This is a genomic window from Microbacterium sp. A93, assembly GCF_051842835.1.
Genome location: NZ_JBPXMT010000005.1, coordinates 169,554 through 392,780, shown reverse-complemented (window position 1 = coordinate 392,780; position 223,227 = coordinate 169,554). Strand labels below are relative to the sequence as shown.

Sequence of the window (223,227 nt, the reverse complement as noted above, 5' to 3'; positions counted from 1 at the left end):
GCGCTTGAAGAGCCGCCGGAGAACACCGTGTGGATTCTCTGCGCGCCCAGCGAAGCAGATCTCCTGCCGACGATCCGCTCGAGAGTGCGGACGCTGCGATTGCGTGAGCCAGATGTCGCCGACGTCACACGGCTGATCGTGCAGCGCACCGGCGCCGATGAAGCGATCGCAGAGCAGGCCGCCCGGCACGCGCAACGCCACATCGGCATGGCGCAGCGACTGGCGACGGATGAGGCTGCTCGCCGCAGGCGCGACACGACGCTGCGCTCCGTGCTCGGGGTGCGAGGTGTGGGCAGCGCCGTGGAAGTCGCGGGCGAGATCATCCAGGCCGCCACAGAGGACGCCAAGACGCTCACCGCTGAGCGGGATGCCGCCGAACGTGCGTCGCTGCTGCGAATGGTCGGAGTCGGAGAAGGGCAGGCGGTGCCGCCGGCGCTGCGCGCTCAGATCTCCGCGCTGGAAGACGACCAGAAGAAACGCGCGACGCGTAGCCTCCGCGATGGCATCGACCGCGTGCTCACCGATTTACAGTCGATGTTCCGTGACGTCGTCATGCTGCAGTTCGGCCGCGGCGACGACCTCATAAACCGTGAATTGTATGATGATCTGAGTGCGTTGGCCACAGCATGGCCGGTGGAACGTACGCTGGTCGTTCTTGACCATCTCGCTGAGACGAGAGAGTCGCTGGAGCGTAACGTCGCCCCGACTCTCGCCCTGGAAAGTTTGCTCGTGACTGTCGCGAGCGGGAGGAAACCGTGAACACTCGACCGACTTCTCGCCTGCGACGTCTCGCCGTGATGACGGCGGGGCTTGCCGCGGCAGCTGTGGCACTGAGCGGATGCCTGTATTCGGTGATCCCTGAGGAGGCCGCGCCGCGTCCTTCCCAGACGAACGCGCCAGACACCGAGGGTGTTGCGGCGGACCTGCTGCCGTTCTACGAGCAGACTCTCGACTGGACATCGTGCGACGACGGCCCCGTCGGGTTCGACTGCACGTACGTGACCGCGCCGCTGGACTGGGAGAACCCGGGCGACGGCGACATCGAGATCTCAGTGTCGCGCCACCAGGCCACGGGCACGCCGATCGGATCGCTGCTCACCAATCCCGGCGGCCCCGGCGGCAGCGGGCGGGACTTCATCCTGAACAGCCTCGACTACGCCGTCGGCGCCGACCTCATCGACAACTACGACGTGATCGGGTTCGACCCGCGCGGCGTGGGTGATTCCACGGCCGTGACGTGCTTCGACGCCGGCAACATGGATAAGTACCTCTATGACATCCCCGAGGCGCCGCGCGGCAGCGATGCCTGGGAGGCTGAGCTCACGAAGGCAGACCAGGCGTTCGCCGACGCTTGTGAGGCTAACAGTGATGGCATCCTGCCATTCATCACGACGATCAACTCCGCCCGCGACATGGATCTGCTTCGCGCAGTACTGGGAGACGCGCAGCTCAACTATCTGGGCTACTCGTACGGCACGTTCCTCGGCGCGACCTACGCGAACCTGTACCCGGACAAGGCTGGGCGCCTTGTGCTTGACGGTGCGATCGATCCCGCCGTCTCCGGACTTGAGGTCGGGACCACTCAGGCTCTTGGATTCGAGTCGGCGCTGCGCGCCTACATGCAGGACTGCCTTGATTCCGGTGAGTGCCCGTTCAACGGCACCGTCGACGAGGCCATGGCTGATCTTGGTGCGCTCCTCGCCAGCGTCGATCGCAGCCCGCTCAAGAATGACGACGGGCGCATGCTCGGTGCCGACTCGCTCATGACAGCGATCATCGTCACGCTGTATTCGGAGGGCAACTGGGGCAGCCTCACGCAGGCGCTCGATGGGGTGCTGCAGGGCGATGCTTACGTAGCGTTCTACCTCGCCGATGCCTACAATGCCCGCGAGGACGGTATCTACCTCGACAACTCCAGCGAGGCGTTCACCGCCTACAACTGCATGGACTATCCGGTCGAGAACGACCAGGCGGCAGAAGATGCTTCGATGAAGAAGATCGAAGCAGGAGCGCCGACCATCGCGCCATACTGGAGCGGCCCAGACACCTGCGCCGTCTGGCCATATGAGCCGACCGGAACGCGCGGTGAGATTCACGCCGAGGGTGCGGGGCCGATCCTCGTGGTCGGCACGACCAACGACCCGGCGACCCCCTACGAGTGGTCTGTCTCACTTGCTGAGCAGCTCGAAGAGGGCGTGCTGATCACTCGCGTGGGCGAGGGGCACACCGGCTACAACAAGGGCAACATCTGTGTCGACTCGGCCGTTGAGGCGTTCCTCCTCGATGATGTCGTTCCCGGGGAAGACCTGCACTGCGACTGATTTCGCGATGAGGGTCGGAGCAAGGTAATATCGTTGATCGTGCCGCTCTCGTAGCGCACGCCGCCTTAGCTCAGTCGGTAGAGCATCTCACTCGTAATGAGAAGGTCGTCAGTTCGATTCTGACAGGCGGCTCCACGCAGGAGGACAAGCCCCGTGATGTGAAGAACATCACGGGGCTTTGCCGTTCATCCGATGCGCTCCGCGAGCGCGACGATGATGCCCTCCGGGCCGCGCACATAGGCCATCCGCCAGATGTGCTCGTATTCTCCGACGCCACCGATCAGTTCGTATCCGTCCTGGTCCAGCCGCGCGACAAGCGCTGGCAGATCGTCGACCTCGAAGGCGACGCTGCGCAGGCCGAGTTCGTTGGCCATCGCCGACGGCTGACCGGGTTCAGGATCGGGGCGTTCGAAGCTCGAAAGTTCGACGCCGGTGCCGCCGCCCGGTGCCTGCAGCATGACGATCGTTGTCCTCGCTTCGGGAATACCGCACACTGTGTCGAGGAACTCGCCCTCCATCTGCACCGGACCGCCCAGTTTCTCTAGGCCTAGATCCAGGAAGAACTTCGTCACCGTGTCGAGGTCCGCGACGGTGATTCCCACATGATCGAAACGTTTGATGGCACCCATGGCGCCGATTCTCCTCGCCTCGTCGATGCATTGCCAGGTGTCGCGAGCACTAGGTGTCACGAGAACGCTCCATGTGCGGAGAACGCGGAGCGCGTACCCTCGAAGTATGACCAGGGCACTACTCATCGTCGACGTGCAGAACGATTTCACCGAGGGCGGCGCGCTCGCTGTCGCGGGAGGTGACGCCGTGGCATCCGGCATCACCGCCTATCTCGCCGCGCACGCGGGCGACTATGAGGTGATCGTGGCGTCGCGAGACTGGCACGACGCCGACAGCGACAATGGTGGGCACTTCGCCGACGAGCCCGACTTCGTGGACACCTGGCCGTTGCACTGCGTCGCGGACAGCGCCGGTGCCGAGTACGACCCGTTGCTCGTGACGGATGCCGTCACGCACCACATCCGCAAGGGGCAGGGCGTTGCCGCGTATTCGATGTTCGAGGGCGTCGGAGATGACGGCGCTTCTGTGGCCGTTGTGCTGAGCGGCCACGGCGTGCTCAGTGCCGATGTGGTCGGCCTCGCGACGGATCATTGCGTCCGGGCATCCGCGCTTGACGCCATCGCGCACGGCGTACACGTGCGATTGCTGACCGATCTCATTGCCGGAGTGGGTGCGGAGAGCAGCGAGGCGGCGCTGGCCGAGCTCGCGCATGCGGGTGCAGAGCTGGTCACCTCGTCGTGAGTCGCAGTATCCTCCTGCTGCGTGCCGTGAACGTCGGTGGTCGCAATCTTGTGCCGATGGCACGGTTGCGTGAAGTGTTGGCCTCCGAAACTTCGCTCACCGGCGTCTCGACATACATTGCCAGCGGGAACATCATCTGCGATGAGCTGGTGGATGCTGCAGCCACCTGTTCGCTCGTGCGCGAGGTGATCGCGACCGAATTCGGTGTGGACACGCCCGTGATCGCCCGCACGCACAACGAGCTGGCGACGTCACTTGCCGCGCAGCCGTTCGGCGGCGGCGCGGAAAAACTGGTCCATGCGATGTTTTTGGAGGATGCGCCGGCACCCGGAGCGATCGCGGCGCTCGAAGGGAGGCTCGTGCCGGGGGAGGAGCTCGCACTCATCGGCCGTGATCTCTGGATCAACTACGCCGAAAGTGGCGTCCACTCTACGAAGCTCACCAAATCCGTGCTCGATCGGGCTTTGGGAGTCGCGGGTACCGCCCGCAACCTGCGCACGACCAGGAAGCTTGCCGAGTTGACGGCATGACGACGTATCCGTCCACGATCGCCGCCGCGATCGACCACGAGTTGGTGATCAAGAAGTCGCGATTCATCACGCACGTGGCGCCGGTTGCCTCGCCAGAAGACGCGGATGCCGTCATCGCCGCGGTGAAGAAGCGTGCGTGGGATGCGCGGCACAACTGCTCCGCGCAGGTCACCGGTGATCTCGGAGACCGTGCCCGATCCTCGGATGACGGCGAGCCATCCGGCACGGCCGGGATTCCGATGCTCGAGGTTCTGCGCCGGCGGGAACTCACCGACGTCGTCGCCGTGGTCACGCGCTACTTCGGCGGCATCAAGCTCGGCGCGGGCGGGCTGGTGCGCGCATATTCGTCAGCAGTCTCTGAAGCGTTGAATCTCGCCACGCTGGTCGACCGTCACGTGCTTGCTGAGGTCACGATCTCTGTCAATCATGCGGATGCGGGGCGCTTCGACAACCTGCTCCGAGATTGGGTGCGCGGTCATGGTGTCCAGGGGATCGGTGCAGTGCTCGGTGATCCGGTCTACGGCGCGACGGCCCGCTTCGAGGTATGGGCGCCGCCGGCGGCGGTCGTGGGGCTCTCCGCAGAGATCGCTGCGGCATCCGGTGGTGCGGTCGAGGCGGTGCTCACCGGCGTTGAACGACTCGTGGGCGTGCCTCGTCCCCCGATTCGCGGCTGAAGGCCACCGTGCCCAATTCGCGGCTGAGAGCCGCCGGAGGAGTGTGCGCGGCGCCAACCGTGCGGCAGTGCGCAGGCATCCTGCGCGCGCGGAGGCGCGATTGCAGTCTCGACACACTTCCTGGCGGCCGTCTACTCGTGAGGATTTCCGATTGAAATCGGTCAACGGCTTAACCTTCTGACAGGTGCCGCATTTCTTCATGCAGACACCATAACGTCGAGGTCAGACGTTTAGATGCGGTGGGCCCCATGGGGCTCGAACCCATGACCCGCGGATTAACATACCACTTCGGCTTTCGCCGCCGCCCGCTGGGCGTTCGTGGTCTGGACTGTCCCTTCACCATAGCTTTCGCTGTAGGTGCCACCCGTCCAGTCTCTACACCTTCCGAACTTTCATCCGGCTTGGCTCGGGATTGCCAACTGGTTTCCCAGGAAGGGTTCCCCGACTTTGAGTGGTGTCATCCCCGAGGTTTCCCCCGAGGCGCTCCTATTGTGTTGAAGTCCGATGCTCTGCCAACTGAGCTAGAGGCCCGCGCATTTAGTCTAGCTGTACTTCCCACCGGTGCTTTGCCGCGGGGACCTTGAAGTCAGCGCGGCGTAGTGCGTACAAAAGCGCGGTCGCCGACGACATGGTGTCGTCGGCGACCGCGCTTCTACCGATTGTGCCGTTGCTCCCCCGAACCGGCACGATCAGATCCGTCCGGTCACTCAGCCGGGGGCATCAGAACCGAGTCGATGAGGTATACGGTCGCGTTCGCGGTCTGGACTCCACCGCAGATGACGTTGGCGTCGTTGACCATCCACGCGTCCCCGCTGCCGGTGACCTCGAGGTCTGCACCCTGAACTGTGGTGTGCATGCCGGCGATGTCCGCAGGCTCGATCTGGCCGGGAACCACGTGGTACGTGAGGATCGACGACAGCGTGGCCGAGTCGGTCTTCAGGCCCTCGATGGTGGCCGGGTCGATCATCGCAAATGCGTCATCCACGGGTGCGAACACAGTGAACTCGTCGCCGTTGAGGGTGTCAACGAGGTTCACATCAGGGTTCAGTTGTCCGCTCACTGCGGCGACGAGCGTCGTCAGCAGCGGGTTGTTGGATGCCGCGACCGCAACTGGATCCTGAGACATGCCCTGGATCGAGCCTCCGCCGTCCGGGACAGCTTCTGCGTACGCCTCGCAGCCGGGGCCGACGAGGTTCGCCGCGGGATCCATGGCCTCGGGCATCGCCTCCGGCGTCGTTTCCGTGGTCTCTGAAGACTCAGGTGTGGTGGGCTCTGCCTCGTCGGCAGTATCGGTGCCCATGGAACAACCCGACAGCACGAGAACGCTGGCGAAGCCGAGCGACAGAGCTGCGGTGATCTTCTTCTTGGTGCTGAACATGTCTACCTCCGGGAATCGGAGCCACGGACTACCCGTGGCGTTGATGATTCTTCGGAGCCCCTCCCACATCGGATGGGAACTTTCTTGAAAAACTTTTGAGCCAATCCATTCGGCCGCTCAATCCGAAGTACCCGCAACGGAAGGCGAGGAAATGGACCTCATCATCATCGGGCTGCTCGGTGGCCTCATCACGGGGATCTCTCCGTGCATCTTGCCGGTACTCCCGGTCATCTTCCTCACTGGAGGCGCACAGTCGGCGCGTTTTGAAGGCGAGGGGGATACGGTTCCCGCTCGACGCAGTCGTCCGTATCTCGTTATCGCGGGACTCGTTCTGAGCTTCAGCCTGGTCACTCTGGTCGGATCCCTCATCCTCGGACTCCTGGGCCTCCCGCAGGACATCATCCGATGGGTAGGGATCGTCGTACTCGCGCTCCTGGGTGTCGGGCTGCTCGTCCCGAAGCTTGAGCGGCTGCTGGAGAGGCCATTCCAGCGTCTTCAGTCTCGAAAGGAAGTGAAGAACCAGGGCAGCGGATTTGGCGTCGGGCTCGCGCTCGGCGCGGTCTTCGTCCCCTGTGCCGGTCCGGTGCTCGCGGCGATCATCGTGGCAGGCGCCACCGGTCAGATCGGCCTCGGCACCGTGGCTCTCACGCTCTCCTTCGCCATCGGCGTGGCCATCCCCCTTCTTGTCTTCGCCCTCGCTGGTCGAAGTGTCGTCGAGCGGATTCGCGCATTTCGCACACGTGAGCGCGGATTACGCATCGCTGCGGGTATCGCGATGATCGCACTCGCTGTCGGGCTCGTCTTCAACGTGCCGCAGATGCTGCAGCGGCTGGTTCCGGACTACACAGCAGGCATCCAAGAAGACCTGGCGGACAAGCAGGCCGATGCGCTCGACCTCGGTGGTCTCGTCACCGACGAGAACCGCGAGCTCGACAACTGCACCAACGGAGCCGAAGAGCTCGAGTCCTGCGGGACGGCACCATCGATTCGCGGCATAGCGGAGTGGCTGAACACCCCCGGCGGCGAAGCGATCGACCTGAAGGATCTGCGTGGACAGGTCGTACTGATCGACTTCTGGGCGTACTCGTGCATCAATTGCCAGCGCTCCCTCCCACATGTCGTCGCCTGGGACGAGGCGTACAAGGATGCAGGGTTGCAGGTCATCGGCATCCATTCCCCCGAATACGCGTTCGAGAAAGATGCGGCCAACGTGGCTGCCGGCATCGAGGACTTCGGCATCGACTACCCGGTCGCACTCGACAACAACCTGTCGACCTGGACGAATTATCGCAACCGCTACTGGCCCGCGCATTACCTCATCGACGCCGAGGGCACCGTCCGGCACATTTCGTTCGGCGAGGGCAACTACGCAGCGACCGAGAGCATGATCCGCGACCTGCTCGAGGATGCCGACCCCGCAGCCACGCTGCCGGAGCCGACAGAGGTCGCAGACGCGACGCCGGAGCTCGGTTCGACGACGCCCGAAACGTTCCTCGGCTCTTCAAAGGACATCAACTACGGCGGCGGCGACGCCTACGGCGCCGGGACGACGACCTTTACGCTTCCAGCCAAGCAGCCGGCCGACTCGTTCGCCCTTGAGGGGGAGTGGGAGATCGCGACCCAATTCGCGACTCCAGCAAGCGATGACGGAAGCATCCGTCTGACCTATCGAGCCGCTGAGGTGAGGATGGTGCTCGCCGGCGAGGGAGAGATTATCGTCACCACCCGGAACGGCGAGAGCCGCACGATCTCGGTCGACGGCACACCGAAGTCATATGAGCTTCTGAAGACCGCCGACGGTGAGACCGGTGAGCTGACGGTGGAGGTTCCGACCGGCATCCAGGCATACTCCTTCACATTCGGATGAGCCGTGTGGCGGATGAGCCGTGGCGGATGAACCATGTGGGATGACGTGCTGATCGGCGCGTGGTTCGGAGGAGAAGAGGAGATACGGCATGCTTGTGGGGATGGTCATCGACGGCGTGGATATGCGCGAGGACGGCACGGCGGGAGATCCCGTCGCCGACCTCCTCATCCGCGTCGCCGGCGGAGACCAGACCGCCTTTGCGGAACTCTACGACCTGCTCTCATCTCGCGTGTTCGGACTCATCCTGCGCGTCCTCGTCAATCGCTCGCAGAGTGAAGAGGTGCTTCAGGAGGTCTTCCTGGAGATCTGGCAATCCGCAGCGCGCTTCGCTCCGAACAAAGGGCACGGACGAACCTGGATCCTCACGATCGCTCATCGTCGGGCAGTCGATCGGGTCAGAGCGTCGCAATCCAGCACTGATCGCGACGTTCGGGTCGGCATCCGCGATATCGGAGTGGCGCACGACAGCGTCGCCGAGCAGGTCGAGATGAGCATCGAGGGGGACCGGGTGGTCGCAGCACTTGCGACGCTGCCTGACCCGCAGCGTGAGGCGCTCGTCCTGTCGTACTACGGCGGTTACAGTCAGAGCGAGATATCGGTGCTCATCGGAGCGCCGCTGGGAACCGTCAAGACCAGAGTAAGAGACGGACTTTCACGACTTCGGAACGAAATGGGGGTGAACGCATGAACGAGAACGAATTCGCCGAACTCGCGGCAGGGAAGGCCCTGAACGCGCTGTCGGATGCTGATGAGCAGCGCTATGCGGACGCCCTCAGCGCGCATCCTGAGTGGGCAGCGATCGCGGCAGGGGATGCCGAGACCGCAGCGATGCTCGCCGATGCCACTTCGCCCGTCGCACCGCCCGCCGGTATTCGCGACATGCTGCTCGCGCAGATCGCCACCACGCCGCAGCAGACGTTCGAACCGAGTCGTCCAGAATTGGTTGTTTCGGATGCGGCTGAGGCTGCGGCTGAGGATGCGCTCCCTGCTCCGCGGCGATGGTCGCGCGTGATGTTCACGCTCGCCGCGTCTGTCGTGCTTCTCGTCGGCATCGGGTTCGGGGCGGTGTATCTGTCGTCGCAGCTGGCGCCACCAGCATCCATCGTCGCTCTGGAACAGATCGAATCCGCCTCGGACGCGCAACAGGCGACGGTCAAATTGGAATCCGGCGTGCTCGCTACCGCCCACTGGTCGGAGTCCGTCGGAAATGCAGTGCTGGTCACCGAAGGTCTCGAGACGCTCAGCACGGAACAGTCGTATCAGCTCTGGTTCGTGCGCGGAGACGAGCCTGTGCCTGCTGGGCTATTCAACACGGATGCTGGATCTGCAACCGCCTTGCTCGACGGACCGATGCACGAGGGCGATGTCATCGCCGTGACGGTGGAAGAAGCCGGCGGATCGCCGACAGGCCTGCCCACGACGGATCCGATCATCGCGATCCCGACAGCCTGAGCACGAGTAGCCTGAGGCGCGAGTAGCCTGGATGGATGCCTGAGCAGTTCCACCGACCAGTTCGCCGACCATCGGCATCCTTCGACAAGCTCGTCGGCGCATCCGACTCCGCCGAAGCGCAGCGCGTGGCCCACGCCACGGCATCCGCTCTACTGACGCGGGCTCGTGACGATGAATCCGGTAAGAGCGCCAAACGGCTGATCGCGTTCACCAGTGAACACGGTATCGACGACATCGCTGAGCTGTGGGCGACGGCGACGGCAGTCTCGCTGCCCGGCGCGCTGTGGCGACTGTATCTGCTGCAGCTTGCGATCCACACTGATCCGCAGACCTCGGCGCTGCTGTACGAGCGCGGCAGGGTCGAGCTGGCGTCGGCGGATGCTGTCGTCGCGGGAGCACCGGTGCCGGCGAGCCCGGAAGAGCTCGTGGCGCTCATCGACACGATTCTGCGGGGCGTGTTCCAGGGCGACTTCGCCGTTGCATTGGAACGAGCCGCAGCTTTCTGCCGGGTGCAGGTGTCGGGTGCGACACACACAGCGGATGACTACGAGGCGACCGAGCCGGTGCGAGCGACAGAGCTCACCGCACGCGCGCGGCGGCTGCACACGTATGCGAATGACCTCAGCGCGGCGGCCGCGCTGTGGCGCGTGGGCGGCCTGACCTGATTCGAACGGTCGCGCCGGGGCGAGTGCTTATGGGCGAGCGACTGCGGGGCGAGCGCCAGGGGCGAGTGCCCGTAGGCAGAGAAAGACCGGGCCGCAGAAACGCCTCTCGGCGGGAGGCCGCTCAAAGCGGCAAAAATTGGAGCCCGGGGTTATGCGGCCCGGCTACTCCATTGTAACGTCCCGACGCCGAGGGTATTCCCTCCGTCATCCTGGTCGTAGAGTCGATTCATGACCCAGCGCTTCGCCCTGATCATCGATCCCGTCCATGCCGACGAGGAACGGGCCGACTACGCAGACTCGTTCACCGTGGTGGATGCCACAGCCCCCGCTCTCAGCGTTGGTGAGCTCAGTACGCAGCGCGGTGATGGCGTGTTCGAGTCGATCGGCGTGATCAACGGACACGCCCAGGAGGTCATCGCGCACCTTGAGCGTCTTGCGAACTCTGCGCACCTGTGCGACCTTCCGGTGCCGCATCAAGAGCAGTGGCGTCAGGCGGTCGCAGTGGCCGCTGCGGAGTGCTCGCCCGGGGAGGCCGTGATCAAACTGATCCTCAGCCGCGGCGTGGAGCACGGTCCGACTCCGACGGCGTGGGTGACTGCGGCGCCGGCATCCGATTTCTCCCGTGTGCGTGGCGAAGGCGTTCGCGTCGTGACGCTGGACCGGGGTTATGACCTCGATGTGGCCGAGCGTGCACCGTGGCTACTGCTGGGCGCCAAGACGCTGTCGTATGCAGTGAACATGGCGGCGCTGCGCGAGGCACGCAGGCGAGGGGCGGATGACGCGATATTCCTGTCCACGGACGGCTTCGTGCTCGAGGCTCCGACGGCGTCGCTGATCCTCCGCTTCGGAGACCGCTTCGTGACCCCGGCGCCGGCTGGCGGCATCCTGCACGGCACCACGCAGCTGAGCGTCTACGAATACCTGTCGGGACGCGGCTTCGAGACGGGGTACGACCGGATTCCGGCGACGGATCTGCCCAGCGCGGATGCCGCATGGCTGGTGTCGAGTCTCCGCCTGGCAGCCCCGATCACCGCCATCGACGCTCATCCGATCCCCACAGTGCCCGCACTGACATCCGATCTGAACCACTACCTCCTCTCCCCGCGCGACTGATCCGTGCACAACTTCGGATCCGGACTCGGACACGCCGTGAAAGTCATGTCGTCCTCGGTATGTCGCGCCGGGGATCCGAAGTTGTGCCCGGGTCGCGCGGGCGAAGGGACATCACTGCGACTATCGCCGCTTCGACCGTCTCCCAGTCATGGATGATCATCGCGTAGTCGAAACGTAGGGTGATGTAGCCCCAGATCGCTGAGTTCGCGTCTCGGACGAGGTCCTTGTGTCGATGCGACTCGTCGTCGTGGTTCTCCTTGCCATCTGCTTCGACGATAAGCCAGTCGTCGATGAGTAGGTCCACTCGTCCGGTAGCAACGATCTGCATCTGAGTGTGGACATCCCATCCGTGGTGTCGTAATCGCAACCTGACCAATGACTCCAGCCCGCTATCCGCATCGCTCCTCGAGAAATCGATGAGATCCTGGCCGCGGCGATCCACCTTGCGTCGGAGCCATGTCAGGTTCGCGCTGCTGATCAGGCGCTTGCGGCGGGCGGACTCCAACGCCACGAAGAACGCCTCTGCGCCGCGGCATCCATATATCTGACGCAGGATTCGCGGGACTGACGGTGTCGCGAATGCAGATCTCGCGGGCCCTGAATCCCAGTGTGGAATGCAATCACAATCATCCGCCGTGTGCGTGTACTGGTGCCGATTCTCGTGCATCCAGACGTGTACGCCTTGATCCTCCAGCACCCAGAGCCCAAGATGGCGAGCAGCCGTCTCACAGCAGATCCCTCCGCCGTGCGCCGCCGCTGTTCGAACGGGGTCACAGGCGGCGGTGCCAGCGTAGACACCACGGCGAATCGACTGCAGTTGTTCGGTCGCGCGAAGCTGCGCGATCTTGCGCCGGGAATACGACTTGCGAAGCTCTGCGAATGTCCAGACAAGTGGAAGGCTCGAAGTGCACATGCGTCACACCTTGGTTCATCCGTGGTGCCGGCCGTGCCGCAGATCCCACGAATCGGGGACAACCCGTGACTCTGCCGGCATGTGCAGAATGAGTGCGCCCGAGCACAACTTCGGACGGGAAATGCGACACGCCGCGAGATCGAGGGATCTCGCGGCGTGTCGGAGTCGGGGTCCGAAGTTGTGCACGGACCGACGGAGCGGAGAGGACCTACCCGAACCGGCCGGACACGTAGTCCTCGGTCGCCTGCACCGTCGGGGTGGTGAAGATCGCCGACGTGTCGCCGTACTCGATGAGCTTGCCTGGCTTGCCGGTGCCGGCGATGTTGAAGAATGCCGTCCGATCCGAGACGCGGGAAGCCTGCTGCATGTTGTGCGTCACGATGACGACGGTGTACTGGTTCTTCAGTTCGCCGATCAGCTCTTCGATCGCATAGGTGGAGATCGGGTCGAGGGCTGAGCACGGCTCATCCATCAGGATGACCTGGGGCTCAACGGCAATCGCGCGAGCGATGCACAGACGCTGCTGCTGGCCACCCGAGAGGCCGGAGCCTGGCCGGTCGAGGCGATCCTTGACCTCATTCCAGAGGTTCGCTCCGGTGAGCGCACTCTCGACCAACGCTTCCTGATCGCTCTTGGACATCCGCTTGTTGTTCAGCTTGACGCCCGCGAGCACGTTCTCCTTGATCGACATCGTCGGGAAGGGGTTCGGACGCTGGAACACCATACCCACCTGCCGACGAACAAGCACAGGGTCGACACCGGGGCCGTAAAGGTCCTTGCCGTCCAGCAGCACTTCGCCCTGCACGCGAGCGCCAGGAATCACCTCGTGCATGCGGTTCAGGGTGCGCAGGAACGTGGACTTGCCACAACCGGACGGACCGATGAACGCGGTCACGCTACGCGGCTGAATGTCGAGGGACACGCCCTCCACAGCGAGGAAATCGCTGTAGTAGACGTTGAGGTCGTTGACTTCGATGCTCTTGGACACGTGAGATTCCTTAAATATCGGGTACGGCTCAGCGGCCGGAGGTCTTCGGGGCGAACCACTTCGCGATGAGTCGCGCGAGCAGGTTCAACACCATGACGATCAGGATCAGGGTGAGAGCGGATGCCCATGCGCGGTCGAGCGCGGCATCCGGGTTCGTGCCCTGGTTCATGTACTGGTTGTAGGCGAACACGGGCAGAGTCATCATCTGCCCATCGAAGATGTTCGTATTCACGCTCATCGTGAATCCGGCGGTCAGCAGCAGGGGCGCGGTCTCGCCGATCACGCGAGCAATCGCCAGGGTGATCGAGGTCATGATGCCCGCGATAGAGGTGGGCAACACGACCTTGAGGATCGTCAGCCACTTCGGCACGCCCAGCGCGTAGGCGGCCTCGCGCAGCTCGTTCGGGACGATCTTCAGGAGTTCTTCGCTCCCTCGCACGACCACCGGCGTCATCAGCACCGCGAGCGACAGCGCGCCCATGATACCCATCGAGATTCCAGGGCGGAAGATCACCGAGAAGACGGCGTAGATGAACAGGCCCGCGACGATCGAGGGGATGCCGGTCATCACGTCGACGAAGAACGTGATGCCCTTCGCGAGCTTGCCGCGGCCGTACTCGACCAGGTAGATCGAGGTCATCAGACCGATGGGCACCGAGATCACGGTGGCGGTGAGAGTGATCAGCAGCGTGCCCCAGATGGCATGCACGATGCCGCCGCCTTCACCGACGACGTTGCGCATCGAGAACGAGAAGAACTCGGGATCGAAGCGGTTGAGTCCGTTCGAGACCACGGTCCACAGCAGCGAGACGAGCGGCATCAGGGCGATCAGGAACGCGGTGGCGACGAGCGCCGTCATCAGTCGATCGACTGCCTTGCGGCGGCTTTCCACGATCATGGAGAGAACCGTGATCAGGACCATGTAGATCAGGATGCCGATGAGCGATGCACCCACGATGTTGAAGTCGGCGAGATTCTCACCGATGCTCGCAACGCCAAACACAGCGAAGGAGATCACCAGCGACAGCAGCAGCAGAGCCCATGGAGCCCACTTCGGAAGCCTGCCTGAGGTGAGAGCGACGTTGGGGGCGAGAGCGACGCCCGGCGCAGCAGTGAGGGTCATGTCAGTTCGCTCCCGAGAACTCGGCGCGGCGGGCGACGATCCAGCGTGCCACCGCATTGACCGCGAAGGTCACGACGAAGAGGATGAGGCCGGTTGCGACCAGTGTGTTGACGCCGGTGCCATGCGCCTCGGGGAAGGCGAGGGCGATGTTCGCGGGGATCGGCGTCGGGTTCGTTGCGGTGATCACCAGGAAGCTGACAACAGCCGAGGGGGAGAGCACCATCGTGACCGCCATCGTCTCACCGAGCGCGCGGCCGAGGGCGAGCATGGCCGCAGACACCATGCCGCCGCGGGCGAAGGGGAGAACGGCCATCCGCACCATCTCCCAGCGGGTGGCACCGAGCGCGAGCGCCGCCTCTTCGTGGAGCGTGGGCGTCTGCAGGAAGACTTCCCGGCAGATGGCGGTCATGATCGGGATGCACATCACGGCGAGCACCAGTGCTGCCGTCAGAATCGTCTTGCCGGTGGAGGAGACCTGGCCTTGGAAGAACGGGATCCAGCTCGCGTTTTCGCTCAGCCAGGCGTAGATCGGCTGCAGCATCGGAGCCAGCACCAATCCGCCCCACAGGCCGAAGACGACAGAGGGGACGGCAGCGAGCAGGTCGATGATGTAGCCGAGGAGCGAGGCGAGCTTACGGGGCGCGTAGTGCGAGATGAACAGCGCGATGCCGATCGAGATCGGGGCGGCGATGACCAGCGCCATGAACGCGGCCCAGAGTGTGCCGAACACCAGTGGCCAGACGTACGTCCAGAACGACTCGCCCTTGAGGATGTGGTTATCGCTGGTGTCGCCCTGGAACGCGGGGATGCTCTGGATGATGAGGAACGCCGCAACAGCCGCGAGGACGCCGAGGATGATGATCCCGGCGCTGAGCGCAGTGCCGGAGAACACCCGATCACCCAGGCGCTGCTTGGCGTTGATCGGGGCCGGCGGATCGGTGCGCGCGGACTGTACCTGCTCGGTCGTGCTCATGGTCTCCCTGTTTCGGGCGGAGGAGTCGGAGTGAAGCGTAGCGTGCTCGTCGATGCCCTCGCACCCTGTTCGGGGGCGAGGGCATCAACGTCAGCTGTATGCCATCAGGCGGTGATCAGCCGACCTGGATGAGGTCGATCGCGGCGAGGACCTTCTCGCGCAGGCCGTCCGAGATGGGGGCGTTGCCGGCGTTGTCTGCGGCGGCGTCCTGGCCCTCGGGGCTGGCGATGTAGGTGAAGTACGACTTGACCAGCTCAGCGACGTTGGCGTCTTCGTACTGCTCGCAGCCGATCAGGTAGCTGACCAGAGCGATCGGGTATGCGCCGTCTGCGGCAGCAGCGGGGTCGACCGCGAACGCGAGGTCACCCTCGCCGCGGCCATCTTCGAGGGTCGCGCCCTCGACGAGCTGCGAAGCGGCCTCCGCCGAGTACGCGATGTACTCACCATTGACGCCGACGTGCACCTGACCGAGGTCGCCGACCTGTGAAGCGTCGGCGAAGCCGATCGCACCGTTGCCGGCGGTGATGGCCTGAACGACACCGGAGGTACCCTGAGCGGCTTCGCCACCCTCGATCGGCCACTCGTCGGAGACCTCATAGGTCCAGATGTCTGCAGCGGTCGCCGCGAGGTAGTTGGTGAAGGTCTCCTGCGTGCCGGACGGGTCGGAGCGGTGAACCGGCGAGATGGCCAGATCGGGGAGCGTGGCGTCGGGGTTGAGCGTCGCGATCGCGGAGTCGTTCCAGTTGGAGATGGTGCCGGCGAAGATGCTCGCGATGGTGGCGGCATCCAGGTTCAGCGTGTCGACGCCCTCGAGGTTGAACGCCACGGCGACCGGCGAGATGTAGACGGGGATCTCGATGATGTCGTCTGTGGTGCAGGCGCCGAAGCCGCCGGCGGCGATCTCCTCGGCGTTGAACGCGCGGTCGGAGCCGATGAAGTTGCTGCCGCCCTCGAGGAAGTTTTCACGTCCTGTGCCCGAGCCAGTGGGCTCGTAGTTGATGGTGACCTCAACGTTGGCGGTCTGGAAAGCGGCGACCCAGGCCTCCTGGGCGGCTGCCTGCGAGGAAGCGCCGGTGGCGTCGATGGTGCCGGAGAGCGCAGTCGCGCCGGTCTCGGCGGGTGCATCGGATGTGTCGGCAGCAGGAGCTTCGTTCGCGGCACAGCCAGCGAGAGCAAGGGCGGCGACGGCGCCGATGGCGCTGATTCGGGCGATTCGGGAGATCTTCACTGTGGATCCTTCGATCGTGGATGGTTGAGGCCCGGTGCAGGGCACACAGTGACGCTAAGCGCGGCAGTTAACGAGACTCTCCCGCACAGGTAAACAGAAGGTGAACGACTGGCGACCCCTTGGAGTCGCTCCTGCTCGCGCAGGAAAACGTCAGAGCTTCGGAACGTGCGTCTCGATCGAGATGATGCCAGAACCAGGGTTCGTCGCCGACAGGTGCGCCACGGAGAACGCGGCCACCTCGAGCGCAGAAGCACTGCCGAGGTATGAGCCGTGCATGGTGCCGGTCGCGAGCGCGAGCTCCGTCAAAAGGTCCGGGAGCACGGGTCCATGACTGCACAGCAGTGCTGGCTTGCCGGAGCGCACTCGTTTGCCGATTACGGCCCTGGCGTCCGAGCGTCCCTCCTCCCACGCATCCTGGCTGATGCGCCCTGTCTCCACTGGCTTGCGATCCAGGGCCTTCGCGAGCGGTGTGATCGTCTCCACGCAGCGCACGGCGTCACTAGTGATAATTTTGCGCACGCCGAAGGCACGCAGCGGCGCGACGATGGCCGCGGCCTGCTTCTTGCCGCGCTCGGTCAGCGGGCGCGAAGCATCTGACATTTCCCAATCGGATCGCCCGATCGCTTTCGCATGTCGCAGCACGATGATCGGGAACGTGCGCAGCACGCCATCGTCGACGAGCCGTTCGAACTCGTCCAGAATCTCCAGATCCACCGGATAGCTGAGGCACTTTCGAGCCTTTTTCAGGCTCACCCATTCCAATGCTGCGATTTCACTGTTCGGCACGAAGGTGGAACTGCGAATCGCTTCGTCAGTTGCTTCGGCTGCCCAGTAGTGCACGACCTTCTGACGCTTGGGACGCATGAAGTATCGGCTGACGCCCACTGGAACTCCGAGGAACACCCGGATGCCCGTTTCCTCATGCACCTCGCGCACCGCTGTCTGAGCGAGCATCTCGCCCGGATCGACTTTGCCCTTGGGCAGCGTCACATCGCGATACTTCGTGCGGTGGATGAGAAGCACGCGAAGCTTGCCCTCAACCAATCGCCACACCACGGCGCCCGCCGCGTACACAGCCTTGTCATCCCGCATGCCCAGAGCCGTCGTGATCATCGCACAGTGCGCGTTCGCCGACGACGACGAACCTGATTCATCGTGTAGTCCTGCAGATCCACCAGTGGATTTCCATCGGCATCCGCGAAGTGGCGATCCCACACGCCCTCGGCGCCGAGATGCCACGAGCTCGTCGTGTCATCCATGGCGAGATCGAAGAAGGACAGCAGTTCTTTGATGTGGTCGGGGCCGGTTACGCGCACGAGCGCTTCGACACGACGATCGAGGTTGCGGTGCATCATGTCGGCGCTGCCGATGTGCACTTGCGGGTCGCCGTCGTTCTCGAAGGCGAAGATCCGTGAGTGCTCCAGATAACGGCCCAGGATGCTACGCACGGTGATGTTGTCGCTGGTGCCGGGCAGATCGACCTTGATGCTGCAGATGCCGCGCACCCAGACATCGACCTTCACGCCCGCCTGGCTCGCACGGTACAGCGCATCGATAATCTCTTCATCGACCAGCGAGTTGACCTTGATGCGGATGTGCGCGGGTGCGCCGGCTTCCGCGTTCTTGCGCTCGTTGTCGATCTGGCGAAGCAGCCCCTTGCGCAGGTGCAAGGGGGCGACAAGAAGTCGCTTGAACTTCTTCTCGATCGCGTACCCGCTGAGTTCATTGAACAGCCTGGTGAGGTCTTTGCCGACCTGAGCATCGGCGGTGAAGAGCCCGAAATCTTCGTACACACGGCTCGTCTTCGGATTGTAGTTTCCGGTACCGACGTGCGAGTAGTGGCGTAGCGTGCCCTCTTCTTCGCGGATCACGAGGGCGAGCTTGCAGTGTGTCTTCAAGCCCACCAGTCCGTAGACGACATGGACGCCGGCCTTTTCCAGCTTGCGCGCCCAGACGATGTTGTTCGCCTCGTCGAAGCGCGCCTTCACCTCGACGAGCGCGAGCACAGACTTGCCGGCTTCGGCCGCGTCGATGAGGGCCTGCACAATAGGACTGTCACCCGAGGTGCGGTACAGCGTCTGCTTGATGGCGAGTACGTGCGGGTCGCGCGCCGCCTGCTCGAGGAAGGCCTGCACGCTGGTGGCGAAGGATTCATAGGGGTGATGCACCAGCACATCGCCCTGGCTGATCGCGGAGAAGATGTCGGCGCGGGTGCTCGAGCCGATCGGCTGGAAGGCCAGCGCGGTCGTGGGCAGGTGCGGCGGGTAGCGCAGGTCGGGGCGGTTCACGCGCGAGAGCGAGAAGAGTCCGCGCATATCAAGCGGGCCAGGGAGGCGGTAGACCTCTTGATCGGTGATGTCGAGCTCTTTGATGAGCAGGTCGAGAGTGACATCGTCCATGTCATCGGTGATCTCGAGACGGATCGGCGGACCGAAGCGGCGGCGCAGAAGCTCGGCCTCAAGGGCCTGGATGAGGTTCTCGCTCTCGTCTTCCTCGATCTCCACATCCTCGTTGCGGGTCAGACGGAACGCGTGGTGATCGAGCACTTCCATTCCGGGGAAGAGGTCGCCGAGGTGGTTGGCGATCAGCTCTTCCAGACGAAGGAATCGCTTGATCTCGCCGGATCCTGGAACCTCGACGAATCGCGGCAGCATGGGCGGCACCTTGAGCCTCGCGAACTCCTGACGGCCGGTGCGCGCGTTGCGGATGCGGATCGCGAGATTCAGTGAAAGCCCGGAGATGTACGGGAAGGGATGCGCCGGGTCAACCGCGAGCGGCATGAGCACCGGGAAGACGTGCAGCTGGAAATATTCGGTGAAAGCCGCGCGCTCGGCATCGCTGAGTTCATCCCATTCGGTGATCTCGATTCCGGCATCCGCCAGGGCGGGGCGCACCAGATCGGTCCAGGCTACGGCGTGCCGAAGCTGAAGGGCATGGGCATCGTTGGAAATATCGGTGAGGACGTCGGAAGGCGATCGGCCGACGTTGGTGGGAACAGCGAGGCCGGTGAGGATGCGGCGCTTGAGGCCGGCCACGCGCACCATGAAGAACTCGTCGAGGTTGCTCGCGAAGATCGCCAGGAAGTTCGCTCTCTCCAGCTCGGGGAGGCTCGAGTCCTCGGCCAACTCCAGCACGCGCTGGTTGAACGCGAGCCAGCTGATCTCGCGATCATGAAAGCGATGGTCAGGGAGCAACGAGTCCGGCGATTCGACGGCGTCGAAGTCGTCGTCCTCGGCGTCACCAAGGCCAGCGTCTGCGAAAGCGGGATCGATCATGCTGTACATCTTTGCATCGCCGGGTGGCACACGTGTGAACGAGTCCGCGATGTGTCAGCGGCTCGCCGACGACATTTGGTCATCGTCGTACACATTGAAGCGGTAGCCGACGTTGCGAACGGTGCCGATGATCTGCTCCTGGTCGCCGAGTTTCGCGCGCAGGCGACGCACATGCACATCCACGGTGCGTGTGCCACCGAAGTAGTCGTAGCCCCACACTTCACTCAGCAGCTGTTCGCGAGTGAACACCCGTGACGGATGCGTGGCCAGGAAATGCAGGAGCTGAAACTCCTTGTAGGTGAGATCCAGTGCCTTGCCGCGCAGTTTGGCGGAGTAGGACTGTTCATCGATCGTGACTCCGGATGCGTGCACTCGAGTTGGCGCGGAGTTGGCGTCGCTGCGAGCGATCGCCAGTCGGATGCGCGCATCGGTCTCGGCAGGTCCGGCATTCGTGAGCAGCACATCGTCGATGCCCCAGTCTCCGGAGACAGCGCTCATGCCGCCTTCAGTGACGACGAGCAGAAGGGGAGCATCCTGGCCGGTCGTGCGCAGCAGCTTGCACAAAGATTTCGCGCCGGCGAGGTCGTGCCTGGCGTCGACGATCACGATCTCGCTCTCGGGCGCACTGACGAGCTGAGCGGGTTCTGCAGAGATCTGACGCACCCGGTGACTGAGCAGGTCGAGGGCGGGCAGAACCTGCTCCGAAGTTGGAGCTGAGGTCAGAACCAGGATCAGGGCCACGCACTTTCCTTTCGGGCGACGAGGCCGACGCCCTGCACGGCGATCGGGGGAAGCCGTGCGCCAATGATACCGAGCGACGGCAGACGCTGTGACGTGGTGGGGGCATCATCCGCGTCGAATAGGTAACAATGGAGTCATGCCTGAACCCGCTCTCGCACCGCGCAGTCCTCTGAGTGGCGTCGTCGTCGTGTGGGCTGCTGCGCTCCTCGCGGCGGTCATGATCGGCATCTTCGTGCCTGAGGAATGGCGCGTCCAATGGTTGCTCGTCGGTTTCGGCGGTGCGATTCTGCTCTCCTTCGCCCTGCAGCTCGGGTACGGCCAGACCAAGGGGTTTATCTTCCGGATCGCCGCGAGCGTGACCGGTGCGCTGCTGCTGCTCGGTGTGGTTTCGGCGGGGTTCGCTCTGGCAGCCCTGGTTCCTGCCTGAGATCCATTCGCCGCGGGCAACGACAGCGGGGGTAGAGTAGGGCCATGGATCTCGTCGCTCTGGAACTCTTCTTCATCGGTCTGCTGGGGCTTGCGAGTCTCGCGATTTTCTTCGTGGCCGGTGTGGTTCTTCGGAACCTGTTCCGTGGCCAGCGCTGATCTGAGTTTTGATGCTCGGGCTTCCCACCGATCTTCCGGCTGATCTCGCGCCGCTGAGCTGGCTCATCGGCGTCTGGGAAGGCACCGGAGTCATCGAGTACACCGCAGGTGATCACCGCTTCGAAGGCGAGTTCACCCATCGGGTGAGTTTCAGCCACGATGGTGCGGGCTACCTGAACTACTCTGCGACCGGCTGGATGGCTGCGGCAGAGGGCGAAGCATCCGTGCCGCTCGTCGCCGAAACCGGCTTCTGGCGTATCGCTCGTCCCGCGACAGAAGCTGATGCAGGCCCGGCTTTGCTGCCTCCGATCGAGGCGGCTCCGGCGCGTACTGTCCACGACGTCGAGCAGCTCCGGAGCGAATCGGGCGGTTTCCCGCTGGAAGTGTCGGTTGCGCACTCTGACGGCGCGCTCGAGCTGTACCTCGGTGAAATCAACGGCCCGCGCGTCGACATCAGCACGGACGCGATCGTGCGCGGTGCCGGCGGCAAAGAGTACGGCGCTGCCAGTCGCATGTATGGGCTGGTCGACAATCACCTGCTCTGGGCGTGGGACATCGCAGCTCTCGGCGCGACGCTGGCGTCGCATGCCTCAGCACGTCTAGCTAAGGTCTGATCATGCCCACCCTCATTGATGTTTTTGCGGCGCTGCCCGGCGCGATCGCGACCGACGGCGTTCTCATTCACCTGGGCGACCCCATGCGAGAGCAGCGTCGACTGCTGGCGGGCAGTGCCGTTGCGCCGCTGGGAGACCGCGGCGTGATCGAAGTGGCAGGGGAGGACCGGCTGAGCTGGCTGGACTCCATCACTTCGCAGGCCGTCGCAGGACTGCGCTCCGGTGACAGTACCGAACTGCTCGTGCTCGATCCCCAGGGACGTGTCGAACACGCCGCCGGCGCCTTCGAGGACGGCTCATCCGTGTGGCTGATCGCGGACGCCGCAGATGTCGAGCCCCTCGCCGCCTGGTTGAAGCGGATGGTTTTCCGCTCGCGGGTCACCGTGTCCGTGCGCCCAGAACTCGAACTGATCGGCTTCTTCGCCGGAGGGGATGCAGATGCTGCGGTGCGTGCGATCGCCGCGGCTCCGGGTGGCACGCCGCTCGTCTGGTCCGATCCGTGGGTCGCTGTGCAGCCGGGCGGGCATCAGTACGCGAACGTTGCGGAACACCCTGCTGGCGAGTATGCGTGGCGGGTGGCGATCGTCGAGGCGGATGCCGTGGCATCCGCCATCTCCACATTCGAGGCCGCTGGCATTCTGGCCGTTGAGGCGTTGCGTATCGCAGCCTGGCGACCACGCTGGGCCAGTGAAGTCGATGAACGTTCGCTGCCACACGAGACCGACTGGATCCGCAGCGCGGTGCACCTGAACAAGGGCTGCTACCGGGGCCAGGAGACCGTCGCGAAGGTGCACAATCTCGGCCACCCGCCGCGTCGCCTCGCCGCGCTCCACCTCGACGGCAGCGATGATGTGCTGCCAGAGCCAGGGTCTGCGATCTTCGCCGGCGATGCCGAAGTCGGGCACATCACCTCGGTTGCCCGTCACTACGAAGATGGGCCGATCGCGCTGGCCATACTGTCGCGGCGTGCGCCGACAGCTGAGCTGATCGTGCGGACAGATACTGTCGATGTCTCCGCGGCGCAGCAGGTGATCGTGCCGGCGGATGCTGGTGCCACCGCCGATGTGCCGCGGCTGACCCGTCTCTCTCGTCGTCCTGAAGGACAGGATCCGCGCCGAGCCTGAGCGCGCCGCATCCCTCGGCACGCACGCCAGGATCCACCCCCGATGCGGGAAGGAAAACCTGGCTGCGATCGAACTTGGAGCCGTGTTTTTCTTCCGCCACCGGCGCGATATCGTGTACGGATGTCGCACCAGGTCAAAACCCGCATGCTCTGGGCAGATCTTCCCGAAGGGATTCACGCCGAGTGCGCGCGTATCCTCGGCGGTCCCGTGGTCTCGACGGTCAGCCAAGCAGGCGGTTTCTCGCCCGGCAGCGCGGACCGCGTCTCGACGGCGGATGGGCGGCGCGCGTTCGTGAAAGCGGTGCGCCGCGACCACAACTCCGGGGCGTTCGAGTTGCACGCGCGTGAGATTGACGTGATGTCGGCGCTTCCCGCCGAGGTCAGCGCGCCCCGTTTGCTTGGGTCCTGGATTGTGGATGACTGGGTCGCGTTGATTCTCGATGACGTGGAGGCCCGCCATCCCGGTGCAGCGCTCGACGGTTCCGACACCGTCGCTGTGCTCGATGCTTTTGCGACATTACCCGTGGTCTCCGGCTCGGCACTCGCATCGCTGCCGCGGGCGACTGACGAGTTCACTGCGGAACGAGACAGCTGGTTGGCGATCGCAGCCGATGATAGCGGTGCGGATCTGCCGCAGTGGGTGATGGGCATGCGCGAGAGGCTGCGAGACACGGCTTCGCGGGTATGCGAAGCGGTCGACGGTGAGCACCTGATGCACCTGGACGGCCGTGCCGACAACATCCTCATCGATCGTGCGGGCAAGGCATGGATCATCGATTGGCCGTGGGCCGCCGTCGGCGCACGGTGGGTCGATGGCCTGTTCTATCTCCTAGATGTCCGCCTGCGCGGCGAGACGGTGGAAGCAGAACACCTGCTGCACTCTCACGAACTGTTCGCAGGTGTGCCGGCTGAGGAAGTCGACGCGGTGCTGGCTGGAGCGATCGGTCGTTGGTTCGATCAGGCTCGTAGGCCCGCGCCGCCGAACATGCCCACGATTCGTGCTTTCCAGCGCAGCGAGGCGCTCGCCGGAGTGGCGTGGTTGCAGGAACGCTGGGGCTGATCGAACTCAGCGCGGCGCGACCGCGCTCCACGGCACCGTGAGCTCACCGAGCCGCCAGCGAGTGCGGCCACCCAGCACCGGCCATCCCTGGTCTTTGAGTGCCTTCACCGTGGCGAGGAACCGCTGGGTCGCACCGAACGTCGACAGCGACGCCGCGCGATCCCACTCGCGATCCAGGCCGATGAGCAGGTCGTGCACGCGCTCGCCGGGCACGTTGCGGTGGATCAGTGCCTTGGGAAGGCGTTCGGCGACGATGCGGGGATGCTCCAGCTCTGCCAGCCGCAACGAGATCGTGAAGCGTTGGGGTTGGCCGTCGGGAGCGACATCGATCCAGCTGGCGATGCGGCCGATCTCGTCGCAGGTGCCCTCGAACAACAGCCCCTGCGGGGTGAGTCTGGCGGCCATCGATGCCCATGCGGCTGGCACTTCCGATTCGTCGTACTGGCGCAGCACGTTCATCGCTCTGATCGCGGCGGGGCGACGGCCTCCGGTCAGCGGCACTTCGAACCCACCACGTGCGAAGGAGACGCGAAGATCGGGGGAGAAGGGCGTGCGGCCTGCACGCACATCATCGAGCTGCCTACGAGCGGTGGCGACGCGCTCAGGATCGAGCTCGAAACCGATGACCTCGGCATCCGGACGCACCCGGCCGAGCCTGGTCGCCAGCTCGAACGCGGTGACACCGCTGGCGCCGAATCCCAGATCGATCACCAGTGGATCTGCGGCAGTGCGAAACGCGGGGCTAGCGGCGATCCAGCGATCATTGCGGCGCAGTCTGTTGGTTCCCGTGGTGCCCCTGGTGGGATGCCCGAGTGGAGATGACGCCATGCATCCATCCTGCCATCGGCGGGGAGGGCTCTCGATAGACTGGAGCCATGACGCGCACCCTCATCCTGCTCCGCCACGGCCAGAGCGAGTGGAACGAACTGAACCTGTTCACCGGTTGGGTGGATGTCCGCCTCACTGAAAAGGGCAAGGAGGAGGCTCGCCGCGGCGGCGAGTTGCTTGCCGAGTCCGGCCTGCTGCCCGACGTTTTGCACACCTCGCTGCTGAGTCGCGCCATCCAGACCGCGGATATCGCTCTGGATGCTGCCGACCGCCTGTGGATCCCGGTGACCCGCTCCTGGCGGCTCAACGAGCGTCACTACGGCGCTCTGCAGGGCAAGGACAAGGCGCAGACTCTGGAAGAGTTCGGTCCAGAGCAGTTCCAGTTGTGGCGTCGCTCGTTCGACGTACCGCCGCCCCTGCTCGACGACGCCAGCGAGTTCAGCCAGGTGAATGACCCGCGCTATGTCGGCATCGACGGCGATGTGCCTCGCACCGAGTCGCTTTCCATCGTCATCGACCGGATGCTGCCCTACTGGGAGAGCGCGATCGTTCCTGACCTCGAGGCGGGCAAGACCGTTCTCGTCGTGGCGCACGGCAATTCGCTGCGTGGTCTCGTCAAGCACCTGGACGGCATCAGCGACGACGAGATCGCCGAGCTGAACATCCCTACCGGCATCCCGCTGATCTACGAGCTCGATGACAACAACGTTCCCACCGGTCCTGGCCGTTACCTCGACCCCGAGGCCGCTGCCGCCGGCGCTGCTGCGGTCGCTTCGCAGGGCAAGAAGTAACACCGACGCCCCTGGTACACGACGAGGCCCCCTGCTGCATCTGCAACAGGGGGCCTCGTCAGTAAGCAGGGGCGTCAGGCGAGGCCCTTACCGCCACTCTCTTCAGCCTCAGCCTCAGCTGCGGCCAGAGCGATGTCGTCCTCGTCGACGTCCCAATCGCCGGTGGCGAGGTACACGACCTTCTTCGCAACAGCGACGGCGTGATCGGCGAAGCGCTCGTGGTAACGGCTGGCGAGCGTGGCATCGACGGTCGCGTTGGCTTCACCCTTCCAGGTGTCGCTGAGCACCTTCTCGAACACGCGAGCGTGCAGTTCATCGACCTCGTCATCTGCGTTGCGGATGACATCGGCAAGGCGTAGGTCCTGAGTGCGCAGCAGTTCGGAGAGCGTGCGGGCGATCTCGACGTCTTGTTCGCCCATCTTCGTGAACGTGCCCTTGAGCCCCTTCGGGATGGCACGTTCAGGGAAGCGCATGCGAGCAAGCTGAGCGATGTGCTCTGACATGTCGCCCATGCGCTCCAACGAAGCGCTCACACGCAGCGCGAAGACGACGATGCGAAGGTCACGCGCGACCGGCTGCTGGCGGGCGAGGATCTCGATGGCCTGCTCGTCGAGTTTGACGGCCAGTTCGTCGATCTTGGTGTCGTCGGCAATCACCTCTTCAGCGAGGGAGACGTCGCTGGTGGCGAAGGCCCGAGTGGCCTTGTCGATGGAGACCGTGACGAGGTCGGCAATCTCCACGAGGCGAGACTGCAGGTCCACGAGGGACTGGTGGAAGACTTCGCGCATGTGCGGCGCAACCTTTCATTCGGATCTCGGGCGGTTTCGACCGGCCGATGGAGGGCACTGCCATGTGCGCGCGCCCTCATTGATTGTGTTCGTCAAAGGTTAACGGACGGTGCCCAGTACGTGAATACTAGTTCTCGGCTTCCCGTTCTGATGCGGAAACTCGCTGAAGTCGAGGTGAACGCACCCTACGCTGGAGGAATGACCACGCCGCAGATCGCGCTCCTTGCCCTTGCCATGGGTTTGGTGATCGGCGCCGGGCTGTCAGTGCTCATCGTCTGGGCATATCGGGCGAGAGCCAAGGTCGTGGAGGAATCAGCTGCCACGGTCCCGCAGGGAACTGCGGACGTACTGGACAGCATGGACGACGCGGCCTGTGTCATCGACACGTCGGGGCTTGTGCTCGCGACCTCACATGCCGCCGCACGGTTCGGTATCGACGTCGGTGCAACGCTCGACAACCAAGAGCTGCGTCAGCTTGTGCGTACGGTGCGCTCCACCGGGGCATCCACCACAGAGACGATGCGAATCACGCGGCCAGGCGTGAGCCTGGATCCACGACTGGTGTCGGCGCGAGCCAGCACCCTTGGCCCACGCTTGACTCTGCTGATCATCCGCGATGTCACCGAGCAGGAACGGCTGGATCAGGTGCGCCGCGACTTCGTCGCCAACACCAGCCACGAGCTGAAGACTCCGGTCGGTGCGGTGAGCCTGCTCGCCGAGGCGATCGAATCGGCGGCAGACGATCCGGCGCAGGTGCGCATCTTCGCCGCGCGTATCTCGGCTGAAGCCTCCCGCCTCGGCCAGCTCACCGGTCGCATCATGAGCCTGTCGCGTCTGCAGGCAGCTGATGGGATCACCGATTTCGATCCGGTCGCCATCGATGAGGTCATCACCGCATCCGTCGAGGCGCACGCCGTACAGGCAGATTCCGCCGGCGTCGACCTCCTCCGCGGCGGCGATCGAGGCGCTTTTGTTCGTGGCGACGTGCAGATTCTCATCGAGGCGGTCAGCAACCTCATCGCGAACGCGATCGTGTACTCGCCGAAGGGGTCGCGCGTGGGCATCGGTGTCAAGATCGAGGGTCGGACGGTCGAGATCGCCGTTTCGGATCAGGGCATCGGAATCAACGAGTCTGACCGCGATCGCATCTTCGAGCGGTTCTACCGTGCCGACGAAGCACGCTCGCGGCGAACCGGCGGCACTGGCCTCGGGCTCTCGATCGTCAAGCACGCCACCCAGCGACACGGGGGAGAGGTGCGTCTGTGGTCGCGCCCCGCCCGCGGATCGACGTTCACCATTGTCTTACCACGAATCGAAGCCCCGGAATCGGAAGAATCCGACCGGAAGAACAAGAAGAAGCGCGCGCGGAAAGCGGCCAAGGAAGCCGTATCCGTACGCATCCGAAACGGAGAGACCGAATGACTCGCATCCTGATCGTCGAGGACGAACCAGACCTCGCCGACCCGCTGGCATACCTGATGCGCCGTGAGGGCTATGAGGTGGAGATCGCAGAGGACGGTCCCGGCGCCCTCACCGCGTTCGGTGAACGCGGCGCCGACATCGTGTTGCTCGATCTCATGCTCCCGGGGATGCCGGGAACTGAGGTGTGCCGCCAGATCCGGTCGACCTCTACGGTTCCGATCATCATGGTCACCGCGAAGGATTCCGAGGTGGATATCGTCGTCGGGCTGGAACTGGGCGCGGATGACTACATCACCAAGCCGTACTCGTCTCGTGAACTGCTCGCGCGCATGCGTGCGGTACTGCGCCGAGTCGTGCAGGCTGACAACGATCTCGACGAACGCGTGCTCGACGGTGGCAGAGTCGCTCTCGACATCGATCGGCACACGGTCTCCGTCGCCGGAAGCGAGATCAACATGCCGCTCAAGGAATTCGAGCTGCTTGAACTGCTGATGCGCAACTCCGGCAGAGTTCTCACGCGCGGTCAGCTGATCGATCGAGTGTGGGGCAGCGACTATTTCGGAGACACCAAGACGCTGGATGTGCACATCAAGCGCATCCGTTCACGTATCGAGGAGAACCCCAGTGAGCCGGTCATGCTGGTGACCGTGCGCGGACTGGGCTATCGCTTCGAGGGCTGAACGACGCAAGAGAGGCCGGCACCCGTGTGGGTGCCGGCCTCTCTTGCTGTCAGCAGATGCTGACGAGGATCAGCGTCAGTCCTTCGGAACCAGGTCTGCGTAGTAGGAGAGCGTGCCGTCGAGAACGGGCACTTCGGTGCTGGTTCCGGTGGCGTCTCCAGACTGGAAGTACATCTCGATGGTGGCACCAGGCATCGTGTCGAGGTCGTCGATGCGCAGCGGCTCGGCGTTCGCGCCCAGGCTCAGCGTGTCGCCTGCGCCGACGCGCACGGTCAGAGGCTCGAGGCCTTCGATCTCCACGGTGAGCGTCTCGCTCTTGTCCGTGTCGTTGACGATGGCAGCGACGAGGTTGCCGGTGGAGCCGTCTTCTGTCGCGATGACCATCGCGTTGCGGATCGCGAGCGGCCCGTCCGAGTCGGCAACATTCACCCCGTCAGAGGCCGAATACTTGACCTCAGTCGACTGTGGGGTGATGAAGGTGCATCCCGTCGCCCCGAGTAGAACAAGGGCGCTGACGGCGGCAGACGCTACAAGGCGCAGTTTCACGAGTCCTCCTGAAGGCATTGGGTAACCGTACCCATTCTATGGGTATCAGAGAGGCTGCTCGGGATCGCTGCGGGGGCAAACCTTAGCGCATCTTGCCTGTGGTATTCTGTAGGTTGCCGAAAGGACACGATTTTATGCTTTTTGAGGTTGGCGAAACGGTCGTCTATCCGCACCATGGGGCCGCGACGATCATCGAGGTCAAGGATCGCGTCATCAAGGGCGAGACCAAGAAATATCTGAAGCTCAATGTCACCCAGGGCGACCTCATCATTGAGGTGCCCGCTGAGAACGTCGATCTTGTCGGCGTTCGCGATGTCATCGGCCAGGAGGGGCTCGACCAGGTGTTCGAGGTACTGCGTGCGCCGTTCACAGAAGAGCCGACGAACTGGTCTCGTCGCTACAAGGCGAACCTTGAGAAGCTCGCTTCTGGCGATGTGATCAAGGTCAGCGAGGTCGTTCGTGACCTGTGGCGTCGCGATCAGGACCGCGGCCTGTCCGCTGGTGAGAAGCGCATGCTTGCGAAGGCGCGCCAGATCCTCATCTCCGAGCTTGCGCTCGCTGAGAAGTGCGACGAGGAAAAGGCCGGCGTTATCCTTGACGAGGTCTTGGCTTCCTAAGCCGCGAGAAATAGACCGCTAGACCACGACAGACGTCGTGCCGCATGGAAAACATGCGTGCACGACGTTTTTCATGTTGCGGGCCAATTCTCGGGCCGTGAGCGGTGCGACGGTAACCTGAGCATGTGACCGTCGTACCAGAACTCCTGCCTGTGCCCACTGCGGCGATCATCGTCGTCGCGGCTGGTGCCGGCACGCGTTTGCGTGCCGGAGCGCCCAAGGCGTTCGTCGGCATCGATGCGCGCTCGGTGCTTCGCCATGCACTCGACGGTGTGTTCGCCGCCGGTCCTGCGCAGGTCATCGTCGTCGCCCCTGCTGGACATGAGGGGGATGCCGAGACGGCATTGCTCGAAGCAGCCGGGGATCGGCGTGACCTCGGCCGCGTCGTCGTCGGCGGCGAGACCAGACAGCAGTCGGTTGCCGCGGGCCTTGATGCACTGTGGGGCGACATCACGACAGTGCTCGTGCATGACGCTGCGCGCGCACTCACTCCGCCCGCGCAGATCGATGCGGTCGTCGCTGCCGTGACGCGCGATGCGGGAGTCATTCCTGCGCTGGCGGTCATCGACACCATCAAACGAGTGGATGACCGCGACGTCGTCGCTGCCGTCGATCGCTCCGAACTCGCCGCAGCACAGACGCCGCAGGGTTTTCCGCGGGCGCTGCTGGAGGCGTCTTACGCCGCAGCGATCGCATCAGGAGTCGAGTACACCGATGATGCCGCCCTGTTCGCCGCAGCCGGCCACCCGGTGCGTCACATCGAAGGGTCGCCGATGGCATTCAAGATCACCACGCCGGCAGACCTGGAGCGTGCGCGGCAGATTCTCGCAGCGCCGGTTGTCGCAGCGCCGGTCACATCAGTCCCGCTCGCATCAGCCCCGGTCGCATTTGGGCCGGTCATTCCTCGCGTGGGCATCGGCACAGACGTGCACGCCTTCGGCGGAGAGGGAAGCCTCTGGCTCGCCGGTCTGGAGTGGCCGGGGGAGTCAGCGCTGTCGGGGCATTCGGATGGCGACGCCGTGGCACACGCGATCGTGGACGCACTCCTGGGTGCTGCCGGGCTCGGAGATATTGGTCAGCACTTCGGCACCGCGCATCCGGAGTATGCCGGAGCACATGGTGAGGTGTTCCTCGCTCGCACGCGTGAAATCCTCGCTGAGGCCGACTTCGCAATTGGCAACGTCTCGGTGCAGTTCCAAGGAAATCGGCCACGGTTCAGCGGCCGGCGGGCCGAAGCCGAAGCGGTGCTGTCCGCGGCGCTGGGCGGCGCGCCAGTCTCAGTGTCAGCGACGACGACGGACGGGCTCGGCTTCACGGGCCGTGACGAAGGCATCGCTGCGACGGCGATCGCACTTGTGTATTCCATGCGATAGGAAACGCTCAGCGCGGCCCCGGTAGTCTAGTTCAGTGACTCTCCGCCTCCATGACACTCGCGCACAGCAGCTGCGCGACTTCGTGCCTCTCGACCCCGAGAACATCACGATGTATGTATGTGGTCCGACGGTGCAGTCAGGACCCCACATCGGTCACGTTCGTGCGGCTCTGAGTTTCGATATTCTTCGTCGCTGGCTCGCACATCGCTACGGTCGGGTGACCTTCGTGCGCAACGTCACGGACATCGACGACAAGGTGTTGATGAACGCGACGGATGCTGAGCCCTGGTGGGCTTTGGCCTATCGGATGGAGCAGGAGTTCACCGCGGCGTACGCCGGTATCGGCATCCTGGCGCCGACGTACGAGCCTCGGGCGACAGCATCCATCCCGCAGATGCAGGAACTCATCACCACCCTCATCGAGCGTGGACACGCGTACCCTGCGCCCGACGGATCGGGTGATGTCTACTTCGACGTCCATTCGTGGGCGCAGTACGGCGCACTCACGCGCCAGGGCGTCGATGCGATGGAGGCGGCAGAGGATGCTGACCCCCGAGGCAAGCGGAACGCGCAGGACTTCGCGCTTTGGAAGGGTGCCAAGCCCGGCGAGCCGGCCGACGCGATCTGGGAATCGCCTTGGGGTGCTGGCCGTCCTGGCTGGCACATCGAGTGCTCGGCGATGGCGAAGCGGTATCTCGGTGCGGAGTTCGACATCCACGGAGGCGGCCTCGATCTGCGCTTCCCTCATCACGAGAATGAACTTGCGCAGTCGACAGCGGCCGGTGACGCCTTCGCTCGGTACTGGATGCACAACGGCCTTGTCACCGTCGACGGCCAGAAGATGTCGAAGTCGCTCGGGAACTTCACTCTCGCAGCCAGTGTGCTCGCCGATCACGACCCGCTTGTGATCCGCTACGCACTTGCCGCTGCGCACTACCGCTCGAGCCTTGATCTGTCGGACTCGTCATATGCCGAGGCTGAGGCTGCTCTCGAGCGCATCGACACGTTCCGGCAGCGGGTGCTGCGCGCAGTGGATGCTGATCCTGCTGTGCTCGCGCCCGGAGTACTTCCGGATGCGTTCGCAGCAGCGATGGACGATGATCTCGGGGTGCCGCAGGCTTTGGCCGCCGTGCACGAGACGGTACGGGCGGGAAACTCCGCATTGGATGCCGGCGACACCGATGCCGCGATTCACGCGGCTCGCGCACTTGCCGCGATGCTCGACGTGCTCGGGCTGAATGGCGCAGTGGCAGCCGCAGCAGGAGGGGCAGAGGCATCCGCTCTCGATGCCCTCGTGCAGACGATGATTACGCAACGCGCCCAGGCGCGGGCCGACAAGGACTGGGCAACGGCTGACCGCATCCGCGACGCACTCGCGGCGGCAGGCATTGCTTTGGAAGACACAGCAGACGGAACTCATTGGAGTATTGATGGCTAAGCCACCGCGCCCCGGCGCACATAACGGTAAGAAGAAGGGCCCGCTCAAGGGCACCGGCGGACTCGGACGCAAGTCGCTCGAGGGCCGCGGCCCGACGCCCAAGGCGGAGGACCGCGCCTGGCACGTCGCAGGCAAGCGCAAGGCCGCAAACGAGCGGTACGCGGCGGCTGGCGGTAAGGGTCGTCCGCCCGGCGCACGCTCGTCGAGCGGTGGCGGGAGCAACCCGAACCGCGCACCGAAGGCGAAGGCCGGAGACGACACTGAGAACGTCACCGGTCGTAACTCGGTACTCGAGGCGCTGCGGGCGAAGATCCCCGCGACCGCGTTCTACATCGCGCAGCGCGTCGAGATGGACGACCGCGTGAAGGAGATGCTGTCGATCGCAACCGGCCGCGGCATCCCTGTGATGGAGGTCACCCGTCAGGAACTTGACCGCATGGCCGGCTTCGACGGCGTGCACCAGGGCGTCGCGCTCAAGGTGCCGCCGTACGAGTACGCGCACCCGCAGGACCTGCTCGAGAAGGTCATCGACCGTGGCGAGGTGCCGCTGTTCGTGGCGCTTGACGGCATCACCGATCCGCGCAACCTCGGTGCGATCATCCGATCGACTGCCGCCTTCGGCGGGCACGGCATCATCCTGCCGCAGCGTCGCTCGGCGGGTGTGAACTCCGCAGCGTGGAAGACCAGTGCGGGCGCGGCAGCGCGCCTCCCGGTGGCGATGGCGACGAACCTGACCACGCAGCTGAAGGAATTCAAGAAGCAGGGCGTGTTCGTCATCGGCCTCGACGGCGGCGGCGATGTCTCATTGCCCTCGCTCCAGCTGGCCGACCGCCCAGTGGTCATCGTGGTGGGCTCTGAGGGCAAGGGGCTTTCGCGCTTGGTCACGGAGAACTGCGACCAGATCATCTCGATTCCGATCTCAGCGGCGACCGAGTCGCTGAACGCTGGTATCGCGGCATCCGTTGCGCTCTACCAGGTGTCGACGATGCGGGCGCAGCGCTGACCAAGGAATAATCGGGTCGCTCCGGTCGCTGGCTCTAGAGACCATACTGCTGTTCCAGAAGGAGAACCATGGCCCGTATCGCTGTCGTCGGAGGGACCGGCTATGCCGGTTCGAACATCGTCGCTGAGGCGGTGTCTCGCGGTCATTCGGTGATCTCGATCGCCCGCTCAGTAGCCACTGAGCCAGTGGAGGGCGCGACGTACGTCGAGGGCACGATCCTCGACGTGCCGAGCCTGCTCGCGCAGATCGGCAAGGTCGACGTCGTGATCCAGGCGCTTGCTCCGCGAGGCGACATGGTGGGCAAGGTGCGTCCGGCGACCGCCGAGCTGTTCGCCGCGCTGCCTGATGAGGTCCGTCTGGGCGTCGTCGGTGGCGCCGGCGGCAGCCTCGTCGCTCCCGGAGGAGCGCGTCTCGTCGACACGGATTTCCCGGAGGAGTACAAGGCAGAGTCGCTTGAAGCCATCGGTGTGCTGGAAGACCTGCGCGCCGACACCAGTGGCAAAGACTGGTTCTTCGTGCACCCGGCCGGTGGCTTCGGCGTCTGGGCGCCGGGGGAGCGCACCGGGAAGTACCGCGATGGCGGCCCGGTTCTGGTCACCGATGAGAACGGCGAATCCTTCATCTCTGGCCGCGACCTCGGCGTCGCGTTCCTCGATGAGATCGAGAATCCGAAGCACACTCGAGAGAACTTCGCCGTCGGGTACTGAAAACCGCGTGCGAGTGGGTAGCTGTGGCTCGATTTTCTGCGAATCTCGAGCCACAGCTACCCACTCGCAATGAGGGAGAGCCCCTAGACCAGGTCGCGCCAGTCGAGGGCTTCGTCCTCGGCAGAGATCGGCATCGCGCCGGTCATCACCGGAAGCGACATCGTCTCGGTGGGCGGCCCCATGATCGTCGCCTCATCGCGGCGGTGACGCAGCACCTCGTTGATGTATGACGTCAGCACCTCCGCGAGCGGAACAGAGCGCCCACCAGCCTGCGACAGGTACCAGCGGTGCTCGAGCACCTGGTGGAAGACCTCCGCAGGCTCCAGCTTCGCTCGCAGGTCATAGGGGATCGCTCGCACGACGGGCTCGAACACGCGCGTGAGCCATTCGTGCGCGTACATCTCCTCGTCTGCCCAGTCCTTCTTCGAGCGTGCCCGGAATTCATCAAGGTCGTTCAATAGACGACGGGCCTGATTTTCCTCGACGTCAAGCCCGGTCAGGCGGATGAGACGGCGCTGGTGGTGTCCGGCATCCACCACCTTGGGCTGAATTTCCACAACCGTGCCGTCCGCGGTGGTCTTCATCGACATCTCGTCGATGTCGAAGCCCAACGCGTTGAGCCGCTCTACGCGTTCAGTGATGCGCCACGTCTCATTTGCAGAGAAGGATTCCTCGGCAGTGAGGGCAGCCCACAGCGAGTGATACGACGACACGATGCCGTCGGCGATGGCGACAGCATCCACTCCGTGCTCGAGCCGCCCGCCCGCGGCGAGGTCCATGATTTCGCCGGCGATGTTCGTGCGTGCAAGATCCAGGTCGTAGAGGCGCTGCCCGTCGGTGAGGCCTTCTTCGTGCAGCTCGCCGGTTTCGGCATCCACCAGATAGGCGGCGAACGCACCGGCATCGCGCCGGAAAAGCGTGTTCGAGAGGGAGACGTCACCCCAGTAGAAGCCGACGTTGTGCAAGCGAACGAGCAAAAGAGCGAGTGCGTCGACGAGTCGGGTGGCGGTGTCAGGGCGCAGTACGCGGGTGAACAGTGCCCGGTACGGCATAGAGAAGCGCAGGTGGACAGTGACCAGTACAGCGGGGAGGGGATGGCCGTCAGCATCCGTTCGTCCAGCGATCACGGCGGCACGATCAACGCACGGTACGTCCAGGCGGGCCAGGTTTCCGAGCATGTCGTACTCGCGCTGCGCCATCTCCGCGGTCGTCTCCTTGACCGCGACGACGCGACCCGAGAGATCGGCGAAGCGCACCAGGTGTCGGGAGAGGCCCTTGGGGAGCGAGACGATGCGCTCGGAAGGCCACTTCGCGAGCGGAGTCGACCATGGCAGCGACAACAGTTCGGGATTGATCTTGCTGGCGGTGATGCGCAGTGCGTCCTGCATGGTGCTCCCGGAGAAACGACGCGGCGCGGGCGACCCGAAGGAGCCCGCGCCGCGTGTGAAACGAACTTACGAGGCCGAGACGACCGGCTTGTCGTTCAGACGCAGGCCCGACTCGATGTCGAATGCGTGGACGTGACCGGCGGTCGCGGCGAGCGTGACCGTCTGGCCGGCGCTCGGGTGGTTGCGGCCGTCGACGCGTGCGACGAGGTCGGTGCGCTTGCCGTTGACATCTGCGTGGCCGTAGAGGTAGCCGTCAGCGCCGAGCTCTTCGACGAGGTCGACCGTGACCGAGAGACCCTTGCCATCGGCGGGGCCGACGACGATGTCCTCCGGGCGCACGCCCACCGTGACCTGCGAGCCGTTGGCGCGGCCCACGGTGTCGCGGTCGAGCGGGACGACCTCGGTGCCGAACTGCACGCCACCCTCGGCGAGATCCGTCGAGAACAGGTTCATGGCAGGCGAGCCGATGAAGCCGGCAACGAACAGGTTCTCCGGCTTCTCGTACAGGTCGCGGGGCGTGCCGACCTGCTGGAGCAGACCATCCTTGAGCACCGCGATGCGGTCACCCATGGTCAGGGCCTCGGTCTGGTCGTGGGTGACGTAGACCGTGGTGACGCCGAGGCGACGCTGCAGCGACGCGATCTGCGTACGCGTCTGAACGCGAAGCTTGGCGTCAAGGTTCGACAGTGGCTCGTCCATGAGGAACACCTGCGGCTGACGGACGATTGCACGGCCCATGGCGACACGCTGACGCTGACCACCGGAGAGTGCCTTCGGCTTGCGAGTGAGGTACTCCTCCAGGTCGAGGAGCTTTGCAGCCTCGAGTACACGGGAGGCCCGCTCTTCCTTGCCGATGCCAGCGATCTTGAGCGCGAAGCCCATGTTCTCGGCGACGGTCATGTGCGGGTACAGCGCGTAGTTCTGGAAGACCATCGCGATGTCGCGGTCCTTCGGCGGCACGTCGGTGACGTCGCGATCGCCGATGAGGATGCGGCCGTCGTTGACCTCTTCGAGGCCAGCGAGCATGCGCAGCGAGGTGGACTTACCACAGCCGGAGGGGCCGACGAGGACGAGGAATTCGCCGTCTGCAACCTCGAGGTTGAGCTTGTCGACCGCCGGGCGGGTTCCGCCGGGGTACAGACGCGTGGCGTCATCGAAAGTTACGGATGCCATTATTTTCTCCTTCACCGGCAGGTACGTGCCGGACGATCCGTTGTGATGGATGCGGTGGATATGAGCCCACCGTGGCCCGCCATCGGGCCGAGTTCAGTATGACATGAACGGCGGCACCTGGGTATTTCCCAGCCTGGCTGGTTAACATCGATGGTGGTCCTGCTCAGCGAAGCGGACGTCAGGGAGCCCGTCCCCACAAGACTTTCAAGAGGAACGATGTCGAGCGACGAAACGCCGAACGTCCCCACCCCTCGCAATTCCCGTGAGGTGGTTCGGGAGAAGGCCCAGCAGGTGCACGCACAGCAGTCGAGGGTGCGCATTGTGCGAAGGATCATCATTGGTGTGGTCGCCATCGTTGCCGTCGGTGCCATTGGTACCGCAGTGACGATGGCCGTCACGTCGACGATCTCAGAGCCGACCATGAGCCCGAGTGGCATGAAAAGCGATGGCATCGTCGTGCATGACATCCCGGATGCCGTCAGCGAGAGCGTGCCCGTAACGCCGTCTCCTGAGTCCCCCGAAGAGATGGCCGAGCCGGAGCCCACCACAGCGACGACTGCCGTCGATGTGCATATCTACGTCGACTATCTCTCGCCTGGTGCGGGGGAGTTTGAGCGAGCCAACGCCCGTCAGTTGTCCGGTTGGATCGACGAGGATGCGGTCACGGTGACCTACCACCCGGTGTCGATGCTTACCGCCAGCTCGAACGGCACGAAGTACTCGTTGCGTTCTGCAGCCGCTGCTGCGTGCGTTGCCACGCACTCGCCAGAGAACTTCTACGCGTTCAACCACGAACTGCTCATCGATCAGCCCGAGGTAGACAGTAACGGTCGTACCGATGTCGAGCTCGCTGACCTCGCTGTCGCCGTAGGCGTCGACGAGCCCAAGGTCGTTCGCAGTTGTATCGAGGGTGCAGACTTCGTCTCATGGGCGAAGGAAGCAACCGCTCGTGCACTGGCAGGGCCGCTGGCCGGATCCGACGATCTCGTACTCACCAGCGCGCCCATGGTCGTCGTCAACGGCGAGGCGTATGTCGGCTCGCTGAAGGACCCGGCTGAGTTTTCGCAGTTCGTGCTCACCGTCGCCAGCGACACGGATGCCGCGGCGTCACCATCTCCGACGCCGACGCCGACTGAGGCTTCGGTCGAGACGCCGGCTCCGGAAGACACACCGGCCGAATAGTCTCGGTTTCGTTTACCGATTGAGCCTGGACTTCACCGATTGAGTCTGGATCGATCAGTTGAGGTGGCGCAGGTAGCGCTCGGGTGAATCGAGGAACCCTCGCCAGGTGCGTACCAGGTCGAGGTCGTCGTATTCTGAGCGGCGCATTCCCCAGTCGCCGAGCTCGTAGCGATCTGCGCCGGGAAATGCCGCGAGGATCGGCGAGTGCGTGGACAGGATGACCTGCGAGCCGCGAGCGACGAAGTCACGCAACTGACCGATCAGTGCGAGGCATCCGGAGACGGAGAGCGCGGATTCGGGCTCATCCAGCATCCAGAGCCCGCTGATGTGTTCGCGTTCCGCGACCAGATCGAGGAACGATTCTCCATGGCTGCGGGTGTGCAACGGGCCGCCGATCCCCACCTCCTCGAGGTACGAGTAGAACCCGTGCATGGTCTCGGCGCGCAGGAAGAAGCCCTTCTTTGGGGCACCGCCGTCACGGACGAGTTGCAGATGCTCACCGAGCGCCGATTCCGTCGCGCGCGTGGCGTGCATGGCTCCGGTCGACCCGCCTTCCGGATTCAACCCGTAAGCGATCGCGATCGCTTCGACCAGCGTGGACTTGCCACTGCCGTTCTCACCGGTCAGGACCGTGACCGGGCCGAGGTCCCATCCGCTCTCCAGTACTTGTCGCACGGGCGGCAGAGTGGCCGGCCACGCGTCGAGAGGTGCCGGTGAGAGCGGATGCATCTCAACGCGTCGAATCGGCAATCGCTGGATCACCGCTCCAGTCTGCACTGTGCCTCCGACGCTGTCCGTTCAGAGTTGGCAGCTGGGTGTCATAGAATCTGTAGTGCGGCATCGTTTCGGTGGCGCATGCCGACTTAGCTCAGCTGGTAGAGCGACGCTTATCTCTAGCCAGCCACTGAATTCCGGCAGCGTTACTGGGATCGGGACTGGATGACATGTCATCGATGTTACGATCCCAAAGCAGTAATCTGAATTGAAGGCATGTCACGCCTCCTTAGCTCACTTGGTAGAGCATCTCACTTGTAATGAGAAGGTAGCCGGTTCGATCCCGGCAGGGGGCTCCAAAACGTGGTGAACGCCCGGCATCTCGGGTCCGTCCGTTATGTCATGTGCCACGCTAGTTCGGACTTTGCCACGTAGTTCGGACAAACAGCCCTCATCGACCGGCGCATCTGTCGGTGTGATGCATTTGACCCCCGCTCAGCGGGCATTTCATCGGGCGGGTCCTACGGGCTCAGCTCCGCCCGCAACTTCCCGGAGCTTCGTCACTGGACGGGAGTTCGCTGTGGAGGTCCCTCTTGCGGGCGGTGATGCCGCCACCCTTCAGCAAAAGCCACAGCCACAGCTTCGCCGACGTTCACCGTCAGGCTGACTCGCTCGAGAGCGACGCTGGGACCATACGCTTTGGTGATGCCCTCTGCCTGGGGCACCCACGATTCTGATGACTCTCCGACGTCTCTTCGACCCTATTTCTCCCTTATAGAGGGCTTCCGCGCCGCGTGTGCTAACGGGTGGGCATTTCATCAGCGTTAGAACCACCCTGGGGTGGAGGTTTCGTAGTTTCGGCGCGGTAAGAGTTCCACCTGTGGGAGGTCCCGATAATCTCTGCCGATTCGTAGCGTGGAAGGCAAGCAACATATGCGCGCGCTGGCAGGTCTCGCCTTGCGTCTCACCCCTATGAGGAGAACGACCGATGTCGATCCAAGTACATGATCTCTCCAAGAAATATGGCAACACTTACGCGGTGAAGGACGTCTCGTTTACCGCCCCTCCCGGGCAAGTTACTGGCTTTCTCGGGCCGAATGGGGCAGGAAAGTCCACCACAATGCGCTCGATCGTGGGACTCGACCATCCAACGTCAGGCTCCGCGACGATCGCAGGGAAACGGTATGCGCAGCTGCGCGCACCTCTTCGCGAAGTGGGGGCACTTCTGGACGCAAAATCCGCGCACAAGTCGCGCACGGCAAGAAACCACCTGCGCACTGTCGCGGCCACCCACGGGATCTCGAATGCGCGCGTTGATGAGGTGTTGGAACTGACAGGCTTGTCCAGCGTCGCTGGCAAGAAGGTCGGGGGCTTTTCACTCGGTATGGGCCAACGCCTGGGGCTCGCCGTCGCACTGTTGGGCGACCCGCACACACTCATCCTTGATGAACCAGTCAACGGTCTCGACCCAGACGGGGTCACCTGGATTCGGAATCTGCTGCGCGGCCTCGCCGACGAGGGCCGGACGATCTTGCTCTCATCGCACCTGCTCGGTGAGATGTCCCTGATTGCCGATCACGTCATCGTGATCGGAAAGGGTGAGATCATCGCGGACGCACCGATCGGTGACCTCGTGGACACCAGCGACGTCGTTCGAGTGAAGACGCACAACATTGCCGGGCTGGTCGAACTGCTCGCCGCTCCTAACGTGACGACGAGCTACGACGGGTCGGGATCCGTTGACGTTCAAGGTCTGAGTGCCGAGCAGATCGCGCAGAAAGCGACTGCGGCGGGCATCGTGCTGTTCGAGGTGACACCCGTGCAACACTCCTTGGAGGACGCATACCGGGTGATCACCAGAGACGCCGTGCAGTACCAATCAGGTCGAACGACTCCACCGACCCCCACGGCCGAGGACAAGCCCCAGGGCGAACGATGATCACCCCGGCACTTACTGACAGCCAGCTCACATCGCAGCGCAGAGCCATCGAAGTAAGTTTCTGGAGGGTGCTCTCCTCGGAACGGCTGAAGCTGACGACGCTTCCTTCACAGCTGGTCACCGCACTCGTCGCCTTCATGCTCGTCCTTCTCGCCGCGGCCCTGCGCCTGATCACCACGATCGCTGCGCAGAACACTGACGCCGAACATCCGTCAACAGCAGCGAATGAGACACTCCTCCCCAGTCAACTTCTCGAAGGCGTCGTCTGGGCAGGCGTTCTCCTCGCCATCTTGTCTGTGCTGTTCATGGCATCCGAATACACCTCAGGCTCAATCAGGATTACCATCCTCGCCGTCCCCACTCGGACCCAGGTAGTCACGGGGAAAGCGGCTGTGCTTGCCCTCACCAGCTTCGTCATCGGGATCACCTCGTCCAGCCTGGTACTCCTTGCCGCCTGGATATTGGCGGAACAAGGAGCCCTCAGTATTGAGCTTCCCGCACTCCTCTCGCTCCGGCTGGTGCTCGGATCAGGGCTGTACTTGGCTGCAATCAGCGTGCTCGCACTGGCGCTGACCGCGATCATCCGCGACACCGTCGCCAGCCTCGTCACCGTGCTCTGCCTGATTACCGTTGCTCCTTTGCTCCTAGCTGCGGTGCCCGTCGAGTGGATGAGGAACCTGATCTCGTTTCTCCCCAGCGTCGCCGGACAACTCGTCCTCGCGCCCGACGGCGGGAGCGCCGTGCTCACGCCATGGGGCGGTATCGGGGTACTCGTGCTCTGGAGCGCGCTGCTCCTGGCTGCTGCGTGTGTAGCCGTCAAGAAGCGCGACGCGTGAACGCTCACGACACTGCCCGACCCCTCATCGACCAGAAAGCACCGACTATGACTGCCACCGCCACGCTGCCCAAGACCGTCGCCGCGAATCGGGTGAACCTGCCCAGGAGTATCCGAGCCGAGTTCGTCAAGTTCTTCACACTCACGTCGAACCGCGTCCTCGTCGCCGTCGCAACACTCTTCATACCGGCATCCGCAACAATGCTCGCCCTGTCGTTTGCCAACCCCACCGGCAACCGGGCACCGGGCACGGACCTCACCAAGATCGAGCCGATCGCTTTCGTTGACAGCGTCCTCTGGATACAGCTCCTGTTCGCCGTCGTCATCGCGCTGTTCGTCACCAGCGAGTACACCTCTGGACAGATCAAATTGAGCTTCCTCGCAGTCCCTGGGCGAATCCGGATGCTGCTTGCGAAGGCCTTCCTCGCGGCAGTGATCGGTTTCGGTATCGCCTTCCTCGGGACACTCGCCGCCCAGACGATCCCTGCGCTGATCCTCTCCGGAACCGAAGTGGATTACTCAATCACCATCGAGGGTGTCTTCCTGTTGGCCAGCAAATCGGGCCTCTACCTCGCCGCAATCGGCATCTTGGCTACAGGGATCGCGTTCCTCGTCCGCAACGTGGTCGTCGCGATCCTCATCCCCGTGCTGCTGCTGAGCATCCTCCCGGAAATGGTCCGATCGATCCCCATCGACCCGATCAGGGACGCCGTCGAGTTCTTCCCGAGCATCGCCGGCCGACTCCTAATCAGCACGATCGAATCCGGAGCCGGTCTCACCGACTGGCAGGGATACCTTGTCCTCGGAGGGTGGGCAATCGGCATGCTCGTTGTCTCCGGCATCGTCCTCAAGACACGCGACGCCTGAGCCGCGAGCTCGCTTCCTCGACATGCGGGACAGTAAAATTGCTGATAATGAGGCGGAAGGAGCATCATGCGCACGCCGTCTCGCAAAATCGAGGAACCGGACACTAGCCGGAGGACTACGGGGACTCGCGGCGGAGTAGACGCCCAAGCGGCACGCAGCAGACGATCGGTTCGGGTCGACGCCGCACCATTTGATGAGGCAACACTCGCACCAGCGTTGTGGGCACCGTTGGCCTGGCTCACTCGTCATCCACGTGTCATCGATGTCGTAATTATTCTCGTCTGCACCGTGCCCGCGCTTGTCGCGTTGATCCTTGTGCCGAACGAGAATGCGTGGCTCGGTTATGTCCTCGTCTTAGCGACCGGCATGGCTCTGTGGTGGCGCAGGTCCCGCCCGCTTCTGGTCTTGGCCCTGGTGATCACATTCACCAGTCTCAGCCCCTTGATGCAATCAGGTTTCGGCTCCTCGTTCATCGAAGGCATGGTCGTCCTCTACGCCGTCGCTTCCCGCATGCCGCTGAGTAGAGCGCTCCTGGGGTATCTCATGAGCGTTGCGATCCCGTTCGCCGCGTCAGGCCTGCGCATCTTGGTCGGTCTCGAGCCGATCCTTCTCAACGTGCTCCAACCGTCTCTACTCGTCGCCCTCTTACTCGGTATCGCGGTCAGAGCACGACGTGAACAACGGACTGCTCTCGCAGAGCTCGTGAACGCACGCATCGAGGCAGCCGCGCTCACCGAACGCAGCCGAATCACCGCAGAAATGCACGACGTGGTGGCGCACTCCATCACCGTCATGATCGCCCTCGCCGGTGGAGCCAAAGCCGGATGGAAGAAGCACCCCGAGCGCGCAGCAGACGCGCTCGAACAACTCGGCAACGTCGGCGCGAACGTGCTCAGTGAGATGCAAACAATCCTCCGCATACTCCGCGATAACGATGCCGACCTTGATCACGCCTTGCACGAATCAGGACACAATCTGCCTACTCTTGAAGAACTCACCGACACGTTTCGATCCGCAGGGCTTCCCGTCACCCTGACCCAGAGCGGGTTGCCTCTTCGGGAGAACCTTCCGCTGCAGAACACGGTCTACCGCATCGTGCAGGAATCTCTCACCAATGCGCTCCGCTATGCAAGGAACCCGACAGCCGTCACCGTCGAGATCGCCGGTGACGGCGAGAAGCTTCGTATCACCGTGACCGATGACGGACAGGACGCGGGCCGCGCAGAGAGTATCGGTGCGGGTATCGGTCTCACCGCGATGGCAGAGCGGGCCGCAGCATTCGGCGGAACGCACCACGCGGGCCCAGCGCCGACAGGCGGATGGAGAACCCGCGCGACGCTGCCCGTACCCTCACCAGACAGCGACGGAGCCGAATCATGAATGATCTGACACGCCACATGGTGACCGTCATTGTTGTCGACGATCAGCCTCTCGAACGTGTAGGAAACGCGCTCATCCTCGACTCTGACGACAACATCAAGGTGGTCGGAGAAGCCGCAAGCGGTGAAGAAGCCATCCCGTTGATCCTCCGTGAGAAACCAGACGTCGTTCTCATGGATGTCCGAATGCCCGGCATCGGTGGCATAGAAGCCACCAAGATCCTGACCACTGCACAACCAACTACCAAAGTCATCGTGCTCACCACCTTCAACCTCGATGAATACGCCTTCGGCAGTCTTCGAGCAGGAGCGAGCGCCTTCCTTCTGAAGAGTACGAAGCCCGAAGCGCTGGTCGCTGCGGTCAAGACCGTTGCCTCGGGCGCGGCCGTCGTGGACCCCGGACTGACCGTGAAACTGATCGATCACTTCGTCTCGACACAACCGGCCGCTCGAAAGTCCGAAGCGAACGACGACCGGCTTCGTGAATTGACACCGAGAGAGAGCGACGTGTTTGCCGCGATAGTCAGGGGCCTTTCGAACACTGAGATCAGCAAAGAGCTCCGCCTTGCGGAGACGACGGTGAAATCTCACATCAACTCCATCTTCGCGAAGCTCCATCTCAGAGACCGTGTCCACGCTGTCATCCTTGGTTACGAGATCTGGCCCGATCTTCCTCGCTGAGCTTTCGACGAAGGCTCATCAGCTGCAGCGCGCCCGCCGCGTTGCGCATCCCTATCGCCAGATCTTCGAAATCGTCGGTTTTCACTTGACACAATGCCGACGTCGTCGGATCGCCGATGAATGTGCCTCGCCTTTAGCGGACCACAGCAGCATCGCGGGACGCCCGCTCAGCGTTGGTCGTGGACGACGCGCACCTGAGGAAGGCAGAGCAGCCTACTTTCTGGCAACAAGCCGCAGCATCCTTGTCTGGTGCCGCTGGCAACGCGTAGCGTCGTCACCATGACAACCGAAGCCGACCGCTCTACCCGCGACTTTCTCATCAAGTACGCCGGCGTGACAGAAGCTGATCTCTCGGATGAGGCGCTTCGAGAGGGTGATGCCGAGCTTGCTAAAAATCGCGCAGCAGCTCACCGGCAAGCCGTGGCTGCATCGTGGGATGTCGACCGCGTCGCTGCGTTCCTCAACCTCGAGCCCGCCAGTGTGCGTCGTGCTGCGTCGGAGGGTGCGCTGTACTCTTTTGCGTCTGAGGTAGGTGAAGCGCTCTGGTTCCCGACGTGGCAATTCACGACGTCGGGTCTTCTGCCAGGGCTGCAGGAGATTGTCTGCGCGTTGCCACGCAGCTACCATCCAGTCACTGTGCGCGACCTCATGACGGAGCCGGACGCGGACGAAATGCTGGACGGGCTCAGTCCGGTGCAGTGGCTCACTGACGGCCATGCTCTGGCGGACGTCATGGTGATCATTGATGGCCGCAACCGGGAGTGAGTCAGCGCGGTACCACTGGGATGATCGTCGGCGAGTTCAATATCGATACTCGAATCGGCTCAGGAGCGCCTGCAACTATCTGCCCAAGGTGAGCAAGAATCTCGATCTGACCGGTCGTATTGCCCAGGAGTTTCGATGCCATGCCGTTCATGTCCCCTCGCCAGGCTCTTTTGGGCCTTCCGCTTGCGGGCTCTCAAGTGTTCACCGCCTTGGGGGCGCTAATCAATGATCCTTGCCCGTTTGCAAGAGTGTCGGCTCGGGAACCTACGGCAAGAAGCCTCGCCGAGCTGCTCCCCTCCGTCACTAGCGTTTGCGCTCAGCACGTCTTGAACGATGAAGAGTTCCCATCGCGAAGGAGCGCCTTTTCTCCTCCAGCGATTACAAGGCATCGGTCAAGTTGCTTTCATTATGAGGACTTCGAGCGAGCTCCAACCTCAAACCCATCGCGCTTGTCCGAAGTAGGTTGGCAAAGGTCAATCGAACGCGACAACTAAAATCCTTGTAATTCCGGGAGTCCGATGTTGTCAAATTATCCGAACTAGCGTGTCACGTGACACGTTAGAAGCGGCGCGGCCGAATCGGTTGAACCTTTTTCGGCGTCTGCGGGTTTTGGAGTTCAAGAATTTCGGCGAGGAGAACCCCGTTCTTCCGCTTCTCCTCCGCGAGATCGTGCTCTAGCTGCTCGGCTCGGTGGAGCGCTGCTGCGAGTCGCGTCCGGAGAGACGCATCAGATCCCGCGGAGCGAGCACTCTGAGGCAGTGTTCGTGCTGGCTGTCGCAAGGGATCCAGCCGAGCGGCCATGACCATGTCCCTAAGCGACGGGGTCGAGTAGATGAAGTTCCGCGAGACTCCCGCGTCAGCTGCCACGGAGCTAACCGAGACAGCGAGGTGGCTCTCCTCATGCTTTCGTAGCGAGGCAATTACAGCTTCTGTGGCCGTTTTCGATCGCTCTTGGGCTGCGGCAACTAAACGATCTGACATCTACTCGCCCGCCTCCGCTAGTGCGAGATCGCGACGTTCGATCTGTTCGAGACTGGCGATGAGCTTGTTGAGGGCGAGGAACGGGCGCTGGTTCTTTTCGGCGATCCGCACGTGTCCGTGTTCGTTGGCCATCTCGATCATCTGTGCGTGCTCGTCGCGTTGCTCCCTGAGGACCGGGAGATACTCCGGGGTGGTCATGAAAAGCGGGCAGAACAAGCAAGCATTGGCATGCTCGCATGTCTCGCCGCACGGCATGCCGCACTTTCCGTTCGGTAGCGCCTGAGAGGCTCCGCCCATGAAGGCGTGGGTCCAGGCCGCCTCTTCCATGATGCCGATGGGCCTCTCGACCACTTCGCCAGTGTTTGAAACAGCGCGAGACTTCTCCCACGCTTCGCGCACGGCCTGTTCGGACATTCGACCGTAAATCTCGGTAGTGACGATCGAATCGTGGCCGAGGAGCTTCTGCACCACCACGAGCGACATGCCGCCGTTCAGCCAGTCGGTGGCGTTCTGGTGCCGGAACATGTGTGGGGTCACCGGCAAGTATTCGCCACTCGAGGTTCGAATGTCCAGCGCCTTGATCAGCTTCGTGAGCGCGTTGTTGATCAGGGTGAGTGTGATCACCGTGTCTTTCAAATTGCGCGCGAACAGGTTCCGCGTGCCCGGCAGCTTTGTCTGCTTGTAAGAGATGTGGTCTTGAATCGCCTTTGCAACACCTGCGTGGACCGGGGCGCTCTTCATTTTCTTGCTTTTTGAGTCTCTATAGACGATCGACCACCGGTCGTCTCCGAGGTCCAGCAGGGCGTCGGTCGTCATGCCGGCCGCAATGTCTTTGCGCCTCAAGCCGGTCTCTGCAGCGATGCGGATGATCAGTCGACAGTCGAGGTCTTCCACCAGTTGTAGATTCCCGGCGTCTCGCAGCCTGGCAGCAACTTGTTTGCCAATCAGCCGCGGCGGACTTTTCGAGACTTTCGGGAGTTCGTTGGGCAGCCATCGAGCGCTGCGGCGAATGTCGGCCCATTCGTTCAGGCCCGCTTCGTCGATGAAGACGTTGATAGCGCTGCAAATGGCGATCTGATACTTGGCGCTGTAGGTCCGGCCTGGCGCATACTCAACCGTCTTGATGTGGGCCAGGAATCCGAGCATGTGCTCGCGAGCTAGGTCCTTCCAGGCGGTTACGCCTTTGAAATCCAGATATGCGCAGAAGGCCGATAGATGGCCATGCATCGCTTGGATGTATTGGGGTGCTCCGATCTCGGCAGCGAGTCGGTAGTTCATCCATCGCTCGATCGACGCAGCGAATTCAGCATTGGTAATCAGGTTGTGGTTCACAAAAGCGCCTCCGCCTGCCGCGGCAATGCCGAGATACCTCCTGGTCGGTTCGTGGCCGGCGAGGAGGCACAGAACGTCGAGAGTGTCGAGAAGGAAGGCGCGAGCGACATCCGTGTAGCCACCGGTAGCCCGGCTGATCTCTTCGATCTTGATTCGGTTATGGCGGAGTTCGAGAAGGGAGCTGTACTTGGATGCGGCCAGCACTCTTGCAAGCGATCCAACTACTCCGGGCAAGGTGATCTGGTCCCGCTCCGCGCGCTTTGACAGACCGTAGGCGAGCTCGTCGCGCATGAGCCCCGCGGCGGCGACATCGAATCCCTCCGGCGATTTCCGTCGATAGACCGTCCGGTGCTGAGTGAGAATCCAGCTCTCGACATCCGACGAACCCGACTTGCGGAAGTGACCCTGATCAGTTCGGCAAAGACGCGCATCAACCTGTGCTGCGATCATCCCGCAACCAGGAACTGCGCACGGAGGCTTCGAGTACCTGGCCTCGACATCTAGGGGAATTGGGTCGAGCAAGAAGCGGGCGTCGAGCTCGACCCGCAGATCTAGGGCGGCCAGCTCGCCATTGCTGATTCTTGATTTAGCCACGTTCCCACGCTCCTGCTTCTATCAATTGTTCTCGGACGTGCTCGACATCGAGATGGTTATAGGTATCGAGGGTTGTCTGGACGCTCGAATGGGTTACGAGATACGAGATGGTCTCGACCGGAACCTTCTTCGCGAGCATTCGGGTGACGAACGAATGACGGAAGGTATGAGCCGTCCAGGCATAGATGCCGGTCTTTCTCCGCAGCCGATAGACCAGCTGCTCGACTGATCGATAGGTGAGCGGGCTCCCATATTCGCCCGCCCACAGATTGACAAAGACGAAGTCTGAGTCGAGGTACTTGTACTCAGAATGCATGTAGGCGGCGTAGAGGCGGATGAGTGATGCCGAGACGGGGATCACGGCGTAGTTGTAACTCTTGTTCCTCGCGTCGACGCCTTCGACATCGTCGTACTTCATAACGCGGATCGACGCGTTCGGCACCTTGATGTCCGAGTGACGAAGGAGCAGCGCTTGACCAATGCGAAGACCGGTCTCATCCAGGAGAGTGAAAAGGAATCGATCCCTGAGGTTGCTGGTCGCTTCGATGATCGCCGTGATGGACCCGTCAGATAGCGTCCTCTTTTCGCTATCTGCAATGCGCATCCGCGGCCCGATTGTGGTCAAGGTCTCATCGAGCTCGGAGAACCGATTGCGCCGCCTCCGCGCCGTTCTTAGTAGCCCGACGTAGACCTGATCGTTGGTGGTGTCGTGGAGATGCTTCGAATACGAAGACAGTGTGGTCATCGCCCGGTTCACGGACTTCCGCGATCGCTGCCCCTCAGGATTCGATGGTCGAACGAGAGCGTCGAGTGGAGTGCGCATGTAGCGCACGAATTGCGCAAGGACATCGTTGGTGACAGCCGTCCAGAGCTGCCCGGTCTCTTCCAGAAATGAGAAGAAATGTGCCAAGTCATGCGCGTAAGCGTCGATCGTGTTCGGAGACATCCCGACGTTGTCCAGGTACCGCAGGAAGGACGTGACCGCCGGGATCGGGATGCCGCGCCCATCGAGCACAGCCCACTTCTCGGGTGTCTGGACCGATACCGCTCGTGCCAAATCCGCTCCTTTGATGACACTGTATGTTGCAGTGTGTCATCGACGCGGTGGAAAGTCCCGTGAATGACGTGAATTACAGTCCAGAGAAGAGCTAGGGATAACACCTGTCTTGTAAACAGGATGTCGCGGGTTCGAACCCCGCAGTCGGCTCCATATCTCACGAATCATCACAGCGCTCTCACCTACTGCGCGCTGTTCGGCTTCCGCCCGCGCCGCGGCCGATTGTGCCACGCCTCGATCGCCGTCGGAGTCAGATCATCGCGATCCCACAGGTAGCCGGACACGTTACCGATCGGGTCGATGAACGCGTCGCTGGCCGAAGACGCTTCCCCAGAATCGCGTCGGCGCATCGTCTGGCGCAGCGACACCGGTGTGACGCCGAGTAGCGCGGCAACTTCGTCGATCGTTGCGTAGCGCTCGGCAAAGCGGGGCTCGGTCGTGCCGTCACGCAACGCGCGAGGGCGGGGTTTCTCATCGGACATGGCGTCCTCCCTGTCGTGACGCCCACGATATCCGACATGGGTCGGCCCCCGGGCTAGCATTGCGGCATGGACGCCGCCGTCACCCGCCTCGATGTGCCTGGCACGTACAATTTTCGCGAGGTCGCCCCCGGAGTGCTGAAACCCGGGCTGCTTTACCGATCGGATGCTCTGCACCGCCTCACCCGCGACGGCCGTAACCGGCTGGTGGAACTCGGCATCCGGCAGGTCATCGACCTGCGTTCGGCAATCGATCGACGTATCGGCGGGCGCGACCGACTGCGTGGAACCGGTGCCGCCTATCTCTCTGTTCCCATCGACGGTGCCCCGCGCAACGTCGACCCGAGCACGCTCACACTTCGGGACGTGTACGACGTGGTGCTCACCCGGCATCAACAGGATCTCGGCCGTGTCATCCGGGCCGTCGCATCCGCCGAAGGCCCGGTCGTCGTGCACTGCACCGCGGGTAAAGATCGCACCGGCCTGGTCTCAGCGCTCATTCTCACTGCGCTCGACATCGACCGCGACATCATCGTGTCGGACTATGCCGCCACCGCGGCGAACCTGTCGGGGGAGTGGACACAGCGCATGCTGCGCAAAATGCGATGGTTCCGTGTGAAGGTCACCGACAACCTCGTCGACGTACTCGCGGGCTCACCGCCCGAACTGCTCAGCGAGATGTTCGACTGGCTCGACAGCGAGCATGGTGGGGCGCTGGCATACCTGGAGCACGCGGGCGTCGACGCCGCAGTGCGGGATCAGCTGAGGCGGGCGCTACTGCCGCCGCGGTGATCGTCAGAACAGTCGATCCGCTTCGCCCTTGTCGTTCTCCCGTGGTGTCACTGTGACGCGCTCGTCGAGGGATGCCGCAGCCAGCAGTGCCTCTTCGATGATGTCCCGCCCTGCCTCGGCGTTCAGCCAGTCCTGCGCGAACGCGGTCGGGATGAGCACCGGCATCCGGTCATGGACGTCGGCCAGGTGGGCCGGGGCCGAGCGCATCACGATGGAATAGCAGGTGAACGATTCGCCGTCGGCAGTGCGACCACGCTGCGTGACGGCGGCCATGCCGAACAATGCACGGTTGTCGAGAGCGAACTCGTGCCACACCCGGCTGGGCTTCTGCATCTCGAACCACCCGGTGGACGGCACGATCGCGCGGCTCTTCAATCCGCCCGGTCGCTCCTGCAGTCGCTCAGAGCGCGTGTTGATTGACGGGAACTTCGCCGGCTCGCCATTCACCAGATAGCCCCACCACGCGGGCTCCAGAGTCGTCCCGGCATCCCGCGGCACGATCAGTGGGCTCAGATTGCGGAGGTTCTTTCCGGTGGGACGCACCGTCTCGCCCGCGTTCTGCGCGGCCCAGACTCGCAGCCCCTCGAGGACGTCGGCATCTGCCTCGGCCAGCAGCTCCGCGTCGGTGAAGCGAGGGTCCAGCCCGTAGCTTGCGCACATGCGGCAAGGCTAACCCCGCGCACGGACATTCGGTGGTCAGAAAGAGCAGCGTCTGCTCGGGTAGTGTGCACGAGTGACCGAGACCCGCAGGCTTTCCGCGCCGTTGGCGCTGGGCGGTGCCGTCTCGATCGGAGCGATGACCGCGATCCAGGCGCGGATCAACGGCGTGCTCGGAGTCCGCATCGACGATGGCATCCTCGCCGGGCTCATCTCCTTCAGCGTCGGACTTGTCGTCCTGATCGTCGTCACCATCGCACTGCCATCAGCGCGCGCCGGTGCCGGTCGGCTGTGGCGCGGCATCCGCTCGCGCACGATCCCGACATGGATGCTGCTCGGCGGCGCGTGTGGAGCACTCACGGTCTCCACCCAGGGCGTGACAGCGGGCGTCCTCGGAGTCTCGCTCTTCACCGTCGGCGTCGTGGCAGGGCAGACTTTGCACGGTCTTGTCCTCGACCGCATCGGATTCGGACCGGCCGGCGTCGTCGCGGTCACGCCGGGACGCGTGCTCGGTGGTGTCTTCGCGCTCGCCGCGGTCGGCGTCTCGCTCGGGGGAGACGTGCTCGCCGACACACCGCTGTGGCTGCTTCTGCTGCCATTCGCCGCTGGTGTCGGTATCGCGTGGCAGTCGGCCACCAACGGACGCCTCGCGCAACGCGTGCAGTCTCCGATGACCGCGACGCTGATGAGCTTCATCACCGGAACCCTCGTGCTGTGCGTCGCAGCGGGCGTCAGCGTCGCAGTACGCGGGATGCCGCAGGCACTGCCACTCGAACCCTGGTTATACCTCGGCGGGCTGCTGGGATTCGTGTACATCCTGTTGGGCGCGGCAATCGTCGCCCACACGGGTGTGCTGCTGCTCGGGCTCGGATCCGTGCTCGGACAGCTCGTCGCCTCAGTCGTCATCGACCTGCTCTGGCCAGCCGCGGCGGGGCCGGCGCTGTGGCAGCTGATCGGGATGGTCTTCGTTGCCGTGGCATCCGTCGTCGTGGCCATGCCCTGGCGGCGCCGACAGCGCTGAGAATCGCCCGAGCCCGGACGGAGGTGGCGCAGATTGCCGCTTAGGTCGGCGGGAAGCGGCCATCCGCGACCCCTGCCCGAACCGAACCGACCCGAGCCGCTACTTCTTCTGCGCAGGCATCCGGGTCAACAGGTCGCGGGCGTCGACGCTCTTGCGACGACCGGGCTTCTTGCCCTGCGGTTTGCCGCCGACGTAGAGCCACCCCAGTAGCTCCTCGTTCTTCTTCAGCCCGTGCGCCTTCGCGACGGCCTTCGAGCGTGTGTAGCCGCCAGTGCGCCAGATGACGCCCCATCCGGCCTCATCCAGCAGCAAGCTGAGCGTGTGTGCGACGCCGGCGGCGACGGCCTCCTGCTCCCACCGCGGCACCTTGTCGCTCTTGTGGTAGCTCGCCACCACAGCGATCAGCAATGCGGCACGCAGCGGCTTCGACGAGGGGCTCTTGTCGCTCTGTGCCTTCGCGATGGCCTCCCCGAGCACCACGCGATCGTCGCCGCGCAGTTCGATCAGGCGCCACGGCCGCAAAGAGGAATGGTCGGCAACGCGACCTGCCGCGGCCACCAGTGGCAGTAGCTCGTCGCTGGTTGGTGCGTCCTCGGTGACCTTCGACCAGGACTGCCGGGCCAGGGCCGCATCGAGCGCGCTCACGCCTGGGGAGCCTCGGGCGTGAAGTTCAGCGACAACGAGTTCATGCAGTACCGGTCGCCAGTGGGGGTGCCGAAACCATCCGGGAAAACGTGACCGAGGTGTGAACCGCAGTTCGCGCAGCGGACTTCCGTGCGCTGCATGCCGAGCGTGTTGTCCTCGATGAGCTGCACCGCGTCCGGGCGGATCGACTCGTAGAAGCTCGGCCATCCGCATCCCGAATCGAACTTCGTGCCGCTCTTGAACAGTTCTGTTCCGCAGGCTCCGCAGGTGTACAGGCCGCCACGCTTCTCATCGAGCAGCTCGCCTGTCCAGGCGCGTTCGGTCGCGGCTTTGCGCAGCACCGCGAACTCTTCGTCGCCGAGTTCTTCGCGCCATTCGGCATCCGTCTTCTTCACGTTGTAGTCCATGGGGCCTCCTATGTCTCTTCCATTGTCCACCGCGTCGGGCAGCCGTGGGCCGATCACCGGGCGAGAATGGATGGATGACGGATGCTGTGCGCGAACGCTACGACCGTTTTGCGCGCGAGGAGGCGCCCGGCCGCTCTGCGCTGTACGAAGAATGGGCCGCTGGGGTCGCCGCTGACTCCGACGTGCGGGCGGTGCTCGCCCGCATTCCCGACACGCGCAGGCAGCCGCCACTCGTGTTCGCGGTGACGCGGATGCTGGGCGCGCCACTGGAGGGCTTCGAGAAGTGGCGGGCATTCCTGCTCGCGCACTCAGACGAGATTGTCGCCGAGTGCTCTGCGCGCCGGGTGCAGACCAACGAGCCGCTGCGCCTTGCACCACTGCTTCCGGTGCTCTCCGAGATCGCCGGACCAATCGCGCTGCTCGAGCTTGGGGCGTCGGGTGGCCTCTGTCTCTACCCCGATCGCTACTCATATCGTTTTGTTGACACCGACGGCACACTGCGCGCGGCTCTCGATCCGGATGGCGGACCCTCCGAAGTCGTGCTCACCAGCGAGGTGCGTGGGCCGAGGCCGCCGGTGCGGATGCCGCAGATCGTCTGGCGTGCCGGGATCGATCTTGACCCGCTCGACGCCGGCGACCCGAGAGACCGTGCCTGGCTGCAGGGGCTGGTCTGGCCAGGGGAGACAGGCCGAGAAGCGCGGATCGCTGCTGCCCTCGATATCGTCGCGGCCGATCCGCCGCGGATGGTGCGCGGTGACGCCGGAGCTGAGGTGGCGGCGCTCGCGGCATCCGCTCCGCCAGACGCGACGCTCGTCATCACAACGCCCGGCGTGCTCGCCCACATCCCTTGGGCATCAAGGCACGCGCTGATCGCACAGCTGCAACACCTGCCGGCCCGCTGGATCACGATCGACACGCCGGCACTGCATGACGCCTGGCATCCGCCGGTCGATGCCGATACCTGGCCGGGGTTCGTCGTCGCGATCGACGGGAAAGTACGTGCGGCCGCTGACCCATTGGGACGCTGGTGGGAGTGGCGCGCTGGTTCGCCGGAGAATCGCCCTTAGCCTGGACGCATGCTCGGAGACCTCACCGATCGCGACCGCGCGATCCTCGCGCTGGAAGCCGCTTGGCCGCGGCACGGTGGCGCGAAGGAAGAGACCATCCGTACGAAGCTCGGGATGAGTCCCGCTCGCTACTATCAACTGCTCGGCAGGCTGATTGACACAGAGCAGGCACTCGATCATGACCCCCTTCTGGTGCGTCGACTGCGTCGGCTGCGCGAGAACAGGACGGATAAGCGCGTGGCGCGGATGCGTGGATTTGCCGGCTGACGCGTCTCTCCCGGTGCGCTATGTGTGGATTCCAAGGCCTCGACAGATAGCATCGACGAGTGCCCCAGCTTGTCAAAGACCGCTTCGATGATGTTCCCCGTTCCTCAGGACGCGTAGGAGCGCATCGAGCCGAGGCCCCAGGAATGAACGGCTGGATCGTGTTGCTGTGGTCTTTTGTCGCAGCGCTCGTGATCATCGTCGTCGGTATTTTCGTCGCGCTGATGCTGATGGGGCGCATCACGCTGTTCCCCGGTGCTGGTTCCACCGGAGCCCCCGCACCCGAAGTCGCGGGCGTCGTCGACACGTCCTACTCAGTACTCGTGCTCAACGCTACGCCGGAGTCTGGACTCGACGTGCAGTTGCGTGACACCCTGCTGAACAACGGATGGCCCGCCGATTCAGTGAGCTACGGCGAGGCCGGTCAGCAGGACTTCGCCGAGACAACCGTCTACTACGTGGCAGAGGCAGACCAGCTGGCCGCGATCGGCCTGGCTGACGTGATCGGCGGAGCTCAGGTCTCGGAGAGCGATTTCTATGCTGACCCGAATGACCCCGAGCAGAAGCAGCTTGTCGTCGTCATCGGCCTTGATCGCTCGAGCGTCGAGCCCGAGTCTGTGGAGACTCCCGCAGAATAAGCACCCTCCGCGGCTTGCACTCGATGGGGTCGAGTGCCAGAATGGGCGTTAGCACTCTCGTACTGTGAGTGCTAACCAGAACGTCTACGTCCAGGAGGGACGACAAAACTCATGGCAAAGATCATCGCTTTCGATGAGGAGGCCCGTCGCGGTCTCGAGCGCGGCCTCAACATCCTCGCCGACGCTGTCAAGGTGACCCTCGGCCCGCGCGGTCGCAACGTCGTGCTTGAGAAGAAGTGGGGCGCTCCCACGATCACTAACGACGGTGTGTCGATCGCCAAGGAGATCGAGCTGGACGACCCGTACGAGAAGATCGGTGCGGAGCTCGTCAAGGAGGTCGCCAAGAAGACCGATGACGTCGCAGGTGATGGAACCACCACCGCGACCGTCCTCGCTCAGGCACTCGTTCGTGAAGGCCTGCGCAACGTCGCAGCCGGCGCCGACCCGATCTCGCTCAAGCGCGGCATCGAGAAGGCTGTTGCAGCGATCACCGCGGAGCTGCTCGCCAGCGCCAGGGAGATCGATTCGAAGGAGCAGATTGCCGCTACGGCATCTATCTCCGCCGCTGACACCGAAATCGGCGAGCTCATCGCTGAGGCGATCGACAAGGTCGGCAAGGAAGGCGTTGTCACCGTCGAGGAGTCGCAGACCTTCGGCACCGAGCTCGAGCTCACCGAGGGCATGCGCTTCGACAAGGGCTACCTGAACCCGTACTTCGTGACGGATGCAGACCGCCAGGAGGCCGTGTTCGAGGAGCCTTACATCCTCATCGCGAACTCGAAGATCTCGAGCATCAAGGATCTTCTCCCGATCGTCGACAAGGTGATCCAGGAAGGCAAGGAGCTTGTCATCATTGCCGAGGACGTCGAGGGCGAAGCTCTTGCGACTCTGGTGCTGAACAAGATCCGCGGCATCTTCAAGTCGGCTGCTGTCAAGGCTCCCGGCTTCGGCGACCGTCGCAAGGCGCAGCTGCAGGACATCGCGATCCTCACCGGTGGTCAGGTCATCACCGAAGAGGTCGGTCTCAAGCTCGAGAACACCACGCTCGACCTGCTGGGCCGTGCGCGCAAGGTCATCATCACCAAGGACGAGACAACAATCGTCGAGGGTGCTGGCGAGACCGAGCAGATCGAGGGTCGCGTAACCCAGATCCGCCGCGAGATCGAGAACACCGACAGCGACTACGACCGTGAGAAGCTCCAGGAGCGTCTCGCCAAGCTCGCTGGTGGCGTTGCGGTCATCAAGGCCGGAGCGGCAACCGAGGTCGAGCTCAAGGAGCGCAAGCACCGCATCGAGGACGCCGTTCGCAACGCGAAGGCAGCCGTCGAAGAGGGCATCGTCCCCGGTGGTGGCGTCGCGCTCATCCAGGCTGGCACGAAGGCACTTGATTCTCTTGAGCTCACGGGTGACGAGGCAACGGGTGCGAACATCGTTCGCGTCGCCATCTCGGCTCCGCTCAAGCAGATTGCGCTCAACGCTGGTCTCGAGCCCGGTGTCGTCGCGCACAAGGTCTCCGAGCTTCCCAGCGGTCACGGCCTCAACGCCGCAACCGGTGAGTACGTGGAGATGTTTGCCGCTGGCATCATCGACCCCGCCAAGGTGACGCGCTCGGCGCTGCAGAACGCAGCCTCGATCGCCGGTCTCTTCCTCACCACTGAGGTCGTTGTCGCCGACAAGCCTGAGCGGGCCGCAGCTCCGGCTGGCGACCCGACGGGTGGCATGGACTTCTAAGTCCACACGCACAGACAGAAACGCCCCGGCCTCGGCCGGGGCGTTTCTGCGTTCGGGGAGGGTAAGTCAGCGAAAGAGGCTTGCCGAGTACTGATCGGCATCTGAGTACTGCGTCGCCGCAGATCCCAGTGCAACGCCGATTGAATCCAGCACCTGTTCGACATGCATCTGGGCGGCACTCCACTGATCGCTGCAGCCTTGGAACGCCACTGATGCAGCGCCTGTCCACGAAGACTGCAACTGGGTGAGCTGTGCTTTCAGCGCCAGCGACTCGCTGCGCAATCGTTCCATTGTGGCTCTTGCGGCACCGTTGGCGGCAAAGACGGCCTCGGTGTCGACGGTGTATACGGACATGGGAACTCCTTTCGTCGGAGCTCATACGTTACGAGAGTGCCGGTCGGCGCGTGAGGCGAGAAACCACGTTCCGTGGATGAGCGACAGCGTCACCAATTGGTGGAGAACGAGTCAGCCCAGTGCGCGTCAGAAAGCGTCAGAGATCAAAGAGCGTCGAGGTTCAGTCGCTCCAGCGGCTGGGTATCTTCCAACAGGTGCTCAGGCGTCGCCTGCGCAGGCGCGAGCGGGAAGATCACCGTGAACGTCGCGCCCCCTCCCGGCGTCTCGTCGACGCGTACGCTGCCGTGGAGGGCGGAGACGATCGATGACACGATCGCGAGGCCGAGGCCGGAACCGCCGGTCTCACGCGCTCTGGACGTGTCTGCGCGCCAGAAGCGTTCGAAGATCTGCTCACGGATCTCCGGCGGGATGCCTTCGCCATGATCGACGATCGAGATGCTGCCGGTGCCGGCCGCGCGATCCGTATCGACGACGAGTTCGATCGGGCTGTCCTCTGCGGAGAACCGCCGGGCATTGCCCAGCAGGTTCGCCACGACCTGGCGCACCTTGTTTTCCTCGCCGAGGATGATCGGCGGCGTGCGCACCGGAATATCTTCTGCTTCGGTGAAGTCGATCTCCGGCATCGCCTGCCCAGTAGTGCGGGGCTTGCGGCGCAGTCGGGCAAGTGCGCCAGCGCGCGCCCGTGAGGTGGGCGTGCTGGAAGTCTCCGGCCGCGGCGAGTGGGTTCGCAGCGAGGCGGTCGGCATGGCATCCACTGTTTTGTCGACGACGGTGATCGTTCGCCGTGGGGCAGTGGCGCGCAGATCGAGCGCGGCGTCACGGGCGACCGGTCGCAGATCGAGCGGCACGATCTGCAGCTCCGGCTCTTCATCGAGCCTTGCGAGAGCGAGCAGATCCTCGACGAGCACGCCCATCCGGATCGCTTCCTTCTCGATGCGCTCCATCGCCCTGGCCGTGTCTTCTTCGCCACGGATCGCGCCCATACGGTAAAGCTCCGCATAACCGCGCACGCTCACCAGCGGAGTGCGCAGCTCGTGGCTGGCATCGCCGATGAAGCGGCGCATGTGCCGCACTGTGCGGTCACGCTGCGCGATCGACTCGTCGATTCGCTCGAGCATCGTGTTGATCGCGAAGTTGAGACGGCCCACCTCGGTGGTGGGCTCGAAGTCGGTGAGACGCTGGCTGAAGTCACCGGAGGCGATCAGCATTGCGGTGGATTCGACCTGCCCGAGGCGGCGGAAGGTGAGCGTGACGAGGCCTCGGATGAGGAGCGCCGCGACGAGCGTCGTGACAAGTGCCACGGTCGTGTAGACCGCGAAGTACTGGCTGATGATGCGGTCGGCCTCTTCCAGAGGCAGCGCGACGTACTGCACATACAGGGTGCCGTCCGGGCCACCGCGCCCGGCGACGGACGCGTGAAACGCGCTGCCGTCCGCACTCTTCAGGGGGAGAATCTTGCCGTCGAGGGCGTAGGCCTGTTCGAGCGTGAACGTCTCGGGGAAAACTGGCAGCGGTGTATCCGCCGGCCCGGGTGACTGCGCGAGAAGGGTGCCATCGGCGGCATACACCGCGAAGACGTAGTCGGCCGCGCGTGGGGCCGTCTCGGATGGGGTGAGCGCCAGGTTACCGTCGACCAGCTCCATGTCGAACCAGCGGCTGGCGAGGTCACTCGTGACCAGTGACGGCAGTTGCGCGTTGATGTTCTCGACCAGGGAATTGCGCAGCAGCGGCACCGTGCCGATACCGGCGACGAGAAGGCCGAGCGCGAGGACAGCGACGGTGACCCCGGTGACCTTCGCGCGAAGGCTGATCCGCCGCCACCAACCGGTGACGGCGTCAGGCTGTTGCCCCATGCCGTTCCCTTCGGTGGCTACTTGCCCACCTTCAGCATGTAGCCGAAACCGCGCTTGGTCTGAATGACAGATTCTTCGGTATGCGGATCAATCTTGCGACGCAGGTACGAGATGTAGCTCTCGACGATGCCGGCATCGCCGTTGAAGTCGTACTCCCACACGTGGTCGAGGATCTGCGCCTTCGAGAGCACGCGGTTGGGGTTGAGCATCAGGTAGCGCAGCAGCTTGAACTCGGTCGGGCTGAGCTCAATCGGCTCCTTGCCGACGAACACATCGTGCGTGTCCTGATCCATCGACAGCTCGCCGGCACGGATGATCGACTCCTCATCGGCCTGCATCGTGCGGCGGAGGATCGCCTGGGCACGAGCGACGATCTCATCGAGGGCGAACGGCTTGGTGACGTAGTCGTCACCGCCGGCGTTCAGACCTTCGATCTTGTCTTGCGTGTCATCCTTCGCCGTGAGGAAGAGGATCGGGGCGGTGAAGCCCGCGCCACGCAGGCGCTTGGTCACGCTGAACCCGTTCATGTCGGGGAGCATGACATCGAGGATGATGAGATCCGGCTCCTCTTCGAGGACAGCAGAGATCGTGGCCGCACCATTCGCGACCGTCTTCACCTGGAATCCAGCGAAGCTCAGGCCTGTGGAAAGCAGGTCACGGATGTTGGGCTCGTCATCGACGACCAGGATGCGCGCATCAGTCATGTCCCCATTATGGTGACTTCAGCCATGCGAAGGCTGATTATCTTTCGGAGCGCCCGATATGTCGTCTCCTGCTTCATGCACGCAGATCGCGATCTGCACGCGATTGTTGGCGGGCAGCTTGTCCATGATCCGCCCCACATGGGTCTTCACGGTGGCGAGACTGAGGAACAGTTTCGCGGCGATCTCGGCGTTACTGAGGCCGTGTGCGACTGCCTCTGCTACCTCACGTTCACGTGCGGTGAGTTCGCTGAGTCGGCTGTTCGCGACCCGGCGTCGATCGGCGATCCGACCGTCGGTGGCAGCGATGACCAGCTGGCGGGTGACGGAGGGCGAGAGCATCATCCGGCCATCGGCGACCTGATGCAACGCCGCGATCAGATCGACCGGTGGCGTGTCTTTGAGCAGGAACCCCATTGCGCCGCTCTCCAGTGCGCCGAGCACTTCGGCGTCGGCGTCGAATGTCGTCAGCATGACGATGCGCGCATCGGGGCGCTCGGCGAGTATTCGTGCTGTTGCGCGGATGCCGTCGAGTCGCGGCATCCGGATATCCATCAGCACGACATCCGGACGCATGCGCAGCGCCGCCTCGATTGCAGCCTCGCCGTCGGCGGCTTCCCCGACGATACGGATGCCATCGCTGCCATCCAACAGCAGACGAAGGCCGGTGCGCACGAGTTGTTCGTCATCGACGAGCAGCACTCTCAATTCGGCCATGGCAGCACCACCTCTACTCGGAAGAGCCCGTCCGCCTCATCGATGAGAAGCTGGCCTCCGGCCAGACGTGTACGCTCGGCGACGCCGGTGAGCCCGAAACCGGGCGGGGCGATGGGCGCGCCCACCCGGTTCTGAGCGGAAAGCCGCACGCCGGAGACGGCATCCGATGTCAGGTGAAGAAAGATGCGCTCGCCCTGGGCGTGCTTCCGCGCGTTGGTGAGTATCTCTTGCACGATCCGGAACAGGTGTCGGCCGAGCGCCGCTGGGATGCCGTCGGTGTCCAGCGCACTGATAATGATGGTGCTGCCGGCCGCACGCGCATCCGCGATGAGGGTGTGGATATCGGCTGCAACCGGCTGCGGACTGCGCTCCGTGTCGCCGTGACCCTCGCCGCGAAGAACCCCCAGCACATCACGCAGTTCATCCAGAGCCAGGTGGGAGTTCTCTCGGATCACCCCGGCAGCCTCTGCTGCCTGCTGTGGGGAGAGATCCCGGCGATACTCGAGCGCACCGGCGTGCACAGCGATGAGCGACAACCGATGCCCCAGCACATCGTGCATCTCGCGAGCGATACGCGAGCGCTCTTGGGCGCCCGCCCGCTCGATCTGCGCTGTGTGCGCTGCGTCGGCCGCCTCATCCAATTGCCGTCGTGCGCCGATGAGAAGACCGAGCAGAACCAGCGCACCCGTGAGAATCCCGCCGATGACGAGCAGCAGCCACAGCGGTGTGCCGTCATCGAACGGGTGCACCGTGATGTCGATGCAGTTGACCGCGGTGTACAGGGCCGCGGCAACGGCGATCTCCCGGGGTCGTCGGCGGGCCGAGACGAATACGAGAAGGGCGGCAGCCGCTCCGGCTCCCAGCCAGGAGAACGCAGTCAGCGCGATCGCCACGGCGGGGATGAGTCGCGGGGCACGGCGGCGGAATGCGTACAGGCCGAGGACGACGACGCCGAGGGCGAGATCGATCAGCATGCGTACGCCGATCGCCGCGGCATCCTGCCCATCCGGATCGACGGTTTCCAACTCGACGCCGTAGCCGACGACGAACACCAGCATTCCGATGGCCGCTGCTGCGGCCCAGCGCCAGATGTCGCTCCATCTGCGCCTGCGTGCAGAAGACGAACGAGAGGTCACATACCAAGACTAGGCCGCGGGAATGCTGCCGAGTATCGACCGAAAGGATGACCGGCGCCGGGCATCGTCCGATCTTTCGGTCGATGCGGATCCTGCGCCGGCCGGGCGAAGATCGACACATGACGATTTCTGCCGAATATCACCGCCTGGCGCGGATTCGCCCGCGATACCGATGGTGGCGGGTACTCCTGACCGGACTGTTCGGCGTGGCCATGTACCTAACGATGTCGTTCCTGATCATCATCCCGGCCGGAATCGCTGCGGCGGAGAATCCCGGATTCGAGTCGGCATTCGACGCCTGGCTGAACAGTCCCGAATCCTTCGATCTGAATCAGCCCTGGTTGTTCGTCGCGCTGATGGTGCCGCTGATCCTGATGCTGCCCGCACTCTTTCTCGCATCCCGCATCGTCGAGGGGCGAGGTGCGGGGCTGCTCTCGTCGGTTGCTGGTCGGATCCGATGGGGCTGGCTGGCGCGCACCCTGTTGCTCGCTCTCGCCGTGTACGCGGTCTACTTTGCTGTTCTGTTCGCGTTGGCTGCGCTCTCCGGAGAATCAATCGTCATCGACGCATCGCATCCCGGGATCGCGCTCATGCTCGTCCTGGTGCTTCTGCTCGTGCCGCTACAGGCAGCAGCGGAGGAGTACGTCTTCCGTGGATACCTCATGCAGCTGATTGGCGGATGGCTGCGGCATCCGGCGTTCGCTATCCTGCTGCCGGCGCCGTTGTTCGTCATCGGGCACGGATACGATCTCTGGGGCGGGCTCAGCGTCGGCGTCTTCGCCATCGTCGCCGCGTGGCTGAGCTGGCGCACCGGAGGACTCGAAGCAGCGATCTCGATGCACATCGTGAACAACGTGCTGATCTTCGTACTCGGTAGCTTCTCCCTCGTCGACGCCAACGCGACCGAGGGTGCCCCCGCCGATCTCATCGCATCCGCGATCACGATGATCGTCTATGCGCTTCTGGCTGATCGCTGGGCGCGCACCCGAGGACTGGCGCGCACGGCGACGGCTCCGACGGCTCCGACGATGACTGCTCCAACTGCGACGACGGCGGAGTAACCTGGCGGCATGAACGGCGACGAAATGGGCGGTGACGCTGCCTGCTGGCTCGCCCAGGTCTGCCCCGAATGCGGCGCGATGCTGGACGATCGCGTGCGCCCGTGCTGGCGCTGCGGCGCCAGCCCGGCAGACGACACCGAGTCACCCGCTACGCGGTGACCCGCTACGCGGATGCCAGCGCGTCAGCGTCGAGGATCGTGTAGCTATAGCCCTGTTCGGCGAGAAAACGCTGGCGGTTCTGCGCGTAATCCTGGTCGACGGTGTCGCGGGCGATGAGCGTGTAGAAACTCGCGGTGTGGCCGGACTCCTTAGGGCGCAGCAGGCGCCCCAGTCGCTGGGCCTCTTCCTGACGGGATCCGAATGACCCGGAAACCTGGATCGCGACGGATGCCTCGGGCAGATCGATTGAGAAGTTCGCGACCTTGGATACGACGAGCAGCTCGATCTCGCCCACACGGAACTGCTGGTACAACTTCTCACGATCATCGATCGGCGTGGCGCCCGTGATCTGCGGTGCGTTCAGCGCATCGGAAAGGATGTCGAGCTGGTCGAGATACTGCCCGATCACGAGGATGCGTTCGCCGGGGTGCTTGGCGATCAGCTCCCGTACGGCGGCGATCTTGACCGGTGACGATGCCGCAAGGCGATAGCGGTCTTCATCCGTCGCCGCGGCGTACTCCATCCGGTCATCCGGCGGCAGGTCGACACGAACCTCGTAACAGGCTGCGGGGGAGATGTACCCCTGAGCCTCGATCTGTTTCCAGGGGGCGTCGAAGCGCTTGGGGCCGATGAGGCTGAACACGTCGCCCTCGCGGCCGTCTTCGCGCACCAGAGTGGCCGTCAGACCGATGCGGCGGCGGGCTTGCAGATCAGCAGTCAGCTTGAACACGGGTGCCGGCAGCAGGTGCACCTCGTCGTAGATGATGAGGCCCCAGTCCATCGCATCGAGTAGCGACAGGTGGGCGTACTCGCCCTTCCTTTTCGCGGTGAGGATCTGGTAGGTCGCGATCGTGACCGGCTTGACTTCCTTGACCTGGCCGGAGTACTCGCCGATCTCCTCGGCGGTGAGCGACGTGCGCTTGAGCAGCTCATCTCGCCACTGCCGTGCGGAGACCGTATTTGTCACGAGGATCAGCGTCGTTGTCCCGGTGGCTGCCATCGCCCCCGCGCCGACGATCGTCTTTCCTGCGCCACAGGGGAGCACCACGACGCCAGAACCGTCCCGGGAGAAGGCGTCGACGGCGTCCTGCTGGTACGGCCGGATGTGCCAGCCATCCTCGGCGAGGTCAATCTCGTGCGGCGTTCCAGGGGTGTAACCGGCGAGGTCTTCGGCCGGCCAGCCGATCTTCAAAAGTTCCTGTTTGATCTGCCCCCGCGCCCACGCGTCGACCACGAAGGTGTCAGGGGTGGGATGCCCGACCAGCAGCGGCTGGATGCGCTTGTTGTTCGCCACCTGGGTGAGAACGGCCGGATCATTGGAGCGAAGAACCAGCGTGCCCTCATCGTCACGCTCGATGACAAGGCGACCGTAGCGGTTCACTGTCTCGCGGAGGTCGACCGATACCGACGGCGGCACGGGAAAGCGCGACCAGCGGTCGAGTGTGGACAGCATGTCCTCAGCGGTGTGACCGGCGGCGCGTGCGTTCCACAGGCCGAGACGGGTGATCCGATACGTGTGGATGTGCTCTGGCGCGCGCTCCAGCTCGGCGAAGATCGCCAGCTCGTGGCGGGCGCTCTCGGCATCCGCGTGTGCGACTTCGAGCAGGACGGTGCGGTCGCTCTGGACGATCAGTGGGCCATCAGACATAGCAGGCTAGTCTACCGCGCTGTCGCGTCCGGGGTCTCACCGCGGGCGCGGATTCTCACCCGTCGGTCCCTGAGCTTGTCGAAGGGCTGACCACTTTCGCGGAACGGATGCTTTTGACCGGAAGGGTGCGCTCGACGTCGGCCGCACGGTCGCGACCGCGCAGCCTTCCACCGCCCAACCCGCTCGCCTCCAGCTGAAGTTCGCGGGTGGAACCGTCTGGCATCGCAATCTCGATGAGGAGCACTGCCTTGGCGCGCACTGCCGCCTCCAGCTCGCGATCCAACCACGCAGCATCCGCGTCAGGGCCCTGCTGTGCACGCAGACGTGCGACCAGCGAATCGTAGGATGCTGCCGCAGCAGACTCCTCTGGCGGCGCCGGGTTTCGGTCGACGACCTGGGGACGGCCGTCGGAGCCGACGATCGACGCCGGATAGCGTGCGTCGGTCAGAGCCCAGTAGACCGTGTCACGTCCGACACGGGAGCTGAGGCCACCGGATTCCCGAGTGAGCCCCAGCGGACGCAGTACTTGGTCCACTCCCACGGCGTCGAGCAGTGTGGCATCCACGCTCGTGACGCGGGTGCGGCCTGTTTCGGCATCGGTGAAGACGCGCACGAGGCCATGTCGCTGCGCGGTCTGCGTGACGAGGTACTCGAGTGGCTGGGGGATGCCGGTCAGCGACAACTCGCCGAGGAATTCGAGGATGGAGGCTGCCGTTTCGCCAGCAGCAAGCGCGTGCGAAACCGACTCGGCGGTGAATCGATACGAGGATGCCTGTGCCGCGGATTCCCTGGCGGCGATGCCTCGCAGCCTCACATCTAACGCTGAGGCGAGGGGACCAGGTGCGATCGCGGACAGATCGTTCTGCAGAAAGATTCGGTCAACTTCGGTGGGCAACATCTGTTGCAGCGCTGCCGCATCCGCGGGGGCGCCCTCGCGCAACGACGATGCCCACATCGGTTCGGCCCCGCCGTCGGCGATCAGCCCCAGCAGACGTGCACGTTCGATGAGGGTCGCGCTGCGTTCATTCCAGGAAGGATCCCAGGGATGCTGGTGCGCCCACAGTGGTACGGGCAGCCATCCTCCGGACGCTGTGCGCAATCCGCGGGGCAGCGCCGCACGGAACGCTTCAGCGAGCCCCGCCCACCGCTCGGCGGCAGCGAGCCGCAGCCACGCTTCGCCGACCGAAGTCAGGCGTACCTGACGCTGAATCGTCGTGATCAGAGCGGCCGTTGCGGCAAGTGCGACGAGATCGTCGAGGATCTCGACGGGAAGGCCAGCGTCAGCCATCCGTCGCTTTTCTCCCGCTGCCAGGATTCCGCTGGTCAGCAGCGCAAGCGGCGACTCTCTGGCCAGCAGCAGCACATCGGCAAGCGCGCCGACGCTGGTGAAGGCGCGTTCAGCCGAGTGGGCGTGCGCTTCCTCCGAGGCAGGGCTCGTCGATACTGTTTCGGCAATCTGCGGAAGCTCTCGAGTGGCAACGGCGTCCGCGACAGGAGGGGCTGGTGTGCCGTCGGGGCGCAGTAGCGCAAGTGCCAGAAGCGACTCGGCCAGTGGCTCGGTCTCGCCGCTGGTGCCTTGACCGGTGGCCGCGCGGTGCAACGCCGTCGCCTCCGCGAGGGTCAGGCGTGGCAGCATCCGCTCAATGGATGCGGGCTCGAGGAGAGCCTCGGCGGCGTCAAAGAAATCGAGCCATGCGACATCACTGCGCACACCGCGCGCCTCGAAGAGCATCGCAAGTTGCGAATCGGGCGCAGAAGCCAGCCATACGGCGAGCGGGCGGGCATGCGTGCTCATAGTCAGGTGCGCCGGGCGGCGCGCCCCTTTCGCACGAAACTCATCACGAGCAGGGCGACGATCATCACGAAGGCTATGGGCAGACCGTACAGCGGGATGGCTGCGATGACAGGCCAGAGGCCGCTGCCGAAGGAGTTCTGATCCATTCCGACCGCGCTGCCGATGATGATGACGAAGAAGCAGATGACCGAGAGCGCGGCGAGCGTCAACGCCATGTAAGCGAGGGTGCGATCCAACCTGCGGATAGGAACTTCCGGTTCGGAATTCTGCGTACTCATCCGTCTCAGCTTAGTGCCTGGAACACCGGTAGGCTGATGGGTGGTCGCGCATGGACGCGATGCAATTTTTCGGCACCATCACACAGCGAGGTTTTCCCATGCCCACCGGCAAGGTCAGGTTCTACGACGACGAGAAGGGGTTCGGCTTCATCGCCAGCGATGATGGCCAGGACGTCTTCCTACACGCCTCCGCCCTGCCCACCGACGCCACTGTCAAGGCAGGGGCTCGAGTGGAGTTCGGTGTAGCCGACGGCAAGCGCGGTCTGCAGGCATTGTCCGTGCGCGTGCTCGAAGCTCCCGTCAGCCTCTCGAAGGCCAAGCGCAAGCCCGCAGACGATATGGCGATCATCGTCGAGGATCTGGTGAAGCTGCTCGACGGGATCGGCGGCGATTTGCGCCGCGGGCGATACCCGGCCAGCGCCCAGGGTCACAAGATCGCAGCAGTCTTGCGAAAGGTTGCTGATGACCTCGATGCCTGAGCCTGACGCGCACCTGATCGGTGCGCACGATCTCGCGCTCGCCGCGCTGCACGAGATCACTCCTGCCTCGACGGTTGGCCCGCCTGCGGGCTACCTGGCAGAGGACGACGGCTCCGTATCGTTGCGCTTCGAGAACCGCCTGCCGGGCTACCCGGGCTGGTATTGGACGGTCACTGTGGCGCGCGTTGAAGACGCCGAGCCGACCGTGCTCGAGATCGAGTTGATGCCTAACGAGGGTGCGTTGCTCGCGCCGGAGTGGGTGCCGTGGGCTGAGCGGCTTGCGGATTATCGTGCACACCAGGTGGAGCTTGCCGAGCAGGCCGCAGCGGCGGCGCTGGAGGCCGGCGAGACGGCTGAGGTCTCTGATGCGTCCGACGACGAGTCCGATGAAGACGACGAATCCGATGAAGACGAGTCCGACGACGATGATCTTGACGACGACGACGATGACGACCCCTCGGAGTCGCGCGTGCTGCACGCTGGCGACCTCGACGGTGTCGACATCGACGAGCTTGACGATTCGGCGATCGATGAGCCGAATGCTGACGACGGGTCCCTAGTGGCTTTCGATGACGAGACCGTGGTCGCTTTCGATGAAGAGGCAGAGTCCGACGAAGAGGAGTGATCCTCGTCGACACATACGAAGACGACACATACAAAAATAGGGGCCGGCATGATGCCGGCCCCTATTTCGTTGCGTGGATCAGCCCGCGGTGTTCGCGAGCACGTAGTCGATCGAACGGGTGAGCTGGCGTACGTCATCCGGTTCGATCGAGACGAAGGTCGCGACGCGCAACTGATTGCGCCCGAGCTTGCGATACGGCTCGGTGTCTACCACGCCATTGGCGCGCAGTGTCTTCGCGATCGCCGCGGCGTCGATGCTGTCGTCGAAGTCGATCGTGACGACGACGGGGGAACGGTGCGAGGGGTCAGCGACGAACGGAGTCGCGATAGCGGAAGCCTCTGCCCAGTCGTAGAGCACCTGTGACGACTCCGCCGTGCGCGCGCCAGCCCAGGCGAGCCCACCGTTGTCGTTGATCCACTTCAGCTGGTTGTCCAGCAAGTGCAGGGTCGTGAGTGCCGGCGTGTTCAGCGTCTGGTTCAGACGGGAGTTGTCGACCGCGTTCTTCAGACTCAGGAACTCGGGGATGTAGCGATCGGATGCCGCGATCCGCTCGATCCGCTCGATCGCAGCCGGCGATACCGCAGCAAACCACAGGCCACCATCCGAGCCGAGGTTCTTCTGCGGTGCGAAGTAGTAGACATCGGCTTGGGTCACATCGAAGTCGATGCCACCCGCGGCGCTGGTCGCGTCGATCACGGTGAGGGCGCCGTCGGCGGCCACGCGCTCGACGGGGGCTGCGACACCGGTGGAGGTCTCGTTGTGTGGCCACGCGTAAACGTCGACGCCGTCGACGATCTCTGCCGCGACGAGCGATCCGGGCTCTGCCTTGCGTACGTCGGGGGCCTGGAGCCACGGGGCGCCGGCCGCCTTGGCGAACTTGCCGCCGAACTCCCCGAAGGTGAGGTTCTGGCTGCGGCGCTCGATCAGGCCGAATGCTGCGGCATCCCAGAACGCGGTCGATCCGCCGTTGCCGAGCAGGATCTCATAACCTTCCGGAATGCGAAACAGGCTCGCGAACTGCTCGCGGACGCTGCCGACGAGGTTCTTCACCGGGGCCTGGCGGTGTGAAGTGCCGAGGATGCTGGCACCGGATGCCACCAGCGCTTCGAGCTGCGCTGGGCGCACCTTCGAGGGGCCACAGCCGAAGCGGCCGTCAACGGGCAGAAGGTCACGGGGTATCTCGATCGCCATGCGTTGATTCTAGGCGCGCGCGGACATGACCACTTTCACTGTGACCAACTCCGGCGTCTGCGCGGGAAGGTAGGCTTACCTAAGAAGACCCCGGAGGGCCTAATGGCAGATTTGATCGACACAACGGAGATGTATCTCCGCACCATCCTCGAACTCGAGGAGGAGAACATCGTGCCGCTGCGCGCCCGCATCTCGGAGCGACTCGGACACTCCGGTCCAACCGTCTCGCAGACCGTCGGGCGCATGGAACGCGATGGGCTCGTCATCGTCGCCGAGGATCGCACACTCGAGTTGACCGACTCTGGCCGGCGCAAGGCTGTCGACGTGATGCGCAAGCACCGTCTGGCAGAACGGTTGCTGGCGGATGTGATCGGTTTGGACTGGGCTTACGTGCATGAAGAGGCCTGCCGTTGGGAGCACGTGATGAGCGAGCAGGTTGAGCGCCGCCTCATCGAGCTGCTCGGCCACCCCACCGAATCGCCGTATGGCAACCCGATCCCTGGCCTTGACCAGCTCGGTGATGTTGCCGCGCGCACGTTTGATCAGGGCGTCATCGGGCTCGTGCAGAAGCTCAACGCTGCCGGTGAGCCGATCGAAGGAACGGTGCGCCGTCTCGCCGAGCCGGCGCAGGTCGATCCCGAGCTGCTGGAGCAGTTGCGCGATGCGGGCGTCTTGCCCGGTGCGCACGGCAACTATCGCTTCAACGAGGGCTATGTGCTGATCCAGATGGACGGCAACGACGAGGCACTTGAGCTTCCGGTTGAGCTTGCTTCGCACATCTTCTTGGTGGGCGATCCGGCCTGACGGGCCGTGCCTGGTAGCTGTGTGGCACCCGCTTTCGGGTGGTTGTCCACAACCCAGGGTGACAGAATCGTTATCATCCGGTAACCTCGGACAAGTCGCCAGTGAAGAAAGCCCGCTGGCGGCAAACCCGCGAAGATTGCCTCACCGGCTCGTCATCTTCGCGGATAGATCGCATTGCGTGCCCCGAGCAGATGCCCCGATAAGCAAAGTGCCGACGAGCCAGCGCCACCCGAGCGCCGAGGCGCAGGAGGATCACCTTTTGGCCCTAGATATTGAATCAACCACGACCACACCCGAAAAACTTCCGAAGCGACCGCTCGCTGTCGCCCCTCGTAACGCCGCACGCAAGATGATCAAGCCGATGCGCTCGATCGCCATCTTCGGCGCCGTCGGTGTTCTGGTTGCTGGAATCGCGCTTCCCTCATTCGCATCTTCCGGCGCTCCGGTTGACGCCACCGCGACGCTCCAGCAGGTTGCCTTCGACGACGCACAGTCGCTTGTGGTCGCCTCTCAAGCCACCGCAGCGCCCCTTGACCGTGGCACGTACACCGCCACGACTCCTGAGGAGATCGCGGAGAAGAAGGAAAAGGAAGCAGCTGCCGCTCGCGCCGCAGCTGCGGCCGCGGCTTCCGTGGCTTCCACACCGAGGAACTTCAACCCTGGCAACTACGAGCTGGTCTCGCCGGGTTCGGGTGAAGTGCGCTACCCGCTCCCGCAGGGCTCGTACAACCAGGGACGCACCATCGGTGGCGGGCACAACGGTGTCGACATGCTCGCGCCCCAGGGCACGCCCATCTACTCGACAGCTGCAGGTGTGGTCCGAGCCTCGGCCGAGAGCATCGGCGGCTACGGTGTGGCGGTCATGATCGATCACGTCGTCGGCGGACAGAGCGTTTCCACGACCTACGGCCACATGACCTACGGCTCCCGGCAAGTCCAGGCTGGGCAGAGCGTTGGCGCCGGTCAGCTCATCGGATTCGTCGGAAGCACGGGACGCTCGACGGCGAACCACCTGCACTTCGAGGTCTGGTACGGAGGCTCGCTCGTCGAGCCGTACTCTTGGCTCGCAGCCAACGCTGGCTGATCTTTTTCCCGTGACCTCCAACGCAACACGCGTCTGAGCGTTCACCTGCTGTTTCGTCATCTGTCGGCACGATGGGTTAGCCTGTACCCGTCGTCGCACGGATGGGAGAAAGCCGATGGAACGAATACCGAGCATCCGCACCATGGATGCACTCGGTCGTTACGTTCTTCGGCATTGCCCGCAGGGATGCACTGAGCTTGTCGTGTGCGAAAGGCGCTGTCTGTAAAGACGGCGCCTTTTTTGGTTCCTGCGTACTTTCCTCTGTCGTCCGTGTGGCGTCGTGTGAGTCGAGAGTGCCGGGAAGCCGTCCCGGCGGATCGAGAGGAAGACGATGCGCACACTTGTTCTGAACGCCGGGTATGAACCGCTCGCGGTGGTGTCCTTCAAACGAGCCCTGGTGCTCGTCATGAATCAGAAGGCCACCGTGGTGGAACGCGTGGAGGATGATCCTGTCTGGGCGGCAGGTGGCGCCTACGATCGTCCCGCCGTCATCGTGCTGGCGAGATACGTTCGTCTCCCTCGCAGCCGGCGTGTCCCCGTAACCAGACGCGGCGTGCTGAGACGAGACGACCATCGGTGTGGCTATTGCGGCAAGTCAGCTTCCACGATCGATCATGTTCTGCCGCGCTCACGCGGCGGAGCGTATTCCTGGGAGAATCTTGTCGCCTGCTGCCTGCGGTGCAACAACGTCAAGAGCGACCGCACGCCGCAGGAGATGCAGTGGCAGCTGCGGTTCAGCCCGCGGCCGCCGCGAGGATCCTCGTGGACGGTTCGAGGGACCGAGCGTAGCGATCCGTGTTGGGAACCTTATTTGGCTCTGGCGGCGTGAGGACTCAGATTTCCGGAATTCGGATGTCATGATTTGCTGGATCCCGACAGTACAGGGTGAGAGACCTTTCCCGACCCGCGAGGATCCATGTACATCGAAGACGCCGACGCCGAGCTGATCAGGCTCGCCCGACGAGGTGACCGGGGTGCCTTTGCGACGTTATTCGAGCGTCACTCGAAGGCGGTGTATCTCTACTCGTGGAGCATGCTGCGCGATGATTCGGATGCCGATGACATCACTCAGGATGTCTTCGTGGTCGCCTGGCGGCTGCCATGGATGCTGGTGACGGCGAGGAACCTGTCACGAAATCAGCTGCGACGCCGTCGGTCGGCGCTGTCCCTGGATGAGACGCTGCTGCCCGTGGATGCCACACGTCAGGAGCGGGTCGAGGAGGTCAGCTGGGTGCGACAGGCCGTTCTTGGTGCCAGGGCTTACGGCCCTCGAGAATGTGCTGTTGCCCGCCGTTCCTGACCGTCGCACGCGTGCATTCTCGCGTCGTGCGCGGGACCTGCTGCACCGGCTGGGTGTGGGAGATCGCGCGACCTACTTCCCGGAGCGGCTCTCCGGTGGTGAACGCCAGCGGGTGGCCTTCGCACGGGCACTGCTGCTGAGCCCTGCCGTGGTGATGGCGGACGAGCCGACTGCGAGCCTGGATCGCGCCACGGCTGATCAGCTCATCACTCTGTTGCGCGGGTTGCTCGACGACGGTATCGCCGTGCTTGTCGCATCACACGACCAGCACCTGATTGCGGCTGCCGATGAGCGAACCGAGCTCGCGTGATTGGCTAGACTGGTCGGGCCAGCCTCTGTAGCTCAATGGAAGAGCAGTTCCGTCCTAAGGAAAGGGTTGGGGGTTCGACTCCCTCCAGGGGCACCATCGATTCTGCCTAGAAAACACTGGGATCGCAGACGCGGAAAACGCCGAAAATGGGCCGTTTGCCCACACTTTGCCCACACTTCGGTGGGATTGGGTCCGGAAAAACCGCGTCAGAATCGGCCGAAACGCTGCTCGGCGTCGAGCAGAGCGCTGACGTCGAGGACGCTGTGTGGGCCAGTAGCAGCAGCTGTTTCCATCTGTGCCGCGACCGCGTCAAGATCGTCCTCGAAGAGATCTGAGTAGGTGTCCAAGGTCATCGCGGCTGATGCGTGACCGAGCATTTTCTGGACGGCCTTCACATTCGCGCCCGCGCTGATTGCAAGAGATGCTGCGGTGTGACGAAGATCATGAGGTGTGAGCCGTGGGATTGTCGGATCGATTTTCTGGGCTCGTCTGACGGCAACCGCGAACCACGACTTGTCATCATTCTCGCGCTTCATGTGCGTCTTGCCATTGCCGAAGAGTAGATCGTCGGGTTCTTTGTCTTCACACACGGCATCGACGAGCGGCGTAAGCGCGGCCATGTACGGCACCGATCGGCGTTCGTGCGTCTTCGGAGTGCCGACATGAATCTGCCATCGGACCAGCACCGCGTTCTCTTCGACGTTGAAACGTCGTCTCACGCGGTTGACGTGTCGCACGCGCAGCGCGGTGGCCTCGCCCCATCTCAGCCCGCAATACCCGAGGACCATCACGAGCGTGGGATGGGCGGAGACCCGCGCGAGAATCAGCAACTGTTTGTGGGTCAGATAGACTCGACGCTTGCGGCCGGAGCGCCGGGGAAGGTTGCGGAGTCCGCGTGCCGGGTTTCGGGAGATCCGCCGGTCATCGATCGCCATGTCCAAGACCCCGGCTAGAACGCCGAGTGCGCGGATAACGACCGATGGCGAACGTGTTGTCGCCAGCTCGGTCACCCACGCTTGCACTTCCGAGGGCAAGATCGAACGCAACTCTCGCTGCCCCCAACGAGGTTCGACATGCACGTGCCATGCCGTCTTCAGCGGGAGGTACGAAGAAGGCTTCAGGACCGGAGGGCGCTTTGACGCCAGCCACGTTGCTGCCAGTGCGCCGACGGTGACCCGCGATAGCGAGGGATCAATGTAATCACCGGTGGCCTTCGCGATCGTCACTGAAGCGAGGAAGCGCTCGGCCTCACGTTTCGTTGTGAAACCGCGCTTGTCTGTCTGCGTGTGATCGGGTTTCCTGTAGCGCACGCGGTAGCGCCGGCCATTGGCCGTGTCGTATGGGGTGATGCTACCCATCTGCCTGGCGGCCGACGTTGTACGTCATGCCCTCGAGTCGACCGGCAGCGCGCGCGCTCTTGATCCAATCGGAAGCGGTGCGGTGCGGGACTCCGAGTTCTGTCTGCACCGCGCGGACGGGAGGGATGCCGGCCAGGGCGGATGCACCGTAGATGATCTCGACAACGTGCATGCGGTCATCTTTGGCGCCGCGCTTGATCGCGGCTTTCGCCATCCAAGGCGGGATGATGCGGCCCTCGCCGGAGGTGAGGTCGGAGATTCTGGCCCAGTTCGCATCGATGTCCTCGTCGTTGAAATGCACGGCGATGCACTGTGGGACTGCCGCTTGCAGGATCGCAACGGATGCCGTACGGCGGAGAGCCTGCTGGTCGAAGTCCTTACGAGTCGCGCGATTGGTGATCGCGGTGACGATGTAGCGCCCTTCGGCTTCCCGGTACTGCGCCTCGATTGTGGTTTCCACGCCGGTGTCGTCGTCGGTGGTGGATGCGATCAGGGCAGGGGCAATGCGCAGCGCGGTTCCCACGGGCTGGGTGGCAGAGCGCCACGTCATCGATTTGCCATCGAGAGTCTTCACGTCAACCTTCACCCCCTTAGTTTGCCTTACCGCGCCAGAGATTCACAGAAACCCCTTGACTGAGTGTACGTCTAAGGGGTGTACTTGTGTCAATCCTGATTTCAGATACGCAAGAGAGGGAAAGTCATGTCCACGCTGACCAGTCCGAGCTCGCCGAGCCTGGATCACACATACATCAGCCCGCAGGAAGTCGCCGATCTCATCCCCGGGCTGACCGTGAAGAAGCTCGCCGAATGGAGATACGAGCGGCGCGGACCGCGGTATCGGAAGATCGGTCGACTCATCCTCTACGCGCTCGACGAGCTGGAGGATTGGATTGAGGCGTCGGCGCGGTTGGGCGATGGGGATGAGCGCTGACGGGACGTTGCAACGTCTCAGCTCGGCACCCTAGAGTGTTCCGGGTAGTGTCAATACCTTTACTTTTTGCTAAGGTATTGACATGGCTGTTGTGACGAAGTTGGAGCGTCTACGCGAGGTTGCGCTGGATCAGCATGGCTTCATCACGACCGCGCAGGCCATCGAGGAGGGTGTCTCGCACGCGGAGCTGTCCACGATGGTCACCCGTGGCAGGATCGAGCGGTCCGCGCACGGCGTCTACCGGGTCCCACAGGTGCCAGAGACCGAGCAGGATCAGTACCAGCTCGCGCTCCTGTGGACGGGCGTGCCGGAAGCATGCCTGAGCCACGACACAGCTCTGGATGCGTGGGACATCACCGACATTAATCCCGACCGCATCCATGTCTCTGTTGCGCGTCATCGGCGTCTGCGTCGTGCGGGCGGAGAGCGTTTCGTGGTTCATTACGAAGATTTGTCGCCGCAGCAGGTGACATGGTGGCAGGGCATCCGCATCGTCACCGTGCCGACGGCAATTTCACAAGGCATCTCCTCGGGCGTGCCTACCTACCTGATCCGGCAGGCGCTCGACCGGGCAGGACGCACCAGCATCCTCCCGGCGTCCGACCGCGAGAAGCTGACTGTCGAACTGGAGTCTCGTGATGGCCGAGCGTGACCCCGCGAACCTCGCAGATTCGCTAAACACCCTCGCGCCGAAGGTTAAGACGCCCGCGTCGGCGCGGATTCTCAATGCCTGGATCACGCAAGCCCAAGACCATCTCGGAACCGCCGGCCCGCGGCTCGGGTGGCTCGTCGCCGCAACCGTCGTAACGGCAGCCCTGCAACGAGCGGTGGATGAGCATGGTTCCCCGTTGTTTCTGCTGAAGGGCGGGACGATGCTCCAGTACCGGCTTCCGGGCATGTCTCGCACCACGAAGGACATCGACGGGCTCGTGCGTGGCGACCTCGACCAGTTCCTCACCTGGGTAGACAAGGCGCTCGCGGAGCAATGGGGTCCCCTCACGCTCGTGCGCGGCGAGGTCGAGACCATCGAGGTACCGAATCGGATCGTCAAGCCCCGCCGCTTCGGCATCACCGTCGCGCTGAACGGTGTCACATGGCGAAAAGTGCAGATTGAGATCTCACCAGACGAAGGGCTCGCAGGAGGATTCCCGGAGAACATCCCGGCTCCATCACTGGCAGGGTTCGGGCTGCCTAGCCCGGATCACCTCACGAGCCTTTCGATGGCGTACCAGATCGCGCAGAAGGTCCATGCCTGCACCGACCCGCATGAGCCCCCCGCGTTCGTCAACGACCGTGCCCGCGATGTCATCGATCTCCTACTACTGCGCGACCTTATCGAAGCAACGCAGCACCCGACACGAGGTGAGGTGCGTGCCGCCATAGAGGACGTATTCACCAGCCGCGCCGCCGAAGCCGCTGCGGCGGGCGGAAGGCAGCGCGATTGGCCGGCCAGAAGCACCGCACACCCGCACTGGGAATCGAGTTTCACCAGCGCAGCCGAATCCGCAGGCCTGACCATCGGCCTCACCGATGCAGTCAACGAGCTCAACGCCTGGCTCACCCTCATCGAGCAGGCCTGACGCGAGTCCTCCTGGAAGAGGCGATCGCAGAGTGATGAACAGAATGGGAATGCACGCAGGCACTTTCTGTGAATGCTCTAGCCTAATAGGCAAGTTTCGCGTACGCTGATGCCGTGCGAGGAGGACTCGAACGCTGGAAACGGGGTGCGGGCTCACAAGGAGTTCGACAGGCGATGGCCTACGCGTTCCGCGGAAGCTGCGATTGCCACCTGCGTGCCAGCGGCATTGACGCGCTCGGCGCGTATAGCAGAGTCGATACCTCAACGGTCGCCCGGTTCGTTGCCGAGCGCGGAACGATCATGCGCGACGAATTGGATGCGCAGCAGCTCAGCAAATGGGTCGACGGGCGTGATCCAGAGACCGGAGAACGGCGCGGGCGTGAACTCGCATCACCAGCATCCGATCTGATTCTCGATTGCACCATCAACGCCCCGAAAACGTTCAGCATCGCCGCGCTTCTGCACCCCGAAATCGAGCATGCATACGAGGCGCTGCAGGATCGCCTGCGCAATCACATCATCATGACGTGGGAACACGAGTTGAACGCCCGGCGCGGGGCCGGCGGCCGTAACCGTGAGCGCCTCCAGCGGCTGGAGGTCGTCGAGCTTCAGCACCGTAGATCGCGGGCTTTGGATCCGCACATTCACCGACACCTGTGGTTGAACGTGCGTGTTCGCGGAGCCGACGGAAAGTGGTCCAACGTTGACTCACGCGTTGCGATGCGCGTGCAGAATCTCATCAATGCCGAGGGGGAGTTGGCCGCGCGTGCGGACCCGGAGTGGGTGTCTGCCCTTGCGGCGCACGGATTCTCCCTCAACGCAAACGGCGAGATTGAACAGCTCGCCCATCTGGTTCGAGCCGTGTCTCGTCGCTCGAACCAGATTGAAGCGAACCGGGCGATGCTTCTTGAAGCGTGGAGGTCTGCCCACCCCGGGGACTCACCAAGTCCTGACGTTGTGCAGTCCATTGACCGGCAGGCGTGGGCCATCAACCGTCCCGGAAAACCGGCGGATGTGAACGAAGACGAATGGAGCACACTCACGAAGGGGGAGCTACTGCGACTCGACGCCAACGTGATGGCCATTCGGGCGCCGATAAGCACCCGAGCACGCGACCGGGACGTGCTGGACTACGACCTGCTCGCACGCCGCGCGGTGGCCGACGCAGATAACCGATCGCAGGCGAGCAACGGACGCTTCAGCGTGCTCGACATCAGAGCCGGAGCGGTGCGCGCCGTCGCAACCTGCGGGACCATCGGAGCCCGTCAAGACCTGCAAAACCTCGTCGATGACGTGACGGCCCGGGCGCTTGCGCACACGCGAGACCTGATCCCCGAAGTGACCGGCAAGCCCCAACACGTGAAGTCGCTGGTCACGCGCACGTTCGCACAGTTGAAGTCTGAACTCGGCGTGCGCCTCATATGGCTGAGCAACGCATCCGGGACGCGACCATCCGAGGTTCCCATCGACGCAGCACGTCACGCGGTCCCGGACGATGGCAGGCTCGATCCTTCCCAGCGCATCGCTGCCAACGCCATTGCCGGAGACGACCGGCTTGTGACAGTAACGGGCCCGGCCGGCACCGGAAAGACGACAATGCTGCGCGTGGCGAAGACGGTACTTGAGGCGAACAAGCGGCGATTGCTCATCGTCGCACCGACGCGGAAAGCCGCAGCGGTTGCGAGTCGTGAAGTCGGCGCGGCAGGGACCAGCATCCATGCCCTTCTCGCCGATCATGGCTGGCGCTGGGGCAAGGACGACGCCAGCGCAGACCTCTGGTGGAGGCTGCGCCCAGGGCAACGCGACCCATCAAACGATCACCGTGTCTACCGGGGCCCCAGACGCTATCCGCTCGATGCGACGGCCCGCATCGCCGTAGACGAGGCAGGGATGCTGGATCTCAACACCGCTGACGCCTTGACACAACTCGCGATCGAAACAGGCGCCGGCATCGTCATGGTCGGCGACCCCAACCAGGCGAGCCCCGTCGGACACGCTGGTGCCATGGCGCTGGCCGCGCGTCGTGCAGGTCAAGCCGTTGAATTAGCCGGCGTGCATCGCTTCGAGGATCCTGAGTACGCGGCGCTCACACTCCGGCTTCGCTCGCCACACACCCGAAGCGAAGCATTGGATGCCGCAATAGAACTTCAAGAACGTCAGCATGTGCTCCGTGCTGATGATCGTGACGCGGTGCGCGCCGTGCTCGCCAAGCGATACTTCGATCATCACGACCGCGGCCAATCTGTCGCCATCGTCACCGCAACAAACGAAGAAGCCTCGTTGATCAACGACGCCATTCAACAAGAGCGCATCTCGCGCCAACAGCTCAACACGCGGCGGATCGCGATCGGTCGCGACGAGCAACGGATTCTGGAAGGCGACGTCGTGCAGACCCGCCGCAATGACCGCAAGATCGGGGTTGAGAACCGTGCGATCTGGATTGTCGCGCGGATCGGCCCCGCAGTCGTGGAACTGCAGCGAATCGACGACGCGGCAGATAGCCGGACGGTCTCTCGCGAATACGCTGCCGAGCACGTACAACTGGCCTATGCCACGACGGTCCATGGCATCCAGGGTGAAACGACCGACACATCCATCGTCGGCCCAGGTGTCGACGCATCGGGACTGTACGTCGGTCTGACCCGGGGGAGACATCACAACGAAGCGATAGTTATTGCTCACTCAGACGAGGCGGCACGTAACGAAATCGCAGACGGGATGATGCGTGGCCTGCCGGAGTCAGATCTGGCAGATGCCGTCAGAGCAGCGCAAGACGATCTGCATCGGTCCGCACGTGACGAGATACCGACGCAGTCGCGACCGTCGTCAGTGCCGAACACGTCGGACGAGTTGGATCTGCGAGGCCTCACCGAGTGGATTCGCGCAGCACGATCTGCGCTTTTGGCGGCCGATGCCGGCGCCGCCGACAACGCGGCACGAACTCATTGCCGAGACTCCGGGACCGAACGCGGCCATCACGCCACGCTCGACAGTGCCACGCGACAACGCCTCGAAGATCGAGTAGACGAAGCCGTGGCGCTCGAAGCACGGTACCTGGCCGGCTACCTCCCGCCCGGGACAATTCCGCAGCACGAGTCGACGTTGGGCCTTGAGAATTTCGCCGGTGCAGTTTCGTCGCAGCAGGTTGGAGTGCGATGAACGATGGCGTCGGCAGGGGACCACGCTCCGACTTCGAGATCGTAGCTGTCCGCCGCCGGCTCCATTCCCGGCTCTCGCTATTTGCAGACTCACCCTCCGCTTCGCTCCGGGATCGCGTAGCAACCGCTTCGCGCCGGGCACTACGCCGGCGTCGGACAGCAAACGCCGCTAGATGTCGGAACGAGGGTGCAGATTGAACTTCCGGCTTCACCACATGCCACTTGCTTTCCAAGAGATTTAGCCTGTCGCATGGCCTCATGACCAGGCCTATTTCTCGCTCCTCTAAAATTCCCCCACGATCGGGTGTTCCCTCAGGAATGGACCGATGACCGAGTGAGGGGAGAGGCTCGCTGACACGCGTTGCGATGTTGACTGCCACTCCGCGCCGGGTGCGTCAACCTGATCCGTTGTCAAGAAGACCCCGGGGAAGGGGAGGCTTGCACCCATTCCCAGTAGGAGGGGAGCAAGGACCAGCGAAACGGTGAGTGCGTTATCGGCGTTGCCGCCCGTCATGATCGGGATCGCGGTCACGCCTGCGAGCTCCATGTGCTGACGATCGAAGAACGCTTTCAGCAGTCCGGAGTAAGCGCCGTTGAATGTGGGTGACGCGACTAAGAGCAGATCACAGCTCGAAACCGTATCGGCGGCGGCGTCCAACGCAGCAGACGTCCCGAACATCTCGTGCCGGTGATCGGCTAGCTCCACAACCGTGAGCTGGACACCGGTTGCGGAAAACAGTGTCTTTGCCAACCGTTCGCTTACCAACCGTGAGCGGGAACTTGAATCGGGATGCCCGACGAGGATAACAAGGTCAAGCATCACTGGCTCCGCTCGCTCTGGGGTGATGCGACCGGATTCGATGCATCCTCACGCGGCTGCGCCGTTGGGTTCTATCAATGATGGACAGCCTTTACTTATGCGAGGCAGGGAGCTAACTCTTATGCGTAGTCCGGGGAACCTCGACGTTAATGTTCATTGCAATCTATCCAGTGGCACATATCGGTCGTCGATCCCTTATGGAAGCGATAACACCTGATTATCCGCGCGAGCGCAAGCCGAACGAAGCGCTATAAATGAACCTATTCAGGGACGCAACGGCGTTGATTGAGCACAGCTGAGGCGAGGCGAGCAATGGAACTGTCGCAGAGAACTGCCGACCGGGCGACTGCACGCGTGCGTTCGCTCAAATGGGCAGACCATCCCGGAAAGATCGGGGCGTGGATCGCGGAGTCCGACTTCGGGACCGCACCAGCCGTGGTCGAAGCACTTCAAGCCGCTATCGGTGATGAGCAATTGGCATATGTACCTTCCGCGGTAGGTGCAGCGGCAGAATCCGCGTGCGCTGATCTCTACCGTGATCGCTTTGGTTGGGCCGTGGGCTCTGAGTACGTGCATCTCATTCCCGATGTCCTGACAGGACTTCGCATCACAATCGAGCACTTCACGCGCCCGGGCACGGCTGTGATTGTCCCGACTCCGGCCTACATGCCATTCCTCACGGTTCCGGAGAGCATGGGCCGCGAAGTCATCCAAGTGCCGATGAGGCGATCGTCACACGGCTGGTCACTTGACCTCTCCGTCATCGAGCGTCACCTCGCCGACGGCGCGGGGCTTCTGATTCTGTGCAACCCGCATAATCCTCTCGGGACGGTCATGCCAGTTGATGAGATGAATGCACTGAGTCACGTGGTCGAGCGTCATGGCGCCCGCGTATTCGCCGACGAGATCCATGCCCCGGTCGTCTACGCTGGAAGCACGCACGTCCCGTACGCGTCTACCTCTCCGGGGGCGGCCGCACACACGATCACAGCGTTTTCCGCTTCCAAAGGGTGGAACATCGCCGGGCTGAAATCCGCCCAGCTGATTTTCTCCGGTGATGTCGATAACGACCGGTGGCAGAGCCTCGGTCTCTTTCCGACCTACTCAAACAGTATTCTCGGCGCCATCGGAACCTGCGCGGCGTACACCTCGGGACGGGATTGGCTCGACGGAACGTTACGACAGTTCGAAGAGAATCGCGACTTGGTGGTGAACCATTTCGAGGCGTGTGGCTTGCCTGTAGGGCTTGAATCGCCGGAAGCGACATATCTGGCTTGGATCAACCTCCGAGCTTTCGAGTTCCCTTCTCTTTCTCCAGCGGGGTACCTCAGCGCGACGTCAGGCGTCGTGGTCTCCGACGGCGCAGCCTGCGGAGAAGTCGGCAGAGGGTATGTGCGACTTAACTTTGCGATGCCCGCGACAATCTTGCAGACTGCGCTTTCCCGCATTACCGACGCTCTCCGCGACCTACCCACCAGCATTACAGCGCGTTCCTAGGTGATCCGACGTCGATTCCAACACGGACGGATTCGACGGCATACAGGGCCGACCAGGATACGTTCCACTGCCGGTTGGTCGGTTGAAGTTTCGGTCTACAACGTCGGCGGCGCTCGAAAACTGGACACTAGCGGCGCAGCGGTTCGATCCGTCGTCGCAACACTTCGTCCATTCTGGGAGTTGTGATGTCTTCGATTCGGCGTGTGAAGAAGGGTCCGGGGCGTCGTCCGTAATCGGCCACCCGTGAGCGGTTCATGAAGCTGCGTGATTCGTCGACGACGCCACGATGCGGTTGAGACACGAGAGCATCTATCAGGCTATTGGGGCCAAGATGCGGAGATGGCTCGACACCTCAAGATCACACGAAGGGGACCGATCTGAGTACGGCCATCTGGATACTGTCGAGGACAAGGTCATTCACGGGGCCCGCGCCGTGCTCGGTGGCCGCCCACCTGCCCAGCTTTTCACTGCCCTGCTAGCCGCAGAAAATCCACCCGCTCTGGCGGGCGGAGATCGCAAGGACATTGGGCTGCAGGGAAGAAGCGCTACAGCAGACTCGCGGAAACGGTGAAACGTGGCCCCGGCCGATCGCGACCGGCATCCACGCGACCGCCATCGAGGATGCCCGCCGCGTAAGTCGGTGGATCCGGCGGGTTCTCGCCCGCCGGATCCACTCTCTACTTCGCTACGCCCACGCCATCCAGGATTGGAAAGCCTGCCTGCCATTCCTGCATACCGACGAGCTTGTCACTGTACGCGACTGTGTAGTTGCGCCACATGATGGGCGTGTATGCCGACACTGTCTCGCGGGTGAGGCTTGCAATCTGCTGGTAGATCGCCTCCCGGTCGTTGTCGTCGACAGTGACCTGAGCCTGTTGGATGAGTTGCATCGTGCCCGGCACCTCGACGTTGCCTGGGTTGCGAGGCGCCGTGGGGCTGAGGTTTTTCAACAGGAATGAAGCCGGATCGATTCCCGGGACGAGGTTCGGCAGTGACATTGGAATCGTGGGCTTGACCCACGTGGCCTCTGCGCCGGCTCCGCCGGGCGGGAATGTCAACTCAATGTTCACGCCGATCTCGGCCCAACTGGACTGAATGGTTTCTGCGAGCTGTTTACTGTTTGCCTGGACTGCCATCGTGTAAGGCAGCGAGAATCCATCAGGGTATCCGGCTTCCGCCAAGAGTGCACGTGCCCCCTCGATATCGTAGGCAATTGGTTCGACATCAGGATTAAACCCGAAGCGGCCTGGCGCGATGAATTGACTCGCTTCTTCGCCCCTCCCGAAGTAGAGCCCATCGATGATGCCGGCCCGATCAATTGCCATGGCTAAGGCCATGCGTACGCGCGGGTCGACGAGCTCGGGGGCGAGGTCGGGGTTCTGGAACACTGTCACCAGTTGTGCTCCGGTGATTTCGTAGGTGGAAACACCGGCAGACTCTACCGAAGCGGCCTGCGGCGGTTCGATGACTGCCATGTCGATCTCCCCGGAACGGACTGCGTTGGCCATCGCGACCGGGTCGTCGATGGCACGGACGGTCACGCCAGCGATCTTGACCGCGTCGGGATTCCAGTAGTCCGGATTTGCGACCATCACCTTCTCGACTCCTGGGGAGTAACTCGCCATGATGAACTTGCCTGTGCCGACGAGTTCTGAGAAGTCGCCGGAGGTGATGACGTCTGAGCTCAGCATCGTGCCCACCTGGCCCGCCAGTAGGGAGGGCAATTCGACGTTGGGTGTGGAGAGCACAACCCGGACGTGATGGTCATCGACGACCTCAACACTGCTCAGGCCCGCCAACTGGGATCGGAGAGTGGACCCCTCGGCAGCGTAATGCTCGAGCGTAGACTTCACGTCCTGCGCGTCGAATGTTGTGCCGTCGCTGAATGTAACGTCTTCGCGAAGCGCAAGAACCCAGGTTTGGCCATCGTCGTCGCTCGACCAATTCTCTGCGAGTTCTGGAACCAGAGCGAGGTCCGCGTCCAGACCGATGAGGGTGTCGTAGTAGAGCTCATCAACCGGCGAGGTCGTCGCTCCGGGCTGTCGAGAAGGGTCCCATGTGTCCCCTAATAGGCGAACACCGACAGTAAGCGTCGCGTCCGGGTCGAATTCTACGGCGACTGTGGGGCTTGGCGCGACATTGCCGCCGGCGCAACCGGCGAGCGCCGTGGCGGCCAGAACTGCCGCGGCGATCGCTGGCCAACTGCGGGCAAATCGTTTTTCCTTGATCATTTCACTCCATTGTGTGGTGCGATCTCATTTAATGTCACATAGTGACATCCGACCGCTCTGGCGGATATTGCACTCATATGTCGACAATCTTGCTTCAGGTGAAGTTGTCTTCATTGGACCCCAGAAGGAATGCGGCACGATCTTCGCTATTTCTCTGGGGAACTCTGTGGCATGCAGTTGTTATTCATCATTCGATGTATAAACCAGGCAATACGACCGATCCATGTTCATTGCATTAATTGAATGGGTTCGGGCAGGGTGGCGAGACTCGTGGGTTGTGAGGATCCTCCCTTGGAGAGCTGCGGGTTTCGCGCCGCGTCAGGTCCGTTCGCGCAGTCCTGAATTCAAGTAGCGCTCGAGATCGCCGCGGTGGGGGCCGGCCAACGATTCGCTCACCTCAGCGGCAGCCTGCTGCAATGCCGCGACGCGTTCGCGGGCCTGCGCACTTGTGATGGTCTTCCGCATCGACCCCAGACGCAAGACCAGACCGGAATTCGTTTGTGGCGTAGTTGTGGGGTCGAAAACGGGCACGGTGAGCGTGATGACGTGTTCGGGCGCATCGTCGACAAACGGCTCGGAAGGGAAGAAATCTGCAGCCCTTGCGATCGCACTCCGCACGGCTCGGTCACGCGCGGGCGTGAGCTGTCCGAGCGAGTATTCGTGCAAGGCCTGTCCGAACGCGCGGTGGTCGTCCTCGCGGCCTGCCGGAAGAAGGTGTGCGGTGTAGCCCCGTGAGCGCACTGCGGCGAGGCGTTTCCTGTACATCTCTGCGACCTCAGGGTCAGATGGGGAGATACGCCTGAGCCACTTGGCTGTCTGCTCGTCGCTCCAAGCCACCGAGGTCTCACCGAATGGTGGGATGAGTGCCATTCGCGCTCCAAGACGTTCGTGAGTATCCACCGAGACCGTGCGAGCAACCGCGCCGATCGTCTGATCGTGATCGTTGATCTGGATGAGTGCGACAGCTTCGCAGTCGAAGCGATCGGCGAGTGCAGTGAGCTGCGGACGGGCGGCCTCTGCGACGCGCACCGCCGAAATGAGGTCGGAGTCCACATGAGCGGCGCTAGCGGTAGTGGAGAAGCCGCCATAGCCGCCCTGGAAAAACAGCAGGGGCGTGACTGGGCGTGACACCTCGACGTCCTGCACATCGCATAACACGATGAGATGGTCCCCCGCCTCGATCTCCTGCGCGAGTGAGCAGTGAATGTGGGCCACAGCGGCGTCGAGCCTCGGTGCGCCATGCGCCGAAATTACCCACGTGACGCCGTCGAACTTGCGTGGATCACGCTGGGCGAGGGTCCGTGTCTCAGCCTGCTGATCATAAGCGAGGACGTTGATGCACCAGGTCGTCGCCTGGCGCAGCATCGCGTAAGTCTCGGAGTTCTTCGTCGGCATGAAGGACACCATCGGTGGATCGAGCGACACGGAGCTGAATGTGCCGACGACCATGCCGAGTGGTGCACCCTCGGGACTCATGCCGGTCACCACAACGACACCGGTCGGGTAATGTCCAAGCACATCGCGGAGTGCACGCGAATCAATCCGACTCTCTTGCAATGTGCTCGTTGTCACGTCGTTCATGTTGATCCTCCTCATATGTTTGTGTTGCGAGATCCCGGAGCGGGGCATCACCGGCCCGTGGGCTGGTGCAACTCAGCTGCTCACACCCTGTGACCATCGAGACGGTCACGGTTCCGCAAGAACAGGGATGAACGCCCTGAAGACTCGGTGAGGCGCCATCTGGAGGCGTCCATAGAGGTAAACGCCGAAAGCACCGCACGCACGGCAGGGATGGCGGTCGCATCTTCAGAGAACGCGAGGCTGATAGTACGGCTTTCGCTCGGATTGATCCGCTTGATCGCCACTCCCCGCGGAACGACAGCCGAGGCGATCGCGAGCTTCGGGAGTGCAGAAACGCCCAACCCGCTGGCGACCAGACTGAGCACCGCGCTGAAATTGTCCGTTTCCATCGTCACTCGAGGTTCGAAGCCCACGGCTCTGCTCGCGTGCACGACGTGAGCGCGGCACCGCGGGCATCCTGCGATCCATTCGTCATCTTCCATGTCGGCGAGCTCGACGACGTCCTCAGAGGCAAGCGGGTGATCGCGCGGAAAGATCCCGTAGATCGGGTCGACGAACTGGTCGATCGTTTTGATGCGATGACTCGCGAGCAAAACCGGGTCGAGTGGATCGAGTGGGTAATTGCACACCACGGCAAGATCGATTGTTCCATCAGCGATGCCAGCTAGAGCGTCTCCAGGTTCCGCCTCGGTGTAGGTGACTGTGAGGCCGGGTGCGATGCGGCGGAGAGCTGTCAGCACAGGAGGCACGATTGTGGAGGATGCGGATGAGAACCCAGACAGTGCGATATTGCCGGCCCGAAGGTCGGCAAGCCCACGTAGCTGCGCGAGACAGGAATCGACTGTTGCGAGGATATCTCCGGAGATGTCGCTGAGCTTCGCGCCCGCCTCGGAGAGTGCGATACTCCGTCCGGAGCGCACGATGATCTGCATTCCGAGTCGAGACTCGGAGCGCTGGATATGTTGGCTGACCGCAGGCTGGCTCAGGCCGAGCGAGCGCGCTGCGCCCGAGATGGATCCCGTCTCGGTGAGGGCGCGGACGATACGAAGCGTGCGCAGGTCGAGGTCGAGGTCCCGGTGTTCGGCTTCAGGCTTGGACATTCTCACCTCGTTTCACTGTTGAGCTCGCCAGGGACGGAACATCGTTCTCTGTTGACGGGTCGTGTCCACGACTTCGTTCCATAATGAGGTCGAGCGTGACCCGGGTCGGTCTGTATAAGAGGCCGTTATTGGTCCTATAAGTACGTGATCGACCCGATCGCTCCTGAACTAACGTGTCCACCACAAACAACGACGACTTGTCCCTGAGTGCAGATGCGTGTGCTGAGTTCTTGCTAAGAAGAAGCGCCGGGAGCAAGAGTGCTTTCGGCGGGCGACGTAGTCGATCCGTGACGGGGCCGGTGATTTCTCTGTCGCGGTTGGTGTCGTTCCGCGTGTTCCAGCAGCGGGTTGCTGCGGGGCTGCGTGTTCTAGAGAAGGAGATGGCAGCATGACCGAGATTTCTGTGCGTCCGACCGTGCTGTCGTACGACCTGCCGCACCCTCAGGGTTTCACTCGCGACACCATCGGATGGGTTCCATGGCTGGGGCCACTGCCGAGCGACGAGTTTACCGACCGACATCGTGCAGGCTTGCTCACTCCGCTGAATCCAGATTTTGACTATTTTCGTCTGCTGGTGCGTGACCCTGAGGTGCTTCGCGCGCGCACGCTGATGGACCGTGACATCTTCACGAAGGAATCCGACGGCGGGCTCCCACGCGCGGAACGAGAACTGGCGGCGACCGCGGCGTCGCGAACGAACGGATGCGTGCTGTGTGCCGCGGCCCACGGTCGCAAGTCGGCCACTTACTCTAAGCGCACAGAAGACGTGGATCGTCTCCTTGACGAAGGGCTGGGCGTAGATCTGGGAGATCGATGGAATGCGATCATCGCGGCTTCGGAGGCGCTGACACAAAGCCCGCTCATGTTCGATGTCGAGGACATCACCGCACTCCGTGACGTCGGACTGAAGGACATCGCGATCGTCGATTTGATTCAAAGTGCTGCCTTCTTCAACTGGGCCAACCGGCTCATGCTCTCGTTGGGGCGTCCCGTCGCGGCTTCGTGAGAGCCGGCAGGTTCTGGAGTCCATGAGGGACAACATATAACATAAGACCTAGCGTTCGAAGTTGTTTGATTACATTTTGAGTGATCGACCCATAAAGGAGCGACATGAACAACAAGATGCAGCCGCGCCACTTTCGTCTTGGCGCGTGCGCAGGCCTAGCCATTGCGGCAATGGTCTTCGCCGGTTGTGCAGACGGAAAGCCTGAGGCATCACATGTATCCGCCGAAACAGATCGTGACGCGACGATCGCGGTAGGCGTACGGTTCCTACAGAACTCGTGGGATCCTTCGAAAATGCCGGGCGCAACTATCGTCCCCATATATCAGCTCGTGTACGAGAATCTGATTGGGCTGGATGCGGACTTGAATCTCGTCCCGGTTCTGGCGGAGAAGTGGACCACGTCAGACGAAGGCATCACGTGGGACATCGCACTACGTGAAAACGTGAAGTTCAGCGACGGCACGTCATTCGATGCGGAAGACGTAAAATTCACGCTGGCTCACAACGCTGATGTCGGGTCGAACGTCCGTAGCGATCTCGGAGGAGTGCGCAGCGTCGAGACCATAGATGATCATCACGTCAGGATCACGCTTGCGTCCGCGGATGCGGGCTTTCCAGAGATGCTCGCCGGCCGCGCGGGAATCATCCTCAGTTCTGAGATTGTGACGTCTGGGGACTTCTCCGTTCCGGTGGGTACGGGCATGTTCGTGTTGGACAAGGAGGTCCCTGGAACGGAGGTGAATCTTGTCAGAAACCCGGGTTATCGGAGCGCCGATGCGGTGAAACTGGCAGGTGTGAACGTGTTGCAAGTCAACGATCCGACCGGGATGGTGAATGCACTACGCTCCTCGGAGATTGACATAGGGATCATTGATCCCGAGGGCTCTGATGCCGTCAAGGAAGCCGGTCTCCGGACTTACGAGCTTCAAAGCGCTCAACTTGTCGCTATCAGTATGAATCCGGCGCTCAGCCCCGAGCTTGCCGATCCTCGCGTACGCATGGCATTGTCCATGGCTATCGATCGCAAAGGGATCGTCGATGGCATTATGTTCGGTCATGCCTCCACCGCGAATCAATTCATAGCATCCGATCGCTTCGGATTTAATGCCGATTTGGCTGACGCTCCGTATGACATCGAGGGCGCCAAGAAGCTGCTAGCGGGCGCTGGGTACCCGCACGGATTCGTGTTTGAGATGTCTGCCCCGGCCAACAACAAGCAACTCGCCATGGCAGTACAGGCGAGTTGGGCTGAGATCGGCGTGACCGCCGAACTAGTATTTCCGCTCCCCGGCGCTGAGACGTGGGAAAACTCGTCCATTCCGCTCGGGATCAGGAATTTCGTGCCGGATCTCGATCCCGCTTCCTTCCTTAGGCGCCATCTGAGCCCTGAAGCTATCGGCAACCCCGGCAAGGTCGAGGTGCCGGGAGTAATGCGCCTGATAGAGCAGGCTCAGGCCACAGTCGACAACGGCGGTCGCGAAAAGTTCATGATGGACGTTGCCGAACGGACAAGTGAGATGGTCCCTGCGCACATTCCGGTCATCTGGCGGAACTACACGATCGCGTATAGCGAGAACCTCGTCGGCGTGCAGGCGTGGCAGGCCGGATATCCAATTCTCGATGGCGTCGGTGTTCCCGCGCCATGACGACACTCAGGCGCGGCTCTCTTCCAATCCTCAGCGCCGAAACTGCTTGAACTACAGAAAGGATCGCATGCATATCTCCTACTTCACCCGGCTGCTCGAAGATGTGAGCGCGGCGGAACGATATCGTTTCGCCACCGACCAAATTCAACACGCCGAGCGTCTGGGTTATCACCGAGCGTGGGTTGCTCAACACCACTTTCACCCGGTCGAGGGCGGATTACCATCGCCGTTCGTGTTCCTTGCGGACGTGGCCAGACAAACGGAACGGATTCGACTCGGCACCGGCATCATCACCTTGACCCTTGAGGACCCAGTCCGTGTGGCTGAGGACGCGGTAGTGGCGGATATCCTCTCTGGTGGCCGGATCGACATCGGCTTGGGGAGCGGAGGGACCCCGCGCTCCTTCGCCCCGTTCGGTCTGAAGCTGGCCGACAAGACGGTTGACTTCGAGAGAAAGCTGACGACGTTCACCGATGCGCTCGCCGGTTCCGACCTGGGCGACGGCAACACGTTGTATCCCCCGGCGGGATCCATGCCGGAACGGGTGTGGCAAGCGACGTTTTCTGCCGCGGGTGGGCGTCGTGCTGGTGCGGGGGCCCATGGCTTGATGCTGAGTCGCACGCAACCGCGTCCGAGCGACAAGCCGAATGCGTCACTGTATGACCTGCAGATGCCGATCATTGAGGCGTATCTCGATGCGTTACCAGACAGCGCAGAACCACGGATCATGGCTTCGCGGACGGTGTACACCGCTGACGACCGCGCAGAGGCGCTTGGGCACGCAGAAACTGGGCTGCGCCGAGTGGCACGTCTCCTGGGCCGCGACGCGTCCGCGCCAGTCGATGAGCTCATCGCAAACGGTGACACATACCTCGGAACCCCTGACGAGGTCGTCTCTGCTTTGTCTTCGGATGCGCTTCTCGCCCATGTAGACGAGGTCGCCATCCAGATCCATCCCGTCGATGCCCCGCACGAGCAAACAATGCGTGCCATCGAGCTATTCGCCGTCAGTGTTGCACCAGCTCTTGGTTGGGATGCGTCGGTTTCACCTGTTGTCGAAAGAGGAAATTCATGTTCGTAATACCGCCGGATGTTATTGATCATCTCGCCCCGGGAAGGGCGAGTGGGCTGCGTCGAGATGTGGCACGGGAGCAGGCGCAGACGAGTTTCGATGCCTTGTTCCTCCCTGTGGACGACTCGGAGTTCACTCTGTCGGAGCGGTGGCTTATCTCAGCGTTCGCGACGAAGTTGACTTCCGATGACGCGGCAGCGGCCTTCTACGCTGAGGGCGCAAGAAGCTTCGCCCCGGACGTGGCTAAGACGGTACTGGCGGCTGCGGCAGAGTCTGCCACGAGCGGGCCCTTCGGACAGTTCTCCGAGCCGGGACTAGCCGCGGAGAGTACCGATGGGTTGCGGTACAAGGCGTCGGACGAGGTGTTCGGAGCGCGGATCGCGGCAGCATTAGAGCATTCGCATCTTCTTGTGTATCGGCCGCGCGAGACGGATCGTGATGCGCACGAGCGACTGCTCGAGGCCGGATGGAGCATCGATGGGATTGTGACTCTGTCGCAGTTGGTGTCGTTCCTCTCGTTCCAGCAGCGGGTTGCTTCGGGACTGCGTGTTCTAGAGAAGGAGATGGCAGCATGACCGAGATTTCTGTGCGTCCGACCGCGCTGTCGTACGACCTGCCGCACCCCCAGGGTTTCACTCGCGACACCATCGGATGGGTTCCATGGCTCGAGCCCCTGCCGAGGGACGAGTTCACCGACCGGCATTGGGACGGCGTCATCAATCCACCACGCGCTGATTTTGACTATTTTCGTCTGCTGGTGCGTGACCCTGAGGTGCTTCGCGCGCGCACGCTGATGGACCGTGACATCTTCACAAAGGAATCCGACGGCGGGCTCCCACGCGCGGAACGAGAACTGGCCGCGACCGCGGTTTCACGCACGAACGGGTGCGTGTACTGCGCCTCAGTCCATGCGCGCACGTCGTCGAACTTTTCAAAGCGACCGGAAGATCTCGACCGGTTGCTTGAAGAGGGAACGAGCGCCGACTTGGGGGAGCGGTGGAACGCGATTGTCTCAGCGTCCGAGGCGCTGGCGCAGAGCCCTATTCTGTTTGACGCGGAGGACATCACAGCCCTGCGCGACGGGGGCCTGGAGGACGTCGCGATCGTGGACATGATCCAGAGCGCGGCCTACTTCAACTGGGCCAACCGGCTCATGCTTTCCGTAGGGCGAGCAGTCGCCATCTGAGTCTTGCCATCGGGATCGAACGCCTTGCGTCGATCCCGATGGCATTGCGTTCCCACCATGGACCCAGTGGTGCTGCCTGAAAGCGGTTGCCGTTGTTAACGGATCGCAGACTATTGGCAGTTGCTGATCCTATCGACGGTGATGGGGTGATTCCGACGAAGGCGTCATCAGAGTCGTCGGTCAGTATGCGATGCAGTTATTCAATCGTCAGGTGGCCTTGAACATTCCGTCACTGTTGCGTCGATGATTTGAAATCGGAAACAGTCCCGGCAGTAAGGCGTGTCACTCATCGCCTGCCGGGGGATAGCAGAGGGTGCAGTCGACGTGTCCCGGCGCTGCGCGGAGGAAGTCATCTGGCAGATGCGTGTGGACAAGAGCCGCAAGGTTCGGCGCCGTCTCAGCGACGATTGATTTCACGTAGCTGATAGCGCTAGGCGCCATGCCGATGTATGCCTCGTGAAAGAGCGCACGCGCGCGTGCGCGGGAGGCTACCCACTCATCCGGGAGAGTGCTGTCGGGGAGGTTGGGATCGATGCTTGGGAAGCGACGATACTCGTCGGTGATTGAGGTTCGTGCGATGAAACTCTCCCGCGGAGATAGCTCTGTGAGCCTGAGGACGGTGTGGTGCCAGCGGTTAGCGAACGACTCCAGTCGCTCGCGGATGGACTCGAGATCATGGCCAGTTGAGAGCGGAGTCCGACCGTCTCGAACATGTTCAAACGCGAGGAACACTGACGCGTTGTCGACTCCGAGCTCGTCGAGGAGTGCGCTGGCGGCTTTTCTGCGGCGAAGAGGCGAGGCCCAAACACCGTCGTAGATTGGCGCGAAACCGAGCATGCGAAGTCGAGAACGCAGCTGGCGCCGCGTGTCGGCTCGAGTGTCCGGCACAGAGAATGTGCATAGTGTCCATTCCCCCGACCACTCGGTAGCTTCTCCGTAGGTGGCGATCGTGCGACCGACCATGTGCGCGCCTTCGATTGCTTCGTCATGGAATCGGTAAGAGGTTCGCCTTCCTACTTTTTGCATTTGCATAATCGTGCGACGAGTGAGGCGGCTCAGCGAAACACGCCCGCTGTCAGGTGTCACACCGAGTTTGCCGACAAGAGTGATCAGCGTAGCGGTGGGAATGTGCTCAAGGCCACCGATCCAGTAGTCGCCGACGATGGTGACGAGTAGGTGCTGGGGGTTGTTCCCTGTTTGCCACCGCGGCCCTGCAGTATCAAGTTCCGTCTGATTCGACGATTTTGACATCGTTGTTCCTTGTCGCTCACCCGGGCTGTTCGTTCACCCTAGCTGTATTCACGATGGTTGACGCCTGACTCCGAGTATGTCACAGTTACGAACACTAGCAGAAGTAAAACTGTTCCCTAATGCACAAAGGAGTGGCGGGTGATCAACGTGAAAGCAACGTCGTGGGTCCTTTCTCTTGGCCGGGGAGGTACGTCGTGATGTCTAACCAAGCCGAGCCCACGCGCCCATTTCCCAAGAGCATTGACCCGTTATACGTCAAGCACTATGAGGGCTTAAAGCGTGGAGAGGTGCTCGTTCCCTGCTGTCGAGACTGCAAAGCATTGCAGTGGCCTCCGCGAGTCATGTGCGACGAATGCCACTCCATCGACTTCGATCAGGTCGCAATGCCAACGCGAGCACGGGTATTTAGTTACGTGACCGTGAACCGGGCGTTTCACCCCTGGTTTGCGGCGCGCGCACCGTATTTCACTGTTCTCGGAGACTTCGGAAACGGCGTCAGGATGTTGGGGCTTCTGCGTGATGCTTCGGCAGACGGCGTGGGCTGCGACCAAGAGGTCGAGGTTGGGTTCGACAGCGTGGGTGAGTTCGCCGTTCTGGAATGGAGGCTGGCAGATGAAACAGCAGCGTAAGGCGGTTATCTCGGGAGTTGGCGAGTCTAACTTCGGACGAAAGACAACAATTCCAGGAAAGATCTACGTCTTACAAGCGGCTCTTGCGGCTTGTGAAGATGCGGGCATCGCTCCTTCATCTATTGACGGTGTGATCGGATACCGCACATGTGCCCCTGAAGATTATGTTCAGGGCCTCGGCATTCGTGATTTGCGGTTCCACTCGGTCCTTTTCAACGCACTAGGCTCGGCGAGTCAAGCGTCAGCGGTGGCACTGGCCGCTGACGTTGTTGCGTCGGGGCGTGCCAGCCGCGTGTTGGTTTCGGCAGGTGGATCAAAGTTTGACGGACCCCGTCTCGGTGATCCGAGCGGCGCCATGATGGCTGAACCTCCGCGTCTCGCCGGACATGAAATTCGTACGCATTCCGAGTTTCCGAATGGGATCAGTGTGCCGATGCAATGGCACAGCTTCCACGCGAATCGGTGGATGCATGAGTTTAAGCCGAGCGCCGACGGCATGAAGACTGTCGCAGTCGAGACTCGCAAGCACGCACACAAAAACGACAAGGCGTACTTCCAAGGTCGTGAACTCACCGAAGAAATGTATGACGAGGCTCCACTGCTCACAGACCCCTTCCGCATCTATGACGTGAGTCAAGAATCCGACGGCGCAGGCGCAGTTATCGTTGAAGCGGCCGGCTCGGCCGACTCAGGATCGCGCAAGCAGGTCTACATCGCGGGCGGTGGCGAGGGCATGCCGGACTCGCCCGACGACCAGTTCTCGCGCAAGGACTTCTTCACGATGGGAATCACGAAGGTTGCCTCGCGCATCTTCGGTGAGCTCGGTGTGAGTCCCAAGGACTTCGACTTCGCAGAGGTCTATGACTGCTTCACTTTTGTCGTTCTTCGACAACTGGAGGAGATGGGATTCTGCGCACGTGGTGAGTCCCCCGATTTTATCAAAGAAATCGGAATTGGGCCTGGAGGGCGATTGCCCATCAACACACACGGTGGTCTTCTTTCGCAGGCGCACGTGGGAGGAATTAACCACGTCGTCGAGGCAGTCAAGCAGCTGAGAGGCGAGGCGGGTGTGGCGCAAGTGAAAGATGCCAGCCTCGGACTAGTCACGGGCTTCGGCCAAATGGGCAAGGGGTCGCTCGTCGTCCTTCACAACTAATCATTCAGCAATCGTGTAAACGAGGCACCGAGCGCCTCATCATGCCCACCCCACTACCGAACGATTCACATAGGAGTGAATGTCATGACAATTCTCAACGGTTTCCCGCTTCGGCGTACGATCGCCGGATCCATCGCGGTGCTGACCGCAGTCGCGCTCGCAGGATGCGCCGGAGGCGCTGATCCCACTGCCTCGCCTACGGCAGAACGGGAGAGTGACCCGACGGCGACAATGACAGTCGGCGTCCGATACATCCAGAACTCGTGGGACCCGTCGAAGGCACCCGGTGCTACGACAGTGCCCATTTACCAGCTTGTTTATGACAACCTGATCGGCCTCGATCCCGACGGCAACCTGATCCCGGGCCTTGCCTTGTCATGGAGCACGGAGGACGACGCTCAGAGCTGGCAATTCGCACTGCGTGAGGGTGTTACTTTTTCAGACGGATCGGCGTTCGACGCCGAAGATGTAAAAGCGACGCTGGAGTATTACTCGGGTGAAACTTCGAATATTCGTGCCGATTTCTCGAACGTCAGCAGCATTGATGTTGTAGACGAGCACACCATTCAAATTCAGCAGACAGCTCCCAACGCCGGCCTCCCCGATAGCCTTGCTGGTGCGATCGGAACCATTCTGAGTTCCGAAGTCGTGGAATCCGGGCTCTTTGACGATCCGATTGGCACCGGGCCCTTCCTTCTGAAATCTGGCGTAAAGGGTGTTGAGATTCAGCTTGTACCGAATCCCGACCACTGGAACGCTGACCTGATCAAGGTGGCCGGAGTCACGGTTCGTTCCATCGAAGACCCGATAGCTCGCGCGAACGCCATCAAATCGGGCGACGTTGACATGGCAATTATTGAGCCTGCACAGGCTGATGACGTGCTGGCCACGGCTGGATTGCATTCCTACCAAATGTATAGCGACCAAATGGTTGCGATGCTCCTGAATCCGGACTTCGCGCTCGAGTTGGATGATCCGCGCGTGCGTTTGGCGCTCGCCATGGCTATCGACCGGGAGGGCATTGTCAACTCGATCATGTTCGGCCGTGCGAGTATCGCAAACGACTTCGTTGGCGAAGCAGATGACGTCGACCCGATCCCGTTCGACATGGAACGCGCCAAGGAACTCATGGCAGAAGCTGGTTACGCTGACGGATTCAAAGCTGACATGTTCATCAACATTGGGAACAAGCAGATCGCTGAGGTCATTCAAGATAGCTGGGCAAAGCTGGGCGTGGATATTTCGATTGGACTTCCTCCTGGAGAGAACCTTCCTACCGCTGCGTGGCTGGAGCCTTCCATCCCGCTGGCACTTCAAAACCTCGCAATCGATGTCGATCCGGTCAGCTTCCTGTACCGCAGCCTCAGTACTGAGTCGATTCGTAATCCAGGTGACGTCGAGGTAGAGGGACTTCCAGAACTCATCGAGGAGGCTCGTTCAACCGCTGATGTGGACGAACGCGCACAGCTCCTGAAGGAAATCGGAATGCTGACCCGCGAGAACATTCCTAACTACATCCCTATCCTGTGGCGCGACTACACGATCGTGTATAGCGACCACCTGACTGGCGTGCAGGAATGGCAGGGCGGATACCCAGTCCTCCAAGGCATAGGCATCGCGAAGTGACATATGGCTGTCGGCGGGACGTGTTCTAGTCTCGCCGACAGCTGTGCCAACCCAGAGAAACTTAGGACGTTCGATCAAGAAGCTCGGTCAGGACGTTGTGTACACGCGGAAGGAAACCATGTTCGACAAATCTGTATTGAGTGACTTCGTCGTTCTCGAACTCGCAGGAGATCTGGGGGCCGCATACTGCGCGAAGCTTCTAGGGGAGTTCGGCGCAAAAGTGATCAAGGTCGAACCGGAAGAAGGTGAGTGGATCAGGACCTTCGGCCCGACGCTGGCGAACGAGTCCGATACGAGCCCACTGTTCATGTACGCCAACACCGGCAAGTCGGGAGTTTCTATCGATCCCGCGATTAGCAAGGACCGGCGCCGGCTGAACGAACTTGTTGCGCGTGCAGACATTATTGTGATTGGTGCCGATGGGCACCGTATTCTGGCCGATCTGGGGCACGCTTTGGCCGATCTCGCGCGGCAGGGCAAGATCATCACTTCCCTCCGGGCGTATGGTGCAACGGGCGCGAAGGCTGGCCAGGTCGGGTATGAGCTCGACGTGTTCCATTCAGGAGGCGAGGGAGCGCTGCTTCCAGGTGGATTGAGCTACGAGCTGTTCCCTGACCGTGAGCCGGTCAAGGCTAGCCGTCACTTGTCCGATTACGACGCCGGGTGCGTCGGCGCGATCAACACATTGGCGCTCATTCTGCGGCGGTTGCGGTCGGGCGACGGGGCGGTTTCGGATATCTCGAAGCAAGATGTCGAGCTCTCGCTGGGTCGAGTCACGATTGATCGTCAGCTGAACCAGCGCATCCGAGTTAACCGTGCTGATCGGGGCTACGACTTCGGTGGTATCTTCCCGTGCATCGATGGATTCATCACGGTTCGCCCCACCCAGGACAAGTTTTGGGCAGCAATGGCCAACGGCATCGGGATGCCGGAGCTGATCGACGATCCGCGCTTTTCGACGCGATCTGGGCGTGAGAGCAACGGACGCGAACTCGACGTCATCATTCGTGAAGTTTGCAGCCGACTTCGTGCGATTGATCTTTATGAAGAATTGGCTCCGTTAGGTGTGCCTGTCGGGTACTACGCGGATGCAGAGGCGCTGGTCACTTCCGAGCATGCGCTCAAACGGGGAGACCTTTCGATTCTTTCACAATCAGGGCATGACCTCATGGTTCCCCGGCCTGGTTATACGTTCGACGGCAACCCGATGCCTCCGTTGAAGGCGTGGCCCGAGACACCTGGCGTGCACAACGCTGAGATCGACGATTGGCTGGCCTCTGCCGAGTCGTCGACGTCAACGCTGACGACGAGTGCGGGCGATCGAAAGATCGAACCGCACTTACCCTTGTCGGGCGTACGCGTTCTCGACCTGACCTGGGTCGCTGCGGGCCCCTACGCGACCGAGCTGCTGGCCATGCTCGGTGCCACGGTCGTGAAGGTTGAATCCTCCAACCGCCCCGATCTATTCCGCCAGATGGCAGGCAATGATACGCCGGGTCTGAATAGCTCGGCTCGTTTCAACTCGGTGAACCTCGGAAAGTCGAGCTTGGGGCTCGACTTCAAAACGAACGAGGGCCGCGCGTTGCTTCGTGACCTTGCCTTGAGCGCAGACGTCGTCTTTTCGAACTATCGAGCAGGAGTTCTGGAGAACCTCGGGCTGAGCTACGACGATTTGAAGGCTGAGCGCCCGGAGCTGGTCGTCACGTGTATCTCGAACGGCGGTCGAGGCGGCACGGATCCTGGCTATGTCGGGTACGCATCGAACTTCAATTCGATGGGCGGGCTCGGTCATCTGACCGGGTACTCTGATGGTCCTCCGACTGAGGTGCGCGACTCGATTGACCTTCGGGTCGGAACGGTTGCTGTCATTGGGACGGTGGCCGCACTCGTTGATGTTGATCGTCGAGGTCGAGGCGGAAGCGTCGATGTTTCTGCGCAACAGGCGATTACGGGGCTCGTGGGGGACTCCGTGATCGAGTATCAGGTGACGGGCGAGCGTCCTCATCGGAATGGAAACGGCCTATACAATGAGTGGCCCTACGGCGTCTATGCCTGCGATGGTGATGACGAGTGGCTCGCCATCGCCACACACACGCAGCAAGAACGCGATGCGCTCGGCGGTGTCGTGGGCATCGACCTTGTGACTGCGGCTCAGTCCGATGCAGGGCGTGAAGCCGCGGAGCGCCAGATACGCGCATGGGTGTCCAGGCGAGTGTCGAGTCGGGCTGCGGAAGAGCTGAGTCTCGTTGGGGTGGCGTGCAGCAAGGTCATGAACGGGCCTGATCTGCTCGATGATGTGCACTTGGCTGAGCGGGGCCTATTGCGCAGCGTCAAACATCCCACGCTTGACGACCAGATTATCGTCGGTGCGCCCTGGCTGATCGATGGAGCATCTCCTGAACTGCAGTGTGCGCCAGATCTGGGCGCTGATACCGATTCAGTTCTCGCCGACTGGCTCGATCTGAGCCCGAACGAGATCGATCGGCTCAGCGAGCTGCGCGCCATTGAAGGGGAAGCGGTGTATTTATAGGAGCCTGGCAGTCGGTTCCGTCGGTGAGGGTTTTCGCCGGCGGAACCGGTGGCTATCTCTTCACGGGTGGACGTATCGGTCGACGGCCGTTTGTACGACTCTCGATGTTCGAGGTTCTGTTCCGCATGGCGCGTCAAGTCCGCCGCAGAGCGTGACGCCAATGTCCACTCAGCACTGCTGTCACAGTCGTGCTTCCGAGCGCCGAACGCGCTACGTGCCACGGGCGGTCGAGCACGACGAGAGAACTGTCTCCTATCTGCACGGTGGGATGCGGCGCGTCTGAGTGCGCGCCGGCGGGGGAGAAGAGGTCGATCGCCTCTTCCGGGGTGAGCGCTTGCTCTGCTGCGATCACACTGCCGCCGGGCGTGCGACGGTCGACAGCCGCTTGCATGGCCTTCCAAATGTTTGCGGTGCCGTAAGGGGCATCGGTGCCACCGTACAGAGCGATCCCCGCGTCAATCAGCGACCGCAGCGGCTGGTAGTTGCGCTGCTCACCGTTGGTGAGTGCGCGGACAAGCCGGTCGCCCTGGGTCACAAAGAATCCGGGATGGGCACCGACAGTCGCGCCGGAGTTCGCGAGAACGGGAATCGCATCAGGAGAGCAGATGAAGGCGTGCTCGAAGCGGACCGCGGCGGCGTCGCGCGCCGCATCCTCGCAGGCCGCAAGACTGAGAGCGAGGGCGGCATCTGTCACGGTGTGCAGTGCGACGGGTGCACCGCCAGCGGCTTGGATAGCCTCGACAATCCGATCAGGGGTGATGCCCAGGTGATCGTGGACGAGGAACTTCACACCGTCGAGGCCAGCATCGGGTGCACCGAACACGGTGAGCTCGACTACGCCTGCCGCCGCCGCCCGAAGCGCTGTCGCGTCTGCATCCCGATTCGTGGCAGTGAGATCGGATGCACGAACGATTCCCTGTGCGCGCATCCGACGGAACTCGGCTGTGACATCGGCATCGGTGAGGATCGAGGGGAACGCGGCGAGGGCGGCATCTTGATCCCAGAGGATGCCGTCGCGTGGCACGTCGAACCCGAGAGCGATGAGCTGTGTGCGTGCCGCCGCGTTCAGCACCCAGTGATGGCCACTTCGGTGCTGAACGCGCATGGGCGGCGAGTTCGGGGCCAGCGACTCGAGCACATCGAGTGACAACTGCCCGAGCCGGTCGCTGTCGTAACCCACGAAGCGCATCGTGACGCTGACGCTCGGGTGTCCGCGGAGTCGAGATGCGAACTCGTCGCGGTCGCGAACATCTCCGACTTCGATCGATAGTCGGCGTGCCGCGGTGGAGCGGACGTGCAGATGATGGTCGCTCAGTCCGGAGACAACGGCGCCACCGTGCGCATCGATGACAGTGGCACCGACCGGCGCTCGTGCGGAGTCGATATCCTCGATCACCCCACCGCGGAGGATCAATCGCTGGCCAGGCCGGCCATCGACTTCCGCGTTGATGACGCAGCTGATCATGAACTCTGGCCGCTTGCCGTCAGCCAACGGGCGCTGGCCCGCAGGTTCAGATCGATGACCCCGGCCAGTCCCGCGCGCACGAGTCCGATCGCGGCGGTGGCGGCGAGAAGTCCAGTCGCGGGGTCTGCCAACGCGTCGGCAGCGAACACCGGTTGTTGCTGCACCCAACCGACCGCTCCGGCCGCGGCAGCACAGTCATCCCCGAATCCGACGCGATCGCTGCCTGCACCTGCCGCTCCGTGAGCGGTGATCCGGACGAAGACCTGGCCGGGCCGGGGCACGATTCCCAGTGACAGCAGCGCGCGCGGCCGCGCGGACACGATGACCACATCGGCGTCTGCCAGGGCGGCGGTGATGTGTTCCCGGTCGCGACGCTCGAAGAGCACCAACTCCTTTGAGCTGTTGAGCCGGTGGGAGAATGCTTCATCCCCGGGTGCGGGGAGCTCTCGACGATCATGAGCTTCGAACCGCTGCACTTGTGCCCCGGCCTCACTGAGCAATGCGGCAGCGAGCGGTCCGGCCCAGAGCGATGAGAAGTCGGCGACGCGGATGTCGGACATTCTCTGACGCGCTCGTTGTGCCAATGCGCTGAGCCGGAACGGCGAAGCCGGCCGGGCATCCACCTGTTCGGGGACTGCTGCAGACGGGATGTCGACAAGCGCGGCGGTGTGTAGCGCCTCGTCCCGCGATGTAACAGCCGCCCAACGCTCCATGGCTGCGTGATCTACGGCGATCACTTGTCCAGCCGTGAGTGCGCCGACGGCTTCCTCATCGGCGGGCCGCGCGATGTTGTACGCCGCCCAGCCTTGCGGATGGCGAAGCATTACTCCCGAACCGCGCAGCGTCGTTCCCGCCGCCGGCGGCGCAGTCGTTCCCGTTAGTCTCGCCCGCTCGACAAGCAGCTCCCCGCCACGGATCTCGACCGGGGTGCCGACAGAACGGGAGAACCGGAGAAGGGCGCGGGCGGTAGTATCCATGCGACCAATGGGATCGCCGCTTGGTATCGCGCCGGAGGCGGTGATCCCGGCTGCTCCGATTGCGTTCCATTTCTCCGTCGGAGACGCGGTGGCCAGCTTTTGGATCATGGCGCGGTGACTTCGTCCACAAGCCCCCAGCGGAGTGCGGTCTGCGCGTCCAAGATCTGCCCCGTGATCGTGAGGAGCAGTGTGCGCTGCCGCCCGATGCGGCGCGGGATGCTCACTGTCCCGCCGCACCCGGGCAAGAGGCCCATCTTCACTTCGGGCAATCGCCAGCGCGCATCAGGAGAGGCGATGACGCGGTGCGCGAAGGATGATAGTTCCATCCCTGCACCGATGACCGCGCCGTGCACCCGCGCGGTGAGCTTCGCACCGGTCTCGGCGACGGCCAACGGAAGGTTCTGTTGCATGCGTGAGATGTGCCCGTGCGCGGGGGACTCAACCAGGCCGAACTCGGCAAGGTCTCCTCCGATGCAGAAATGGCGACCGGTCCCGACCCATGCGAGTGGCGCATCGTCGATCGCGGACGCGCGGAACGCCGCGTAGAGCTCGGCTCTGGTGAGCGCGTCGATGGCATTTGACGCCTGCGGGCGGTTCAAGACCAGTGTTCTTCCGGTTCCGTCGTCGGTGATCTGAACGTATGGGCCCATATCGGGCGAGGGCGTCGGCGTCTGACGCGAGGCCAGCCACCCCGCGTACTCGGGGCCGGCTTGTAATGTGCTGTAAGCAAGCGATTCCGCGGCGATCGCGTCGACGATGGAAGCGTGCTCGGTGGACCGAAGCAGTAGCGCGAGCGTGATGACCGTCAGCGGACGCTCATTCAACATTTTCAAGACTCGCGGTAGCTGACTTGTAGTGAGTGAAAGATCGGCATGCGGATCGTCGTCGTCCACCGAATACGTGAGCAGAGGAGCCGTACGCAGAGCAGCACGAGCAGCAGCGTCGGTGGGGTCGGCGTTCACGCGCACTCCCCATGGGAGGGTTGCCGGGTCGCCGAAAGTGAAGGTGGACGCGATCTCATTCCACGACAGAGCAGGATCATCGATCGTAGGCATCGGCCGCCGGTACGTTCGAGACATCTTCATCCCTTCTTGATGCGAGATCAAGATACGCTAATAGTGTAACGGATTACCACTCGATCGGGTTAATGAGTGTATGTTTTGGCGTCATGAGATGGAGAGCGCATGGGTGATGAGCAAGGGGTCGATCCGACCGCAGAGATCGAAAGCATAGCGAACTTCGCGCGTCGTCTCGGTCTACCCGAACCTGTTGTTCGGCGGCGCCGGCTCGGCACGGACAGTGATGCGCTGAGCGCGTTGCAATGGGGTGTGGGTGACCCGGAAGTCGTGCTTCTGCACGGTGCTGGATTGCATGCTCAGACTTGGAATCGAATGATGCTCGAACTCGGGATCGCCGCGCTCGCGATTGATCTCCCCGGACATGGGCAATCGGATCGGCGTCCAGTCGATGGTTATCGGGTGGCTGCCATGGGGGATCAACTGGCGCAAGCGCTCGTTGGGGCGGGGATCGCCCCGACGTGTTTCGTCGCGCACTCACTTGGGAGCTTTGTCGGCGCGCATGCTGCAGCGGTGATCGGCGGGATTCGGACGATGGTGATACTCGATGCCACCCCGCACCGCATCGGAACGGCCGACCCGACGCGGATGCACTCAGCGTCGCTCGGAACGCTCGTCGACGCGATGCGCCAACGCATGCCGCATCGGGATCGGAACTCACTCGAGCGGGCGGTACTTCGCAGCACGCGTGAGCGAGCCGATGGGCTGCGAGAGTGGTTATGGGACGAAGCGTTCATGGATGCCGTGCCGCTGCGAGCTCGCGAGCGCGATGCGACCTGGCAGTCGTTCCAGAGTGCTGCCTCACGCACGGTGCTTCTTCGCGCTGAGCACGGCGGCGTGCAGGATGCTGAAGCGGAGGAGTTTGTCAGTCGCGTGCCGCGTTCCTCCGTTGTTGTCGTGGACGGAGCGGGTCACAACGTGCACACAGATCAACCTGAGTGGTTGGCGAGGTTCCTCCGCAACTTGCTGAGCTCCTAAAGTGTTGAGGTTTCACGTTGACAGGGGGCACGTTATGTGTAACCTTTGACTTAGCGACCGGACGTAACGGAATTACATGTCCGCCTGAATCTCACATAGGAGTGAAATGTACATCATTGATCGACGACGACCCTCCTCCCGTGGGTGAGAGCGAAGGAAGATTATGATGACGGCGACAAGCACAGGAGTCGGGCGCCCGAGCCATCGGGGCAGCGCGGCAGGAACGGAGAGGGCGCGTCGAACGATCTCGTTGAGCGCCGTACGATTTATTGGCCTGCGGTTCGCCCGCATGGTGCTCGTCTTCGTAGCGACCACCATGCTGGTGTTCAGCCTCTCTCTGCTGATACCCGGCGATATCGCGGTGACCCTCGCGGGTGACAACGCTGACCCCGCGACCGTCGCCCTCATTCGCGCGGAGCTCGGCCTAGATCGCCCGTGGCTCGTGCAGTACCTCAGCTGGTTCGGACAGTTGCTCACCGGTGACCTTGGTACGTCGTTTGTCTACCGCACGCCGGTGGCCGAACTGATCGCGACACGGTTCCCGGCGACATTCTCCATCGCGATGTTTGCGGTTCTCATCGCCGTGCTCAGCGGTGTTCTGCTGGGCATGGTCGCTGCAGCACACCGTGGCGGCCCGCTTGACCGCGTGACGACGGTTCTCTCGACTCTCGGTATTGTCGCTCCGAGCTTCTGGATCGGCATGATCCTGATCTTGCTCCTCGCGTTCGCAATTCCAATCTTTCCCGCGGTCGGATACACCTCCTTCGCTGACGACCCTGTGGACTGGCTCGGGCATATCACGCTGCCCGCCGTCACTTTGTCGCTCGCAGTCGGAGCGGAACTTCAGCGGTACACCCGAAGCTCGGTCTCGGAGGTGCTGAGCCAGGATTACATCCGCACGGCCCGCTCGCAGGGGCTTTCTCGTCGGCGAGTGCTGTGGACGCGCGCGTTGAAAAACGCCGCTCAGCCGATCGTCACGATCATCGGATTGAACATCGCGGGCATGCTCGGGGGTTCGGTCGTCGTCGAGAAGGTCTTCAATATCCCCGGGTTGGGCAGCCTCGCCATCAACTCGATTTTCTCCAAGGACCTCCCTGTGCTACAGGGGATCGTGCTGGTCACCACGGTCATTGTGATCGTCGTCAACTTCTTGACGGACATCCTGTACACCGTCCTCAATCCGAAGGTGCGGGTCTCATGACTTTCACAATTCAACTGCCCGCCCCGCGGCCCCAACGAGTCAGCTTCTTTCGGCGCTTGGCCAAGCAGAAGCTCGCAGTCGCCGGACTGATCGCACTTGCCGTGGTCGTGATGGTCGCATTCTTCGCGGATCTGCTGATGCCGCATGACCCCAACGCGGTCAACCTGACTTCGGTGTTGCTACCGCCCGGTAGCAACGGCCACGTTCTTGGCACCGATGAGCTCGGCCGTGATCTCCTCAGTCGACTGATCGTTGGCACGCAGGTCTCTCTCCTTGCCGCACTTCAGGGAACGACTCTCACCGTGGTAATCGGTGTGACGCTCGGCTTGGCCGCGGGATTCTTTCGCGGCTGGGTAGGGAAGATCATCATGTTCGTTACCGACGTGCTGATGAGCTTCCCTGGCATCATGCTCGCCATCGCGATCGCCGGTATCCTCGGACCGAGCCTGAACAACGCGATGGTCGCGCTCGGGATCGTACTCGCACCGGGCGCAATCCGCCTCGTGCGCGGATCGGTACTCGCGGTCCGTGAGGAAACCTATGTCGAGGCAGCACGCAGCATCGGCACGCCGTCGGGACAGATATTGTTCCGCCACATCCTCCCCAATGTCATTCCCCAGCTGATCGTCTACATCGCCATTCTCGCGGGTCTTGTCATGCTGATCGAAGCCGGACTGAGCTTCATCGGAGTGGGCGTCCAGCCGCCTCAGGCGTCCTGGGGCGCAATGCTTTCATCCTCGTTCGGCTACATCGATCGCGCACCCTGGTTGGCGGTCTTCCCAGGTGTGATGATCGCCGGTTGCGTCTACTCGCTCAACCTGCTCGGCGACGGCATCCGCGACTCGATTGGAAAGAAGGTCACCCAATGACGGTAAACACGTCGGATCCCATTCTGGAGATCGAGGACCTCCGCACTGAGATCCAAGTCGACGGCCGTTGGCTGCCAGTCGTGGATGGAGTGACCTACTCCGTGCGCCCTGGTGAGACTCTCGGCCTTGTAGGCGAGTCGGGATCCGGCAAGAGCGTATCGGCGATGACGCTGATGGGTTTTGTTGGCCGTCGCCGTGGTCAGCGCGTTTCTGGTCGTGCGTCGTTTCAGGGTCAGGATCTGCTCCAGATGCCCGAACGCGACCTCGCACGTCTGCGTGGCAATGACATCGCCATGGTGTTCCAAGAGCCCATGACCAGCCTCGATCCGTCTTTTAAAGTCGGCCATCAGATCGCGGAAGGCATCCGGCTGCACCGGGGCGTGTCGCGCGACGAAGCGAATCGGATCGCGATCGAGGCGATGGACAAGGTTCGTATCCCGAACGCGAAAGTGCGTGCCGACAGCTACCCGCATGAATTCTCCGGCGGCATGCGCCAGCGTGTGCTGATCGCGATGGCGATCGCCAACGATCCGGCGCTTCTGATCGCTGATGAACCGACGACGGCGCTTGACGTGAGCGTTCAGGCCCAAATTCTTTCGTTGCTGGCGGAGATGCGCGACGAACTCGGCTTGGCGATGATATTCATTACCCACAACATGGGCGTCGTCGCGGATATTTGCGACCGCGTCGCCGTGATGTACGCCGGGCAGATTGTGGAGACCGGCGGCGTGGTGGAGACCTTCGCATCACCGCAGCACCCCTATACGAGCCGACTATTGGCATCGATGCCTCGCCTGCGCGGAGAGCGCACCGCGCTCGAGTGGATTCCTGGCACGCCACCGCGGCCGGCCGAATTTGCCGAAGGTTGCCGGTTCGCCCCGCGGTGCCGGTACGCGCGTGACGAGTGTCTCGCGCCAACGACTCTCCTGCAGATCGGCGACGGGCGCGCAAACCGTTGCACGCGAGGTATCGAGTGGAAGGACGAGGCCACCAAATGACTGAAGTCACCCACGCCCAGACAGTCCTGGAGGCGGAGAATCTGGTGGTGTCCTTCCCCGTTGTGCGCGGCGGGCATCGGACGACTGTTCGCGCCGTTCGCGGAGTGGACATCTCGCTGCAATCCGGACAGACTCTCGGCATCGTGGGCGAATCCGGATCCGGGAAGTCCACGCTTGCGCGAGCGGTAATGCGACTCATTGGTTCTGAGGGCCGCATCGTTCTGCTTGGTGCAGACGTCACCGACCTCAGCGAGCGAAAGTTCCGCTCTCATCGCCGCAAGGTGCAGATGGTCTTCCAAGACCCCTATTCCTCGCTGAACCCATCATTGACCGTGGGTCAGAGCATCGCAGAGCCACTCAAAGTCCACACGCGCATGTCGAGGGCAGCGCGACGCCGGCGCGTCGAGGAGGTGCTCGACCTTGTCGGTCTGCGTGCGGAGTTCGCGGACCGCCACCCCGACGAGTTCTCTGGTGGTCAAAGGCAGCGCATCGCCATCGCTCGAGCAATTGTGCTCGAGCCTGAAATTCTGATCTGCGACGAAGCGGTCAGTGCGCTCGATGTTTCGACGCAAAACCAGGTGCTGAGTCTTCTCGAAAGCCTGCGGGAGCGCCTCGGCCTGTCGTACCTCTTCATCTCGCACGACCTCGCGGTGGTACGTCACATCTCCGACAGCGTCGCGGTGATGTACCTCGGCGAGATCATGGAGGAGGGGCCCGTCGACCGCATCTTCGAATCGCCGGCGCATCCTTACACTCAGGTGCTGCTCGAAGCGGTTCCGGAGCCTGATCCGCTTCTTCAACGTTCCACGAAAAAGCGAGTGCTGGAGGGAGACGTCCCTGACCCGACGAATCCGCCTCCTGGGTGCTCGTTCAGCAGTCGTTGCCCATTCGCCATGGAGATCTGCCGGGTGGAGCCTGCGCCTGTCGTCGAGGTCATCGGCGGCGGCACCTCTCGGTGCCATCTGCACACCAGCGGGCCTACACTTGGCGGCGCCCCTCTCGCGGCGCTTCCGGTGATCGAGCAGACGCCCCCTGAAGCTGGGGTGTCGCCGTGACGCAGAATTGGCAGGGCGCACGGAGTGTGAAGCGACTAGACTCCGTCCGTGAGGCGACCAGTCTGAACCGCACCTACAACGAGCGGATGTGGGCGGACATCGCGGCCGGGCAGCAGTTCGTATTCGGGTACGGCCCGATGGAACTCTTCAACGCGATGGGCCTCTATCTCGTTCTGCCCGTGCAGTACGGCTCGGTGATGGCAGCGAAGCAGCTTTACGGGCACTATCAGGCCGCAATCGAACGCCGCGGATATTTCCCCTCACTGTCGAGCTACGAAAGCCTCCCGCTGGGGTACTGCTTCGAGCCGGACGATCGTGCGCCGTATGGCGGGCTGCCGAAACCTGCCGCGATCTTCGGCGGTTACATGCAGGAACCGGGCATCTACGAGCTTTACGCGCGCGAGTTCGGTGTTCCGGTGCTACTCACCGATGACCCGTATCGCCAGCAGCAGATTCCAGACGGATGGTGGGAAGGGCCCGAGTGGCGCGACCCGCGGATCATCAACTTCTCGGTGTCGGAACTACGCACCGCTATCCGGTTGCTCGAGCAGCTGACCGGGGTTCCCTATCGCGAAACCGAGCTGCGCGAGCTGATGATGCGTGCCAACGAGATGTCGAAGTACTACGAGCGCATCGTTCAGCTTGGTTGGGCTGGGGGCGGTCCGGCGCTGTTCACTGCGACGGACGCGTACTCGGAGGTTGCGATCTTCGAGACCCACTTCGGTCACGAGTGGGCGCTCGATCATGTCAAGCGCGTGCACGACGAAGTCGTCGAACGAGCAGCCGATGGCGCGTTCGCGGTCCCTCAAGAACATACCCGCCTCCTTTGGGGCGGCACCCCGCTGTGGTTCAATCTCGGGTTCCTCAACGCGTGGGAGGAGAGCCACGGGGCGGTCTTCATCGAGACGATGTACCTGCCCCGCGCGAAGCGCCTCATTCAGGACCCGTCCACGGATGCACTGCGTGCCGCGTTCCTGCGTCGTCACATGAAGTACACCGGCAGCAGCCCCAAGGCAGCGGCGGAACTCATCATCGCGCAGTGCCGTGAATTCGGCGTCGATGGTGTCGTTCTCCCCGCCCGTGCCGCCACGCGCGACACCGTGGCGTCGTCGCGTTACATGGCGCTGACATTGAAGCAGGCGGGGATCGACGTGCTCTTGCTTGATTACGCGCCGTTCGACAGCGAAGCGTGGGATGAAGAGTCGATGCGTCAACAGGTCACCATATTCATCGAAGGCATCCAGGCCGCTTCCACGCGTAACTGAAGGTTCGATAAGGAGCCGATCGGAGGCAGATAGGTTGCCGATGATGGTTTCCATATTGATATATGGCGAATCTTGAGTTACTCCCCGCGGGAACGTGTATCCATAACGTGTAACACTTTTTCTTCGAACGAGTGCTAAGCTATTACTAATCTTGTTTTGGAGGTACGCATGAACCGCAATGACGCGTTCAATGTATTCCACTCGGTCGTCGAGAACCGATGGGATGCCAGCGTGATCACGGAGCTCTCAGGCGGCGTGGACGAACCGGTCGCCGGGTTCCTCGATACGGGCTTTCCGGAGGAGCTCGCTATGGCCGCTGGATATCGGCCGATGCTCCTGACCGGAGACCTCGCCGTTGCCCCCGATCGAATCACCGAGCACCTGGACGTCTCGGCGCCCGCACGAATCCGGTACCTGTACGAGGCACTCGTGACCGGACGTCACGACGATTGTGATCTTCTGTGCGTCACGGGTGGAGACCGATGGATCGGAGAGAGCGCCGGATTCTTCGAGGTCTACAGTGAAGTTTTCGGTGCGCCCGACATCGCCCACACGCTGTACCTCGAACGTGCGCGCGGCACATTCGCCGAACACCGTGAGTACAACCGTGAGGGAATGGTTCGCTTCGCGGAGGAGATCTCCGCAATCAGCCCGCAGCGCGTGACATTCGAGCGAATGTGGGACGCGATCCGCGTCACAAACCGGACGCGTGCTCTCTTGCAAAAGGTTGAGGCGCTTCGCATCGGCGATACCCCGCGCATCTCGGGGGTGGATGCGACTGTCATCACACTTGCTGCGATGCTCATGCCGAAGGCAGCATTCAACGATCTTCTTGAGAGAGCACTCGCCGCAGTCGAAGGGGAGAGCGCGACCGTTCGGCATCCGCGGATCTTCGTGACTGGAAGCTCTGTCGATCATGTGGGATTCATTCAAATGATCGAAGATCTCGGGGCGGTGGTGATCGGTGAGGACACCGAGTTCGGTATGCGATACGCGCACACGCCCGTCGCTGAGAGCCTTCCGGATCCGTTCGAGGCACTCGCCGATCGCTGGACATACAAGTTCCCGGAAAGCTGGGGCTTCGGCCGTGAGCGGCGGATCACGCAGCGCGTGGAGATGGCTGTTCGAACTGAGCCCGATGCCGTGATCGCGGTGCACCTGCGCGGGGACACCTCATTCGGCTGGGACTATCCCGACCAGGCGGACGCATTGCGCGCATACGGCATCCCGACTCTCGCGCTGATCGACACTGACTATGAACTCGCGGACGCAGTCCAGCTGCGCGAAAGCGTCGCGTCCTTCCTCAGCAGCCTCGGTGTCGCGGCGGCACAGGATGCGCATGAAAGAACAGAGGAGAAGGAATGACTTCGATGCTCGTGGGTGTCCGCGTGCTGGACCTGAGTGATGAGATGGGCTTCGTCTGCGGCAAGATCCTTGCCGAGCTCGGTGCCGAAGTGATCAAGGTCGAGCGCCCCGGTGGTGATCCGGCGCGATTCCTCCCGCCGTTCAGCGGCGACGAGCCGGGCGTCGAGAACAGCCTTTACTGGCGCTCGTTCAACGCAGGCAAGCGCAGTATCGTGCTGGATCTGGACGACGAGAAGGATGCGGAGACCTTTCGTGCATTGGCGAAGACTGCCGCTGTCATCGTGGAGAGCTCGGATCCGCACGCGCTGTCACGACGGGGACTGGCCGCCGCCGATCTGCGCGCCGAGAACCCCTCTCTCATCGGAGCATCGGTGACGCCGTTCGGACGAACGGGGCCGTACTCCGACTACATCGCGTCGGAGCTGACAGCGGTCGCGATGAGCGGCGTTTTGAACAACACCGGCGATCCTGACCGTCCCCCCGTAAAGGAATCGTTGGACTCCGGGTACTTTCACGCCGGTGTCGCTGCCGCGCTGGGCATCATGCTGGCCTACTACGAAGCGGACGTCTCCGGGCAGGGCCAGGATGTCGACGTCTCGGTGCAGGAGGTTGCTGCGAGTCGTATGACGTCGGCGATCGTCGCCTGGAGCGAGCAGTTGGCGCTGTCCCGCGAAGGGCACAAGTCTCAGCTCGGTCCGACTGCGACTGAGTGGTTCTGGCCTTGCCAGGACGGCCATCTCTTCTGGCACATGCTCGGCGGAGCGTTCGGGGCGACGGCGAACAAGGCACTGTCGGACTGGATCAGCGAGTACGTGCCCGTGCACCCCCTGCAGGAGATCGACGACTGGTTCGCCTTTGACAAAGCAGGAATCACCCAAGCGGAGTGGGATCGATTCGCCGCGGTGATCGGACCATTCTTCGCTCGGTTTACGCGAGAAGAGATCAACCGGGAATCGATTGCACGCGGAATCAACGCGGCAGTGGCGAACGAACCGGGCGACATCCATGCGTGCGAGCATCTGCGTTCGCGGGACTACTGGGTCCGCGTGGCGGACCCAGCGCTCGGTGACGTCGACATCCCCCGATACTTCTTCAAGGCCAGTGTGTCGAGCACCGGCATCAACACGCCGGCCCCGTTGCTGGGCGCGGACACCGAAGCGGTGCTCGCAGATCTCGCCGCGGCATCATCCGTGACGGAAAGCGCGGTATCCGAGCCGCAGTTGTCTCAGCCCTCATCGACTCGGCCACCGCTCACGGGGATCCGCGTCCTCGACTTCGGCTGGGCTCTGGTCGGCTCGATCACGGGCAAGATGCTCGGGGACCACGGTGCAGAGGTGATCCGGGTCGAGTCATCAAAGAGGCCCGATATGACACGGGTGGATCGGCGGTTCTCGAAGTCGACGCGCACGAGCTTCGATGACAAGCCCTGGTTCGCGCACTTCAATACCTCCAAGAAGAGCCTCGCTATTGATCTGAAGCATCCGTCGTCGCGTCGAGTCATCGAGGGTCTCATCCGCCAGGCGGATGTCGTCAACGAGAACTTCACGCCAGGTACGCTGGCCGCCCTCGGCTACGGGTACGAGGACGTACGCAAGATCAACCCGAATGTGATCTACATCAGTGGCAGCATGTTCGGCCAGACGGGGCCGCTTGCGAACGAATGGGGCATTGACGGGACAGGAGCGGCGATCTCCGGGCGCTTGCACCTCACCGGATGGCCGGACCGTACGCCGATCACCCCGAGCGCTGGAATCTACGGCGACTACATCGTGCCGCTGGTCAACGCGATCGGTGTTGTCGGAGCGCTCCTGCATCGTCGCCGAACCGGCGAGGGACAGTACCTGGAAGCCAGCATGTACGAAGTGACGGCTCAGCAGATTTTGCCTGCCATCCTCGACTTCGAGGTGAACGGTTGCGAGCAGAACCGCACGGGCAACCGGGTGCCGAATGCCGCACCGCACGGTGTGTACCCATGCATCGGGGACGACCGCTGGTGTGCGATCGCTGTCTTCGGCGACGAGGAGTGGTCGCGTTTCGTGGCCGCAATCGGCGCACCGGAGTGGACCTCAGATCCCTCGTTCGCAACCCACGACGGTCGTAAGGCTAATGAAGACCGTCTTGACGAGCTGGTCGCCGAGTGGACGAGGACGCGGGATCCGCATGATGTGATGCGTACGCTGCAGGCAGAAGGCGTGCGCGGCGCGGCAGTGCAGATCCCGCACGACTTCATCGATGCGGATCCGCAGCTGATCCACCGGGAGTTCATGAAGGATGTGCCGCATTCCGTGCTCGGAGCGTTTCCGCACCAGGTGCCTCCATTCCAACTGACGCGTACGCCGGCGGAAATCGGGCCTGCGCCGAAGATGGGCGAGCACAACGAAGACATCCTCACACACACACTCGGCTTCGACGAGGCAGAGTACATCGATCTGCTCGTGGAAGGAGCACTGCAGTGAGCGCGGAGACACTTGGCGAAACTGGACGCCTCAGCGGAAAGGTAGCGATCGTCACCGGTGCAGGAACCGGTATCGGCCGCGCGATCGCCCGCATGTTCGCACGTGAAGGTGCCCGTGTGGTGATCGCCTGCCGTACGGTCGAAACTGGCGAAGAGACCTCACAGCTCATTCGAGAAGACGGCGGAGAAGCCCTGTTCGTGTGCACTGATGTCGTCGACGAGGACGGGGTACGAGCACTCGTGAACGAGACCGTACGCGCCTTTGGCGGGATCGACGTGCTCTGCAACAACCACGCTGTGTACGGCATCGAACCGCCGGAACTGTTCGATCTGACCGAAGAAGTCTGGGACCAGACGATGAATGTCAACGCGAAGGGCGTCTTCTTCACGATGAAGCACGTGCTGCCGGTCATGCGTGACGGCGGCGGCGGATCGATCGTCAACATTTCGTCGATCGCGGCGCTCGTTAAATCCGCACTTCCCGCCTATGCCGCGTCGAAGGCGGCAGTAAACGCACTCACGAAGGCTGTCGCCGCGCAGGCTGCCGACTACGGCGTGCGCGCTAATGTCATCACACCCAGCACGATTGAGACCGATCGCCGCACTGAGCTAGCACAGACGTCCGAGTACAAGAACGACTTCATCGCGACGACTGCGGCAGAACAGGAATCCAGGCCGATTGTCAGCAAGGTGCTGCCTGGATTCGGTGAACCGGATGACATAGCGTACGCGGCAACCTTTCTGGCATCCGAAGAATCCTCATACATCACCGGCGCGGTCCTGCCTGTAGACGGTGGCACGACTCGCACACGCACGGACTGATTACCGTGCACTCAGAAGGAGGAACTGCCATGAGCAGGGGCAGAATTGCCGGCAAATCGGCGATCGTCACGGGCGCAGGAAGCGGCATAGGTCGCGGTATCGCGAAGTGCTTTGCTGAACAGGGAGCCGCCGTCACCGTCGCGGATATGGCATTGGAGGCGGCGGAGGAAACCGTCGCACAGATCACCGCAAGCGGTGGGCGCGCGATCGCCGTCCGCACGAACGTCACCAGTGCCGAGGACGTTGCCTCAATGGTGGATGCCACGGTGACCGAGTTCGGCGGAGTCGACATCCTCGTGAACAACGCGGGAATCTCCTTCGGCGACACACTCAAGCTGCACGAGCTGGAGCAGGACGCGTGGCAGCTGATTATGGACGTGAATCTCACGGGAGTGTTCCTCTGCTGCAAGCACACTCTTCCCTCGTTGATCGCCCGCGGCGGGGGATCAATCGTGAATATCGCCTCGGCGGCTGCGATTGGGATGGCCCCACGTGCCGCGTATGCAGCTTCGAAGGGGGGAGTGGTCGCAATCACGCGCAGCCTCGCCTTCCAGTACGGCGAGAACAACATCCGGGTCAACGCAATCTGTCCCGGTCCTGTTGAGACGCCGATGAGCAATGCCGTGCGAGCCTCCGGCATGTACGACGACGATGGGATCGTTGATCTGTCGATCAAGCGCCGGGGCACCCCGGAGGACATTGCGAACGCCGCACTGTACTTCGCATCCGACGAGGCGCGTTACGTGACTGCGGATGTATTGTCCGTAGATGGCGGAGCTCTCCGCCTGCGTGCCGAGCGATTTCGTGGCCGGTAACGGCCCCAGAGAAAGGAACCGATCATGACTAAATGGACACCAGGAACCCGCCTGTACAGCGCGGTCTCCGCAGTCGAAGCAATCGTCGTCACAGGCGCTGATATCGAGCTTACGTGCGCTGGAGGACCGGTTCTCACGGAGCGCGCGGACGGTGCAGAGTTCTCAGCCGAAGGCACGGAGCTTGCGGTCGGCAAGCGCCACGAGGACGCCGACAGCGGTCTCGTCGTGATGATCACACGTCCCGGTGTAGGTCCGTTCGCTGCGGATGGACGCGAGCTGATGCAACGGGCGGCCACCGCGCTACCATCTTCGGACTGACATGAGCATCTCAGTCCTGCTCAGCACGATTGCTGAGATTGCGCCAGAACGCACAGCGATCACCGACGTTTCGGGATCGATCTCTTATGGTGAAGTACAGCGCGACGCTGGTCGGCTTGCCGCGCGTGCGGTCGCGGAGGGTGCCGAGTGCATCGCCTTCATCGGAACGAACTCCGCAGCAGTGCCGCTGCTGCTGTTCGCTGCGGCCGAAGCAGGTGTGCCGTTTGCGCCACTCAACTACCGTCTCGCCGACGACCAGCTTCGCCGTCAGACCGAGCGGTTGGGGCGCGCACTGATCGTCACGGACGAGCCAGGTGCGGCCCGTATCGGCTCACCCGCCGACTGCATTGTGATCGACATCGCTGAGGCGCGAAACCCCGCGCCCGTTGAGTCGAAGCCAGGCAGAGTCGGTGAAGTCGCCGTATGGCTGTTCACGAGCGGGACGACCGGCGAACCCAAGATCGTCGAGCTCAGTCACGAGAATCTCACGTCGTACATTCTCGGCACCGTCGAGATGCTGTCCGCGCCGGAGGGGGACGCCGCACTCGTGAGCGTGCCGCCGTACCATGTCGCGGGTATCGCGGCCGTGCTCTCATCGGTGTTCGCCGCCCGCAAGATGGTGTATCTCGAGTCCTTCGACGCAGAGGGCTGGGTCGCTGCTGTTCGTACCAACTCCGTTAGCTCGGCGATGGTGGTTCCAACGATGCTGCAGCGCATCCTCGATGTTCTGACTTCATCGGGAGAGACTCTCCCGTCGCTGCGCGCCCTGTCATACGGCGGCGGGCGTATGCCGGGGGAGCTGATTCGGGCGACGCTGGAGCATCTGCCTCACGTCGGCTTCACGAACGCCTACGGGCTCACCGAGACCAGCTCGACGATCGCTCTACTCGGCCCCGACGATCACCGTGAGGCATTCGCCTCCGCCGACCCTGCAGTGCAGGCACGCCTCGGATCGGTTGGTCGACCGATTCCCTCAATCGAGCTCGAGATCCGTGGTGCTGATGGGGCCGAACTCGCCAATGGCGAAGAAGGCGAGATCTGGGTGCGTGGCCCCCAGATCTCCGGTGCCTATCGTGGGATGAACTCGCACCTTGTCGACGGATGGTTCGCGACGAAGGATCGTGGCTTGGTCGACGCAGGTGGATACGTGTTCCTCAGCGGCCGAGCGGATGACGTCATCGTCCGTGGCGGCGAGAACATTTCACCCGGCGAGATTGAGGACGTCCTCCGCGACGACCCGTCGGTGGCGGACGCGGCTGTCGTGGCCCTCCCCGACGACCAGTGGGGCGAAGTCCCCGTCGCAGTGCTCGTGCCGACGTCGGGTGCGGAGATCGACGCTGCAGCGTTGAAGGCGCTAGTGCGATCGAGGCTGCGTTCGTCCAGGGTGCCTGCCGAGATCGTCATCTGGGATGAGCTTCCGCACAACGAGATGGGCAAACTGCTCCGCAAGGACATTCGTGCGGCGCTAACACGGAGGTCCGGTTGAGTGCCAGCATTGAGACTTCCCCAACCTGGTCGAATTGGACCGGATCTCGAGTAGTCCCGATCGCACGTGACGTTACGCCGTCTGACGAAGCGGGGGTTGTATCCGCCATTTCCGAGGCCCTAGCCGGAGGTGAAACCGTGCGCACGGCGGGGCGCGGATACTCATGGGCTGAGTCAGTTGGAGAAGGCTCGGTGGTCGTGCGCACCGATGCACTTCAGGGTGTCCGCGACATCGATCTCGGGGCGGGCACCGCGCGTGTAGCGGCAGGAACCTCGCTCGCCGATCTGTGCCTAGCGCTCTGGCGGGCTGGCGCTGAGCTTCCCAGCCTCGGCGGTTTCTCGGGACAGACGGTCGGCGGGGCGGTCGCTACTGCGACCCACGGTACCGGGCTAAGCCACCGGTGTCTCTCCGCATACGCTCAGGGTTTCCGGATTGCTAACGCCGATGCGGAGATCGTGACAGTCGGCAAGGGCGACGAGGAGTGGCTCCGAGCAGCGCGTGTCGGACTCGGAATGCTCGGGGTGGTGACTGAGTTGACCCTGGAGATACAGCCGGCGTCATGGCTGCGTATAGAAGATTCATGGCACGACCGTCTCGCGCCGGAATGGCTGACTGTGGACGACGGCGTTCGCCGAGCAGCGCGGTGGTATCCAGACGCCGACGGTGACGTACGCGCCAACTCAAAGTTTCATCTGCGCGAATGGGTCCCGGCACGTGCAGGATCAGAAGGTGCGCTTCCGAGTTTCACGGCGCTGGCAACGGCGGGCAACGTACGACCGGCCACTTTCAGCGTCGTTGAGCATTCCATCCCTCTCGCGCAAGTTGCTGAGGTCGTCGCCGCTGTAGAGCGCGTGCTCTCGGACCAACCCGAGACGCTGACAGGGATGCCGCTCGCATTGCGTAACGTGGCCAGCGACGATGCCTTCCTATCGCCATATCAGGGCGGCCCGATGCTCACCCTTTCTGCCGCGGCTACGTCATTGGAACAGGGGGGCGCAATGTACGAATTAGTCCACGATGTCTTGTTAGGCTATGGTGCGAGACCCCATTGGGCGAAGGACAGCCTGTACCAGCCAGAGCTCCTCAAGTCGCGATATACAGATCTTGGGCGGTTCGACGCCGTGAGGAGACAGTTTGACACCCGCGATATGTTCCTCACGCCCTTTCAAGCAGCGCTTATGACGAAAGAACATGCCGATGGGCTTGGGGGCGTGATCGAGAAATGACATCCATGGACACAGATGTTGAGTTGCCCGCTGCAAGTGGAAGCGTGGAAGGGCGCATAACTCGGCGGATCACTGCGCGCGACATCGTCGCTACTTTCATCGCGTACTACTGGCGCAATGACCCGAAGATCGAGGTTCCCGGCACATTCCTGGTCGCTTTGTTGGCTGATTTCGGGATCGCCGCTCCGAATACTCGAGCGACTCTTCGCCGCCTCGAACGCGACCAACTCGTCATTACGCGTCGTGCCGGGCGCAACCTCTTCTTTCGTGCCGCTCCGATCGCTCGAACGCGGGCAGAACCCGGCGTCCACCGTATTTTGAATTTCGGACTCTCCGACGAATGGTCGGGCGTCTGGACAGTCGTCGCGTTCTCCATACCGGAACAGCACAGCCGCATCAGGATGGCACTGCGTGACTCGCTGCGACTGGAGGGATTCGCGCCGTTCTACGACGGCGTATGGATCGCGCCTGGTGACCTGCGTGAAGTCGCCGTCAGAAAGGCGGAGGTTCGCGGTGTTGAGCAACTAAGCGCTCACCTCGTGGAGGATTCTTCGTTCCTGCTGCGCGGGCGGCGCCCCATTGAATCGTGGGATCTTGGGAGCATCAACGTCGGGTACGCCACAGTGCGAGACGAAGCGACGGAACTGTTGCAGGAGTTCTCGGACGGCACGCTCTCGCCGTCCGCAGCCTTGGTTCGCAGAACGTTGTTGCTCACCCGGTACCGGCGGCTCGTCCCAATGGACCCAGGCCTGCCCGTCGATATGATGCCCGCAGGATGGCTACGCAAGGACGCGCGTGACGCTGTGGCATCCGCTTTCGATGCGCTCGGTCCGTTGGCTGGATTCCGATTCGACCACATGCTCGCCGGAGTGGATGAGTCTTGGGCCGATCGCGTTCGACCTACGGCAACTTTGACGTTGGATGAACTGGCAGGTATTTCGCCCGGACGAGATGAAGAACTCGGCGCGTAGAAAACACCTGACGAGAGGGCGTCGTGCGTGGGAGAGAGCGCCCCCTCATCAAGCGGTGAGACGGATTAGTCTGTGACCGGCACTATTCCCATGAATCGGCCGTCCGCCGTTGCGCGGATACGCAGGCCTGTTGGGGACGGCCAGTGAGCGCCGAGAACGAGTGCGTCGCGCTCTGCCGCGAGCGTGAGAAGCTCTCTTCTCGAGCGTTCCGCCTGGGCGGGATCTGTGTCGATCGAACAGCCCCATTCTGGATAGCTGACGTGGCTCGGGTGGACGAGCAAGTCGCCCGTAAGCCACGCTTCTTGGCCGTTGGAACTGACACGGACGCACAGGTGCCCTGGCGTGTGACCGGGGAACGGCCTGACCTCCACTCCATTCGCGATTTCTTGAGCCCCATGCGTCGTGGAAAGCACCTCGTGCGAGCGGAGAGGAAGGAGTGAATCCGAGATGGCGCGCATCTGCGCGTCTTCGTTGTTCGCCGGACTCCGCTCATCAGTCGTCCAGTAGGCGAGTTCGGAATGATCCATGAAGTATTGGGCACGCGGGAAGCTGGGCACCCAATCGTTCCCATCGAAGACGGTGTTCCATCCGATGTGATCGAGATGTCCGTGTGAGTTGACAACTTTCGTCACGTTTCGGCGGCTGAAACCTCCCAGGGCGAGTGAGTCCAGGTATGTCGTGCGAAGCAGGTGTGCATTGACGCGATCAGGGCGGGTCTTTTGGTCCCCGTACCCGGTGTCGATAAGGATGACGTCGTCGTCGATCTCGATCACGAACGAATGAAAGCTCTGGATGGCGTTTCCGGCCCGGCTGATGAACTCATCGGGCATCCACTGCAGGGCGCGGGATGTCGGTTCGGCATCGGGAAGGAAAGTTGGGAATGGGATCTCGACGTATTTCTCTGGAATCCGCGTGATTTTTGCTTTACCGACGGTCCATCGCATGACGCTCTCTGGTGGCCCCGGAAATGGCTCGATGGTCGCATTATTCATCAAAAATTCTTCCGATCAGTTCTTGAAACGAATGTTTTCCGCGCTTCTCTAGATCGTAGCCCCAAGTAGCCCCAAGTAGCCCCGAGAAGCTGATTGCGCACTCGCACCGGACTTTTCGCGTTAGCATATTCTAAATGCCATCCGAACGGATGTCATTATGGTGCATGTACGTAGAAAGTACACGAAGGGGTGTCATGAAGAACAGTCGACTAATGCGGCTAGGGGTGGCGGTCGCGATCTCCTCCCTGATGCTTGCAGGGTGCGCGGCCGGAGATAAGCCGCCAGTAGACGGCAAGTCCGAGGATTTGGATCTGGGTGCAACGGTCTCGATCGGCACTCGATTCCTGCAGAACTCGTGGGATCCGTCCAAGATGCCCGGGGCGACAATCGTGCCGATTTATGAACTGGTTTACGACACGCTCGTGAGGGTGACGCCTGATCTAGAGCTCGCCCCTGGGCTCGCGACGTCTTGGTCGACGCCGGACGGTGGCACGACCTGGAACTTCGAATTGCGTGAGGGGGTAGCGTTCAGCGATGGTTCGACATTCGACGCTGAAGACGTGAGAGCGACGCTCGAGTACTATTCGGGCGAGGCATCGAACTCACGACCCGACCTCGAGACGGTGAGCGAGGTCACAATCGTTGATGACACTCACCTTGAGATTCAACTGTCCGCGCCTCAGGTGGGCTTCCCTGCAACGCTGACTTCGCGGGCTGGTCTGATGCTGAGTTCCGATGTCGTTACGAGCGGCGAGTTTGATCAGCCGATCGGCACTGGCAAGTTCGTCGTCGAGCGAGATGCGCCCGGTGTGCAGTTGGACCTCGTCGCCAGTTCGACACATTGGAACGCGGATGCCGTGCGGATTGCGGGCGTGTCTCTGAGGTGGATAGAGGATCCAACCGCCATGGTGAACGCGATCCGTTCGGGTGAGATTGATATGGCGCTCATCGAGCCTGCACAGGCGGAATCCGTTAAGGGTGCTGGTATTCGTACTTACGAAATGTCGGGAACTGAGTTCGTCGGCATTGGAGTCAATCCCGACCTTGCGCCCGAACTTGCTGATCCGAGAGTACGTGCCGCGATGTCGATGGCCATCGACCGGGAAGGTCTCGTTGAGGGCATCTTCTTCGGGCGGGCATCCGTCGCGAATCAGTTCATCGCACCGCAACGATTCGGTTTTGATGCTGCGCTCCCAGACATCCCCTACGACCTGGACGCAGCGCGTGAGCTCATGGCGGAGGCCGGCTATGCCGACGGGTTTGCTTATACTTTCGGTGCCCAAGCAAATAACAAACAACTCGCTGAAGCAATTCAGGCGGACTGGGCATCGATCGGGATTGACGTAGACCTGGTCTTTCCCCAAGGCGCAAGCATCGCGGAGGCGACCTGGATCAAGCCGACGATTCCGATCGCAACGCAAAACCTCGTGCCAACTCTTGACCCGGCTCCGTTCCTCTTGCGTCACCTAAGTGTCGAGACAGTGCGAAATCCTGGCGGGATTGAGGTCGAGGGTCTGGAGGATCTCATCGTCACCAGTGAGGGCATCGAGGACACAGGTGCGCGACAGCAAGCTTTCGCAGAGATCGGTGCGTTGACGCAGGAAATCGTTCCCGCTTACATCCCAGTCCTCTGGCGCAACTTCACGGTGGCGTACAGCGACAAGATCATCGGTCTTGAGGAATGGCAGGGCGGGTTCCCGATCATTGACGGGATCGGTGTGCAGAAGTAGCAACCTCCCGAAACGTCAGTCACGCTGAGCCGTTTTGACCGCAGAAAGCGCTACGCGCCCCGTCGCCCATGTGGTGCGGGATGCGTAGCGCTTTCGGTTGAATTTGTCGGAAACGAGCTGATGTGTGTGCTGCCAGGCGACTGTGAAGGTCGCGGAGTGGTCACACTGCTGTGCGCCCACCGTCTACCAGAATCACTTGTCCACGCAGATGACGGGCACGGTCGGACAGGAGGAACGCCATCCAGTCTCCGATTTCCTCTGGTTGTGCGCGGCGCCCAGCGGGTGCACGCATCGGTGCGGTGACCATTGTTCCGGACCCAACAGCTGTCGCGCCGAAGCCGGTCTCAACGGAACCCGGGCAGATGCAGTTCGCGCGAACTCCTGCTGCGGAGAACCGCGCGGTCAGGTGCCGTACCAGCTGGGTGACGGCCGCCTTCGATGCGCCGTATGCCGGTGTCGAACTCGGATGCCCCGAGCGGAATGCGCCGAAAGATCCAGTAGTCGCGATTGCGCCGCCGCCGGCGGCGATCATCGGATCCAGGAAACGCTGAGCCGCCAGGAACTGCGACTCGAGGTTGATGGCGAAAACTTTGCGCCAATCCTCGAGACTCATCGTGCGAATGTCGCCTTCGCCGCCAATCCCAGCGTTCAGGCAGAGCCGAGTCACGGGCCCACGCCAGTTCTCTGCACTGGTCGCGATGCGGTCGATACCGTCGATTGTGGAGGCATCGCCGGCGGCCGAGAGAGCGGTTCCTCCGGCTGCGATGATCTGAGCTGCGACGGCGTCAGCGCGTTCGGCGGAGAGATCAGCAACGACGACCGCTGCCCCTTCTCGGCCCAGTCGCAGAGCCGTAGCTCGACCGATACCGCTGCCACCGCCTGTGACAACAGCGACTTTTCCGTTCAGTCCGAGCTCCATGACTTCTCCTTCGCAAGTTTGAATATGCATCATTATCGCATATGATCACAGGAATATTGATACATATTGCGCGCGATCAGTTCGGTGGCCACTGGGTGGCTCCAGCCTCGGGCGCGATGAACCTCAGGGGCAAGGTGGCTATATGGATCTCGGATTCGCGGATAAGACGGCGCTCGTACTTGGTGCCGGGTCGACGATTGGCGCGGCTGTCGCTGAGAGGCTTGTCGCTGAGGGTGCCGCGGTGACGATCGTAGACACGTGCGCTCGACCTCTCGACGATTTGGTAGCGCGCCTCAGTGGTGTCGGCGGCGTGGTGCAGTCGGTGTTGATCGAGCCTGGCTCCGAATATGAGTTGCCCGCGCAGGTGACGGAATGGCGGGGAGGTTTTCAGTTCGCATGGATCGGGGGCTTGCTCGGCGCCTCGTCGATCGTTGGTGCCGCGCGACTGATGGATATGACTGCCGATCACCTTGCGGCGCAGGGTGGCGGCAGTATCGTCGTCCAGTCCACCACTGCCGGGTCCTGGGATGTTCCGGAAGCGTCTGCTGCGTATGCAGCGATGGGTGCGGCGCTCATTCAACTTGCGCGCCAAGTCGGAGTGCGCCGGGCCGGAGACGGGGTGAGGGTGAACGCGATCTGCCCCGGAGGGATTCAGGATCCGGACGGGGCGAGTGTCATTGATGCCCCGCACGTGTCACTTGCTGAGCCCGCGCCAGCGTCGGACGTCGCGGAGGTTGCCGCATTCCTGCTCTCGCCGCTCTCCTCGTACACCACTGCCCAGGCGATCGTCATCGACGGTGGCGCTTCGATCATCTGAAGGGGTGGCAAATCGTTACCCATGTTGATCTTGACATCGGTCGCAACATGTATAACCTTTACCTAAGCGATCGGTAGGGTTCTGATTGCATGTTCTTCGAGTCTCACAAAGGAGTGAAATGCGTATCATCCAACGACGCCGCCGCGTGTCCGTGGCGGCAGCAGTGACATTGACCGCCGTCATACTGGCGGGGTGTGCCGGAGCTGACAAGGCTCCATCCGAGTCTGCAGAGATAGACCCTGACGCCACGATCTCAATCGGCGTCCGCTTCCTCCAGAACTCGTGGGATCCGTCCAAGATGCCTGGCGCCACGATTGTCCCGATCTATCAGTTCGTCTATGACAACCTAATCGGCCTCGACGCGGAGTTGAACCTTATTCCGGCTCTGGCGGAGGAGTGGACTTCGCCTGACGCGGGCACGACGTGGGACATCACTTTGCGTGAGGACGCCACGTTCAACGACGGCACAACCTTCGGTGCCGAGGACGTCAAAGCGACCCTTGACTATTACGCGGGTGAAGGCTCGAACACGAGGGCTGATCTCGCGGAGGTGGCATCTGTGGAGGTCGTCGACGACCTGCACGCGCGTATCGTGCTGTCGAGCCCGAACGTCGGGCTGCCTGAAGTCCTCGCCGGACGGGCAGGGATCATCTTGAGTTCCGAGACTGTGCAAAGTGGTGACTTCGCGGTGCCGGTCGGCACGGGCAAGTTCTTGGTTAAGAAGGATGTGGAAGGCGTCGAAGTCGACCTCGTGCCGAATCCGGACTACTGGAATCCGGAGGCTGTCAAGGTCGCAGGAGTGAAGCTGCGGTGGATCGAGGATCCTATTGCGATGGCGAATGCGATGCGCTCGAACGAGATTGACATGGCTATCATCGAGCCGTCTCAAGCTGACGCCGTGCAATCCGCGGGCATTCCGATGTACGACGCGCTCGGCTCCCAGCTGGTCGCCATCAGTCTCAACCCGGACCTTGCACCAGAGCTGAGTGACCCGCGCGTCCGTGAAGCGCTCAGCCTCGCGATCGATCGCAAGGGAATCGTCGAAGGCATCAACTTCGGACGTGGCCTCGTGGCAGACCAGCTTGTGGCCCCGAACCGCTTTGGATTTGACAAGGATCTCGACCCGATCTCGTTCGACATCGATGCTGCGAAAGACCTCCTCGCGGAGGCGGGATACCCCGACGGCTTCACCTACACGATGGCCGCGCAGGCGAACAATAAACAACTCGCCGAAGCCGTTCAGGCTAGCTGGGCCGAGATCGGCGTGGATGTTGAACTCACTTTCCCCGCAGGTAGCGGTGTCGCGGACGCGACATGGGTGAAGCCAACCATCCCTATCGCAACGCAAAACCTCGTGCCTGAGGTGGATCCTGCTCCGTTCCTGTGGCGTCACATCAGCACTGATACGATCCGCAACCCCGGCAAGGTAGATGTGCCCGGTGTGGAGGATCTGATCCGTAAGGCCAAGGTCACCGAAGATCCGCAGGCACGGGGTGAGGTCTTCCAGGAGATCGCGCAGCTGGTCCGCGAGACCCCTTCGGCGTACCTCCCGGTCATGTGGCGCAACTACACGATCGCATACAGCAAGGACCTCGTCGGGGTCCAGGAGTGGCAAGCCGGCTACCCGATCATCGATGGGATTGGTGTCGCGAAGTAGCGAGTGGGGAGTCTCAATGAGGGGGCGGGGAATGATGCGAATTCATTCTTCCGCCGCCTCGGGGCCTGTATAAGTACCATTGCTAGAGGCGTTCCCGACCGCATGCCCTGCGGTCGAGAACGCCTCGTTTGCCTGGCTACATCGACGTACGGGCACTTTGGTAGGAGTATTTCGCGGTGGTTGCCTCGTTGGGCGAAGCTTGCAAGGATCGCGCCGCGGCTTGTGAATGCAGTTATGAATCTGCCATACCTGAGCAACGTCGCTATTCTCATCCCGTTCGCCGAGGCTGGCATCCTGATCGTCGGGAAGCCAGCCATCGTGCACGGCCGTGCTCCGTCCAGATGCCGCGGACCTGCCAGGAGCGTGCATGCGGTCGCAGAATTGCTGGCAGAACATAAGCAGCTGCTGCGGCTTGGCGGGTAACTTCGGTGTGGAGCAGGGGCACTATGAGGTATCGATTGCGGTTGCCGAGCAGCAGCTCCTGCCGCACGTCAACGGCGCTGATGCGGATGCAGTGATCCTCGCCGATGGCTTCTCCTGCCACACCCAGCTCGACGATCTCACCGATCGAAACGGTATACATCTGGCGCAGCTGCTGGCTGGCGCCTTGCGTGCCGCGGGCGAGGCGTCCTGACCGTCGTCCCTGGGTACCAACCAACGTCCCGGCAGGTAGAACCGACTCAGGCGAACTGCTCCGAGGCGGCAGTCAGAGTGGCTGCCGCCTCTGCAGGTAACGGAGTGAGTTCGTCGAGTACCTGACGGAGCTGCGCCACGGACCGCACGCCGACGACCGGTGCCGTTACGCCGTCGCGATCGAGCATCCATGCGGTGGCAACAGCGGCGGAGCTCAGGCCGAGTTCGTTTGCCGTCGTGCGCAAAGCGTCGACGAACTCGAAAGCCTCGTCGCCGGTGAACATTGCGGTCATCTTTGATCGATCACTCGCTTCGATCTGCGCTGCAGAGGTGAACTTGCCAGTGAGGAGCCCGGATGCCAGCACGAAGTAGACGAAGCCGGCGAGGTCGAACTCCTGGATGAGCGGACGGTAGTTTTGTTCGAAGCCTTGTCGAGAGATCAGGTTGTAACGCTGCATGATCGCGACGGGGCGGCGTGCACCGATCGAGTCGGCGACCTTAATCCATTCGCGTGCACGTTCGGGGGAGTACGTCGACAGGCCGACCCCGCGGATCAGGCCGGCGTCGATGAGGGCGTCGAATGCGCCCACGGTCTCCTCGAGCGGAGTTTCGGGATCGTCCTTGTGCGCGTAGTACACGTCGATATAGTCAGTGCGCAGTCGATTCAGCGAATTCTCGACGCCGCGCCTGATCCCCGTGGCGGATAGGCGTCCAGTGCCAGGTCCTCCGCCCACCTTGGAAGCCAGGAGCGTACGTTCCCGCGCCGCGGGATTCGTTGCCAGCCATGCGCCGATCACGCCCTCCGAGGTCTTCAGCGCATCGGTGCCGGCCCCGGGAGCGGTGTAGACGTCCGCAGTGTCGAGCAGGATCGGAGCGCCGCTCCGAGCGAGGAGTTCATTGAGCACCGCGGCAGAATCGGAGGCGGATGCCGTCCAGCCGAACGCATTCGTTCCGAGGGCGATGCGCGGATCGAGGGAACGCAGTTGTGTCGCGAGGTCGTTCATCTTTGGCCATTCCTGTCTAGACGGATCAAGTCATCGTGCGAGGGATATGCAACTAATGTTGATCCTGCGGTTGCAATTCTATTACCTGATATGCCGCCGCCCTATTCCGGGTGGAGTGTCGCGACCGAATGGGCGGCACCGAAGCCTGCATTACATCAAGGAGAAGAATGGTCGCTTACGAGGCATCCATCGGTCGACCCCGCTCCACTGACGAGCTGAGGGCGCAAGCCGCGTGCACCGCGGTAATGCACGCGATCATCACCTGCACCGATGGCATCGATGGCCATAGCTCGCTCGACCGGATGAATTTGCTGACGGACGACACGAAGATGATCAGCGAGGGTGTCCGTCATCGGGAAGTGGTGCGCGAGGTGGCCGGCAAGGCTGCTGTCTTCGCGATGCTCGAGGCGAGAAATGAAAAGACGATGAGTCGGGGATACAAGCATCTGACAACGAACATCCGATTCGAACTTGTCGACGCGACGAACGCAACGATCGCGTCGACCCGCTCGATCTATGAGATGAGTGCCGTCGACCCGCTCAGGCTCTTCGCCATAGAGCAGGTCTCCCAGGAGTTCCGACTGGAAGACGGCAACTGGAAAGTCTGCTCTACCCGCGTCGCACGCATCGCTGGAGAAGTTGCGCTTTCGAGCTAGCGCGTCAGGCGCCGCCCGATGATCTCTTTCATAATCTCCGTGGTACCGCCGAAGATCGTCGCCACGCGGGAGTCCATGTAGTCGTGCGCCACGGCGTATTCGCGCATGTAGCCGTAGCCGCCGTGCAGCTGTAGGGCGCGCTGGATGACGCGCTGGTGCAGTTCTGTTGCCCACCACTTCGCCATCGCCGCGGTCACCTCGTCCAACTCGTGGCCGGATGCGTCGAGGATGCAGCGGTCGATGAACGTTTGCGTCACCTCGATCTCGGTGGCAAGCTCAGCCAGGTAGAAGCGGTTCGCCTGGAAGTCTGCGATGCGCTCGCCGAAGGCCTTGCGCTCGGTCGCGTAGGTCAACGCCTGGTCGAACGTCGCCCTCATCCGCGCCATGGATGTGACGGCAATGCTGAGACGCTCGACCGCGAGGTTCCGGCGCATGTGGGTGAAGCCCTCGCCCGCTGTGCCGAGGATGTTCGTGCGCGGAACGCGCACGTCGGCGAAAGACAGCTCGGCGGTGTCCTGCGCGGACAGGCCGATCTTCTTCAGCGGTCCGTTGCGAGTGAATCCCGGAGTATCAGCATCCATGATGAGCAACGTGATGCCCTTGCGGCCGGCTGCGGGATCGGTGCTGACGGCGACGATGAAGAAGTCCGCGAGCAACCCGTTCGATATGAAGGTCTTGGATCCGTTGACGATGAGGTCGTCACCATCCGCGATCGCTGTCGTCGTGATGGCTGCGAGGTCGGAGCCCGTGCCTGGCTCAGTCAAAGCGATGGCGCCGACCAGTTCTCCGGAGATCATCGGAGCCAGCCAGCGGGCGTTCTGCTCGGGTAAGCCGAAGGCGATGAAGTAGGGCGCCACGAGGTCGTTTTCGCCGTCGATCGACATGGAGACGTCTGTCGCGCCGGCGCGGGCGAACTCCTCGATGATGATCGCGTTGTATCGGAAGTCTTCGACGCCGCCGCCACCGAACTCCTCGGGTGCGGTGATGCCGATCAGGCCGGTCTCGGCAGCCTTGCGGAAGAAGCTGCGGTCTACACGACCTGCTTCACCCCACGCTTCGAGATTCGGGCTGACCTCGCGCTCGACGAAACGACGAACGACGCTTCGGAACTCGTCGTGCGACTCGTCGAAGATCGTGCGGGGAAGGGCGACGGACGTCATCATCTGCTCGATTCTGGAGGCGGGTTGACTGAGGCTGCGAGGCGAGTGTTCGGGTGGCTCAAGCGGATGGGAAGGCGAGCTGCCGGAGCACGCGGCTGAGCGTCTCCCGCTCGGCTACTGTGAGGGGCGCCAGCAGGTCCTCTTCGGCGCGGCGTGCGTCGACGCGCGCGCGGGCGTGAGCCTCTCGTCCCTTCGGTGTCGCCGTCAGCACGTTCGATCGACGGTCGCGGGGGTCCGGCACGCGCTCGACGTATCCACGGTCCTGGAGGTCGTCGATAAGACTGACCACCTGGCTGGGGTCAAGGCGCAGCAGCTCGGCGATCTCCTTCTGACTCGGCCGACCATCGTCGCAGGCGAGCGCCAGCACGCTGTACGAACGCACGCGGAGGCCGTGGCCGGCGAGCCGGGTGTTGGCGGTCGAAAGGGAGACGGCGTTCGCGCGGGCCATCAGGAAGCTGACGTCGCTCCCGATGCTGCCAGCCGCCAGCTGCTGCTGACGTGATGGGGTGTCGATGTCGGTGGTCACACGACCAGCATAGCGAATGAAGAAGTAGATAGTTGACTTTTCCTACTATTGTGTGGTCTTATCAATTTACGATCTTAAGGAGCACACCATGTCGCTGAACGGCAAAGTCGCCATTGTCACCGGTTCGGGCCGCGGCCTCGGCCTCGCCTACGCCCAGGAACTCGCGCGGCAGGGCGCATCCGTCGTGATCAACGACGTCGACGCGCAGACCGCCGCCGATGCGGTTGCCACCATCGAGGCCGACGGTGGCAAGGCAGTTGCCGTGGTCGCGCCGGTCGGTTCCACTGAGACGGCGAAGCAGCTCGTACAGACTGCGGTTGATTCCTTCGGGGGACTCGACATTCTTGTCACGAACGCGGGAGTTCTCCGCGACACCGTGCTCTGGAAGATGAGCGACGAGGACTTCGACCTGGTGATCAACGTGCACCTCCGCGGCACCTTCACCTGCGTCCGCGAGGCAGCGACCTACATGCGTGAGAACGGTGTCGCTGGCCGCATCATCACGATCGGGTCCCCGACTGGTCAGCGTGGCAACTTCGGTCAGACCAACTATGGCGCTGCCAAGGCTGGCATTGTCGGGATGGTCCGCACCTGGGCGCTTGAGCTCAAGAAGGCGGGCATCACTGCCAACGCAGTCATTCCGGTCGCCGCGACCGCGATGACCGCCACCGTGCCGTACTTCGCCGCTGCTGTTGAGGCAGATGCCAAGGGCGAGCCCATGCCCGAGTTCTTCCGCAAGGAGATCGGCTTCGGCAATGCGTCCGACGTCTCCGGCCTCATTGCATTCCTTGCGTCCGACGAAGCAGCCGCGATCACCGGTCAGGCGATCGGCGTCGGCGGCGATCGCCTGCAGGTCTGGAGCCACCCGGAGCCGGCCGTGACCGAGTACCGTGACGGCGGATGGACCTACGATGCGCTCGTCGAGCAGTCTGCTCTCCTCACCGGTAACGTGCAGTCGGTCGGCGAGAAGTTCCCGGCGCTGCCCGCCGAGCTTCAGCCCGCTCAGGCATGATTCGAGACTTGCGATGACACGCTACGAATCTGCGATCGACCTCGAGTCGATCATCGCGATCGACATGCACGTGCATGTCGAAGTCGACGGACACGGACACTCATCCTTGCCCGACGACCTCAACGAGGCCGCGACGAAGTACTTCTCCACCGATGCTGGTCGCCCCGATCTGGACTCCATCGCGGCGTACTACCGTGAGCGCAAGATGGCGGCGGTCGTGTTCTCGGTCGATGCTGAGACTCACCTGGAGCACCCGCCGATTTCCAGCGCGGAGATCGCGGAGGGCGCGGCGCGCAATAATGACGTCCTCATCCCCTTCGGCTCGGTCGACCCGAACCGTGCTGACGCCGTCGAGCGGGTCAACCGCCTGATCGGCGATCATGGCGTGCGCGGATTTAAGTTCCACCCGACGGTGCAGAACTTCGATCCGAGCGACGCCCGCTACCAGCCGATCTATGCAGCTCTGCAGGATGCCGGTGTTGTTGCGTTGTTCCACACCGGGCAGACCGGTATCGGCGCTGGCCTTCCTGGCGGTCGTGGCCTTCGGCTTGGGCTGTCGAACCCGATGCTGCTGGACGGTGTGGCTGCGGAGAACCCCGACCTGCAGATCATTATGGCGCACCCGTCTGTGCCGTGGCAGGACGAGGCGCTCTCGGTCGCCACGCACAAGCACAACACCTGGATCGACCTGTCTGGGTGGAGCCCGAAGTACTTCCCTGCCGAACTCGTCCGGTACGCGAACTCGCTCCTGAAGAAACGCATCCTGTTCGGGTCGGACTTCCCGCTCATCACCCCGGACCGATGGCTCAAGGATGTCGAGCAGACGGCACTCAAGCCCGAGGTGATGCCGGGAATCCTCAAAGGCAACGCGGCCCGTCTCCTCGGCCTCGACGCTTGAACGCTGACGTCATTCCCCTCTGAAAGGACTCACCACTATGACCACCACCGTCACTTACGCAGACCTCGCCACCCTCATCGGATCGGAGCTCGGCCCGTCCGAGTGGATCGATATCACTCAGGAACGGGTCAACACGTTCGCCGACGCGACCGATGACCACCAGTGGATCCACACCGACCCTGAGCGCGCGAAGGATGGTCCCTTCGGCGGTCCGATCGCGCACGGCTTCCTCAGCCTGTCGCTGCTCATCCCGCTGTGGGAATCACTGCTGGACGTCGAAGGCGTCACCACCAAGGTGAACTACGGCCTTGACAAGGTTCGTTTCGTGTCGCCGGTCCGGGTTGGCTCGCGCGTCCGCGCAACTGCCACGGTCGTCGAAGTCACCGAGGTAGCAGGTGGCGCCCAGCTCACGATCGACATCACGATCGACGCGGAAGGCAACAGCAAGCCTGCTGTCGTCGCCCGTAGCCTGCAGCGCTTCTACGCCTGACAGCCTCTCCGGGCCGGTGTCCTTCAGATACCGGCCCGGAGTTTCCACCATCCCGACGGTCGCGGACGACCGCTTGCCTCGACGGAGAGACATACGATGCATAATCACGGACTCGGCTCCTGGATGGCCACGCGCCGTCTGAAGACACCGGAGAAGATCGCACTCGTCTTCGACGACGGGAACGAACTCACCTACAGCGGCCTGGCAGCGCTGGCAGACCGCGTCGCGGCTGCCCTGAGCCGCCGCGGCATCAGAACGGGCGACCGTGTCGCCTATCTGGGAGAAAACTCCCCTGAGTTTCTCGCGGCCCTGTTCGGGGCTGTGCAGATCGGGGCGGTGTTCGTTCCAGTCAACACTCGCCTCGCGTCCCCTGAGATTCAGCACGTCGTCACTGATTCGAATGCGCGGGTGCTGATTCACGATCCTGAGTTCGGGGCGCGATTAGATGGCCTCTCACTAGGGATTGAATACTTACTGGACGCGAGCTCGATCGATGTGCCTGATGTATCCGTGGTCGAGGGATCACCAGAAGCCTCATCGGCGAGCAACTTTCCGGACTCGCCTGCCGCGCTCGACCGTCCTGCAGCCATCCTCTATACCTCGGGAACAACGGGCAAGCCCAAGGGTGCAGTACTCACGCATGGGAATCTCACCTGGGCGGCGCTGAACGCGATCATTGACTACGACATCGTCTCGACCGATGTGGCCCTGATGATCTCGCCGCTATTCCACGTGGCCTCCCTGGGGATGGGTGCCCTTCCGATCATTATCAAGGGCGGCACGTTGGTGCTCGAGAAGCGATTCGATCCCTCTCGTGCGCTCGCGCTCATCCAGAACTATGGCGTCTCCATGCTGTCGGGCGTGCCGACGACGTACCAGCTGCTTTGTGATCATCCCGATTGGGCGACCACGGATGTCTCGAGCATGCGGAAGTTGACCTGCGGCGGTTCCGCCGTCCCCTCACGCGTACTCAACGCCTATGAGGAACGTGGACTGTCGTTCTCACAGGGCTACGGGATGACCGAGACCGCTCCAGGAGCAACCTTGCTGGCGCCAGATCGCACGCGCGAGAAGCAGGGGAGCGTCGGGGTCCCACATTTCTTCACCGATGTGCGGATCGCGGGCGAAGATGGCCGTGAGGTACCGACCGGCACCGTCGGTGAGATTGAGGTCTCAGGACCCAACGTGTTCGCCGGCTACTACGGGCGCCCGGAGGAGACAGCGGAAGCATTCACCGCCGACGGATGGTTCCGCTCTGGAGATCTGGGCTACCTTGATGACGATGGCGTGCTCTACATCTCAGACCGACTCAAAGACATGATCATCTCCGGCGGCGAGAACATCTATCCCGCGGAGATTGAGAACCTCATCAACGACCTCGACGGCGTCACCGGCGTGGCCGTCATCGGAATTCCCGACGACCGGTGGGGTGAAGTGCCCTGGGCGGTGCTTACGGTTCGGGACGGCATCACGATCGACACGGATCAAGTGCGTGCCCATCTCGATGGACGACTGGCGCGTTACAAAGTGCCAGCAAAGACGGTGATCGTCGACGAGCTACCGAGAACAGCGAGCGGCAAGATCAGGAAGGCTGACCTGCGGACTCGCTTCGCACCGACTGCCTGAGGCACACGATGCTCCACAGCTGAGCGCCGTCTGACTGCCCACATTTTGCCCACACTTTTTACGGAACAGGTCCGGAAGGCGTGTTTTTCGATCAGTGCCGATCAGTCGGAATCCGCGTAATTCCGGGCCTGGAGGGCCTGATCGCGATCAGTCCGGAACCGATCTTCAAATTCGACTCCCTCCAGGGGCACTTTATTCGGGACAGCTGCAACAGGCGGTGTGTGACCGCCTTGAGACGAATTCCCTCGGTGGGACACTACGGAGTATGGGCAACTTCCGGCATCGGTGGCACATCGCCGCAGGCATCGTTATTCTGAGCATTGCGCTCGGCGGCTGCACGGGCGAGAGTTCGACACCCACCGCCGACTCCACGACGGACCCCGCCACCGAATCCACAACCCCGGCACTGACGGGGTGGAACCGCGGTGAGGACTTTCCGCTGGATGCACGCGGCGTGGCGGTCGCGGCCTGGACGGGCTCTGAGATTCTTGTTGTGGGCGGTGAGACCGGACCGCCGTGCCCGCCCAACGCTGATTGCCTCGCGACGGGGCTGATGCGCGATGGTGCGGCATTTGACCCTGCTCTCGGCACGTGGCGAAAGATCGCGGATGCGCCCATCGACATTTCACCAGGCGCATCCGCCGCCTTTACAGAGGGGCAACTGTTCATCAAAGTGATGAACGCCGACGAGGATGCCCTGATCTCCTACGACCTGGATGCCGACGAGTGGGAGCGTTGGGACATTCCGGAGATGCCGTGGGGGAGCCTGGTCCCAGACGGCGACCGCATCCTCTTCATGACCGGATCTCACGAGTCGGGCGTTGTCGCTGATCTCGTCTTGGACATCACCACCGGAGTGTGGTCGGAACTCCCCGCAGATCCACTGGGTCCGGCGATTGAACGAGTCCTCACTCCGACGCCGGCCGGACTTGTCCTGACCGGGAGGGAGCTCGTCGAGAGCCCAGGGTCAGACGACCCATCGATCACGCTCGCCGCGCTCTACGACTCAGGCTCCGGAGAATGGGTTCGGCTTCCGGACACCGGGCAGATCTTCAGCTGGCAATGGGCGTGGAGCGGAACCAGACTGGTCGCGCCGGAACTCGGCGGCGCCGATGGTGGTGCAAACGGAAACTGGGGGCGCACTTATCCATTCGGTGGAACGATCACACTCCCCGAAGGTGAATGGGCTCCGCTCGCTGCCGCACCAGAGCCACTGGGCGATGCGTGGATCTACGCGGCGCTCGGTGGCGGTCGTTTCACCGTCGGATCGGGGTATGTGTACGACGATGAGCTGTCTCATTGGACGGCGCTGGAGCGTCCGTCCGGAGCCCCACTCGAGGCGGGCTTTGCGATCTGGGCCGACAATTCACTCATCGTGCTGGGCGGAACTGACTGGACGGCGATGGAAGGCATTCGCAGTGTGCAGACGTGGGTCTACACGCCACCGCTTGTCTCCTAAACTAAACCTGTGCAAATGATCGACACTCTCGCCGTGGTGGGCGAGGTGCTGTCGTGGATCGGGCTCGGCATCGGCATCCCGCTGCTCGTGATCGCCGGAATGATCGCGCTCGCCGAAGGACGCTGGGAAAGCGTCGACATGGCCGTGATCGATCGCGGTGGCGTCACGAGCGCGCGCTGGTTCGCCGGCGGGGAATTTCACGAACGTCCGCTCACCTCGCGCGAGCACGTGGAGGACGACTGGCATCGAGGATTCGTGAGCGTGCGGAACTCGAGCCATGCGCGGACGCATCCGCCGATGCTGCGGCGTTTCTTCCTGACGCTGGGAACGGTCTTCACCGCCATCGGCGCGATCGGACTCATTGTCTCGTTCATCCCCGTCTTCGTCTGACGCGCCTTCGTCTGACGCGCCTTCGTCTCTCAGCGCTATTTCTTTCCGCGACTGAGTTTCGACGGCCACCAGATCGAGCGCCCGATGTCGTACGACAGTGCGGGAACCAGCAGTGACCGCACGATGAACGTATCCAGCAGCACGCCGAAGGCGACGATGAACGCCAATTGCACCAGGAACAGAATCGGAATCACCGACAGAGCCGCGAACGTCGCTGCCAACACGAGACCAGCGGAGGTGATCACGCCGCCGGTGACCGACAGCCCACGCAGGATGCCTTCGCGCGTGCCGTGCTTGATCGATTCCTCACGCACACGCGTCATCAGGAAGATGTTGTAGTCAATCCCCAGGGCGACGAGGAACACGAAGCCGTAGAGCGGCACCGCTGGATCGGCCCCGGGGAAGTCGAAGATCCCGTTGAACACCCACGCGGCAACACCCATCGCGGTACCGAACGACAGCACAGTGGTGAGGATCAGCAGCACCGGTGCCAGGATCGAACGCAGCAACAACATCAGAATGGCCAGGATCACGACCAGGATCAGCGGGATGATCAGATTTCGGTCGTGGATCGACGTGTCATTCGTGTCGATTGAGGTCGCCGTCACGCCGCCGACGAGCGCATCGTGTTCGGAGAGCTCGGTGCGGAGGTCTCGGACGGTGGATGCCGCGGCATCCGAATCCGCTGCGTCGCTCAGCGTCGCCTGCAGCATCACGTCACCGTCGACGACGGTCGGATCGGGAGCGGGCGTTCCGGGGGGACCGAACGCGGTGATGCCATCCTCGGTGACGCTGGCTGTGCCGCTGGGGGAGTCCGACGCATTCACAGAGACCGACTCGACGCCATCGTGCGCCAGCAGCAGATCCGCGACCTCCTGCAGCGAATCCTCGGCGACGATCACGTAGGCGGGGCTCCCGGAGCCGCCGGGGAAGTGTTCGCCCAGAGCGACCTGGCCATCGCGGGCTTCCGATGCCCCCAGCACCAGTTCTGACTGCGGTATCCCCGAAGCGTTGAGCTGAGTGAATCCGGTCGCCCCAGCGACGAGGACGAGCGTCGTCACGATCCAGATCAGGCGTGGGCGCTTCTGGATGCCGCGGGCGAGAGCCGCCCACAGGCCCTTGGTGGCGACGCCTGTCTCCGCTGCCACGACTTCGGGTTCGAACGCCGGGCGACGTGGCCAGAACACTGCTCGTCCGAACGTGAACAGCAGTGCGGGCAGGAGCGTGAGAGCGGAAAGCATCGCGAACACGATGCCGATGGCAGCGACAGGTCCGAGCGTGCTGTTGGACTTCAGATCGCTCAGCAGTAGGCACAGGAGCCCCGCGATCACGGTGCCGCCGGACGCGGCGATCGGCTCAAGCGATCCCTTCCACGCAGCCATGGTCGCCGCGCCCTTGTCCTTCGTATGGCGCAGTTCCTCACGGAATCTCGCGACAAAGAGCAGCGAGTAGTCGGTGGCTGCGCCGATAACGAGGATGAACAGGATGCCCTGCGTCTGGCCACTCAGCAGCAGGATCTCCCACTTCGCAAGCCACCACACCACTAGCAGCGCCACGCATAGACCGAACAGGCTGGTGGAGAGAACGACGATCGGCAGCAGCGCGGAGCGATAGACGAGCACCAGGATCAGGAATACCGCAAGCAGAGCGACGCCCAGCAGCAGTCCGTCAATGCCCGCGAAGCCGGCAACGAGGTCTGCGGAGAAGCCTGCGGGCCCGGTGATGTACACCGCCACGTCATCCGGCGTCGCCGCACGCAGTTCGTCGCCCAGCGCCGATACCGCGTCGCCGAGCTCGGCGTCACTGGAGATCGGGATGAACGCCTGCACGGCCTTGCCATCCTCGGAGGGGATGCCGGGGGAGACCTCGTTCGCCACACCCTCGACGTCCGGCGCGCCGGCGATGGCATCGTCGATGGCGGCGAGCTGTGCGTCAGAGAGTTCACCGTCGCCGACGAACACCGCGATTGCGGGGATTGCATCGGAGTCGTTGAACTCGCCGAGAAGCGCTTGCACCTGGGTGGCGTCGGCACTCGAAGGCAGGTAGCTGGTCTGGTCATTCGAGGAGACCTCGCCGACCTTTCCGAACAGTGGGCCGCCGAGGCCGGCGCCGACAAGCCAGACGAGGATCAGTGCGGCAGGGATAAGCACCCGCGCCAGTGAGCGGCGGCGCACGCGAATGCGCCGGGGGGAAGCGGTGTCGTTGATCATTTCTTTCCTTTGCTAGCCAGGCAAGAAAAGAACCTAACATGAAACATTGAACACGCTAGCATCGGGACATGCCCGCAGTCCCTCCTGAACCCACCGAGTCGAGCGCTTTCGCGTTCGGCTCGGCGATCTACGACGTCGATGTCAGCGACCCGCGCGGAGAGCTCATCGATCGCGCGGGAATGTCCGAAGATGATATCCGTCAGATCAGCGGACTGATGCGGGCGCTGGGTGGACTCCGCGACGCTGAGCAGAAGCTGTCAGAGGCGTCGCTTCGCTACATGAAGCTCAACCAGACCGATATGCGTGCGTTGCACTTCCTGATCGCCTGCGAGAACGGTGGGGTCGTCGCGACTCCGGGGGCGATTGCTACGCACCTCGGCATCTCGACCGCATCCACCACCAAACTGCTTGATCGCCTCGAGCGAGGCGAACACATCACTCGTTCGCCGCACCCCTCTGATCGCCGTGCCTTGGCGATCGCGATCACGCCGGAGACTCGGAAATCGGCAGTTGAGACGGTGGGGCGTCAGCATGCTCGTAGATTCACTGCGGCGGCGCGGCTATCGAACGCAGACCGTGAGATCGTCACACGATTCCTCACCGACATGACAACGGAGATTGCCCTCGATGATGAATCGTGGGCAATCTCCGCTGAAGATTGATGTGCGGTTAGTGCGCGGCGCGATACGCCTCGACGACGGCCTGGGGAATACGGCCGCGCTCGGAAACGGAGTGACCGTGAGCATTCGCCCATTCGCGGATCACAGCGGTCTCCGGAGAAGCAGCTGTGCGCTTGCGGCCTGTGCCGCGTGAAGTGGGCGCCGACGCACGCCGTGCCGCCGAAATGTACGGTTCCAACGCCTCTCGCAATGCATCCGCGTTCTCGGAAGTCAGATCGATCTCATAAGCGGTGCTATTGAGGGAGAACAGAACGGTCTCACCCTCACCGATTCCGAGGATCGTTCCATCAATGTCGTCAACCAACTGGTGCACTATACGTCGAGCCATTTCGCCAGCTTACGCAGGAAAGAATGTCGGCGACAATGAATCAGTCGTTAATCGAGAATGATTCCTGACATTCACGGGAGAAGACCGGCTCGGCGTGCCCGTGCCACGGCAGCATGTCTCGTGGAAGCATCCAACTTCGACATCGCCGTGCCGAGATAGGCCTTCACCGTTCCTTCGCGCAGTCCGAGCTGGGACGCGACCTCGGCATTCGTGCAGCCGAGCGCGGCGCACGCGAGCACATCAGTCTCACGTGGAGACAGATGCACCGTGGGAATTGAACCTGTCGTGGCGGGTGCTTCATCGCCAGCGACCGCGAGCAGGCGCTGCTCGAGACGGGCGAGCCTTTCACGCAGCAGGGGGTCGCTCACGCTTCCCGCCAGGCCGCGCAACTCGGCAAAGCTCTCACGCAGTTCTTCGCGATGCAAGGCGGTGAAGGTCGGACTACGCGGCGCCAATGAGCGCAGGCGTCGATCGACTTCGTCGCGGACCCGCAGCTCGGATGCCACAGAATCGGCGACCGCCATCGCCGGCGCTGTTGTGACGCCGCCGATGGGTGCTTCGCTCCATGCTCCGGCATAGAGAACGCCGCGCGAGCGCCCATTTACGATGATCGGCAGCGCCAGCAGAGTGCGCAGACCTTCGCCGAGCACGAAACCGTCGTAGTCGTGGGTGATGTGCTGTGAGGAGCCGTAATCACTGGTCATGCGGGGCCGCAGCTCCATCATCGCGCGGCCGCCCAAGCCGCGCTCGGAACGAACCTTGAGGCCCTCGAGGCTGTGGGTGCGGGTGCCGACGATGCTGGTGACCGAGACGACACCGTCCTCGATCAGGCCGCCGAAGGCGACGGGGAAGCGGGTGCGTTGAGCCAGCTCGCGCACTGCTTGAGCGACGAGGTCGGTCTCTGGATCCAGGGTGATGCTGGTGTGCATCAAATACCTACTTTCGGGGGTGACGGCGCAGTTCCCCGTTTCGTAGCGTCGACCCTACCACTCGCAGGGCACCGCCGTGCGAGCTCCCTACATGCGGCAAGGAGGCCTCATGACAGACCGAATCGATACGGAACCGGTAGATGGAATTGACTACATCGCCGTTCAGCAGTCACCAAGATTTCAAACACTGAAGAGAACGCAACGGTCATTCATCTTTCCGTTGGCGGTGCTCTTTCTGGTCTGGTACTTCGCATACGTGCTGTTGGGGGCATATGCGACGGAATTCATGGGCCAGCGAGTGTGGGGGGATATTACCGTCGGGCTGCTGCTCGGGCTCGCTCAGTTCGTCACGACTTTCGCTATAACGATGGGATACGTCTCCTTCGCCAACCGAAAGCTCGATCCGAAAGCGCAAGAAATTCGTGAAGAGCTGGAGAAGGTGGAGGCGCAGGCATGAACATCGTCCATTTGGCGGCTGCGCCCGCGGGTGAGAACAATCCCGTCCTCAATATCTCCATCTTCGCCGCATTCGTCGCGGTGACTCTCTTCATCGTCATTCGTGCCAGCAAAAACAACAAGACGGCGGCCGACTATTACGCGGCAGGGCGTTCTTTCACCGGTCCTCAGAACGGCTTCGCCATCGCCGGAGACTACCTGTCTGCCGCATCCTTCCTTGGCATCTGCGGCGCGATCGCCGTGAATGGGTATGACGGATTCCTTTACTCCATCGGATTCCTCGTGGCTTGGCTGGTGGCGTTGCTGCTTGTCGCCGAGATGATGCGCAACACCGGCAAGTTCACGATGGCTGATGTGCTCTCGTTCCGCCTCAAGCAGCGCCCCGTGCGAATGGCCGCCGCGATCACAACGCTCGTGGTGTGCTTCTTCTACCTGCTCGCCCAGATGGCCGGGGCCGGTGGTCTGGTCTCGCTGCTGATGGGCATCGACGGCAAGGTCGGTCAGTCGATCGTCATCGCCGTCGTCGGTGTGCTGATGATTGTCTACGTCCTCATCGGCGGCATGAAGGGCACCACCTGGGTGCAGATCGTGAAGGCAGTGCTGCTCATCGCAGGAGCCCTGGCGATGACCATCTGGGTGCTCGCCCTGCACGGATTCAGCCTGAACACGCTGCTCGAAACGGCGGTCGCGAACTCGCCGAACGGCGATGCGATCCTGGCGCCGGGGCTTCAATACGGCGCCAATCCCTTGGACTTCATCTCGCTGGGCCTTGCCCTGGTGCTCGGAACCGCAGGGCTCCCGCACGTGCTGATGCGGTTCTACACGGTACCGACCGCAAAGGAAGCACGTCGCTCCGTCGTCTGGGCGATCTGGCTCATCGGTGGGTTCTACCTGCTGACACTGGTGCTCGGATACGGTGCCGGCGCGCTGGTCGGTGCTGATGTGATCAAGGCCGCCCCGGGAGGTGTGAACTCCGCCGCACCGCTGCTTGCGCAGTATCTCGGCGGTCCGCTCCTGCTCGGTTTCATCTCCGCAGTCGCGTTCGCGACGATCCTCGCGGTCGTGGCAGGGCTCACCATTACGGCGGCTGCGTCGTTCGCGCATGACATCTACGCGAACGTCATCCAGAAGGGCCGCAAGAAGGCGGATGGATCGCCGGTCGACGCCGACCCGAACGCGGAGGTGAAGGTCGCTCGTCGCACGGTGATCGTCATCGGCATCCTCGCGATTGTCGGTGGTATCGGCGCACAGGGGCAGAACATCGCCTTCCTCGTCGCGCTCGCCTTTGCTGTTGCGGCATCCGCGAATCTGCCGACGATCCTCTACTCGCTGTTCTGGCGACGTTTCAACACTCGTGGCGCGGTGTGGAGCATGTACGGCGGTCTGGCATCTGCCATCCTGCTCATCGTCCTCTCGCCGGTGTTCTCCGGTTCGGAGACCTCGATGATTCCCTCCATCGACATCTCTATCTGGCCACTCAATAACCCCGGCATCGTTTCGATCCCGCTCGGGTTCTTCCTTGGCTGGCTCGGAACGGTGACGAGTCGCACGATCGAATCTCCTCAGCTTGCTGCGGAGATGGAAGTGCGGTCGCTGACTGGCTTCGGCGCAGAGAAGGCGGTGGAGCACTAGCCGCCTGCGTCAACAGAATCAGTGATCGACCAGGAACCCCCGACGGCCCACACGTCGGGGGTTCCTGACGTCTAACGCTCCAGATCGAGCAAGAAGCGCTTGTACTCCGGATGCGCGCCGTACTGACCTGGGCTGCCGTCGGAGCGCACGACACGGTGCACCGGCACGATGATCGAGAAGGGCGTCAGCCGACACGCAGTGCCGACTGCGCGGGCAGCGCCGGGGCTGCCCGCGCGAGCTGCAACTTCGCCGTAGCTCATGGTCTCGCCCCATTCGATCGTGCTGATCATCTGAAGCGCCGTGCGGTGGAAACCTTCGACCAGGCGCCAGTCGAGACGCACGTGCTCGTGAAAACGTACCGGGGTGCCGGCGAAGTGATCGTCGAGCAAATGTGCAAGCTCATCGGCGGCCCCGGGGTCGGGTGCTGGCACATCGTGCAGACGTGCGGAGACGTTCTCGAGCAGCCATGGCACCGAGGGGTCTGCCGACTCGGAAAGGTCGAAACGCACGATCCCCTCGTCCGAGAACACCACCAGCGCATCACCGAACGGAGTGGGTGCGAAGTCGTAGCGGAATGTCATGACCCCATCCTGACGTGTGGCGCCGACTTCATGACGCCTTGATCACACGGGTGGGGGAGAACCAGGCGAAGGTGCGCAGGTGTGCAGAAAAAGTGGTCCAATCCGGTGAAACCCGGCCAGAATACAGGGATCGCGCACCTGTGGAGCCTAGTGTGGCCTATGTGTGGCGACGTGAAGATAAGGCTGCGGATTCCGCGATGACGCTCGGCAGCCAACAAGACAACCAGACCGCAATCGAGGTCGCTCACATCGCCGACGCCGAACGCACCCGGTTGCGCGCAGAAGCCGCCGATCTCGGCGGACCATCGCCGCTTGTCAACTACCGCGACACCGTCGAGGGTGGCATTGACATCTCCAAGGCTCACCCGGGGAGCCTGCCGCAGTTCATCACCGGCAAATCCACGCTGCTCTCCAACCTGTTCCGCGATGAGGTCGGTCTGCGCACCGCACGTCTGGCTGCAGAACGGATCACGGCCAAGCACACTGAGTTGCGCACGGTTCGCGGCATCGAAGCGGTCCACCTTGCTGTCGGTCTCGCCGGCTGGCGCATCGGTGGCGTAGATTTCGCAGCCCCAGTGCTGTTGCGCCCACTTGCCATCCGTCGGCATCACACAGACTTCGAATTGAAGCTGCAGGGTGCGTTCGTGGTGAATCCCGAACTCGTGCGGGCCACGCGTGACCACTTCGGCATCGCAATCGATGCGGAGGCACTGGCCTCCCTCGCGTATGACGGCGGCATCTTCAAGCCGCAACCGGTCATCGACAGTCTGCGCGTTGCCACCCAGTCGATCGATACCTTCACGGTGCTGCCGAGGCTTGTCGTGTCGAGTTTCGCTGATGTCGCCTCCTCGATGGCGCGCGACAGTCGCACCCTCGATCATCAACTGCTCAATGCTCTGGCCGGCCACGTCGCCGACCGTGAACAGGTGACGTCCGCACGTCCGCTGCCGCACATCACCAGTCCAGATGACCGTGCCCCGGCATCCGACACGCTCCTGCTCGACGCCGACGCCGAGCAGGAAGAAGTGTTGGCTCGGATCTCGGCCGGTCACTCGCTCGTCGTCTCCACGCTCCCCGGCACCGGTGGCACCCAGACCGTCATCAATGCGCTCGGTGAGCTTGTCCGCGCAGGCAAGCGCGTGCTCGTCGTGTCGGCACGTCGCTCCACGCTCGACGGCGTGCGCCACCGTCTGGCAGGAATCGGACTGGACAGCCTGGCTGTGTCCCCTGCGAGCATCCGTCGCGATCTCGTTCGCGCGATCGGACGCAACGAGAAGGCCACAGCGCCCAAGGTCAGCGACGTCGATGACGCGCTGGTGCGGCTGCGCGCTGTGCTGCTCGATTACCGTAAGGCGCTGACCGCTCCGGTCGCCGGAATCGACGCCTCCGTGCTGGATTCCACCAGGCAGCTCACCCGTCTGGCATCGTTGCCGGTGCCACCGTCGACGACCGCGCGGCTGAGCACAGAAACACTCCGCCGCCTCGCTGGCGATCGTGCCGACGCGGCTGCTGCGCTGGTGCAGGCCGCGCGCCTGGGGGAGTTCCGCTTCGGTCCGGATGACTCGCCCTGGTACGGCGTGAGCTTCAGCAGCACCGAGGCAGCGCGCTCGGCGCACGAACTTGCCGGTCGGTTGCACGCGTCCAGCGTTCCCGCGCTACTGGAACGCGGCTATGAGCTCATCTCGCAGACGCGGATGCGGCCCTTCGCAACGATCGACGAGCTCGGGGAATACCTGAGGCTGCTCGAGGGCGTCCGCGAATCGCTTGACCGCTTCAGCCCGACCGTTTTCGAGCGCCCGCTGGGCGAGTTGATTCAGGCTCATGGCTCTCGGCGCGATGCTCCGGGGCTCTCCGGAGCGAACCGCCGCCGACTGCGCCGCCTTGCCAAGGAATACGTGCGCCCCGGCGTGCATATCTCCGAGATGCACGAGGAACTGCTGCGTATTCAGCAGCAGCGTACGCAATGGCAGCGCTTTGTCGATGCCGGTGTCGCCCCTGAGGTGCCGCTCGGCCTCTCCGAGGTGCTCGGATCGTGGCAGCGTGTCAGTGCCGAGTTGGCAGAGCTCGACACCGCTCTCGGACGCCGTGAGCCGCTCGCCGCGCTTCCTGTCGAACGACTCGTGCGCACCCTGGCGGGTCTCGCTGCACGCTCAGATGTGTTCGACAACCTCGTCGAGCGTGCCACCATCCGCGACAAGTTGGCAACGCTCGGGCTGGAACCGCTGCTCGCTGAACTTTCGGTGCGGCACGTCGCGGAAGATCAGGTCGCCGAAGAACTCGAGTTCGCCTGGTGGCAGTCTCTGCTGGAGCGCGCGTTGCAGGACAACCGTGCTTTGCTCGGCGCAAACACGGCGGTCGTTGACCGTCTGGAGCGAGACTTCCGTCTTGTCGATGAAGCTCACGCCTCGATGGCAGGGCCCCTGCTTGCCTGGCAGCTGGCGAATCAGTGGCGGATCGGTATCGTCGATGAGCCCACAGAGTCGCAGCACCTGCGGCGCGCACTCACTCAGGGCACGCCGTCTACGGCGGAGATCGTCTCGGCAGCGCCGACACTGATGAACGTGTTGGCACCGGCATGGATCTCCTCTCCATATCAGGTGCCCGAGATTCCGGAATCGGTCGAGTTCGACACTGTTCTGCTGGTGGATGCCGCGGCCATCAACCTCGCCGAGGCAGCCCCAGCGATCCGTCGTGCACGACAGGTCGTTGCCTTCGGTGATCCGGTGACGCAGCGACCGACGCCCTTCGCAATGGCAGTGGATGCCGACACCGAATGGGAAGCCGAGCTGCCGTTCGATGAGACCTCGGTGTTCGAACGTCTTGCCGAACTTTTACCCGTCATGACGCTCACCCGCAGCTACCGTGCGGGCGGTGAAGACCTCGCCGAGCTCATCAACGATGCTTTCTATGGTGGCGAGATCATCTCCTTGCCGTGGGCCGGTTCTTACCTCGGACGAGGAAGCCTCACTGTTGACTACGTCGAGGGTGGTGTCGGCGCACCCGACCCGATCTCCGGTGCGGTAGAGAGCCCCAACGCTGAGGTCTCCCGTGTTGTGACGCTGGTGGTCGAGCATGCCGTGCACCGCCCGACGGAATCGCTCATGGTGATCACCGCGAGCGCCCGTCATGCCGAACGCATTCGCGCCGCCGTCACGACCGCCTTCGCCGGACGCTCCGACGTCGCAGACTTCGTCGGTCGCTACACCGCAGAGCCGTTCGCGGTGCTCACTCTGGAAGAGTCGGTGGCCGAGAGTCGCGATCGCGTGATCTTCTCCCTGGGCTACGGGCTCACCAAGCACGGTCGTGTGCTCAGCGATTTCGGCGACCTGTCAACGCCGGACGGCGAACGACTGTTGACCGTCAGCATGACCAGGGCGCGTCGCTCAATGGTGCTGGTCTCCTCTATCCGTCCCTCGGCATTCGATGACGGACGCCTCGTGCACGGGGCATCCACGCTCATGTCGATCCTCGGAGGCCTCGCGACACGCAGTCGTGAGTCGCGCTTGGAAGACCTGGCCGACCCGTTGACCCTCGCCCTGGCTCGGGAACTGCGGCGCCTTGGCGCATCGGTCGACGTGGACTATCGCGGTCTGCTGCCGCTCGTCGCGCAGCACAAGGGCAAGGCCGTCATCATCGAGTCTGACCCGGAGACGCGCGGAGAATCGCTGCGCGAGACGCTGCGCCTGCGTCCGCACGTACTGCGCCGCCTCGGCTGGCACTATGTGCGCGTGCATGCATTCGACCTCTACAGCGACCCGGTGACGGCGGCATCCCGCATTGCTGCCGTGCTCGGCATTGCCGCAGACGCGGTGAAGGCCGACAACGACACCCAGCCGATCGATCTCTCTGACGATGTCTGACGAGCAGGTCGCTGGTGCGGAGCGTCAACGCATCGTGCGAGTTCCCGGCAGCCGCCGTGCGCGACTGACGCCGGTGCCAGGAACGGATGCCTCTCCCGACGTGGTCACGCACACGGCGCCGGCGAAAGACAGCATCGTGGGAAACGGTCCCAACGATGACCGGATGCTCGGCGACGTACCCCCGCACTACTGAGCGCGGTATGAAGAAAGCCCTCACCTCCCGGGGAGATGAGGGCCTTAGCTGATGCTGCGGTTCAGTTCGCGGCGCCCTTGCGGAGCGCGTCGCGGATATCGATGAGCAGCTCCTGCTCGGTCGGCAGGGTGTCCTCCTCGACGACGGGATTGCGTGCTGCCTGGCGTTCGTTGTACTTGTTCATCGGCGCGACGATGGCGAAGTACACGACGATCGCGACTGCGAGGAACGAGATGATCGCGGTGATCAGGGTACCGAGCGGGAAGGTCACTTCCTGCCCGTACAGGCCGATCATCTTCGGTCCGAAGTTGCCAGCGGCATCCGCGACGAAGAAGAGTGCGACCAGTGGATTTATGATGCTGGCAACGACCGCGTTCACGATCGCTGTGAAGGCACCACCGATCACAACGGCGACCGCGAGGTCAATCACGTTGCCTTTAGTGATGAACTCTTTGAATCCCTGGAACATGGGAACCCCCATCTATTGAGCAGGCCTCAGGTCGAGGCTGGAGTCGACGCGGGTGCCGGGGCGGCGCTCGTCGACGATTCCGATTTCGATGATGACTCTGATTTTGGTTTTCCGCCACCGCCACTCCGCGAATCAGTGCGATAAAAGCCTGATCCGTTGAAAGTGACCCCGATGGAGCCGTACTGCTTGCGCAGGCCGCCGCCGCATTCGGGGCAGACGGTGAGGGTGTCGTCGGAGAAACTCTGGACGGCGTCGAAGGCGTGGCTGCACGCGGTGCAGGCATAGGCGTAGGTAGGCATGTCCGTTTTCGGGTGTTCAGTGCCGCGTAGGCGACAGGGTGAGGGTCCGCGTGGGGGTCACGATGCCGGTCACCGGCTGGTCGTGCACCTCTCGCGGAAGGGAATCGAGTATCTCGGAATCATAGATCACGGCGTATACAGGAGGGCATTTCTCCATTGAGCCGATGGTCTTGTCGAAGTAGCCACGGCCCCAGCCGAGGCGCATGCCGGTCATGTCGACGGCAGCGGCCGGGATGATCATCAGATCGACGTCGTTCACCGCGATCGGGCCAAGGACTTCGCCGGTCGGCTCTGGCAGGCCGAACAGTCCTTCTGCAATTGCATCGGAGTCGTTCGCGACGGCCCAGTCCAGCAGGCCGTCGGCGCGGGTGATGGGCAGAAGTACCCGGATGCCCCGCTGCACGGCACTGGTGACGAAGTCGCGTGTGCCCGGTTCAGCGGTCGTGGACAGGAAACACGAGATCGAAACTGCGCCATGGTCGTCAACGAGAGCGTCGAGTTGCTCGCCGATACCGGATGCGGCGGCCTCACGCTGCGCGTCGGAGAGCAACTGCCGTCGCTCGCGCAACTCCGCGCGCAGCGCGCGCTTCTCCTGCGTGATGTCAGTCGACATGCTTCGAGTCTACGTGTCGCGCCGAAGGGGAAGGCCGAAGTGGTCGGGCGCAGCTCCGGGCCGAAGGTCGCACCCCCACTAAGCTGGCACAATGGGAAAACAGTCAATGAAGGCGGTAATTCCGGCAGCCGGCCTGGGCACACGATTCTTGCCCGCCACCAAGGCCATGCCGAAAGAGATGCTGCCGGTGGTCGACAAACCCGCCATTCAGTACGTGGTCGAAGAAGCAGTCGCTGCGGGCATTGATGACATTCTCGTAATCATCGGCCGTAACAAGAACGCCATCTCCAATCACTTCGACTCCGTCCCCGAACTTGAGGTCAAGCTCACGGAGAAGGGCGACGTTGATCGCCTCGAGCGGGTCATGAAGTCCAGTGATCTGGCCGATATCCACTACCTGCGTCAGGGTGAGCCGAAGGGACTGGGCCACGCGGTGTTGCGAGCCAGGACCCACGTCGGCGACAGCTCCTTCGTCGTGCTGCTCGGTGATGACCTCATCGATGAGCGTGACGAGCTTCTCTCGACGATGATCGCGGAGCACGAGCGCACCGGTGCGGCAGTTGTCGCTCTCATGGAGGTCGAGCCCGCCAACATTCACATGTACGGCGCCGCTGCGATCGAGACCACAGACAATGACGACCTCGTCCGTGTCACCGGTCTCGTCGAGAAGCCGGCCGCAGAAGACGCGCCGTCCAACCTCGCCGTCATCGGTCGTTACGTACTGCCTGCGTCTGTGTTCCCGATCCTGGAGCGTACCCAGCCTGGCAAGGGCGGGGAGATCCAGCTCACAGATGCGCTGCAGGAGCTTGCTGCAGAAACCGATGGCCCCGGCGTCGTCGGCGTCATCTTCCGTGGCCGTCGTTATGACACCGGCGACCGCGTCGACTACATCAAGGCGATCGTGCAGCTCGCAGCCGACCGCGATGACCTCGGACCGGAGCTTCGTCCGTGGTTGAAGGAGTTCGGCGCGCGCCTGTAGAGGCTCGGGTTCGAGGATCGGATGGAATTCGTGCAGGGGCGACGTCATGGACCGGTCGAGCTGAGGCTTGTCCGCACCCGTGATGCGCGTGTTCTCCAGCAGGAACTGCTTCAGAACCGTGCCTGGCTGCAACGCTGGGAAGCGACCATACCGAATGGTGTCGCATCGTTTGACATGCGGCTCGGTATTCGCCGGCTGCTGCAGCAGTACCGCGATGGTGGCGGATACCCGTTCGTCGTGGAATACGACGGTGAAATCGCCGGTCAGCTCAACGTGTGGGGAGTGTCCCGCGGTTCGCTGTGCTCAGCGACCATCGGGTATTGGGTGAGTGAGCGCTTCGCCGGTCGAGGGATCACTCCGGCGGCGGTGGCGCTTGCCACGGATGCGGCCTTCCGCGAGTACGGGCTGCACCGGATGGAGATCTGTATCCGTCCGGAGAACACGGCAAGCCTGCGAATCGTGCAGAAGCTCGGCTTCCGCTACGAGGGGCTGCGTCGGCGTTACATCCACATCGACGGCGACTGGCGCGATCATTACGCTTTCGCGCTCACCCGCGAGGACGTTCCGGATGGCGTTCTGGCGCGCTGGGTGAACGGTCTCGTACCGCAGGATGCCGCGACCATCCCGCCGTCAGACCGGCTCTCGCTCTGAGAACTATGATTCCCGCGAGCGACACGCGCCTCGACTGAGGCGAAGGCTGGCCTGCGTCGCATACCGTTGTCCCTATGAATGGGCCAGTACTGAGTGGGGGCGTCATCGTCCTTGTCTCGGTGCTGCTCTGGATGCTGTACCTGCTGCCCTCGTGGCGTGGCCGGTATCAGTACAACGCCTCGGAGCGGAACGCTGTGCGCCTGAATCAGGCGCTGCGTGTGCTGGCGGAAACGAGTGAGACACCTAATGAAGTGCACCTCGAGCTCAACGCACGCACCGTGCTGGCCCAACAGAAGCTGGTGAAGCGTCTGCAGTCGGAGAAGGAAGCATCTGAGCTGGTGCGCCTTCGTGCCGAGCTTGCCGCGACCCGCGCCGATCCGGTGATGCGACAGGCGCGCGCTCGTCGCAACGTACGCATGGTGGCGACAGTTCTGCTGCTTGCCGGTCTGGTGCTTGTGGGGCTGGGTGTATGGCAGGTGCTGATTGGTGGCGCGCAGCTGATGATCTGGATCGGTGGTGCGCTCGCCGTCGTTGCCGCGGCCACGCTGCAGAAGATGGCATCCGTGTCGCTTCGTGCGGCTCGTCGGCCGGCCGAGGTCGTCGTCGAGAGCGCGGCTGCGCGCGTGGCACCGCCGCTGCATGATCAGGGTCGCGCAACGTGGACGCCCCGCCCGCTGCCCGCGCCGCTGGTATCGGTCAGCGGTTCGCTGGCGCAGACGGCACGGGCCGAGATCGAGGCGAAACAGGAACTGCGCCGTGCCGAACGCGTCGCCCGGTTGCGTGAGCGCGCGGAAGAGATGGCACAGCCCGCACCGGTCGCCATCCCCGCAGCCAAGGCGCCCGCCTCGCCGTACGCGAAGATGGGTTTCGTGGATGACGCGGAAATCGAAGAACACGTGCGTCAGCTGCTGCAACGCCGCGCCGTCGGCTGAGCTCTCGAGCGGCGCATCGCACCTTTCGGGCGTGATAATCTAGCTGAGGTTCATGGGCCTATGGCGCAGTTGGTAGCGCGCCTCGTTCGCATCGAGGAGGTCAGGGGTTCGAATCCCCTTAGGTCCACACTGTGTTGAGACAGTAAGAAGAAGCCCCGCTCCGGCGGGGCTTCTTCGTTTTCCTCTGATCAGCGCCGCTTCAGTGCGCCCGATCAGTCCGGCCGGCCGGCATCCTGAACGATCTGCGCCACGACATCCGCGTCGAAGTGAAAGACCACGTCATCCGGTGTCAGCCGCTCGGTAAACGGAACCACGCGCACCCGGTCGTCGTCGATCGTGATGACCGAGCCGCCGAAAGCGTCGATCGCGGATTCCTCGGTCGGGTCGGCGAAGGCGTGGGAGATATTCGTCACGCCGGGAGCAACAGTGACGGCAACTCCACCCACGAACTCCGTGATGGCCTGGTGGTAGTGGCCAGCGAGGATGAGGCGTACATCGGTGCCGCGCACGATGTCGATCAGGTCCTGCCCGTCACGTTCGTCGAGAGCGAGGGCCTGAAGCAGAACGGTCTGCGCCCTGACCGGTGGATGATGCACGACCACGACCGTGCCGTGCGTCGCGGAGGAGGCGAGAAGCTCGCGCAGGAACTGCTTCTGCGCGGCCTCGAGGGTGCCGAATCCCGCGCCAGGCACCGAGCTGTCGAGAACGATGACTCGCCACCCGTCCTGTTCGGCGACAGACGCCACAGGACGGTCCAGATCGATGCCCGGCAGTTCCTGTTCACTGGCATCCGGTTGTCCGCCACCCAGTGTGGCGCGGAAGGCGTCGCGCCGGTCGTGATTGCCCATCGCGAACACCGTGCGTGCTCCACGATCTCTGGCCCAGGGGATGACGGCATCCCTGACCAGGCGGTACGACTCCTCAGAACCGTCATCGCTGACGTCGCCTGAGACGACGACCAGGTCGAAAGTGAGGTGTTCGACATGCGCCAGTGCTCTGCCCAGGTGCTCGGCAGTATCGACGACGCCGTAGTGACGCCCGCCGTCTGCGGAGAAATGGGTGTCGCTGAGGTGCAGGATGCGGAGAGCGCTCATGCTGACACTCTTCCAGTTGCCCGCCCTCACCCCAAGAGCAGTGTCGCGATCAGCAGCACGGGTACGCAGCCGATCGTCGTGATGAAGACCGTATCGCGAGACATCGCCTCGCCGACGTCGTAGCGCTGCGAGTAGTTGAAGACGTTCTGTGCGGTCGGCAGCGCCGCAAGAACGACGACGATCAAGACCTCGTGCGCGGACAGACCGAACACGAACTGTGCGGTGACCCACGCGACGAGCGGCATGATCAGCAGTTTCAAGGTGCTCGCGAGCAGTACGTCCCTACGGTGCCCCGAGGTGCCGAGAACCTTCTGGCCGTGCAGTGAGATGCCGTAACTGATCAGCAACACCGGAACGCAGGCGTTCGCCAACAGAGTGGTCGGTTCCATCACGATCGGCGGCAGTTCGATGTCGAACACCGAGACGAGGGTCCCCAGCGCTGAGCCGAGAATGATCGGGTTCGTCGCCGTGCGCACGAAGGTGCGCCAGGGCGACGTACGCCCACTCGTGACGGCGTCGAGGATCGTCAGCGAGATCGGTGTAAACACCATCAACTGCAGCAGGATTACCGGCGCCGGGTACGCGGCGCTGCCCAGCAGATACAGCGACAGCGGAATGCCGATGTTGTTCGAGTTCACCTGCCCAGCCGACAGCGCACCGATGACGGTCTCACCGACGCTGCGCTTCCAGATGTACTTCGCCACGAGCGCGTGCGCACCAATGACCACGACCGCAGCGATCGCGGACACAGGCAGCAGCGACGAGAACAGCATCGATGCATCGGCCTGAGCGAGCACGGTGAACAGCAGGAAGGGGGAGAGCACGAAGAACGTCAGTCGCCCGAGCACATGGCGGGCGTGCGGGCCGAGAAGGTCGATGCGCCCGATGAGATATCCGACGGCGATCGCGAGCCCGACGACAACGAATCCCGTGAGTGTATCGAGCACGTTCTGAGCGTAGTCGCTTCGGATCTCCTGACCGGTTCGGAGAGCACGTTTTTTCCTTCTCACCGGGAAATTTGACTTCACCGTGGAACTGGCTATGGTCAGTGGTTACACCCGCCAGCCGAATAAGAGGGAAGCGAGTCTCGATGTCTGGAAAGACACCCACAGAACGAACAGGTAAGAAATCCGCGAAGCTGTCGCTGAAAGAGAAGCGAGCAGTCAAGCGTGCCAAGCAGGAGCCGGAGAGCTTCATTAAGTCCCGCAAGGGCGCGGCTGGCTGATCTGACGGAGAAATCCGACTCCTGAGAGGGGGTCGCGGGCGGGTGAGCCTGCGGCCCCTTCCACCTTTTCCAGCGCAGCGGCGAGCGTGTCCAGCGCAGCGGCAGGAATGTTCAGCGCAGCGGCGGACTCAGGTTCAACGCAGCGGCAGGCGCAGCGTGATCACGCTGCCGGATCCTTCCACGGAACGCAGTGCGACGTCGCCGCCGTGTCGGGCAAGCACCGTCGACACGAGCGTGAGACCGAGCCCCGAGCCCTGCACATCGCGTGCGTTCTGCGCGCGCGCCAGCTCGTCGAAGACGACGGGAAGATCGACTGCGGGGATGCCACGGCCCGCGTCGGCGACCTCGATGACTGCCCATCCGCTTTCCTCGCGAAGCCGAACCTCGATCGGGCCCTCGGCAGAGTACTTCACGGCGTTGCCGAGGACGTTGTCGATCGCGAGCGACAACAGATCGATGTCGGCATGCACTGGCGGCACGGTCCACGGAACTCGCGTGACGTCCACGCGGATGCGGGCCGCCGAGGCGCCGTCGCGCTGGCGGATCGCCTCGACGGCTTCTTGGAGCAGGAGCTCGAGGTCGACCTGTTCTCGTTCCAGTTCTCGCGTCTCCAATTCGGCAAGCTTGCGCAGATCTCGGACGAGAGTGCCCAGCTTTCGCGCCTGCGCATCGACTGTGTGCCATTCCGGTGAGTCTCGGCCTGCGGCGGTCGCGAGAATCGCGGTCAGAGGATTCTTCAGTTCGTGATCAAGTCGGGCCAAGAACGTGCGATGGCTCTCTCGCTCTGTGCGCTGGCCCACTGCCTCGCCTTCGATGTGGGCGGCGGCGACACGCGCCCTGCTGCGGCGGCGACGCGAGCGCACGAGTAGGGCGATCCCCACGATCAGGCTGATCAGGACGCCTGCGGCCAGGAAGACGGCGGGAAGCGCGATCGCGATCGTCAGGCTGCGGCGTTCGCCGAGCAAGAGCAAGATGCCACCTGCTGCAGCGCCCAGTATGACCGGGCTGATGACCGCGGCGGCCAATCTGACACGGTGAGCGGGGTTCCAGCCGAAGCGACTTGCGGCGCTCACGCTGGCACCACCGCGGCGATGAAGCGATAGCCGAGACTCGGTGCGGTATCGATGAAGCGAGGTGTGGTCGGGTCGTCGCCGAGAACCCGACGCAGCTCGGCGATCCGGTGATCGACCGCGCGACTTGAGCTGGCGAAATCAAAGCCCCACAGCGCCGCGAGCAGCCGTTCTCTCGGTAGCGCCTCCTGCGGATGCGTCATCAGGTACTCCAACAGCGTCATCGCTTTGGGGGTCAGAGTGATCTCGCGCTCCTGCAGCCACGCCCGACGAGAAGTGCGATCCAGGAGCAGCTCTCCGGCACGCAACTTCGTCGCTGCCGGCAGTCCGCCCGCACCCTGCGATGCCCTTCGCAGCACCGCGCGGATGCGTGAGAGTAGCTCCTGGGGATCGAACGGCTTGTTCAGATAGTCGTCTGCGCCCTCGTCCAGTGCCGCGCTGCGCTCCCACGATTCGCCGACCTGAGTGAGCAGGATCACCGGCAGCCAGAGGTCGCGCTCGCGCAACAGGCGCACGAACTCGCGCCCATCCATGTGCGGCATCAGGACGTCACTGACGACGAGATCAGGAACCTGTTCGGCCACGGCATCCAAACCCGCCCGGCCATCGCCGGCGATGCGGACGTCATAGCCGCTGCGCTCCAGAAACGCGCTCAGCGCGCCGGTGATCGCCTCGTCATCATCGACGAGGAGGAGGCGGGGTCGGTCGGATGCCACAGACTCATCCTGCCGTGAGCACGTTGCCGACGCCGCTATCGTTCACGGCCGGTGTCGGGCCGAGCCAGTACACGGCGCCGCCGTCTCCTGTGACGTTGAGCGTGTTCACCGCGTCGACAAACACCGCGTTCCCGACGCCGCGGATGTCCAGGGTGGTGATCTCTCCCGCTACGACGAAGCCGCCGTGCATATCGAGAACGAGGTGCTCGCAGGGGCCATCGACTTGGATGACCTGCCCGGTCTCGTTGTCTCCGAGGACGAGGTCGCCGTCGCACGTCACGGTCTTCATGACCGAGGCGAGCTTTTCATCGCGGGTCTCGCCGACCTCGGCGCTCCACTCGGTGGGGCCGGAGTCTGCGTTCACGGGGCCGTCCTCGGCGTCGTCCGGGGCATCCTCCTCGGGGGCATCCTCGTCGTTGGCCACCGCGTCCTGCGGCTCCGTCTCAACGGCGGACTCCTGCGTCGTATCCGTATCGGGGTCGGTCACCGACACGGCGCATCCGGTGAGCGTGGTGATGAGGATGCCAACGGCTGCGGCGATCGCGAGTGAACGGACGGTGAGCATGCTGTCTCCTTGAGGGGGACCGGTGAGATGGGCAGAAGTATGGGGTCAGAGAGCCGCAGGGATGAAGATCTCGACGCGGCGGTTGAGCTGACGGCCGGCCGCGTTGTCTTCGCCGTCGATCTCGTTCGCGGCAACGGGGCTGGTTTCGCCATATCCCTCTGCGGTGAGAGCTGACGTGACTCCGGCCTTTTCCAGAGCGGCGACCACGGATGCGGCGCGTTCTTCGGAGAGCGTCTGGTTGTCGTCGTCGGAGCCGATCGCGTCGGTGTGGCCGGACACGATCGCCTGGGGGACGTCATACTCGGTCAGCACGGCTGCGACGGTCTTGAGGGTGCCTGCAGCGTCAGCGCGCACCTCGCTGCGGTCGAAGTCGAAGAGCACGCCGTCCTGGAAGGTGAGGATGGTGCCGCATGACTCGATCGGCTGCAGCGCGCTCAGCGGAGGAAAGACTCCGAGCACCGGCACGATCGCGATCGGTTCGACCTCGATTGGTACGCCATCGATCGTGCCGGTCCCGTCACCGTAATTGTTGATCGTGATGTCAGCGTCGCTGTAGACGCCGGAGCCGTCGCCGTAATTCTCGATGCTGACGGTGCCATCTGCGTAGTTGCCAGATCCGTCGCCGTAGTTGTTGATGACCACGGCGCCTGCCGTGTAGATGCCGGAACCGTCGCCGTAGATGTTCACGCTCATGCTGGCATCGCTGTAGACGCCGGAGCCGTCGCCGTAGTTCTGGATGCTGACGGTGCCATCGTCGTAGGTGCCCGATCCGTCACCGTAGTTGTCGACCTTCACACCGTTGAGAGTGAAGGAGCCAGACCCGTCACCGTAGTTCTGGATGCTGCCGTCGGCACCGGTGTAGTTGCCCGAGCCGTCGCCGTACAGGTAGGCGCTGCCGTTGCCGGCGATCACGCTGCCGCCGGCATCGCACTGCGCGGCAGAGACCGTCACACCGGGGATCGTCGCGAAGTCGTCGCGAACCTCGATCGTGAAGGAAGAGACACTCGCATCCAGAAGGGAGAGGTCGGGCAGCTGGAACAGCGGCACCGGCGGGAACTCACCCTCGGCATATCCCGCGACCGTGGGCAGGCCAGTGGGTGCATCGGGCTCGGGCGTGCTCGCCGCAGGTTCAGACTCGACTGCGGCGGGTGCCGTCGGCGTCGATTCGGCCGGAATCTGGGCCGAGCATCCGGCTGCGGCGATAAGCGTGAGAGCGGTACTCAGTGCGGCCACTGCTCGGCGTGCGGTCGTGTTCATGCCTTTGAGAGTATCGAACCGATGTCGCCGTCCTGTCGCGCCGATGTCGCAGTTCTGCGACACGTCAATGGCGCAGTCTGCGCTGGAGCTCTGCTGCGGTCTGAATCACCGCGCTCGCGGCATCCGCTTGTGCCGGCCCGGTATCGCTCGACCAGGTCGCGGCGACGGCGGCGAGCGGCCATCCTGATGTGTCGCGTACCGCGGCTCCCACCGATCGCATGCCCTCCGTCACCTCGCCGTCCTCCGATGCGAACCCAGCGGCGCGGATGCTCCGCAGCAGCTCGCGGAGCTCTCTGGGCGTGTTCGGTCCGCGGTGGGTGCGGGTGGAGAACGCCGATGCGTTCGGGTACAGCGCCCGCACCTGCTCGCGGGGGAGCGCAGCCAGCATCGCGCGACCGGTCGCCGTCAGATGCGCTGGCAGCCGCACACCCACATCGGTGACCAGTGCCGGACGCCGCGGAGCGCGCTCTTCGACGATGTAGACCACGTCGCTGCCGCTCAACACGGCCAGGTGCGTGCTCTCTCCCAGACGGTCGGCGAGCGCCGCGACCAGAGGGCGACCGAGTCGTGCCAGCGGTTGCTGGCGAGCGAATCCGCCGGCGAGCTCGGATGCCGCCGTTCCCAGTGCCCAGCGTCGTTCTTCGCGCAGGTGCAGCACGAACCCGTGCGCGGCGAGGGTGTTCAGTAAATGGTGAACCGTCGAACGGGGCAAAGCCAACTCGCGAGCGATCGCGGATGCTGCGACGGATGCGGGGCGCCCCGCCAGATACCGCAGAATGCGCAGGGTCTGGTCGGCAGCGGGAACCTGCGCTCCGGTTGTACTGTCTGGGATCACAGACAAAGGATGTCATGCGCCTCTGTTCGCCGCCAGTGCCAGGGTGTGGAATCAAGCCATGGCAGAGTTTCCCCCTATCCTCGTCGGCGGTGTAGCGCGCGTCGGTGATGAAGTGCGCGTCGGCGCCGATGTCTTGAGCCCGGCCGATGTCGTCGCGATCACTCGGCACGGTGCGCGGATCATGCTCGATGACGCGGCACTCGACCGGATTGCCGAGACACGTGGCATCGTTGACGCGCTCGCCGCGGACCCGGATCCGCACTATGGCGTCTCCACCGGCTTCGGTGCGCTCGCGACCACGTTCATCGCGCCAGAGCGACGCCACCAGTTGCAGGCGAGTCTCATCCGCTCACACGCTGCGGGCACGGGGGATGAGGTTGAGGCCGAGGTGGTGCGGGCGCTGCAGCTTTTGCGGTTGCAGACCCTGGCATCCGGTCGCACAGGTGTGCGTCCCGTCGTCGCCGAAACATATGCCGCCATGCTGAACGCGGGTATCACCCCGGTCGTCAGAGAGTACGGATCGCTGGGATGCTCCGGCGACCTCGCCCCGCTCGCGCACATCGCGTTGGCAGCGATGGGAGAGGGCGAGGTGCGGGTGGATGGCATCCTGCAGGCCGCATCCGAGGCGCTCGCGGCCGCAGGAATCGAACCGCTCGTCCTCGTGGAGAAGGAGGGTCTCGCCCTCATCAATGGCACCGACGGCATGCTCGGGATGCTGCTGCTCGCGCTGCACGATCTCGAAACCCTCATCACCACCGCAGACCTCGCGGCGGCGATGTCGATCGAGAGTCAGTTGGGAACGGACGCCGTATTCGCCGCTGATCTGATGGCGCTGCGCCCGCAGGTCGGGCAGGCGAAGTCGGCGGCGAATCTGCGTGCTTTCCTCGCGGAGTCGCCCATTCTCGCCAGCCACAAGGGCCCGGAAGACGGCCGAGTGCAGGATGCGTACTCGCTGCGCTGCTCACCGCAGGTGCACGGGGTCATGCGCGACACGATGGCACACGCCGCCACAATCGCCTCGCGTGAACTGGCAAGTGTGATCGACAACCCGATCATCACCGTGGACGGCCGGATCGAGTCGAACGGAAACTTCCACGGTGCTCCGGTCGCGGCCGTGCTCGACTTCTTGGCGATCTCGGTGGCCGATGTCGCCAGCGTCTCCGAGCGGCGTACCGACCGCGCCCTCGACGCTGCCCGCAACCGCGGCCTGCCGCCGTTCCTCGCACATGAGGTTGGTGTGGACTCCGGCCTCATGATCGCGCAGTATGCCGCGGCGGGGATCGTCTCCGAGCTGAAGCGTCTTGCCGCTCCGGCATCCGTCGATTCGATACCGTCATCCGCGATGCAGGAGGATCACGTCTCGATGGGGTGGGCCGCGGCCCGCAAGCTCCGTCGCGCGATCGACGGGCTGACTCGCGTGATCGCGATCGAGGTGCTCACCGGCGCTCGCGCGCTCGACCTGCGTGCGCCGCTCGAGGCAGGAGCGGTGACCGGCGCCGTCCGCGACCTCGTCCGCACGGTTGTGCAAGGCCCAGGCCCCGACCGGTTCCTCTCGCCCGAGATTGAAGCCGTCACTGAGCTCGTCCGATCGGGCGCTGTTGCTCGTACTGCGAAGGAGAACGCCGATGTCTCATGAAACGCCGCTGTCTCGGAGTGACATCCGCGCCGCACGCGGTAACGAACGCACCGCCAAGAGTTGGGGTGCGGAGGCCGCCAAGCGGATGCTGATGAACAACCTCGATCCGGAGGTGGCCGAGCATCCGGAAGATCTCGTGGTCTATGGCGGTACTGGCAAGGCAGCCCGTTCGTGGGAGGCGTATGACGCGATCATCCGCACGCTCGATGAGCTCGAGCCAGACGAGACCCTGCTCGTGCAGTCCGGCAAACCAGTCGGCGTGTTCCGCACGCACGAGTGGGCGCCGCGCGTCCTGATCGCGAACTCGAATCTCGTGGGCGATTGGGCAACGTGGCCGGAGTTCCGCAGGCTCGAGGCGCTCGGGCTCACCATGTACGGGCAGATGACGGCGGGGTCGTGGATCTACATCGGCACGCAGGGCATCCTGCAGGGCACGTACGAGACCTTCGTCGAGGTGGCGCGCTCTCTCGGTCGCGAGTCGCTTGCCGGCACGCTGACGCTCACCGGCGGGGCCGGCGGCATGGGCGGGGCGCAACCACTCGCCGTCACGATGAACGGCGGTGCGGTGCTGATCGTCGACGTCGATGAGACGCGACTCGCTCGTCGCGTGGAGCACGGCTACCTTGATCGATACACGACCGACCTGGACTCGGCCGTGGCAGATGTCCTCGCCGCCAAAGATGCTGGCGAGGCACTTTCCGTGGGAGTGGTCGGCAACGCTGCCGAGATCTTCCCTGAGCTCCTTCGTCGGGGTGTGCCGATCGATATCGTCACCGACCAAACCAGTGCACACGACCCGCTTGCATACCTGCCAGTCGGAGTCTCAGTCGGTGAGTGGAAGGGCGAAGCGGAGCGTGACCCGGAGGATTTCACGTTGCGCGCTCGGGAGTCGATGGCCGCGCACGTCGCCGCGATGGTCGGGTTTCAGGATGCCGGCGCCGCTGTCTTCGATTACGGGAACTCCATCCGGCGCGAGGCCGAGCTGGGCGGGTTCGAGAGGGCATTCGCGTTCCCGGGCTTCGTTCCCGCGTACATTCGCCCGCTGTTCGCGGAAGGCAAGGGGCCGTTCCGCTGGGTGGCGTTGTCGGGTGATCCCGCTGACATTGCAGCAACCGACCAGGCGGTGAAGGAACTGTTCCCGGAGGATGCGGCCCTGCACCGCTGGCTCGATCAGGCGGCAGAGAAGGTGCACTTCGAGGGGCTGCCTGCACGGATCTGCTGGCTCGGCTACAAGGAGCGTCACCTGGCCGGGCTGAAGTTCAACGAGATGGTCGCCTCGGGCGAGTTGAAAGCGCCGATCGTCATCGGACGTGACCACCTGGATGCCGGGTCCGTCGCCTCGCCGTACCGTGAGACCGAGGCCATGGCCGACGGCTCGGACGCCATCGCCGACTGGCCGCTGCTGAATGCGCTGCTGAACACGGCATCCGGAGCATCCTGGGTCTCGCTGCACCACGGCGGAGGGGTCGGGATCGGCCGCAGCATCCATGCCGGGCAGGTGTGTGTCGCCGACGGCACGGCGCTCGCGGCCGAGAAGCTCGAACGCGTGCTCACCAATGACCCCGGCACCGGCGTCATGCGCCACGCAGATGCCGGATACGAACGTGCCCGCGAAGTAGCCCGCACCCGCGGCCTAAACATCCCCATGCCATGACCCCCACACCTCAACACCCCAACCCCTTGCGAGTGGGCGCTCGTGGCTCGGTTTTGCGGGATTTTCGAGCCACCAACGCCCACTCGACGACTGATAAGAGGTAGACGATGCGCACCTTGATCTCGAACATTGGGGAGTTGGTGACGAACGTCGACGCGGACGGCGACCAGTGCGGGATATTGCGCGACGCGGCGGTGCTCATCGAGGATGGGCGCATCGCTTGGGTGGGGCCGGACGCTGATGCCCCCACCACCCATGGGCAGGAAACCGAGACGGTGGATGCCGGGGCACGCGCGATCATTCCGGGATTCGTCGACAGCCACAGCCACCTCGTCTTCGCGGGCGATCGCGCGGCGGAGTTTGAGGCGCGCATGGTGGGGGAGAAGTATGCCGCTGGTGGCATACGCTCCACCGTCGCGGCGACACGGGCAGCGACAGAGGACGAGCTGCGCACACGGCTGCACGGTTTCGTTGATGAGCTGCTCGCCCAGGGCACGACGACCGTCGAGATCAAAAGTGGCTACGGCCTAGACGTGAACACCGAGGAGCGATTGGTGCGGCTCGCCGCCGAGGTCACTCCGGAGGTGACGTTCCTGGGCGCACATGTCGTCCCCGCGGAGTACGCAGACCGCTCGGACGAGTACGTCGACCTGGTCATCGGGGAGATGCTGGATGCCTGCGCTCCGCACGCGCGGTGGATCGATGTCTTCTGCGAGACGGGCGCCTTCACCGTCGAGCAGTCTCGGCGCGTGCTCGAAGCCGGAATAGCGAGGGGCCTCGTGCCCCGAGTGCACGCCAGCCAGCTCAGCCCGGGCGGGGGAGTGCAGCTGGCTGTCGAGCTCGGCGCGGCATCCATCGATCACGGCACCTATCTGACCGATGCCGACATCTCCGCGCTCGCGGCATCCGACACCGTGCTGACGTTGTTGCCCGGCGTCGAGTTCTCCACTCGGCAGCCCTATCCGGACGCACGTCGGCTGATCGATGCCGGCGTCACCGTCGCTCTCGCGTGCGACACGAATCCTGGGTCGAGCTTCACCTCGTCGATGCCGTTCTGCATCGCGATCGCCGTGCGCGACATGGGCATGACTCCGGCCGAAGCACTGTGGGCTGCGACGGCCGGCGGCGCGAGGGCACTGCGCCGCGATGACATCGGCATCATCCGACCCGGCGCGCGCGCCGATCTGGTGCTGCTGAACGCCCCGACGCACGTGCACCTGGCATATCGCCCCGGCGTACCGCTGGTGCGACAGGTCTGGAAGGACGGCGAGCGATACCCATGACCCTGACACACGATGACCTCTGGCCACGCGCGGGCGGCTGGCCCTCGTTCGAGCCCGGAGACCGAGCGGATGCCGTGCTCCTCGGCGTACCCACCTGGCGCACCTCGCTCTCACCGACCGGCGCACACGCGACACCGGCGGCGATCCGCGAGGCCCTTCCTCGATACAGTGCGACGCTGATGGGCCCGCCCGTCGTCGATCTGAATGCTGCCCTGCGGATCGCGGATGCCGGTGATATCGACGAGCCGGACGGTGATACCGGCATCACCGCCACGATCGCCCGTGTCGCCGAACTGTCGGCGGCGGCAGGGCTTGTCATCGCGCTCGGTGGTGACAACTCCCTCACCTACCCGGTGGCGCGCGGCGCTGCCGCCACTGGACTCATCACGATCGACGCCCACTTCGATCTGCGCGATGGGGTCTCCAACGGATCGCCCGTGCGTCGGCTGGTGCAGGATGCCCCGACCGAAGAACGCATCGACCCGACGCGGATCGTGCAGATCGGCATTGCCGACTATGCGAACTCCGCCGCCTACGCGCAGCGCGCAGCGGACTGGGGCATCCGTGTCATCACCCTGGACGAGCTGCGTCGCCGCGGTCTCGCCGACGTCGTCAGCGAGGCGCACGAGATCGCAGGAGTGGATGCCGAGGCTCGGATCCATCTCGACGTCGATGTCGACGCGGCCGATCGTTCGGCAGTTCCCGGATGCCCGGCGAGCGTGCCCGGTGGGCTTGCCGCCTTCGAGTTGCGTGCGCTGGTGCGTGCTCTCACCGCAGACGCCCGCATCGTCAGCGCCGACATCGCCGAGGTGGATGCCACCGCAGACTCTGCCGACGGCCGCACTGTGCGCCTCGCGGCGCTGTGCGTGCTGGAGATGCTCGCCGGCCTCGCCGCGCGCTAAGTAGACAGGGCTCGAAGCTCACACCCCCGGAATCACGGCGTGTGCGATCGTGAAGATCGCGAGCCCAGCCAGCGCACCCACCACGGTGCCGTTCAGTCGGATGTACTGGAGGTCGCGACCGACCATGAGCTCGATCTTCTCCGTCGTCTCGGCCGGATCCCAGCGCTCGACGGTGTCGGTGATGATCGACGCGATATCGTGCCGGTAACGATCGACGAGGAACACTGCGGCGTCGGACACCCAGGTATCCACGCGCTTCTGCAGCGCAGCATCCGTCGTCAGCCGCTCGCCGACTTCCTGTACTGCTTGCGCCGCGCGTGCGCGCAGACCACTCGCAGGATCCGCGAGGGACTTCAGCAGGCCCGCCTTCGCGGTGTTCCAGGCATCCGCGGCCAGAGCACCCACGCGGGGGCTGTCGAAAAGTGACGCTTTCGCGTTCTCCAACTTTGCGCGGGTGGCGGGGTCGTTCTGCAGGTTGTCGGCAAGCCTGCCGAGGTATCCGTCGATCGCGAGGCGGGCCGGATGCTGCGGATCGGCCTGCACCGCATGAACAAACTTGACGGCCTCGTGATAGACCGTCTCGTCGACGAAGCGGTGCGCGAGCTTGGGAACCCACGATGGCAGGCGCCGGGAGATGAGGCCGGCAAAGGCCTCGCCGTTGGTATCCAGCCACGTCGAGATGCTGTCTGCGGCGAGGTCAACTGCGCTGTGATGGGCATCCGCTTCGACAATCTTCTCGAGCCAGGCGCCGGCGGGCGGGCCCCATTCCGGATCGACCAGATGCTCGCGCGCAAGGTCTGTGATGAGATCGCGAACGTCATCGTCGCTGAGTGCATTGAGGACGGCAATCGCGATCGTCGAGCCTTCAGCGGTAACCCGCTCCGCGTGCGATGTCTGTCGGAGCCATTCGCCGGCGCGCTGTGCGATCGCGGTCTGGGTGAGCTTGGTGCGCACGACCTCAGCGGCAAGGAAGTTTGTTTCGACGAACTCACCCAGGGTGCGCCCGATCTCGTCTTTGCGGTTCGGGATGATCGCGGTGTGCGGAATCGGCAGACCCAGTGGTCTGCGAAACAGCGCGGTGACAGCGAACCAGTCAGCGAGGCCGCCGACCATTCCGCCCTCGGCTGCTGCGCGGACATATCCGAGCCACGGCTGGCGCTGCTGCAGCCAGAACGCGATGACGAACACGACCGCCATGAACACCAGCGCACCGACCGCGATCGCCTTCATTCGACGAAGCGCGCGCAGTCGCTCCTGATCGGCGGGTGAGAGAAGGGCCAGTGGGGTGCGCGGCATGACGTCATCCTCGCACGCGCGATGTTCTCGTCGCGCACACTTGCAGTGCCGATGCACGGATGCAGGTCCATTCAGCGGCGTTTCGCCAGACATCCGTACGATCGCCCTGCAGGTGTGCCACGCGAGCCCTGCAAGTGTTCCCCGAGAGCGGTGCGGGGTACTCTCGGATCGTGATCGAAGACATCAAAAAGCGCGCTCTGCATCGCACCAGCATCCTCGAGGGGCAGCTACGCGGCGTCACCAGGATGATCGAGAACGAGGAGTACTGCATGGACATCATCACGCAGTCCCGGGCCATCCAGCGCTCGCTCGAGTCCCTCAACCGCCTGCTGCTCGAGAATCACCTGCGTACGCACGTCACAGACATGTTCGAACAGGGCGGCGAGGAGCGCGAGCAGGCTGTCGGCGAGCTGCTCAAGGCGTTCGACTTCGATAAGAAGTAGTCCACGCCCCCCGGTGGGGACTACTTCGTATCGAATACCTCGCCCTCCATGGCGTCATAGCCCTCCGCCTGAGGGTCGCCGTGCTCGCCGCCGGAGAGCGCGTATTCTTCCTCCGGTGAGAGGACGAGGCGGTGTCGGAAGAACAGTCCGAATCCGAGCAGGATGATCACATAGACGATCGCGATGGCGATGATCGCCGGCCCGAACGTCGGGTTCAGGAGGAAGCCGACGAAGATGAGCGCCGCGATCACGAGAGCGGCGACCGCCCCGGGGATTCCCCACGGGCTGCGGTACGGACGGTCGGCGTTCGGGAACTTCTTGCGCAAGATGATGAACGAGATCAGCTGCAGTCCGTACGCCAACACGGCGCCCCAGACGGCGATGTTCAGCACGATCGCACCGGCGACGGTGCCGGCGCCCGCCTCATCGACTACGGCCAGCACGTCAAGCACGATGAGCGCGATGAAGCCGATCGCGGCGCCGACAACGAGCGCGACCCACGGGGTCTGGCGTTTGCCGGTGAGGGAAAGGAACTGCGGGTAATAGCCGGCGCGGGAGAGGGAGTACATGTTGCGCCCGTAGGCGAACATGATGCCCTGCAGTGACGCGAGCAGGCCGACGAGGGCGAACAGGGCGAGGACTGCGGCCAGTTGATCGCCGACGATCGCGCGGAATCCGTCGAGCAGTGGCTCACCGGCCTTGCCGGTGGCTTCGGCGCCGAGAACGCCGGTGTTGAGGAAGAGGACCAGCAGTCCGGTGATGATGAGCGTGCCGCGAGCCCAGAAACCCGCCTTGGGGATGTCGCGGGTGGGGTTGTGCGATTCTTCCGCGGCAAGCGGCAGCTCCTCGATGCCGAGGAAGAACCACATCGCGAACGGCAGCGCGAACAGGATCGGCAGCACCCCATGCGGGAGGAATACGCTCTGCCCCTCATCGGGCACGATGTCCCACAGGGCATCCCATGAGAACGCGCCGGAGAACAGCGCCATGAGCGAGAAGACGAGGATGATGCCGATCGAGATCACCGCGACGATGATCGCGAAGCGGAAGGAGATCGCGGCGCCCGCAGAGTTCAGGGCAATGAAGACGATGTAGAGGATCAGGTACCAGACCCAGCCGGGCAGAGTCAGCCCCAGGAGCTCCGAGGTAATCCCGTTTGCATAGGACGCGGAGAAGTAGACGATCACCGCCGTGGTCGCGACGTACTCGATGGTCTCGGCGGCGCCGGTGACCAGACCACCCCACGGCCCCATGGCCGAACGGGCGAAGGAGTACGCGCCGCCGGTGTGTGGCATCGCGGATGCCATCTCGCCGATGGCGAAGATCATGCCGTAGTACATGATCACGAGGATGGCGAAGGCGATCAGCATCCCGCCGAAGCCGGCGAACTCGATGCCGAAGTTCCACCCAGAGAAGTCGCCCGAGATGACAGCGGCAACTGCAAGCCCCCACAGGCCCCACACGCCGGCGCTGCGCCTGAGTGAGCGTTTCGCGAAGTACTCGCTTCCGGCTCGTGTATAGGTCGCCCCAGCGACCTTGCGGGACCCACTTTGTTGCTCAGACATCCGAACTCCGTTCGCACCTGGACAGACGCGGGAGCGCCTTGCGAGAGATTGTGACAGCTAATGGTCTGATTCGTCTACCTTTAGACCTGAAAGTGTTCTAGTGTGCGAAGTGCTCGGACGAACACCGGGCGCAGACGGAGTGGAGCGGAACATGCCGGGAAACCTCAGCGTCGAGCAGCTGGACGAGGCGATCGCGAAGGGCGAGATCGACACCGTGATCGTCGCCTTCGCAGATGCGCAGGGACGCCTCGCCGGCAAACGCATCTCCGCCAGACTCTTCCAGGAAGAGGTGCTCGACCACGGCGCGGAATCGTGCGATTATCTGCTCTCCGTCGACGTCGACCTGAACACGATGGACGGCTACGCGATGTCGAGCTGGGACAAGGGCTACGGCGACATGGGGCTGCGTCCGGATCCTGCGACGCTGCGTCGTATCCCGTGGATTGAGGGCTCGGCGCTCGTCATCGCCGATCTCGTCTGGGCAGACGGCACACCTGTCGCGCCCTCGCCCCGCGCCATCCTCGACCGGCAGCGCGACCGTCTCGCCGAGCGCGGCTGGACAGCTTTTTCCGCCACGGAACTCGAGTTCATCGTCTTCGAGGACACCTACCGCGAGGCCTGGGCACGCAAGTACGAAGGCCTCACGCCGACGAGTGACTACAACGTCGACTACAACCTGCTCGCCACCACTCGCCTCGAGCCGCTCCTGCGCGACATCCGCAACAGCATGGACGGCGCGGGGCTATACAACGAAGGTGTGAAGGGGGAGTGCAACTTCGGTCAGCAGGAGATCGCCTTCCGCTACGCCGAGGTGCGCGAGACCGCCGATCAGCACACGATCTACAAGAACGGCGCGAAGGAGATCGCAGAGCAGCACGGCCAGTCGCTCACGTTCATGGCGAAGTTCAATGAGCGCGAGGGCAACAGCTGTCACATCCATCTCTCGCTGCGGGATGCCGATGGCACCTCCGTCATGGCGGGCGACGGTGAGTACGGTTTCAGCCCGGAGATGGAGCACTGGATCGCCGGCATCCTCGCCACTCTTCGCGAGTTCACACTGCTGTACGCGCCGACGATCAACTCCTATAAGCGATTTGCCGAGGGCAGTTTCGCACCCACAGGTGTGGCATGGGGGATCGACAACCGCACCTGCGCGCTGCGTGTGGTCGGTCATGGTCCGTCGCTGCGGGTCGAGAATCGCGTGCCCGGTGGCGACGTGAATCCGTATCTCAGCATCTCCGCGATCATCGCGGGAGGCCTGTACGGCATCGAGAACGAACTGACGCTCCCGCCGCGCCTGGAGGGCTCGGCCTACGCCGCCGACGTCGATCACCTTCCGACGACGCTGCGGGATGCGGCTCGGCTGTTCAGCGAATCGAAGATCGCGCGCGCAGCCTTCGGGGATGACGTCGTGGAGCACTATCTGAACCAGGCGCGCATCGAGGTCGAGGCCTTCGACGCCGCCGTCACCGACTGGGAGCGCGTCCGTGGCTTCGAACGACTCTGAACACTCGAAAGGCGATGAGCGTGCACGCCTTCCGCTGATCGGCGTCACCACTTATCTCGAGCGCGCAACTCAAGGGGTATGGGACGTGCGTGCCGCGTTCTTGCCGGAGCAGTATCTGCTGAGCGTCACATCCTCCGGTGGCATCGCGATGCTGCTGCCTCCGCAGGCAGCGGAAGTGGCGGATGCCGCGATCGCTGGTCTCGACGGGCTCATCCTCACCGGAGGTGCAGACGTGCAGCCCGAGCTCTATGGGTCCGAGCGTCACCCGATGACAGACACCGCGCGTGCCGACCGCGATGCGTGGGAGCTCGCGCTTTTCCATGCCGCAGAGCGTCGACGGATGCCGGTGCTGGCGATCTGCCGCGGACTGCAACTCGTGAACGTCGCCCGCGGCGGCTCGCTGCAGCAGCACCTGCCGGAGTCGCTCGGCACCGATCGGTACAAGCTCGGCGGCGGAGTCTTCGCCTCGAATGACGTCGAGGTCGTTCCTGGCACGATGCTCGCCGACGTGATCGGCGCGGCTTTAACAGACGGCGCGTTTCGCGTGCACAGCTACCACCACCAGGGCATCGACGATCTGGGTGAGGGGCTCACCGTCTCTGCGCGCACGGACGACGGCCTCGTGCAGGCCTTCGAGGACACCGCCAACGGGTATCTCGTCGGCGTGCAGTGGCATCCGGAGGAGAACGCCGAGAACCGTCACGTGTTCGAGGGACTGGTCGCCGAGGCTCGCGAGTTCGCCGCGCAAAAGATTCAGAAAGTACAGCACCAGCAGAAGGAGGGCGTGCGATGAGCGCATTCACCGTGATCAACCCGTCGACCGCGACGGCCATTCGCGACGTCTCACGCGCGAGCATCGACGAGGTGGATGCCGCGATCGCGCGCGCCGTCGTCGCCCAGCGCCGCTGGGCGTCGCTGGCGCCGGCCGCTCGCGCCGAGGCCCTGCGCTCCTTCGCCCGCCATGTCGAGGCCGCGACCGAAGAGCTTGCCCAACTCGAGGTGCTCAACTCCGGGCATCCGATCGGCTCAGCTCGCTGGGAGGCGAGTCATGTGGCCCAGGTGCTGAACTACTACTCCGCTGACCCGGAGCGACTTTCCGGTCGGCAGATCCCGGTCGCCGGTGGACTGGATGTCACTTTCCACGAGGCCTACGGCGTCGTCGGGGTGATCGTGCCGTGGAACTTCCCGATGACGATCGCATCGTGGGCATTCGCTCCGGCGCTCGCCGCGGGCAATGCTGTTGTGCTCAAGCCGGCCGAGCTCACCCCTCTCACTGCGCTCCGTCTGGGTGAGCTCGCTGTCGAGTCTGGCCTGCCGGAGGGGCTCTTCCAGGTCATCACCGGCTCTGGCTCGGTCGTCGGGCAGCGCTTCGTCACGAATCCGGATGTGCGCAAGGTCGTCTTCACCGGTTCCACCGAGGTTGGAGTCGACGTCGCGGCGGGCTGCGCCAGAGCGTTGAAACCGGTCACCCTGGAGCTGGGTGGCAAGTCCGCGAACATCGTGTTCGAGGATGCCGATCTCGAGAAGGCCGCTGCCGCCGTACCAGGCTCGGTGTTCGACAACGCCGGTCAGGACTGCTGCGCCCGTAGTCGTCTGCTCGTGCAGCGCAGTGTCTATGATCGCTTCCTCGAGCTGCTCGAACCCGCAGTGCAGAGCTGGAAGGTCGGCGATCCGAGCCAGGAGAGCACGGATATGGGCCCGCTCATCTCTGCGTCGCATCGCGACACCGTGGCATCCTTTCTCGACGGCGCGAACATCGCCTACCGAGGGAGCGCGCCGAGCGGGGACGGATTCTGGTTCGCGCCCGCCGTCGTGCTCGCCGGGCCCGGCGACCGGATCGCCCAGGACGAGATCTTCGGACCGATCCTCTCGGTGCTGCCCTTCGACGACGAAGCCGACGCCATCCGCCTCGCGAACGACACGGTCTACGGACTCGCCGGTTCGCTGTGGACCGAGAATCTCGGCCGTGCGATGCGCGTGGCCCAGGGCGTACACGCCGGCGTGCTCTCGGTGAACTCGCACTCCTCAGTGCGTTACGCCACACCGTTCGGTGGCATGAAATCCTCCGGTCTCGGGCGCGAGCTCGGGCCGGATGCTGCCGAGCACTTCACCCAGACGAAGAACGTCTTCTTCGCGACCGACGCCTCCTGACCACCACCTGTACTGAAGGAAATGCACATGATCATCGATCTGACCCAGCGTCTCAAGGACCGCGTTGCGATCATCACCGGCGGCGCGAGCGGCATTGGCTTCGCGACCGCACGCCGCTTCGCCGCCGAGGGCGCATTCGTCGTCATCGCCGATATGGACCCCATCGCCGGCGAGGCCGCTGCCAGCGAAGTAGGCGGTGTCTTTCGTCCAGTGAACGTGGCCGACGAAGCCATGGTGAACACGCTGTTCGACGGCGTCGCCGAGGAGTTCGGCCGTATCGATATCGCATTCAACAATGCCGGTATCTCACCGGCATCCGACGACTCGATCGAGACCACCGAACTGCCGGCCTGGGACCTCGTGCAGGACGTCAACCTGAAGAGCGTCTACCTGTGCAGCCGCGCAGCCCTTCGCCACATGGTTCCAGCCGGACGCGGGTCGATCATCAACACGGCATCCTTCGTCGCGCTGCTCGGATCCGCCACCTCGCAGATCAGTTACACCGCGTCGAAGGGGGGAGTGCTGGCGATGTCGCGTGAGCTCGGCGTGCAGTTCGCCCGTCAGGGCATCCGCGTGAACGCGCTGTGCCCAGGACCGGTCAATACGCCGCTGCTGCAGGAGCTGTTCGCGAAGGACCCTGAGCGCGCGCAGCGCCGCCTCGTGCACGTGCCGATGGGGCGGTTCGCCGAGCCGGAGGAGCTGGCGGCGGCCGTCGCCTTCCTCGCTTCGGATGACGCGTCGTTCATCACCGGCAGCGCCTTCGTCGTCGACGGTGGCATCACGAACGCGTACGTCACGCCGCTGTGAATGCCGGCTGTGACGTCGGCTTTGAGAGAATGAGACCATGAGCGAGAACCCACGCGAGCGCGACCTCATTGAGGTTCGCAAGGCCGTTTTTCGGCCGCTCCGGCGGGGGAACGCGTTGGAGGACACGGTTGCACGGCTCGTGCAGACGGTGCGTCTCGGAGTGGTCGCCCCCGGAGATTCGTTGCCGCCGGAGCGGGAGCTCGCCGCGTCCTACGGGGTGAGCCGCGACACCGTGCGCGAAGCGATCCGCGAGCTCGCCGATGCGGGCTACCTCGAGCCTCGGCGCGGCAGGTACGGCGGCACCTTCGTCGCCGACCCGCTGCCGATGCCCGCTGATTCCGGACACACGGACCCCGCGGAGCTCGATGACGTGTTGGGGTTGAGGTTCGTGCTGGAGAGCGGCTCAGCCCGGGCCGCAGCCGGGCGCACACTCGACGCCGGCACGAGAGCTCGGCTGTGGGCACGACATGAGGCGGCGCTGCCGGCAGGACCCGAGGAATACCGTCGTTTGGACACGCTGCTACACCTGGAGATCGCCGAGGCCACCGGCATTCCGTCGCTCGTGGCGCTCGTCGCCGAGAATCGGGCGCGGATCAACGCCTGGCTCGACACTTTCCCGTTGCTTCCGCGCAATATCGAGCACTCCGGTGAGCAGCATGATCGGATCATCACGGCCATCCTGATGGGACAGCCGGACGCCGCGGAAGACGCGATGCGCGACCACCTCGCCGGATCCGAGGCGCTGCTGCGGGGTTTCCTGGCCTGAGGGGCGCCCTTCGCGGCTCGGCGTGGCACGGATGCAGGGCGATCGGACGCCTGCAGGGCGAAATCACGGTGTTTCGCCTTGCATCCGTGCTTTGGTACTGCAAGTGTGCAAGGTTCAGGGCGTTTCGAGCGGCCCGAGCACTGCGCTCGCCGCGGTGGAGTGCGCCGATTCCGGATCAGACGGGTGAAACATCCCCGCGATCACGTCGCGGTAGAGGCGAGAGAGCTCGTTCGAGGAGAAGTACGCGCTGCCGCCCGCGGTGAGGATCGCCTGATCCACCACATGCTTGGCCATCACCACAGCGCGGTGCTTCGTGCCGGAAAGCAGCGTGAACCAGCGTGCACCGTGATCACCCTGCTCATCGACGTCTCGGGCGAGGGAAGCGATCTGCGGAGGCAACGCGTCGTATGCGAGGCTCATGTCGCCGATGCGCCAGCGGATGTCCGGGTCCTGGCTGTACGCCAGTCCGGTCTTCTTGGAGCGTCTCTTCTGGACGGCCTCGGCTGCGAGGTCAAGCGCCCGGCGAGCGATGCCGGTGTACACCGAGGCGAGCAGCAACTCGAACACGCTGAAGATTCCGAAGATGATCGGGTCAGCGCTGGGGCCGGGTGCGATGCGGCGCACGACGTGCTCTGCTGCGGCGACCGCACCGTCGAGACGGGTGGTCCGGCTCTGCGTCGCCCGCATGCCGAGAGTGTCCCAATCGTCGCTGGTCGTCACCGCGTCCGTGCGGTCGATGAACGCGAACACGAGCTTCGGAGCATCCGCATCGGTGGTATCGAGACCATGCAGGCCGAGTTTGTCCCACACCGGGGCGAGTGAGGTGAAGATCTTCGTGCCGGTAAAGGAATAGGAGCCGTCGTCGTGAGGCGTGGCTGAGGTGTCGCTTCCGAACAGCACGAGGTCATTGCCGCCCTCGCTGATTCCGAAGGCGAAGACCTCGCCGCGCGCGGCGCCGTCCTGCACGAACTCCATCCCCGCGACGCCGCGGTCGCTGAAGACCTTGGCGACACCGGTCCAGACCAGGTGCATGTTGATCGCGAGCGCCGTGGCGGGAGATGCGGTTGCCAGTCGCTGTTGCAGAATCGCTGCCTGCTCCAAGCCGAGTCCGGCACCGCCGCGTTCGGTGGGCACAAGGATCTTCAGGTATCCGGCATCCCGAAGCTCGTCGAGATCCTGTTCCGGAAAGGTGTTCTCCCGGTCGTGGATCGGCGCCCGGTCGCGGATGCGCTCGAGCAGATCGTCCGGCAGAAAGGTGGTGGGATCGAATGTCATGCGAGTGCCTCCAGAAGTTGACGGATGGTCTCATCCGGCTTGTCTCGGTGCGGGGAGTGCCCGGCGCCGGCGACGACGGACATCGAAATGTTCGCGTTCGACGCCAGCACACTCTCGGCGGTGTGGCCGGTGAACAGGCTGTAGACCTTCGGATCCGCGCCGATGATGTGCGTGGGGATCGACAGTCGCGCGGCATCCGCTCGCACATCCCACGGCTGGTTCTGGGCGCTGGTCTGCTCCACAGCCCAGCCGCTCGCGCGCGTGACGGCATCGACTTTCAGCTCATTGTCCTGCGGGTGCCAGTGCGGATGCTCTTGCTGCACGGCATCGATGCGATTGTCCGCGAACGCGCGCTCCTGACTGCGCCGGATGATCGAGGCGTCGCGGTCCTTGACGAGGATGGCCGGGTCGATCAGAATCAGCCGGTCGGTCCAGGAGGACGCGGATGCCGCGGCCATAGTGCTCGCCGCACCACCGAGTGAGTGTCCGATGACGGCATCCCAGGCGCCCCTTCGAGTCGGGCCGATCGCTGCGAGGTCACCGGCATACGCGCCGATCGTGTAGTCCAGTGTTCGTGGTGCTTCACCGTGACCGCGCAGATCGACGGCTACCGCGTGCCATCCGGCGTGCGCGAGCGCATCGCCGAGACGCCACATGAGAGCCCCAGAGGATCCGAGCCCGTGCACGAGGAGAGCAGTTCTGGGCGAGTCGGGTGCGCCCCAGGAGAGATGAGGCAGCTGAACAGGTGCGGGCATAGGACCAGCCTACGAGCGTCAGAGCCAGCGTGCTCAGTCGATGGGTGGCATGTCCGCGGCGATCGTGAGCACGCGCTCCGCCGAGACGTGCCCCGCCTGCAGTCGCTCTGCCATCGGCAGGCCATCCAGCGTGGCGGCGAGGAAGCCCGCAGCGAATGCGTCGCCGGCGCCGACCGGTTCGACGACGTCCACGACGGGGGCAGCCACGAACACCGGATCGACGTCACCGTCGAATGCGGTGGCGCCGATGTCGCCGTCCTTCACGACCAGCAGTGCGCAGTCCGGCAGGAATGCGCGGATCTCCTCTGCGGTGGCCGTGCCCCAGATCCGCTCCGCCTCGTCACGGCCGACGAAGGCGATGTCGGCGGCATTCGCGAGGCGAGCGAGCGTGGCCGCAGCATCCGCCAGCGACCACAGTGCACGGCGATCATTCACATCGAACGAGACCAGCGCACCGGCGGCGCGTGCATCAATGAAGAGTTGATCGACCATCTGGCGGCAGGTGGCGGAGAGGGCGGGAGTGATGCCGGTGGTGTGCACGATCCTGACCCCCGCAATGCGCTCCGCGGAGAGGTACCCGGCATCCATGCGGGATGCCGCGGAGCCGCGGCGGTAGTAGTGCACGGCAGAACCCTCAGCTCCCGGGTCCTTGAACATGACGCCAGTCGGTGCCTCCTGATCGAGCTCGACCCAGAGTTCCACGCCGCGTCGTTCCAGTTCCGAGGAGATGCGCACACCGAGAGGATCATTGCCCAGACGCGAAGCCCACGCCGCGCACCGGCCGGCAGCGGCGAGCCCCGCAGCGACGTTCGACTCAGCGCCGGCGAGTCCCAGCGATGCCGTGCGTGCCTGGGAGAGCGCAGCATCCGTAGGCGTCACGAGCGCCATCGTCTCGCCGATGCAGACGATCTCGGGTATGGAAGAAGAGTTCATGAAGGGGTAACCGCCACGGGTTCAGTGTCAGGGAAAGGGCTGGGGTCTCGATGGCGCAGGTCGGGGAGTGCCCGAACAAAAACCACGGCGACGATGACACCGACGATAGCGAACAGTACGGCTGCCAGGTACGCGCCCTGCGGTCCGCCGGTGCCGTCGACGAGGAATCCTGCGATGGCGGAGCCGGATGCGGCGCCCATGAGCTGGCCGGTGCTGGCCCAGCCGAAGGCTTCTGCCGTCTCGCTGAACTTCACGCTGGCCGTGGTGATGGCGAACATCACGGCGAGAGCAGGGGCGATGCCGAGACCCGCGAGGAACAGCGCGCCGCCCAGCCAAAAAGCGTTGAGCATCACCATGGTCAAGGCAAGGCCCACCGTCACGAGGATCAGGCGCCGTGCCATCGCCCATGGCCCGATCGGGATGTGCCCGAATGACAGTCCGCCGACGAGGCTTCCGGCGGCGAAGACCGCCAGTACGACGCCGGCCTTGAGGCTGCCGTGCTCGAAGGTGGCGACCACACCGACCTCTACGGCAGAACAGGCGCCGATCACGAGGAACCCGATGACAGTCGCCAGCGCCACAGGTGGTCTCATCAGCACGCGGCCGAAGGCGCGACGGCTGCGGGGGATACGCACACGACCGACTTCGGGAGAGGTGATGAACCAGCTGCATCCCAGCACCAGGATGATCGCGACCAGCATCAGCCCCTCGGTGGTGCCGATCTGAGTGGACACCAGAGTGATGACGACGGGGGCGAGGATCCAGATGATCTCCTGCAGGGACGCGTCCAGCGAGAACAGCGGTGTCAGCTGCGATGAATTGACCAGCTTGGGATAGATCGTGCGCACCGCCGACTGAACCGGCGGAGTCGACAGCCCGACCATGAGGCCGAAGGCCATATAGCCGGCCAAGTTGAGGGGGAGCAGGCCCAGCGCAAGTACGGCGAGCGTGCAGACGGTGGCGGTGAGAGTGAGTACTCGACGCATGCCCCACACGCCCATCCAGCGGCTCGTGACAGGGCCGGACACTGCTTGGCCTACCGAAGTCGCCGCAAGCACGAGGCCGGCGGCGCCATACGAGCCGGTCTGCTGCTCGACATGCAGCAGGATCGCCAGCGATGCCATGCCGCTGGGGAAACGCGCCGTCAGCTGAGCTGCGATCATGCGCCCCACTCCAGGGGTGCGAAGAAGGTCTCGATATCCCGCCACAAGGCAACGTTACTGGGCATCGGCAGCGGAACCCGGGTGGGTGTGATGGAGACACGCCGCGACACGCCGGAGGGGCTTGTCCACAGGAAATTGGATGTCGGAACCCCCGCGTAGCGTGCGACCTGTGGATAGATTTCTGAACGGCTTTGGAGAACCGCGAGATCATGCGCTTCGCGGGGTCTGAAACTCTTTCCGCGGCTGTGGATGAAATGGTGGACAACCTGTGTTGTACCAGTGGAGAGCGGTGGAAAACTACAGGGATGTAACTACTAGCCCTTGTGGTCAGTCTCAATGTCCGTACCTATATGTAGTATTGAAGTCCCGGTGGGGGGTCTGCCGGAAAATCTAGATTTGAGGGGAAAAAGATGTCGATTACGGTCTACACGAAGCCTTCCTGTGTTCAGTGCAACGCGACCTATCGCGCGCTGGATGCACAGGGCATCGAGTACGAAATTCACGACCTCTCTGAAGACGCTGCGGCGCTCGAGCGGGTCAAGGCGCTCGGCTACATGCAGGCGCCCGTCGTCGTCACTGACGAGGACCACTGGTCGGGCTTCCGTCCCGACAAGATCAACGAACTCGCTTCTCGCTTGGCATAAGGATTCGTCATGAGCGCCGTTGCGACTGCCGCGCCGCTCCTGGTCTATTTCTCCAGCATCTCGGGTAACACGGCCAGGTTCGTCGACAAGCTCGGTCTGCCTGCGCAACGCATCCCGTTGCACCGCAATGAAGAGCCTCTTCTCATCGATGAACCCTTCGTGCTTGTCACGCCAACGTATGGCGGAGGGCAGGGGCGTGATGAGGAGAAGGGTGCTGTACCCAAACAGGTGATTCGGTTCCTCAATGAAGAGCGAAACCGGCGTCATATTCGCGGAGTGATCTCCGCAGGAAATACCAACTTCGGTGAGTCGTTCTGTCTCGCCGGAGAGATCATCAGCCGCAAGTGTGATGTGCCGCACTTGTATCGGCTTGAAGTATTCGGCACGCAAGACGATGTTGATCGCGTGAGCGACGGATTGGAACGATGGTGGGTATCGCAGTTGAAGAGCATGCAGGGCATGACACCGTGACCGAGCGGGTGGCGTTCAAGGCCAACCCCGCGTACGAGGGACTCGACTATCACTCGCTCAACGCGATGCTGAACCTTTACGACGCGGACGGCAAGATCCAGTTCGGTGCCGATAAGCGTGCTGCGCAGGAGTACTTCCTGCAGCACGTGAACCAGAACACGGTGTTCTTCCACTCCCTCAAAGAGCGCCTGGACTACCTGGTCGAGAAGGAGTACTACGAGGGTGCTCTCATCGAGAAGTACTCGATGGAGTTCATCCAGAAGCTCAACGACCTCGCCTACTCGAAGAAGTTCCGCTTCGAGACCTTCCTCGGCGCGTTCAAGTACTACACGAGCTACACGCTGAAGACCTTCGATGGCAAGCGCTACCTCGAGCGCTTCGAAGACCGCGTCGTGATGACTGCTCTGGGTCTCGCTGACGGTGAGGAGCAGGTCGCGATCGATCTGGTCGAGGAGATCATCTCCGGCCGGTTCCAGCCCGCGACGCCCACCTTCCTCAACTCGGGCAAGGCGCAGCGCGGCGAACTCGTCAGCTGCTTCCTGCTGCGTATCGAAGACAACATGGAGTCGATCTCCCGCGGGATCAACTCCTCGCTGCAGCTGTCCAAGCGTGGCGGTGGCGTGGCGCTGCTGCTGTCGAACATTCGTGAGTCCGGTGCGCCGATCAAGCAGATCGAGAACCAGTCCAGCGGCATCATCCCCGTCATGAAGCTTCTCGAAGACAGCTTCAGCTACGCCAACCAGCTTGGTGCCCGCCAGGGTGCAGGTGCGGTCTACCTGAACGCACACCACCCCGACATCATGCGCTTCCTTGACACCAAGCGTGAGAACGCTGACGAGAAGATCCGCATCAAGACGTTGTCGCTGGGCGTCGTCGTTCCCGACATCACGTTCGAGCTCGCCAAGAATGGCGAAGACATGTACCTGTTCTCGCCGTATGACGTCGAGAAGGTCTACGGAGTGCCCTTCGGTGACATCTCGGTCACCGAGAAGTACCGCGAGATGGTTGATGACCCTCGCATCAAGAAGACGAAGATCAATGCGCGTGAGTTCTTCCAGACCATCGCTGAGATCCAGTTCGAGTCCGGCTACCCGTACATCATGTTCGAGGACACGGTCAACAAGGCGAACCCGATCAAGGGCCGCATCAACATGTCGAACCTCTGCAGCGAGATCCTGCAGGTGAACACGCCGACCACGTACAACGAGGACCTCTCGTACGACCAGATCGGCAAGGACATCTCGTGCAACCTCGGCTCGATGAACATCGCGCTGGCGATGGATGCCGGTGACCTGGGTAAGACGGTAGAGACGGCGATCCGGGGGCTCACCGCAGTCAGCAACCAGAGCCACATCGCCTCGGTGCGCTCCATCGAGGTGGGCAACGACCGCTCGCACGCCATCGGCCTCGGCCAGATGAACCTGCACGGATACCTGGCTCGTGAGCACGTGCACTACGGCTCTGAGGTCGGCATCGACTTCACGAACATCTACTTCTACACGGTGCTGTTCCACGCGTTGCGTGCATCGAACATGCTGTCCATCGAGCGTGGCGTGTCCTTCGACGGGTTCGAGGACTCCACCTACGCGTCGGGTGAATTCTTCGACAAGTACATCGAGCGCACCTGGGAGCCCGAGACCGAAAAGGTCAAGGAGCTTTTCGCTGGAATGCACATCCCCACCCAGGCTGACTGGGCAGGGCTCAAGGACAGCATCCAGAAGCATGGCATCTACAACCAGAACCTGCAGGCGGTGCCGCCGACCGGCTCGATCTCGTACATCAACAACTCCACGAGCTCGATCCACCCGATCGCGTCGAAGGTTGAGATCCGCAAGGAAGGCAAGCTCGGCCGCGTCTACTACCCGGCGCCGTTCATGACGAACGACAACCTCGAGTACTACGAGGACGCGTATGAGATCGGCTACGAGAAGGTCATCGACACGTACGCTGCGGCCACGCAGCACGTTGACCAGGGCCTCTCGCTGACGCTGTTCTTCAAGGACACCGCCACCACGCGTGACATCAACCGGGCCCAGATCTACGCATGGCGCAAGGGCATCAAGACGATCTACTACATCCGCCTCCGCCAGATGGCACTCGAGGGGACCGACATGGCCGAATGCGTCAGCTGCATGCTTTAATGCCCGCTGATCAGGGATTTTTGTAAAAGAGAGAAGCAGGATGACTCCCGTACCGAAGCTCAAGCTGGTCGACCACGTACAGGCGATCAACTGGAACCGCATCGAAGACGACAAGGACCTCGAGGTCTGGAACCGTCTGGTGAATAACTTCTGGCTGCCCGAGAAGGTGCCGCTGTCGAACGACATCCAGTCGTGGAACACGTTGACGCCGGAAGAGCAGCTCATGACGATGCGGGTCTTCACCGGTCTCACGTTGCTCGACACGATCCAGGGCACCGTTGGTGCGGTGTCACTGATCCCTGACGCGATCACTCAGCATGAGGAAGCGGTGTACACCAACATCGCGTTCATGGAGTCGGTTCACGCGAAGAGCTACTCGTCGATCTTCTCGACGCTGTGCTCGACCAAAGAGATCGATGAGGCCTTCCGGTGGTCCTCCGAGAACGTGAACCTTCAGAAGAAGGCTCAGATCATCATGAACTACTACACCGGTGATGACCCGCTCAAGCGCAAGATCGCCTCGACGCTGCTGGAGTCGTTCCTGTTCTACTCGGGCTTCTACCTGCCGATCTACTGGTCGTCCAAGGCGAAGCTGACGAACACGGCTGACCTGATCCGCCTCATCATCCGTGACGAGGCTGTGCACGGTTACTACATCGGCTACAAGTTCCAGAAGGGTCTCGAGAAGGAGACCCAGGAGCGCCGTGATGAGCTGAAGGAGTACACCTTCAACCTCATGTATGAGCTCTATGACAACGAGGTGCAGTACACGCAGGACCTCTACGACGGCGTCGGCCTCACCGAAGACGTCAAGAAGTTCCTGCACTACAACGCCAACAAGGCGCTGATGAACCTCGGCTACGAGGCGATGTTCCCCTCCACGCTGACGAACGTGAACCCGGCAATTCTGTCGGCGCTTTCACCCAACGGCGATGAGAACCACGACTTCTTCTCGGGGTCTGGCTCGTCGTACGTCATCGGCAAGGCCGAAGCGACAGAGGACGACGACTGGGACTTCTAAGAGCTTCTCTTTGAGTCCCGGCTGAAAGCCTGGTCAGAGGCCCGGATCTGCGAAATCTCGCGGGTTCGGGCCTTTTCGTGCCCTCTTCGATACGACAGAGGAGCCACCCGAAATTTGGGGTTAGTGCACGATTACCGCCAGGAGCGTCTCGAGGCCGATGCTTCCGAGGTCGAGCGCCCGGGGTCTCTCACATGTGTACGAGAATAGGTGGTGGCGGTCGAGGCCACACCCGACTCTCGACCATTTCGACAAGCAAGAGAGGTCAACATGACATTCCCGGTTCTCCAAGACAAGGTCATCATCGTCACTGGCAGCGCTCAGGGCATGGGGGCTGCTACCGCGCGCTTGGCGGCGGCTGCCGGCGCGAAGGTGGTCGTTGCCGATTTCAATGAAGCCGGTGGTCAAGCCGTGGTCGACAGCATCAAGGCCGAAGGTGGCGAGGCCACGTTCGTGATGACGGATGTATCCGACCCCGCATCCGTCGAAAACATGGTGAAGAAGACCGTCGAAGCGTATGGACGCCTCGACGGCGCTGTCAACAACGCGGCGCTCAAGCCCGACACCTCGCCGCTCTCAGAATTGGATGACAGCTACTTCGACCGTCTCATCGGAGTCGATCTCAAGGGCGTGGCGCTATGCCTCAAGTTCGAGTTGCGGCAGCTCATCGAGCAAGCACAAGGTGGATCGATCGTGAATATCTCCTCGACTAACGCGTTCCGCCCGCAATACAACCAGGGTGTCTACACGGCGGCCAAGCACGGCGTCGTCGGCCTCACCAAAAGCGCTGCGCTCGAGAACGGTTCACACAACATCCGGGTCAATTCAGTCGCGCCCGGCGCGATCGAGACTCCAATGCTCTTCGAGTCGATGGCAGACAACAACCTCAAGGCTGAAGACGTCGCGCCAACTCTGTCGGTGCTCAACCGCTTCGGAAAGCCCGAGGAAGTCGCCGAAGGTAGCGTCTGGCTGCTCTCCGATAACTCAAGCTATGTGACCGGCTCAGTGCTGCACATCGACGGTGGCTACACCGGCCGCTAGTTTGAATTGAACCGTTCAAATCCCGGTGCGTCGTACCCCGATGTCCTGTGGAACGTTCCCGTTGCGGGACTCATCGAAGTCCTGCAACGGGAGTAGCGAGCGGCGGTTGTCAGCGGATAGTTTCGGGCTGTCGTTGAATGGTGCGTTATATCGCGGGCGACGTTGAAAAGCTCGGCGAGTTCTACCGGCGCTTGCCGAAGCTGCGCAGCCGCAGCGAGTTCGCCACGACCAGTACCGAGCTGGCAGCCATCGCGGCGCCGGCGATCATCGGGTTCAGGAATCCGAGGGCCGCGATCGGGATGCCGATCGTGTTGTAGAGGAACGCCCAGAACAGGTTCACCTTGATCGTGCCCAGAGTCTTGCGGGAGAGCTCGATCGACTGAGCGACCTGGGCCAAAACGTTGCCCATGATGGTGATGTCCGCCGCCTCGATCGCTACGTCCGTGCCAGAGCCCATCGCCACACCCAGGTCTGCCTGAGCGAGCGCCGGAGCGTCGTTCAGTCCGTCGCCGACCATGGCGACAACGTGACCGCTGGCCTGCAGGTCGCGAACGGTCTGCGCCTTACCATCGGGGAAGACGTCAGCAAAGACATCCTCCGGGGCGATGCCGACCTTCGCAGCAACCTGCTGGGCCACCGCGGCGTTGTCGCCGGTAAGCAGGATGGGGCGCAGCCCAAGGCTCTTGAGAGTCGCGATTGCAGCAGCGGACGACGCCTTGACGGTATCGGTCAGGTTGACCAGCCCCGCAAAATGTCCATCGATGGCGACCATGATCGAGGTTGCACCGTTGAGCTGTGCGACGGTCAAATCGGAGAGATGCGTCTGGGTCAGAGCGACCCCGTTCTCCTTCAGCCAGCTCATACGGCCGACGACAACGGTGTGGGTGCCGACAGTGGCGAGGACGCCGCCGCCGGGGGCGGAGGTGAACGAGGCGGCCTCACCGAGCGGCGCTTCGGCCCTCGCTGCATGGACGATCGCCTGAGCGATCGGGTGTTCAGAGCCGGACTCGGCTGCACCAGCCAGGGCCAGCAGCTCAGCCTGGCTGACTCCCTCGGTCGGGGTGACCGAGGTCACGGCGAGGTTGCCCTCCGTGATGGTCCCGGTCTTGTCCAGCAACACGGTGTCGATCTTGCGGGTGTCTTCCAGCACCTGCGGGCCGCGGATCAGGATGCCCAGCTGCGCACCGCGCCCGGTGCCCACCAGTAGCCCGATCGGGGTAGCCAAGCCCAGTGCGCACGGGCAGGCGATCACCAGCACCGCGACGGATGCGGTGAAAGCCGCGTTCACATCGTTGGTGAACAGCATCCACAGCACGAACGTGACCACGGCGATAGCCAGCACGATCGGCACGAAGACCGCGGAAATACGATCCGCGAGCCGGGCGATGGGGGCCTTGCCGGTCTGCGCCTCGGAGACCATCCGGCCCATCTGCGCGAGCGTCGTGTCTTTGCCTACACGGGTCGCCCGCACCAGCAGCCGGCCGGACGTGTTGATGGTCGCGCCGATGACCGTGTCATCCGGCCCTACCTCGACGGGAACCGACTCGCCAGTGACCAGAGCGGTGTCCACAGCAGAGTGGCCGGAAACGACGAAGCCGTCGGTCGCGATCTTCTCGCCGGGGCGGGTGACGAATTCATCACCGGGAACCAGCTCGGATGCCGGAATCTTCACTTCGATGCCATCACGCAGCACAACAGCTTCCTTGGCACCCAGATCGAGCAAAGTCTTCAGCGCATCGCCGGCGCGGGACTTGGCACGCGCCTCAAGGTAGCGGCCGAGCAGCAGGAAGGTCGCCACGACGCCTGCGGTTTCGAAGTAGAGCGCATGGTCACTCATTGCCATGTCGATGTGGGCAGTGACATTGGGATCCTTGATCAACTGCCAGAGCGAGAAGAAGTAGGCGGCCAGCACACCGATCGACACCAGGGTGTCCATCGTGGATGCGAGGTGACGGGCATTGATCGCTGCGGCGCGGTGGAACGGCCACGCAGACCAGAACGTCACCGGAGTGGCGAGCACCAGTGCGACCCAGCCCCAGTGCGGGAACTGAGCTCCGGGAATCATGGAAATCACGAACAGCGGCACGGTGAAGATCACCGCCACGATCAGACGGATCTTCAAGTCGTTGCCACCGTGCGCGGTCGTGTGGTCAGTGCGCGACGCACTCTGGGAGGAGTCGACCTCGGCAGTCGTCTCAACCGCGGCAGCGTACTTATCGACCTTCACATTGGCCTGATAGCCAGCGGACTCGACGGTGGAGATGAGCTGCTCATCTGTCACGTCTTCGGACACCGTGATGCGCGCTGACTCCAGCGGCAGGTTCACTAGGGCTTCGACTCCCTCGATCTTGCCGAGTTTGCGTTCGACCCTGCTCACACACGATGCGCAGGTCATGCCCTGGATGTCCAGTTCGACGACGCGCGGATTGCCGGGGGCCGTGATCTCGTTGCTCATGATTCTGTTTTAGGCGTTTACAGAGACCAGCGTGTAGCCGGCCTCGATGACCGCGGCTTCGAGAACTGAGTTCTCCACAGTGGCGGTGGTGGTGATCGTTGCGGTGGACGTGCCGCCCGCGGTGAGGGTGACCTCGACATTGCTGATGCCGGGGACGGCTGTGAGTTCCTCTGTCACGGAGGACACACAGTGGCCGCAGGTCATGCCGTCGATCTTCAGGGTGATGTCGTTCTGGTTCATGGCTTCGCGTCCTGATTCATTGCTCATGGGATCTCCTCTGGTGGGTTCTTTGGGGATGAAGAAGGTGACGGGCCGTTAGCGCAGCAGTCGGCCGATGGCAGTGGTCACCTCGGCGACCTTCTCCGCCACGAACGACTGATCACCGGTATTGGCCGATTGGGCCGCAGCATCGACGACGCAGTGCGAGACGTGGTCTTCGATGAGACCGAGGCTGACCTTGTGCAGGGCTGCGTTGATGGCAGAGATCTGGGTGAGGATGTCGATGCAGTATTTTTCGTCGTCAACCATGCGGGTCACGCCACGCACCTGCCCCTCGATGCGACCCAGGCGCTTCAGCAGGGCATCTTTGTTCGCGGTGTACGCGTGATTGACGTGCTCATCGGTGGGTGCTGCGACGATCTCCATGACTCGAGAGTACCCCCGGGGGGTATGCGTGTCAACTACCCCCTGGGGGTATCCGTGCGATCACGGAAGGCAACCGTCGGCGTCTGGATAGCGCCTTCGGCAGGGCGGATGCTGAGGCATCCGTCCCGAAAGCCATTTCCGCGTCGGCATCCGGGTATCCTGGATAGGGCATTCACTACAGGAGGCACCCGTGATTCTCAGCTTCATCATCTTCTTGGTCCTTTTCATCGGCGGGATCGTGCTGATGGGCATCTCGCACGGCCTGCCCGACTTTCAGGCGCTCGTGTTCTGCGCTGGCCTGCTCTTGTTCACCCTGGCGATGGCGTGGATCATGCGCGGCGGCCGCAGTGGCGCAACGCGTCGTTCGAACAACTGGGATGGTGGCCCCGCAGCCAACTGATCAGCGGCGTGACGCCTGCGGATATAGCTCGGCGACGAAGTCGCTGAGCTCCTCCAGGCACTGCTCGATCCGTGCGTGTGCGAAGTGTTTGTCGTCCCATACTCCATAGAGAGTGATGACGAGGTCGCCGTCCGGAGCAGTAATCGGCACCGTGCGCAAGCCATAGCGGGAGTCATCCGACAGCACGCAGATTCCGCGGCCCGCCGCAGCGAGTGCCAGTGCGAGCGATGACGACTCGGTTTCCGTGGCGGGTGTGTACGAGAGTCCTGCCCGCGACACCGCGTTGTCAAACATCTGGCGCACGCCGTGGGCGCGGCTCATCACGATCAGCGGCTCCTCTACCAAGCGTGTGAGACGGATGCCGGGGCTGTCAGCGAGCGGGTGTTCAGGATGTACCTGGGCCCACAGATACGCGTGACCGATCACCCGCGAGCGGAACTCCGCCGGAGGGATGCGCGTGCCGACCGCGAAGTCGGCGTCGCCTCGCGCGAAGACGCTGTACACATGCTCCGGGAGTGCCTCGACGGCGTTGCTGATCGGACCGTCGGCACCCTGTGCGACGACGAAGGGCGCCAGAATGTCGGTCACGGTCGTATTGGCGGATGCCACAGTCAAAGCATCGCCGGCACCCAGAGCGATTGATCGCGCGGTCGAGGTGGCCCGCGCGGAGCGGGTGAGTAGATCCTTGGCGACGGGGAGGAAGGCGCGACCCGCGGCGGTCAGCGTCACTCCGCGGGGTTCTCGGTCGAAGAGCGCGAATCCCAGATCCTGTTCCAGGCGACGGATCTGGCGACTCAGTGAAGGCTGAGCGACGCGTACCGCCTCGGCCGCGCCATGCACGGTCCCGTGTTCGGACACCGCGATGAAGTAACGCAGCAGGCGAAGGTCCATGCGATACCTCTCAAGCATCTAAGTACTGAAAAACAAGTATTGGTGAGTCTCGACCTCCTGTCCATAGACTGGCCGGAACCCGCCCCTTCGCGGCCCTTCTCTGGAGGTCGACATGGACGTCACCCGCACTCGAACACAGCGAACTGCACTGATAACTCTGACCACCGTCGCCGCCGTGTCTCTGGCGGCTTGCTCCGCCGGAGGAGCCGAGAACGAATCCTCCGAGGTCGACGTACTGACCGTCGCGGCCTCCGCAGCCGTCACGACGTGGGATCCGATCACCTCCTTCTCCACTGAGGCGCTCTATCTGGGCAATCTCTACGAGCCGCTGCTGTGGAAGAACGCCGAAGGCTCCGCAGAGGAGTTCACACCGGCGATCGCCGAGTCGTGGGAGACCAGCGAAGACGGGCTGACCTGGACATTCCACATCCGTGAAGGCGTGACCTTCCACGATGGCGAGGTCGTTGATGCTGCCGCTGTCGTCGCCAGCATCGAAGCCGCCAGGGAACGTGCCGGCGCGGCATTCATCTGGGCGCCGCTGGAAAGCCTGGAGGCGACGGACGACTCGACCGTCGTCATGCACCTGGCCTACTCCGCACCCATGGATCTTGTCGCCGCCTCCACCTATGGTGCCTGGATCGTCTCGCCCAAGGCACTGGAAGCCTCGGCCGCCGACGAGCTGTACTTCGAGGCTGGCATCGACGCCGGTACCGGTCCCTACACTCTCGACGAGTACTCGCCAGGAGAGAAGGTGGTGCTCACCGCGTTCAATGACTATTGGAATACTGACACCGCCTCGCACTACGACATCGTCGACATCTCGATCACCCCGGATGCCGTCACCGCGCAGCAGATGCTCACCGCCGGCGAAGTTGATTTCGCGACCAGCATCCCGCTGGAGAACATCGAGTCCGTGGCCGAACAGACCGGCTCGGACATCCGCACCGCCAACTCGCCATTCAACTACCTCGCGATGCTCAACACCACCCGCCCTCCGCTCGATGACCCGATCGTGCGACAGGCGCTCAGCTACGCGGTGCCTTACCAGGACATCATCGACGTCAGTGCGCTGGGCTACGGATCACAGTCGCGTGCTGCCGTACCGAAGGGGATCTTCCCGTACTCGGAGGATGTCGCGCAGTACACCCAGGATCTCGACAAGGCTCGAGAACTGCTCGCGCAGGCGGGGCACCCTGACGGCTTCACCCTGGAACTGACCTTTGCCTCGGAGAATCCGACCGAGACGCGTTTCGTACCGTTGATCAAGGATGCCTTCGCCCAGATCGGCGTGGAGGTCAACGTGACGGCGATGCTCTTCAACCAGCAATGGGAGGCGGCCAAGGCCGACCCGGCGACAGCGCAAGACATCTTCGTCGTCTACTACTGGCCGACCTACAGCGACGCTGGATCCGACAACCTGTACTCCCTGTTCCACTCCAGTGAGGAGCCTTTCTTCAACCTGAGCTACTGGGACAACCCCGAGTACGACGCTCTGATCGACACGGCCAGTACCCTCACCGGCAGCGACCGCGAAGCGGCACAGGCGACATACGAGCAGGCGATGGAACTCTTGGTCGACCAAGCCCCGGCGCTCTTCCTGTTCGACGCTCAAGCCGTGACCGTGGCACCCGTCGGGTTGACGATCGGCGACTTCAACGAGAACTATCCGTTCACGACGTTCTTCTCGCGGATCACCCCGTCAGAGTAAGCCAGGCTCGGATCATGTGGAGATTCCTTGTCAGGCGCATCGGTTCGGCCGTGCTCGTGCTGTTCGTCATCACGCTGATCGTCTTCGTCCTGACCCGGATCGTCCCGTCCGACCCGGCGGTGGTCTACGCCGGGCCTAAAGCTCAGCCGGAGGAGCTGGAACGGATCCGTGAGAAGCTCGGCTTCAACAATCCGCTGCCCGAGCAGTTCCTGACGTATCTCGGCGGTCTGCTCACCGGAGACTGGGGTAACTCGCTGTCGACGAAGAGGCCGGTGCTGCTCGAGCTCGGTGCCCGGCTTCCGGCCACGCTCGAGCTGCTGTTCGCGGCGATGCTGATCGCGACCATTGGCGGCATCGCGCTCGGTGTCTTCGCGAGCCGCCGGCCTGGAGGCATCGTCGACGGGGCGATCCGCGTGATCTCTATCGGTGGCGTGTCGATTCCCTCGTTCTGGTTGGGACTGCTGCTGCAGGTGTTCTTCGTGGGAACTCTGGGGATACTTCCCGCAACAGGTCAGTTCTCGAAGGCCATCGAATACACGCATCCCGTCACCGACATCACCGGTTTCGCGCTGCTGGACTGTCTACTCACCGGCAACTTCGTCGCCTGGACTGACGGCATGGTCCATCTGCTGTTGCCGGCCATCACGCTCGCTGCCTATCCGCTCGGCCTCGTCGCCAGGATGATCCGCGCGTCGATGCTGGAGGTGCTTAGCGAGGACTACGTCTTCACCGCGAATGCGTATGGCCTACGGGACCACATGGTGCGTTGGCGGCTGGCGCTGAAGAACGCACTGCCGCCGACCATGACGATCGTGGGCCTCGCGACGGCATACGCCCTGACCGGCACGTTCTTCGTCGAAGTCGTGTTCAACTGGCCGGGAATCGGGCAGTTCGCCAGCGGAGCGATGCTCGCGGTGGACTACCCGGCCATCATGGCGATCACCCTGCTCGGCGCCTTCGCCTACCTGCTCGCCAACCTCATCGTCGACCTGATTCAGGCTCGACTCGACCCGAGAGTGAAAGTCGCATGAGCACGATCACGACGGTCCTCAGCCCGCTTCCGCTCCCTGCTCGGGACACCACCGGCACGCGACTGCTGCGTGTGCTGCGCACGGACTGGCTCGCCGCTGCGGGTCTCGCGATCGTGGTGCTGGTCATCGTGCTCGCGTTCTTCGGCCAGTGGATCGCTCCCTACCCCGAGCAGGGGCTCGGCCAGACGAATGTCGAGACGCGCAACTTTGCGCCCAGCGTCGCCCACCTGTTCGGCACGGACCAGCTCGGTCGTGACATCCTCAGCCGAGTGATCCTGGGCGCGAGGCCAGCCCTGTCGATCTCGGTTGCGGTCGTCGCTATCGCGGCGGTGATCGGCATCCCGCTCGGAGCGATCGCCGGCTACTACGGCGGATGGCTCGACAACGTGCTGATGCGCGTGACCGAGGTGTTCCAGGCATTTCCTCCTCTGCTCCTGGCGATGGTGATGGTCGCGCTGCTCGGGCCGAGCCTGTTCAACGCCGGTCTGGCACTCGCGATCTGCTGGTGGCCCTGGTACGCGCGCCTGGTGCGGGCAGAAGCACGCTCGCTGCGGGAACGCCCCTACGTCGAAGCAGCACGCGCGATCGGAGTGCCGACCTGGCGCATCCTCACCCGTCACATCCTGCGCAACTGCATGACGCCGGTGATCGTGCAGGGGACAGTCGATGTCGGGGCGATCGTGCTCGCGGCAGGGTCGTTGGCCTTCCTCGGTCTCGGTGCTCAGCCGCCGACGCCCGACTGGGGACTCATGGTCGCCGAGGGGCGAGGACAGATCTTCACGAACTGGTGGATCTCGACTTTCCCAGGGCTCGGGATTTTCCTCACCGTGCTCGGCTTCAACCTCATCGGAGACGCACTGCGCGACCTCCTCGACCCGAGGCAGGTGAAGCGATGACCGACCTTCTTCGCGTCGAAGACCTGGAGATCGCATTCGTCGAGCGCGGTCGCACGACCAACCGTCCAGTGCGTGGCATCTCGCTCAGCATCGCGCCGGGCGAGGTGCTCGGCATCGTGGGAGAGACCGGCTGCGGAAAGAGCCTGACCGGCCTCGCCGTGCTGGGGATGCTGCCGCAGGGGGCCGAACCGTCGGGGCGGATCCTGCTCGACGGAATCGAACAGCGCCTCGACCGTCCGTCCCCGGTGCGGGGCGAGGCCATCTCCATCGTGTTCCAGAATCCGGGCACGGCGTTCAACCCGGTCTTCACCCTCGGACGCCAGCTGCGCGCCGTGCTCGAACGACACCGACGGACGAGCAGGTCGGCGATGCGCGCGCACATCCTGGAGTATTTCGGCCATGTGGGCCTACCTGATCCGGAGCGCGTGTACGACAGCTATCCGCATGAGCTCTCCGGCGGGATGCTGCAGCGCGTCATGATCGCTCAGGCGCTGATCTGCGAGCCGAAACTGCTGATTCTCGACGAGCCCACCACCGCGCTCGATGTGACGATCGCCCGGCAGATCCTGCAGCTCGTGCTGTCCCTGCGGGATCGCTTCGGATTCGGCGTGCTGTTCATCACCCACAACCTCGGCGTGGTGCAAGAGGTGTGTGACACGGTCGCTGTGCTGTACGCCGGCCGGGTCATCGAGTCCGGACCGAGCGCCGACGTACTGGCCAATCCGCAGCACCCATACACCCGTGGCCTGCTCGGTGCGATGCCAGCTCGGCACGCCAAAGGCCAGGAGCTGGATGCGATTCGCGGGAGCGTGCCGGCGAATCTGCTTGGTATCACCGGATGCGCGTTCGCTGATCGCTGTCCGCGAGCACAGGATCGCTGCACCCTGACGGATCCGGCGCTGATGCCGATCGGCGCGCTCCGTGAAGTCGCCTGCATCCGGGTGGGGGAAGCATGAGCGAGCCGCAGACCGCCGCCCTCGTCGTCGAGCACATCGTGAAGGAGTATCGAGTTCACCGGACCGCGTTCCGCGCCGTGGATGACGTGAGCTTTCGCATCGCTCGCGGCACGACGTTCGGGCTGGTGGGCGAATCTGGATCGGGCAAGAGCACGATCGCGCGGTGCGTGCTGCGTCTGATCGCCCCGGATGCAGGGCGCAGCCTGATCGCCGGCACCGACCCGGCACTTGTGCGCGGCTCGGCGCTGCGCCGCCTGCGTGCAGAGACCGGCATCGTGTTCCAGAATCCGAAGGCGGCGCTGAACCCGCGAATGCGCATTCGCGACATCGTGGCTGAGCCGTTGGTCACCCATACCCGACTCAGCGCCGCCGACGTCCGCCGTCGGGTCTCGGCGCTGCTCGACGAAGTCGGTCTCGCCTCGAGCCACGGCGAACGGTTGCCACATCAGCTCTCCGGTGGGCAGGCGCAGCGCGCCGGAGTAGCGCGCGCGATCGCCACCGCACCGCAGCTGGTCGTGCTCGATGAGCCCACCAGCGCGCTGGACGTCTCGGTGCAGGCGCAGGTTCTGAACCTGCTGCAGCGGCTGAAGCGCGAGCGAGGGCTGAGCTACCTGCTGATCTCGCACGACCTCGATGTCGTGCGATACATGAGCGATGAAGCGGGCGTCATGCGCCGTGGACAGCTGGTCGAGACCGGGCCAGCGGATGTCGTGCTGACTGCGCCGAGCCACGAGTACACACGTCAACTGCTGGCGGCGATGCCGGCGGTTCCCGGGGTGCGGATGCCGCAGCCCGACGGCGACGAGAGGAGCATCCTGCTGTGACTGACACGATCTCGACGATCTCGACGCGTCCGCCGCGCTACCCGAACGCACAGTCCGCGCCGAGCCAGGAAGACTGGCAGGACGCCCCGCACAATCGATGGGCGTTCGCGAACGTCTCGCACTTCGTGCCGACGATGGCAATCGCTCGGCAACCGAGGGAGCGCGAGCGCATCGTGAGACTCGACGCGCTGTCGAATGTGCCCGGCCTGGAGAGCAGGCTCGATGCCGCCTTCACCGATGCGCTGGTGGTGGTACGTCATGGCGAGGTGCTCGCCGAGTACTACCGGGATGGGTTCGCCGAGCGCGACCAGCATCTGCTGATGAGCGTGTCGAAGTCGATCTGTGGAATCACGATCGCGAGCCTCGTCGATGACGGCCTAATCGATCCTGAAGCGCACGTCTCGACGTATCTGCCCGAGCTCGCCGATTCCGCACACGGTATCGCCACGGTGCAGCAGGTGCTGGACATGACCGTTGCCGTCGCCTACAGCGAGGACTACCGGGATCCTGATTCCGAGGTGCGCCAGCAGGATCGTGTCGCAGGCTGGCGTCTGCCGCGTGCGGGCGACCCGCGCGACACGTACGCGTTCCTGCAGTCTCTGCGATCCAGCGGCGCCCCCGGTGAGCAGTTTCAGTACTGCTCGGCCGACACAGACGTGCTGGCATGGATCATCGAGGCCGTCACCGGGCGGCGTTACGCCGATGAGGTGGCGGATCGGCTCTGGCAGCGACTCGGATGCCGGGACGAGGCGTCGATCACCGTGGATCAGGGCGGTTTCGCCTTCGCCAACGGCGGCATCTCGTGCACGGCCCGCGATCTGGCGCGCGTCGGCGAGCTGATGCTCGCGGGAGGCGAACTCGGGGGTCAGCGGATCGTATCTGCGGAGTGGGTTTCGCGAACCATGGCAGGGGGTGACCCCGAGCTCGCACGCGGATCGGCGATTCAGCGGACGCATCCGAATGCCTCGTACCGCAATCAATGGTGGTCCACCGGAAACGAACGCGGCAACGTGTATGCCGTGGGCATCCACGGGCAGTATGTCTGGCTCGATCCACTGACGGACACGGTGATCGTCAAACTGTCGTCGTGTCCGGAGCCGGTGACGGAGGCATGGAACGACAAGCATGCAGGCCTGTTCCGCGACATCACGGGCAACTGACTGCAATAGCTTGCCCACTCTGAACAGCTCACCGAGGCTGGGTGCACTCGGACAAGGATCCGAGAGCCCCCTGTTCGAAGGAGAACTGATTCATGAGCGCATTCTCACGTGGAGTCCGCCGCCGAGGTCTGGCGTCACTCCTCCTTGCCGTGCCACTGACCCTGGCCGTCGGCATAGGCGGAGTCGCCGCCGCACCGCAGCCCGTCGCCACCAGCGATGAGGGCAATCACGGCAAGCCGCCGGTGCTGGAGGCCAAGGCCAAGGACACCATCAAGGTCAAGGGCCGGTACTTCAAGGACCTCAACGCAAACGGCGCACTGGACGTCTACGAGGACTGGCGCAAGCCCGTCGATGATCGGGTAGCCGACCTCATCGGCCAGATGACGCTTGAGGAGAAGGCCGGCCTCATGCTGATCGACACGCTCAACGCGTCTTGCGACGTCGCCACCGGTGAGTTCGGCACTGTGCCCGCGCTGGCAGCCGACTACATCGGCGAGCAGCAGATGCACCGCTTCATCTTCCGCAACGTGGTGGATGCCGGTGAACGGGCGGACTGCGCGCCTGCGGGCGGCGGCTTCTCCACCAACGTCACCGTGACGCCCTCCGAAGCCGCAGAGTTCATGAACGCGGTCCAGGAGCAGAGCGAAGCGACACGTCTCGGCATCCCGGTGCTGTACAAATCCAACGCTCGCAACCACATCGATCCGCAGGCACGAGCGGGCATCAACGAGTCGGCCGGTGCCTTCTCGCCGTTCCCGAAGGAAGCAGGCATCGCCGCGGCAGCGCTCGGCGAACAGGCTCTGCAGACTGGCGAGGCGACCGACGGTGACATGTCCGTCGTCGACGAGTTCGCCACCGTGATGGGCGACGAATGGTCATCGATCGGACTGCGTGGCATGTACGGCTACATGGCCGACCTGTCCACTGAACCGCGCTGGTACCGTACGCACGAAACATTCACCGAGGGTGCTGATCTCGGTGCGAACATCGCCAGGCAGCTCGTCGAGTCGCTTCAGGGCGAGGTTGGCAACGATGGCAACTCGTTGAGCCCGGACACCAACGTCGCGCTGACCATGAAGCACTTCCCGGGTGGCGGCCCGCAGGAGCTGGGTCTTGACCCGCACTACTCGTTCGGCAAGGCGCAGGTGTATCCCGGCGACGCATTCGGCTACCACCTCAAGCCGTTCGAAGCCGCCATCGAAGCCGGCGTCTCGTCGATCATGCCGTACTACGGCGTGCCCGTCGACGTCACTTACGAAGGCGTGGACTACGAGGAAGTCGGCATGGCGTTCTCTGATCAGATCGTCAACGGCCTGCTGCGGGACCAGATGGGCTTCGCAGGCTATGTGAACTCCGATACCGGCATCATCAACGACCGGGCGTGGGGCATGGAGGATGCCACGGTGCCCGAGCGGGTGGCCGCCGCGATCAACGGCGGAACCGACACGCTCTCGGGCTTCCACGATGTGGCGACGATCACGGACCTCGTCGAGACTGGTCTGGTCAGCGAAGAGCGTGTGACGCTTGCCGCTGAACGTATGTTGGCGCCGATGTTCGAGATGGGGCTGTTCGAGAACCCATATGTTGACCCCGCTCTTGCTGATGCCACGGTGGGCAGCGCAGAACACCAGGCGAGCGCTCTGGACCTGCAGCGCAAGTCAACAGTTCTCCTGCAGAACGAGGAGACTGACGGTGAGCCGCTCCTTCCGCTCAAGGGCAGCGAGACGGTCTACGTACTCGGCAACGTCGATGCCGCTGAGGTCAAGGCTGCCGGCTTCGAGGTCATCGATGGCAACGATCCGGCGGAGCAGCGCACGGCTGCCGATGCGGATGTGGCGCTCATCTCGATGACAGCGAGCAACGCGAACACTGGTGGCTACGTCAGCAACGACCCCGCAACGGGCCTCAACGGCGACCACATCAACCCGAGTGTGATCGACGGCTTCACGGGACTCGACGGGCAGAGTCCTTATGGGGCGGCTGACGCGTGCGTCGTCACCGGTACCGGTTCCTGCACGGACTCCGGTCTGCGTTTCGGCGGCTCGCTGCCTTGGGAGTCGAGCATCATCGACTTCACCGGCATGGCGCAGTCCGAGTCGTGGGAGGTCACCCCGGGGCTCGACTCGGTGCAGCAGGTGATGGCCGAGGTCGGTGCCGAGAACACCGTTTTGGACATCTACTTCCGTCAGCCGTTCGTGCTCGACGAGGAGAGTGGCCTGCGCGATGCCGGTGCGATCCTCGCCAACTTCGGCAACACCACGGCGGCGTTGATGGACGTCGTCTCCGGCGAGTTCAACCCGCAGGGGCGTTTGCCGTTCGCTCTGGCCGGCACGCGTGCGGCTGTTATCGAGCAGAACAGCGACACTCCCGGCTACGACGAGACCGAAGACGGGGCGCTTTTCGCGTACGGGTTCGGCCTCAGCTACGCACAAGACTGACGCTCAGCACGCGAAGCGCCGTCGGGGTGTCAACCCCGGCGGTGCTTCGCCAATCGTGCTTCCAGGTTCGCCTTCACAGCCGGCCACTCCGGCTCGATGACGGAGAACTCCACGCTGTCGCGTAGCGCGCCGTTACGATAGCGGGAGATCGCCCGCATCACGCCGTCCTGCTTCGCCCCGAGCCGCTCGATTGCCGTACGGGACTGGAAGTTCAGCCACTGCGTGGTCAATCCGACGCGGTAGACACCGAGGGTTTCGAACGCATGCCGCAAGAGCAGCAGCTTGGACTCCGCGTTCGTTCCGGTGCCGTGAGCGGATAGACGATTCCAGGTGTATCCGATGTGCAGACGCGGCACGTCAGCGACCAGGTCGTAGTAGGTCGTCTGCCCGATCACGCGTCCGGCGGCATCGAATGCGGTGAACGGCACCATCTCACCCTTCTCGCTGAGTGCGAGGCGACGCTCGATCTCGGCGGCGACTCCGTCAGGTGCGGGCACGGATGTGTACCAGGCTGTCTCCTGCAGGTTGCCCTCTTGCACGGCCTCGACGAGCCCGTCGTGGTGACTGCGATCGAGCGGGCGCAGTTCGACGAGGCTTCCGGTGAGAGTGACGGGAGCGGGAGAGACGAGAAAAGCCATGGCCCCATTCAAGCACCGGGCTGATCGCGGGCATGACACTCGCCTGTCGTCTACCCTGAAGTCATGCCGTTCTTGTCGATTCTTGTCGTCGCGCTGATGATCGTCGCGCTGATTGATGTCATCACGCGCGACAACGCCCAGGTGAAGCGTCTGCCGAAGATGGTGTGGATCATCCTCGTTATCTTCCTGCCGCTGATCGGCAGCATCCTCTGGTTCGCTCTCGGCCGTGAGTATTCCGGGGGCGGCATTCCCATGCCGAGGATGCCACGTCGTGCGGCGCAGACGCGGGTGCAGACGAGGACGCAGACGCCGGCGAACTCGCGCTGGGCGCCGCCCGCAGACTCCCGCAACACCGAGCAGCAGATCGCAGACCTGGACCGCGAGATCGAAGAATGGCGGCTACGTCAGGAAATTGAGAAGCGCAAACAGGAGGGCGGCGACGCGACGCATGCGTGACGCCCGTCAGAGTCGCGCGACGCGCTCTGCCTCTTTGGCGGCCACGATCTTGCGCAGCCCGGAGCTGGAGAAACGGTGGTCTCGGCCGTTGAAGTACAGCTCGATCCCGCTTTCCTCACAGTATGTGCGACCGGTGAAGTCACGATCGATGTACTCATCGCCGACAATGCGCACGTCGAGCTTGAAAGAGCGGAGGATGTCCTCGAGATCCTGTTCGGTCGAGTACGGCACAATCTCGTCAACGTATTCACAGCCTCGCAGCTGGATGTACCGCTCGACGACCGTCTGCGTCGGAGCATTCTTCTCCGGACGATCCAGCGTCGGATCCATCTGCAGCCCACAGATGAGGTAGTCGCATTGGCGCTTCGCCTCAGCGAGCATCATGATGTGCCCGGCATGGAGCAGGTCGAACGTCGAAAACGTGATCCCGACACGGGGGCCGGGGTTGTAGTCCAGCCGCTTGGCCATGGCCTCAGTAGTCATCAGTGTCTCTCTTCGGTGAATATCAACTGTTCGATTCTGCCAGGTCGAAGGACTTCTGCAGTGCGGCATCCAGCGTCGGGTACTCGAACTCGAATCCTGCAGCCGCTAATTTTTCCGGTACCACCCACCGACTCTTGAGGATGAGCTCGGTTTCGGTGCGGATGCCGATGGCGCCGATCTCCAGCATCCATCGCGGCATTGGCGGGCCGAACTTCGCGCCCAACATGCGCCGCACGCTCGCCATGAAGGTCGTGTTGTCGACGGGGTAGGGGGCCGCGGCATTCACGGGGCCGTCAAGCTCTGGATGCTGCTCAACAAAATCGATGATGCGTGCCACGTCGTCGATATGGACCCAGCTGAAGCGCTGCGCGCCGCGTTTCGCGCCCGGGAAGTGTCCGGTGCCGGCCGCGCGCCGCGACTTCGACACCGGCCACCAACCGTCGTGCTGTGCTCCGCCGAGTCCGATCCTCGCGAGGTTCTTCAGCGGTCCGAGCACGCCGCCATGGCCCAGCACGATCGTGCTGCGCAGCGCCACCCGGCGGGTGCGCGGCAGGTCATCGGCGAACAACGACTGCTCCCACGCCTTCGCGACCTCGACGGAGAATCCGGTGCCGATCTCACCCGCGGACTCTGTCATCGGCCGGTCTTCGGCATGACGATAGATCGTCGCGGTCGATGAGTTCACCCACAGTGCGGGCGGATTCGAGGCGCTCGCGATAGCAGCGCTGAGCGAAGCTGTGGTGTCGAGGCGGGATCGGAAGATCTCGGCTCGGTTCTCCGGTGTGTAGCGACAGTTCACGCTCTTGCCGGCGAGCCCGATCACGAGGGAAGCTCCGTCGACGGCCTGGTCGATGCCGGCCTGATCGCCCCAGCTCAGATCAGCACCCGACCGGGAGATCGTGACGAGCTCGCGGCCCTCGGCGCGGTACTTACGCTGGAGGTGCTGTCCCATGAATCCGGAGGATCCTCCGATCACGATGCGTCCTGCGGTCACTGCGGGTCCTCCTCGATGCGATAGCTGAAGTCGCCGGCGTACTCGTAGACCCGGCCCAGCAGAGGGACATCGATGGTGACGGCCACACGCTGACGCTCGAGCACGTCATCGAAGCTCTCCGTGAGGCGCACGACAGGGGAGAGGAAGCGGGGAAAGCGCACCTTGGCCATTCCGATGCGAATACCGACCGTGTGGCTGGTCATCATCAGTGCGCCGTCTCGCACCTCGGCTTCGAAGCTCGCCGCCACAATCCCCGGCTCACCGAGCTCATCGACGAGTCTGCCGTGTGGCCGCAGCGACACGGCATCGCGCATCGTCCAGGACTGGCCAGGTAGCAGAAACTCACGCTCGCTGACCGCGCGGCCGTTGACGAGCCGGTTGGTGACCCGGAACGGGACGCTCAGCTGCCAGCCCGCGTAAACCACGCCGCGCTCGTGCAGCGGACGCAGCAACGGCCACAGCCATCGCCGAGGAGTGCCGACTCTGCTGAACACGCCCTCGCCGACACCGATGTGCCCCTCGGGAAGTGATGAGAAGTACTGCTGCAGCGTGGGGTGCAGCTCATGCATCCGATCATCCAGCGCGCGCGCATACGGCGATTGCGAGATGTGGGTCATGCTCCAAGCCTAGAGTGGGAGAGCCTGGGGGCGTGAACCCCACTTGATCTCAAGAAGGAGACCGATCGTGAGTGAACGTCACCCAATGTCTGTACCTGTGCCGCGGGTGACCCCACTGCGCGGCGGTTCGGTGCTGCGCTGGGGAGTTCTCGGTCCTGGAGGGATCGCAGAAGACTGGGTGAGCGCGGTGCATCGACACACAGATCAGCGTGTGCACGCGGTCGCGTCACGGTCGCAGGAACGCTCTGAGGCGTTCGGGCAGCGCCACGGCATCCCGCGTCGCTACCAGGGCTATCAAGGTCTTCTTGACGATGACGACATTGATGTCGTGTACATTTCGGTGCCGCACGCGCAGCATCATCCGTTGGCGCTCGAGGCGATCGCGGCGGGCAAGAACGTGCTGATCGAGAAGCCCATCGCCCTCACTGCGGTGCAAGCGGAGGAAATCGCTCAGGCTGCCAAGGCTGCCGGGGTCTTCGCGATGGAGGCGATGTGGTCGCGGTACCTGCCGCAGTCCGACATCCTCGCGCAGCTTCTTGATGATGGCGCGCTCGGCGATGTTCGGCTGGTCACCGCGCACCTTGGATGGCAGTGGACGTATGACCCGGAGCATCCCAATTTTGATCCCGCCGTCGGCGGCGGAGTGATGATCGATGCCGGGGTTTACAGCCTGTGGTTCGCGCACTCTGTGCTCGGAGTCCCTACCAGCATCGCCGCATCGGGACTTCTTGCCCCCACCGGGGCTGAGACCGAAGCGCTGATCTCGCTGGAGAACGATCGCGGTGCACGCGGCATGGTGAGCGCATCGACGACCGTGACGACCCCTGGGCTCGCCGCCGTGTATGGCACTGCCGGTTCGGTGAGCTACGAGACGAGCTTCGTGTTCCCGGCCAGACTGCGCATCACGCTGAATGGTGCGGAGCAGGTTTGGGAGGATGAGAGCGGACTCGTCGGGCGGGACGGGCTTGCCTGGCAGGCTGCCGCACTCGCATCATATGTCGCAGAGGGGCGCACACAATCACCGTTGCACTCCCTGAATGACTCGGTCGCGGTCATGCGCAGCATCGACGAAGTCCGCCGTCAGATCGGCAGCCTCCGCACCGACTGAGCGGTGGACGAGGCGTCCTCAGAGCCCGAGGTGCTGCTCCAAGGCCTCGACGACGAGAGCGTGATCGTCGGCCTGGGCGAGGCCAGACACCGTGATGCTGCCGACCACCCCGGTGCCGCTGACAGTGGCGGGGAACGAACCGCCGTGTGCGGCATACAGTGCACCGTCGTTCCACGGCTGCGCGATCCGCTCGTCGAGTTCTTCAGTACTCACGTGCGTCTCGTCTCAATCCTCAAGGAGGCGGACCAGTCGCTCATGACCGGTCTCCTCGAGCTCGGTGATCTCATCGCGAGACTTCAGGAAGTCCGAGAATGAACGGTAGCCGAGCGCCTTCTCGCTGAACGACGGATCCATGCGGCGCATGTGCGTCTTCACGGCAGAGCTGTGTAGCCACTCATCCGCGCCGGCTTTGTCATGACCGAGGCGAAGGGCACGCTCCAGCAGCAGGGTGGCCTCTTCCTGCTCGGTGGTCGGGGCCGATTCTTCGACCGGCTCGGCAGGCTTGGCCACCTTCTTCGCGCGGCTCTTGGCCGCAGCCTTGGGTTTCGTCGCGGGGGCTTCGGGCTCGGCATCCGCAGTCGTACGCGGTGCAGCCGGCTCGGCGTTCGCAGTTTTCCGCCGTGCAACCGGCTCGGTGACCTGCGGGGCAACCGGCTCGGCAGATGGGGCAGCCTGCTTGGGTGCCGGGCGTACGACACCCGGCAGTGAATCGTAGGATTCGAACTCGTCACACGCCGCGGCCAGCGACTTGGCGGTCGATCCAGCGACGCCCACACCGATCACGTAGCGGCCCAGACGCTTGCAGCGCTGCGCGAGAGGGACGTAGTCGCTGTCGCCGGCGACGATCACCACGTGGGTGAGATCGGGGAGGCGGAACATGTCTTCCACAGCATCCACGGCCAGACGGATGTCGGCACCGTTCTTCGCATATGCGGCCGCAGGGAACAGCTGTACAAGGTCGACCGCGCGCGCGACGAGCTGCGAGCGGTACTCGGCGTTCACGTGCGATGACCAGTCAGCGTAGGCACGAGTGAGCACCAGCGTGCCGAAGGATGCGGCGTAGTCGATGATCGCGCCGACCTCGATCATCGCGCTCCTCAGCCGCTCGATGACCTCGGGATCATTCGGGTTCTCGGTGATGCGCTGCCGGTCTTTGCCGTAGGCGTTGCGCCCGTGCACGCGGTCGTACCAAGAGATGACGATGTTGTCGAAGTCCAGGTAGACAGCGACGCGAGGGTCCTGAGGGTCAGCCATGAGTGCTCTCCTCGCTCGGGTAGCGGACGCCGATTTGCGCGCGGATCTCGTCGAGCGTTCCCATGATCGCAACGGATTCCGCGAGGGGGAGCGGAAGCAGCGCACCCGCGGTGTCCCCGGCGGCGACTGCGCCCTCTGCGGCGAAGGCCTGGTATTGCATGCCGCGGCCGTCGATCTCGGAGGCGTAGCTCTCGATCACCGTGTCGTCAGGACCGACCACGCGGAAGGATGTCGGCGTGTACCAGACACGGTCGATTTCGATTCGCGCGTCGGTGCCGATGATCGCGGCGGCATTGGGGCCGGCCGCGCGAGACGAGGAGAGGCTGGTCGAGACCGCGCCGCTCGCGTGCGTCATGACCGTGGCGACCTCGGAATCTGCGCCGGTCTCCATCAGACGTGCGGTGGCCTGGATCGAAGTCGGTGCGCCGAGGATGTCCCAGATGAACGAGATCGGATAGATGCCGAGGTCGAGCAGCGCGCCGCCGCCGAGCGCGAGCGCGTTCAGGCGGTGCTCGGGGTCAGCGGTGATCCGCTGCGTGTGGTCTGCGCTCACCGCGCGGATCTCACCCAGGGTGCCTTCGGCGATGATCTCCCGGATGCGCACCATGTGCGGCAGATAGCGCGTCCACATGGCTTCCATCGCCAGAAGGCCGCGTTCGGTGGCAATGCGCTGCAGGTCCTCGGCCTCGGCACGATTGAGAGTGAACGACTTCTCCACGAGCACGTGCTTGCCGTTCTCGAGAGCGAGCTTCGCGCCCGCGTGATGCATCGGGTGAGGTGTGGAGACGTAGATGATGTCGACGTCAGGATCGGTGACGAGCGCCTCGTAAGACGCATGTGCGCGTGGAATGTTGAACTTCGCAGCAAAAGCGTCAGCCGAAGCCTGCGAGCGGGATCCCACCGCGACCAGATCGAGACCCGCAGTGCGCAGATCGGAGGCGAAGGAGGTGGCGATGCCACCCGTGGCGAGGATTCCCCAGCGAAGACCAGTCATGTTCTCAGCGTAGAGCAGATACGAGTGCCTCCTGCGGGACGAGCGGGAATACCTGCTCGGCGATGCGCTCGAGTTCTTCATCCAGGGGTGAGGCCTGAATCAGCAGCAGTGTGATGCCGGCTTCCGCGTAGTCGTGGATACGCTCGGCGACCTGCTCGGCCGTGCCGACGAGATTGGGGCGCAGACCGCGGGTGCCGACGGAGTACTCACGGCGACTCACCTCGAGTGACAGTTTCGAGTTGCGCTTGAACTCCTCGAATGATGCATACCCGGGGGAGTCAGGGTCAACGGTGGTGATGCGGTCGAGTTCGCGCTGTGCTTCGGCTTCGGTGTCGCGGACGATGACATATGCCGGCATCCCAAACTCTGAGATCGGGCGGCCATGCAGCCGCTCGGACCGCGCGTTCATGTCGGCGACATTGCTGCGGACCTCATCGAGCGTGCCGCCGTGCATCACATAGGCGTCGGCGAAGTCGGCGATGGCTTCGCGGCCGGCGTCGCTCTCGCCGCCGGCGAAGATCACCGGATGCGCTGATGGCTTGGGCTCGACGATCGCGCCCTCGAACTCGTAATGGCTGCCGGCGAAGGAGAACGGTGTGCTCTCCCACAGCCCGTTCAACACCTCGACGAATTCCTTGGCCTGCACATAGCGCTCGTCATGGGTGGTGAAATTACCACCGAACTGACGTGCCTCTTCTGCCCACCACGCGGCCACGACGTTCAGCGCGATGCGTCCAGGGGCAACGCTGTCGAGAGTGCTGACAGTCTTCGCGAGGACTGCGGGCAGATGGAAACCGGGCCGGACTGCTGTCATCACGCGCAGATGATCGGTCACGGCCAGGATCGCCGCGGACAGCGACCAAGCTTCCAGGCTCGGGGCATCGATCCCCTTGCGGTCGTTCAAATACAGCTCTGGGACCAGCGTGGTGTGGAATCCGAGGAGATCTGCCTTCACTGAAATTTCGCGGATGTACTCCCACGTGGCGGCCATGCGTCCCTCGTCGGTGACGTTGCGGAGGAACCCGCCGTAGACCGGGGTCCAGTATCCGAGATTGATGCGCATGATGCTCCAGTCGTCAGGCGTGCGTAAGCGCGCGGTCGAGGTCGGCGATGATGTCGGCAGGATCTTCCAACCCGGCACTCAATCGGATGGTGTTCAGCGAGATGCCGGCGGCTGCTCGCTGGTCGACGTTCAGATGCGAATGCGTCATGGATGCGGGATGCGCGACGAGGCTGCGGGCATCGCCGATGTTCGCGACCAGCCGCACGACCTCCAGCGCGTCGACCACCCGCGCGACGCGGGCCTGGGCGCCGGCATGGTCAGCGCCGGCATCGTCAGCGCCAGCGTCCTCAGCGCCGGCATCGTCGGCGCCAGCGAGATCGAACGAGAAGACCGAGGGGATGCCCCGCGGCAAGTAGCGCTCGGCGAGCGTGTGCCAGCGGTTGCCGGGGAGTCCAGGATGGTGCACAGCGGCCACCTTCGGATGCTGCGCCAAATGCTCGGCGATCGCGAGGGCCGTCGCGCTCTGGCGAGCCACCCGCAGATCGAGCGTTTCGATGCCCTGCAGAATCTGCCAGGCGTTGAAGGGTGAGAGCGACGGGCCGAGGTCATGCACGTACTTCGACTTGACCAGGGCCGAGAAAGACTGCCCGATGCCGAAGCGCTCCCACAGCACAAGGTCGCCGAATCGTGGGTACGGCGCCGTGAACTGCGGCCACCGCTCAGGCTGTGCACCAAAGTCGAAGGTGCCCTGATCGACGACGACGCCACCGAGGGACGTGCCATGGCCGCAGAGGAACTTCGTCGCCGAGTGCACGACGAAGTCGGCGCCGTGCTCGCCCGGACGTATCAGGTAGGGCGTGCCCACGGTGTTGTCGATGACGAGCGGAACCCCTGCGTCGTGCGCGATATCGGCGACCAGCTGGATATCGAGCACCTGCGCGATCGGGTTTGCGACCGACTCGGCGAACAGGATGCGGGTGGTCGGGCGGATCGCCGCGCGCCAGGCGTCCGGATCGTCCTGGTCGACGAAGGTCACCGGAATGCCGAAGTCGTCCAGAGTGTCCTGGAGCAGATCGACCGTGCCACCGTAGAGCTGGTTCGCGGCGACGATGTGACCCCCACGCCCGGCCAGCGCGAGCAAGGTGACGGCGACCGCGGCCTGCCCTGAGGCGACCGCGACGGCGGACGTGCCTGCTTCCAGTGCCGCGACGCGTTCTTCGAGCACCTGCTGCGTGGGGCTCGCATTGCGGCTGTACAGGTTGCCGGTCTTGCGTAGTGCGAACAGATCGGCGGCATCTGCCAGGGATGCGAACTCGTACGCGGCGGTCTGGTAGATCGGGGGGACGGCGCTGTTCTGCGGTGTGCCGGAGATATACCCGGCCTGCACCTGCTGAGTGGAAAACGCGGTCATGAGACCAGCGACTCCGAGGCATGACGAGCCGACAGTTCCAGTGGTCGAAGGGCCCGCACCACTGGCGTGTGCACATCGCCTGTGCGAAGTCGTTCCAACCACAACACGATGGTGGCGGCCACGCTGCGATGGGAGGCATCGTTGAGCGCGTCATGCAGGCCCCCGACCGTCTCGATCAGCTCAAGATCGGGAACCGCGTTGAGCAACGCCTCTGCTTCGTTGAACGGGGACACCGGATCTGCGGAGCCATGAAACGCGAGCACTGGAACGGCGACCGCGGCGAGGTCCGCGGCCGGTGGGACGGGCTCGGCGGCGAGCGGCGACGTGCGGGCCTCGGCGCTGCTGAGCACACCGAGGTGTAACGGGCATGCGGTGCGATCAGTGTCGACCGGCTGGACGACACCGTCGACTTCGACTGGCGTGCCGGCGACGATGGCGGCATCCACTTCGCTGCCCTGCGCGAGCACTCTTAACACGGACGCGGCACCGGTGTCTGAGCCGACGAGGATTCGTGGCGACTCTTCGACACTCGCGAGCCATGCGGCGGCGGCATCGGCATCCGCTTCGAAGACGGCGACCGTGTAGCCATCGGCGCTGATGCGCGTGGCGAAGCGCTCGTAGACGGGCGCGCGCTCGCCGCGACCGGTGACGACGGCGAGGGTGCCGCGCACGCGGGCGGCAGGCCAGACGGCGGAGGGGGCAGAGTTCGTGCTCATGTGATCCATCTTTGGTGTTCGGAATGGACGGTGTCTTCGATGTGTCGAACTGTTGCGCCGGAAGTCACCGCGTGGCGCTTTCCAATGCAGTTCGCAGCGCCCGCCGACGTTCACGGCTCGCACCTGCAGTCATCAGTGTGGGGGCAGATTCGATGAGTAGCTGCGTATACGGATGCTGCGGATTGGCGAGAACTTCCTCGGTCGCTGCATCTTCGACGATCTCGCCGCGGTACAGCACGATCAGTCGATCGGTCACACCGGCGATCGAGCCGAGATCGTGCGATATGAACAGCTGAGACAGTTGTCGCTCGGCAGCGGTGAGCCTGAGCAGATCGAGCACCTGAACGCGGCTGGAAGCATCCAGTGCGCTGACGGGTTCATCGAGAATGAACAGACGAGGGGAGAGAACTAGCGCCCGAGCGAGCACTATTCTCTGACGTTGACCGCCGGAGAGCTCACGAGGGAGCCGGAGACCGAGTGATGGGTCGAGCCCGACCAGCAGGATCGCGTCCTCGACACGTTGCCTGATCTCGGCGGCGGACAGCCCGCCGCGAATCGAAAGCCCTTCGGCAACCGATGACGATACGGTGACGTCAGGATCGAGGCTGCGCAGCGGATCCTGATAGACGTATTGCACCAGCCCGGATCTCCGGAACGCGCGCAAGGGCCGTCCGCGCAGGCGTGCGAGATCGCGGCCGTCCACGCTCACCTTTCCCGAGAACACCGTGGTGAGGCCGAGCAGAGTACGCGCGAGGGTCGATTTGCCTGAGCCGGTTTCCCCGATCAGGCCGACTCGCTCAGCTCTGCCGATCGTGAGGGAGATGTCGCGAAGCACAGCGCCCCCGTGCGACCTACTGCCGTAGCCGAGCGTGGCATTCTCGATGCGCACGACATCAGACATGTGCAACCTCCGGGCGAAGGAATCGATCGAGCCCATATTCCGCGTGCGCCGTGAGGAGAGCACGCGTGTACGGATGCGCCGGTGCCTGCAGCACGTCTGCGGAAGCTCCGGACTCGACCGTTCGGCCATGCTGCATGACCTGAATGCGATCGCACAGATGAGCGACGACGGGAAGATCATGGGACACGAAAAGGACAGCGAGCCCGGTCGTCGCGCGCAGATCAGCGATCACATCGAGTACTTCCGCCTGCACCGTGACGTCGAGCGCCGTTGTCGGCTCATCAGCGATGAGCAGATCGGGAGATTCGGCGATGGCGATCGCAAGCAGTACTCGCTGGAGCATGCCGCCGCTCATCTCATACGGGAACCGGCGAACGACCCGCTCGGGTGCAACTAATCCGAGATCGCCGAGACCACGGATTGCTGATGCCCACGCCTCGCGCCGTCGCCTGCCGTTCTTCACGCGATGCACTTCGGCAAGCTGGCGGCCGACACTGATGGACGGATTCAAAAACGACCCAGGATCTTGGAACACAGCGCCGATGCGGGTCCCACGGATTCGTTGCCATTGCGTCGCGGTCGCAGCCCGGAGATCTGTCCCATCGAAGTCGATTCGATCGGCCGTGACGTTCAGAGGCTCGGGAACGATGCCTAGTACGGCACGGCACGACAGCGACTTCCCGCTGCCGGACTCACCGACGATGCCCAGAGCCTCGCCTCGTTCGAGCCGAAACGACACGTCGTTGACGAGTGCGAGCCCCGCAGGTGTCGTGATCGTTAAACCTGAAACCTCAAGTAACGTCATGCGGATACCTCCTGAGGTGTGGTCGATTCAGAACGTGCTGTGCTGCGGTGAGTCTGGGCATCGCGCAGTGCGTCAGCCAGCGCGTTGAATGCCCAGACAGTTGCGACGATCAGCAGTGCCGGGGCGAGAGGCCCGAGCGGGCGCTGATACAGGTACTTCAGATCGCTCGCGAGGAGGCCTCCCCACGTCGGTTCTGGGGGGACGACGCCAATGCCGAGGAACGTCAAGGATGCGACGATCACCAGAGCCGTACCGGTCAGTCCCGCGGCGGTGACCGCAACGGCAGGGACGACATGTCGCCACACATGTCTGCGGAGGATCCACGTCGTCGACGCGCCCATCAGCTCGGCCGCTTCGACATACTGCGAGCTGGATGCCGTTAGTGCTGCCGCGCGGGTCACCCGGAAGAACGCCGGAGAGATGAGGATCCCGACAGCCAGCATTGCCTGAGGAACGCCGTTGCCCATGAGCGCAGTCATGGCGATCGCGAAGACAAGAAACGGCAGCGTCATGAGCGCATCGGTGACCCGGAGCGCAAACCATTCGAACACTCGTGAGAGGTGCACAGAGAGCAGAGCAGGTACGACACCGAGAACTAGCCCGACGGCCACCGCCATCAACGCAGACAGCACGGACAGCGGCGAACCAGTGAGGAGACGGCTGAGAACGTCGCGCCCCAGCTCATCCGTTCCCAGCGGGTGCGCGAAGCTGGTTCCCTGCAGCATGGCGGACGTATCCTGCGCATACGGATCTAGAGGTGCCAGCAACGGCCCGAACAGCGTGAGTACGGTGACCAGCAGGAGGATCGCGAGTGCCAGCTTTGCGCTCGCCGGGCGGAACACATCGGCGAACTTCATTTCGCGCTCCTCCGCGATGCGGGCTGCAACGCAGCGAGTCCGACATTCACCAGCACGTTGAATGTCAGTACGAGGACGATCGCGACGACGAGGGTGCCTTGCACAACGGGAACATCACCGCGCAATGCAGAATCGGCGGAGAGCAGGCCGAAGCCGGGCATATTGAAGATGGTCTCGGTGACGACGGCACCTCCGAGCAATGCGGGGATTTTCATCCCCAGTACGGCAACTGCGGGTCCCGCGCCATTGCGGAGCGCATGGACGACGAGAATTCTTCGCGGGTGCAGTCCCCGCACCACCGCGCCAGTGATGTACGGCTGTGCCAAGGAGTGCACCAGGCCTGTGCGCAGCTGGCGCGCGAGATCTGCTGCCGGATCGAGGCTCAACGCGACGGCAGGCATGATGATCAGCTGAAACCACATCGCCGGATTCTGCCCGAACGGCACATATCCCGACGACGGCAGCAGATGCAGCCACACGCTGAAGACGACAATGAGTCCGATCGACAACACGAAGGGCGGCAACGTCGACACCACAGCGATGATCGCGGTGATCGCGCGGTCGACTGGTCGACCCTGGTTGAGTGCTGCGACGATTCCCAGGGCTACCCCGACGACAACGCCGAGAAGGAGAGCAACGGAGACGATTGACGTGGTGATCGCGAGGCGCTGCGCAATCAGCTCTGTCACGCTGAATCCGTTGTACCAGCTGACGCCCAGGTCACCGGTCAGCAACGATCCCATCCACGTGATGTAGCGCATCAGCAGCGGTTGATCGAGACCCAGCTCCTGGTTGATCTGGGCTATGCGTTCGGGCGTTGCCTCGTCACCGGACAATGAAGCGGCAGGGCTGAGCCCGCTCGCGGCGCCGAGTAGGAAAGTGATGAGAGTCGCGAAGGTGAAAACCGGCACGACGATGAGAACGGTGCTGCCCAGCGCGTGTGCAATTCGTGAGCTCCAGACGGCCGAGTTGCGTGGCGCGGGCGTCGGGGCAGCGTTCGCCGTGAAGACGGGAGTGAGAGTCGCCATAGTGTTCGGGTCGCGGGGTCAATCGCCGACCTGCACTCCTTCCCAACGCACCTGAGAAGGCAGCAGATTAAGCTCGCCCACGTCGGAGCTGGACACGAAGACCCAGGGGCTGCTGTACAGGTAGTTCGTCGGCGACTGCTCGACGCCGATGCGCACAGCGTTCCAGAGGTTCTCCTGATATTCCGGTGCATCGATCGGCGTCGCGCGCACAGCATCCAACGCGGCAAGGAACTCGTCTGAAGAGTGCGGACCGCTCAGGTTCATGATGCCTTCGGGGCCATAGGTGGCGAGCAAATTCGCCACCGGAGACTCGCGCCCGATGGTCCCATCTAAAGCGAGTTGCGGTGACTTGGCGACGTACACCTCGTCCTGCCATGTCGTCGATCCCGCCGGTACCAGGCTGATGGTCGAATTGATGCCAATGTCGGCAAGTTGGGACTGCGTGAGCTGCGCATCCAGCTCGGAGCCTGCATGAGCGGTGATTTCGATCGCAAGGTCGCCGTCTTCGTAACCCGCATCGCTGAGGATCTGACGCGCCTTGTCGGGGTCGTAACTCCAAATGTCCTCGATCTCAGGGTTGAAGGCGACGTACCCCTCCGGGAATGGCTGGTGTGTGACCGTTCCGGTACCCGCCGTGACCGCATCGACGAAGGCCTCACGATCGAACGCGTAGCGAAGAGCCTCGACGACTGCGGGGTCATCGAGCGGTGCCTTGTTCAGATTGATAGACGCATCACTTGCAGCGAGGGTGCCGGCTACCGTTACAGTCAGTCCCGCGCTCGCTGCCTGCTCGATCTGCGTTGCCGGAAGTCGTGCGACGTCGATTGAACCGGACTGCACCGCGGAGACGACAGTGGCGGCGTCCAGAGCGGTGGAAAGCTCAAACCGGTCGATGTGGATGTTGTCGGCATCCCAGTAGTCATCATTCTTGATGAACGACGCGTGTGACTCGGCCACGAACTCGGTGAGGATGAACGGGCCCGCACCGACAGGGGCGATGGCGAGATGCTTCGGATCCTCTGCAGCTGTCGGACTGGCGATGGCTCCGGTGCGACCGGCAACGAGATACGGGATCTGGTAGTCGACGGTGGTGAGGTGCAGGGTGACTTCCGTCTCAGAATCGGCCGTCACCGACTCGAGGTCTGCCAATTGATCACGCAGATGAGAGTCGGCCTGGTCCTGCCCCCGCTCGAAGTGCGCCTTCACCGCTTCGGCATCCAACGGTGTGCCATCGCTGAACGTGAGGTTGTCCCGAAGCGTGAACGTGATGGATGTACCCGTTTCGTCGTACGTCCAGGATTCCGCGAGACTCGGCTCGACATTGCCTTTATCGTCAAGCCGCGTGAGCGACGCATACGGGAGCGAGATCGTGTTGATGTCGAAGCCCGTGCGGCTCGTGACCGGGTCCCACGAGGTCGGCAGGCCCAGCGACCATCGCAACACCGACTCCTCCCCGCCGGGGCGGGAGCCACCGCTGTCGCCGGAGGCGCAGGCGGACATGCCCACGGTGAGCACCACTGCGAAGGCTGCTGCTGCGAGGGGACGCCAAGAACTGGTCACGGTCGGTCTGCTTTCTGAGGTGGATTGTGGTTGTCAGACGACAGCGCTGAGCGCACCGTCTGGAATCGAGGTGACGGCGGGCGCGGCGCTGGTGTACCGATTTGCCGGGATCGGAAGGCCAAGATGCTCCCGCAGCGTGGTGCCCGCGTAATCGGTGCGATGTAACCCACGCTCCTGGAGGATGGGGATCACCTCACTGACAAGACGGCGGAACTGGGAGGGATGCGACACATACACGTTGAAACCGTCCACGGCTCCGGACTCGAACCACTCTTGGAGTCGGTCGGCAACAGTCGTCGCCGACCCCACAAATGGGGAAGGGCGGAAGGCCGAGAGCCGCTCGACTACCTGGCGGAGCGTCAGCGAGTCTTTCTCGGCGAACGCGGTGATCGACTCAGCGTTCGTGCGGAAGCTGCGCTGAGCAAGATGCAGCACGTCTGGGAACGGGGCATCCAGGTCGTACTGGGTGAAATCATGCCAGCCGAACGGACGTCCTAGCTCTGCCAGTGAGATCTCGAACGAGTTGCTCAGCTCGTGCTGCGCGCGCTCGATCTCGCGGGCGTCATCGTCCGTATCGCCTACGACGATACGAGCACCGGGAAGGATCAGCACGTGATCGGGGTTTCGGCCTGCCGCAGAAGCGCGATCCTTGATGTCCTGAGCGAATGCCAGGCTGTCAGGGATGTTCGATGCATGAGTGAAGATTCCGTCGGCATAGCGGCCGCCGAGATCACGACCGTCATTGCTGTCTCCGGCCTGGAAAATCACCGGCTGGCCCTGAGGGGAGCGCTGGATGTTGAGGGGGCCGGCAACGCGGAAGAACTCACCTTCATGGTGGAGTTCGTGCTGCTTGCTCGGGTCGAGGAACACCGCGGTCTCACGATCGCGCGGAAAGGCATCATCCTCGTAGCTGTCCCATAGCCCCTGCGAGACCTCGATGTGTTCGGCTGCTCGGCGGTAGCGGGTCGGGTAGTCGAAGTGCTCGTCGAGGCTGTAATTGGTAGCCGTGCCGCCGTCCCCGCTGGTGACGACATTCCAACCGGCCCGACCGCGGCTGATCAGGTCGAGTGAGGCGAAGCGTCGGGCAAGGTTGTATGGCGAGTTGTACGACGTAGTCGCGGTTCCCACCAGCCCGATGTGCGTGGTCGATACGGCCAGCGCAGAAAGGAGTGTCAGCGGCTCCAGTCGATTCAGGTAATGCGGCGGGGAGTGCGGAGTGACGAACTGGCTGTCGACGATGAAGACCAGATCAAACTTGGCCTGCTCGGCGAGCTGTGCGTACTCGATGTACCAGTCAATGTCGACGCTGGCGTCGCTGGGGATCTCCGGATCCAGCCACCGAAGTTGGTCACCTGGACCACCGGTCCCGGTGAGGATCGCTCCGAACTTGATCTGACGCTTGTCGTCCTCGCTTGCCATGTCCGGCTCCTCTCATCGCGCTTTTGACGATTCTGAGGGGTGCGGGCGCAGCGTGAACGGTTCGTGTCACACTGTGTGTCTTCGTGACGTCGCGTGACGTGACCAGATGGTTGAGAGCTGGAACGTGCAGTGCTCGCGCCCTACGGCACCAGCGTGATCTTGCCGCGTGCGGCGTGCGCCTCGACCAGCTCGTGTGCCTTGGCGGCCTCGGCCAGGGGCAGCTCGGGGCCGAGCTCGATCTGGAAGTCTCCGCTTGCGATCAGGCCGATCGCGACGCCGACGGCTTCGGCCCGCCAGGCGAGCTCCTGCGCGGTGAGCGGCTCGGGGGAACCACCGCTGAAGGCGCGGATGCCGAAGCTCGCGGCATCCGGGCCACGCACGATCGTCGCGATGCGGTCTCGGTCGACGACCAGTTCCAGCGAGGTCTCGATCGCCTCTTCGGTGCCGATGCAATCCAGTGCGACCGTGATTCCCTGAGGTGCTGCCGCGCGCACGCGGTCGGCCAGGCCTTCACCGTAGGCGACGGGGATCGCACCCAGTGCGCGCAGCTGCTCATGGCGGGCTGGGCTTCCGGTCGCGATGACGGTCGCGCCCCATGAGGCAGCGAACTGGATCGCGGCCTGCCCGACAGCGCCGGAACCGGCATGCACGAGCAGGACATCACCCTCACCGACATTGAGCGAACGCAGGCACTGATACGCGGTTCCCACCGGGATGCTGAGGGCCGCGCCCTCGGCAGCGGTCACGGCATCCGGCAGCAGATCAAGATTCTTGACGGACACAGCGAGGTGCGTCGCGTAGGTGCCCACCGTGCTGCCGATCGCAACGCGATCGCCGACCGCGAACTCGGTGACACTGTCGCCCAGCGCTTCGACGACGCCGGCGCCGTCGAAGCCGACGCGACGTGGTTCGGTGATCGGCGCACCTGGTCGTGCACCTCGGCGCAGCTTCGCATCGAGCGGGTTCACACCTGCCGCTTCGATTCGCACAACGACCTGGCCAGGGCCAGCCACCGGATCAGGGATCTCCACGAGGTGGAGGACGTCAGGAGTACCGATTTCTGAATACACGATCGCGCGAGCCATGCCGCCAGGCTACCTGCAACCAGCGAAGCCCCCACGCCAGAAGGCGCGGGGGCTTCACGAGAGTCGGTGATCAGCTGACCGGAACGATCAGGCCCTTCCACGTCTCCAGGATGAACTCCTTGGTGCGGTCATCGTTCAGCAGCTCGATGAGAGCTTCGATGCGCGGGTCATCCTTCAGCTCCGGGCGAGTGGCGAGCACGTTGTAGTACTTGCTGTCGTTGCCTTCGAGAAGAATCGCCTGCTCGTCGGAGAGACCGGCCGGGATCGCGAACGACGCCGTGACGAAGGCAGCGTCGTTGTCGGGCAGTGCGAGGGCGAGCGAAGCGTTCTCGATCTCGACGAACTTCAGGTCCTTGGGGTTCTCGCTGATCTCGCCGAGCGTGGTCGCGCCGTCTTCGATCTCGATGATGCCCTCAGCCGCAAGCAGCTCCAGTGCACGCCCCTCGTTTGTGGGGTCGTTGGGGATGGCGACGGTCGCGCCCTTCTTGAGCTCGTCGAGGCTGTCGATCTTCTCGCTGTAGAAGGCAGCTGCGGGCAGGTAGACGTCGCCGAGCGAGATCAGGTCGTCGCCGGACTGCTCGTTGTACGTGTCGAGGAACGTCGAGTTCTGGAACAGGTTGGCGTCGACCGAACCGTCAGACAGCGCCGGGTTCGGCGTGTTGTAGTCGGTGAAGGTCTGCCACTCGATCGTGAGGCCCTTCTCCTCGGCAAGATTCTCCGAGATCCACTCGAGCATGTCGCCGGCGGGCACGGGCAGCGCCCCGACCTTCAGAGTTCCGAGGCCTTCGGAGCCGTCTGCCGCCGGGGTGGGCTCAGAGCTGGCGCAGGCGGTCAGACCGAGCGCCAGAACGCCGGCCGCGGTGATCGCGACGGCGCGCGTGAGAGAGGAGAAGGACATGCGGATGCTCCTAGTGATAGTCAGGGTGAGGGGGTGTTGTGCTGCGGGATGCTGTGGATTCAGGCGCCAACGACGATGATGTCGGCGGAGTGCGCTGCGCGATTGGCATGGTCGAGACGGCGGGCGATCACGTTGCACGCCCACTGCACGAGCAGCACGATCACGAACAGCACGATCACGACGGCGACGATGTGCACCCAGCTGTAGCGCTGGAAGCCGTAGGTGAGTGCGACGTTTCCGAGCCCGCCACCGCCGACGACGCCGACCATGGCCGAGAAGTTGATGATCGAGGTGATCGTCGTCGCAATGCCGAGCACGATCGCCGGTCCCGTCTCGGGAAGGATGACGCGCCTGACCAGCTGCCAGCGGGTCGCGCCGAGAGAATCGGATGCCTCCAGCAGGCCCGAATCGACCTCCTTGACCGCGATCTCCACCACCCGGGCGAAGAACGGAATGGCGACGAGCGTGAGCGGGAAGATCGCCGGACCGGTGCCGATGAACGAACCCAGAAGCAAGCGCGTCAGCGGGATCAGGGCGATCATCAGCACGATGAACGGCACGGAGCGACCGAGGTTCACGATGAATCCCAGCAGCCGGTTGATGAAGACGCCGGCTGCAGCGGAACCGAAGGGGGTCGAGAAGAAACGCCCCTTCTCGGTGCCGACGAGCACGATGCCCAGGGGCAGCCCGACGAGGATCGTGATGAGGATCGCGACACTGGTCATCCAGAGAGTTTCGAGCGTGCCCTTGAGCATGACGTCGAACAGATCGGGCCAGAAGTCGGGGGATGTGTAGTCGATCATGCTGCCTTCACTACTTCGAACGCCACGCTGTGCTCGGCGAGGAACGCCTGCGCACGAGCAAGAACTGCTGGGTCTGCGGGGAAGGCGAGACGGGTGCGTCCTGCCTGAGCCCCGTTGATCGTTTCGATCGTGGCGCCGAGAATCGACACATCCAGATCGAGCGCGCGTGCGAGCATCGTGATGGTCGGCTTCTGCGCCTCTTCTCCGGCGAAGGTGAGGTCGATGATCGCGGATGCGGGCATGTCTGGCACGTCGCCGAGCGGGAACAGATCGCGCGCCAGGCGGCTGCCGGGCGTGCGAATGAGATCGGTCAACGCGCCCTCTTCGATGACCTTGCCGTGCTCGAGAAGAGCGGCGGCATCGCAGATCTGCTTCACGACGGCCATCTCGTGGGTGATCAGCAGGATCGTGAGCCCCAGCTCTCCGGAGAGGCGGCGCAGCAGCGCCAGAATCTGGCGGGTGGTGTCGGGGTCGAGTGCGCTGGTCGCCTCGTCTGAGAGCAACACACTCGGACGGGATGCCAGGGCGCGGGCGATACCGACGCGCTGACGCTGACCGCCGGAGAGCTGTGATGGGTAGGCGCCTGCGCGTGCGGAAAGGCCCACGAGATCGAGCATCTCCAGCGCTTCTTTCGCGCGGTCGCCGCGACTGCGCCCGACAGCTTCGAGTGCGAACTCGACGTTCTGGGCGATCGTGCGGTTGCCGATCAGGTTGAAGTGCTGAAAGACCATGCCGATGCCGTGGCGCGCAGCCCGCAGTTCATTGCCGGCCAGGTGCGAGATCTGCACGCCGTCAACGACGACGCTGCCCGAATCCGGTCGTTCCAGCGCATTCACGGTGCGCAGCAGCGTCGACTTGCCGGCGCCGGACTGCCCGACGACGCCGAAGATCTGGCCGCGCGGAATCTCGAGCGACACGTCGTCGAGTGCGAGGGTGCCGCCGAATGATCGGCTGACGTGCTCGATGGTGATCATGGGAATGCCAAACGCCCCTTTCGGGGAAGTGGGGAGGGATAGGAGTCAATTCCACTTGATCGCGACGATAAACGCCAATTCAGGTGACGTTGTGTGACGCAGGATCAGGCGCTGCGGAACGCCTTTGCTATGCGCTGCGGCTGTGCGGTGCCGAGGCGACAAACTCGACGATGGCATCCAGCGTCGAATGGTGGCCTTCCAGATGCGGCAGATGAGCGACGCCGGGGAGCTCGATCAGTTGTGACTGGGGGATGGATGCCGCGGCATGCCGCGTGTTCTCACGGACAGGCTTCAGATCGAGGTCGCCGACGAGGAGGAGGGTCGGTACGGAGATCCGGCCGAGTGCGGAGAAAGCATCTGGCGCGACTGTGGGTTCTCCAGGATCAGCAGCCGCGAGCGCACGACCGTTCATCTCGAGGAAGAGTGTGCGTGCGGGCCCTGTGACGCGACCTTCGTGACCGGGCCCGTCCAGCCAGACGTGGGCCTCGAGCCGATTCACTTCGTCGAGATCCCCACGCGAGTCGGCCGCATCGATCGCAAGATCAAGTTCGGCGAGCACCGGGTCGAGCGCTGGTTCCGGAGCGCCGCTGATGGCGGGTGCGATCAGCACCAACGCCGAGACTCGCTCCGGATGCGCGAGGGCAAAATCGATCGCTGTACGACCACCCATGGAGCAGCCCACCACGATCGCCCTTTTCACGTTCGAGGCATCCAACACAGCGAGGGTATCGGTGACGGGCGACCACCCATCGTCTGCTTCGTACCTGGTCTCGCCGTAGCCACGCGCGTCGTACCGGATGCAACGTGCGCCCGCGCCGAGGTGTTCGATCAGATGATCCCAGGAACGCAGATCGGTGACGCCCGCATGGATCAGCAGCACCGGGGCGCCGTCGGCATCTCCACCGTCTTCGACGGACAACTGGGCAGCTCCTGCCGGGACCGTTCGTCGACTCATCTCGCCAGGGTATCTCGCACGAGGTTTCGCTCAGCGCGCCGACAGCAACTTCTGGATGCGCTGCGGCGAGACCGGCTGTGCGGTGCCGAGCCGCTGTGCGAAGACGCTGATGCGGAACTCTTCCAGCAGCCAGCGCACCTCGACCAGCGCGGGGGAGGTCGCAGGTGCGAGGGGGATGGTGCCCCCGGCATCCTCGAACGCCTTCGCCATACGTTCGTATTCGGTCATGCGGGTGCGGTCCTTGCCTGGCTCACTGGCCAGAATCTTGATCCGGTCGAGCATCCCGTCGAGGTAGCGGGGCAAATGCGCCAGATGATCGATGCCGGATGCGGAGATGAATCCCGGATGCAGCAGACCACTGAGCTGCGTGCGAATGTCGTTCAGCGGACCGAGCAGAGCGAGCGAGTTCTGCGACTTGATGCCGCGCTCGACCTCGCGCGACTTCGTGAGGATGCGGGCGACGAGGGACACGGTCGTGAACAGCGCATCGACCAGGGTGGCGTTTACCGCATCCCGCGCCTGGATGAATTCGGCCTCGGTACGGATCACGCCGTCGGCGCCGTGCTGTTGAAGGGCCGCGCGCACAACGGCAGACCTGGCATCCTCGATCAGCGCCGCCGCCGATGAGTAGGGCGACGCCGCCAGTGCGAGCTTCTCTTGCGAGGTGAGATGTCCCTGCACGTATGACGCGGGAGACGGAACGTTCAGCAACACCAGGCGCAGTACGCCATCGCGGGTCGCTGCGGCCGCGGCATCCGCTGTCGCCTCGACTCGAACGGAAACAGTCTTGCCCTGGTCGACGATCGCGGGGTATCCGCGAACGACGCCGCCGGCGACTCTGGTGTCGAGGACCTTAGGCAGATCGCCGAACGTCCAGGTCGTGAGGCCGTCCTTTTCGATCGGACCGCGCGACGATGCCGCGGCCACGGCGCTCGCGTCGGCCTTCATCTTGCCGTCGGTTTTGACCGGACGGGAGATCGATCGCGCGACGCTCGCCCTGGCTCGATCAGTGAGGGATTGTTGGAGCTCGCTGAGATCACGCGCGGAGCCAGCTACGCGGCCGCGCTCATCGACCGCGCGGAAGTTCATGCGCAGGTGGCCAGGCACGCGCTCGTCATCGAAATCGGATGCGTTCACCGGCTGGTTCGCCAGTGGCTGGATCATCCGTGCGAGTGCTTCCTTCAGCGACCGCAGCGGGAATCCACCGTGCCGCTCCGGGCCCTCCTCTGCCAGTGTCTCGCCGAACTTTTCTGCCCAATCGGCCGCGGGAACAACGTGACGACGGATCGACTTCGGCAGGGCGCGCAGCAGCGCGGTGACAAGGTCTGCGCGCAGGCCCGGCACCTGCCAGTCGAAGCCGCGATCCTCGATTTGTGCCAGCAGCGCCAACGGCACGACGACGCTGACGCCGTCGTCCGCAGCCCCAGGCTCGAAACGGTAGGCGAGACCGAGAACCTGATCGCCCTGCGTCCAGCGCGTGGGGAAATCGTTCTGATCGGCGCGTTCGTCATCTTCGATCAGGTCGCTCTCGCGCATGACGAGCAGCTTCGGCGTCTGCTGCAGCGTCTCGCCCCACCAGCTCTCGAACGATCTCACGTCGAACACGTCGGCCGGGATACGTTCGTCGTAGAAGTGGAACACCTCTTCGTCGCCGGCGAGGATATCGCGGCGCCGTTCGCGCTCTTCGAGCTTCTCGAGGCGCTTGCGCAGTTCGCCGTTGCTCCGCCAGAAGGCGCTGACGCGCTTGTCGATCCGACTCGGATCCCACTCGCCCTCGACCAGCGCGTGCCGTACGAACATCTCGCGCGATGCGGCTCGATCGACGCGCGCGAACTGGATGCGCCGACGGGGGACGATCTCGACCCCGAACAGCGTCACCTTCTCGAAGGCGATGGCGGCGCCGGCATCCTTTGACCAGTGCGGCTCTGACACCGACCTCTTCGCGAGGTCACCGGCGAGGGATTCCGCCCACGCCGGGTCGATCACAGCCACAGTGCGCGCGAAGGTGCGCGACGTCTCGACGATCTCGGCGGCCATGACCGCGCGCGGGCTCTGCTTGCGCAGGCCTGATCCCGGGAAGATCGAGAAGCGGATGCCGCGGGCGCCGCGGTACTCAGCAATGCGGCGCTTCGGATCCTTCTGGCTCTTCGCCTGCCCCTTGGGTGGAGTCTTGGTGTTTCGCTCGTCGAGCGTGCCGATCTGGGACAGCAGTCCGGACAGGATCGCGCGATGGATCGCGTCGGGGTCGGCCGCTGCGCCGCCTTTACCGGTTGAAGAGGAGGGCGTCTTCACGAGCGACCGCAGTTGACGGTGCACGTCGAACCACTCGCGCACGCGCACATAGTTCAGGTGCTCCGAGCGGCACAGCCGCCGGAAGGCGCTGGAGCCGAGTTCGCGCTGCTGCTCGCGTAGATGGTTCCACAGGTTCAGGATCGCGAGGAAGTCGCTGGTCGGGTCGGCGAAGCGCGCGTGCATCCTCTCGGCGGCGTCGCGAACATTCTGCGGCGCATCCTGCGACGGCCGCTCACGAACATCCTGGATCGTGAGACCGGCGACGATTGCGAGAACGGATTCCACACCATCGGTCTTCTGCGCCTCGAGCAGCATTCGCGCGAATCTTGGGTCGATCGGCATCCGCGAGATGTCGCGTCCGATGCTGGTGAGTCGAGGAGTGTCGCGACCGAGGTCGACCGCACCCAGCTCGGTGAGCAGGTCGAATGCTGCCCTGATTCCACGGGAATCCGGTGGTGTGAGGAAAGGGAAAGCGGTGATGTCGCCGAAGCCGAGCGACAGCATCTGCAACACGACGGATGCGAGCGAAGTGCGCAGGATCTCGGGTTCGGTGAACTCCGGGCGCTTCTCGAAGTCATCCTCGCCGTAGAGCCTGATCGCGATGCCGTCGCTGGTGCGGCCCGCGCGTCCCGAGCGCTGATTCGCGGATGCCTGCGAGATTGCCTCGATCGGCAGGCGCTGCACCTTCGATCGGTTGCTGTAGCGCGAAATGCGTGCGGTGCCGGTGTCAATGACGTACTTGATGCCAGGGACGGTCAGGCTCGTCTCGGCGACGTTCGTGGCGAGCACGACTCGACGCCGGACTCCGGCGACGCGGCTCTTCTCGAACACGCGGTGCTGTTCTGCGGCGGAGAGGCGACCGTAAAGGGGGAGCACCTCGACGGGCGCGGACGTCGACGTGTAGGCGGCGCGCACGGCATCCGCAGCATCCCGAATTTCGGCCTCGCCGGGCAGGAACACGAGCACGTCGCCCGGAGCCTCGCGATCAAGTTCACGCAGTGCGGTGACGATCGCCGAGACTTCGTCCTCTGACTCGTCCTCCGTGGGCGCCCGATATCGGATCTCGACAGGGTAAGTGCGGCCAGACACCTCGATGACGGGAGCAGGGATGCCGGCAGGAGTTGCGAAGTGCTTCGCGAAGCTCACCGGATCGATCGTCGCCGAGGTGATGATGACCTTGAGATCCGGACGCTCCGGCAGGATGCGGGTGAGGTAACCGAGCAGGAAATCGACGTTGAGGGAACGCTCGTGAGCCTCATCGATGATGATCGTGTCGTAGCGGCGCAACAGCCGGTCGCGGTGGATCTCGTTGAGCAGGATGCCGTCGGTCATCAGAGCGACGAGGGTCGATTCCGACACCTTGTCCGTGAAGCGCACCTTGTACCCGACGGTGGTGCCGAGCTCGACCTGCAACTCTTCGGCGATCCGCTCTGCGATCGTGCGAGCGGCGAGGCGGCGAGGCTGAGTGTGCGCGATCTTCGTGCGCCCGAGCTCCAGGCAGATCTTCGGCAGCTGCGTGGTCTTGCCGGATCCGGTGGCGCCGGCGACCACGACGACCTGATTGTTGCGGATGGCGTCGGCGATCTCTTCCCTAGCGGCGCTGACCGGCAGCTCCGCGGGATAAGTGATGACGAGATCTGATGCAGACATAGCCCTTCATCGTATGACGGGCAGCGCCCTCTCTTGACACACAAACAGGTTTGCAGTACAAAGTACTTTATGAGTTCACACAACGCGACGAAGGAATTGGTGGCAGATGCTGCCACCCTCCGCCGCGCGTCTGCGAAGAGATGGGCGATCGGGCTCCCCGTGTTGCGCATCGGGCTCGTCGCCGCGGCATCCACCCTGACCTGGCTCATTGTCAGCGCTTTCGAGAGCGTCACCTTTCCACCTCCGCCGATGATCGCAGTGGTGGCGATGTTGCCGGTCAACATCATCTGCCTGCTGTTGGTCGCCCGGCTCCTGCGCAGAGACGGTCGCAGTATCCGCGACGTCCTCGGTTTTGAACCGCGCCGGATCCTGAGGGATCTGCTCTGGGGCCTGCTGTGGCTGATCGTGATGTATCTGCCCTTCAGCGGCACAATCATGCTGGTCGTGTGGGCACAGCACGGCGATGAGCTGTTCATTCAGATGGAGACAGTATTCGTTGATCCGTCTGCCATTCCCACACTGAATCCCGTCGTCTGGAGCATCATCGGCGTCGTCGGTGCCCTGACCTTCGCGCCGCTGAATGCGCCCGTTGAGGAGCTCGTCTACCGCGGCTACGCGCAGGGGACGCTCGCACGCCGCTGGCCGACGGTGCTCGCGATCGTCGTGCCGTCGATCCTGTTCGCTCTGCAGCATGTCTGGTACGCACCGACACCAGGAGCGACCGTCGCATTCGTCTGCGCGTTCTTCGTCTGGGGCGTCTGCTCCGGGTTGATCTATCTGCGCCAGCGCCGGCTCATGCCGCTCGTGTTCGCGCATGGGCTGGTCAATCTTCTCTTCACGCTTCCTGCACTTGCAATGCCCTTTCTTCTGACACAGAACGGATTCTGAACATGACCAATGATGACGAAGTTCTCTCACCAGCGGAGATGCTCGCGCTGGCGAGTAACCAGCAGCGCAGCATGGAGGGCCAGGTGGCGTCCTTCGTCCCCGCCCTCGTGACGATGTGGGGCGTGGTGTGGCTATTCGGATTCGGTGCCCTTTGGCTCATCGACGGGCTGAAGCCGAGCTTCGCACTCCCACTGCCGGTGGCGGTGACTATCTTCGTCGTCCTGCTCGTCGTCGCGATCGCGATGTCGGCAGTGTGGGGGAGCCGCTCAGGGCGCGGCATCCGGCGCGATGCAGCATCCGCCTTCTCCGGCGTCGTATACGGCTCGACGTGGACGGTCGGCAGCCTCGCCATCTTCGTGTTCGCGCAGGGGCTGGCTGTGAACGGGATGAGCATGGAGCTCGCGAACATCTTCTATCCGGTCGCCTACGTCCTGTTCGCCGGGATCATGTACATCGTCGGTGCTGCGATCTGGCAGGCCGTGCCGATGCTGATCCTCGGTGTGTGGACGGTGATCGTGGCGGTGATCGCCCCGTTCTTCGGTTACCCGACGCACTATCTCGTGCTCGCGATTGGCGGTGGCGCCGGATTCCTCCTCCTGGGAGCCGTCTCCTTCATCCACCTGGGGCGCCTGCGTCGCTCGACGACGGGGAGTAATCGTGGTTGAGCTGGACCCGGTCATCCACGCCGCTGCCCGCCTGCGCATCACCGCAGCGCTCGCGACGCTGGAAGCCACCGAGAGCATCGCCTTTCCTCGACTGCAGGAACTGCTCGACATGACGGCGGGCAACTTGTCGACGCACCTGCGCAAACTCGAGGATGCCGGCTACGTCGTCGTGGAGAAGACGCACAAGGGCCGCACTCCGGTCACCTACGTCGCCCTGACCACGCAGGGACGACGCGCATTCGAGGACTACACCGAGGCACTTCGTGCCGTACTGGGGGCTGAGGGCCTGTCATGACAGGCCCTAAGCTGAATGCATGACGATCCCCACTGTGACTCTCAACGACGGCGTTTCGATCCCGCAGCTCGGCTACGGCGTGTTCAAAGTGCCACCGGCAGACACCGAACGTGCGGTCAGCGAAGCGCTCGAGATTGGCTACCGCCACATCGACACCGCAGCGATCTACGGCAATGAAGAGGGCGTCGGCGCCGCGATCGCAAAGAGCGGCATCGCCCGCGACGAACTGTTCATCACGACCAAGCTGTGGAATGACCGCCACGAGGGCGACGAGGCGAACACGGCGATCGCGGAGAGCCTCGAGAAGCTCGGTCTCGACCAGGTCGACCTGTACCTCGTGCACTGGCCAACCCCGGAAAAGGACAACTACGTCCACGCGTTCGCGAAGCTGATCGAGCTGCGCGACGCGGGGCTCACCCGCAGCATCGGCGTCTCGAACTTCCTCGTGGAACACCTGGAGCGCGTCGTCGCCGAGACCGGTGTCGTTCCCGCGGTCGACCAGATCGAGTTGCACCCGGCATACCAGCAGCGCGAGGTTGTCGCGTGGGCTGCCGAGCACGACGTCCGCATCGAAGCGTGGGGACCGCTCGGCCAGGGCAAATACGACCTGTTCGGCACGCCTGCTGTCGCCGATGCATCCGCGGCGCACGACAAGACTCCGGCGCAGATCGTGCTGGGCTGGCACCTGCAGAAGGGAACGATCGTGTTCCCGAAGTCGGTGCGTGCCGAACGACTGCGTGAGAATCTCGATGTCTTCGACTTCACCCTGAGCGGCGCGGAGATCGCCGCGATCGACGCACTCGACCCGCTCGACGGATCGGGTCGTGTCGGATCGCACCCCAACGAATTCAACTGAGACGCGCCGCCTTCCTGGCGCCCGCGAAACTACAAAACCACGCCGAGACGCGGCATTTACGCCGTCGTCTCGGCGTGGTTTTGTTGACTCGGCGTAGCGTGAGGGCATGAGCAATCGCCTCGCGAAGACACTCAGCCCTTATCTGCGTGCACACGCCGAGAATCCGGTCGACTGGTATCCGTGGGGCTCCGAGGCGTTCGCTGAAGCGCAGCGTCGCGACGTGCCGCTGCTGATCTCGATCGGGTACTCCACCTGTCACTGGTGTCATGTGATGGCGCGGGAGTCGTTCTCGTCCCCAGAGATCGCGGGTCTCATCAACCGGGATTTCGTCGCGGTCAAGGTGGATCGGGAGGAGCATCCGGAAGTCGATGGCGCGTATATGGCGGCCGCATCTGCGTTCACGCAGAATCTCGGATGGCCGCTGACGGTGTTCGCGACCCCGCAGGGACGCACCTTCTATGCAGGCACGTACTGGCCACCAGAAGCCCGTGCGCCGCTGCCCGCATTCCGCGATGTTCTCGGGGCGGTGCAGGAGGCATGGACGCTGCGCCGTGAGAAGGCGGTGGAATCGGCGGATGCTGTCGCAGAGGCACTGGCGCAGACCGCTGTCGTCACACCATCAGACATTCCGTCGACCTTGGGCCTGGCAGCGGCCGCCGAGATGATCGCTTCCCGCGAGGACGCCATGTTCGGTGGCTACGGTGGCGCGCCGAAGTTCCCGGTGGCCACGACATTGGGTTTTCTGCAGCACCCTTTGGTTCGGCGTGAGGCACCGGATGCGGCGGCCTCGGCCGCGCGTGCGTTGGCAGCGATGGCGGCATCCGACCTTCGTGACAGCGTCGACGGTGGTTTCTTCCGATATGCGACGCAGCGCGATTGGACTGTGCCGCACTACGAGCGGATGCTGACCGACAACGCCCAGCTGCTGAACATCGCCGTGCGTGCCGGTGACGACACGACGGCGCGGGGCATCGCCAGGTTCCTTCTTGGGGTGCTGCGTCAGGACGGCGGGGCGTTCGGCGCTGCACAGGACTCGGAGTCGTGGATCGACGGGCAGCGCAGCGAGGGCGGATACTACCTCGCCGCTTCTCGCGAGGAGCTCGAACCGCCGGCGGTCGACGGAAAGGTCATCACCGGGTGGAATGGGCTCGCGATCGGCGCGCTCGCCCAGGCGGGTGCGGCGTTGGATGAGCGGCCGTGGGTGGATGCTGCGGCCGAGGCCGCGTCGTTTGTATTGTCGGTGAACCGTTCGCCGGAGGGCCGGCTTGTGCGGGCGTCGTTGGAAGGTGTGGCCTCGACGGCGGTGGCGACGCTCGCCGATGTGGGCCTGTTCGCGGACGGGCTGTTCGCGCTCGCAGTGGCAACCGGAGACGCGCGCTGGGCGGTGGTAGCCCGTGAGCTGCTGGACGAGGTGCTCAGTAAGGGTGCTGACGGCGACCCGGTGCTTGCGGCGCAGGGTGTGGCGGCTGCACCTGACCAGACCGACGGGGATCTGCCGTCCGGCGTCGCGGCGCTGGCATCGGCAGCGCTAACAGCATGGCGGCTGGGTGCGGGGGAGAAGTATCGGGCGGGTGCCGAGGAGCAGGTGCGTGCGTACACGGCATCCGCTGTGCAGCATCCATTCGGACATGGCTCGCTACTCGCGGCCGCGGCAGGGCTCGTCGAGCCGCCACGTCAGGTGGTCGTGGTGACGCATGATCGCACGGGTGCGCTCGCCAGGGCATCCCATCGCGTCGACGCGGACGTGATCGCCATCGTCACGCCCGCGCAGGCGCGTGCTTTTTCGGATGCCGGATTCGAGCTGTTCTCTGGGAAGGATGCGGTCGCGGACCTCGTCTACGATTGCCGCGCGTTCGTGTGCCGGCTGCCGACGGGGGATGCCTCGGCGGTCGTGCGGAGCAGAGAATTGCTCTCCTGATCGGTGTATCGAACTGTTGACACACGGATGTTGATTCGTGTACCGTTTCGGTGATACACGAGGGGGCAATCATGGCCGGACCAATGGCACTGCTGTTCATCGCTGGCGTCATCGTCGCCACGGTTGTGGTGTGGGCGATCCTGCGCCGACGCACACGATCTCTGCCGCACCCGCGTCTCGCCCCCGTAATGCAGGCGGCTCGGCGGCGCGCCCTTATTGCTGTTCTGTTCGCGGTCCTCGTCTTCATCGTTGGCGCGGTCGCGGCCGTCGCCTCGCCGCAACTGCTGGGCCTGCCCTTTGCCGTGACGCCGCTCATCGCTGGCGCGGCCGGGATGCTGCTGTACGGCGTCACTCCGCCTCGCGAAGTCGAGATCTCTGATGGCGAGCCGAGGGTGGCCAGTCTTGTGCCCCGTTCCGCAGTGCGCGTGGTGCCGAGTCGGTGGGGCTGGGCGTTCATCGAAGTGACCGTGCTCTTTCTCATCGTCATCGTGTTCTGCGGTCTGACGGCGAGTGATGACGAGGCGGGGCGTTCGAGAGTGATCCGTTTCGAGAGCGGCGACTACGCCTCGTCAGCGGGGCCGTACCCGGGCTGGTTCTACGGCGTTCCCGCGCTCATCTCGATCGTCGTCCTGGCCGCGTGCGTGTTGGTTGCACTGTGGCGGATCAGTTCGACGCCCGCCTTTCCGCGCATCGGAGACGCCGATCTCGATCAGCACTGGCGACAGCGCTCGGTGGAGGTGCTTCTCAATCTGTCGATCGGTGCGGTCCTGTTCTCGATGGGTGGGTATTCCTTCACTGCCGGCTTGGCGATGGGGAATGCCACGATCGACGGGGAGACAGCAGTCGTGTGGGAGGTCTTGTCGGATGCCCTCCTTCTCGGCGGCGGGCTCTTCCTCGTCCTCAGCATTGTCAGTGTGACTGTCGCGGCGCTCAAAGCTGCGACGATCGGCGAATCGGTGGTCGAAACCAGAGCTGCGGCATGATTACGGTCGATCCGGGCAGCGCTGTCGCGCCTTTCGAGCAGATCCGCGCGCAGATCGCCGACGGCATCCGGTCCGGAAGTCTGGCGGCAGGCAGCCGCCTCCCTTCGATCCGTCAGCTCGCCGCTGATCTGCGCGTCGCGGCGGGAACCATCGCGAAAGCGTATTCCGCGCTTGAAGCTGATGGTCTCATCGTCACCAGTCGGGCCATCGGCACCCGGGTAGCGACGGGGCAGGTTCATTCGGGGAAGATTCAAACGGCGGCGAAGCGGTACGTCGGCGAGGCCAACGGGCTGTCGCTTGAAGAGGCGTTGAGCGCGGTGCGTGCGGCGTGGGATGGGCGGGACTAGAGGCATGCACGACGAAGCGATGGAGCACGTACTCTCCGGCGGCAACACGAATGACGTGACGCGAGTG

Annotated in this window: 217 protein-coding genes and 5 tRNA genes (2 of these 222 running past the window's edge); 129 read left to right on the top strand and 93 right to left on the bottom strand. The window is 63.5% G+C overall.

Going from position 1 to position 223,227, the window contains the following annotated elements:
* The 3 genes from ACSU1G_RS15335 to ACSU1G_RS15325 form a co-directional block, all read left to right on the top strand.
* On the top strand, window positions 1–759 hold the 3' portion of the coding sequence (locus ACSU1G_RS15335; RefSeq protein ID WP_439280821.1) for a DNA polymerase III subunit delta'. The gene continues 399 nt to the left of window position 1, outside the view; 759 of the gene's 1,158 nt are visible here — the last part of the coding sequence; its start codon lies off the left edge, out of view; it ends in the stop codon at window positions 757–759.
* A gap of 38 nt (window positions 760–797) precedes the next feature.
* A complete protein-coding gene (locus ACSU1G_RS15330; protein ID WP_439280892.1) occupies window positions 798–2,321 on the top strand; it encodes an alpha/beta hydrolase in 1,524 nt (507 codons plus the stop codon).
* 59 nt (window positions 2,322–2,380) lie between these two features.
* Window positions 2,381–2,456: transfer RNA gene (locus tag ACSU1G_RS15325), tRNA-Thr, on the top strand.
* Window positions 2,457–2,506: 50 nt separating this feature from the next.
* Here ACSU1G_RS15325 and ACSU1G_RS15320 read toward each other — a convergent pair.
* Complete coding sequence (locus tag ACSU1G_RS15320; RefSeq protein ID WP_439280820.1) at window positions 2,507–2,950, bottom strand: VOC family protein; 444 nt, start codon at window positions 2,948–2,950, stop codon at window positions 2,507–2,509.
* 106 nt (window positions 2,951–3,056) lie between these two features.
* Here ACSU1G_RS15320 and ACSU1G_RS15315 point away from each other — a divergent pair, with 106 nt between their 5' ends.
* From ACSU1G_RS15315 to ACSU1G_RS15305, 3 genes are read left to right on the top strand one after another with little or no spacing between them, the layout of a single operon-like run.
* Entirely contained in the window at window positions 3,057–3,632 is a 576-nt protein-coding gene (locus ACSU1G_RS15315) for an isochorismatase family protein (RefSeq protein ID WP_439280819.1), read from the top strand.
* Window positions 3,629–4,162, top strand: a complete 534-nt coding sequence (locus ACSU1G_RS15310) for a DUF1697 domain-containing protein (RefSeq protein WP_439280818.1) — start codon at window positions 3,629–3,631, stop codon at window positions 4,160–4,162. Before ACSU1G_RS15315 ends, ACSU1G_RS15310 begins: the two co-directional genes overlap by 4 nt.
* On the top strand, window positions 4,159–4,836 hold the full coding sequence (locus tag ACSU1G_RS15305; RefSeq protein ID WP_439280817.1) for an IMPACT family protein: 678 nt from the start codon (window positions 4,159–4,161) through the stop codon (window positions 4,834–4,836). The genes ACSU1G_RS15310 and ACSU1G_RS15305 overlap by 4 nt, the downstream gene beginning before the upstream one ends.
* 703 nt (window positions 4,837–5,539) lie before the next feature.
* Here ACSU1G_RS15305 and ACSU1G_RS15300 read toward each other — a convergent pair.
* Complete coding sequence (locus tag ACSU1G_RS15300) at window positions 5,540–6,214, bottom strand: fasciclin domain-containing protein (RefSeq protein ID WP_439280816.1); 675 nt, start codon at window positions 6,212–6,214, stop codon at window positions 5,540–5,542.
* A gap of 151 nt (window positions 6,215–6,365) precedes the next feature.
* On the opposite strand from ACSU1G_RS15300, the gene ACSU1G_RS15295 reads away from it, so the two are divergent.
* The 5 genes from ACSU1G_RS15295 (at window position 6,366) to ACSU1G_RS15275 (ending at window position 11,311) form a co-directional block, all read left to right on the top strand.
* Window positions 6,366–8,081, top strand: a complete 1,716-nt coding sequence (locus ACSU1G_RS15295) for a cytochrome c biogenesis protein DipZ (protein WP_439280815.1) — start codon at window positions 6,366–6,368, stop codon at window positions 8,079–8,081.
* An 88-nt stretch (window positions 8,082–8,169) separates the two neighbouring features.
* Window positions 8,170–8,769 carry an ECF RNA polymerase sigma factor SigK gene (gene sigK, locus ACSU1G_RS15290; protein WP_439280814.1) on the top strand — a complete coding sequence of 200 codons (600 nt, stop codon included), beginning with the start codon at window positions 8,170–8,172 and terminating at the stop codon, window positions 8,767–8,769.
* Window positions 8,766–9,533 carry an anti-sigma factor gene (locus ACSU1G_RS15285; RefSeq protein WP_439280813.1) on the top strand — a complete coding sequence of 256 codons (768 nt, stop codon included), beginning with the start codon at window positions 8,766–8,768 and terminating at the stop codon, window positions 9,531–9,533. Before sigK ends, ACSU1G_RS15285 begins: the two co-directional genes overlap by 4 nt.
* 35 nt (window positions 9,534–9,568) lie before the next feature.
* Complete coding sequence (locus tag ACSU1G_RS15280; RefSeq protein ID WP_439280812.1) at window positions 9,569–10,198, top strand: DNA-directed RNA polymerase subunit beta; 630 nt, start codon at window positions 9,569–9,571, stop codon at window positions 10,196–10,198.
* Between the two features lie 228 nt (window positions 10,199–10,426).
* A complete protein-coding gene (locus tag ACSU1G_RS15275) occupies window positions 10,427–11,311 on the top strand; it encodes an aminodeoxychorismate lyase (protein WP_439280811.1) in 885 nt (294 codons plus the stop codon).
* A 43-nt stretch (window positions 11,312–11,354) separates the two neighbouring features.
* On the opposite strand, the gene ACSU1G_RS15270 is transcribed toward ACSU1G_RS15275, so the two are convergent.
* The 8 genes from ACSU1G_RS15270 to ACSU1G_RS15235 form a co-directional block, all read right to left on the bottom strand.
* Window positions 11,355–11,822 (bottom strand): endonuclease domain-containing protein, encoded by a 468-nt coding sequence (locus ACSU1G_RS15270; protein WP_439280810.1) that lies wholly within the window; start codon window positions 11,820–11,822, stop codon window positions 11,355–11,357.
* 610 nt (window positions 11,823–12,432) lie between these two features.
* Window positions 12,433–13,212 (bottom strand): phosphate ABC transporter ATP-binding protein PstB, encoded by a 780-nt coding sequence (gene pstB / locus ACSU1G_RS15265; RefSeq protein WP_439280809.1) that lies wholly within the window; start codon window positions 13,210–13,212, stop codon window positions 12,433–12,435.
* Between the two features lie 28 nt (window positions 13,213–13,240).
* Entirely contained in the window at window positions 13,241–14,335 is a 1,095-nt protein-coding gene (pstA, locus tag ACSU1G_RS15260) for a phosphate ABC transporter permease PstA (RefSeq protein ID WP_439280808.1), read from the bottom strand.
* A 1-nt stretch (window position 14,336) separates the two neighbouring features.
* Complete coding sequence (gene pstC / locus ACSU1G_RS15255) at window positions 14,337–15,308, bottom strand: phosphate ABC transporter permease subunit PstC (protein ID WP_439280807.1); 972 nt, start codon at window positions 15,306–15,308, stop codon at window positions 14,337–14,339.
* A 115-nt stretch (window positions 15,309–15,423) separates the two neighbouring features.
* Window positions 15,424–16,536 carry a phosphate ABC transporter substrate-binding protein PstS gene (locus ACSU1G_RS15250; RefSeq protein WP_439280806.1) on the bottom strand — a complete coding sequence of 371 codons (1,113 nt, stop codon included), beginning with the start codon at window positions 16,534–16,536 and terminating at the stop codon, window positions 15,424–15,426.
* A 150-nt stretch (window positions 16,537–16,686) separates the two neighbouring features.
* Window positions 16,687–17,649, bottom strand: coding sequence for an NUDIX hydrolase (locus ACSU1G_RS15245; protein ID WP_439280805.1), 963 nt, complete (start codon window positions 17,647–17,649; stop codon window positions 16,687–16,689).
* Complete coding sequence (locus tag ACSU1G_RS15240) at window positions 17,646–19,811, bottom strand: RNA degradosome polyphosphate kinase (RefSeq protein WP_439280804.1); 2,166 nt, start codon at window positions 19,809–19,811, stop codon at window positions 17,646–17,648. The genes ACSU1G_RS15245 and ACSU1G_RS15240 overlap by 4 nt, the downstream gene beginning before the upstream one ends.
* A 54-nt stretch (window positions 19,812–19,865) precedes the next feature.
* Window positions 19,866–20,552, bottom strand: a complete 687-nt coding sequence (locus ACSU1G_RS15235; RefSeq protein WP_439280803.1) for a winged helix-turn-helix domain-containing protein — start codon at window positions 20,550–20,552, stop codon at window positions 19,866–19,868.
* Window positions 20,553–20,688: 136 nt separating this feature from the next.
* Between ACSU1G_RS15235 and ACSU1G_RS15230 the strand changes: the two genes are divergently transcribed.
* The 4 genes from ACSU1G_RS15230 (at window position 20,689) to ACSU1G_RS15215 (ending at window position 23,934) form a co-directional block, all read left to right on the top strand.
* Entirely contained in the window at window positions 20,689–20,979 is a 291-nt protein-coding gene (locus tag ACSU1G_RS15230) for a hypothetical protein (RefSeq protein ID WP_439280802.1), read from the top strand.
* Window positions 20,980–21,148: 169 nt separating this feature from the next.
* Window positions 21,149–21,751 carry an FABP family protein gene (locus tag ACSU1G_RS15225; RefSeq protein ID WP_439280801.1) on the top strand — a complete coding sequence of 201 codons (603 nt, stop codon included), beginning with the start codon at window positions 21,149–21,151 and terminating at the stop codon, window positions 21,749–21,751.
* A 2-nt stretch (window positions 21,752–21,753) separates the two neighbouring features.
* The gene (gene ygfZ, locus ACSU1G_RS15220) at window positions 21,754–22,875 is read left to right on the top strand and encodes a CAF17-like 4Fe-4S cluster assembly/insertion protein YgfZ (protein WP_439280800.1); all 1,122 of its coding nucleotides are present in this window, start codon (window positions 21,754–21,756) and stop codon (window positions 22,873–22,875) included.
* A 120-nt stretch (window positions 22,876–22,995) separates the two neighbouring features.
* Window positions 22,996–23,934 carry a hypothetical protein gene (locus ACSU1G_RS15215; protein ID WP_439280799.1) on the top strand — a complete coding sequence of 313 codons (939 nt, stop codon included), beginning with the start codon at window positions 22,996–22,998 and terminating at the stop codon, window positions 23,932–23,934.
* A 6-nt stretch (window positions 23,935–23,940) separates the two neighbouring features.
* On the opposite strand, the gene ACSU1G_RS15210 is transcribed toward ACSU1G_RS15215, so the two are convergent.
* Window positions 23,941–24,762, bottom strand: coding sequence for a class I SAM-dependent methyltransferase (locus tag ACSU1G_RS15210; protein ID WP_439280798.1), 822 nt, complete (start codon window positions 24,760–24,762; stop codon window positions 23,941–23,943).
* 47 nt (window positions 24,763–24,809) lie between these two features.
* On the opposite strand from ACSU1G_RS15210, the gene ACSU1G_RS15205 reads away from it, so the two are divergent.
* Window positions 24,810–25,553 (top strand): phosphoglyceromutase, encoded by a 744-nt coding sequence (locus tag ACSU1G_RS15205; protein ID WP_439280797.1) that lies wholly within the window; start codon window positions 24,810–24,812, stop codon window positions 25,551–25,553.
* Window positions 25,554–25,627: 74 nt separating this feature from the next.
* On the opposite strand, the gene phoU is transcribed toward ACSU1G_RS15205, so the two are convergent.
* Complete coding sequence (gene phoU, locus ACSU1G_RS15200) at window positions 25,628–26,341, bottom strand: phosphate signaling complex protein PhoU (protein ID WP_439280796.1); 714 nt, start codon at window positions 26,339–26,341, stop codon at window positions 25,628–25,630.
* Between the two features lie 198 nt (window positions 26,342–26,539).
* On the opposite strand from phoU, the gene ACSU1G_RS15195 reads away from it, so the two are divergent.
* Window positions 26,540–27,763 carry a sensor histidine kinase gene (locus ACSU1G_RS15195; RefSeq protein WP_439280891.1) on the top strand — a complete coding sequence of 408 codons (1,224 nt, stop codon included), beginning with the start codon at window positions 26,540–26,542 and terminating at the stop codon, window positions 27,761–27,763.
* Window positions 27,760–28,443, top strand: a complete 684-nt coding sequence (locus tag ACSU1G_RS15190; RefSeq protein ID WP_439280795.1) for a response regulator — start codon at window positions 27,760–27,762, stop codon at window positions 28,441–28,443. Before ACSU1G_RS15195 ends, ACSU1G_RS15190 begins: the two co-directional genes overlap by 4 nt.
* Window positions 28,444–28,518: 75 nt before the next feature.
* Here ACSU1G_RS15190 and ACSU1G_RS15185 read toward each other — a convergent pair whose 3' ends face one another.
* Window positions 28,519–28,989 (bottom strand): DNA modification methylase, encoded by a 471-nt coding sequence (locus tag ACSU1G_RS15185; RefSeq protein WP_439280794.1) that lies wholly within the window; start codon window positions 28,987–28,989, stop codon window positions 28,519–28,521.
* A gap of 134 nt (window positions 28,990–29,123) precedes the next feature.
* Here ACSU1G_RS15185 and ACSU1G_RS15180 point away from each other — a divergent pair, with 134 nt between their 5' ends.
* From ACSU1G_RS15180 to ACSU1G_RS15160, 5 genes are all read left to right on the top strand, one after another.
* Window positions 29,124–29,606, top strand: a complete 483-nt coding sequence (locus tag ACSU1G_RS15180; RefSeq protein WP_439280793.1) for a CarD family transcriptional regulator — start codon at window positions 29,124–29,126, stop codon at window positions 29,604–29,606.
* A 125-nt stretch (window positions 29,607–29,731) separates the two neighbouring features.
* On the top strand, window positions 29,732–30,979 hold the full coding sequence (gene ispD / locus ACSU1G_RS15175) for a 2-C-methyl-D-erythritol 4-phosphate cytidylyltransferase (protein WP_439280792.1): 1,248 nt from the start codon (window positions 29,732–29,734) through the stop codon (window positions 30,977–30,979).
* 34 nt (window positions 30,980–31,013) lie between these two features.
* Window positions 31,014–32,417, top strand: coding sequence for a cysteine--tRNA ligase (gene cysS / locus ACSU1G_RS15170; RefSeq protein WP_439280791.1), 1,404 nt, complete (start codon window positions 31,014–31,016; stop codon window positions 32,415–32,417).
* Complete coding sequence (gene rlmB, locus ACSU1G_RS15165; protein ID WP_439280790.1) at window positions 32,410–33,420, top strand: 23S rRNA (guanosine(2251)-2'-O)-methyltransferase RlmB; 1,011 nt, start codon at window positions 32,410–32,412, stop codon at window positions 33,418–33,420. The genes cysS and rlmB overlap by 8 nt, the downstream gene beginning before the upstream one ends.
* Window positions 33,421–33,488: 68 nt before the next feature.
* Window positions 33,489–34,127 carry an NAD(P)-dependent oxidoreductase gene (locus ACSU1G_RS15160; protein ID WP_439280789.1) on the top strand — a complete coding sequence of 213 codons (639 nt, stop codon included), beginning with the start codon at window positions 33,489–33,491 and terminating at the stop codon, window positions 34,125–34,127.
* Between the two features lie 83 nt (window positions 34,128–34,210).
* Here the strand turns inward: ACSU1G_RS15160 and ACSU1G_RS15155 are convergent, their stop codons facing one another.
* Both ACSU1G_RS15155 and ACSU1G_RS15150 read right to left on the bottom strand, forming a co-directional pair.
* Entirely contained in the window at window positions 34,211–35,515 is a 1,305-nt protein-coding gene (locus tag ACSU1G_RS15155; protein WP_439280788.1) for a DUF4032 domain-containing protein, read from the bottom strand.
* 66 nt (window positions 35,516–35,581) lie between these two features.
* Window positions 35,582–36,688 (bottom strand): ABC transporter ATP-binding protein, encoded by a 1,107-nt coding sequence (locus ACSU1G_RS15150; RefSeq protein ID WP_439280787.1) that lies wholly within the window; start codon window positions 36,686–36,688, stop codon window positions 35,582–35,584.
* Window positions 36,689–36,904: 216 nt separating this feature from the next.
* Here ACSU1G_RS15150 and ACSU1G_RS15145 point away from each other — a divergent pair, with 216 nt between their 5' ends.
* Window positions 36,905–37,870 (top strand): protein-disulfide isomerase, encoded by a 966-nt coding sequence (locus tag ACSU1G_RS15145; RefSeq protein WP_439280786.1) that lies wholly within the window; start codon window positions 36,905–36,907, stop codon window positions 37,868–37,870.
* A 54-nt stretch (window positions 37,871–37,924) separates the two neighbouring features.
* On the opposite strand, the gene ACSU1G_RS15140 is transcribed toward ACSU1G_RS15145, so the two are convergent.
* The gene (locus ACSU1G_RS15140; protein ID WP_439280785.1) at window positions 37,925–38,545 is read right to left on the bottom strand and encodes an AAA family ATPase; all 621 of its coding nucleotides are present in this window, start codon (window positions 38,543–38,545) and stop codon (window positions 37,925–37,927) included.
* Window positions 38,546–38,867: 322 nt separating this feature from the next.
* On the opposite strand from ACSU1G_RS15140, the gene ACSU1G_RS15135 reads away from it, so the two are divergent.
* The 7 genes from ACSU1G_RS15135 to ACSU1G_RS15105 all read left to right on the top strand — a co-directional run bounded on the left by ACSU1G_RS15135 (window position 38,868) and on the right by ACSU1G_RS15105 (window position 45,050).
* A tRNA-Thr gene (locus ACSU1G_RS15135) sits at window positions 38,868–38,943 on the top strand.
* Window positions 38,944–39,572: 629 nt separating this feature from the next.
* The gene (locus ACSU1G_RS15130; RefSeq protein ID WP_439280784.1) at window positions 39,573–40,523 is read left to right on the top strand and encodes an ABC transporter ATP-binding protein; all 951 of its coding nucleotides are present in this window, start codon (window positions 39,573–39,575) and stop codon (window positions 40,521–40,523) included.
* Window positions 40,520–41,359 (top strand): hypothetical protein, encoded by an 840-nt coding sequence (locus ACSU1G_RS15125; protein WP_439280783.1) that lies wholly within the window; start codon window positions 40,520–40,522, stop codon window positions 41,357–41,359. The genes ACSU1G_RS15130 and ACSU1G_RS15125 overlap by 4 nt, the downstream gene beginning before the upstream one ends.
* A gap of 47 nt (window positions 41,360–41,406) precedes the next feature.
* Window positions 41,407–42,225: a hypothetical protein gene (locus tag ACSU1G_RS15120; protein ID WP_439280782.1), complete on the top strand. Its 819-nt coding sequence runs from the start codon at window positions 41,407–41,409 to the stop codon at window positions 42,223–42,225.
* Window positions 42,226–42,513: 288 nt separating this feature from the next.
* Window positions 42,514–43,605: a sensor histidine kinase gene (locus ACSU1G_RS15115; protein WP_439280781.1), complete on the top strand. Its 1,092-nt coding sequence runs from the start codon at window positions 42,514–42,516 to the stop codon at window positions 43,603–43,605.
* Window positions 43,602–44,285: a response regulator gene (locus ACSU1G_RS15110; protein ID WP_439280780.1), complete on the top strand. Its 684-nt coding sequence runs from the start codon at window positions 43,602–43,604 to the stop codon at window positions 44,283–44,285. Before ACSU1G_RS15115 ends, ACSU1G_RS15110 begins: the two co-directional genes overlap by 4 nt.
* A 249-nt stretch (window positions 44,286–44,534) precedes the next feature.
* Complete coding sequence (locus ACSU1G_RS15105; RefSeq protein WP_439280779.1) at window positions 44,535–45,050, top strand: hypothetical protein; 516 nt, start codon at window positions 44,535–44,537, stop codon at window positions 45,048–45,050.
* Between the two features lie 558 nt (window positions 45,051–45,608).
* Here ACSU1G_RS15105 and ACSU1G_RS15100 read toward each other — a convergent pair.
* The 3 genes from ACSU1G_RS15100 to ACSU1G_RS15090 are packed head-to-tail and all read right to left on the bottom strand — an operon-like array spanning window position 45,609 to window position 48,972.
* A complete protein-coding gene (locus ACSU1G_RS15100) occupies window positions 45,609–46,031 on the bottom strand; it encodes a DUF6262 family protein (protein WP_439280778.1) in 423 nt (140 codons plus the stop codon).
* Window positions 46,032–47,957, bottom strand: a complete 1,926-nt coding sequence (locus ACSU1G_RS15095) for a tyrosine-type recombinase/integrase (RefSeq protein ID WP_439280777.1) — start codon at window positions 47,955–47,957, stop codon at window positions 46,032–46,034.
* Entirely contained in the window at window positions 47,950–48,972 is a 1,023-nt protein-coding gene (locus ACSU1G_RS15090; protein ID WP_439280776.1) for a tyrosine-type recombinase/integrase, read from the bottom strand. The genes ACSU1G_RS15095 and ACSU1G_RS15090 overlap by 8 nt, the downstream gene beginning before the upstream one ends.
* Before the next feature lie 126 nt (window positions 48,973–49,098).
* Between ACSU1G_RS15090 and ACSU1G_RS15085 the strand changes: the two genes are divergently transcribed.
* A tRNA-Thr gene (locus tag ACSU1G_RS15085) sits at window positions 49,099–49,167 on the top strand.
* 29 nt (window positions 49,168–49,196) lie between these two features.
* On the opposite strand, the gene ACSU1G_RS15080 is transcribed toward ACSU1G_RS15085, so the two are convergent.
* Window positions 49,197–49,496: a hypothetical protein gene (locus tag ACSU1G_RS15080; RefSeq protein ID WP_439280775.1), complete on the bottom strand. Its 300-nt coding sequence runs from the start codon at window positions 49,494–49,496 to the stop codon at window positions 49,197–49,199.
* A 66-nt stretch (window positions 49,497–49,562) separates the two neighbouring features.
* Between ACSU1G_RS15080 and ACSU1G_RS15075 the strand changes: the two genes are divergently transcribed.
* A complete protein-coding gene (locus ACSU1G_RS15075) occupies window positions 49,563–50,285 on the top strand; it encodes a tyrosine-protein phosphatase (protein ID WP_439280774.1) in 723 nt (240 codons plus the stop codon).
* Window positions 50,286–50,288: 3 nt separating this feature from the next.
* Here the strand turns inward: ACSU1G_RS15075 and ACSU1G_RS15070 are convergent, their stop codons facing one another.
* A complete protein-coding gene (locus ACSU1G_RS15070; protein ID WP_439280773.1) occupies window positions 50,289–50,945 on the bottom strand; it encodes an SOS response-associated peptidase family protein in 657 nt (218 codons plus the stop codon).
* A 103-nt stretch (window positions 50,946–51,048) separates the two neighbouring features.
* Here ACSU1G_RS15070 and ACSU1G_RS15065 point away from each other — a divergent pair, with 103 nt between their 5' ends.
* Window positions 51,049–51,963 (top strand): DMT family transporter, encoded by a 915-nt coding sequence (locus ACSU1G_RS15065; protein ID WP_439280890.1) that lies wholly within the window; start codon window positions 51,049–51,051, stop codon window positions 51,961–51,963.
* A 99-nt stretch (window positions 51,964–52,062) separates the two neighbouring features.
* Here the strand turns inward: ACSU1G_RS15065 and ACSU1G_RS15060 are convergent, their stop codons facing one another.
* The gene (locus ACSU1G_RS15060; RefSeq protein ID WP_439280772.1) at window positions 52,063–52,608 is read right to left on the bottom strand and encodes a nitroreductase family protein; all 546 of its coding nucleotides are present in this window, start codon (window positions 52,606–52,608) and stop codon (window positions 52,063–52,065) included.
* Window positions 52,605–53,015, bottom strand: coding sequence for a peptide-methionine (R)-S-oxide reductase MsrB (gene msrB, locus ACSU1G_RS15055; protein WP_439280771.1), 411 nt, complete (start codon window positions 53,013–53,015; stop codon window positions 52,605–52,607). Before msrB ends, ACSU1G_RS15060 begins: the two co-directional genes overlap by 4 nt.
* Window positions 53,016–53,089: 74 nt before the next feature.
* Here msrB and ACSU1G_RS15050 point away from each other — a divergent pair, with 74 nt between their 5' ends.
* The 4 genes from ACSU1G_RS15050 to groL all read left to right on the top strand — a co-directional run bounded on the left by ACSU1G_RS15050 (window position 53,090) and on the right by groL (window position 56,715).
* On the top strand, window positions 53,090–54,082 hold the full coding sequence (locus ACSU1G_RS15050; protein WP_439280770.1) for a DUF2332 family protein: 993 nt from the start codon (window positions 53,090–53,092) through the stop codon (window positions 54,080–54,082).
* 9 nt (window positions 54,083–54,091) lie between these two features.
* Window positions 54,092–54,349: a DUF3263 domain-containing protein gene (locus tag ACSU1G_RS15045; RefSeq protein ID WP_439280769.1), complete on the top strand. Its 258-nt coding sequence runs from the start codon at window positions 54,092–54,094 to the stop codon at window positions 54,347–54,349.
* 59 nt (window positions 54,350–54,408) lie between these two features.
* A complete protein-coding gene (locus tag ACSU1G_RS15040) occupies window positions 54,409–54,984 on the top strand; it encodes a LytR C-terminal domain-containing protein (RefSeq protein ID WP_439280768.1) in 576 nt (191 codons plus the stop codon).
* 111 nt (window positions 54,985–55,095) lie between these two features.
* Window positions 55,096–56,715 (top strand): chaperonin GroEL, encoded by a 1,620-nt coding sequence (gene groL, locus ACSU1G_RS15035; RefSeq protein ID WP_439280767.1) that lies wholly within the window; start codon window positions 55,096–55,098, stop codon window positions 56,713–56,715.
* Between the two features lie 66 nt (window positions 56,716–56,781).
* On the opposite strand, the gene ACSU1G_RS15030 is transcribed toward groL, so the two are convergent.
* The 5 genes from ACSU1G_RS15030 to ACSU1G_RS15010 all read right to left on the bottom strand — a co-directional run bounded on the left by ACSU1G_RS15030 (window position 56,782) and on the right by ACSU1G_RS15010 (window position 61,476).
* Complete coding sequence (locus tag ACSU1G_RS15030; protein WP_439280766.1) at window positions 56,782–57,069, bottom strand: WXG100 family type VII secretion target; 288 nt, start codon at window positions 57,067–57,069, stop codon at window positions 56,782–56,784.
* A gap of 143 nt (window positions 57,070–57,212) precedes the next feature.
* Entirely contained in the window at window positions 57,213–58,922 is a 1,710-nt protein-coding gene (locus tag ACSU1G_RS15025; RefSeq protein WP_439280765.1) for a sensor histidine kinase, read from the bottom strand.
* A gap of 17 nt (window positions 58,923–58,939) precedes the next feature.
* Complete coding sequence (locus ACSU1G_RS15020) at window positions 58,940–59,626, bottom strand: response regulator transcription factor (protein WP_033106665.1); 687 nt, start codon at window positions 59,624–59,626, stop codon at window positions 58,940–58,942.
* A gap of 18 nt (window positions 59,627–59,644) precedes the next feature.
* Window positions 59,645–60,325: a response regulator gene (locus tag ACSU1G_RS15015; RefSeq protein WP_439280764.1), complete on the bottom strand. Its 681-nt coding sequence runs from the start codon at window positions 60,323–60,325 to the stop codon at window positions 59,645–59,647.
* A 2-nt stretch (window positions 60,326–60,327) separates the two neighbouring features.
* On the bottom strand, window positions 60,328–61,476 hold the full coding sequence (locus ACSU1G_RS15010; protein WP_439280763.1) for a sensor histidine kinase: 1,149 nt from the start codon (window positions 61,474–61,476) through the stop codon (window positions 60,328–60,330).
* Between the two features lie 119 nt (window positions 61,477–61,595).
* Here ACSU1G_RS15010 and ACSU1G_RS15005 point away from each other — a divergent pair, with 119 nt between their 5' ends.
* Both ACSU1G_RS15005 and ACSU1G_RS15000 read left to right on the top strand, forming a co-directional pair.
* A complete protein-coding gene (locus ACSU1G_RS15005) occupies window positions 61,596–62,537 on the top strand; it encodes a lysostaphin resistance A-like protein (RefSeq protein WP_439280762.1) in 942 nt (313 codons plus the stop codon).
* Between the two features lie 9 nt (window positions 62,538–62,546).
* Window positions 62,547–62,696, top strand: a complete 150-nt coding sequence (locus tag ACSU1G_RS15000; protein ID WP_439280761.1) for a hypothetical protein — start codon at window positions 62,547–62,549, stop codon at window positions 62,694–62,696.
* 4 nt (window positions 62,697–62,700) lie between these two features.
* Here the strand turns inward: ACSU1G_RS15000 and ACSU1G_RS14995 are convergent, their stop codons facing one another.
* Genes ACSU1G_RS14995 through ACSU1G_RS14985 form a run of 3 tightly spaced genes read right to left on the bottom strand, consistent with a single transcriptional unit; the run spans window position 62,701 to window position 66,417 of the window.
* Window positions 62,701–64,344 (bottom strand): DNA repair helicase XPB, encoded by a 1,644-nt coding sequence (locus tag ACSU1G_RS14995; RefSeq protein WP_439280760.1) that lies wholly within the window; start codon window positions 64,342–64,344, stop codon window positions 62,701–62,703.
* 55 nt (window positions 64,345–64,399) lie between these two features.
* Window positions 64,400–66,139: a helicase-associated domain-containing protein gene (locus tag ACSU1G_RS14990; protein WP_439280759.1), complete on the bottom strand. Its 1,740-nt coding sequence runs from the start codon at window positions 66,137–66,139 to the stop codon at window positions 64,400–64,402.
* Between the two features lie 2 nt (window positions 66,140–66,141).
* Window positions 66,142–66,417 (bottom strand): multidrug ABC transporter ATPase, encoded by a 276-nt coding sequence (locus ACSU1G_RS14985; protein WP_439280758.1) that lies wholly within the window; start codon window positions 66,415–66,417, stop codon window positions 66,142–66,144.
* Window positions 66,418–66,515: 98 nt separating this feature from the next.
* Between ACSU1G_RS14985 and ACSU1G_RS14980 the strand changes: the two genes are divergently transcribed.
* Both ACSU1G_RS14980 and ACSU1G_RS14975 read left to right on the top strand, forming a co-directional pair.
* On the top strand, window positions 66,516–66,896 hold the full coding sequence (locus ACSU1G_RS14980) for a cold-shock protein (RefSeq protein WP_439280757.1): 381 nt from the start codon (window positions 66,516–66,518) through the stop codon (window positions 66,894–66,896).
* Window positions 66,880–67,521: a DUF3027 domain-containing protein gene (locus ACSU1G_RS14975; RefSeq protein ID WP_439280756.1), complete on the top strand. Its 642-nt coding sequence runs from the start codon at window positions 66,880–66,882 to the stop codon at window positions 67,519–67,521. Before ACSU1G_RS14980 ends, ACSU1G_RS14975 begins: the two co-directional genes overlap by 17 nt.
* A 78-nt stretch (window positions 67,522–67,599) precedes the next feature.
* Here the strand turns inward: ACSU1G_RS14975 and serC are convergent, their stop codons facing one another.
* The gene (serC, locus tag ACSU1G_RS14970; RefSeq protein ID WP_439280755.1) at window positions 67,600–68,712 is read right to left on the bottom strand and encodes a phosphoserine transaminase; all 1,113 of its coding nucleotides are present in this window, start codon (window positions 68,710–68,712) and stop codon (window positions 67,600–67,602) included.
* 102 nt (window positions 68,713–68,814) lie between these two features.
* Here serC and ACSU1G_RS14965 point away from each other — a divergent pair, with 102 nt between their 5' ends.
* The 6 genes from ACSU1G_RS14965 to ACSU1G_RS14940 all read left to right on the top strand — a co-directional run bounded on the left by ACSU1G_RS14965 (window position 68,815) and on the right by ACSU1G_RS14940 (window position 72,306).
* Window positions 68,815–69,516, top strand: a complete 702-nt coding sequence (locus ACSU1G_RS14965; protein WP_439280754.1) for a metal-dependent transcriptional regulator — start codon at window positions 68,815–68,817, stop codon at window positions 69,514–69,516.
* Window positions 69,517–69,877: 361 nt separating this feature from the next.
* Complete coding sequence (locus ACSU1G_RS14960) at window positions 69,878–70,600, top strand: M23 family metallopeptidase (protein WP_439280753.1); 723 nt, start codon at window positions 69,878–69,880, stop codon at window positions 70,598–70,600.
* Between the two features lie 331 nt (window positions 70,601–70,931).
* Window positions 70,932–71,429, top strand: a complete 498-nt coding sequence (locus ACSU1G_RS14955) for an HNH endonuclease (protein ID WP_439280752.1) — start codon at window positions 70,932–70,934, stop codon at window positions 71,427–71,429.
* Window positions 71,430–71,516: 87 nt separating this feature from the next.
* Window positions 71,517–71,900, top strand: coding sequence for an RNA polymerase sigma factor (locus ACSU1G_RS14950; RefSeq protein WP_439280751.1), 384 nt, complete (start codon window positions 71,517–71,519; stop codon window positions 71,898–71,900).
* Window positions 71,884–72,210 carry an ATP-binding cassette domain-containing protein gene (locus ACSU1G_RS14945; RefSeq protein ID WP_439280750.1) on the top strand — a complete coding sequence of 109 codons (327 nt, stop codon included), beginning with the start codon at window positions 71,884–71,886 and terminating at the stop codon, window positions 72,208–72,210. Before ACSU1G_RS14950 ends, ACSU1G_RS14945 begins: the two co-directional genes overlap by 17 nt.
* Before the next feature lie 21 nt (window positions 72,211–72,231).
* Window positions 72,232–72,306: transfer RNA gene (locus ACSU1G_RS14940), tRNA-Arg, on the top strand.
* Window positions 72,307–72,416: 110 nt separating this feature from the next.
* Here ACSU1G_RS14940 and ACSU1G_RS14935 read toward each other — a convergent pair.
* Both ACSU1G_RS14935 and ACSU1G_RS14930 read right to left on the bottom strand, forming a co-directional pair.
* Window positions 72,417–73,568 carry a tyrosine-type recombinase/integrase gene (locus ACSU1G_RS14935; protein ID WP_439280749.1) on the bottom strand — a complete coding sequence of 384 codons (1,152 nt, stop codon included), beginning with the start codon at window positions 73,566–73,568 and terminating at the stop codon, window positions 72,417–72,419.
* Window positions 73,561–74,154 (bottom strand): hypothetical protein, encoded by a 594-nt coding sequence (locus tag ACSU1G_RS14930; RefSeq protein ID WP_439280748.1) that lies wholly within the window; start codon window positions 74,152–74,154, stop codon window positions 73,561–73,563. The genes ACSU1G_RS14935 and ACSU1G_RS14930 overlap by 8 nt, the downstream gene beginning before the upstream one ends.
* A 114-nt stretch (window positions 74,155–74,268) precedes the next feature.
* On the opposite strand from ACSU1G_RS14930, the gene ACSU1G_RS14925 reads away from it, so the two are divergent.
* The 4 genes from ACSU1G_RS14925 (at window position 74,269) to ACSU1G_RS14910 (ending at window position 79,237) form a co-directional block, all read left to right on the top strand.
* Window positions 74,269–74,499, top strand: a complete 231-nt coding sequence (locus tag ACSU1G_RS14925; protein ID WP_439280747.1) for a helix-turn-helix transcriptional regulator — start codon at window positions 74,269–74,271, stop codon at window positions 74,497–74,499.
* Between the two features lie 82 nt (window positions 74,500–74,581).
* On the top strand, window positions 74,582–75,151 hold the full coding sequence (locus ACSU1G_RS14920) for a type IV toxin-antitoxin system AbiEi family antitoxin domain-containing protein (RefSeq protein WP_439280746.1): 570 nt from the start codon (window positions 74,582–74,584) through the stop codon (window positions 75,149–75,151).
* Window positions 75,138–76,079: a nucleotidyl transferase AbiEii/AbiGii toxin family protein gene (locus ACSU1G_RS14915; protein WP_439280745.1), complete on the top strand. Its 942-nt coding sequence runs from the start codon at window positions 75,138–75,140 to the stop codon at window positions 76,077–76,079. The genes ACSU1G_RS14920 and ACSU1G_RS14915 overlap by 14 nt, the downstream gene beginning before the upstream one ends.
* A gap of 173 nt (window positions 76,080–76,252) precedes the next feature.
* Complete coding sequence (locus tag ACSU1G_RS14910; RefSeq protein WP_439280744.1) at window positions 76,253–79,237, top strand: AAA family ATPase; 2,985 nt, start codon at window positions 76,253–76,255, stop codon at window positions 79,235–79,237.
* Window positions 79,238–79,519: 282 nt separating this feature from the next.
* Here the strand turns inward: ACSU1G_RS14910 and ACSU1G_RS14905 are convergent, their stop codons facing one another.
* Entirely contained in the window at window positions 79,520–80,056 is a 537-nt protein-coding gene (locus ACSU1G_RS14905; protein WP_439280743.1) for an NADPH-dependent FMN reductase, read from the bottom strand.
* A gap of 312 nt (window positions 80,057–80,368) precedes the next feature.
* Here ACSU1G_RS14905 and ACSU1G_RS14900 point away from each other — a divergent pair, with 312 nt between their 5' ends.
* Complete coding sequence (locus ACSU1G_RS14900) at window positions 80,369–81,553, top strand: MalY/PatB family protein (protein WP_439280742.1); 1,185 nt, start codon at window positions 80,369–80,371, stop codon at window positions 81,551–81,553.
* Between the two features lie 677 nt (window positions 81,554–82,230).
* Here ACSU1G_RS14900 and ACSU1G_RS14895 read toward each other — a convergent pair.
* From ACSU1G_RS14895 to ACSU1G_RS14885, 3 genes are all read right to left on the bottom strand, one after another.
* The gene (locus ACSU1G_RS14895; RefSeq protein ID WP_439280741.1) at window positions 82,231–83,784 is read right to left on the bottom strand and encodes an ABC transporter substrate-binding protein; all 1,554 of its coding nucleotides are present in this window, start codon (window positions 83,782–83,784) and stop codon (window positions 82,231–82,233) included.
* Between the two features lie 318 nt (window positions 83,785–84,102).
* A complete protein-coding gene (locus ACSU1G_RS14890; protein ID WP_439280740.1) occupies window positions 84,103–85,413 on the bottom strand; it encodes a flavin reductase family protein in 1,311 nt (436 codons plus the stop codon).
* A 32-nt stretch (window positions 85,414–85,445) separates the two neighbouring features.
* Complete coding sequence (locus ACSU1G_RS14885) at window positions 85,446–86,465, bottom strand: LysR family transcriptional regulator (RefSeq protein WP_439280739.1); 1,020 nt, start codon at window positions 86,463–86,465, stop codon at window positions 85,446–85,448.
* Between the two features lie 388 nt (window positions 86,466–86,853).
* On the opposite strand from ACSU1G_RS14885, the gene ACSU1G_RS14880 reads away from it, so the two are divergent.
* The 5 genes from ACSU1G_RS14880 to ACSU1G_RS14860 all read left to right on the top strand — a co-directional run bounded on the left by ACSU1G_RS14880 (window position 86,854) and on the right by ACSU1G_RS14860 (window position 91,375).
* The gene (locus tag ACSU1G_RS14880) at window positions 86,854–87,471 is read left to right on the top strand and encodes an alkylhydroperoxidase domain protein (RefSeq protein WP_439280738.1); all 618 of its coding nucleotides are present in this window, start codon (window positions 86,854–86,856) and stop codon (window positions 87,469–87,471) included.
* A gap of 104 nt (window positions 87,472–87,575) precedes the next feature.
* On the top strand, window positions 87,576–89,117 hold the full coding sequence (locus ACSU1G_RS14875; protein WP_439280737.1) for an ABC transporter substrate-binding protein: 1,542 nt from the start codon (window positions 87,576–87,578) through the stop codon (window positions 89,115–89,117).
* A gap of 67 nt (window positions 89,118–89,184) precedes the next feature.
* A complete protein-coding gene (locus tag ACSU1G_RS14870; RefSeq protein ID WP_439280736.1) occupies window positions 89,185–90,198 on the top strand; it encodes a putative FMN-dependent luciferase-like monooxygenase in 1,014 nt (337 codons plus the stop codon).
* Complete coding sequence (locus ACSU1G_RS14865) at window positions 90,189–90,764, top strand: CMD domain protein (protein WP_439280735.1); 576 nt, start codon at window positions 90,189–90,191, stop codon at window positions 90,762–90,764. Before ACSU1G_RS14870 ends, ACSU1G_RS14865 begins: the two co-directional genes overlap by 10 nt.
* Window positions 90,761–91,375, top strand: coding sequence for an alkylhydroperoxidase domain protein (locus tag ACSU1G_RS14860; RefSeq protein WP_439280734.1), 615 nt, complete (start codon window positions 90,761–90,763; stop codon window positions 91,373–91,375). Before ACSU1G_RS14865 ends, ACSU1G_RS14860 begins: the two co-directional genes overlap by 4 nt.
* Before the next feature lie 282 nt (window positions 91,376–91,657).
* On the opposite strand, the gene ACSU1G_RS14855 is transcribed toward ACSU1G_RS14860, so the two are convergent.
* Entirely contained in the window at window positions 91,658–92,626 is a 969-nt protein-coding gene (locus ACSU1G_RS14855; protein WP_439280733.1) for a PaaX family transcriptional regulator, read from the bottom strand.
* 119 nt (window positions 92,627–92,745) lie between these two features.
* On the opposite strand from ACSU1G_RS14855, the gene ACSU1G_RS14850 reads away from it, so the two are divergent.
* From ACSU1G_RS14850 to ACSU1G_RS14835, 4 genes are all read left to right on the top strand, one after another.
* Entirely contained in the window at window positions 92,746–93,255 is a 510-nt protein-coding gene (locus ACSU1G_RS14850; protein ID WP_439280732.1) for a Zn-ribbon domain-containing OB-fold protein, read from the top strand.
* Window positions 93,239–94,411, top strand: coding sequence for a thiolase C-terminal domain-containing protein (locus ACSU1G_RS14845; RefSeq protein WP_439280731.1), 1,173 nt, complete (start codon window positions 93,239–93,241; stop codon window positions 94,409–94,411). The genes ACSU1G_RS14850 and ACSU1G_RS14845 overlap by 17 nt, the downstream gene beginning before the upstream one ends.
* Before the next feature lie 84 nt (window positions 94,412–94,495).
* A complete protein-coding gene (locus ACSU1G_RS14840; protein ID WP_439280730.1) occupies window positions 94,496–96,037 on the top strand; it encodes an ABC transporter substrate-binding protein in 1,542 nt (513 codons plus the stop codon).
* Between the two features lie 118 nt (window positions 96,038–96,155).
* The gene (locus ACSU1G_RS14835) at window positions 96,156–98,567 is read left to right on the top strand and encodes a CoA transferase (protein WP_439280729.1); all 2,412 of its coding nucleotides are present in this window, start codon (window positions 96,156–96,158) and stop codon (window positions 98,565–98,567) included.
* A gap of 133 nt (window positions 98,568–98,700) precedes the next feature.
* Here ACSU1G_RS14835 and ACSU1G_RS14830 read toward each other — a convergent pair whose 3' ends face one another.
* From ACSU1G_RS14830 to ACSU1G_RS14820, 3 genes are all read right to left on the bottom strand, one after another.
* Window positions 98,701–100,032 carry an amidohydrolase family protein gene (locus ACSU1G_RS14830; protein WP_439280728.1) on the bottom strand — a complete coding sequence of 444 codons (1,332 nt, stop codon included), beginning with the start codon at window positions 100,030–100,032 and terminating at the stop codon, window positions 98,701–98,703.
* On the bottom strand, window positions 100,029–101,009 hold the full coding sequence (locus ACSU1G_RS14825; RefSeq protein ID WP_439280727.1) for a CoA transferase: 981 nt from the start codon (window positions 101,007–101,009) through the stop codon (window positions 100,029–100,031). Before ACSU1G_RS14825 ends, ACSU1G_RS14830 begins: the two co-directional genes overlap by 4 nt.
* 104 nt (window positions 101,010–101,113) lie before the next feature.
* Window positions 101,114–102,064 carry an enoyl-CoA hydratase/isomerase family protein gene (locus ACSU1G_RS14820; RefSeq protein WP_439280726.1) on the bottom strand — a complete coding sequence of 317 codons (951 nt, stop codon included), beginning with the start codon at window positions 102,062–102,064 and terminating at the stop codon, window positions 101,114–101,116.
* 129 nt (window positions 102,065–102,193) lie between these two features.
* Between ACSU1G_RS14820 and ACSU1G_RS14815 the strand changes: the two genes are divergently transcribed.
* The 14 genes from ACSU1G_RS14815 (at window position 102,194) to ACSU1G_RS14750 (ending at window position 117,909) form a co-directional block, all read left to right on the top strand.
* Entirely contained in the window at window positions 102,194–103,063 is an 870-nt protein-coding gene (locus tag ACSU1G_RS14815; RefSeq protein WP_439280725.1) for an alpha/beta fold hydrolase, read from the top strand.
* A 250-nt stretch (window positions 103,064–103,313) separates the two neighbouring features.
* A complete protein-coding gene (locus ACSU1G_RS14810) occupies window positions 103,314–104,264 on the top strand; it encodes an ABC transporter permease (RefSeq protein WP_439280724.1) in 951 nt (316 codons plus the stop codon).
* On the top strand, window positions 104,261–105,133 hold the full coding sequence (locus tag ACSU1G_RS14805) for an ABC transporter permease (protein ID WP_439280723.1): 873 nt from the start codon (window positions 104,261–104,263) through the stop codon (window positions 105,131–105,133). The genes ACSU1G_RS14810 and ACSU1G_RS14805 overlap by 4 nt, the downstream gene beginning before the upstream one ends.
* On the top strand, window positions 105,130–106,131 hold the full coding sequence (locus ACSU1G_RS14800) for an ABC transporter ATP-binding protein (protein ID WP_439280722.1): 1,002 nt from the start codon (window positions 105,130–105,132) through the stop codon (window positions 106,129–106,131). Before ACSU1G_RS14805 ends, ACSU1G_RS14800 begins: the two co-directional genes overlap by 4 nt.
* A 104-nt stretch (window positions 106,132–106,235) precedes the next feature.
* A complete protein-coding gene (locus tag ACSU1G_RS14795) occupies window positions 106,236–107,186 on the top strand; it encodes an ABC transporter ATP-binding protein (RefSeq protein WP_439280721.1) in 951 nt (316 codons plus the stop codon).
* An 86-nt stretch (window positions 107,187–107,272) separates the two neighbouring features.
* The gene (locus ACSU1G_RS14790) at window positions 107,273–108,451 is read left to right on the top strand and encodes a 2-hydroxyacyl-CoA dehydratase (protein ID WP_439280720.1); all 1,179 of its coding nucleotides are present in this window, start codon (window positions 107,273–107,275) and stop codon (window positions 108,449–108,451) included.
* 168 nt (window positions 108,452–108,619) lie between these two features.
* A complete protein-coding gene (locus ACSU1G_RS14785) occupies window positions 108,620–109,816 on the top strand; it encodes a 2-hydroxyacyl-CoA dehydratase subunit D (protein WP_439280719.1) in 1,197 nt (398 codons plus the stop codon).
* Complete coding sequence (locus ACSU1G_RS14780; protein ID WP_439280718.1) at window positions 109,813–112,272, top strand: CaiB/BaiF CoA transferase family protein; 2,460 nt, start codon at window positions 109,813–109,815, stop codon at window positions 112,270–112,272. Before ACSU1G_RS14785 ends, ACSU1G_RS14780 begins: the two co-directional genes overlap by 4 nt.
* Window positions 112,269–113,093 carry an SDR family NAD(P)-dependent oxidoreductase gene (locus ACSU1G_RS14775; protein WP_439280717.1) on the top strand — a complete coding sequence of 275 codons (825 nt, stop codon included), beginning with the start codon at window positions 112,269–112,271 and terminating at the stop codon, window positions 113,091–113,093. Before ACSU1G_RS14780 ends, ACSU1G_RS14775 begins: the two co-directional genes overlap by 4 nt.
* Before the next feature lie 29 nt (window positions 113,094–113,122).
* Window positions 113,123–113,908: an SDR family NAD(P)-dependent oxidoreductase gene (locus ACSU1G_RS14770; protein ID WP_439280716.1), complete on the top strand. Its 786-nt coding sequence runs from the start codon at window positions 113,123–113,125 to the stop codon at window positions 113,906–113,908.
* Window positions 113,909–113,932: 24 nt separating this feature from the next.
* Entirely contained in the window at window positions 113,933–114,226 is a 294-nt protein-coding gene (locus tag ACSU1G_RS14765) for a hypothetical protein (protein WP_439280715.1), read from the top strand.
* Window position 114,227: 1 nt separating this feature from the next.
* Window positions 114,228–115,712 (top strand): class I adenylate-forming enzyme family protein, encoded by a 1,485-nt coding sequence (locus ACSU1G_RS14760; RefSeq protein WP_439280714.1) that lies wholly within the window; start codon window positions 114,228–114,230, stop codon window positions 115,710–115,712.
* Window positions 115,709–116,938, top strand: coding sequence for a D-arabinono-1,4-lactone oxidase (locus tag ACSU1G_RS14755; RefSeq protein ID WP_439280713.1), 1,230 nt, complete (start codon window positions 115,709–115,711; stop codon window positions 116,936–116,938). Before ACSU1G_RS14760 ends, ACSU1G_RS14755 begins: the two co-directional genes overlap by 4 nt.
* A 5-nt stretch (window positions 116,939–116,943) precedes the next feature.
* Window positions 116,944–117,909: a PaaX family transcriptional regulator C-terminal domain-containing protein gene (locus ACSU1G_RS14750; RefSeq protein ID WP_439280712.1), complete on the top strand. Its 966-nt coding sequence runs from the start codon at window positions 116,944–116,946 to the stop codon at window positions 117,907–117,909.
* Window positions 117,910–117,974: 65 nt separating this feature from the next.
* Here ACSU1G_RS14750 and ACSU1G_RS14745 read toward each other — a convergent pair whose 3' ends face one another.
* Window positions 117,975–118,901 (bottom strand): MBL fold metallo-hydrolase, encoded by a 927-nt coding sequence (locus ACSU1G_RS14745; RefSeq protein ID WP_439280711.1) that lies wholly within the window; start codon window positions 118,899–118,901, stop codon window positions 117,975–117,977.
* A gap of 194 nt (window positions 118,902–119,095) precedes the next feature.
* Between ACSU1G_RS14745 and ACSU1G_RS14740 the strand changes: the two genes are divergently transcribed.
* The gene (locus tag ACSU1G_RS14740; protein WP_439280710.1) at window positions 119,096–120,631 is read left to right on the top strand and encodes an ABC transporter substrate-binding protein; all 1,536 of its coding nucleotides are present in this window, start codon (window positions 119,096–119,098) and stop codon (window positions 120,629–120,631) included.
* A gap of 160 nt (window positions 120,632–120,791) precedes the next feature.
* Here ACSU1G_RS14740 and ACSU1G_RS14735 read toward each other — a convergent pair whose 3' ends face one another.
* Window positions 120,792–121,550 carry an SDR family NAD(P)-dependent oxidoreductase gene (locus ACSU1G_RS14735; protein ID WP_439280709.1) on the bottom strand — a complete coding sequence of 253 codons (759 nt, stop codon included), beginning with the start codon at window positions 121,548–121,550 and terminating at the stop codon, window positions 120,792–120,794.
* A 142-nt stretch (window positions 121,551–121,692) separates the two neighbouring features.
* Between ACSU1G_RS14735 and ACSU1G_RS14730 the strand changes: the two genes are divergently transcribed.
* The 3 genes from ACSU1G_RS14730 (at window position 121,693) to ACSU1G_RS14720 (ending at window position 124,658) form a co-directional block, all read left to right on the top strand.
* Window positions 121,693–122,367, top strand: a complete 675-nt coding sequence (locus ACSU1G_RS14730; protein ID WP_439280708.1) for an SDR family NAD(P)-dependent oxidoreductase — start codon at window positions 121,693–121,695, stop codon at window positions 122,365–122,367.
* A gap of 118 nt (window positions 122,368–122,485) precedes the next feature.
* Window positions 122,486–124,024, top strand: coding sequence for an ABC transporter substrate-binding protein (locus tag ACSU1G_RS14725; protein ID WP_439280707.1), 1,539 nt, complete (start codon window positions 122,486–122,488; stop codon window positions 124,022–124,024).
* Between the two features lie 367 nt (window positions 124,025–124,391).
* Window positions 124,392–124,658: a hypothetical protein gene (locus ACSU1G_RS14720; RefSeq protein ID WP_439280706.1), complete on the top strand. Its 267-nt coding sequence runs from the start codon at window positions 124,392–124,394 to the stop codon at window positions 124,656–124,658.
* Between the two features lie 46 nt (window positions 124,659–124,704).
* Here ACSU1G_RS14720 and ACSU1G_RS14715 read toward each other — a convergent pair whose 3' ends face one another.
* A complete protein-coding gene (locus tag ACSU1G_RS14715; RefSeq protein WP_439280705.1) occupies window positions 124,705–125,661 on the bottom strand; it encodes an aldo/keto reductase in 957 nt (318 codons plus the stop codon).
* Window positions 125,662–125,828: 167 nt separating this feature from the next.
* Between ACSU1G_RS14715 and ACSU1G_RS14710 the strand changes: the two genes are divergently transcribed.
* Entirely contained in the window at window positions 125,829–126,317 is a 489-nt protein-coding gene (locus tag ACSU1G_RS14710; RefSeq protein WP_439280704.1) for a hypothetical protein, read from the top strand.
* On the opposite strand, the gene ACSU1G_RS14705 is transcribed toward ACSU1G_RS14710, so the two are convergent.
* On the bottom strand, window positions 126,314–127,480 hold the full coding sequence (locus ACSU1G_RS14705) for an acyl-CoA dehydrogenase family protein (protein WP_439280703.1): 1,167 nt from the start codon (window positions 127,478–127,480) through the stop codon (window positions 126,314–126,316). The genes ACSU1G_RS14710 and ACSU1G_RS14705 overlap by 4 nt on opposite strands.
* Window positions 127,481–127,535: 55 nt before the next feature.
* Window positions 127,536–128,003 (bottom strand): MarR family winged helix-turn-helix transcriptional regulator, encoded by a 468-nt coding sequence (locus tag ACSU1G_RS14700; protein WP_439280702.1) that lies wholly within the window; start codon window positions 128,001–128,003, stop codon window positions 127,536–127,538.
* Between the two features lie 88 nt (window positions 128,004–128,091).
* Between ACSU1G_RS14700 and ACSU1G_RS14695 the strand changes: the two genes are divergently transcribed.
* From ACSU1G_RS14695 to ACSU1G_RS14670, 6 genes are all read left to right on the top strand, one after another.
* The gene (locus tag ACSU1G_RS14695; protein WP_439280701.1) at window positions 128,092–129,015 is read left to right on the top strand and encodes an SDR family oxidoreductase; all 924 of its coding nucleotides are present in this window, start codon (window positions 128,092–128,094) and stop codon (window positions 129,013–129,015) included.
* A gap of 13 nt (window positions 129,016–129,028) precedes the next feature.
* Window positions 129,029–129,913, top strand: a complete 885-nt coding sequence (locus ACSU1G_RS14690; RefSeq protein WP_439280700.1) for an amidohydrolase family protein — start codon at window positions 129,029–129,031, stop codon at window positions 129,911–129,913.
* Window positions 129,914–129,950: 37 nt separating this feature from the next.
* The gene (locus ACSU1G_RS14685; protein ID WP_439280699.1) at window positions 129,951–130,403 is read left to right on the top strand and encodes a MaoC family dehydratase; all 453 of its coding nucleotides are present in this window, start codon (window positions 129,951–129,953) and stop codon (window positions 130,401–130,403) included.
* A gap of 96 nt (window positions 130,404–130,499) precedes the next feature.
* On the top strand, window positions 130,500–132,029 hold the full coding sequence (gene menE / locus ACSU1G_RS14680) for an o-succinylbenzoate--CoA ligase (RefSeq protein WP_439280698.1): 1,530 nt from the start codon (window positions 130,500–130,502) through the stop codon (window positions 132,027–132,029).
* A 265-nt stretch (window positions 132,030–132,294) separates the two neighbouring features.
* On the top strand, window positions 132,295–133,488 hold the full coding sequence (locus tag ACSU1G_RS14675; protein ID WP_439280697.1) for a hypothetical protein: 1,194 nt from the start codon (window positions 132,295–132,297) through the stop codon (window positions 133,486–133,488).
* A gap of 15 nt (window positions 133,489–133,503) precedes the next feature.
* Window positions 133,504–133,878: a hypothetical protein gene (locus ACSU1G_RS14670; RefSeq protein ID WP_439280696.1), complete on the top strand. Its 375-nt coding sequence runs from the start codon at window positions 133,504–133,506 to the stop codon at window positions 133,876–133,878.
* Window positions 133,879–133,913: 35 nt separating this feature from the next.
* Here the strand turns inward: ACSU1G_RS14670 and ACSU1G_RS14665 are convergent, their stop codons facing one another.
* A complete protein-coding gene (locus tag ACSU1G_RS14665; protein ID WP_439280695.1) occupies window positions 133,914–136,088 on the bottom strand; it encodes an MMPL family transporter in 2,175 nt (724 codons plus the stop codon).
* A gap of 68 nt (window positions 136,089–136,156) precedes the next feature.
* Between ACSU1G_RS14665 and ACSU1G_RS14660 the strand changes: the two genes are divergently transcribed.
* On the top strand, window positions 136,157–136,750 hold the full coding sequence (locus ACSU1G_RS14660; protein WP_439280694.1) for a MarR family winged helix-turn-helix transcriptional regulator: 594 nt from the start codon (window positions 136,157–136,159) through the stop codon (window positions 136,748–136,750).
* A 7-nt stretch (window positions 136,751–136,757) separates the two neighbouring features.
* Here ACSU1G_RS14660 and ACSU1G_RS14655 read toward each other — a convergent pair whose 3' ends face one another.
* Window positions 136,758–137,096, bottom strand: a complete 339-nt coding sequence (locus tag ACSU1G_RS14655; RefSeq protein WP_439280693.1) for a histone-like nucleoid-structuring protein Lsr2 — start codon at window positions 137,094–137,096, stop codon at window positions 136,758–136,760.
* A gap of 71 nt (window positions 137,097–137,167) precedes the next feature.
* Window positions 137,168–138,025 carry a LuxR C-terminal-related transcriptional regulator gene (locus tag ACSU1G_RS14650; protein WP_439280692.1) on the bottom strand — a complete coding sequence of 286 codons (858 nt, stop codon included), beginning with the start codon at window positions 138,023–138,025 and terminating at the stop codon, window positions 137,168–137,170.
* A gap of 109 nt (window positions 138,026–138,134) precedes the next feature.
* Here ACSU1G_RS14650 and ACSU1G_RS14645 point away from each other — a divergent pair, with 109 nt between their 5' ends.
* Entirely contained in the window at window positions 138,135–138,482 is a 348-nt protein-coding gene (locus tag ACSU1G_RS14645) for a DUF485 domain-containing protein (RefSeq protein WP_439280691.1), read from the top strand.
* Window positions 138,479–140,113 (top strand): solute symporter family protein, encoded by a 1,635-nt coding sequence (locus tag ACSU1G_RS14640; protein ID WP_439280690.1) that lies wholly within the window; start codon window positions 138,479–138,481, stop codon window positions 140,111–140,113. The genes ACSU1G_RS14645 and ACSU1G_RS14640 overlap by 4 nt, the downstream gene beginning before the upstream one ends.
* Before the next feature lie 71 nt (window positions 140,114–140,184).
* Here the strand turns inward: ACSU1G_RS14640 and ACSU1G_RS14635 are convergent, their stop codons facing one another.
* Window positions 140,185–140,694, bottom strand: coding sequence for a methylated-DNA--[protein]-cysteine S-methyltransferase (locus tag ACSU1G_RS14635; RefSeq protein WP_439280689.1), 510 nt, complete (start codon window positions 140,692–140,694; stop codon window positions 140,185–140,187).
* Between the two features lie 197 nt (window positions 140,695–140,891).
* Here ACSU1G_RS14635 and ACSU1G_RS14630 point away from each other — a divergent pair, with 197 nt between their 5' ends.
* The gene (locus tag ACSU1G_RS14630; protein WP_439280688.1) at window positions 140,892–144,554 is read left to right on the top strand and encodes an AAA family ATPase; all 3,663 of its coding nucleotides are present in this window, start codon (window positions 140,892–140,894) and stop codon (window positions 144,552–144,554) included.
* A complete protein-coding gene (locus tag ACSU1G_RS14625) occupies window positions 144,547–144,747 on the top strand; it encodes a hypothetical protein (protein ID WP_439280687.1) in 201 nt (66 codons plus the stop codon). Before ACSU1G_RS14630 ends, ACSU1G_RS14625 begins: the two co-directional genes overlap by 8 nt.
* A gap of 61 nt (window positions 144,748–144,808) precedes the next feature.
* Here the strand turns inward: ACSU1G_RS14625 and mscL are convergent, their stop codons facing one another.
* The 3 genes from mscL to ACSU1G_RS14610 are packed head-to-tail and all read right to left on the bottom strand — an operon-like array spanning window position 144,809 to window position 146,128.
* Complete coding sequence (gene mscL, locus ACSU1G_RS14620; RefSeq protein ID WP_439280686.1) at window positions 144,809–145,216, bottom strand: large conductance mechanosensitive channel protein MscL; 408 nt, start codon at window positions 145,214–145,216, stop codon at window positions 144,809–144,811.
* Between the two features lie 26 nt (window positions 145,217–145,242).
* Window positions 145,243–145,515: an FmdB family zinc ribbon protein gene (locus tag ACSU1G_RS14615; protein ID WP_439280685.1), complete on the bottom strand. Its 273-nt coding sequence runs from the start codon at window positions 145,513–145,515 to the stop codon at window positions 145,243–145,245.
* Window positions 145,516–145,531: 16 nt separating this feature from the next.
* Window positions 145,532–146,128, bottom strand: a complete 597-nt coding sequence (locus tag ACSU1G_RS14610; protein ID WP_439280684.1) for a 5-formyltetrahydrofolate cyclo-ligase — start codon at window positions 146,126–146,128, stop codon at window positions 145,532–145,534.
* A 91-nt stretch (window positions 146,129–146,219) separates the two neighbouring features.
* On the opposite strand from ACSU1G_RS14610, the gene galU reads away from it, so the two are divergent.
* The 4 genes from galU to ACSU1G_RS14590 all read left to right on the top strand — a co-directional run bounded on the left by galU (window position 146,220) and on the right by ACSU1G_RS14590 (window position 148,817).
* Entirely contained in the window at window positions 146,220–147,107 is an 888-nt protein-coding gene (galU, locus tag ACSU1G_RS14605; RefSeq protein ID WP_439280683.1) for a UTP--glucose-1-phosphate uridylyltransferase GalU, read from the top strand.
* Window positions 147,108–147,128: 21 nt separating this feature from the next.
* Entirely contained in the window at window positions 147,129–147,758 is a 630-nt protein-coding gene (locus ACSU1G_RS14600; protein WP_439280682.1) for a GNAT family N-acetyltransferase, read from the top strand.
* A gap of 74 nt (window positions 147,759–147,832) precedes the next feature.
* Window positions 147,833–148,690 carry a hypothetical protein gene (locus ACSU1G_RS14595; protein WP_439280681.1) on the top strand — a complete coding sequence of 286 codons (858 nt, stop codon included), beginning with the start codon at window positions 147,833–147,835 and terminating at the stop codon, window positions 148,688–148,690.
* 54 nt (window positions 148,691–148,744) lie between these two features.
* Window positions 148,745–148,817: transfer RNA gene (locus ACSU1G_RS14590), tRNA-Ala, on the top strand.
* An 85-nt stretch (window positions 148,818–148,902) separates the two neighbouring features.
* Here the strand turns inward: ACSU1G_RS14590 and ACSU1G_RS14585 are convergent.
* The 7 genes from ACSU1G_RS14585 to ACSU1G_RS14555 form a co-directional block, all read right to left on the bottom strand.
* Entirely contained in the window at window positions 148,903–149,784 is an 882-nt protein-coding gene (locus ACSU1G_RS14585; RefSeq protein WP_439280680.1) for a metallophosphoesterase, read from the bottom strand.
* 26 nt (window positions 149,785–149,810) lie between these two features.
* Window positions 149,811–150,731: an AEC family transporter gene (locus ACSU1G_RS14580; RefSeq protein ID WP_439280679.1), complete on the bottom strand. Its 921-nt coding sequence runs from the start codon at window positions 150,729–150,731 to the stop codon at window positions 149,811–149,813.
* A 412-nt stretch (window positions 150,732–151,143) separates the two neighbouring features.
* Complete coding sequence (locus tag ACSU1G_RS14575) at window positions 151,144–152,082, bottom strand: sensor histidine kinase (protein ID WP_439280678.1); 939 nt, start codon at window positions 152,080–152,082, stop codon at window positions 151,144–151,146.
* Window positions 152,079–152,795: a response regulator transcription factor gene (locus tag ACSU1G_RS14570; protein WP_439280677.1), complete on the bottom strand. Its 717-nt coding sequence runs from the start codon at window positions 152,793–152,795 to the stop codon at window positions 152,079–152,081. The genes ACSU1G_RS14575 and ACSU1G_RS14570 overlap by 4 nt, the downstream gene beginning before the upstream one ends.
* Window positions 152,796–152,799: 4 nt before the next feature.
* Entirely contained in the window at window positions 152,800–153,360 is a 561-nt protein-coding gene (locus ACSU1G_RS14565; RefSeq protein WP_439280676.1) for a DUF3060 domain-containing protein, read from the bottom strand.
* A 45-nt stretch (window positions 153,361–153,405) separates the two neighbouring features.
* The gene (locus ACSU1G_RS14560; RefSeq protein WP_439280675.1) at window positions 153,406–154,617 is read right to left on the bottom strand and encodes an OmpA family protein; all 1,212 of its coding nucleotides are present in this window, start codon (window positions 154,615–154,617) and stop codon (window positions 153,406–153,408) included.
* Between the two features lie 64 nt (window positions 154,618–154,681).
* Entirely contained in the window at window positions 154,682–155,458 is a 777-nt protein-coding gene (locus ACSU1G_RS14555; protein WP_439280674.1) for an IclR family transcriptional regulator, read from the bottom strand.
* A 52-nt stretch (window positions 155,459–155,510) separates the two neighbouring features.
* Here ACSU1G_RS14555 and hutH point away from each other — a divergent pair, with 52 nt between their 5' ends.
* From hutH to ACSU1G_RS14535, 4 genes are all read left to right on the top strand, one after another.
* Complete coding sequence (hutH, locus tag ACSU1G_RS14550) at window positions 155,511–157,088, top strand: histidine ammonia-lyase (protein ID WP_439280673.1); 1,578 nt, start codon at window positions 155,511–155,513, stop codon at window positions 157,086–157,088.
* A complete protein-coding gene (gene hutU / locus ACSU1G_RS14545) occupies window positions 157,078–158,742 on the top strand; it encodes a urocanate hydratase (protein WP_439280672.1) in 1,665 nt (554 codons plus the stop codon). Before hutH ends, hutU begins: the two co-directional genes overlap by 11 nt.
* A 107-nt stretch (window positions 158,743–158,849) precedes the next feature.
* On the top strand, window positions 158,850–160,025 hold the full coding sequence (gene hutI, locus ACSU1G_RS14540; protein WP_439280671.1) for an imidazolonepropionase: 1,176 nt from the start codon (window positions 158,850–158,852) through the stop codon (window positions 160,023–160,025).
* On the top strand, window positions 160,022–160,927 hold the full coding sequence (locus ACSU1G_RS14535) for an arginase family protein (RefSeq protein WP_439280670.1): 906 nt from the start codon (window positions 160,022–160,024) through the stop codon (window positions 160,925–160,927). The genes hutI and ACSU1G_RS14535 overlap by 4 nt, the downstream gene beginning before the upstream one ends.
* 18 nt (window positions 160,928–160,945) lie before the next feature.
* On the opposite strand, the gene ACSU1G_RS14530 is transcribed toward ACSU1G_RS14535, so the two are convergent.
* Complete coding sequence (locus tag ACSU1G_RS14530) at window positions 160,946–162,223, bottom strand: DUF445 domain-containing protein (protein ID WP_439280669.1); 1,278 nt, start codon at window positions 162,221–162,223, stop codon at window positions 160,946–160,948.
* A 170-nt stretch (window positions 162,224–162,393) separates the two neighbouring features.
* Between ACSU1G_RS14530 and ACSU1G_RS14525 the strand changes: the two genes are divergently transcribed.
* Window positions 162,394–162,666 carry a metal-sensitive transcriptional regulator gene (locus ACSU1G_RS14525; protein WP_439280668.1) on the top strand — a complete coding sequence of 91 codons (273 nt, stop codon included), beginning with the start codon at window positions 162,394–162,396 and terminating at the stop codon, window positions 162,664–162,666.
* A 20-nt stretch (window positions 162,667–162,686) separates the two neighbouring features.
* On the opposite strand, the gene ACSU1G_RS14520 is transcribed toward ACSU1G_RS14525, so the two are convergent.
* A complete protein-coding gene (locus ACSU1G_RS14520; RefSeq protein WP_439280667.1) occupies window positions 162,687–164,231 on the bottom strand; it encodes an amino acid permease in 1,545 nt (514 codons plus the stop codon).
* 151 nt (window positions 164,232–164,382) lie between these two features.
* On the opposite strand from ACSU1G_RS14520, the gene ACSU1G_RS14515 reads away from it, so the two are divergent.
* Genes ACSU1G_RS14515 through ACSU1G_RS14495 form a run of 5 tightly spaced genes read left to right on the top strand, consistent with a single transcriptional unit; the run spans window position 164,383 to window position 169,462 of the window.
* Window positions 164,383–165,738 carry a glutamine synthetase family protein gene (locus ACSU1G_RS14515; RefSeq protein WP_439280666.1) on the top strand — a complete coding sequence of 452 codons (1,356 nt, stop codon included), beginning with the start codon at window positions 164,383–164,385 and terminating at the stop codon, window positions 165,736–165,738.
* Window positions 165,719–166,531: a gamma-glutamyl-gamma-aminobutyrate hydrolase family protein gene (locus tag ACSU1G_RS14510; RefSeq protein WP_439280665.1), complete on the top strand. Its 813-nt coding sequence runs from the start codon at window positions 165,719–165,721 to the stop codon at window positions 166,529–166,531. The genes ACSU1G_RS14515 and ACSU1G_RS14510 overlap by 20 nt, the downstream gene beginning before the upstream one ends.
* Entirely contained in the window at window positions 166,528–167,889 is a 1,362-nt protein-coding gene (locus tag ACSU1G_RS14505; protein WP_439280664.1) for an aldehyde dehydrogenase family protein, read from the top strand. Before ACSU1G_RS14510 ends, ACSU1G_RS14505 begins: the two co-directional genes overlap by 4 nt.
* Before the next feature lie 27 nt (window positions 167,890–167,916).
* The gene (locus tag ACSU1G_RS14500) at window positions 167,917–168,696 is read left to right on the top strand and encodes a 3-oxoacyl-ACP reductase (protein WP_439280663.1); all 780 of its coding nucleotides are present in this window, start codon (window positions 167,917–167,919) and stop codon (window positions 168,694–168,696) included.
* A gap of 37 nt (window positions 168,697–168,733) precedes the next feature.
* Window positions 168,734–169,462 (top strand): FadR/GntR family transcriptional regulator, encoded by a 729-nt coding sequence (locus ACSU1G_RS14495; RefSeq protein WP_439280662.1) that lies wholly within the window; start codon window positions 168,734–168,736, stop codon window positions 169,460–169,462.
* Window positions 169,463–169,576: 114 nt separating this feature from the next.
* On the opposite strand, the gene ACSU1G_RS14490 is transcribed toward ACSU1G_RS14495, so the two are convergent.
* Genes ACSU1G_RS14490 through ACSU1G_RS14475 form a run of 4 tightly spaced genes read right to left on the bottom strand, consistent with a single transcriptional unit; the run spans window position 169,577 to window position 173,588 of the window.
* Window positions 169,577–170,737 (bottom strand): acyl-CoA dehydrogenase family protein, encoded by a 1,161-nt coding sequence (locus ACSU1G_RS14490; protein WP_439280661.1) that lies wholly within the window; start codon window positions 170,735–170,737, stop codon window positions 169,577–169,579.
* Entirely contained in the window at window positions 170,734–171,492 is a 759-nt protein-coding gene (locus ACSU1G_RS14485; RefSeq protein WP_439280660.1) for an alpha/beta fold hydrolase, read from the bottom strand. Before ACSU1G_RS14485 ends, ACSU1G_RS14490 begins: the two co-directional genes overlap by 4 nt.
* A gap of 33 nt (window positions 171,493–171,525) precedes the next feature.
* Complete coding sequence (locus ACSU1G_RS14480; RefSeq protein ID WP_439280659.1) at window positions 171,526–172,425, bottom strand: sugar kinase; 900 nt, start codon at window positions 172,423–172,425, stop codon at window positions 171,526–171,528.
* The gene (locus ACSU1G_RS14475; RefSeq protein WP_439280658.1) at window positions 172,422–173,588 is read right to left on the bottom strand and encodes an MFS transporter; all 1,167 of its coding nucleotides are present in this window, start codon (window positions 173,586–173,588) and stop codon (window positions 172,422–172,424) included. The genes ACSU1G_RS14480 and ACSU1G_RS14475 overlap by 4 nt, the downstream gene beginning before the upstream one ends.
* Window positions 173,589–173,998: 410 nt before the next feature.
* Between ACSU1G_RS14475 and nrdH the strand changes: the two genes are divergently transcribed.
* From nrdH to ACSU1G_RS14450, 5 genes are all read left to right on the top strand, one after another.
* A complete protein-coding gene (gene nrdH / locus ACSU1G_RS14470) occupies window positions 173,999–174,232 on the top strand; it encodes a glutaredoxin-like protein NrdH (protein WP_439280657.1) in 234 nt (77 codons plus the stop codon).
* Window positions 174,233–174,241: 9 nt separating this feature from the next.
* Window positions 174,242–174,703, top strand: coding sequence for a class Ib ribonucleoside-diphosphate reductase assembly flavoprotein NrdI (gene nrdI, locus ACSU1G_RS14465; RefSeq protein ID WP_439280656.1), 462 nt, complete (start codon window positions 174,242–174,244; stop codon window positions 174,701–174,703).
* On the top strand, window positions 174,658–176,844 hold the full coding sequence (gene nrdE, locus ACSU1G_RS14460) for a class 1b ribonucleoside-diphosphate reductase subunit alpha (protein WP_439280655.1): 2,187 nt from the start codon (window positions 174,658–174,660) through the stop codon (window positions 176,842–176,844). Before nrdI ends, nrdE begins: the two co-directional genes overlap by 46 nt.
* Window positions 176,845–176,884: 40 nt before the next feature.
* Window positions 176,885–177,865, top strand: a complete 981-nt coding sequence (nrdF, locus tag ACSU1G_RS14455) for a class 1b ribonucleoside-diphosphate reductase subunit beta (RefSeq protein ID WP_439280654.1) — start codon at window positions 176,885–176,887, stop codon at window positions 177,863–177,865.
* Window positions 177,866–178,132: 267 nt separating this feature from the next.
* A complete protein-coding gene (locus ACSU1G_RS14450; protein ID WP_439280653.1) occupies window positions 178,133–178,903 on the top strand; it encodes an SDR family NAD(P)-dependent oxidoreductase in 771 nt (256 codons plus the stop codon).
* A 181-nt stretch (window positions 178,904–179,084) separates the two neighbouring features.
* Here the strand turns inward: ACSU1G_RS14450 and ACSU1G_RS14445 are convergent, their stop codons facing one another.
* Genes ACSU1G_RS14445 through ACSU1G_RS14435 form a run of 3 tightly spaced genes read right to left on the bottom strand, consistent with a single transcriptional unit; the run spans window position 179,085 to window position 182,003 of the window.
* On the bottom strand, window positions 179,085–181,358 hold the full coding sequence (locus ACSU1G_RS14445; RefSeq protein ID WP_439280652.1) for a heavy metal translocating P-type ATPase: 2,274 nt from the start codon (window positions 181,356–181,358) through the stop codon (window positions 179,085–179,087).
* A 9-nt stretch (window positions 181,359–181,367) separates the two neighbouring features.
* Window positions 181,368–181,625, bottom strand: a complete 258-nt coding sequence (locus tag ACSU1G_RS14440; RefSeq protein WP_439280651.1) for a heavy-metal-associated domain-containing protein — start codon at window positions 181,623–181,625, stop codon at window positions 181,368–181,370.
* Between the two features lie 48 nt (window positions 181,626–181,673).
* The gene (locus ACSU1G_RS14435; protein WP_439280650.1) at window positions 181,674–182,003 is read right to left on the bottom strand and encodes a metal-sensitive transcriptional regulator; all 330 of its coding nucleotides are present in this window, start codon (window positions 182,001–182,003) and stop codon (window positions 181,674–181,676) included.
* A gap of 190 nt (window positions 182,004–182,193) precedes the next feature.
* Here ACSU1G_RS14435 and ACSU1G_RS14430 point away from each other — a divergent pair, with 190 nt between their 5' ends.
* Window positions 182,194–182,403, top strand: a complete 210-nt coding sequence (locus ACSU1G_RS14430; RefSeq protein WP_439280649.1) for a hypothetical protein — start codon at window positions 182,194–182,196, stop codon at window positions 182,401–182,403.
* On the opposite strand, the gene ACSU1G_RS14425 is transcribed toward ACSU1G_RS14430, so the two are convergent.
* The gene (locus ACSU1G_RS14425; protein WP_439280648.1) at window positions 182,404–183,312 is read right to left on the bottom strand and encodes a LysR family transcriptional regulator; all 909 of its coding nucleotides are present in this window, start codon (window positions 183,310–183,312) and stop codon (window positions 182,404–182,406) included.
* 157 nt (window positions 183,313–183,469) lie between these two features.
* On the opposite strand from ACSU1G_RS14425, the gene ACSU1G_RS14420 reads away from it, so the two are divergent.
* The 7 genes from ACSU1G_RS14420 to ACSU1G_RS14390 all read left to right on the top strand — a co-directional run bounded on the left by ACSU1G_RS14420 (window position 183,470) and on the right by ACSU1G_RS14390 (window position 192,307).
* On the top strand, window positions 183,470–185,002 hold the full coding sequence (locus tag ACSU1G_RS14420; protein ID WP_439280647.1) for an ABC transporter substrate-binding protein: 1,533 nt from the start codon (window positions 183,470–183,472) through the stop codon (window positions 185,000–185,002).
* 14 nt (window positions 185,003–185,016) lie between these two features.
* On the top strand, window positions 185,017–186,033 hold the full coding sequence (locus ACSU1G_RS14415; RefSeq protein ID WP_439280646.1) for an ABC transporter permease: 1,017 nt from the start codon (window positions 185,017–185,019) through the stop codon (window positions 186,031–186,033).
* On the top strand, window positions 186,030–186,929 hold the full coding sequence (locus ACSU1G_RS14410) for an ABC transporter permease (RefSeq protein WP_439280645.1): 900 nt from the start codon (window positions 186,030–186,032) through the stop codon (window positions 186,927–186,929). The genes ACSU1G_RS14415 and ACSU1G_RS14410 overlap by 4 nt, the downstream gene beginning before the upstream one ends.
* Window positions 186,926–187,885 (top strand): ABC transporter ATP-binding protein, encoded by a 960-nt coding sequence (locus ACSU1G_RS14405; protein ID WP_439280644.1) that lies wholly within the window; start codon window positions 186,926–186,928, stop codon window positions 187,883–187,885. The genes ACSU1G_RS14410 and ACSU1G_RS14405 overlap by 4 nt, the downstream gene beginning before the upstream one ends.
* On the top strand, window positions 187,882–188,709 hold the full coding sequence (locus ACSU1G_RS14400) for an ATP-binding cassette domain-containing protein (protein WP_439280643.1): 828 nt from the start codon (window positions 187,882–187,884) through the stop codon (window positions 188,707–188,709). Before ACSU1G_RS14405 ends, ACSU1G_RS14400 begins: the two co-directional genes overlap by 4 nt.
* The gene (locus tag ACSU1G_RS14395; protein ID WP_439280642.1) at window positions 188,706–189,869 is read left to right on the top strand and encodes a serine hydrolase domain-containing protein; all 1,164 of its coding nucleotides are present in this window, start codon (window positions 188,706–188,708) and stop codon (window positions 189,867–189,869) included. Before ACSU1G_RS14400 ends, ACSU1G_RS14395 begins: the two co-directional genes overlap by 4 nt.
* 92 nt (window positions 189,870–189,961) lie before the next feature.
* Window positions 189,962–192,307 carry a glycoside hydrolase family 3 N-terminal domain-containing protein gene (locus tag ACSU1G_RS14390; protein ID WP_439280641.1) on the top strand — a complete coding sequence of 782 codons (2,346 nt, stop codon included), beginning with the start codon at window positions 189,962–189,964 and terminating at the stop codon, window positions 192,305–192,307.
* Window positions 192,308–192,336: 29 nt separating this feature from the next.
* On the opposite strand, the gene ACSU1G_RS14385 is transcribed toward ACSU1G_RS14390, so the two are convergent.
* A complete protein-coding gene (locus tag ACSU1G_RS14385; protein ID WP_439280640.1) occupies window positions 192,337–192,945 on the bottom strand; it encodes a GNAT family N-acetyltransferase in 609 nt (202 codons plus the stop codon).
* Window positions 192,946–193,008: 63 nt separating this feature from the next.
* On the opposite strand from ACSU1G_RS14385, the gene ACSU1G_RS14380 reads away from it, so the two are divergent.
* Window positions 193,009–193,401: a PLD nuclease N-terminal domain-containing protein gene (locus ACSU1G_RS14380; protein WP_439280639.1), complete on the top strand. Its 393-nt coding sequence runs from the start codon at window positions 193,009–193,011 to the stop codon at window positions 193,399–193,401.
* 6 nt (window positions 193,402–193,407) lie between these two features.
* Here the strand turns inward: ACSU1G_RS14380 and ACSU1G_RS14375 are convergent, their stop codons facing one another.
* Genes ACSU1G_RS14375 through ACSU1G_RS14365 form a run of 3 tightly spaced genes read right to left on the bottom strand, consistent with a single transcriptional unit; the run spans window position 193,408 to window position 195,495 of the window.
* Window positions 193,408–193,884 (bottom strand): adenylyltransferase/cytidyltransferase family protein, encoded by a 477-nt coding sequence (locus ACSU1G_RS14375; RefSeq protein ID WP_439280638.1) that lies wholly within the window; start codon window positions 193,882–193,884, stop codon window positions 193,408–193,410.
* Between the two features lie 22 nt (window positions 193,885–193,906).
* Window positions 193,907–194,878 carry an epimerase gene (locus ACSU1G_RS14370; protein WP_439280637.1) on the bottom strand — a complete coding sequence of 324 codons (972 nt, stop codon included), beginning with the start codon at window positions 194,876–194,878 and terminating at the stop codon, window positions 193,907–193,909.
* Window positions 194,875–195,495, bottom strand: coding sequence for a DUF4166 domain-containing protein (locus tag ACSU1G_RS14365; protein ID WP_439280636.1), 621 nt, complete (start codon window positions 195,493–195,495; stop codon window positions 194,875–194,877). The genes ACSU1G_RS14370 and ACSU1G_RS14365 overlap by 4 nt, the downstream gene beginning before the upstream one ends.
* Window positions 195,496–195,562: 67 nt before the next feature.
* Between ACSU1G_RS14365 and ACSU1G_RS14360 the strand changes: the two genes are divergently transcribed.
* Window positions 195,563–196,603 (top strand): Gfo/Idh/MocA family protein, encoded by a 1,041-nt coding sequence (locus tag ACSU1G_RS14360; protein WP_439280635.1) that lies wholly within the window; start codon window positions 195,563–195,565, stop codon window positions 196,601–196,603.
* A gap of 18 nt (window positions 196,604–196,621) precedes the next feature.
* Here the strand turns inward: ACSU1G_RS14360 and ACSU1G_RS14355 are convergent, their stop codons facing one another.
* The 18 genes from ACSU1G_RS14355 to hrpA form a co-directional block, all read right to left on the bottom strand.
* On the bottom strand, window positions 196,622–196,816 hold the full coding sequence (locus tag ACSU1G_RS14355; RefSeq protein WP_439280634.1) for a heme-binding protein: 195 nt from the start codon (window positions 196,814–196,816) through the stop codon (window positions 196,622–196,624).
* A 12-nt stretch (window positions 196,817–196,828) separates the two neighbouring features.
* Window positions 196,829–197,857 carry an NYN domain-containing protein gene (locus ACSU1G_RS14350; protein ID WP_439280633.1) on the bottom strand — a complete coding sequence of 343 codons (1,029 nt, stop codon included), beginning with the start codon at window positions 197,855–197,857 and terminating at the stop codon, window positions 196,829–196,831.
* Complete coding sequence (locus ACSU1G_RS14345; RefSeq protein WP_439280632.1) at window positions 197,850–198,851, bottom strand: Gfo/Idh/MocA family protein; 1,002 nt, start codon at window positions 198,849–198,851, stop codon at window positions 197,850–197,852. Before ACSU1G_RS14345 ends, ACSU1G_RS14350 begins: the two co-directional genes overlap by 8 nt.
* Window positions 198,852–198,855: 4 nt before the next feature.
* A complete protein-coding gene (locus ACSU1G_RS14340) occupies window positions 198,856–199,914 on the bottom strand; it encodes an LLM class flavin-dependent oxidoreductase (RefSeq protein ID WP_439280631.1) in 1,059 nt (352 codons plus the stop codon).
* Between the two features lie 13 nt (window positions 199,915–199,927).
* Window positions 199,928–201,265 (bottom strand): O-acetylhomoserine aminocarboxypropyltransferase/cysteine synthase family protein, encoded by a 1,338-nt coding sequence (locus ACSU1G_RS14335; protein ID WP_439280630.1) that lies wholly within the window; start codon window positions 201,263–201,265, stop codon window positions 199,928–199,930.
* The gene (locus ACSU1G_RS14330) at window positions 201,262–201,981 is read right to left on the bottom strand and encodes an alpha/beta hydrolase (RefSeq protein ID WP_439280629.1); all 720 of its coding nucleotides are present in this window, start codon (window positions 201,979–201,981) and stop codon (window positions 201,262–201,264) included. The genes ACSU1G_RS14335 and ACSU1G_RS14330 overlap by 4 nt, the downstream gene beginning before the upstream one ends.
* Before the next feature lie 64 nt (window positions 201,982–202,045).
* Window positions 202,046–202,882 (bottom strand): ABC transporter ATP-binding protein, encoded by an 837-nt coding sequence (locus ACSU1G_RS14325; RefSeq protein ID WP_439280628.1) that lies wholly within the window; start codon window positions 202,880–202,882, stop codon window positions 202,046–202,048.
* Complete coding sequence (locus ACSU1G_RS14320) at window positions 202,875–203,687, bottom strand: ABC transporter ATP-binding protein (protein WP_439280627.1); 813 nt, start codon at window positions 203,685–203,687, stop codon at window positions 202,875–202,877. Before ACSU1G_RS14320 ends, ACSU1G_RS14325 begins: the two co-directional genes overlap by 8 nt.
* A complete protein-coding gene (locus ACSU1G_RS14315; RefSeq protein ID WP_439280626.1) occupies window positions 203,684–204,544 on the bottom strand; it encodes an ABC transporter permease in 861 nt (286 codons plus the stop codon). Before ACSU1G_RS14315 ends, ACSU1G_RS14320 begins: the two co-directional genes overlap by 4 nt.
* Entirely contained in the window at window positions 204,541–205,572 is a 1,032-nt protein-coding gene (locus ACSU1G_RS14310; RefSeq protein WP_439280625.1) for an ABC transporter permease, read from the bottom strand. Before ACSU1G_RS14310 ends, ACSU1G_RS14315 begins: the two co-directional genes overlap by 4 nt.
* Window positions 205,573–205,590: 18 nt before the next feature.
* Complete coding sequence (locus ACSU1G_RS14305; RefSeq protein ID WP_439280624.1) at window positions 205,591–207,132, bottom strand: ABC transporter substrate-binding protein; 1,542 nt, start codon at window positions 207,130–207,132, stop codon at window positions 205,591–205,593.
* A 33-nt stretch (window positions 207,133–207,165) separates the two neighbouring features.
* A complete protein-coding gene (locus ACSU1G_RS14300) occupies window positions 207,166–208,551 on the bottom strand; it encodes an LLM class flavin-dependent oxidoreductase (protein ID WP_439280623.1) in 1,386 nt (461 codons plus the stop codon).
* 140 nt (window positions 208,552–208,691) lie between these two features.
* Entirely contained in the window at window positions 208,692–209,636 is a 945-nt protein-coding gene (locus tag ACSU1G_RS14295) for a quinone oxidoreductase family protein (RefSeq protein ID WP_439280622.1), read from the bottom strand.
* 70 nt (window positions 209,637–209,706) lie between these two features.
* A complete protein-coding gene (locus tag ACSU1G_RS14290) occupies window positions 209,707–210,534 on the bottom strand; it encodes a MetQ/NlpA family ABC transporter substrate-binding protein (protein WP_439280621.1) in 828 nt (275 codons plus the stop codon).
* Window positions 210,535–210,593: 59 nt separating this feature from the next.
* Complete coding sequence (locus tag ACSU1G_RS14285; RefSeq protein WP_439280620.1) at window positions 210,594–211,337, bottom strand: methionine ABC transporter permease; 744 nt, start codon at window positions 211,335–211,337, stop codon at window positions 210,594–210,596.
* Window positions 211,334–212,311, bottom strand: a complete 978-nt coding sequence (locus tag ACSU1G_RS14280) for a methionine ABC transporter ATP-binding protein (protein WP_439280619.1) — start codon at window positions 212,309–212,311, stop codon at window positions 211,334–211,336. The genes ACSU1G_RS14285 and ACSU1G_RS14280 overlap by 4 nt, the downstream gene beginning before the upstream one ends.
* Before the next feature lie 127 nt (window positions 212,312–212,438).
* Window positions 212,439–213,266, bottom strand: coding sequence for an alpha/beta fold hydrolase (locus ACSU1G_RS14275; protein ID WP_439280618.1), 828 nt, complete (start codon window positions 213,264–213,266; stop codon window positions 212,439–212,441).
* A gap of 30 nt (window positions 213,267–213,296) precedes the next feature.
* Window positions 213,297–217,208, bottom strand: a complete 3,912-nt coding sequence (gene hrpA / locus ACSU1G_RS14270) for an ATP-dependent RNA helicase HrpA (protein ID WP_439280617.1) — start codon at window positions 217,206–217,208, stop codon at window positions 213,297–213,299.
* Window positions 217,209–217,277: 69 nt separating this feature from the next.
* On the opposite strand from hrpA, the gene ACSU1G_RS14265 reads away from it, so the two are divergent.
* From ACSU1G_RS14265 to ACSU1G_RS14230, 8 genes are all read left to right on the top strand, one after another.
* Entirely contained in the window at window positions 217,278–218,096 is an 819-nt protein-coding gene (locus ACSU1G_RS14265; RefSeq protein WP_439280616.1) for a lysostaphin resistance A-like protein, read from the top strand.
* Between the two features lie 2 nt (window positions 218,097–218,098).
* Window positions 218,099–218,761, top strand: a complete 663-nt coding sequence (locus ACSU1G_RS14260) for a hypothetical protein (RefSeq protein WP_439280615.1) — start codon at window positions 218,099–218,101, stop codon at window positions 218,759–218,761.
* A complete protein-coding gene (locus ACSU1G_RS14255; protein ID WP_439280614.1) occupies window positions 218,754–219,056 on the top strand; it encodes a transcriptional regulator in 303 nt (100 codons plus the stop codon). Before ACSU1G_RS14260 ends, ACSU1G_RS14255 begins: the two co-directional genes overlap by 8 nt.
* A 19-nt stretch (window positions 219,057–219,075) precedes the next feature.
* Complete coding sequence (locus ACSU1G_RS14250) at window positions 219,076–219,912, top strand: aldo/keto reductase (RefSeq protein WP_439280613.1); 837 nt, start codon at window positions 219,076–219,078, stop codon at window positions 219,910–219,912.
* Window positions 219,913–220,018: 106 nt separating this feature from the next.
* Window positions 220,019–221,830, top strand: a complete 1,812-nt coding sequence (locus tag ACSU1G_RS14245; protein WP_439280612.1) for a thioredoxin domain-containing protein — start codon at window positions 220,019–220,021, stop codon at window positions 221,828–221,830.
* 71 nt (window positions 221,831–221,901) lie between these two features.
* Entirely contained in the window at window positions 221,902–222,813 is a 912-nt protein-coding gene (locus ACSU1G_RS14240) for a hypothetical protein (RefSeq protein WP_439280611.1), read from the top strand.
* On the top strand, window positions 222,810–223,160 hold the full coding sequence (locus ACSU1G_RS14235; RefSeq protein WP_439280610.1) for a GntR family transcriptional regulator: 351 nt from the start codon (window positions 222,810–222,812) through the stop codon (window positions 223,158–223,160). The genes ACSU1G_RS14240 and ACSU1G_RS14235 overlap by 4 nt, the downstream gene beginning before the upstream one ends.
* Before the next feature lie 4 nt (window positions 223,161–223,164).
* Window positions 223,165–223,227, top strand: the 5' end (the start) of a protein-coding gene (locus ACSU1G_RS14230) for a phosphotransferase enzyme family protein (RefSeq protein WP_439280609.1). It continues 696 nt past the right edge of the window; 63 of the gene's 759 nt are visible here — the first part of the coding sequence; the start codon lies at window positions 223,165–223,167; its stop codon lies beyond the right edge, outside the window.

What these genes read in the sequence shown, in the direction of transcription:
- ACSU1G_RS15030 (WP_439280766.1), bottom strand. Translation starts at nt 57,069, where the DNA reads ATGTCCGTATACACCGTCGACACCGAGGCCGTCTTTGCCGCCAACGGT.
- ACSU1G_RS15145 (WP_439280786.1), top strand. Translation starts at nt 36,905, where the DNA reads ATGTCGAGCGACGAAACGCCGAACGTCCCCACCCCTCGCAATTCCCGT.
- ACSU1G_RS14880 (WP_439280738.1), top strand. Translation starts at nt 86,854, where the DNA reads ATGACCGAGATTTCTGTGCGTCCGACCGTGCTGTCGTACGACCTGCCG.
- ACSU1G_RS14995 (WP_439280760.1), bottom strand. Translation starts at nt 64,344, where the DNA reads ATGTCTGATGGCCCACTGATCGTCCAGAGCGACCGCACCGTCCTGCTC.
- ACSU1G_RS15245 (WP_439280805.1), bottom strand. Translation starts at nt 17,649, where the DNA reads ATGATCACGACGGCTCTGGGCATGCGGGATGACAAGGCTGTGTACGCG.
- ACSU1G_RS15295 (WP_439280815.1), top strand. Translation starts at nt 6,366, where the DNA reads ATGGACCTCATCATCATCGGGCTGCTCGGTGGCCTCATCACGGGGATC.
- ACSU1G_RS14685 (WP_439280699.1), top strand. Translation starts at nt 129,951, where the DNA reads ATGACCACCACCGTCACTTACGCAGACCTCGCCACCCTCATCGGATCG.
- ACSU1G_RS14380 (WP_439280639.1), top strand. Translation starts at nt 193,009, where the DNA reads ATGCCGTTCTTGTCGATTCTTGTCGTCGCGCTGATGATCGTCGCGCTG.
- nrdI (WP_439280656.1), top strand. Translation starts at nt 174,242, where the DNA reads ATGAGCGCCGTTGCGACTGCCGCGCCGCTCCTGGTCTATTTCTCCAGC.
- ygfZ (WP_439280800.1), top strand. Translation starts at nt 21,754, where the DNA reads ATGCCCACCCTCATTGATGTTTTTGCGGCGCTGCCCGGCGCGATCGCG.
- ACSU1G_RS14315 (WP_439280626.1), bottom strand. Translation starts at nt 204,544, where the DNA reads ATGAAGTTCGCCGATGTGTTCCGCCCGGCGAGCGCAAAGCTGGCACTC.
- ACSU1G_RS15225 (WP_439280801.1), top strand. Translation starts at nt 21,149, where the DNA reads ATGCTCGGGCTTCCCACCGATCTTCCGGCTGATCTCGCGCCGCTGAGC.
- ACSU1G_RS15075 (WP_439280774.1), top strand. Translation starts at nt 49,563, where the DNA reads ATGGACGCCGCCGTCACCCGCCTCGATGTGCCTGGCACGTACAATTTT.
- hutU (WP_439280672.1), top strand. Translation starts at nt 157,078, where the DNA reads ATGTCTCATGAAACGCCGCTGTCTCGGAGTGACATCCGCGCCGCACGC.
- ACSU1G_RS14740 (WP_439280710.1), top strand. Translation starts at nt 119,096, where the DNA reads ATGAAGAACAGTCGACTAATGCGGCTAGGGGTGGCGGTCGCGATCTCC.
- ACSU1G_RS15070 (WP_439280773.1), bottom strand. Translation starts at nt 50,945, where the DNA reads ATGTGCGCAAGCTACGGGCTGGACCCTCGCTTCACCGACGCGGAGCTG.
- ACSU1G_RS14950 (WP_439280751.1), top strand. Translation starts at nt 71,517, where the DNA reads ATGTACATCGAAGACGCCGACGCCGAGCTGATCAGGCTCGCCCGACGA.
- ACSU1G_RS15000 (WP_439280761.1), top strand. Translation starts at nt 62,547, where the DNA reads ATGAACGGCGACGAAATGGGCGGTGACGCTGCCTGCTGGCTCGCCCAG.
- ACSU1G_RS14495 (WP_439280662.1), top strand. Translation starts at nt 168,734, where the DNA reads ATGAGCGAGAACCCACGCGAGCGCGACCTCATTGAGGTTCGCAAGGCC.
- ACSU1G_RS15080 (WP_439280775.1), bottom strand. Translation starts at nt 49,496, where the DNA reads ATGTCCGATGAGAAACCCCGCCCTCGCGCGTTGCGTGACGGCACGACC.
- ACSU1G_RS15120 (WP_439280782.1), top strand. Translation starts at nt 41,407, where the DNA reads ATGACTGCCACCGCCACGCTGCCCAAGACCGTCGCCGCGAATCGGGTG.
- ACSU1G_RS14790 (WP_439280720.1), top strand. Translation starts at nt 107,273, where the DNA reads ATGTGGGCGGACATCGCGGCCGGGCAGCAGTTCGTATTCGGGTACGGC.
- ACSU1G_RS15150 (WP_439280787.1), bottom strand. Translation starts at nt 36,688, where the DNA reads ATGGCATCCGTAACTTTCGATGACGCCACGCGTCTGTACCCCGGCGGA.
- ACSU1G_RS14290 (WP_439280621.1), bottom strand. Translation starts at nt 210,534, where the DNA reads ATGTCCTTCTCCTCTCTCACGCGCGCCGTCGCGATCACCGCGGCCGGC.
- ACSU1G_RS15300 (WP_439280816.1), bottom strand. Translation starts at nt 6,214, where the DNA reads ATGTTCAGCACCAAGAAGAAGATCACCGCAGCTCTGTCGCTCGGCTTC.
- ACSU1G_RS14245 (WP_439280612.1), top strand. Translation starts at nt 220,019, where the DNA reads ATGAGCAATCGCCTCGCGAAGACACTCAGCCCTTATCTGCGTGCACAC.
- ACSU1G_RS15320 (WP_439280820.1), bottom strand. Translation starts at nt 2,950, where the DNA reads ATGGGTGCCATCAAACGTTTCGATCATGTGGGAATCACCGTCGCGGAC.
- ACSU1G_RS14645 (WP_439280691.1), top strand. Translation starts at nt 138,135, where the DNA reads ATGACAGACCGAATCGATACGGAACCGGTAGATGGAATTGACTACATC.
- ACSU1G_RS14500 (WP_439280663.1), top strand. Translation starts at nt 167,917, where the DNA reads ATGATCATCGATCTGACCCAGCGTCTCAAGGACCGCGTTGCGATCATC.
- ACSU1G_RS14670 (WP_439280696.1), top strand. Translation starts at nt 133,504, where the DNA reads ATGATCGACACTCTCGCCGTGGTGGGCGAGGTGCTGTCGTGGATCGGG.
- ACSU1G_RS14920 (WP_439280746.1), top strand. Translation starts at nt 74,582, where the DNA reads ATGGCTGTTGTGACGAAGTTGGAGCGTCTACGCGAGGTTGCGCTGGAT.
- ACSU1G_RS15230 (WP_439280802.1), top strand. Translation starts at nt 20,689, where the DNA reads ATGCCTGAACCCGCTCTCGCACCGCGCAGTCCTCTGAGTGGCGTCGTC.
- ACSU1G_RS15240 (WP_439280804.1), bottom strand. Translation starts at nt 19,811, where the DNA reads ATGATCGATCCCGCTTTCGCAGACGCTGGCCTTGGTGACGCCGAGGAC.
- ACSU1G_RS14615 (WP_439280685.1), bottom strand. Translation starts at nt 145,515, where the DNA reads ATGCCTACCTACGCCTATGCCTGCACCGCGTGCAGCCACGCCTTCGAC.
- ACSU1G_RS15190 (WP_439280795.1), top strand. Translation starts at nt 27,760, where the DNA reads ATGACTCGCATCCTGATCGTCGAGGACGAACCAGACCTCGCCGACCCG.
- ACSU1G_RS14565 (WP_439280676.1), bottom strand. Translation starts at nt 153,360, where the DNA reads ATGCTCACCGTCCGTTCACTCGCGATCGCCGCAGCCGTTGGCATCCTC.
- groL (WP_439280767.1), top strand. Translation starts at nt 55,096, where the DNA reads ATGGCAAAGATCATCGCTTTCGATGAGGAGGCCCGTCGCGGTCTCGAG.
- ACSU1G_RS14585 (WP_439280680.1), bottom strand. Translation starts at nt 149,784, where the DNA reads ATGAGCGCTCTCCGCATCCTGCACCTCAGCGACACCCATTTCTCCGCA.
- ACSU1G_RS14935 (WP_439280749.1), bottom strand. Translation starts at nt 73,568, where the DNA reads ATGGGTAGCATCACCCCATACGACACGGCCAATGGCCGGCGCTACCGC.
- ACSU1G_RS15215 (WP_439280799.1), top strand. Translation starts at nt 22,996, where the DNA reads ATGTCGCACCAGGTCAAAACCCGCATGCTCTGGGCAGATCTTCCCGAA.
- ACSU1G_RS14385 (WP_439280640.1), bottom strand. Translation starts at nt 192,945, where the DNA reads ATGGCTTTTCTCGTCTCTCCCGCTCCCGTCACTCTCACCGGAAGCCTC.
- ACSU1G_RS14805 (WP_439280723.1), top strand. Translation starts at nt 104,261, where the DNA reads ATGACTTTCACAATTCAACTGCCCGCCCCGCGGCCCCAACGAGTCAGC.
- nrdE (WP_439280655.1), top strand. Translation starts at nt 174,658, where the DNA reads ATGGTGGGTATCGCAGTTGAAGAGCATGCAGGGCATGACACCGTGACC.
- ACSU1G_RS14595 (WP_439280681.1), top strand. Translation starts at nt 147,833, where the DNA reads ATGAATGGGCCAGTACTGAGTGGGGGCGTCATCGTCCTTGTCTCGGTG.
- ACSU1G_RS14625 (WP_439280687.1), top strand. Translation starts at nt 144,547, where the DNA reads ATGTCTGACGAGCAGGTCGCTGGTGCGGAGCGTCAACGCATCGTGCGA.
- ACSU1G_RS14560 (WP_439280675.1), bottom strand. Translation starts at nt 154,617, where the DNA reads ATGAACACGACCGCACGCCGAGCAGTGGCCGCACTGAGTACCGCTCTC.
- msrB (WP_439280771.1), bottom strand. Translation starts at nt 53,015, where the DNA reads ATGGACTACAACGTGAAGAAGACGGATGCCGAATGGCGCGAAGAACTC.
- ACSU1G_RS14850 (WP_439280732.1), top strand. Translation starts at nt 92,746, where the DNA reads ATGCACAAAGGAGTGGCGGGTGATCAACGTGAAAGCAACGTCGTGGGT.
- ACSU1G_RS15210 (WP_439280798.1), bottom strand. Translation starts at nt 24,762, where the DNA reads ATGGCGTCATCTCCACTCGGGCATCCCACCAGGGGCACCACGGGAACC.
- ACSU1G_RS14325 (WP_439280628.1), bottom strand. Translation starts at nt 202,882, where the DNA reads ATGTCTGATGTCGTGCGCATCGAGAATGCCACGCTCGGCTACGGCAGT.
- pstA (WP_439280808.1), bottom strand. Translation starts at nt 14,335, where the DNA reads ATGACCCTCACTGCTGCGCCGGGCGTCGCTCTCGCCCCCAACGTCGCT.
- nrdF (WP_439280654.1), top strand. Translation starts at nt 176,885, where the DNA reads ATGACTCCCGTACCGAAGCTCAAGCTGGTCGACCACGTACAGGCGATC.
- hutH (WP_439280673.1), top strand. Translation starts at nt 155,511, where the DNA reads ATGGCAGAGTTTCCCCCTATCCTCGTCGGCGGTGTAGCGCGCGTCGGT.
- phoU (WP_439280796.1), bottom strand. Translation starts at nt 26,341, where the DNA reads ATGCGCGAAGTCTTCCACCAGTCCCTCGTGGACCTGCAGTCTCGCCTC.
- ACSU1G_RS14310 (WP_439280625.1), bottom strand. Translation starts at nt 205,572, where the DNA reads ATGGCGACTCTCACTCCCGTCTTCACGGCGAACGCTGCCCCGACGCCC.
- ACSU1G_RS14875 (WP_439280737.1), top strand. Translation starts at nt 87,576, where the DNA reads ATGAACAACAAGATGCAGCCGCGCCACTTTCGTCTTGGCGCGTGCGCA.
- ACSU1G_RS14450 (WP_439280653.1), top strand. Translation starts at nt 178,133, where the DNA reads ATGACATTCCCGGTTCTCCAAGACAAGGTCATCATCGTCACTGGCAGC.
- hutI (WP_439280671.1), top strand. Translation starts at nt 158,850, where the DNA reads ATGCGCACCTTGATCTCGAACATTGGGGAGTTGGTGACGAACGTCGAC.
- ACSU1G_RS14845 (WP_439280731.1), top strand. Translation starts at nt 93,239, where the DNA reads ATGAAACAGCAGCGTAAGGCGGTTATCTCGGGAGTTGGCGAGTCTAAC.
- ACSU1G_RS14785 (WP_439280719.1), top strand. Translation starts at nt 108,620, where the DNA reads ATGAACCGCAATGACGCGTTCAATGTATTCCACTCGGTCGTCGAGAAC.
- ACSU1G_RS15160 (WP_439280789.1), top strand. Translation starts at nt 33,489, where the DNA reads ATGGCCCGTATCGCTGTCGTCGGAGGGACCGGCTATGCCGGTTCGAAC.
- ACSU1G_RS14320 (WP_439280627.1), bottom strand. Translation starts at nt 203,687, where the DNA reads ATGACGTTACTTGAGGTTTCAGGTTTAACGATCACGACACCTGCGGGG.
- ACSU1G_RS15195 (WP_439280891.1), top strand. Translation starts at nt 26,540, where the DNA reads ATGACCACGCCGCAGATCGCGCTCCTTGCCCTTGCCATGGGTTTGGTG.
- ACSU1G_RS14635 (WP_439280689.1), bottom strand. Translation starts at nt 140,694, where the DNA reads ATGACATTCCGCTACGACTTCGCACCCACTCCGTTCGGTGATGCGCTG.
- ACSU1G_RS14800 (WP_439280722.1), top strand. Translation starts at nt 105,130, where the DNA reads ATGACGGTAAACACGTCGGATCCCATTCTGGAGATCGAGGACCTCCGC.
- ACSU1G_RS14480 (WP_439280659.1), bottom strand. Translation starts at nt 172,425, where the DNA reads ATGAACTCTTCTTCCATACCCGAGATCGTCTGCATCGGCGAGACGATG.
- ACSU1G_RS14825 (WP_439280727.1), bottom strand. Translation starts at nt 101,009, where the DNA reads ATGGATACTACCGCCCGCGCCCTTCTCCGGTTCTCCCGTTCTGTCGGC.
- ACSU1G_RS14820 (WP_439280726.1), bottom strand. Translation starts at nt 102,064, where the DNA reads ATGCCTACGATCGATGATCCTGCTCTGTCGTGGAATGAGATCGCGTCC.
- ACSU1G_RS14350 (WP_439280633.1), bottom strand. Translation starts at nt 197,857, where the DNA reads ATGGCTGACCCTCAGGACCCTCGCGTCGCTGTCTACCTGGACTTCGAC.
- ACSU1G_RS14715 (WP_439280705.1), bottom strand. Translation starts at nt 125,661, where the DNA reads ATGAACGACCTCGCGACACAACTGCGTTCCCTCGATCCGCGCATCGCC.
- ACSU1G_RS14235 (WP_439280610.1), top strand. Translation starts at nt 222,810, where the DNA reads ATGATTACGGTCGATCCGGGCAGCGCTGTCGCGCCTTTCGAGCAGATC.
- ACSU1G_RS14830 (WP_439280728.1), bottom strand. Translation starts at nt 100,032, where the DNA reads ATGATCAGCTGCGTCATCAACGCGGAAGTCGATGGCCGGCCTGGCCAG.
- ACSU1G_RS14475 (WP_439280658.1), bottom strand. Translation starts at nt 173,588, where the DNA reads ATGATCGCAGCTCAGCTGACGGCGCGTTTCCCCAGCGGCATGGCATCG.
- ACSU1G_RS14905 (WP_439280743.1), bottom strand. Translation starts at nt 80,056, where the DNA reads ATGCTTGACCTTGTTATCCTCGTCGGGCATCCCGATTCAAGTTCCCGC.
- ACSU1G_RS14885 (WP_439280739.1), bottom strand. Translation starts at nt 86,465, where the DNA reads ATGTCCAAGCCTGAAGCCGAACACCGGGACCTCGACCTCGACCTGCGC.
- ACSU1G_RS14340 (WP_439280631.1), bottom strand. Translation starts at nt 199,914, where the DNA reads ATGCGCATCAATCTCGGATACTGGACCCCGGTCTACGGCGGGTTCCTC.
- ACSU1G_RS14855 (WP_439280733.1), bottom strand. Translation starts at nt 92,626, where the DNA reads ATGTCAAAATCGTCGAATCAGACGGAACTTGATACTGCAGGGCCGCGG.
- ACSU1G_RS14890 (WP_439280740.1), bottom strand. Translation starts at nt 85,413, where the DNA reads ATGCCCCGCTCCGGGATCTCGCAACACAAACATATGAGGAGGATCAAC.
- ACSU1G_RS14770 (WP_439280716.1), top strand. Translation starts at nt 113,123, where the DNA reads ATGAGCAGGGGCAGAATTGCCGGCAAATCGGCGATCGTCACGGGCGCA.
- ACSU1G_RS14765 (WP_439280715.1), top strand. Translation starts at nt 113,933, where the DNA reads ATGACTAAATGGACACCAGGAACCCGCCTGTACAGCGCGGTCTCCGCA.
- ACSU1G_RS15205 (WP_439280797.1), top strand. Translation starts at nt 24,810, where the DNA reads ATGACGCGCACCCTCATCCTGCTCCGCCACGGCCAGAGCGAGTGGAAC.
- rlmB (WP_439280790.1), top strand. Translation starts at nt 32,410, where the DNA reads ATGGCTAAGCCACCGCGCCCCGGCGCACATAACGGTAAGAAGAAGGGC.
- ACSU1G_RS14705 (WP_439280703.1), bottom strand. Translation starts at nt 127,480, where the DNA reads ATGATGACGTCCGTCGCCCTTCCCCGCACGATCTTCGACGAGTCGCAC.
- ACSU1G_RS15100 (WP_439280778.1), bottom strand. Translation starts at nt 46,031, where the DNA reads ATGTCAGATCGTTTAGTTGCCGCAGCCCAAGAGCGATCGAAAACGGCC.
- ACSU1G_RS14530 (WP_439280669.1), bottom strand. Translation starts at nt 162,223, where the DNA reads ATGCCGCGCACCCCACTGGCCCTTCTCTCACCCGCCGATCAGGAGCGA.
- ACSU1G_RS14295 (WP_439280622.1), bottom strand. Translation starts at nt 209,636, where the DNA reads ATGGCTCGCGCGATCGTGTATTCAGAAATCGGTACTCCTGACGTCCTC.
- ACSU1G_RS14835 (WP_439280729.1), top strand. Translation starts at nt 96,156, where the DNA reads ATGTTCGACAAATCTGTATTGAGTGACTTCGTCGTTCTCGAACTCGCA.
- ACSU1G_RS14410 (WP_439280645.1), top strand. Translation starts at nt 186,030, where the DNA reads ATGAGCACGATCACGACGGTCCTCAGCCCGCTTCCGCTCCCTGCTCGG.
- ACSU1G_RS14735 (WP_439280709.1), bottom strand. Translation starts at nt 121,550, where the DNA reads ATGGAGCTCGGACTGAACGGAAAAGTCGCTGTTGTCACAGGCGGTGGC.
- nrdH (WP_439280657.1), top strand. Translation starts at nt 173,999, where the DNA reads ATGTCGATTACGGTCTACACGAAGCCTTCCTGTGTTCAGTGCAACGCG.
- ACSU1G_RS14865 (WP_439280735.1), top strand. Translation starts at nt 90,189, where the DNA reads ATGTTCGTAATACCGCCGGATGTTATTGATCATCTCGCCCCGGGAAGG.
- ACSU1G_RS14300 (WP_439280623.1), bottom strand. Translation starts at nt 208,551, where the DNA reads ATGGCAAGCGAGGACGACAAGCGTCAGATCAAGTTCGGAGCGATCCTC.
- ACSU1G_RS14280 (WP_439280619.1), bottom strand. Translation starts at nt 212,311, where the DNA reads ATGATCACCATCGAGCACGTCAGCCGATCATTCGGCGGCACCCTCGCA.
- ACSU1G_RS15125 (WP_439280783.1), top strand. Translation starts at nt 40,520, where the DNA reads ATGATCACCCCGGCACTTACTGACAGCCAGCTCACATCGCAGCGCAGA.
- ACSU1G_RS14650 (WP_439280692.1), bottom strand. Translation starts at nt 138,025, where the DNA reads ATGCACACCAGCATCACCCTGGATCCAGAGACCGACCTCGTCGCTCAA.
- ACSU1G_RS14860 (WP_439280734.1), top strand. Translation starts at nt 90,761, where the DNA reads ATGACCGAGATTTCTGTGCGTCCGACCGCGCTGTCGTACGACCTGCCG.
- ACSU1G_RS14365 (WP_439280636.1), bottom strand. Translation starts at nt 195,495, where the DNA reads ATGACCCACATCTCGCAATCGCCGTATGCGCGCGCGCTGGATGATCGG.
- ACSU1G_RS14485 (WP_439280660.1), bottom strand. Translation starts at nt 171,492, where the DNA reads ATGCCCGCACCTGTTCAGCTGCCTCATCTCTCCTGGGGCGCACCCGAC.
- ACSU1G_RS14895 (WP_439280741.1), bottom strand. Translation starts at nt 83,784, where the DNA reads ATGATCAAGGAAAAACGATTTGCCCGCAGTTGGCCAGCGATCGCCGCG.
- ACSU1G_RS14745 (WP_439280711.1), bottom strand. Translation starts at nt 118,901, where the DNA reads ATGAATAATGCGACCATCGAGCCATTTCCGGGGCCACCAGAGAGCGTC.
- ACSU1G_RS14285 (WP_439280620.1), bottom strand. Translation starts at nt 211,337, where the DNA reads ATGATCGACTACACATCCCCCGACTTCTGGCCCGATCTGTTCGACGTC.
- ACSU1G_RS14990 (WP_439280759.1), bottom strand. Translation starts at nt 66,139, where the DNA reads ATGAGCACGCATGCCCGCCCGCTCGCCGTATGGCTGGCTTCTGCGCCC.
- ACSU1G_RS14925 (WP_439280747.1), top strand. Translation starts at nt 74,269, where the DNA reads ATGTCCACGCTGACCAGTCCGAGCTCGCCGAGCCTGGATCACACATAC.
- ACSU1G_RS14250 (WP_439280613.1), top strand. Translation starts at nt 219,076, where the DNA reads ATGACGATCCCCACTGTGACTCTCAACGACGGCGTTTCGATCCCGCAG.
- pstC (WP_439280807.1), bottom strand. Translation starts at nt 15,308, where the DNA reads ATGAGCACGACCGAGCAGGTACAGTCCGCGCGCACCGATCCGCCGGCC.
- ACSU1G_RS14265 (WP_439280616.1), top strand. Translation starts at nt 217,278, where the DNA reads ATGAGTTCACACAACGCGACGAAGGAATTGGTGGCAGATGCTGCCACC.
- ACSU1G_RS15285 (WP_439280813.1), top strand. Translation starts at nt 8,766, where the DNA reads ATGAACGAGAACGAATTCGCCGAACTCGCGGCAGGGAAGGCCCTGAAC.
- menE (WP_439280698.1), top strand. Translation starts at nt 130,500, where the DNA reads ATGCATAATCACGGACTCGGCTCCTGGATGGCCACGCGCCGTCTGAAG.
- ACSU1G_RS14710 (WP_439280704.1), top strand. Translation starts at nt 125,829, where the DNA reads ATGGTCGCTTACGAGGCATCCATCGGTCGACCCCGCTCCACTGACGAG.
- ACSU1G_RS14960 (WP_439280753.1), top strand. Translation starts at nt 69,878, where the DNA reads ATGCGCTCGATCGCCATCTTCGGCGCCGTCGGTGTTCTGGTTGCTGGA.
- ACSU1G_RS14240 (WP_439280611.1), top strand. Translation starts at nt 221,902, where the DNA reads ATGGCCGGACCAATGGCACTGCTGTTCATCGCTGGCGTCATCGTCGCC.
- ACSU1G_RS15305 (WP_439280817.1), top strand. Translation starts at nt 4,159, where the DNA reads ATGACGACGTATCCGTCCACGATCGCCGCCGCGATCGACCACGAGTTG.
- ACSU1G_RS14975 (WP_439280756.1), top strand. Translation starts at nt 66,880, where the DNA reads ATGACCTCGATGCCTGAGCCTGACGCGCACCTGATCGGTGCGCACGAT.
- ACSU1G_RS15005 (WP_439280762.1), top strand. Translation starts at nt 61,596, where the DNA reads ATGACGATTTCTGCCGAATATCACCGCCTGGCGCGGATTCGCCCGCGA.
- ACSU1G_RS14440 (WP_439280651.1), bottom strand. Translation starts at nt 181,625, where the DNA reads ATGAGCAATGAATCAGGACGCGAAGCCATGAACCAGAACGACATCACC.
- ACSU1G_RS14750 (WP_439280712.1), top strand. Translation starts at nt 116,944, where the DNA reads ATGGACACAGATGTTGAGTTGCCCGCTGCAAGTGGAAGCGTGGAAGGG.
- ACSU1G_RS14505 (WP_439280664.1), top strand. Translation starts at nt 166,528, where the DNA reads ATGAGCGCATTCACCGTGATCAACCCGTCGACCGCGACGGCCATTCGC.
- ACSU1G_RS14640 (WP_439280690.1), top strand. Translation starts at nt 138,479, where the DNA reads ATGAACATCGTCCATTTGGCGGCTGCGCCCGCGGGTGAGAACAATCCC.
- ACSU1G_RS15280 (WP_439280812.1), top strand. Translation starts at nt 9,569, where the DNA reads ATGCCTGAGCAGTTCCACCGACCAGTTCGCCGACCATCGGCATCCTTC.
- ACSU1G_RS14980 (WP_439280757.1), top strand. Translation starts at nt 66,516, where the DNA reads ATGCCCACCGGCAAGGTCAGGTTCTACGACGACGAGAAGGGGTTCGGC.
- ACSU1G_RS14415 (WP_439280646.1), top strand. Translation starts at nt 185,017, where the DNA reads ATGTGGAGATTCCTTGTCAGGCGCATCGGTTCGGCCGTGCTCGTGCTG.
- ACSU1G_RS14275 (WP_439280618.1), bottom strand. Translation starts at nt 213,266, where the DNA reads ATGAGTCGACGAACGGTCCCGGCAGGAGCTGCCCAGTTGTCCGTCGAA.
- ACSU1G_RS14985 (WP_439280758.1), bottom strand. Translation starts at nt 66,417, where the DNA reads ATGAGTACGCAGAATTCCGAACCGGAAGTTCCTATCCGCAGGTTGGAT.
- ACSU1G_RS14660 (WP_439280694.1), top strand. Translation starts at nt 136,157, where the DNA reads ATGCCCGCAGTCCCTCCTGAACCCACCGAGTCGAGCGCTTTCGCGTTC.
- ACSU1G_RS14815 (WP_439280725.1), top strand. Translation starts at nt 102,194, where the DNA reads ATGGGTGATGAGCAAGGGGTCGATCCGACCGCAGAGATCGAAAGCATA.
- ACSU1G_RS14900 (WP_439280742.1), top strand. Translation starts at nt 80,369, where the DNA reads ATGGAACTGTCGCAGAGAACTGCCGACCGGGCGACTGCACGCGTGCGT.
- ACSU1G_RS14780 (WP_439280718.1), top strand. Translation starts at nt 109,813, where the DNA reads ATGACTTCGATGCTCGTGGGTGTCCGCGTGCTGGACCTGAGTGATGAG.
- galU (WP_439280683.1), top strand. Translation starts at nt 146,220, where the DNA reads ATGGGAAAACAGTCAATGAAGGCGGTAATTCCGGCAGCCGGCCTGGGC.
- ACSU1G_RS14840 (WP_439280730.1), top strand. Translation starts at nt 94,496, where the DNA reads ATGACAATTCTCAACGGTTTCCCGCTTCGGCGTACGATCGCCGGATCC.
- ACSU1G_RS14695 (WP_439280701.1), top strand. Translation starts at nt 128,092, where the DNA reads ATGTCGCTGAACGGCAAAGTCGCCATTGTCACCGGTTCGGGCCGCGGC.
- ACSU1G_RS14965 (WP_439280754.1), top strand. Translation starts at nt 68,815, where the DNA reads ATGGCAGATTTGATCGACACAACGGAGATGTATCTCCGCACCATCCTC.
- ACSU1G_RS15020 (WP_033106665.1), bottom strand. Translation starts at nt 59,626, where the DNA reads ATGACTGATGCGCGCATCCTGGTCGTCGATGACGAGCCCAACATCCGT.
- ACSU1G_RS14760 (WP_439280714.1), top strand. Translation starts at nt 114,228, where the DNA reads ATGAGCATCTCAGTCCTGCTCAGCACGATTGCTGAGATTGCGCCAGAA.
- ACSU1G_RS14535 (WP_439280670.1), top strand. Translation starts at nt 160,022, where the DNA reads ATGACCCTGACACACGATGACCTCTGGCCACGCGCGGGCGGCTGGCCC.
- ACSU1G_RS14690 (WP_439280700.1), top strand. Translation starts at nt 129,029, where the DNA reads ATGACACGCTACGAATCTGCGATCGACCTCGAGTCGATCATCGCGATC.
- ACSU1G_RS14260 (WP_439280615.1), top strand. Translation starts at nt 218,099, where the DNA reads ATGACCAATGATGACGAAGTTCTCTCACCAGCGGAGATGCTCGCGCTG.
- ACSU1G_RS14915 (WP_439280745.1), top strand. Translation starts at nt 75,138, where the DNA reads ATGGCCGAGCGTGACCCCGCGAACCTCGCAGATTCGCTAAACACCCTC.
- ACSU1G_RS14910 (WP_439280744.1), top strand. Translation starts at nt 76,253, where the DNA reads ATGGCCTACGCGTTCCGCGGAAGCTGCGATTGCCACCTGCGTGCCAGC.
- ACSU1G_RS14655 (WP_439280693.1), bottom strand. Translation starts at nt 137,096, where the DNA reads ATGGCTCGACGTATAGTGCACCAGTTGGTTGACGACATTGATGGAACG.
- ACSU1G_RS14375 (WP_439280638.1), bottom strand. Translation starts at nt 193,884, where the DNA reads ATGACTACTGAGGCCATGGCCAAGCGGCTGGACTACAACCCCGGCCCC.
- ACSU1G_RS14405 (WP_439280644.1), top strand. Translation starts at nt 186,926, where the DNA reads ATGACCGACCTTCTTCGCGTCGAAGACCTGGAGATCGCATTCGTCGAG.
- ACSU1G_RS14520 (WP_439280667.1), bottom strand. Translation starts at nt 164,231, where the DNA reads ATGTCTGAGCAACAAAGTGGGTCCCGCAAGGTCGCTGGGGCGACCTAT.
- ACSU1G_RS14330 (WP_439280629.1), bottom strand. Translation starts at nt 201,981, where the DNA reads ATGAGCACGAACTCTGCCCCCTCCGCCGTCTGGCCTGCCGCCCGCGTG.
- ACSU1G_RS15025 (WP_439280765.1), bottom strand. Translation starts at nt 58,922, where the DNA reads ATGGGGCAACAGCCTGACGCCGTCACCGGTTGGTGGCGGCGGATCAGC.
- ACSU1G_RS14435 (WP_439280650.1), bottom strand. Translation starts at nt 182,003, where the DNA reads ATGGAGATCGTCGCAGCACCCACCGATGAGCACGTCAATCACGCGTAC.
- ACSU1G_RS15330 (WP_439280892.1), top strand. Translation starts at nt 798, where the DNA reads ATGACGGCGGGGCTTGCCGCGGCAGCTGTGGCACTGAGCGGATGCCTG.
- ACSU1G_RS14390 (WP_439280641.1), top strand. Translation starts at nt 189,962, where the DNA reads ATGAGCGCATTCTCACGTGGAGTCCGCCGCCGAGGTCTGGCGTCACTC.
- ACSU1G_RS14490 (WP_439280661.1), bottom strand. Translation starts at nt 170,737, where the DNA reads ATGACATTCGATCCCACCACCTTTCTGCCGGACGATCTGCTCGAGCGC.
- ACSU1G_RS14400 (WP_439280643.1), top strand. Translation starts at nt 187,882, where the DNA reads ATGAGCGAGCCGCAGACCGCCGCCCTCGTCGTCGAGCACATCGTGAAG.
- ACSU1G_RS14720 (WP_439280706.1), top strand. Translation starts at nt 124,392, where the DNA reads ATGCGGTCGCAGAATTGCTGGCAGAACATAAGCAGCTGCTGCGGCTTG.
- ACSU1G_RS14425 (WP_439280648.1), bottom strand. Translation starts at nt 183,312, where the DNA reads ATGCTTGAGAGGTATCGCATGGACCTTCGCCTGCTGCGTTACTTCATC.
- ACSU1G_RS15045 (WP_439280769.1), top strand. Translation starts at nt 54,092, where the DNA reads ATGCTCGGAGACCTCACCGATCGCGACCGCGCGATCCTCGCGCTGGAA.
- ACSU1G_RS15110 (WP_439280780.1), top strand. Translation starts at nt 43,602, where the DNA reads ATGAATGATCTGACACGCCACATGGTGACCGTCATTGTTGTCGACGAT.
- ACSU1G_RS14730 (WP_439280708.1), top strand. Translation starts at nt 121,693, where the DNA reads ATGGATCTCGGATTCGCGGATAAGACGGCGCTCGTACTTGGTGCCGGG.
- ACSU1G_RS14665 (WP_439280695.1), bottom strand. Translation starts at nt 136,088, where the DNA reads ATGATCAACGACACCGCTTCCCCCCGGCGCATTCGCGTGCGCCGCCGC.
- ACSU1G_RS14600 (WP_439280682.1), top strand. Translation starts at nt 147,129, where the DNA reads ATGGAATTCGTGCAGGGGCGACGTCATGGACCGGTCGAGCTGAGGCTT.
- ACSU1G_RS14675 (WP_439280697.1), top strand. Translation starts at nt 132,295, where the DNA reads ATGGGCAACTTCCGGCATCGGTGGCACATCGCCGCAGGCATCGTTATT.
- ACSU1G_RS15180 (WP_439280793.1), top strand. Translation starts at nt 29,124, where the DNA reads ATGCTTTTTGAGGTTGGCGAAACGGTCGTCTATCCGCACCATGGGGCC.
- ACSU1G_RS15050 (WP_439280770.1), top strand. Translation starts at nt 53,090, where the DNA reads ATGACGGATGCTGTGCGCGAACGCTACGACCGTTTTGCGCGCGAGGAG.
- ACSU1G_RS14335 (WP_439280630.1), bottom strand. Translation starts at nt 201,265, where the DNA reads ATGACCGCGTTTTCCACTCAGCAGGTGCAGGCCGGGTATATCTCCGGC.
- ACSU1G_RS15315 (WP_439280819.1), top strand. Translation starts at nt 3,057, where the DNA reads ATGACCAGGGCACTACTCATCGTCGACGTGCAGAACGATTTCACCGAG.
- ACSU1G_RS14610 (WP_439280684.1), bottom strand. Translation starts at nt 146,128, where the DNA reads ATGTCGACTGACATCACGCAGGAGAAGCGCGCGCTGCGCGCGGAGTTG.
- ACSU1G_RS14725 (WP_439280707.1), top strand. Translation starts at nt 122,486, where the DNA reads ATGCGTATCATCCAACGACGCCGCCGCGTGTCCGTGGCGGCAGCAGTG.
- ACSU1G_RS14345 (WP_439280632.1), bottom strand. Translation starts at nt 198,851, where the DNA reads ATGACTGGTCTTCGCTGGGGAATCCTCGCCACGGGTGGCATCGCCACC.
- ACSU1G_RS15130 (WP_439280784.1), top strand. Translation starts at nt 39,573, where the DNA reads ATGTCGATCCAAGTACATGATCTCTCCAAGAAATATGGCAACACTTAC.
- ACSU1G_RS14955 (WP_439280752.1), top strand. Translation starts at nt 70,932, where the DNA reads ATGCGCACACTTGTTCTGAACGCCGGGTATGAACCGCTCGCGGTGGTG.
- mscL (WP_439280686.1), bottom strand. Translation starts at nt 145,216, where the DNA reads ATGTTCCAGGGATTCAAAGAGTTCATCACTAAAGGCAACGTGATTGAC.
- hrpA (WP_439280617.1), bottom strand. Translation starts at nt 217,208, where the DNA reads ATGTCTGCATCAGATCTCGTCATCACTTATCCCGCGGAGCTGCCGGTC.
- ACSU1G_RS14630 (WP_439280688.1), top strand. Translation starts at nt 140,892, where the DNA reads ATGACGCTCGGCAGCCAACAAGACAACCAGACCGCAATCGAGGTCGCT.
- ACSU1G_RS15155 (WP_439280788.1), bottom strand. Translation starts at nt 35,515, where the DNA reads ATGCAGGACGCACTGCGCATCACCGCCAGCAAGATCAATCCCGAACTG.
- serC (WP_439280755.1), bottom strand. Translation starts at nt 68,712, where the DNA reads ATGGCGATCGAGATACCCCGTGACCTTCTGCCCGTTGACGGCCGCTTC.
- ACSU1G_RS14515 (WP_439280666.1), top strand. Translation starts at nt 164,383, where the DNA reads ATGCCGGGAAACCTCAGCGTCGAGCAGCTGGACGAGGCGATCGCGAAG.
- ACSU1G_RS14445 (WP_439280652.1), bottom strand. Translation starts at nt 181,358, where the DNA reads ATGAGCAACGAGATCACGGCCCCCGGCAATCCGCGCGTCGTCGAACTG.
- sigK (WP_439280814.1), top strand. Translation starts at nt 8,170, where the DNA reads ATGCTTGTGGGGATGGTCATCGACGGCGTGGATATGCGCGAGGACGGC.
- ACSU1G_RS14870 (WP_439280736.1), top strand. Translation starts at nt 89,185, where the DNA reads ATGCATATCTCCTACTTCACCCGGCTGCTCGAAGATGTGAGCGCGGCG.
- ACSU1G_RS15275 (WP_439280811.1), top strand. Translation starts at nt 10,427, where the DNA reads ATGACCCAGCGCTTCGCCCTGATCATCGATCCCGTCCATGCCGACGAG.